The 228,293-nt window shown below is 62.1% G+C and carries 214 protein-coding genes, 2 pseudogenes and 1 riboswitch (2 of these 217 cut by a window edge); of the genes and pseudogenes, 95 read left to right on the top strand and 121 right to left on the bottom strand.

The window, feature by feature from the left end:
- From J0663_RS27685 to J0663_RS27660, 6 genes are all read right to left on the bottom strand, one after another.
- Positions 1-274: the beginning of a sensor histidine kinase gene (locus tag J0663_RS27685; RefSeq protein WP_207245590.1), read on the bottom strand. It extends 2,435 nt beyond the left edge of the window; only the first 274 of its 2,709 coding nucleotides appear in the window; the start codon lies at positions 272-274; its stop codon lies off the left edge, out of view.
- 222 nt (positions 275-496) lie between these two features.
- The gene (kdpC, locus tag J0663_RS27680) at positions 497-1,066 is read right to left on the bottom strand and encodes a potassium-transporting ATPase subunit KdpC (protein ID WP_207245589.1); all 570 of its coding nucleotides are present in this window, start codon (positions 1,064-1,066) and stop codon (positions 497-499) included.
- A gap of 22 nt (positions 1,067-1,088) precedes the next feature.
- On the bottom strand, positions 1,089-3,149 hold the full coding sequence (gene kdpB / locus J0663_RS27675; protein WP_207245587.1) for a potassium-transporting ATPase subunit KdpB: 2,061 nt from the start codon (positions 3,147-3,149) through the stop codon (positions 1,089-1,091).
- A 207-nt stretch (positions 3,150-3,356) separates the two neighbouring features.
- Complete coding sequence (kdpA, locus tag J0663_RS27670; RefSeq protein WP_207245586.1) at positions 3,357-5,060, bottom strand: potassium-transporting ATPase subunit KdpA; 1,704 nt, start codon at positions 5,058-5,060, stop codon at positions 3,357-3,359.
- Between the two features lie 67 nt (positions 5,061-5,127).
- Positions 5,128-5,217, bottom strand: a complete 90-nt coding sequence (gene kdpF / locus J0663_RS27665) for a K(+)-transporting ATPase subunit F (protein WP_207245581.1) — start codon at positions 5,215-5,217, stop codon at positions 5,128-5,130.
- 363 nt (positions 5,218-5,580) lie between these two features.
- Positions 5,581-5,943 (bottom strand): copper resistance CopC family protein, encoded by a 363-nt coding sequence (locus J0663_RS27660; protein ID WP_207245578.1) that lies wholly within the window; start codon positions 5,941-5,943, stop codon positions 5,581-5,583.
- A 495-nt stretch (positions 5,944-6,438) separates the two neighbouring features.
- On the opposite strand from J0663_RS27660, the gene J0663_RS27655 reads away from it, so the two are divergent.
- A complete protein-coding gene (locus J0663_RS27655) occupies positions 6,439-7,482 on the top strand; it encodes an NAD(P)-dependent alcohol dehydrogenase (protein ID WP_207245577.1) in 1,044 nt (347 codons plus the stop codon).
- 16 nt (positions 7,483-7,498) lie between these two features.
- On the opposite strand, the gene J0663_RS27650 is transcribed toward J0663_RS27655, so the two are convergent.
- From J0663_RS27650 to J0663_RS27635, 4 genes are all read right to left on the bottom strand, one after another.
- A complete protein-coding gene (locus tag J0663_RS27650) occupies positions 7,499-8,068 on the bottom strand; it encodes a DedA family protein (RefSeq protein WP_207245576.1) in 570 nt (189 codons plus the stop codon).
- 29 nt (positions 8,069-8,097) lie between these two features.
- On the bottom strand, positions 8,098-9,462 hold the full coding sequence (locus tag J0663_RS27645; protein WP_207245575.1) for an FAD-containing oxidoreductase: 1,365 nt from the start codon (positions 9,460-9,462) through the stop codon (positions 8,098-8,100).
- Entirely contained in the window at positions 9,459-9,920 is a 462-nt protein-coding gene (locus J0663_RS27640; RefSeq protein WP_207245574.1) for a DUF4126 domain-containing protein, read from the bottom strand. Before J0663_RS27640 ends, J0663_RS27645 begins: the two co-directional genes overlap by 4 nt.
- A 144-nt stretch (positions 9,921-10,064) precedes the next feature.
- Positions 10,065-11,252, bottom strand: coding sequence for an acyl-CoA dehydrogenase (locus J0663_RS27635; RefSeq protein ID WP_207245572.1), 1,188 nt, complete (start codon positions 11,250-11,252; stop codon positions 10,065-10,067).
- Between the two features lie 171 nt (positions 11,253-11,423).
- Here J0663_RS27635 and J0663_RS27630 point away from each other — a divergent pair, with 171 nt between their 5' ends.
- The gene (locus J0663_RS27630; protein ID WP_097616871.1) at positions 11,424-11,762 is read left to right on the top strand and encodes a cupin domain-containing protein; all 339 of its coding nucleotides are present in this window, start codon (positions 11,424-11,426) and stop codon (positions 11,760-11,762) included.
- On the opposite strand, the gene J0663_RS27625 is transcribed toward J0663_RS27630, so the two are convergent.
- Complete coding sequence (locus J0663_RS27625; RefSeq protein WP_207245571.1) at positions 11,763-12,716, bottom strand: LysR family transcriptional regulator; 954 nt, start codon at positions 12,714-12,716, stop codon at positions 11,763-11,765.
- Positions 12,717-13,557: 841 nt separating this feature from the next.
- On the opposite strand from J0663_RS27625, the gene J0663_RS27620 reads away from it, so the two are divergent.
- The 17 genes from J0663_RS27620 to mmsB all read left to right on the top strand — a co-directional run bounded on the left by J0663_RS27620 (position 13,558) and on the right by mmsB (position 33,458).
- The gene (locus J0663_RS27620) at positions 13,558-14,814 is read left to right on the top strand and encodes a polysaccharide biosynthesis/export family protein (protein WP_246590465.1); all 1,257 of its coding nucleotides are present in this window, start codon (positions 13,558-13,560) and stop codon (positions 14,812-14,814) included.
- Between the two features lie 116 nt (positions 14,815-14,930).
- Complete coding sequence (locus J0663_RS27615; RefSeq protein ID WP_207245927.1) at positions 14,931-15,704, top strand: glycosyltransferase family 2 protein; 774 nt, start codon at positions 14,931-14,933, stop codon at positions 15,702-15,704.
- Positions 15,705-15,730: 26 nt separating this feature from the next.
- Positions 15,731-16,891 (top strand): glycosyltransferase family 4 protein, encoded by a 1,161-nt coding sequence (locus tag J0663_RS27610; protein ID WP_207245570.1) that lies wholly within the window; start codon positions 15,731-15,733, stop codon positions 16,889-16,891.
- Positions 16,878-18,977, top strand: a complete 2,100-nt coding sequence (locus J0663_RS27605; protein ID WP_207245569.1) for a hypothetical protein — start codon at positions 16,878-16,880, stop codon at positions 18,975-18,977. The genes J0663_RS27610 and J0663_RS27605 overlap by 14 nt, the downstream gene beginning before the upstream one ends.
- A complete protein-coding gene (locus J0663_RS27600; protein WP_207245568.1) occupies positions 18,974-19,861 on the top strand; it encodes a DUF6492 family protein in 888 nt (295 codons plus the stop codon). The genes J0663_RS27605 and J0663_RS27600 overlap by 4 nt, the downstream gene beginning before the upstream one ends.
- On the top strand, positions 19,858-20,685 hold the full coding sequence (locus tag J0663_RS27595; protein ID WP_207245567.1) for a hypothetical protein: 828 nt from the start codon (positions 19,858-19,860) through the stop codon (positions 20,683-20,685). The genes J0663_RS27600 and J0663_RS27595 overlap by 4 nt, the downstream gene beginning before the upstream one ends.
- Positions 20,678-21,679 (top strand): glycosyltransferase family 2 protein, encoded by a 1,002-nt coding sequence (locus J0663_RS27590; protein ID WP_207245566.1) that lies wholly within the window; start codon positions 20,678-20,680, stop codon positions 21,677-21,679. The genes J0663_RS27595 and J0663_RS27590 overlap by 8 nt, the downstream gene beginning before the upstream one ends.
- A 2-nt stretch (positions 21,680-21,681) precedes the next feature.
- Positions 21,682-23,061, top strand: a complete 1,380-nt coding sequence (locus J0663_RS27585; RefSeq protein WP_207245565.1) for a polysaccharide biosynthesis protein — start codon at positions 21,682-21,684, stop codon at positions 23,059-23,061.
- Positions 23,062-23,077: 16 nt separating this feature from the next.
- Positions 23,078-24,259, top strand: coding sequence for a glycoside hydrolase 5 family protein (locus J0663_RS27580; protein ID WP_207245561.1), 1,182 nt, complete (start codon positions 23,078-23,080; stop codon positions 24,257-24,259).
- A gap of 624 nt (positions 24,260-24,883) precedes the next feature.
- Positions 24,884-25,384 (top strand): hypothetical protein, encoded by a 501-nt coding sequence (locus J0663_RS27575; protein ID WP_207245560.1) that lies wholly within the window; start codon positions 24,884-24,886, stop codon positions 25,382-25,384.
- 656 nt (positions 25,385-26,040) lie between these two features.
- Positions 26,041-27,246 (top strand): ABC transporter substrate-binding protein, encoded by a 1,206-nt coding sequence (locus J0663_RS27570; RefSeq protein ID WP_207245559.1) that lies wholly within the window; start codon positions 26,041-26,043, stop codon positions 27,244-27,246.
- Positions 27,247-27,251: 5 nt separating this feature from the next.
- On the top strand, positions 27,252-28,034 hold the full coding sequence (locus J0663_RS27565) for an ABC transporter ATP-binding protein (protein WP_207245558.1): 783 nt from the start codon (positions 27,252-27,254) through the stop codon (positions 28,032-28,034).
- Positions 28,034-28,735: an ABC transporter ATP-binding protein gene (locus tag J0663_RS27560; RefSeq protein ID WP_207245557.1), complete on the top strand. Its 702-nt coding sequence runs from the start codon at positions 28,034-28,036 to the stop codon at positions 28,733-28,735. Before J0663_RS27565 ends, J0663_RS27560 begins: the two co-directional genes overlap by 1 nt.
- A 226-nt stretch (positions 28,736-28,961) precedes the next feature.
- Positions 28,962-29,849: a branched-chain amino acid ABC transporter permease gene (locus tag J0663_RS27555; protein WP_207245556.1), complete on the top strand. Its 888-nt coding sequence runs from the start codon at positions 28,962-28,964 to the stop codon at positions 29,847-29,849.
- Between the two features lies 1 nt (position 29,850).
- Positions 29,851-30,840: a branched-chain amino acid ABC transporter permease gene (locus J0663_RS27550; RefSeq protein ID WP_207245555.1), complete on the top strand. Its 990-nt coding sequence runs from the start codon at positions 29,851-29,853 to the stop codon at positions 30,838-30,840.
- A gap of 131 nt (positions 30,841-30,971) precedes the next feature.
- A complete protein-coding gene (locus J0663_RS27545) occupies positions 30,972-32,567 on the top strand; it encodes a GMC family oxidoreductase (protein WP_207245554.1) in 1,596 nt (531 codons plus the stop codon).
- A 9-nt stretch (positions 32,568-32,576) separates the two neighbouring features.
- Complete coding sequence (gene mmsB / locus J0663_RS27540) at positions 32,577-33,458, top strand: 3-hydroxyisobutyrate dehydrogenase (RefSeq protein WP_207245553.1); 882 nt, start codon at positions 32,577-32,579, stop codon at positions 33,456-33,458.
- Between the two features lie 10 nt (positions 33,459-33,468).
- Here mmsB and fhuB read toward each other — a convergent pair whose 3' ends face one another.
- The 13 genes from fhuB to J0663_RS27475 all read right to left on the bottom strand — a co-directional run bounded on the left by fhuB (position 33,469) and on the right by J0663_RS27475 (position 48,544).
- Positions 33,469-35,457 (bottom strand): Fe(3+)-hydroxamate ABC transporter permease FhuB, encoded by a 1,989-nt coding sequence (gene fhuB / locus J0663_RS27535; RefSeq protein ID WP_207245926.1) that lies wholly within the window; start codon positions 35,455-35,457, stop codon positions 33,469-33,471.
- Positions 35,450-36,334 carry an ABC transporter substrate-binding protein gene (locus tag J0663_RS27530; RefSeq protein WP_207245552.1) on the bottom strand — a complete coding sequence of 295 codons (885 nt, stop codon included), beginning with the start codon at positions 36,332-36,334 and terminating at the stop codon, positions 35,450-35,452. The genes fhuB and J0663_RS27530 overlap by 8 nt, the downstream gene beginning before the upstream one ends.
- A gap of 3 nt (positions 36,335-36,337) precedes the next feature.
- A complete protein-coding gene (locus tag J0663_RS27525; RefSeq protein WP_207245551.1) occupies positions 36,338-37,117 on the bottom strand; it encodes an ABC transporter ATP-binding protein in 780 nt (259 codons plus the stop codon).
- Positions 37,118-37,210: 93 nt separating this feature from the next.
- Entirely contained in the window at positions 37,211-39,370 is a 2,160-nt protein-coding gene (locus tag J0663_RS27520) for a TonB-dependent siderophore receptor (RefSeq protein ID WP_207245550.1), read from the bottom strand.
- Positions 39,371-39,533: 163 nt separating this feature from the next.
- The gene (locus tag J0663_RS27515; protein ID WP_207245549.1) at positions 39,534-40,418 is read right to left on the bottom strand and encodes a helix-turn-helix domain-containing protein; all 885 of its coding nucleotides are present in this window, start codon (positions 40,416-40,418) and stop codon (positions 39,534-39,536) included.
- Positions 40,419-40,536: 118 nt separating this feature from the next.
- Complete coding sequence (locus J0663_RS27510; protein WP_207245548.1) at positions 40,537-41,295, bottom strand: fumarylacetoacetate hydrolase family protein; 759 nt, start codon at positions 41,293-41,295, stop codon at positions 40,537-40,539.
- Between the two features lie 77 nt (positions 41,296-41,372).
- Positions 41,373-42,752, bottom strand: a complete 1,380-nt coding sequence (locus tag J0663_RS27505) for an FGGY-family carbohydrate kinase (protein WP_207245547.1) — start codon at positions 42,750-42,752, stop codon at positions 41,373-41,375.
- A complete protein-coding gene (gene rhaM / locus J0663_RS27500; protein ID WP_207245546.1) occupies positions 42,749-43,069 on the bottom strand; it encodes an L-rhamnose mutarotase in 321 nt (106 codons plus the stop codon). The genes J0663_RS27505 and rhaM overlap by 4 nt, the downstream gene beginning before the upstream one ends.
- Entirely contained in the window at positions 43,066-44,073 is a 1,008-nt protein-coding gene (locus tag J0663_RS27495) for an ABC transporter permease (protein ID WP_207245545.1), read from the bottom strand. The genes rhaM and J0663_RS27495 overlap by 4 nt, the downstream gene beginning before the upstream one ends.
- Positions 44,070-45,071 (bottom strand): ABC transporter permease, encoded by a 1,002-nt coding sequence (locus tag J0663_RS27490; protein WP_207245544.1) that lies wholly within the window; start codon positions 45,069-45,071, stop codon positions 44,070-44,072. Before J0663_RS27490 ends, J0663_RS27495 begins: the two co-directional genes overlap by 4 nt.
- A 10-nt stretch (positions 45,072-45,081) precedes the next feature.
- Positions 45,082-46,617, bottom strand: a complete 1,536-nt coding sequence (locus J0663_RS27485; RefSeq protein ID WP_207245543.1) for a sugar ABC transporter ATP-binding protein — start codon at positions 46,615-46,617, stop codon at positions 45,082-45,084.
- 71 nt (positions 46,618-46,688) lie between these two features.
- Positions 46,689-47,684 (bottom strand): rhamnose ABC transporter substrate-binding protein, encoded by a 996-nt coding sequence (gene rhaS, locus J0663_RS27480; RefSeq protein ID WP_207245542.1) that lies wholly within the window; start codon positions 47,682-47,684, stop codon positions 46,689-46,691.
- A gap of 47 nt (positions 47,685-47,731) precedes the next feature.
- Positions 47,732-48,544, bottom strand: coding sequence for a DeoR/GlpR family DNA-binding transcription regulator (locus J0663_RS27475; protein ID WP_207245541.1), 813 nt, complete (start codon positions 48,542-48,544; stop codon positions 47,732-47,734).
- Between the two features lie 196 nt (positions 48,545-48,740).
- Between J0663_RS27475 and J0663_RS27470 the strand changes: the two genes are divergently transcribed.
- Positions 48,741-50,837 carry a bifunctional rhamnulose-1-phosphate aldolase/short-chain dehydrogenase gene (locus J0663_RS27470; RefSeq protein WP_207245540.1) on the top strand — a complete coding sequence of 699 codons (2,097 nt, stop codon included), beginning with the start codon at positions 48,741-48,743 and terminating at the stop codon, positions 50,835-50,837.
- A gap of 64 nt (positions 50,838-50,901) precedes the next feature.
- Here the strand turns inward: J0663_RS27470 and J0663_RS27465 are convergent, their stop codons facing one another.
- Positions 50,902-51,060: a YqaE/Pmp3 family membrane protein gene (locus tag J0663_RS27465; RefSeq protein ID WP_064697274.1), complete on the bottom strand. Its 159-nt coding sequence runs from the start codon at positions 51,058-51,060 to the stop codon at positions 50,902-50,904.
- Positions 51,061-51,139: 79 nt separating this feature from the next.
- Between J0663_RS27465 and rhaI the strand changes: the two genes are divergently transcribed.
- On the top strand, positions 51,140-52,432 hold the full coding sequence (gene rhaI / locus J0663_RS27460) for an L-rhamnose catabolism isomerase (protein ID WP_207245539.1): 1,293 nt from the start codon (positions 51,140-51,142) through the stop codon (positions 52,430-52,432).
- 64 nt (positions 52,433-52,496) lie between these two features.
- Here the strand turns inward: rhaI and J0663_RS27455 are convergent, their stop codons facing one another.
- On the bottom strand, positions 52,497-52,955 hold the full coding sequence (locus J0663_RS27455; protein WP_207245538.1) for a carboxymuconolactone decarboxylase family protein: 459 nt from the start codon (positions 52,953-52,955) through the stop codon (positions 52,497-52,499).
- Positions 52,956-53,062: 107 nt separating this feature from the next.
- Here J0663_RS27455 and J0663_RS27450 point away from each other — a divergent pair, with 107 nt between their 5' ends.
- Complete coding sequence (locus J0663_RS27450; protein ID WP_207245537.1) at positions 53,063-53,932, top strand: sigma-70 family RNA polymerase sigma factor; 870 nt, start codon at positions 53,063-53,065, stop codon at positions 53,930-53,932.
- Between the two features lie 255 nt (positions 53,933-54,187).
- A complete protein-coding gene (locus tag J0663_RS27445) occupies positions 54,188-55,396 on the top strand; it encodes an amidohydrolase/deacetylase family metallohydrolase (RefSeq protein WP_207245536.1) in 1,209 nt (402 codons plus the stop codon).
- Positions 55,397-55,420: 24 nt separating this feature from the next.
- Here J0663_RS27445 and J0663_RS27440 read toward each other — a convergent pair whose 3' ends face one another.
- From J0663_RS27440 to J0663_RS27425, 4 genes are all read right to left on the bottom strand, one after another.
- Positions 55,421-55,861, bottom strand: coding sequence for a type II toxin-antitoxin system VapC family toxin (locus J0663_RS27440; RefSeq protein WP_207245535.1), 441 nt, complete (start codon positions 55,859-55,861; stop codon positions 55,421-55,423).
- Positions 55,858-56,112, bottom strand: a complete 255-nt coding sequence (locus J0663_RS27435; RefSeq protein WP_207245534.1) for a FitA-like ribbon-helix-helix domain-containing protein — start codon at positions 56,110-56,112, stop codon at positions 55,858-55,860. The genes J0663_RS27440 and J0663_RS27435 overlap by 4 nt, the downstream gene beginning before the upstream one ends.
- A gap of 85 nt (positions 56,113-56,197) precedes the next feature.
- Positions 56,198-57,037, bottom strand: coding sequence for an IclR family transcriptional regulator (locus J0663_RS27430; protein ID WP_207245533.1), 840 nt, complete (start codon positions 57,035-57,037; stop codon positions 56,198-56,200).
- A 278-nt stretch (positions 57,038-57,315) separates the two neighbouring features.
- Positions 57,316-57,501 (bottom strand): type II toxin-antitoxin system Phd/YefM family antitoxin, encoded by a 186-nt coding sequence (locus J0663_RS27425; RefSeq protein ID WP_246590463.1) that lies wholly within the window; start codon positions 57,499-57,501, stop codon positions 57,316-57,318.
- A 160-nt stretch (positions 57,502-57,661) separates the two neighbouring features.
- On the opposite strand from J0663_RS27425, the gene J0663_RS27420 reads away from it, so the two are divergent.
- Positions 57,662-58,519, top strand: coding sequence for an SDR family oxidoreductase (locus J0663_RS27420; protein WP_207245532.1), 858 nt, complete (start codon positions 57,662-57,664; stop codon positions 58,517-58,519).
- 88 nt (positions 58,520-58,607) lie between these two features.
- Here J0663_RS27420 and J0663_RS27415 read toward each other — a convergent pair whose 3' ends face one another.
- Positions 58,608-62,219, bottom strand: coding sequence for a hydantoinase B/oxoprolinase family protein (locus tag J0663_RS27415; RefSeq protein ID WP_207245531.1), 3,612 nt, complete (start codon positions 62,217-62,219; stop codon positions 58,608-58,610).
- An 88-nt stretch (positions 62,220-62,307) separates the two neighbouring features.
- On the opposite strand from J0663_RS27415, the gene J0663_RS27410 reads away from it, so the two are divergent.
- Positions 62,308-62,835 (top strand): winged helix DNA-binding protein, encoded by a 528-nt coding sequence (locus tag J0663_RS27410; RefSeq protein WP_207245530.1) that lies wholly within the window; start codon positions 62,308-62,310, stop codon positions 62,833-62,835.
- A 52-nt stretch (positions 62,836-62,887) separates the two neighbouring features.
- Here the strand turns inward: J0663_RS27410 and J0663_RS27405 are convergent, their stop codons facing one another.
- Positions 62,888-63,103 (bottom strand): hypothetical protein, encoded by a 216-nt coding sequence (locus J0663_RS27405; RefSeq protein WP_207245529.1) that lies wholly within the window; start codon positions 63,101-63,103, stop codon positions 62,888-62,890.
- A gap of 126 nt (positions 63,104-63,229) precedes the next feature.
- Between J0663_RS27405 and J0663_RS27400 the strand changes: the two genes are divergently transcribed.
- Together J0663_RS27400 and J0663_RS27395 are read left to right on the top strand one after the other, a co-directional pair.
- Positions 63,230-63,853: a TetR/AcrR family transcriptional regulator gene (locus J0663_RS27400; RefSeq protein WP_207245528.1), complete on the top strand. Its 624-nt coding sequence runs from the start codon at positions 63,230-63,232 to the stop codon at positions 63,851-63,853.
- A 67-nt stretch (positions 63,854-63,920) separates the two neighbouring features.
- A complete protein-coding gene (locus tag J0663_RS27395; protein ID WP_207245527.1) occupies positions 63,921-64,127 on the top strand; it encodes a hypothetical protein in 207 nt (68 codons plus the stop codon).
- On the opposite strand, the gene J0663_RS27390 is transcribed toward J0663_RS27395, so the two are convergent.
- Entirely contained in the window at positions 64,124-64,561 is a 438-nt protein-coding gene (locus J0663_RS27390; protein WP_207245526.1) for a DUF1810 domain-containing protein, read from the bottom strand. The two genes, J0663_RS27395 and J0663_RS27390, sit on opposite strands and share 4 nt — an antisense overlap.
- 110 nt (positions 64,562-64,671) lie before the next feature.
- A complete protein-coding gene (locus J0663_RS27385) occupies positions 64,672-64,950 on the bottom strand; it encodes a hypothetical protein (protein WP_207245924.1) in 279 nt (92 codons plus the stop codon).
- A gap of 269 nt (positions 64,951-65,219) precedes the next feature.
- Between J0663_RS27385 and J0663_RS27380 the strand changes: the two genes are divergently transcribed.
- Entirely contained in the window at positions 65,220-66,590 is a 1,371-nt protein-coding gene (locus J0663_RS27380) for an amidase (RefSeq protein ID WP_207245525.1), read from the top strand.
- A 64-nt stretch (positions 66,591-66,654) separates the two neighbouring features.
- On the top strand, positions 66,655-67,518 hold the full coding sequence (locus tag J0663_RS27375) for a sugar phosphate isomerase/epimerase family protein (protein ID WP_207245524.1): 864 nt from the start codon (positions 66,655-66,657) through the stop codon (positions 67,516-67,518).
- A 6-nt stretch (positions 67,519-67,524) separates the two neighbouring features.
- Here the strand turns inward: J0663_RS27375 and betC are convergent, their stop codons facing one another.
- Positions 67,525-69,039 (bottom strand): choline-sulfatase, encoded by a 1,515-nt coding sequence (gene betC / locus J0663_RS27370; RefSeq protein ID WP_207245523.1) that lies wholly within the window; start codon positions 69,037-69,039, stop codon positions 67,525-67,527.
- Between the two features lie 95 nt (positions 69,040-69,134).
- Here betC and J0663_RS27365 point away from each other — a divergent pair, with 95 nt between their 5' ends.
- The 3 genes from J0663_RS27365 to J0663_RS27355 all read left to right on the top strand — a co-directional run bounded on the left by J0663_RS27365 (position 69,135) and on the right by J0663_RS27355 (position 71,188).
- A complete protein-coding gene (locus J0663_RS27365) occupies positions 69,135-70,040 on the top strand; it encodes a choline sulfate utilization transcriptional regulator (protein WP_207245522.1) in 906 nt (301 codons plus the stop codon).
- Positions 70,041-70,130: 90 nt separating this feature from the next.
- Positions 70,131-70,331, top strand: coding sequence for a hypothetical protein (locus J0663_RS27360; protein ID WP_207245521.1), 201 nt, complete (start codon positions 70,131-70,133; stop codon positions 70,329-70,331).
- Positions 70,332-70,393: 62 nt separating this feature from the next.
- A complete protein-coding gene (locus J0663_RS27355) occupies positions 70,394-71,188 on the top strand; it encodes an HpcH/HpaI aldolase family protein (RefSeq protein WP_207245520.1) in 795 nt (264 codons plus the stop codon).
- Positions 71,189-71,195: 7 nt separating this feature from the next.
- On the opposite strand, the gene J0663_RS27350 is transcribed toward J0663_RS27355, so the two are convergent.
- From J0663_RS27350 to J0663_RS27295, 12 genes are all read right to left on the bottom strand, one after another.
- Positions 71,196-71,873: a spermidine synthase gene (locus J0663_RS27350; RefSeq protein WP_207245519.1), complete on the bottom strand. Its 678-nt coding sequence runs from the start codon at positions 71,871-71,873 to the stop codon at positions 71,196-71,198.
- A gap of 70 nt (positions 71,874-71,943) precedes the next feature.
- The gene (locus tag J0663_RS27345) at positions 71,944-72,843 is read right to left on the bottom strand and encodes an ABC transporter ATP-binding protein (protein WP_207245518.1); all 900 of its coding nucleotides are present in this window, start codon (positions 72,841-72,843) and stop codon (positions 71,944-71,946) included.
- Complete coding sequence (locus J0663_RS27340; RefSeq protein ID WP_207245517.1) at positions 72,840-73,643, bottom strand: ABC transporter ATP-binding protein; 804 nt, start codon at positions 73,641-73,643, stop codon at positions 72,840-72,842. The genes J0663_RS27345 and J0663_RS27340 overlap by 4 nt, the downstream gene beginning before the upstream one ends.
- A complete protein-coding gene (locus J0663_RS27335; RefSeq protein WP_207245516.1) occupies positions 73,640-74,518 on the bottom strand; it encodes an ABC transporter permease in 879 nt (292 codons plus the stop codon). Before J0663_RS27335 ends, J0663_RS27340 begins: the two co-directional genes overlap by 4 nt.
- A gap of 1 nt (position 74,519) precedes the next feature.
- Positions 74,520-75,497, bottom strand: coding sequence for an ABC transporter permease (locus J0663_RS27330; protein ID WP_207245916.1), 978 nt, complete (start codon positions 75,495-75,497; stop codon positions 74,520-74,522).
- 110 nt (positions 75,498-75,607) lie between these two features.
- Positions 75,608-77,254, bottom strand: a complete 1,647-nt coding sequence (locus J0663_RS27325) for an ABC transporter substrate-binding protein (RefSeq protein WP_207245915.1) — start codon at positions 77,252-77,254, stop codon at positions 75,608-75,610.
- Positions 77,255-77,296: 42 nt separating this feature from the next.
- Entirely contained in the window at positions 77,297-78,319 is a 1,023-nt protein-coding gene (locus J0663_RS27320) for a glycoside hydrolase family 3 N-terminal domain-containing protein (protein WP_207245914.1), read from the bottom strand.
- Positions 78,320-78,343: 24 nt separating this feature from the next.
- Positions 78,344-78,823, bottom strand: a complete 480-nt coding sequence (locus tag J0663_RS27315) for a GNAT family N-acetyltransferase (protein ID WP_207245913.1) — start codon at positions 78,821-78,823, stop codon at positions 78,344-78,346.
- 215 nt (positions 78,824-79,038) lie between these two features.
- Complete coding sequence (gene thiD, locus J0663_RS27310; RefSeq protein WP_207245912.1) at positions 79,039-79,845, bottom strand: bifunctional hydroxymethylpyrimidine kinase/phosphomethylpyrimidine kinase; 807 nt, start codon at positions 79,843-79,845, stop codon at positions 79,039-79,041.
- Positions 79,842-80,477: a thiamine phosphate synthase gene (gene thiE, locus J0663_RS27305; protein WP_207245911.1), complete on the bottom strand. Its 636-nt coding sequence runs from the start codon at positions 80,475-80,477 to the stop codon at positions 79,842-79,844. Before thiE ends, thiD begins: the two co-directional genes overlap by 4 nt.
- On the bottom strand, positions 80,474-81,277 hold the full coding sequence (gene thiM, locus J0663_RS27300; protein ID WP_207245910.1) for a hydroxyethylthiazole kinase: 804 nt from the start codon (positions 81,275-81,277) through the stop codon (positions 80,474-80,476). Before thiM ends, thiE begins: the two co-directional genes overlap by 4 nt.
- Before the next feature lie 40 nt (positions 81,278-81,317).
- Positions 81,318-81,414, bottom strand: a riboswitch (TPP riboswitch).
- A gap of 128 nt (positions 81,415-81,542) precedes the next feature.
- Positions 81,543-82,127, bottom strand: coding sequence for a DUF1349 domain-containing protein (locus J0663_RS27295; RefSeq protein WP_207245909.1), 585 nt, complete (start codon positions 82,125-82,127; stop codon positions 81,543-81,545).
- A gap of 221 nt (positions 82,128-82,348) precedes the next feature.
- On the opposite strand from J0663_RS27295, the gene J0663_RS27290 reads away from it, so the two are divergent.
- The 12 genes from J0663_RS27290 (at position 82,349) to aspA (ending at position 96,576) form a co-directional block, all read left to right on the top strand.
- The gene (locus tag J0663_RS27290) at positions 82,349-83,875 is read left to right on the top strand and encodes an ABC transporter substrate-binding protein (RefSeq protein WP_207245908.1); all 1,527 of its coding nucleotides are present in this window, start codon (positions 82,349-82,351) and stop codon (positions 83,873-83,875) included.
- 225 nt (positions 83,876-84,100) lie between these two features.
- Positions 84,101-85,042: an ABC transporter permease gene (locus J0663_RS27285; protein WP_207245907.1), complete on the top strand. Its 942-nt coding sequence runs from the start codon at positions 84,101-84,103 to the stop codon at positions 85,040-85,042.
- Positions 85,042-85,911, top strand: a complete 870-nt coding sequence (locus J0663_RS27280) for an ABC transporter permease (protein ID WP_207245906.1) — start codon at positions 85,042-85,044, stop codon at positions 85,909-85,911. The genes J0663_RS27285 and J0663_RS27280 overlap by 1 nt, the downstream gene beginning before the upstream one ends.
- Before the next feature lie 48 nt (positions 85,912-85,959).
- Entirely contained in the window at positions 85,960-86,472 is a 513-nt protein-coding gene (locus J0663_RS27275) for a RidA family protein (protein ID WP_207245905.1), read from the top strand.
- Positions 86,473-86,604: 132 nt separating this feature from the next.
- A complete protein-coding gene (locus J0663_RS27270) occupies positions 86,605-87,801 on the top strand; it encodes an aminotransferase class V-fold PLP-dependent enzyme (RefSeq protein ID WP_207245904.1) in 1,197 nt (398 codons plus the stop codon).
- Positions 87,802-87,819: 18 nt separating this feature from the next.
- Positions 87,820-89,655: an ABC transporter ATP-binding protein gene (locus J0663_RS27265; protein WP_207245903.1), complete on the top strand. Its 1,836-nt coding sequence runs from the start codon at positions 87,820-87,822 to the stop codon at positions 89,653-89,655.
- Positions 89,656-89,746: 91 nt separating this feature from the next.
- Positions 89,747-90,568 carry a bifunctional allantoicase/(S)-ureidoglycine aminohydrolase gene (locus J0663_RS27260; protein WP_207245902.1) on the top strand — a complete coding sequence of 274 codons (822 nt, stop codon included), beginning with the start codon at positions 89,747-89,749 and terminating at the stop codon, positions 90,566-90,568.
- A 96-nt stretch (positions 90,569-90,664) separates the two neighbouring features.
- Positions 90,665-91,384, top strand: coding sequence for a FadR/GntR family transcriptional regulator (locus tag J0663_RS27255; protein ID WP_207245901.1), 720 nt, complete (start codon positions 90,665-90,667; stop codon positions 91,382-91,384).
- A 51-nt stretch (positions 91,385-91,435) separates the two neighbouring features.
- Positions 91,436-92,143, top strand: coding sequence for a FadR/GntR family transcriptional regulator (locus tag J0663_RS27250; RefSeq protein ID WP_207245900.1), 708 nt, complete (start codon positions 91,436-91,438; stop codon positions 92,141-92,143).
- Between the two features lie 266 nt (positions 92,144-92,409).
- A complete protein-coding gene (locus J0663_RS27245; RefSeq protein ID WP_207245899.1) occupies positions 92,410-93,879 on the top strand; it encodes an amino acid permease in 1,470 nt (489 codons plus the stop codon).
- 65 nt (positions 93,880-93,944) lie between these two features.
- Complete coding sequence (locus tag J0663_RS27240; RefSeq protein WP_207245898.1) at positions 93,945-95,048, top strand: asparaginase; 1,104 nt, start codon at positions 93,945-93,947, stop codon at positions 95,046-95,048.
- A 100-nt stretch (positions 95,049-95,148) separates the two neighbouring features.
- Positions 95,149-96,576 (top strand): aspartate ammonia-lyase, encoded by a 1,428-nt coding sequence (gene aspA, locus J0663_RS27235; RefSeq protein ID WP_207245897.1) that lies wholly within the window; start codon positions 95,149-95,151, stop codon positions 96,574-96,576.
- 116 nt (positions 96,577-96,692) lie between these two features.
- Here the strand turns inward: aspA and J0663_RS27230 are convergent, their stop codons facing one another.
- Complete coding sequence (locus J0663_RS27230; RefSeq protein ID WP_207245896.1) at positions 96,693-97,622, bottom strand: TauD/TfdA dioxygenase family protein; 930 nt, start codon at positions 97,620-97,622, stop codon at positions 96,693-96,695.
- A 303-nt stretch (positions 97,623-97,925) separates the two neighbouring features.
- On the opposite strand from J0663_RS27230, the gene J0663_RS27225 reads away from it, so the two are divergent.
- The gene (locus tag J0663_RS27225; protein ID WP_207245895.1) at positions 97,926-98,336 is read left to right on the top strand and encodes a carboxymuconolactone decarboxylase family protein; all 411 of its coding nucleotides are present in this window, start codon (positions 97,926-97,928) and stop codon (positions 98,334-98,336) included.
- A gap of 163 nt (positions 98,337-98,499) precedes the next feature.
- Here the strand turns inward: J0663_RS27225 and J0663_RS27220 are convergent, their stop codons facing one another.
- A complete protein-coding gene (locus J0663_RS27220; protein WP_207245894.1) occupies positions 98,500-99,642 on the bottom strand; it encodes a helix-turn-helix domain-containing protein in 1,143 nt (380 codons plus the stop codon).
- 645 nt (positions 99,643-100,287) lie between these two features.
- Here J0663_RS27220 and J0663_RS27215 point away from each other — a divergent pair.
- From J0663_RS27215 to J0663_RS27205, 3 genes are all read left to right on the top strand, one after another.
- Positions 100,288-100,488, top strand: coding sequence for a hypothetical protein (locus tag J0663_RS27215; protein WP_207245893.1), 201 nt, complete (start codon positions 100,288-100,290; stop codon positions 100,486-100,488).
- Positions 100,489-100,897: 409 nt separating this feature from the next.
- Complete coding sequence (locus J0663_RS27210) at positions 100,898-102,130, top strand: HlyD family secretion protein (RefSeq protein WP_207245892.1); 1,233 nt, start codon at positions 100,898-100,900, stop codon at positions 102,128-102,130.
- Positions 102,112-104,106: a glycosyltransferase gene (locus tag J0663_RS27205; RefSeq protein WP_207245891.1), complete on the top strand. Its 1,995-nt coding sequence runs from the start codon at positions 102,112-102,114 to the stop codon at positions 104,104-104,106. The genes J0663_RS27210 and J0663_RS27205 overlap by 19 nt, the downstream gene beginning before the upstream one ends.
- A 79-nt stretch (positions 104,107-104,185) precedes the next feature.
- On the opposite strand, the gene J0663_RS27200 is transcribed toward J0663_RS27205, so the two are convergent.
- Positions 104,186-104,404 (bottom strand): hypothetical protein, encoded by a 219-nt coding sequence (locus J0663_RS27200; RefSeq protein ID WP_207245890.1) that lies wholly within the window; start codon positions 104,402-104,404, stop codon positions 104,186-104,188.
- Between the two features lie 272 nt (positions 104,405-104,676).
- Positions 104,677-105,486, bottom strand: coding sequence for a pirin family protein (locus J0663_RS27195; RefSeq protein ID WP_207245889.1), 810 nt, complete (start codon positions 105,484-105,486; stop codon positions 104,677-104,679).
- Between the two features lie 209 nt (positions 105,487-105,695).
- Here J0663_RS27195 and J0663_RS27190 point away from each other — a divergent pair, with 209 nt between their 5' ends.
- Positions 105,696-106,181: a DMT family transporter gene (locus J0663_RS27190; RefSeq protein WP_207245888.1), complete on the top strand. Its 486-nt coding sequence runs from the start codon at positions 105,696-105,698 to the stop codon at positions 106,179-106,181.
- Positions 106,178-106,618 (top strand): DMT family transporter, encoded by a 441-nt coding sequence (locus J0663_RS27185; protein WP_207245887.1) that lies wholly within the window; start codon positions 106,178-106,180, stop codon positions 106,616-106,618. The genes J0663_RS27190 and J0663_RS27185 overlap by 4 nt, the downstream gene beginning before the upstream one ends.
- Positions 106,619-106,677: 59 nt before the next feature.
- Here the strand turns inward: J0663_RS27185 and yghX are convergent, their stop codons facing one another.
- Positions 106,678-107,565 carry a YghX family hydrolase gene (yghX, locus tag J0663_RS27180; protein WP_207245886.1) on the bottom strand — a complete coding sequence of 296 codons (888 nt, stop codon included), beginning with the start codon at positions 107,563-107,565 and terminating at the stop codon, positions 106,678-106,680.
- A 304-nt stretch (positions 107,566-107,869) separates the two neighbouring features.
- On the opposite strand from yghX, the gene J0663_RS27175 reads away from it, so the two are divergent.
- From J0663_RS27175 to J0663_RS27155, 5 genes are all read left to right on the top strand, one after another.
- A complete protein-coding gene (locus tag J0663_RS27175) occupies positions 107,870-109,027 on the top strand; it encodes a Gfo/Idh/MocA family protein (RefSeq protein WP_207245885.1) in 1,158 nt (385 codons plus the stop codon).
- A gap of 12 nt (positions 109,028-109,039) precedes the next feature.
- Positions 109,040-109,924 (top strand): carbohydrate ABC transporter permease, encoded by an 885-nt coding sequence (locus J0663_RS27170; RefSeq protein ID WP_207245884.1) that lies wholly within the window; start codon positions 109,040-109,042, stop codon positions 109,922-109,924.
- On the top strand, positions 109,921-110,778 hold the full coding sequence (locus J0663_RS27165) for a carbohydrate ABC transporter permease (RefSeq protein ID WP_207245883.1): 858 nt from the start codon (positions 109,921-109,923) through the stop codon (positions 110,776-110,778). The genes J0663_RS27170 and J0663_RS27165 overlap by 4 nt, the downstream gene beginning before the upstream one ends.
- A gap of 73 nt (positions 110,779-110,851) precedes the next feature.
- Entirely contained in the window at positions 110,852-112,057 is a 1,206-nt protein-coding gene (locus tag J0663_RS27160; RefSeq protein ID WP_207245923.1) for an ABC transporter substrate-binding protein, read from the top strand.
- Between the two features lie 90 nt (positions 112,058-112,147).
- Positions 112,148-113,281 (top strand): ABC transporter ATP-binding protein, encoded by a 1,134-nt coding sequence (locus J0663_RS27155; RefSeq protein ID WP_207245882.1) that lies wholly within the window; start codon positions 112,148-112,150, stop codon positions 113,279-113,281.
- Between the two features lie 192 nt (positions 113,282-113,473).
- Here the strand turns inward: J0663_RS27155 and J0663_RS27150 are convergent, their stop codons facing one another.
- Entirely contained in the window at positions 113,474-113,977 is a 504-nt protein-coding gene (locus J0663_RS27150; RefSeq protein ID WP_207245881.1) for an SRPBCC family protein, read from the bottom strand.
- The gene (locus J0663_RS27145) at positions 113,970-114,317 is read right to left on the bottom strand and encodes an ArsR/SmtB family transcription factor (protein ID WP_207245880.1); all 348 of its coding nucleotides are present in this window, start codon (positions 114,315-114,317) and stop codon (positions 113,970-113,972) included. Before J0663_RS27145 ends, J0663_RS27150 begins: the two co-directional genes overlap by 8 nt.
- A 192-nt stretch (positions 114,318-114,509) precedes the next feature.
- Between J0663_RS27145 and J0663_RS31770 the strand changes: the two genes are divergently transcribed.
- Positions 114,510-114,737: a hypothetical protein gene (locus J0663_RS31770; RefSeq protein ID WP_311043454.1), complete on the top strand. Its 228-nt coding sequence runs from the start codon at positions 114,510-114,512 to the stop codon at positions 114,735-114,737.
- A gap of 12 nt (positions 114,738-114,749) precedes the next feature.
- Here the strand turns inward: J0663_RS31770 and J0663_RS27140 are convergent, their stop codons facing one another.
- Positions 114,750-115,334, bottom strand: coding sequence for a helix-turn-helix domain-containing protein (locus J0663_RS27140; protein ID WP_207245879.1), 585 nt, complete (start codon positions 115,332-115,334; stop codon positions 114,750-114,752).
- A gap of 162 nt (positions 115,335-115,496) precedes the next feature.
- Between J0663_RS27140 and J0663_RS27135 the strand changes: the two genes are divergently transcribed.
- The 5 genes and pseudogenes from J0663_RS27135 to J0663_RS27115 form a co-directional block, all read left to right on the top strand.
- Positions 115,497-115,982 carry a fasciclin domain-containing protein gene (locus J0663_RS27135; protein ID WP_207245878.1) on the top strand — a complete coding sequence of 162 codons (486 nt, stop codon included), beginning with the start codon at positions 115,497-115,499 and terminating at the stop codon, positions 115,980-115,982.
- A gap of 28 nt (positions 115,983-116,010) precedes the next feature.
- Positions 116,011-116,235, top strand: coding sequence for a DUF378 domain-containing protein (locus J0663_RS27130; RefSeq protein ID WP_207245877.1), 225 nt, complete (start codon positions 116,011-116,013; stop codon positions 116,233-116,235).
- A gap of 60 nt (positions 116,236-116,295) precedes the next feature.
- A complete protein-coding gene (locus tag J0663_RS27125; protein WP_207245876.1) occupies positions 116,296-116,784 on the top strand; it encodes a TspO/MBR family protein in 489 nt (162 codons plus the stop codon).
- The gene (locus J0663_RS27120) at positions 116,781-117,290 is read left to right on the top strand and encodes a hypothetical protein (protein WP_207245875.1); all 510 of its coding nucleotides are present in this window, start codon (positions 116,781-116,783) and stop codon (positions 117,288-117,290) included. Before J0663_RS27125 ends, J0663_RS27120 begins: the two co-directional genes overlap by 4 nt.
- 13 nt (positions 117,291-117,303) lie before the next feature.
- Positions 117,304-117,531, top strand: a pseudogene (locus J0663_RS27115) (ABC transporter ATP-binding protein); the annotation flags it as partial.
- 56 nt (positions 117,532-117,587) lie between these two features.
- On the opposite strand, the gene J0663_RS27110 reads toward J0663_RS27115, so the two are convergent.
- A complete protein-coding gene (locus tag J0663_RS27110; protein WP_207245874.1) occupies positions 117,588-118,484 on the bottom strand; it encodes a LysR family transcriptional regulator in 897 nt (298 codons plus the stop codon).
- A 133-nt stretch (positions 118,485-118,617) separates the two neighbouring features.
- Between J0663_RS27110 and J0663_RS27105 the strand changes: the two genes are divergently transcribed.
- Complete coding sequence (locus J0663_RS27105) at positions 118,618-119,604, top strand: MBL fold metallo-hydrolase (protein ID WP_207245873.1); 987 nt, start codon at positions 118,618-118,620, stop codon at positions 119,602-119,604.
- A 125-nt stretch (positions 119,605-119,729) separates the two neighbouring features.
- Here J0663_RS27105 and J0663_RS27100 read toward each other — a convergent pair whose 3' ends face one another.
- The gene (locus tag J0663_RS27100; protein WP_207245872.1) at positions 119,730-120,794 is read right to left on the bottom strand and encodes a GlxA family transcriptional regulator; all 1,065 of its coding nucleotides are present in this window, start codon (positions 120,792-120,794) and stop codon (positions 119,730-119,732) included.
- Between the two features lie 185 nt (positions 120,795-120,979).
- Here J0663_RS27100 and J0663_RS27095 point away from each other — a divergent pair, with 185 nt between their 5' ends.
- Positions 120,980-122,056, top strand: a complete 1,077-nt coding sequence (locus J0663_RS27095; RefSeq protein ID WP_207245871.1) for a class I SAM-dependent methyltransferase — start codon at positions 120,980-120,982, stop codon at positions 122,054-122,056.
- Positions 122,057-122,200: 144 nt separating this feature from the next.
- Here J0663_RS27095 and J0663_RS27090 read toward each other — a convergent pair whose 3' ends face one another.
- The 3 genes from J0663_RS27090 to J0663_RS27080 are packed head-to-tail and all read right to left on the bottom strand — an operon-like array spanning position 122,201 to position 125,290.
- Positions 122,201-123,301, bottom strand: a complete 1,101-nt coding sequence (locus tag J0663_RS27090) for a D-TA family PLP-dependent enzyme (protein ID WP_207245870.1) — start codon at positions 123,299-123,301, stop codon at positions 122,201-122,203.
- Entirely contained in the window at positions 123,302-124,777 is a 1,476-nt protein-coding gene (locus J0663_RS27085; RefSeq protein ID WP_207245869.1) for a M81 family metallopeptidase, read from the bottom strand.
- A 30-nt stretch (positions 124,778-124,807) separates the two neighbouring features.
- Entirely contained in the window at positions 124,808-125,290 is a 483-nt protein-coding gene (locus J0663_RS27080; protein ID WP_207245868.1) for a hypothetical protein, read from the bottom strand.
- Between the two features lie 111 nt (positions 125,291-125,401).
- Here J0663_RS27080 and J0663_RS27075 point away from each other — a divergent pair, with 111 nt between their 5' ends.
- The 5 genes from J0663_RS27075 (at position 125,402) to J0663_RS27055 (ending at position 130,060) form a co-directional block, all read left to right on the top strand.
- On the top strand, positions 125,402-125,791 hold the full coding sequence (locus J0663_RS27075) for a RidA family protein (RefSeq protein ID WP_207245867.1): 390 nt from the start codon (positions 125,402-125,404) through the stop codon (positions 125,789-125,791).
- Positions 125,792-125,813: 22 nt separating this feature from the next.
- Positions 125,814-126,677 carry a MurR/RpiR family transcriptional regulator gene (locus J0663_RS27070; protein ID WP_207245922.1) on the top strand — a complete coding sequence of 288 codons (864 nt, stop codon included), beginning with the start codon at positions 125,814-125,816 and terminating at the stop codon, positions 126,675-126,677.
- 49 nt (positions 126,678-126,726) lie between these two features.
- Positions 126,727-127,503 (top strand): SDR family oxidoreductase, encoded by a 777-nt coding sequence (locus tag J0663_RS27065; protein ID WP_207245866.1) that lies wholly within the window; start codon positions 126,727-126,729, stop codon positions 127,501-127,503.
- Between the two features lie 64 nt (positions 127,504-127,567).
- Positions 127,568-128,776 (top strand): MFS transporter, encoded by a 1,209-nt coding sequence (locus J0663_RS27060; protein WP_207245865.1) that lies wholly within the window; start codon positions 127,568-127,570, stop codon positions 128,774-128,776.
- A gap of 81 nt (positions 128,777-128,857) precedes the next feature.
- On the top strand, positions 128,858-130,060 hold the full coding sequence (locus J0663_RS27055) for an ROK family transcriptional regulator (RefSeq protein WP_207245864.1): 1,203 nt from the start codon (positions 128,858-128,860) through the stop codon (positions 130,058-130,060).
- 30 nt (positions 130,061-130,090) lie between these two features.
- Here J0663_RS27055 and J0663_RS27050 read toward each other — a convergent pair whose 3' ends face one another.
- A complete protein-coding gene (locus J0663_RS27050) occupies positions 130,091-131,005 on the bottom strand; it encodes a DMT family transporter (RefSeq protein WP_207245863.1) in 915 nt (304 codons plus the stop codon).
- Between the two features lie 153 nt (positions 131,006-131,158).
- On the opposite strand from J0663_RS27050, the gene J0663_RS27045 reads away from it, so the two are divergent.
- Positions 131,159-132,022: a helix-turn-helix domain-containing protein gene (locus J0663_RS27045; RefSeq protein WP_484573312.1), complete on the top strand. Its 864-nt coding sequence runs from the start codon at positions 131,159-131,161 to the stop codon at positions 132,020-132,022.
- Positions 132,023-132,089: 67 nt separating this feature from the next.
- Here the strand turns inward: J0663_RS27045 and J0663_RS27040 are convergent, their stop codons facing one another.
- Entirely contained in the window at positions 132,090-134,111 is a 2,022-nt protein-coding gene (locus tag J0663_RS27040; protein WP_207245862.1) for a beta-N-acetylhexosaminidase, read from the bottom strand.
- 309 nt (positions 134,112-134,420) lie between these two features.
- Between J0663_RS27040 and J0663_RS27035 the strand changes: the two are divergent.
- The 3 genes and pseudogenes from J0663_RS27035 to J0663_RS27025 all read left to right on the top strand — a co-directional run.
- A pseudogene (locus J0663_RS27035) lies at positions 134,421-134,586 on the top strand (flagellin); the annotation flags it as partial.
- A gap of 159 nt (positions 134,587-134,745) precedes the next feature.
- Positions 134,746-135,261, top strand: a complete 516-nt coding sequence (locus tag J0663_RS27030; RefSeq protein ID WP_207245920.1) for a cupin — start codon at positions 134,746-134,748, stop codon at positions 135,259-135,261.
- Positions 135,262-135,441: 180 nt separating this feature from the next.
- Positions 135,442-138,729 carry a GH36-type glycosyl hydrolase domain-containing protein gene (locus J0663_RS27025; RefSeq protein ID WP_207245861.1) on the top strand — a complete coding sequence of 1,096 codons (3,288 nt, stop codon included), beginning with the start codon at positions 135,442-135,444 and terminating at the stop codon, positions 138,727-138,729.
- Between the two features lie 4 nt (positions 138,730-138,733).
- Here J0663_RS27025 and J0663_RS27020 read toward each other — a convergent pair whose 3' ends face one another.
- The 9 genes from J0663_RS27020 to J0663_RS26980 form a co-directional block, all read right to left on the bottom strand.
- Positions 138,734-139,480 carry a FadR/GntR family transcriptional regulator gene (locus J0663_RS27020; RefSeq protein WP_207245860.1) on the bottom strand — a complete coding sequence of 249 codons (747 nt, stop codon included), beginning with the start codon at positions 139,478-139,480 and terminating at the stop codon, positions 138,734-138,736.
- A 130-nt stretch (positions 139,481-139,610) separates the two neighbouring features.
- Positions 139,611-140,375 carry a 2-dehydro-3-deoxy-D-gluconate 5-dehydrogenase KduD gene (gene kduD / locus J0663_RS27015; RefSeq protein WP_281403877.1) on the bottom strand — a complete coding sequence of 255 codons (765 nt, stop codon included), beginning with the start codon at positions 140,373-140,375 and terminating at the stop codon, positions 139,611-139,613.
- On the bottom strand, positions 140,372-141,208 hold the full coding sequence (kduI, locus tag J0663_RS27010; protein ID WP_207245859.1) for a 5-dehydro-4-deoxy-D-glucuronate isomerase: 837 nt from the start codon (positions 141,206-141,208) through the stop codon (positions 140,372-140,374). The genes kduD and kduI overlap by 4 nt, the downstream gene beginning before the upstream one ends.
- A gap of 1 nt (position 141,209) precedes the next feature.
- The gene (locus J0663_RS27005) at positions 141,210-141,638 is read right to left on the bottom strand and encodes a hypothetical protein (protein ID WP_207245936.1); all 429 of its coding nucleotides are present in this window, start codon (positions 141,636-141,638) and stop codon (positions 141,210-141,212) included.
- A 162-nt stretch (positions 141,639-141,800) separates the two neighbouring features.
- On the bottom strand, positions 141,801-141,947 hold the full coding sequence (locus J0663_RS27000) for a DUF1127 domain-containing protein (protein ID WP_207245858.1): 147 nt from the start codon (positions 141,945-141,947) through the stop codon (positions 141,801-141,803).
- Between the two features lie 169 nt (positions 141,948-142,116).
- Positions 142,117-143,097 carry a 3'-5' exonuclease gene (locus J0663_RS26995; protein WP_207245857.1) on the bottom strand — a complete coding sequence of 327 codons (981 nt, stop codon included), beginning with the start codon at positions 143,095-143,097 and terminating at the stop codon, positions 142,117-142,119.
- A gap of 48 nt (positions 143,098-143,145) precedes the next feature.
- Positions 143,146-144,483, bottom strand: a complete 1,338-nt coding sequence (locus tag J0663_RS26990; protein ID WP_207245856.1) for a sensor histidine kinase — start codon at positions 144,481-144,483, stop codon at positions 143,146-143,148.
- Entirely contained in the window at positions 144,480-145,154 is a 675-nt protein-coding gene (locus tag J0663_RS26985) for a response regulator transcription factor (protein ID WP_207245855.1), read from the bottom strand. The genes J0663_RS26990 and J0663_RS26985 overlap by 4 nt, the downstream gene beginning before the upstream one ends.
- Positions 145,155-145,259: 105 nt before the next feature.
- Complete coding sequence (locus J0663_RS26980; RefSeq protein WP_207245854.1) at positions 145,260-145,862, bottom strand: class I SAM-dependent methyltransferase; 603 nt, start codon at positions 145,860-145,862, stop codon at positions 145,260-145,262.
- 154 nt (positions 145,863-146,016) lie between these two features.
- Here J0663_RS26980 and J0663_RS26975 point away from each other — a divergent pair, with 154 nt between their 5' ends.
- A complete protein-coding gene (locus tag J0663_RS26975; RefSeq protein WP_207245853.1) occupies positions 146,017-147,285 on the top strand; it encodes a flavin monoamine oxidase family protein in 1,269 nt (422 codons plus the stop codon).
- A 225-nt stretch (positions 147,286-147,510) separates the two neighbouring features.
- Positions 147,511-148,542 (top strand): aldo/keto reductase, encoded by a 1,032-nt coding sequence (locus tag J0663_RS26970; RefSeq protein ID WP_207245852.1) that lies wholly within the window; start codon positions 147,511-147,513, stop codon positions 148,540-148,542.
- Between the two features lie 70 nt (positions 148,543-148,612).
- Here J0663_RS26970 and J0663_RS26965 read toward each other — a convergent pair whose 3' ends face one another.
- Positions 148,613-149,467 carry a helix-turn-helix transcriptional regulator gene (locus J0663_RS26965; RefSeq protein ID WP_207245851.1) on the bottom strand — a complete coding sequence of 285 codons (855 nt, stop codon included), beginning with the start codon at positions 149,465-149,467 and terminating at the stop codon, positions 148,613-148,615.
- A 193-nt stretch (positions 149,468-149,660) separates the two neighbouring features.
- On the opposite strand from J0663_RS26965, the gene J0663_RS26960 reads away from it, so the two are divergent.
- The 5 genes from J0663_RS26960 (at position 149,661) to J0663_RS26940 (ending at position 154,498) form a co-directional block, all read left to right on the top strand.
- Positions 149,661-150,845 (top strand): ABC transporter ATP-binding protein, encoded by a 1,185-nt coding sequence (locus J0663_RS26960; protein ID WP_207245850.1) that lies wholly within the window; start codon positions 149,661-149,663, stop codon positions 150,843-150,845.
- Positions 150,805-151,965: an ABC transporter substrate-binding protein gene (locus tag J0663_RS26955; protein ID WP_207245849.1), complete on the top strand. Its 1,161-nt coding sequence runs from the start codon at positions 150,805-150,807 to the stop codon at positions 151,963-151,965. The genes J0663_RS26960 and J0663_RS26955 overlap by 41 nt, the downstream gene beginning before the upstream one ends.
- A gap of 82 nt (positions 151,966-152,047) precedes the next feature.
- A complete protein-coding gene (locus tag J0663_RS26950; protein WP_207245848.1) occupies positions 152,048-152,914 on the top strand; it encodes an ABC transporter permease in 867 nt (288 codons plus the stop codon).
- Entirely contained in the window at positions 152,914-153,723 is an 810-nt protein-coding gene (locus tag J0663_RS26945; protein ID WP_207245847.1) for an ABC transporter permease, read from the top strand. The genes J0663_RS26950 and J0663_RS26945 overlap by 1 nt, the downstream gene beginning before the upstream one ends.
- Before the next feature lie 13 nt (positions 153,724-153,736).
- Positions 153,737-154,498 carry an SDR family NAD(P)-dependent oxidoreductase gene (locus tag J0663_RS26940; protein ID WP_207245846.1) on the top strand — a complete coding sequence of 254 codons (762 nt, stop codon included), beginning with the start codon at positions 153,737-153,739 and terminating at the stop codon, positions 154,496-154,498.
- Positions 154,499-154,621: 123 nt separating this feature from the next.
- Here the strand turns inward: J0663_RS26940 and J0663_RS26935 are convergent, their stop codons facing one another.
- Positions 154,622-156,406 carry a trimethylamine N-oxide permease gene (locus tag J0663_RS26935; RefSeq protein WP_207245845.1) on the bottom strand — a complete coding sequence of 595 codons (1,785 nt, stop codon included), beginning with the start codon at positions 156,404-156,406 and terminating at the stop codon, positions 154,622-154,624.
- Positions 156,407-156,655: 249 nt separating this feature from the next.
- On the opposite strand from J0663_RS26935, the gene J0663_RS26930 reads away from it, so the two are divergent.
- Positions 156,656-159,025 carry a trimethylamine N-oxide demethylase gene (locus tag J0663_RS26930; protein ID WP_207245844.1) on the top strand — a complete coding sequence of 790 codons (2,370 nt, stop codon included), beginning with the start codon at positions 156,656-156,658 and terminating at the stop codon, positions 159,023-159,025.
- A gap of 59 nt (positions 159,026-159,084) precedes the next feature.
- Here J0663_RS26930 and minE read toward each other — a convergent pair whose 3' ends face one another.
- From minE to J0663_RS26845, 17 genes are all read right to left on the bottom strand, one after another.
- Complete coding sequence (gene minE / locus J0663_RS26925; protein ID WP_011428260.1) at positions 159,085-159,345, bottom strand: cell division topological specificity factor MinE; 261 nt, start codon at positions 159,343-159,345, stop codon at positions 159,085-159,087.
- Positions 159,342-160,157 carry a septum site-determining protein MinD gene (minD, locus tag J0663_RS26920; protein WP_064684611.1) on the bottom strand — a complete coding sequence of 272 codons (816 nt, stop codon included), beginning with the start codon at positions 160,155-160,157 and terminating at the stop codon, positions 159,342-159,344. Before minD ends, minE begins: the two co-directional genes overlap by 4 nt.
- A 31-nt stretch (positions 160,158-160,188) precedes the next feature.
- Complete coding sequence (gene minC / locus J0663_RS26915; protein WP_064713342.1) at positions 160,189-160,914, bottom strand: septum site-determining protein MinC; 726 nt, start codon at positions 160,912-160,914, stop codon at positions 160,189-160,191.
- Between the two features lie 209 nt (positions 160,915-161,123).
- Positions 161,124-161,726 (bottom strand): methyl-accepting chemotaxis protein, encoded by a 603-nt coding sequence (locus J0663_RS26910; protein ID WP_207245843.1) that lies wholly within the window; start codon positions 161,724-161,726, stop codon positions 161,124-161,126.
- A 171-nt stretch (positions 161,727-161,897) separates the two neighbouring features.
- Positions 161,898-163,235, bottom strand: a complete 1,338-nt coding sequence (locus tag J0663_RS26905; RefSeq protein ID WP_207245842.1) for an NAD(P)-binding domain-containing protein — start codon at positions 163,233-163,235, stop codon at positions 161,898-161,900.
- Between the two features lie 106 nt (positions 163,236-163,341).
- On the bottom strand, positions 163,342-164,382 hold the full coding sequence (locus J0663_RS26900) for a heme-dependent oxidative N-demethylase family protein (protein ID WP_207245841.1): 1,041 nt from the start codon (positions 164,380-164,382) through the stop codon (positions 163,342-163,344).
- A gap of 24 nt (positions 164,383-164,406) precedes the next feature.
- The gene (locus tag J0663_RS26895) at positions 164,407-165,372 is read right to left on the bottom strand and encodes a PDR/VanB family oxidoreductase (protein ID WP_207245840.1); all 966 of its coding nucleotides are present in this window, start codon (positions 165,370-165,372) and stop codon (positions 164,407-164,409) included.
- Positions 165,369-165,974: a dimethylamine monooxygenase subunit DmmA family protein gene (locus J0663_RS26890; protein ID WP_207245839.1), complete on the bottom strand. Its 606-nt coding sequence runs from the start codon at positions 165,972-165,974 to the stop codon at positions 165,369-165,371. Before J0663_RS26890 ends, J0663_RS26895 begins: the two co-directional genes overlap by 4 nt.
- 11 nt (positions 165,975-165,985) lie before the next feature.
- Entirely contained in the window at positions 165,986-167,119 is a 1,134-nt protein-coding gene (locus tag J0663_RS26885) for an aminomethyl transferase family protein (protein ID WP_207245838.1), read from the bottom strand.
- A 91-nt stretch (positions 167,120-167,210) separates the two neighbouring features.
- Positions 167,211-168,110, bottom strand: a complete 900-nt coding sequence (folD, locus tag J0663_RS26880) for a bifunctional methylenetetrahydrofolate dehydrogenase/methenyltetrahydrofolate cyclohydrolase FolD (protein ID WP_207245837.1) — start codon at positions 168,108-168,110, stop codon at positions 167,211-167,213.
- 3 nt (positions 168,111-168,113) lie between these two features.
- Positions 168,114-168,998: a formyltetrahydrofolate deformylase gene (gene purU / locus J0663_RS26875; RefSeq protein ID WP_207245836.1), complete on the bottom strand. Its 885-nt coding sequence runs from the start codon at positions 168,996-168,998 to the stop codon at positions 168,114-168,116.
- A gap of 88 nt (positions 168,999-169,086) precedes the next feature.
- Positions 169,087-170,394, bottom strand: coding sequence for a type III glutamate--ammonia ligase (gene glnT / locus J0663_RS26870; protein ID WP_207245835.1), 1,308 nt, complete (start codon positions 170,392-170,394; stop codon positions 169,087-169,089).
- 79 nt (positions 170,395-170,473) lie between these two features.
- Positions 170,474-171,802: an FMN-binding glutamate synthase family protein gene (locus J0663_RS26865; RefSeq protein WP_207245834.1), complete on the bottom strand. Its 1,329-nt coding sequence runs from the start codon at positions 171,800-171,802 to the stop codon at positions 170,474-170,476.
- A 14-nt stretch (positions 171,803-171,816) separates the two neighbouring features.
- Positions 171,817-172,503 carry a GltB/FmdC/FwdC-like GXGXG domain-containing protein gene (locus J0663_RS26860; RefSeq protein ID WP_085781209.1) on the bottom strand — a complete coding sequence of 229 codons (687 nt, stop codon included), beginning with the start codon at positions 172,501-172,503 and terminating at the stop codon, positions 171,817-171,819.
- Positions 172,504-172,559: 56 nt separating this feature from the next.
- Positions 172,560-173,465, bottom strand: coding sequence for a class II glutamine amidotransferase (locus J0663_RS26855; protein ID WP_207245833.1), 906 nt, complete (start codon positions 173,463-173,465; stop codon positions 172,560-172,562).
- 89 nt (positions 173,466-173,554) lie between these two features.
- Positions 173,555-174,238: a helix-turn-helix domain-containing protein gene (locus J0663_RS26850; RefSeq protein ID WP_207245832.1), complete on the bottom strand. Its 684-nt coding sequence runs from the start codon at positions 174,236-174,238 to the stop codon at positions 173,555-173,557.
- 81 nt (positions 174,239-174,319) lie between these two features.
- Entirely contained in the window at positions 174,320-175,291 is a 972-nt protein-coding gene (locus J0663_RS26845) for a GlxA family transcriptional regulator (protein WP_207245831.1), read from the bottom strand.
- 87 nt (positions 175,292-175,378) lie between these two features.
- On the opposite strand from J0663_RS26845, the gene J0663_RS26840 reads away from it, so the two are divergent.
- The 4 genes from J0663_RS26840 to J0663_RS26825 are packed head-to-tail and all read left to right on the top strand — an operon-like array spanning position 175,379 to position 180,412.
- On the top strand, positions 175,379-176,629 hold the full coding sequence (locus tag J0663_RS26840; protein WP_207245830.1) for a sarcosine oxidase subunit beta family protein: 1,251 nt from the start codon (positions 175,379-175,381) through the stop codon (positions 176,627-176,629).
- Positions 176,630-176,641: 12 nt separating this feature from the next.
- On the top strand, positions 176,642-176,923 hold the full coding sequence (locus tag J0663_RS26835) for a sarcosine oxidase subunit delta (RefSeq protein ID WP_207245829.1): 282 nt from the start codon (positions 176,642-176,644) through the stop codon (positions 176,921-176,923).
- Positions 176,920-179,874 (top strand): sarcosine oxidase subunit alpha family protein, encoded by a 2,955-nt coding sequence (locus tag J0663_RS26830; protein ID WP_207245828.1) that lies wholly within the window; start codon positions 176,920-176,922, stop codon positions 179,872-179,874. Before J0663_RS26835 ends, J0663_RS26830 begins: the two co-directional genes overlap by 4 nt.
- On the top strand, positions 179,867-180,412 hold the full coding sequence (locus tag J0663_RS26825) for a sarcosine oxidase subunit gamma family protein (RefSeq protein WP_207245827.1): 546 nt from the start codon (positions 179,867-179,869) through the stop codon (positions 180,410-180,412). Before J0663_RS26830 ends, J0663_RS26825 begins: the two co-directional genes overlap by 8 nt.
- 125 nt (positions 180,413-180,537) lie before the next feature.
- Here the strand turns inward: J0663_RS26825 and J0663_RS26820 are convergent, their stop codons facing one another.
- Both J0663_RS26820 and J0663_RS26815 read right to left on the bottom strand, forming a co-directional pair.
- Entirely contained in the window at positions 180,538-181,809 is a 1,272-nt protein-coding gene (locus J0663_RS26820) for an L-fuconate dehydratase (RefSeq protein ID WP_207245826.1), read from the bottom strand.
- 66 nt (positions 181,810-181,875) lie between these two features.
- On the bottom strand, positions 181,876-182,610 hold the full coding sequence (locus J0663_RS26815; RefSeq protein ID WP_207245825.1) for an SDR family oxidoreductase: 735 nt from the start codon (positions 182,608-182,610) through the stop codon (positions 181,876-181,878).
- Between the two features lie 302 nt (positions 182,611-182,912).
- Here J0663_RS26815 and J0663_RS26810 point away from each other — a divergent pair, with 302 nt between their 5' ends.
- From J0663_RS26810 to J0663_RS26800, 3 genes are all read left to right on the top strand, one after another.
- Positions 182,913-183,698 (top strand): IclR family transcriptional regulator, encoded by a 786-nt coding sequence (locus J0663_RS26810; protein ID WP_207245824.1) that lies wholly within the window; start codon positions 182,913-182,915, stop codon positions 183,696-183,698.
- Between the two features lie 75 nt (positions 183,699-183,773).
- Positions 183,774-184,610, top strand: a complete 837-nt coding sequence (locus tag J0663_RS26805; protein ID WP_207245823.1) for an amidohydrolase family protein — start codon at positions 183,774-183,776, stop codon at positions 184,608-184,610.
- Between the two features lie 272 nt (positions 184,611-184,882).
- Positions 184,883-185,287: a helix-turn-helix domain-containing protein gene (locus J0663_RS26800; RefSeq protein ID WP_207245822.1), complete on the top strand. Its 405-nt coding sequence runs from the start codon at positions 184,883-184,885 to the stop codon at positions 185,285-185,287.
- 41 nt (positions 185,288-185,328) lie between these two features.
- On the opposite strand, the gene J0663_RS26795 is transcribed toward J0663_RS26800, so the two are convergent.
- The 14 genes from J0663_RS26795 to J0663_RS26730 all read right to left on the bottom strand — a co-directional run bounded on the left by J0663_RS26795 (position 185,329) and on the right by J0663_RS26730 (position 198,606).
- On the bottom strand, positions 185,329-185,595 hold the full coding sequence (locus J0663_RS26795) for a hypothetical protein (RefSeq protein ID WP_138331511.1): 267 nt from the start codon (positions 185,593-185,595) through the stop codon (positions 185,329-185,331).
- 65 nt (positions 185,596-185,660) lie between these two features.
- Positions 185,661-186,404 (bottom strand): TfuA-like protein, encoded by a 744-nt coding sequence (locus J0663_RS26790; RefSeq protein ID WP_207245821.1) that lies wholly within the window; start codon positions 186,402-186,404, stop codon positions 185,661-185,663.
- Positions 186,401-187,663 (bottom strand): YcaO-like family protein, encoded by a 1,263-nt coding sequence (locus J0663_RS26785; protein WP_207245820.1) that lies wholly within the window; start codon positions 187,661-187,663, stop codon positions 186,401-186,403. The genes J0663_RS26790 and J0663_RS26785 overlap by 4 nt, the downstream gene beginning before the upstream one ends.
- 12 nt (positions 187,664-187,675) lie before the next feature.
- Positions 187,676-187,819 (bottom strand): hypothetical protein, encoded by a 144-nt coding sequence (locus J0663_RS26780; protein ID WP_207245819.1) that lies wholly within the window; start codon positions 187,817-187,819, stop codon positions 187,676-187,678.
- 103 nt (positions 187,820-187,922) lie between these two features.
- The gene (locus J0663_RS26775) at positions 187,923-189,878 is read right to left on the bottom strand and encodes an AfsR/SARP family transcriptional regulator (RefSeq protein ID WP_207245818.1); all 1,956 of its coding nucleotides are present in this window, start codon (positions 189,876-189,878) and stop codon (positions 187,923-187,925) included.
- 250 nt (positions 189,879-190,128) lie between these two features.
- Positions 190,129-191,028, bottom strand: coding sequence for a carboxylating nicotinate-nucleotide diphosphorylase (gene nadC / locus J0663_RS26770; RefSeq protein WP_207245817.1), 900 nt, complete (start codon positions 191,026-191,028; stop codon positions 190,129-190,131).
- A 1-nt stretch (position 191,029) separates the two neighbouring features.
- The gene (locus J0663_RS26765) at positions 191,030-192,571 is read right to left on the bottom strand and encodes an L-aspartate oxidase (RefSeq protein ID WP_207245816.1); all 1,542 of its coding nucleotides are present in this window, start codon (positions 192,569-192,571) and stop codon (positions 191,030-191,032) included.
- A complete protein-coding gene (nadA, locus tag J0663_RS26760; protein ID WP_207245815.1) occupies positions 192,568-193,539 on the bottom strand; it encodes a quinolinate synthase NadA in 972 nt (323 codons plus the stop codon). The genes J0663_RS26765 and nadA overlap by 4 nt, the downstream gene beginning before the upstream one ends.
- A 69-nt stretch (positions 193,540-193,608) precedes the next feature.
- A complete protein-coding gene (locus J0663_RS26755; protein ID WP_207245814.1) occupies positions 193,609-194,547 on the bottom strand; it encodes an NUDIX hydrolase in 939 nt (312 codons plus the stop codon).
- 88 nt (positions 194,548-194,635) lie between these two features.
- Positions 194,636-195,109: a hypothetical protein gene (locus J0663_RS26750; protein ID WP_207245813.1), complete on the bottom strand. Its 474-nt coding sequence runs from the start codon at positions 195,107-195,109 to the stop codon at positions 194,636-194,638.
- Positions 195,102-195,917 (bottom strand): 3-methyl-2-oxobutanoate hydroxymethyltransferase, encoded by an 816-nt coding sequence (locus J0663_RS26745; RefSeq protein ID WP_207245812.1) that lies wholly within the window; start codon positions 195,915-195,917, stop codon positions 195,102-195,104. Before J0663_RS26745 ends, J0663_RS26750 begins: the two co-directional genes overlap by 8 nt.
- A 26-nt stretch (positions 195,918-195,943) precedes the next feature.
- Positions 195,944-197,170: an NAD(P)/FAD-dependent oxidoreductase gene (locus J0663_RS26740; protein ID WP_207245811.1), complete on the bottom strand. Its 1,227-nt coding sequence runs from the start codon at positions 197,168-197,170 to the stop codon at positions 195,944-195,946.
- Between the two features lie 11 nt (positions 197,171-197,181).
- Positions 197,182-197,496, bottom strand: coding sequence for a MocE family 2Fe-2S type ferredoxin (locus J0663_RS26735; RefSeq protein ID WP_207245810.1), 315 nt, complete (start codon positions 197,494-197,496; stop codon positions 197,182-197,184).
- Positions 197,497-197,517: 21 nt separating this feature from the next.
- Positions 197,518-198,606 (bottom strand): fatty acid desaturase family protein, encoded by a 1,089-nt coding sequence (locus tag J0663_RS26730; protein ID WP_207245809.1) that lies wholly within the window; start codon positions 198,604-198,606, stop codon positions 197,518-197,520.
- Between the two features lie 133 nt (positions 198,607-198,739).
- On the opposite strand from J0663_RS26730, the gene J0663_RS26725 reads away from it, so the two are divergent.
- Together J0663_RS26725 and J0663_RS26720 are read left to right on the top strand one after the other, a co-directional pair.
- Positions 198,740-199,768, top strand: coding sequence for a LacI family DNA-binding transcriptional regulator (locus J0663_RS26725; protein WP_207245808.1), 1,029 nt, complete (start codon positions 198,740-198,742; stop codon positions 199,766-199,768).
- A gap of 162 nt (positions 199,769-199,930) precedes the next feature.
- Positions 199,931-200,743, top strand: a complete 813-nt coding sequence (locus J0663_RS26720) for a TIM barrel protein (RefSeq protein ID WP_207245807.1) — start codon at positions 199,931-199,933, stop codon at positions 200,741-200,743.
- Positions 200,744-200,810: 67 nt separating this feature from the next.
- Here the strand turns inward: J0663_RS26720 and cobM are convergent, their stop codons facing one another.
- Positions 200,811-201,569: a precorrin-4 C(11)-methyltransferase gene (gene cobM / locus J0663_RS26715; protein WP_207245806.1), complete on the bottom strand. Its 759-nt coding sequence runs from the start codon at positions 201,567-201,569 to the stop codon at positions 200,811-200,813.
- A 4-nt stretch (positions 201,570-201,573) separates the two neighbouring features.
- Positions 201,574-202,803 (bottom strand): precorrin-6y C5,15-methyltransferase (decarboxylating) subunit CbiE, encoded by a 1,230-nt coding sequence (gene cbiE / locus J0663_RS26710; RefSeq protein WP_207245805.1) that lies wholly within the window; start codon positions 202,801-202,803, stop codon positions 201,574-201,576.
- Between cbiE and J0663_RS26705 the strand changes: the two genes are divergently transcribed.
- Positions 202,802-203,572 carry a cobalt-precorrin-6A reductase gene (locus J0663_RS26705; protein WP_207245804.1) on the top strand — a complete coding sequence of 257 codons (771 nt, stop codon included), beginning with the start codon at positions 202,802-202,804 and terminating at the stop codon, positions 203,570-203,572. The two genes, cbiE and J0663_RS26705, sit on opposite strands and share 2 nt — an antisense overlap.
- Here the strand turns inward: J0663_RS26705 and J0663_RS26700 are convergent.
- The 5 genes from J0663_RS26700 to cobF all read right to left on the bottom strand — a co-directional run bounded on the left by J0663_RS26700 (position 203,536) and on the right by cobF (position 207,877).
- Complete coding sequence (locus tag J0663_RS26700; RefSeq protein WP_207245803.1) at positions 203,536-204,300, bottom strand: precorrin-3B C(17)-methyltransferase; 765 nt, start codon at positions 204,298-204,300, stop codon at positions 203,536-203,538. The two genes, J0663_RS26705 and J0663_RS26700, sit on opposite strands and share 37 nt — an antisense overlap.
- Positions 204,297-205,028 (bottom strand): precorrin-2 C(20)-methyltransferase, encoded by a 732-nt coding sequence (locus J0663_RS26695; RefSeq protein ID WP_207245802.1) that lies wholly within the window; start codon positions 205,026-205,028, stop codon positions 204,297-204,299. Before J0663_RS26695 ends, J0663_RS26700 begins: the two co-directional genes overlap by 4 nt.
- Complete coding sequence (locus tag J0663_RS26690) at positions 205,025-205,657, bottom strand: precorrin-8X methylmutase (protein WP_207245801.1); 633 nt, start codon at positions 205,655-205,657, stop codon at positions 205,025-205,027. The genes J0663_RS26695 and J0663_RS26690 overlap by 4 nt, the downstream gene beginning before the upstream one ends.
- A gap of 2 nt (positions 205,658-205,659) precedes the next feature.
- Positions 205,660-207,039 (bottom strand): precorrin-3B synthase, encoded by a 1,380-nt coding sequence (gene cobG, locus J0663_RS26685; protein WP_207245800.1) that lies wholly within the window; start codon positions 207,037-207,039, stop codon positions 205,660-205,662.
- 73 nt (positions 207,040-207,112) lie between these two features.
- Entirely contained in the window at positions 207,113-207,877 is a 765-nt protein-coding gene (cobF, locus tag J0663_RS26680; protein WP_207245799.1) for a precorrin-6A synthase (deacetylating), read from the bottom strand.
- A gap of 204 nt (positions 207,878-208,081) precedes the next feature.
- Here cobF and repA point away from each other — a divergent pair, with 204 nt between their 5' ends.
- The 4 genes from repA to J0663_RS26660 all read left to right on the top strand — a co-directional run bounded on the left by repA (position 208,082) and on the right by J0663_RS26660 (position 212,996).
- Complete coding sequence (repA, locus tag J0663_RS26675) at positions 208,082-209,278, top strand: plasmid partitioning protein RepA (protein ID WP_207245798.1); 1,197 nt, start codon at positions 208,082-208,084, stop codon at positions 209,276-209,278.
- A complete protein-coding gene (repB, locus tag J0663_RS26670) occupies positions 209,275-210,270 on the top strand; it encodes a plasmid partitioning protein RepB (protein WP_207245797.1) in 996 nt (331 codons plus the stop codon). Before repA ends, repB begins: the two co-directional genes overlap by 4 nt.
- A 154-nt stretch (positions 210,271-210,424) precedes the next feature.
- The gene (repC, locus tag J0663_RS26665) at positions 210,425-211,639 is read left to right on the top strand and encodes a plasmid replication protein RepC (RefSeq protein ID WP_207245796.1); all 1,215 of its coding nucleotides are present in this window, start codon (positions 210,425-210,427) and stop codon (positions 211,637-211,639) included.
- A 223-nt stretch (positions 211,640-211,862) separates the two neighbouring features.
- On the top strand, positions 211,863-212,996 hold the full coding sequence (locus J0663_RS26660; protein WP_207245795.1) for an RHE_PE00001 family protein: 1,134 nt from the start codon (positions 211,863-211,865) through the stop codon (positions 212,994-212,996).
- A 119-nt stretch (positions 212,997-213,115) separates the two neighbouring features.
- Here the strand turns inward: J0663_RS26660 and J0663_RS26655 are convergent, their stop codons facing one another.
- Genes J0663_RS26655 through J0663_RS26645 form a run of 3 tightly spaced genes read right to left on the bottom strand, consistent with a single transcriptional unit; the run spans position 213,116 to position 215,140 of the window.
- A complete protein-coding gene (locus J0663_RS26655) occupies positions 213,116-213,826 on the bottom strand; it encodes a Bax inhibitor-1/YccA family protein (RefSeq protein WP_207245794.1) in 711 nt (236 codons plus the stop codon).
- A gap of 20 nt (positions 213,827-213,846) precedes the next feature.
- On the bottom strand, positions 213,847-214,614 hold the full coding sequence (locus J0663_RS26650) for an anti-sigma factor family protein (RefSeq protein ID WP_207245793.1): 768 nt from the start codon (positions 214,612-214,614) through the stop codon (positions 213,847-213,849).
- Positions 214,601-215,140 (bottom strand): sigma-70 family RNA polymerase sigma factor, encoded by a 540-nt coding sequence (locus J0663_RS26645; protein WP_207245792.1) that lies wholly within the window; start codon positions 215,138-215,140, stop codon positions 214,601-214,603. The genes J0663_RS26650 and J0663_RS26645 overlap by 14 nt, the downstream gene beginning before the upstream one ends.
- 178 nt (positions 215,141-215,318) lie before the next feature.
- Between J0663_RS26645 and J0663_RS26640 the strand changes: the two genes are divergently transcribed.
- Entirely contained in the window at positions 215,319-215,627 is a 309-nt protein-coding gene (locus J0663_RS26640) for a hypothetical protein (RefSeq protein WP_207245791.1), read from the top strand.
- A gap of 22 nt (positions 215,628-215,649) precedes the next feature.
- Here the strand turns inward: J0663_RS26640 and cueR are convergent, their stop codons facing one another.
- The 5 genes from cueR to J0663_RS26615 form a co-directional block, all read right to left on the bottom strand.
- Positions 215,650-216,039, bottom strand: a complete 390-nt coding sequence (cueR, locus tag J0663_RS26635; protein WP_207245790.1) for a Cu(I)-responsive transcriptional regulator — start codon at positions 216,037-216,039, stop codon at positions 215,650-215,652.
- A gap of 9 nt (positions 216,040-216,048) precedes the next feature.
- Complete coding sequence (locus J0663_RS26630; RefSeq protein ID WP_207245789.1) at positions 216,049-218,580, bottom strand: heavy metal translocating P-type ATPase; 2,532 nt, start codon at positions 218,578-218,580, stop codon at positions 216,049-216,051.
- 124 nt (positions 218,581-218,704) lie between these two features.
- Entirely contained in the window at positions 218,705-221,314 is a 2,610-nt protein-coding gene (gene treY / locus J0663_RS26625; protein WP_207245788.1) for a malto-oligosyltrehalose synthase, read from the bottom strand.
- Between the two features lie 149 nt (positions 221,315-221,463).
- Positions 221,464-223,545, bottom strand: coding sequence for a penicillin-binding protein 1C (gene pbpC / locus J0663_RS26620; RefSeq protein ID WP_207245787.1), 2,082 nt, complete (start codon positions 223,543-223,545; stop codon positions 221,464-221,466).
- On the bottom strand, positions 223,545-228,293 hold the 3' portion of the coding sequence (locus tag J0663_RS26615; protein WP_207245786.1) for an alpha-2-macroglobulin family protein. Its footprint extends 720 nt past the window's final position; only the last 4,749 of its 5,469 coding nucleotides appear in the window; its start codon lies beyond the right edge, outside the window — the gene reads right to left on this strand; it ends in the stop codon at positions 223,545-223,547. The genes pbpC and J0663_RS26615 overlap by 1 nt, the downstream gene beginning before the upstream one ends.

The raw sequence follows: 228,293 nt of genomic DNA, 5'->3' as shown, positions 1-228,293 counted from the left end.
GACCGCGATAGGCAACCTTCACCCGCGGAATGATCTCGAAGCCGGCAAGCAGCGCCTCGGTCTCCTTGCGGCCGTGGGTCTCGACGACGCCGATGACGACATCGCGACCGTCGGCGAGTTTGGCCCGGCCTGAGATCAGCATCTCATAGGTCTTGCCGACGCCGGGCGCGGCGCCCAGGAAGATCTTCAGACGGCCTCGCATCTCCGCCCGGGCTTTTTCGAGAAGCGCATCGGGCGAGGGCCTGCCGGCCTGGTCGCGATTGTCGTCTGGCATGTGGTTTGGTCTTTCTGCCGATGCGTGTACTTAGGGTGAGCGCTACGCTTCCTTCTCCCTCATTCCCTTCCTCGGGCCTTGCCCGAGGGACGTCACAGGAATCTAGCCACGCGAAGTCCTTCGCGTGAAAGGAGTCTCCTGCGTCGCCGACGCGACGCTGCTGGATCCCTGTGACAAGCACAGGGATGAGGGAGGAGGAGAAGTCGCATCACAACCACAACCTCACTCAGTCATAGAAGCATCAAGGCTCTGGTTCAACGCTAGAACATTGACGGTGGGTTCGCCGAGAATTCCAAGCTCGCGGTCATGGACGGCGCCGTCGACGAGCGCCTTGACCTTGGCTTCATCCAGGCCTCGCGCCTTGGCGACGCGCGGCACCTGGAAGTAGGCGGCCTCGGGCGAGATATCGGGATCGAGCCCGCTGCCGGAGGCGGTGACGAGGTCGGCAGGCACCTCGGCGTCGGGGTTTGCCGCCTTGGCGGCGTCATAGTCGCCCTTGACCCGGTCGATCAGCTTCTGGCTGGTCGGGCCGAGGTTCGAACCGCTGGAGGCGGCGGCATTGTAGCCGTCGCCGGCGGCCGAGGGGCGGCCATGGAAATACTTGTCGCTGGTGAAGGCCTGGCCGATCAGCGTCGAACCGATCACCTTGCCATCCTTCTCGATCAGGCTGCCATTCGCCTGGGCGGGGAAGAGGGCCTGGGCGGCTCCGGTCATGGCGAGCGGATAAAGCAGGCCGGTTATGGCGGTGGTGGCAACGATCATGACGACTGCCGGGCGAAATTCTTTCAACATTGTTCCTAACTCCGTGACGTGTTCAGGCGAGGCCGAAGGCCGCGACGGCCATATCGATCGCCTTGATGCCGATGAAGGGGACGACGATGCCGCCGAGACCGTAGATCAGCAGGTTGCGTGAGAGCAGCGCGCCGGCGCCGATCGGACGGTAGCGGACACCCTTCAGCGACAGCGGGATCAGCGCAATGATGATGAGCGCGTTGAAGATGATCGCCGAGAGGATGGCGCTTTGCGGCGTCGACAGTCCCATGATGTTCAGAATGCCGAGCTGCGGGTAAAAGGTCAGGAACATCGCCGGGATGATGGCGAAGTATTTGGCGATGTCGTTGGCGATCGAAAAAGTTGTCAGCGCGCCGCGCGTCATCAACAGCTGCTTGCCGATTTCGACGATCTCAATGAGCTTCGTCGGGTCGCTGTCGAGATCAACCATGTTGCCGGCCTCGCGAGCAGCGACCGTGCCGGTGTTCATGGCGACGCCGACATCGGCCTGGGCGAGCGCCGGCGCATCGTTGGTGCCGTCGCCGCACATGGCGACGAGTTTGCCCTTGGACTGTTCCTCGCGCATCAGTGCCAGCTTCATCTCCGGTGTCGCCTGGGCGAGGAAGTCGTCGACGCCGGCTTCGGCGGCGATGGCCGCTGCCGTCAACGGGTTGTCGCCTGTTATCATCACGGTGCGGATGCCCATGCGCCGTAGTTCCGTGAAGCGCTCGCGGATGCCGCCCTTGACGATGTCCTTCAGCTGGATGACGCCGAGCAGTCTGCCGTCGCGGGCAACGGCGAGCGGCGTGCCGCCCAACTTGGCGACCTCGTCTGATATCGACTGGAGTTCGCGCATCACTTCACTGCCGTTCCTCGAGGGCGCGTCGCCATTGACATGAGCGAGGATGGCGTCGACCGCACCCTTGCGGATCGAGGCGCCTTCGAGATCGACGCCGCTCATGCGGGTCTGGGCGGCAAAGGGCACGAAAGTAGCCTTGAGGCTCGCCATGTCGCGGCCGCGGATCGCATATTTTTCCTTGGCGAGCACGACGATCGAGCGGCCTTCCGGCGTTTCGTCGGCCAGCGAAGCAAGCTGGGCGGCATCGGCGAGCTCCTGCTCGGTAACGCCGCGGACCGGGCGGAAGGCCGTCGCCTGGCGGTTGCCGAGCGTGATCGTGCCGGTCTTGTCGAGCAGCAGCGTGTCGACGTCGCCGGCTGCTTCGACGGCGCGGCCGGACATGGCAAGCACGTTGAAGCGAACGAGGCGATCCATGCCGGCAATGCCAATCGCCGAAAGGAGCGCACCGATCGTTGTCGGGATCAGCGTAACGAAGAGGGCGACGAGCACGATGATCGGGATCGAACCGCCGGCATAGGCGGCAAAACTCGGAATCGTCGCGGTGGCGAGCACGAAGATCAGCGTCATGCCGGCGAGCAGGATGTTGAGCGCAATCTCATTCGGCGTCTTCTGGCGCTGCGCGCCTTCGACAAGCGAAATCATCCGGTCGAGGAAGGTGGAGCCGGCTGCCGCGGTGATACGCACGCGGATCCAGTCGGAGAGCACCTGGGTGCCGCCGGTGACCGCCGAACGGTCGCCGCCGGATTCGCGGATGACAGGGGCGGATTCGCCGGTGATCGCCGCTTCGTTGACGGAGGCGACCCCTTCGATGACTTCGCCGTCGGAAGGGATGATGTCGCCCGCTTCGACGAGCACGATATCGCCGACCTTGAGGCTGGTGCCCGCCACCATGCGGTAGTCTCTGCCATTGTTGGAGGTCAGCAGCTTGGCCTGGGTTTCGGTGCGCGCCTTGCGCAGCGAATCCGCCTGCGCCTTGCCGCGGCCTTCGGCGACGGCCTCGGCGAAATTGGCAAAGAGCACGGTGAACCAGAGCCAGAGATTGATCTGGAAGGAGAAGCCGAGATTGCCGTTGCCGGCGATGAGGTCGCGCAGGAAGAGGACGGTTGTCAGCACCGAGACCGTGGCCACGACAAACATGACCGGGTTTCTGGCCAGCGCGCGGGGGGCGAGCTTCTTGAAGGCGGCACCGATGGCCGGAATGAGGATGCGAGAATCCAGGATGCTCGCGGATTTTGCCTGGCTCATAAGAGACTCCAGCTTTGAAACGAGGATGGCGAACCTTTGCGGTCAGCCCTGTAAAATCTTGAAAATCGCCACAGCAACCAGCAGGCCTGCCATCATCACCAGGATGACGTCGGAGGCTTGGGGGCCCGGCCCATGTCTCCGTCCCGGCGCGCCGGGGCGGCGATGGATGCTGTGGCGAAGCCGGCGACGGAGGATCATGGCATCACCTCAGAAGGTCTGGCCGGCGATCATGACCAGGTGCTCGACGATCGGGCCAAGGGCCAGCGCGGGGAAGAAGGTCAGGCCGCCGACGATCAGGATCGTGCCGACAAGCAAGCCGACGAACAGCGGACCGTCCGTCGGGAACGTGCCGGCCGAGGCTGGGGCCGCCTTCTTGGTGATCAGCGAGCCGGCGATGGCAAGCGCCGGGATGATGACCAGGAACCGGCCCATCAGCATGCCGATGCCGAGCGTGACGTTGTACCAGGGCGTATTGCCGGTCAGGCCGCCGAAGGCCGAGCCGTTGTTGGCCGCTGCCGACGTATAGGCATAGAGGATCTCGGAGAAGCCGTGGGGGCCGGCGGTGCCGATCGAGGCGACGGCGAAGGGCAGCACGGTGGCGATCGCGGTGAAGACGAGCATGGCGAGCGGCAGGCAGAGGATGGCGAGAACGGCCATCTTCATTTCCTTCGCCTCGATTTTCTTCCCCAGATATTCCGGCGTGCGGCCGACCATCAGGCCGGCGACGAAGATGGCGACGATGATGAAGAGCAGGATGCCGTAGAAGCCGGCGCCGACACCGCCGACGATGATCTCGCCGAGCTGCATGTTGATCAGCGGGATCAGGCCGCCGAGTGCGGTGAAGCTGCCATGCATCGCATTGACCGCGCCGCAGGAGGCGGCGGTGGTGATGACGGCGAAGAGTGAGGACAGGGCGACGCCGAAGCGCACCTCCTTGCCTTCCATATTGCCGCCGCCAAGACCGAAGGCATGCAGGAGCGGATTGCCGGCGGCTTCCGCCCAATAGGTGACGATGACGCCGGCGACAAAAAGCACGCCCATCGTGGCCAAGATCGCCCAACCCTGGCGCTGGTTACCGACCATGCGGCCGAAGACGTTGGTGAGAGCCGCACCGATCGCAAAGATCGACACCATCTGGATGAGGTTGGAAATCGCGTCGGGATTTTCGAAAGGATGAGCGGAATTGGCATTGAAGAAGCCGCCGCCATTGGTGCCGAGCATTTTGATGGCGAGCTGCGAGGCGACGGGGCCGACGGCAATCGTCTGCTTGGCGCCTTCGAGCGTCGTGGCATCAATATAGGGGCCGAGCGTCTGCGGCACGCCGAGATAGACGAAGACGAGCGTCAGCACGATGCAGCTCGGCAGGAGGATGTAGAGCGTGCCGCGGATCATATCGACCCAGAAATTGCCGATCGCCTTGCCGGAGGCCCGGGCGAAGGCACGGATAAAGGCGACTGCGATTGCCATGCCGGTCGCCGCGGACAGGAAATTCTGCACCGTCAGTCCGGCCATCTGCGTGAGGTAGGACATCGTGCTTTCGCCGCCGTAGTTCTGCCAGTTGGTGTTTGTCGGAAAGCTGACGGCGGTGTTGAAGGAAAGCTCCGGCGGGACGGCGGCCATGCCGGCCGGATTATAGGGCAGAACGCCTTGCAGGCGCATCAGCGCATAGAGAACGAGGACGCCGAGCAGGTTGAACATCAGCATGGAGAAGGCATAGGAAGTCCAATGCTGCTCCTCGCCTTCGCCGGTGCCGGCAATACGGCAAAGCCCCCGTTCGATCGGAACGAGGACCGGTGAAAGGAATGTGCGCTCGCCGTTATAAACACGCGTCATGTAGCCGCCGAGCGGTTTGACGAGCACGAGGACGATCCCGCAATAGAGCAGGATCTGAAGCCATCCGTTGAGGGTCATGAGGTCAACTTTCAATAGCCGGCCGCTTTCGGTCACGCATGCGCGACGTCGCAAGCGCCAGTTCTCGTCAAAAACGTTCTGGGCGAAGGAGAGCGTAGGTGAGATAAAGTGTGAGAAACACGGTTACCGCACCGCCCAGGACATTATCGAGGGTCATCGTCGTTTCTCCTGTCAGAGCCTGTCGCAGGCACGGGTGTAGGCAAAGCACAGCGCGAAGAATAGGATCGCCGTGCCGAGTAAAATGATATCCATCATGATCGTGACTCCTGTCGTTCGTCTTGGAGTCAGACAAGATAAAGGGCGCCCTCCCGGAGGCGGCCGCCTTTCATGCTTTCTGGCGTGGAGATGATCTTTCCGACCTCTCGGCCACGAATATGGAGCCGAAGGGCATAAAGGTTCGAGATTGCCGGGACGGCATCAATATAAAAATCTTATAAATGCTTTTAGGCGGCCAGAGCGGAAACGGTGGCGCCGGCAGACAAGACGCCGGAGCGCGGTGGCGTAGTGCGAGCTTGAAAATTCAAGGGTCGACCCGGAACTGATAACGGCCTTCGGCGCTGCGGCCGTCCATCGAGAGGACGCGCCAGTCGAGGGTATAGAGGCCGGGCGCCATCGAAGGGTCGAGCGGGATCTTGAATATGGACCCTTCGGGACCCGAGAGGAACGGCTTGCCCAGGGGAAGCGCCTTGCCCTGGGCGTCGAGCAGGGTTGCGGTCGAGCGGGCAAGATCAACCGGGCCGGTGAAGGTGAGCTCGACATTGGCGGGCACCAGCAGTTCTTCCTGCTGTGGCGAAGGAAGCGAGGCTTCTTCCAGGGCTGCAGTCGCCTGGCTGGCGGCGAAGAGAAGGGATGCGAACAGGCAGAATGACGCGATCGACTTCATGACGGCTTCCTATATTGCCGATCCGCATGGCGCCGGGAGCGGTCATGCTCCGTCGCGTCCTGCGGGCCACTTGCCTAATAATGCTGCGGGGGGCGATTTCGATCCCGCGTCCGCAGAATGACGCGCATCGGCCGCCCCGGATTGTCCCTTTGAAGGGCGGCATGCCAATCGTCGACCAACCTGCGCCAGAATTTCCTGAGCCGTCTTGGGATCATCGAGGAAAGCCGGTCTCTGCCGACATTGTCGTTATCATGCTTCATCGCTTGGTCGCCCTTCCCACTTGCCGTGGTTCATGATCAAGACTGTACTCTGCGGCGCGCCCTTCCGGAATCATACGGAGGTTTATTGGCGGTTATCTTTCGGGCTACGCATCTGAGCATTTCGTCACGCGCTGAGCAAAAGCTTGCTATGGCAGTTGAATCGAAGCGGCTTCCGGTTTTATAGTCACGGCAACGGCACCCCCTCAATCGCGGGGCCATAGGGAAGGAACCGACGATGACCAAAGTCCGTGCGCTGGTGCTGGAGCGCCAGCATGAGCTTGCGCTGCGCGATATCGATCTGCCGCTGGATACAGGGCCGGGGCAGGTAAAGATCAGGATTCACACCGTGGGTGTCTGCGGTTCGGACGTTCACTATTACACCCATGGCAAGATCGGCCCCTTCGTCGTCAACGCGCCAATGGTGCTCGGCCATGAGGCGGCCGGCACGGTGGTCGAGGTCGGAGCAGGCGTGACGCATCTCAAGATCGGTGACCGCGTCTGCATGGAACCCGGCATTCCCGACCCGAACTCCAAGGCAAGCCGGCTCGGTCTCTACAATATCGATCCTGATGTCAGCTTCTGGGCGACGCCGCCGATCCATGGCGTGCTGACGCCGGAAGTGGTGCATCCGGCCAATTATACTTTCAAGCTGCCCGACAATGTCAGCTTCGCCGAGGGCGCCATGGTCGAGCCCTTTGCGGTCGGCATGCAGGCAGCCGCCAAGGCGAAGATCGCGCCCGGCGATACCGCGGTCGTCCTCGGCGCCGGACCGATCGGCACGATGGTGGCGATCGCCGCGCTTGCTGGCGGCTGCGCCCGGGCGATCGTCGCCGACCTCGCCCAGCCGAAGCTCGATATCGCCGCACGATACCAGGGCGTCATTCCGGTCAACATCCGCGAGAAGAGCCTGATCGAAGAGGTCGGCCGGTTGACCGACGGCTGGGGTGCGGATGTCGTCTTCGAATGCTCCGGTTCGCCGAAGGCCTGGGAGACGATCATGGCGCTGCCGCGCCCGGGCGGCGTCATCGTCGCTGTCGGCCTTCCGGTCAACCCGATCGGCTTCGACGTCTCGACGGCATCCACGAAGGAGATCCGGATCGAAACGGTGTTCCGCTACGCCCACCAGTATGAACGGTCGATCGCGTTGCTCGGCTCGGGAAGAGTGGATCTGAAGCCGCTGATTTCGGAAACCTTCAGGTTCGAGGATTCGATCAAGGCCTTCGATCGCGCGGTCGAAGCGCGCCCGAGCGACGTGAAGCTGCAGATCGTGATGGAGTAGAGGCGCCACATCGCACTTACCGGCGCCTGCCGTTTGATTTCACCCGGCGAAAAACAAGAGCCGCGCCCGCGACGACGGCCGCGGCTGCGACCGCAATCAGCAGATGCCGATGAAGGGGAAGGTGGCCGAGTGTCTGCTGAATGCCGTGGCCGAACAGGTAGCCGAGCGCGGTGAATAGCTGCCCCCAGACCAGCGCGGCTGCGGCATTCAGGACGACGAATTTTCCCGTCGCTATCCCCGTCGTGCCGATGACGATCGGGCTGATCGTCCGCAATCCCACCAGAAAGCGAAACGCCAGGATGAAGCCGGTCTGATATTTTTCCAGCAGCCGGGTGACGCGAGCGAGCGCGGGTTTTTCCATCAGCCGGCGGACAAGAGCCCATTGCGCGGCATAGCGGCCGGCGAAGAACCAGAACTGGTCGCCGGCGAAGGATCCGGCCACCGCCGCCAGCGACGCCGACCAATAGGGGAGCAGCCCGCGGTGGGAAATCACGCCGCCGAGAAAGGCGGCGGTTTCGCCTTCGAAGGCGGCGCCCAGAAAGATCGCCAACAGGCCGTAATTCTCGATCAGCGCTTCGATAGACATGGCAGCCCGTCCCGGTTGTTCCCGAAGGGTCAGGCCACGGGCTTCAAATCTGCAAGCAGCGTCGGGATCAGCTCCGACACCGTCGGGTGGATCGGCACCGACCATTTCAGCGCGGGATAGGTCGTTCCCGCATTCATCGCATCGATCAGGCCGTGGATCACCTCGTCGCCCTCGATGCCGAGGATCGCCGCGCCGAGGATTTGCTTGGTCTCGGCATCGGCGATCACCTTCATGAACCCCTTGGTTTCGCCGCGTTCGGTGGCGCGGCCGACGCGGCTCATCGGCCGGGTCGAGACCATGATCCTGCGGCCGGAGGCGCGCGCCTGTTTCTCGGTCATGCCGACGCGGCCGAGCGGCGGGTCGATGTAGAGCGCGTAGGCGGGGATGCGGCTCGACACCTTGCGGTTCTCGCCGTCGAGGAGGTTGGCGGCGGCAATCTCGAAATCATTGTAGGAAGTGTGCGTGAAGGCGCCGCGGCCGTTGCAGTCGCCGAGCGCAAAGATGCCTTCGACATTGGTGGCGAGCGTGTCGTCGACGGTGATATATCCGCGCTTGTCCGTAACGACGCCGGCGGCATCGAGGCCGAGGTCGTCGGTGTTCGGCCTGCGGCCGGTGGCGATCAGCACATGGCTTGCATCGATCCTGGCCGGACCGGCGGTGACGCCGACCCCGCTGCCGTTTCGCGCGAAGGCGATGTCGCCGGCGTCGGTGTGAACCGCGATGCCCTCAGAGCGCAGGATGTCGGCGATCGCGTCGGATATATCCTCGTCCTCGCGCGATGCGAGCTTCGGACCGTGTTCGACGACGCTGACCTCGGCGCCGAAGCGGCGATACATCTGCGCGAATTCCAGCCCGATATAACTTCCGCCGATCACCGCCAGGTGCCGCGGCAGCGTGTCGAGATCGATGATCGAGGTGCTGGTAAGGTAATCGATCCCGCCGATGCCCGGCAGATCGGGGATGACCGGCCGCGCGCCGACATTGAGGAAGATGCGCGGCGCCGTCAGCGTCTCGCCATTGACGCGGATGGTCTTTGCATCCTCGAAACGGGCGTGACCGTAAATCACACTCATGCCGTCCATGCTGTCAAACCAGCCGATCAGGCCGTTGCGGGCATTCTTCGTCACCGTCTCGGCGCGGGCTCTGACCACCTTCATGTCGATGGCGATCTCGCCCGGGATGTTGACGCCGTAAATGGCACCGTTTCTTGCGACATGGGCGGCGCGGGCGCTGGCGACCAGGGTCTTGGTCGGCATGCAGCCGGCATTGACGCAGGTGCCGCCGAGAAACTTGCGCTCGATGAGGGCCACTTTCATGCCCTTCTCGACCATCCGAGCGGCGAGAAATGGACCGGCCTGGCCGGCGCCGATGACTATGGCGTCGAAGTTTTTCATGCGACGGCCCCCACGATCAGCGCCGCGCCGATGACGGCGACGGCATCCTCGATGAGCGCGGCCGGCAGATCTTTGCCGAAGGAGGCGGCAAGCCTGCCGCGGACGGCGGCGCCGCCATAGGTGCCGATGACGGCGCCGATCACGCCGGCGATCAGCCCGCCGAAGAGCAGGCTGCTGGCCGCGCCGATCGTCGCGCCCGAAAGCGCGCCCGTGACGATACGGGTGCCGAACTGCACCGGCACCTTGCGCGACGGCGTGGACGGCAATTGGTCAGTGATCAGCTCGATGACGGCGAGGATCGTGAAGATCCACGGCGTCCACTGGTAACCCATGAAGGCAAGCGGCGTCTGGGAGACATCGAACCAGCCGAGAGCGGCGCCCCAGGCGACGGCGGCCGGCGCCGTCATGGCGCGAAGACCCGCTATGACGCCAATCAGCAATGCAAGAAGCAGAAACATGCGCGATCCCCCTCTTTGCCGGCTTTCGAGCCGTAGCTGCGGGAAAGTTGCACATTGTCAGGCGCGTGGCAATTCGCCGATACGCACCTTTGTCTCATGCATGTCGTTGTCCCAAAACCGCTCCACACTTTTGGGCGACATGCATTAGTTCGCAAAGGCGGCGATGCCGGTGATCGCCCGGCCGATGATCAGCGCGTGGATGTCGTGCGTGCCCTCATAGGTGTTGACCACCTCGAGGTTGACGAGATGGCGGGCGATGCCGAATTCGTCGGAAATGCCGTTGCCGCCGAGCATGTCACGGGCGGCCCGCGCCATCTCCAGTGCCTTGCCGCAGCTGTTGCGCTTGAGGATCGAGGTCAGCTCCACCGGCGGGGCGCCTTCCTCCTTCATGCGGCCGAGCCGCAGGCAACCCTGAAGGCCGAGGGCGATCTCGGCGGCCATATCGGCGAGCTTCTTCTGGATCAGCTGGTTGGCGGCGAGCGGCCGGCCGAACTGCTTGCGCTCAAGCGTATATTGCCGTGCCCTGGCATAACAATCTTCCGCCGCGCCGAGAGCGCCCCAGGCAATACCGAAGCGAGCCGAGTTGAGGCAGGTGAACGGTCCCTTGAGGCCGGTGACGCCGGGCAGGAGGTTTTCCTCGGGCACGAAGACCTCGTCCATCACCACTTCGCCTGTGATCGAGGCGCGCAAGCCCACCTTGCCGTGGATGGCGGGAGCCGAAAGCCCTTTCCAGCCCTTTTCGAGAATGAAGCCGCGGATGAGGCCGTCCTCGGTCTTTGCCCAGACGACGAAGACATCGGCGATCGGGGCATTGGAGATCCAGGTCTTCGAGCCGGTGAGGCTGTAGCCGCCGTCGACCTTTTTGGCGCGCGTCGCCATCGAGCCAGGGTCGGAACCATGATCGGGTTCGGTCAGGCCGAAACAGCCGATCCATTCGCCAGCCGCCAATTTCGGCAGGTATTTCACCTTCTGCGCTTCGGAGCCGAAGGTCTCGATCGGCACCATGACCAGAGAGGACTGCACGCTCATCATCGAACGGTAACCGCTGTCGACCCGTTCGACCTCGCGAGCGATCAGGCCGTAGGCGACATAACCGAGGCCGGCACCGCCGTAAGCGGGCGAGATCGTCGGGCCGAGCAGGCCAAGTTCGCCCATTTCGCGGAAAATGGCGGGATCGGTCTTTTCATTGCGAAAGGCGTCGAGAACGCGGGGAGCGAGCTTTTGCTGTGCATAGGCATGGGCGGTATCCTGCACCATGCGCTCCTCGTTGGTCAGCTGCTCCACCAGACGGAACGGGTCGGCCCAGTCGAAAACCTCGCGCGTATGCTGCATGGCGGCGTCTCCTCACCGTTCATCAGGCTTGCCTTCAAACTGGCCATAGACCCGCCGACCGATCGCGTCAACAGCGGGCGCACGCGTCGAAAAGACGAGCCGCGCCATCTTTTCAAACGCCGCGGCATGATCCACTTTGCCCGCGTTCGATTCTGGAATGAGGAGGCGGAAATGTCGTCAAGCGATCTGTTCGTATCGGCCGAAGGCGCCGAATGGGTCAATCCGGAGCCCGGCGTCGTCAGGCGCATCATGACCTATCTGCCCGAAATGATGATGGTGGAAGTGGCGTTCGAAAGCGGCGCCGTCGGAGCTGCCCATTCGCATCCGCACATCCAGGCAAGTTATGTCGCCGAAGGCAGCTTCGAAGTGACGATCGATGGCCGCACCGAGGTGCTGAAACAGGGCGGCAGCTTCATCGTGCCGCCCAATCTCGTTCACGGCGTCAAGGCGCTGGAAAAGGGCCGGCTGATCGATAGCTTCACGCCGCATCGGGCCGAGTTTCTCAAGTAATCACGTTTCGGATTCCGATCGACGCGTGGCGTTGGCGGCGGCGACAAAGGGCGGCACGAAGCGCGCATCTTCGCCGCGCACGGCCGCGCGCAGGAAGTCGATGACGGCGCGCACGCGCGGCACCTGTTTCAGGTCGCGATGGCAGGTGATCCAGTATTGGCGCTTGAGGTCGATCTCCTCGGGCAGCACGCGCACGAGCTCGGGATAACGGCTGGCGAAGAAATAGGGCAGGATGCAGAGGCCGAGGCCGTTTCGGGTGGCGGTGAGTTGCGCGAAGATGCTGGAGCTCTGGAACTGCGGCTTGATGCGCGGATGCACGTCGCTGAGATAGTCGAGCCCCGGCGCAAAAATCATTTCCTCGATATAGCTGACGAAGGGATGCTCAAGCAGATCCTCACGGCAGGTGATATCGGGCGCCTTTGCGAGATAGTCGCGCGAGCCGTAAATCTGCAGATGATAGTCGGTCAGCTTCTCGGCGTAGTAAGGCCCGCCTTTCGGCTCATCGAGCACAACGGAAAGATCGGCCTCCTTGCGCGACAGCGACATGATCTGCTGGATCGTCACCAGCTCGAGCGAGAGATGCGGATGCTGGGCGGCAAACTGCGGCAGCACGGTGGCGAAGAAGAAATTGGCAAAGCCCTCCGGTGCGCTCAGGCGCACGAGGCCGCGCTGCGCCATCGAGCCGTCGGCGAGGTCGGCGCGCAGCCGCTCGGTCTCCTGCTCCATCCGCTCGGCCGTCTCGACGAATCGCGTCCCCATGGCGGTCAACACGTATCCGCGCGGATTTCGCTCGAACAGCTTGACCTTGAGGGTGAATTCCAGCCGGTCGATACGGCGCGAGACGGTGGCATGGCTGGAGCGCAGCTGGCGGGCCGCCGTCGAGAGCTGGCCGGTGCGGGCGACGGCGAGAAAAAACTGCAGATCGTCCCAGGTAAACTGCGGTGGTTTGGTCATCGCGATTCCCTTTATTCAAAATCCAATAATGAATTGCGTAATCCGCACCTGCCGTCATTATCGCTGGTTTCCAGCAGGGGCCGATGCGATGCTGTTCAAACTCGCCTAGTAAACGCCTGTGGCCGACCACCTTCTCGCGGACTTCTTCCGTAATACGCGCAAAATATATTCCGATAATCAGACAATCCGTTGGGCGGGAAGCAGGTAAACTTCCTATCGCCGACACAATATCCAAGTCCGAGAGCCGCCGAGGAAATGGTCTCCCTTGGGGCAAACTCTTCCCGATGATCTGCAGTTTGCGTTTGGTTGTCCAGCGTCTCCGCCGGACGCCACCGACCATCAGATCAACCTGTCGAAACTGGATAAGCCATCCTCAAGCCTGTGCTTGAGCCTTCCTGCTTATACTGAGTGCCCGGCCGACCGTAGGGCAGTTCCCGCCGTCTGGCGGCCTAATCCACAGCGCTATCACGCCGCTTGGTCGTGGCGCACTATGGCTTGGCAGATGTCTGCGGTTCTCCCAAAGGATTTGGAAAAATCAATCGATTCGGCCCGAGCCTGGATCATCATCAGTCACATTCGCATCGTCTTCAGATCGACCGCAAGATACTATGTTTATTGAATTCTTTTCGAGCCAAGCTCCAAGACTCTTTGGTGTATGTATTAATTATTCTTAACTACTATTGAATATGATTATTATTATGTTAACCTTAAAAGTATCTGGGGGCCATCGGCGCCTTTTCAAGGCGGAAATTCGATCATGAAGCTTTCGCAGATAATATCGCCAGCTAGGCCTCAATATAGGGTGAGAAGTGGTTCTCGCCTAAATCAAACAATACTGTGCATGGTATTCGCAGCAATTGTTCCATTGACGGCGGCATCAGAAGAGTTACCTGCGCCCACGAAATCGGTCTCGGTTGTGACATCTGGTGACACTTCGGCGCGACGGCCTCAATTGTTGCGTGACGTTCTTCGCTCAGGCGATAAATTGGATCTTGCATTTTACGAAAGCTTGGCCTCCGTCGAAGATCGCTGGACGGGCTCACGGGGCACGGTTCCCTGGAACTTTTACCAGCGGCCCGAGCTCACTGGCGAATACGTCGTTGAAGCGGACGGGACGATTTCGCTTCCTCTTTTGGGACGCTTCCCGGTTCGAGGGCTTCCTCCGGCGGATGTGGAGGCGATAATTCTTCCTTCGTACGAAAGTTTGGTCGGCAGAAAGGGGTTCGTGAATATCGTCAAGATTGAGCACCAGCCAATTTATATTACTGGCCCGGTTCGGAATCCTGGGTCGTTTCGATATGTTGATGGCATGACTGTTCTGCACGCCGTCGCGCAAGCCGGCGGCATGGCTGCGAAGAGTATTGAGCCATGGCAGAGTGTGGAAATATCACGCCAGATCGAGCGGTTGAAGGCTGGGCTGGCCGATCTGAAGCGGCTTGCGTCGCGAACCGAAGTGCTCAGGGCGAAACGCGATTCCGTACAAATTGCCAGCATTGGCACACCTGTTCTTGGTCCCGATCCCGATGCTCAACGGCTGCTGGATGATGAAGCATGGCAGCGCCAATTGGTAACGACGAGCAAGGATGCGCAGAGCAGTGCTTACGCAAAATCTGTTGCCAATGCTCAGGCCGATCTCGATCTGCGTCAGGCACGCGTCGGCAATTATGATGCAACCATTCGGGTTCGTCAGGATCGGCTGGCAAGTATCGAGAATTTGGCCAAAAACAAACTTGTCACCAGCATTGAGTTGACCCGGGCACAAAGCGAACTGACCGAGTCGGAAGATCGAAAGCAGCAAGCCGTCATCGATGTCGAGAGCGCAAAGCAACGGCTGGCGGCAGCAAAACAAGACGTTGAGCGCGATCGTATCGAACGCAAGATCGAGATCGAAAAGTCGGCTGCGGATGCCGAAAGAGGCCTATCCACGGCGTTGAAGACGACCGAGAGCGATCTTGAAATTTTCCGGTCCATGGTGTCGTCGAATGATACTGCCGATGTTGAATTCGAAATCGTTCGGCCTGGACCGAATGGTGTCATCGTCGAACCTGCGACCGAAGAAACGGTCTTACAGCCTGGCGATCTGATCAAAGTACATTGAGGCATAACCACATACTCTTCCCGACTGGGAGAGTTTAGTCCTCCTCTCGGCCAAAGAGCTCAGGGGCATCGTCGATTTGCGATTTGTCACGCGGTCCAAAACGCCAAGGAGAGCTTATGTCTATAATCGAAGCTTTAGAATCCTCGCATTCCTCGATGCCGGTCCAAGGTCCGATGTTCAATTTGCCAAGGACCTCACTCGTCATTCCAACCTTGAACGAAGCGGAAAACATTAAGCTGCTTTTGCCCCGCATCCCGACATGGGTGCATGAAATCATCATCGTCGATGGGCGATCGACGGACGGAACGCCGGACATAGCGCGAAGCATGCGCGATGATGTCAAGATCGTACTTCAGCCTAAGAAGGGCAAAGGCATCGCATTGCGGACGGGCTTCGAAGCCGCATCTGGTGATATGATCGTGATGCTTGATGCTGACGGGTCGATGGATCCCTACGAAATCATCCTGTTCGTCGCGGCTCTTGTTGCAGGTGCGGATTTCGTCAAGGGTTCGCGCTTTATGCAGGGTGGCGGCACCAGCGACATGACCGTCATCCGCCGTTTCGGCAATCTGGGCCTGACCCTCCTGGTCCGGATGCTCTATGGCAGCTCTTTTAGCGATCTTTGCTACGGCTACATGGGCTTTTGGAGACGGCATGTTCCCTTGCTGCGCGCCGATTGCGACGGCTTCGAAATTGAGACGCTGATCAATTTGCGGGCTCTCAAGAACAACCTCAAAATCATGGAGGTCGCGAGCTTTGAATCGGAGCGTATCTACGGCGTCAGCAATCTGCGTGCGCTTCCGGACGGCTGGCGCGTGCTGAAGACGATCTTCCGAGAACGCGTCAGTACGCCGACGGGCGTCCAAGTCCTCGAGCAGGGCATTTCCTGAGGTCTGGATTCAATTGGCGAGGCCGCATGATGCGCATTTTGATGCTCAGCGCGAGATACCTGCCTTTTGCCGGAGGAACGGAAACCCATGTCAGCGAGGTCGCAAGCCGGCTCGTGCGCAAGGGGCATGCGGTGACGGTATTGACGGGCAATCCCGACGGCCTTCTTCCGGCAGCGGAAACCCGAGACGGCGTGCAGATTGTCAGGCTGAAGACGTTTCCCCGTGGGCGGGATTGGTGCTTCGCTCCCGGCGTGTTCAGGGCGGTTGCCGAAGGGGATTGGGACCTGATGCATGTTCAGGGCTACCACACCTTCCTGGCACCGCTGGGAATGGCCGCCGCATCGCGCAAAGGCCTTCCTTTCGTGGTCACCTTTCACAGCGGTGGCCATTCGTCGCCATTTCGGACCTCGATCCGGCGCCTCCAACATAGAATGCTTGCGCCTCTGGCTGCCAGGGCAGCGCAACTCATTGGCGTGTCGCGATTCGAAGCGGATCTCTTCAGCCGGAGTATGGCAATCGCGAGAGATCGGTTCATCGTTATCCCCAATGGCGCGCGCCTGCCGGAAACATCCGGGCGGCGACCGGCTTCGCCTCACGACAGGCCGCTGATTGTCTCGCTCGGCAGGCTGGAGCGCTATAAAGGTCATCATCGGGCGCTTGCTGCATTTCATGTCCTGGCACAGAAATTCCCTGATATGCGCCTTCGGATCCTGGGAGAAGGACCCTATGAGGCGAAGCTGCGTCAGCAGGTGGCCGAGCTCGGGCTTGGCAACCGTGTCGAGATCGGGGCAATTCCGCCTGCCGACCGGTCTGCAATGGCCGATCTTTTGTCTTCGGCCGCTCTCGTCGTACTCCTCAGCGATTATGAAGCTCATCCCGTGGCGGTTATGGAGGCGCTTTCGGTCAAGGCTCCCGTACTGACCGCCGACACATCCGGCTTTCGGGAGCTGGCTGAGGAGGGCCTCGTGCGATCCGTTCCGCTCAACGCTTTGCCAGACTTCATCGCGCGTGAAATGCTGGCGGCCATGGACGCGGGGCCGATCTCAATCGAGACGAGGTTGCCGGACTGGAACGATTGCACGGACCGGCTGCTGGTGGTGTACAAACGCGTCCTTTCGCATCCGCAGCCTGAACTGCGAACCGGTCCTGCACTGCTTGGAGATTTGAAGCACCATGACCGTTGTTAAGGGGCGGGCTTCTCCAGGCCGGCAGAAGGCCTACCAGGACGGAGCTTATCGTCATGGTTATCCAGGAAGGGTTTCCATTCCACGCGTCGGTCTGTGGATCGCCGCATTTCTGGGCCTGCGCAGGCAGGACAGCGCGGTCGGGGACGTTGCCGATCCTTCATCGCTGGGGATGTCGCCGGTCTTTGCCTTCCTATGCGGCTGCGCCCTTGTTGTGGCCGCTCTTGCTGCAAATGCCAGTCGGCTGGGAGAGGGCTGGGCGGTTCCAACGTTCTATTGCGCCATCGCCGCGATCTTTCTCCCCGCGGCGGCGCGAATCATCCATCCGGGAGCCAGCCGCCTGGAGCGCTTGGCGCTCATAGTGATCGTCACCTCAGCCCTCTTCGTGGTACGTCTCATCCGCGCGCCCGTCGCCTTCATAGACCATGACGAGTTCCTGCATTGGGCGACGGTGAACGACATTCTGGAGGCGGGACGACTGTTCCTGCCCAATCCGCTTTTGCCGGTCAGCCCGCTCTATCCCGGGCTGGAGCTCATAACGTCCGCTTTGGTCAGCCTCTCCGGACTGTCCGTTTTCGCGGCAGGCCTCATTGTGTTGGCGGCGGCACGGATGATGCTGATGCTCACGCTATTCCTGCTCTTTGAGAAGATCACGGGCTCGGCACGGATCGCCTCCATCGCCTGCCTGATCTATATGGGCTCGTCCACGTTTTTGCTGTTCGACGTCCACTATTCCTATGAAAGCCTGGCGATCCCCATGCTTGCGGCGGTGCTGTTGGCTTCGGAAAGCCGACGCATGGAGCGAAGCGACGCGGCAGCCTGGCCGACGGTCGTCGCCGCCATGGTCCTGATCGTGGCGCTTGCGGCTACTCATCATCTCACCTCCTATTTTTGCACGGCCCTTCTGTGCGCCACGGCGGTGATGGAAAGCCTGAGACAGGGCGCGTCCGCTATGCGGAGGCGGCAGGCGATCCTGCTGGCCTTGATCGCCGTGATTGCTCCGGTCGCCTGGTCGAAGATCGTCGGGAATCCCACCGGCGGCTACATCCTTCCCGTACTGGCGGGCGGCCTGCACGAGGTAGCGCAACTCGTGTCGAGTTCGACCTCGACGCGTAAGCTTTTCGTGTCGGACACGGGAGCCTTAGCGCCTGCTTGGCAACGTTACCTGACGATGGCGGGCGTCGCGCTAATCTGCCTGGGACTTCTCACCGGCTTTCTCCGCTCGCTCGTTTTCAACGGGCAGCCTCGGAATGCGAGCATCCTCTGGCCGCCGACCAGATGGCGCCTATGGCGGTCAAGCCTCCTCGTTGTCCTCGTTCTGGTGACGCTGGCCTACCCCCTCAGCATCATCTTCCGCCTGACGCGCAGTGGGTGGGAGATCGGCAACCGCATCGGCTCGCTATCCTTTCTCGGCGTCGCAATTGTCGTCGCGGTGGCCGTTGCGGCGTTCTGGCACGGCACGTCGCGTGGCTGGCTGCGCGCAACGGCGCTTGCCGCCGCCGCAACGATGGTGCTGATTGCTGGCGTCATCAGCTCCGAGGGACCACGTATCCTGGTTCCGGCCGGCTATGAAGTGTCGGCCGACTCCTCGTCGATAGAACCGATGGGGATCAGCGCCGCAAGGTGGACCAGGGAATGGCTGGGCGGCGACCAGCATTTCGCAGCCGACCGGATCAATCGCCTGCTCCTGTCCACCTACGGCCGGCAAAAGGTCTCGACCACGCTCGAGAGTGGGCAGGATACAGGCATGGCCATCACTGCAGCCGATCTCGGTCCGATGGAACGCAAGCTGCTGATCGACTCGGGAATCGGTTTCGTCATGGTCGACCTGCGCATGACCACCGGCCTGCCTGGTGTCGGCGTCTATTTCGACGGCGGCGCGCAAGACCGAAACCACATGGTCCCCCTCCAGTCGTCGTCGCTGCTCAAGTTCAATTCCGAGCCCGATGTCGACCGTAGCTTCGACAACGGCTTCATGGTCATTTTCGACGTCGGGCGGCTCGGGAAAACACGGCAGCCCTCCGTCCCCGGTAAGCGGACTGGAGAGCCGGCGCAATCCTTGGGACGAACAGACGGAGATTCGCGATGATCGATAGCCGTATCGACGCTTTCATGTGCGTCCATTCGCGGGACATCGAATATTTGCTCGAAGCGTCCCTTCGCTCCTACCAGCAGCATTTCCCCGATAAGGGAAACCTGACCATGGTCACCGACAACCCGGCCGCTTTAAGGGTCTTCCTCGACGCGAAGGGTCTCATGCCCGGCGCCGCCGTCACCGGCGACAACGACTGGCTTTCGGCCAGCGAACTGGAACTTCCCGGCTGGTTTCGGCAGCAGATCATCAAGCTGCGTGCCTTCGAATTCTGCAGGACCGAGCATTTCTGTAATCTCGGCGCGGACACACTGCTGCTGCGGCCCATCGCGAGGAACGATCTGATCGACGGGCGCGAACCGGTTCTCTATTATTCCAGCCACAGGCTTCCCGATCTGCACTACCGTTTCGAGAAGAAACGGTTGCGCAATGTTGCGAAGATCCTCGGCGTCGCGCCGGCCCGGTCTTCTCGCTACGTCGATTTCATCAACGATTTCTTTTGCTTCAAGCGCGAATGGCTCATTGCGCTGAATGACTACATCGCGGCGAAATACGGCTCAAAACCCTACGTCGAGTTGCTCAAGGGGCTGAGCGCGTCAAAAGACCAGACACGGTTCGGGGAATGGACGCTCTATTCCGTCTTTCTGCTCGATGTGATGCACCAGTCGCCGACGATGCGCGATGCGCGCGGGGCCTATCTGACGCAGATCCATAGCCGTCTCGGCCTCACTCTGAGCCGGCTGGACAGCAAGATCGTTCATCTCGTCCAGAAATCCTTCGACCCGAACGTGATCCGCCAGAAACTCATGAAGGTGAACCCGGGTGCCGCTCAGATCATCGGCGCGACGGCATTGGCGGATGCAGGAGCTCCTCCCGGATGATGGCCCGCCGTGTCTTTCTGGGAACCATTCCGCTGTGGGTTCTTGCCGCTGCGTCGGCCGTAACGTGGCTGCCCGAAACCTTTTCGACCTGGGAGAAGGCGGTCCGCCTGGCGCTCTGCGCGCCGCTGATACTCTATCTCCCGGGGCGCATGCTGGCGGACACCCTGCGCATAGAAGGCGATATGGTCACGAGGGGGACGCTCTCGGTGTTCCTGAGCTTTGCGGTCTGCATTTTTTTGGGGCTTCTGCTGCATGTCGTCGGGCATCTAGATGCGCGAGGCTGGGTCTACGCGTTGGGCCTGACGACGATCGCCGTTCGGTGGCTGAATGTCGTTTTGCAGTTCGCAAGGCCGGTTCCAGCCATTCCCTGGGCTTGGCCCGGCCGCCGTTTTGGGGTCTTCGCAGCGTCCATGGTCTTGGCGACGGGTTCCGTCCTCGTGGCGCGCCCGGTCGCGCTTGAACGCAAGCCGTTTCATTTCACCGAGCTTTGGATGGTGCCCAAATGGAACTGGACGAACAATGTGGTAACGGTCGGCGTGCGCAATTCGGAAGACGCCAAGACGCTTTACAGTCTTGACCTTGTTCTGGGCGGCACATTGATTGGAACGATGCCAGCCTTCGAACTGGCACCTTCCTCCACCCAAACCTTCGAATTCTCCGTGCCGACAAAAACGAGCCCCCCCGCACGGCTGGAAGCCTGGCTCTACAAGGACGGCGACAGGGGAACGATCTACCGCAAGGTCTGGATGACCATCGACACGCTCCAGTCCCCGGCACCGACCGGAATAACCCTTCAGTCCGCTCCGGGGACGAAAAATGGATAATGTCCAGCACCCCGTGCCCGGCAAGCTTACGACGGCAATCGTCATCTGCTGTTATTCCGACAAGCGCTGGGACATTCTCAACAAAGCAATCGAGGCGGCAGCGCGCCAAGTCCCGCCCGCGGACGAGATCGTCGTCGTCGTCGATCACAACCCGGCGCTCGCTCTGCGTCTGCGCACCAAGCGCTTCGAAACGCTGGTCAGGATCGTCGAGAATATTGATCCGCCCGGCCTCTCCGGCGCCCGCAATACCGGAATTTCTGTCAGCTCCGGCGAGGTCATCCTGTTTCTCGACGACGACGCCGTGTCGGATCAAGATTTGCTGGCGACCTTGGTGCGGCAACTGGAGGATCCCTCGGTTCTGGGCGCCGTGTCCGCTATCCGCCCGTTGTGGGAAACAGACCGTCCGTCCTGGTTTCCCGACGAATTCCTGTGGACCCTCGGCTGCACCTATCGCGGCCTTCATCCGGGGCCGGTGCGCAACCTCATCGGCGCGTCCATGTGCATCCGCCGCGACGTCTTCGATCATACGGGCGGCTTCGATTCCGGCTTGGGGCGAACGGCCAAGGCCTTGCCGCTCGGATGCGAGGAAACAGAACTCTGCATCCGGGCAACCAGGGCCCTGCCGGATGGCCGTTTCGTTTTCGAGCCATCGAGCGGCAGCGATCACGCCATCCCCGCCGATCGCGCGACGTGGAAATATTTCCTTCATCGATGCTGGGCCGAAGGGCTTTCGAAGGCAAGCCTGTCGTTGATGGCAGGCTCCGGCGAGGCGTTGGCGTCGGAAAAGACCTATATGACGACGACGTTGCCCCAAGGGGCTATGCGGGGATTCGCTGATCTGTTGCTTGGCCAGCCGAGCGGCCTTCTTCGCGCCGTCGCGTTGGGTGCCGGCCTGGCGGCTACCGCGGCCGGCTTCGCTTTCGGCCGGACCCGCGCTGCCCTTACGCGACCGTTCACCTCCGTTCCTGCTCGCGCTCTCGAACCGGTGGAATAGGCATGATGACCCTCAGCGCCGCCACGACCAAGGTCCGCAGCCTCCTGTTAAATCAGGCGGTTTTGCTCCTCAATGCAGGCATGCTGGGGCTTGGAACGTTGGTGACGGCCATTCTCGGCTTCGTCTACTGGTGGTTCGCGGCGCGTTCCTTTTCGGCCGAAGCTGTTGGCTTCGCCGCCGCTGCCTTATCGTTGATGAATCTCCTCGCGAATCTCGGTGAAGTCGGTCTCGGGCCCTTCCTGATGGGCGAGATAGGCCGTCAGAAGAGAGCGGGCCCCTTTCTGACGGGCGCCCTCCTGGCCTCGTTCAGCGCCTCCATCGTCGTGGGGCTGATCTATCTTGTCATCGCAGCCTATACATCGACGCAGCTTGGCTCGATCGTAGGTTCCTCCGCGACCGATCTCTTCTTCGTCGCGGGTTGCGCTCTGACGGCCGTGACCCTCGTGCTGGACCAAGCCCTGGTTGGCCTTCTGCGCAGTGGCCTTCAACTGACCCGAAATGTCGTCTTTGCCGCCAGCAAGCTTCTTCTACTGATGGCTCTCGGCCTGACACTTGGCCGGGCGACCAGCGGACTGGAGATCTTCACCACCTGGTTTACCGGGCAGCTTGTCTCGCTGGTCGTCGTGGCCGGGCTTCTTGTTTATGCCGGCGGACGCGTTTTCCACCGGCCGGAGATCCGCGCCTTCCGCCCGGTGCTCGGACAGGTTTTCGGCCATCATACGCTCAGCATGGCTGTTCAGGCGCCGGCGCTGCTGTTGCCCTTCGTCGTCACGGTGATGCTGTCCGCTGAGATCAACGCCGCCTTCTATGCAGCCTGGACGGTGCTGAACGTCGCGCTTCTCGTCCCTGCCTCACTCGCCTCGGTGCTGTTTGCCATCGCTATGCGGGAGCCGGAGCTATTTCCTTCGCGCCTGCGCCTGTCGCTCGGCTTGTCGATGCTGGTCTGCGCGGCGACCGCCTTGGCGTTCCTCTTCCTGTCAGGCTTCATGCTCTGGATATTCAATCCGGCCTATGCCGTGATTGCGGGAAATGGCCTCCAGTTTCTTGGAGTTGCTGCTTTCGGAATGGCGTTGAAGTATCATTATCTGGCGGTTCAACGTGTCCGACGGCGCCTGGGTTTTGCCACGCTCGTCCTGACCGGCGGTGCGCTGCTGGAGATCGCAGCCGCCATCGGCGGTGCGCAATTCGGGCTCGCCGGCACAGCCAACTTCTGCGTCATTGCCGTTTCGCTGGAAGGCCTGCTTCTGTGCCCGGCATTGTATTGGGCCACCCGGCACACTGCGACCCAGTCCACCATCGCACCATCAGCGGCTGCCGATGCCGCGACCTACGGCAATTCCCTCGACGAGACAGACCAAATCGGAATTGCGTCACGGGCTTGAAAGGGAGTTTCTTCGCATGAGGCGTATTCATCATTTCCGGAATTTCGCCATCGGCGCGGCGGCGCTGGCGCTTTTTTGGTCTGCTCAGGTCGGACCTACGGACGCGCAGTCATCTGCGCAGCAGTCTTTCGTCACGACGAAAGGGGGGGGCTTCCTTCTGGACGGCAAGCCATTTCGCGTGGCCGGCGTAAACAACCACTATCTGACATTTGGCTCGCCAGGCGAGGTCACCCGTGTGTTGGACGATGCCACGGCAATGGGTGCCAATGTGGTGCGCACCTTCCTGCAGCCGGTGATAGGATCGCTGGACGGCCGGGTGCCGACGATCTGGAATTCAAAAAGCACGGCCGATTCCAGCAATTTGGGAACCAAGGGCATCTATATGATGAGTTGGGATCCGATAACCAACAAGATGGTTCCCAACGACGGACCTGACGGCCTGCAAAAGGTCGATTACCTCATCGCCGAAGCGGCGAAGCGCAAGCTTAAGCTGATCCTCGCATTCGTCGATTTCTGGGCCTATACAGGCGGTGCCCAGCAGATGAACGCCTGGTACGGCAGTTCGGACAAATACACCTTTTTTGCCGCCGATCCGCGAACCCGACGCGATTACAAGGCATGGGTCCGGCATGTTCTGTCGCGCGTCAATACGATTACCGGTGTACGCTATTCCGATGACCCCACCATATTTGCCTGGGATCTGGCCAACGAACCTGACATCCATCCCAAACCGCTCCTTCATGACTGGGTGTCGGAAATGTCAGCCTATGTCAAATCCCTGGCACCGAAACAGCTGGTAACGACGGGCCATGGGAACATGGATCAGAAGCTGGCGGATATGAACATTCCGAGCGTCGATTTCGGCACGTGGCATGGCTACCCATCCTACGTCAAAATGAGCCATTCCGATTTCGATGCCCGCATTCGCGAATACTGCGCGATCGGGCGGGATATCGGAAAACCGGTGATCCTGGAGGAGTTTGGAATTCCGCGATCCGATGCCGATCAGGCAAACGCCTATCGAACGTGGCTGAACACGATCGCCACGTCGGATTGCGGAGGCTGGGTGGTCTGGCGGCTCACCAGCACCCAGGACTCGGGCCTCTATCCTGAGGACGACTACGACAAATTCGACATCCATAATGATGGCAGCCCTGCTTGGCAGGCTCTGCGCGAAGCCGCCCTCAAGCTTCAATAATCAGGGCCACCGGCGCCATTCCGCCGCCAGCATCGAAGGTGGAGGCCGATATCAAGACGAAAACATGCGTGACACGACGATCGGAAGCGCGCCCGCGAACCGGGATGGTTGCGCGAACGGACGAGTGACAGCGATCTCAACACGCCAGAGTATTGACCTAAATGCTTCCATATTTTGCGATCTAAACTGGCTCGCTAGCGTCCTTTCCGGGTCAGCTTGAAGCATTCTGCCGGAGCAGGCGATTGGCGAAGGGCATACCTCTTGGTACGTCCGAGCCGATCGCCTTTGATCCCGATGCCCGGCCCTAGCTGGTTTGCAAGCAAACCACCGGGGGTTGGCTGAAACGGGCCAGCTGATCGACCGGCCGGCTTGGCCGTAGAGCTGGGCTACGACGCGCGCCGGCGGCCGACCATCCGACTCCGAATGAGCCAACAGAATGCTGCAATCTAACCCGGAAAGGCTCTAGCTTCGCCAAATATTCGCGGTATATCCAGGATATCGGGGACAAACTGGAGATTTTCGAAGGTCGGCAGTTATGAATAATGCGGACGGCTCGCTCCGAGAAGCGGTATCGTATATTGACTCATCATCGGGCTATCCCGATTCGAAAGAGGGAATCCGGCAGTGAACTCTTCACGCTTTCTCCAATCAATCGTCGAAGCCGAATCCCATGATACACGCCTGAATTTCACCCGTGCCGCGATTTTTCAGCTTTATAGTGCTTGCCTGCCGACCGGTTCCGCGCCGGCTCAGTTTTCCGTCGAACTCACTCTATCTGAAGAAGCGGTCACGCTCGTCGTGCGGCCGTTCGTCAATAAGGTCGAAGCACTTGGCGGGCTTGTGAAATCCCTGTTTTCGACAAACGCAGAGACCGTACTGCGAGCCCTGCCATGCAGGGTGGAGGATAGGCTTGGATCAGGCATTGGATTGATACTTTTCGTCGACGATGAGCCGATGATTACCATCGGATCTCTTGCAGATGATAGCGGACTGTTTCTTCGCCAGATCGAGCCGGCATCCAGGACGACCTCCGGGGTTGCCACGATCGGTGCGGTGGTAGGCCAACGACTTGCCAGTGTGGTTCCTATTCCGACTGGATCTCTGGATCTGCGTAAGCCGAAATAACTGACGGTTAACCGAGGTCTGCCTCGCTTTTCAAGCCCAGGTCGGCTGAGCTGCGACATGCGTGCGCTGAGCGGGCGCGGTTTCAGCCCTGCCGTACATCGCACGCTCGATCGCCTCCAGCGGTTGGCGGGGTTGTGGAGCGGACTTTCGCATGGCTTGGCAAATGTTGGCCAAGGATTAAGAAAATCAATCGCTTCAGCCGAAGCGTGGATTATCATCGCTCCCATCCGCATCCACCCGGCGGCTCGCCAAGATCTGTCATCGTCAAGACCGTTGGATGGGAGTTTAGGAGTACGGCTACACGGCGTCGTTTGCGCCTGAGTGGATCGCCCTTCAACTGCAGCGGCGTGCTGATCTCAATATACGAATACGCGATTGGTCTTTCGTCTAATGCTGCCATGCCTGCCCAGGCTGCGAAACTGCCCTATTTCTAGGGCTAAGCGCTTACCATTTCGCGCTTTAGGAGCGTTTGCTGGAATTGCCTAGTTTGTCCCTGTTCAAAAACGAACAGATACTGTTTGGAATTAGTTGTAAATCACCCGTTGCTTCAACACGGAATTTCCGTGATCGTAAGGCGAGGGTCGGCCGTTCTGAGGAGTGCGGCTGGCCAAATCTGAACAGATCCGCAATTTGGCTCATCTCTGGGAGGAGAGAATATGGGAAAGAATCTCATCGCGTCCGTTGCATTTCTGCTTGCGAGCAGCACGGCGGTGCTCGCGCAGAGCGCGACCGACGGCAAGGTCAAGGTCGGCATTCTGAATGACCAGTCGGGCGTTTATGCCGACTTCGGCGGCAAGTCTTCCGTCGAGGCCGCCAAGATGGCGGTCGAGGATTTCGGCGGCAAGGTGCTCGGCGTTCCGGTCGAGATCGTCGATGCCGACCACCAGAACAAGCCGGATATCGCCTCCAACATCGCCCGCCAGTGGTACGACACCGAGCAGGTGGATGCGATCATGGAATTGACGACCTCGTCGGTGGCGCTCGCCGTACAGGCAATAGCCAAGGAGAAGAAGAAGATCGACATCGTCACCGGTGCGGCGACGACTGATCTCACTGGCAAGGCCTGCTCGCCTTACGGCTTCCACTGGGCCTATGACACGCATGCGCTGGCCGTCGGCACCGGCGGCGCCCTCGTCAAGCAGGGCGGCGACAGCTGGTTCTTCCTGACCGCCGACTATGCCTTCGGCTATTCCCTGGAGCAGCAGACCAGCGAATACGTCAAGGCGAGCGGCGGCACGGTTGTCGGTGCCGTCCGCCATCCGCTGTCGAGCCAGGACTTCTCGTCCTTCCTGCTGCAGGCCCAATCATCCGGCGCCAAGGTGATCGGCCTCGCGAATGCCGGCCTCGACACCTCGAACGCCATCAAGCAGGCGGCCGAATTCGGCATCACCCAGGGCGGCCAGCATCTGGCGGCGCTGCTCTTCACGCTCGCCGAGGTCCATGGCCTCGGCCTCGAGGCGGCGCAAGGCCTGACGCTGACCGAAGGCTATTACTGGAACCGCGACGACGAAAGCCGCGCCTTCGCCAAGAAGTTCTTCGACCGCACCGGCAAGATGCCGAACATGGTCCATACCGGCACCTATTCGGCAGTGACGCAATATCTGAAGGCGGTGCAGAAGGCCGGCACCGACGAGACGGATGCCGTCGCCAAGCTGCTGCATGAAATGTCCGTGGACGACGTCTTCGGCCGCGGCGGCTCGGTCGGCGCCAACGGCCGGATGATCCACGACATGTACCTGTTGCAGGTCAAGAAGCCTTCCGAAAGCAAGGAGCCGTGGGATTACTTCAACGTTCTCGCCACCATCCCCGGCAAGGAAGCCTATATCGATCCCGCCAAGAGCGGCTGTGATCTGGTGAAGTAAGCATCATGGCGGTTTCCGCGATTGAAACTCAGGCCAAGCCGCGGGTGGTATTGTCAGCCCGCGGCCTGCGCCGTGATTTCGGCGGCTTCACGGCCGTCAAGAACGTCGATCTCGACGTGCACGATGCCAGCGTCCATGCGCTGATCGGCCCGAACGGCGCTGGCAAGACGACGGTCTTCAACCTGCTGACGAAGTTCCTGCAGCCGACGGCGGGCACGATCACCCTGATGGGCACCGATATCACCGGCACGCCGCCCGACAGGGTGGCGCGCATGGGATTGGTGCGCTCCTTCCAGATCTCGGCGGTCTTTCCGCATCTCTCGGTCCTCGACAATGTGCGCGTGGCGCTGCAGCGGCCGAACAACCTTTCCACGCAGTTCTGGCGGCCGCTTTCAGCACTCGACCGGCTGAACGAGCGCGCCGAGCAGCTGCTTGCCAGCGTCGGCCTTTCCAAGGAGCGCGACCATATCGCCGCCGATCTTTCCTACGGCCGCAAGCGCGTGCTGGAGATCGCCACGACACTGGCGCTGGATCCGAAGGTGCTGCTGCTCGACGAGCCCATGGCCGGCATGGGGCTGGAGGATGTCGGCGTCGTCTCGGCAATCATCCGTGAGGTCGCCCGCGATCGGGCAGTGCTGATGGTCGAGCACAATCTCTCCGTCGTCGCCAATATCTGCCAGCATGTCACCGTGCTGCAGCGCGGCGAGATCCTCGCCGAGGGCGATTATGCCACCGTCAGCCAGGACGAGCGCGTGCGCGTCGCTTACATGGGCACGGAGGAGCACTGATGGCCGCTCTGCTCGAAGTCCAGGGACTGAACGCCTGGTATGGCGAAAGCCATATCCTGCACGGCGTCGACATGCGGGTCGGCGAAGGTGAGACGATTACCATTCTCGGCCGCAACGGCGTCGGCAAGACGACGACGCTACGCACCATCACCGGAATCGTGCGCGCCCGCAAGGGCAAGATCAATTTTGCCGGCAGCGACATGATGCAGGTACCGCTGCACAAGACCGCACACCGGGGCATCGGCTTCGTGCCGGAAGAGCGCGGCATCTTTTCCACGCTCACCGTTTCGGAAAACCTGCTGCTGCCGCCTGTCGTGGCAGGGGGCGGCATGACGCTCGACGAGATCTACGAGCTCTTCCCCAATCTCTACGAGCGGCGCGGCAGCCCGGGCACCAAGCTTTCCGGCGGCGAGCAGCAGATGCTGGCGATCGCCCGGATTCTCCGCACCGGTGTGCGGCTGCTCATTCTCGACGAACCGACGGAAGGGCTTGCGCCGGTCATCGTTCAGCGCATCGGCGAGGTGCTGAAGACGCTGAAGGAACGCGGCATGACGATCCTGCTCGTCGAGCAGAACTTCCGTTTCGCTAGCCGTATTGCCGATCGCTTCTATCTCATGGATCATGGGCAGATGGTGTCGGAATTCCCGGTCGGCGAACTGCCGCAGCGCATGGATACGCTGCACAAGGTTCTGGGAGTCTAGGTATGGTGATGACCATCACATGTGCTTCCAGGGTATTGGACGTCAACATCTCCTCCCTCATCCCTGTGCTTGTCACAGGGATCCAGCAGCGCCGCGTCGGCGGCGCGGGAGAGTCATTTCGGCCCAAGGACTTGGGCCGGCTGGATTCCTGTGACAAGCACAGGAATGAGGAGGGTAGACGGCTGCGCATGGTCGAAATCGACCTTCGCCTCGGGAGTGTGACCAGATGACGATGATCTTCGGCATTCCCCTGCAGGCACTGCTCGGCCAGCTGTTGATTGGCTTGATCAACGGCTCGTTCTATGCGCTGCTGAGCCTCGGCCTCGCCATTATTTTCGGCCTGCTCAGGGTGATCAACTTCGCCCATGGCGCCCAATATATGCTCGGCGCCTTCGTCGCCTATCTGCTCTTGACCTATGCCGGCATCGGCTACTGGCCGTCGCTGATCCTCGCGCCGGTCATCGTCGGCCTTGCCGGTGCCATCATCGAGCGGCTGTTCCTGCGCCAGCTCTATGATCTCGATCCGCTATACGGCCTGCTCTTCACCTTCGGGCTGGCATTGGCGGTCGAAGGCACCTTCCGCTATCTCTACGGTTCGTCCGGCCAGCCCTATGCGACGCCCGCAGCCCTTGCCGGCGGCGCCAACCTCGGCTTCATGTTCCTGCCGATCTATCGCGGCTGGGTGGTCGTCGTCTCCCTCGTCGTCTGCCTCGGCACATGGCTGCTGATCGAGAAGACCAAGCTCGGCGCCTATCTCCGGGCTGCGACCGAAAACGCGGTGCTGGTGCAGGTTTTCGGCGTCAACGTGCCGGTGCTCCTGACGCTCACCTATGCGCTCGGCGCCGGCCTTGCCGCCTTCGCCGGGGTGCTGGCGGCGCCGATCTATCAGGTCTCGCCGCTGATGGGCTCGAACATGATCATCGTCGTCTTCGCCGTGGTCGTGGTCGGCGGCATGGGATCGATCATGGGCGCGATCGTGACCGGTTACGTGCTCGGCATCGCCGAAGGCCTGACCAAGGTCTTCTATCCCGAGGCCTCCAACACCGTGATCTTCGTCATCATGGCGATCGTGCTTCTCATCAGGCCCGCGGGCCTCTTCGGCCGGGATGCTTGACATGGCTGACATCACCGAAACCATCCGAACGGAAAAAAGCCGAACCGCCCTGTCGGTGCAGGCAGGCTTCCTCGCCATCGGGCTGTTGCTGCTCCTGCTCGCGCCGTTCTTCTTCTATCCGATCTTCCTGATGAAGCTGCTCTGCTTCGCGCTCTTTGCCTGCGCCTTCAACCTGCTGATCGGCTATACGGGCCTGCTTTCCTTCGGCCACGCCACCTTCTTCGGCGGTGCGGCCTATTTCACCGCCTATACGGTCAAGGCATGGGGCTTGCCGCCGGAACTCGGCATCCTGATCGGCGTGGCGGGGGCTGCCCTTCTCGGCCTCGTCATGGGCTTCTTCGCGATCCGCCGCCAGGGGATCTATTTTTCGATGATCACGCTGGCGCTGTCGCAGATGTTCTTCTTCTTCTGCCTGCAGGCGGAGTTCACCGAGGGTGAGGACGGTATCCAGTCCGTGCCGCGCGGCCATCTCTTCGGCTTCATCGATCTGAACAGCTCGACCAACATGTATTATTTCGTGCTGGCCGTGTTCCTCGTCGGCATACTGATCATCTGGCGCTTCATCAATTCACCCTTCGGCATGATCCTGAAATCGATCCGCGAGAACGAGCAGCGGGCGATCTCGCTCGGTTATTCGGTGGCGCGCTACAAGCTCGGCGCCTTCGTCATGTCGGCAGCGCTGGCAGGTCTGGCGGGCGCGGTGAAATCGCTCGTCTTCCAGTTCGCGACGCTCACCGATGTCGCCTGGCAGATGTCCGGCGAGGTGATCCTGATGACGCTGCTCGGCGGCATCGGCACGCTGATCGGCCCGCTCTTCGGCGCGGGGTTGGTGGTGGTGCTGCAGAACTACCTCGCCACGTCGGAATTTCCAGTGACGATCATCACAGGCGTCGTCTTCATGATCTGCGTGCTGATCTTCCGCCGCGGCATCATCGGCGAATTCTACGCCTCGCGGCTGGGACGGAAACTGGGCTTCGTCTATCGCCGCTGAGCGGGCGGACCTCTCTTTTCCGGGAAAGCAGCCTCTTCCCCGGGGAAGAGACGGGCGGCGGTTGAGATTTTCCTCTTTCCCCGCGCCGCGGGGAGGGGGATGCGGCAGGCATCTGGAAAATTCGGGCGCATATGGATCGTTACGACTACATCATCATCGGGGCAGGCAGCGCCGGTTGCGTGCTTGCCAACCGGTTGTCCGCCGACGGCAGGAGCCGGGTACTGCTGCTCGAAGCCGGCGGCAGCGACAACTACCACTGGATCCATATCCCGGTCGGCTATCTCTATTGCATCAACAATCCGCGCACCGACTGGTGCTTCACCACGGCGCCGGAAGTGGGGCTGAACGGCCGGTCGCTGAGCTATCCCCGCGGCAAGGTGCTCGGCGGCTGCTCATCGATCAATGGCATGATCTATATGCGCGGCCAGGCGCGCGATTACGATCTCTGGCGGCAGATGGGCTGCACCGGCTGGGGCTGGGACGATGTTCTGCCGTTCTTTCGCAAGTCCGAGGATTTTTACCGCGGCGCCGACGACATGCATGGGGCCGGCGGCGAATGGCGCATCGAGAAGGCGCGGGTGCGCTGGGCCGTGCTCGATGCCTTTCAGCAGGCGGCCAGGGAAGCCGGAATTCCGGAGACGGAGGATTTCAACCGCGGCAGCAACGAAGGCTCCGGCTATTTTGACGTCAACCAGCGCTCGGGCATCCGCTGGAACACGTCGAAGGCCTTCCTGAGGCCAGCGATGCGGCGCCCCAACCTGACCGTGCTGACCAAGGCACAGGTCCGGCGGCTGTTGGTGGAGGAGGGGGCGGTCGCCGGCGTCGAATTCCAGCACCAGGGCGTGGCGAAGCGCGCCTATGCAGCAAAGGAAACCGTTCTCTCGGCCGGTTCGATCGGCTCGCCGCATATTCTGGAACTGTCGGGCATCGGCAGGGGCGAGGTTCTCAGCCAAGCCGGAGTCGATGTCGTCACCGAGGTGAAGGGTGTCGGCGAGAACCTGCAGGACCATCTGCAACTGCGCCTGGCCTATAAGGTGACGGGTGTGCCGACGCTGAACGAGAAGGCGACCCGGCTGATCGGTAAGGCGGCGATCGGGCTCGAATATCTCGTGCGCCGTTCCGGCCCGATGGCGATGGCGCCGAGCCAGCTCGGCATCTTCACCCGCTCAGGCCCCGACCGGGAAACGCCTGATCTGCAATATCACGTGCAGCCGGTGTCGCTGGAAAAGTTCGGTGACCCCGTCCATCCCTTCCCGGCAATCACCGCAAGCGTCTGCAATCTGAGGCCAGAAAGCCGCGGTTCGGTGCATCTGTCGAGCCCGGATTTTGCCGCCCAGCCGACGATCAGCCCGAAATACCTCTCGACGCAGCGCGATCGTGACATAGCTGTCCGTTCCATACGGTTGACGCGCAGGATCGTCGCGCAGCCTTCTTTCGCCCGTTTCCGGCCGGAGGAATTCAAGCCGGGACCGAGCTATCAGACGGAGGCCGACCTGGAGCGGGCGGCCGGCGATATCGGCACGACGATCTTTCATCCGGTCGGCACCTGCCGCATGGGAACCGACCGGGACAGTGTCGTCGATCCCCGGCTGAAGCTCAGGGCGCTTGGCAAGCTCAGGATCGCCGATGCCTCGGTGATGCCGTCGATCACCTCGGGCAACACCAATTCGCCGACGATCATGATCGCCGAAAAGGCGGCGGCGATGATTCTCGAAGACAACCGATAGGAGAAGACCATGGCAAGGATCGCATTCATCGGGCTTGGCAATATGGGCGGGCCGATGGCGGCCAATCTGGTCAAAGCAGGCCACGAGGTCCTCGGCTTCGATCTCGCGGCCCCGGTGCTGAAGGCGGCCGAGAAAGGCGGCGTCAAGCCGGCAAGCCATGCCAGCCAGGCGGTCAAGGACGCGGAAGTCGTCATCACAATGCTGCCGCAGGGCAGGCACGTGCTGACGGCCTGGACCGACATCCTCCAGACCGCGGCGCAGGATACGCTGGTCATCGATTGCTCCACCATCGATGTCGACAGCAGCCGCAAGGCGCATGAAATGGCCAAGGCCGCGAGCTGCCCGTCGCTCGACGCGCCGGTTTCCGGCGGCACCGGCGGCGCGGCTGCCGGCACGCTGACCTTCATGGCCGGCGGTTCGGACGAGGCCTTCGCCCGGGCGAAACCGATCCTCGAGGCGATGGGCAAGAAGATCGTTCATTGCGGCGAGGCGGGTGCCGGCCAGGCGGCGAAGATCTGCAACAATATGATCCTCGGCATTTCGATGGTCGGCGTCTGCGAAGCCTTCGTGCTGGCCGAAAAACTCGGCCTCTCGCACCAGGCCCTGTTCGACGTCGCCTCGACCTCATCGGGACAGTGCTGGTCGATCAACACCTATTGCCCGGTGCCCGGGCCGGTCCCGACCTCGCCGGCCAACAACGATTACAAGCCGGGCTTTGCCGCAGCGCTGATGCTGAAGGATCTGAGGCTGTCGCAGGAGGCGGCGCTCGCAAGCGGCGCCTCGACGCCGCTCGGTGCGGAAGCGGCTCAGCTTTATGCGCTGTTCGACAAGCAGGGCAATGGCGGCAGGGATTTTTCCGCCATTATCGAGATGTTCCGCGAAAAGGCGTGAGCGCTGCGTGCTATTCTCCCGCGCTCCGACGCGACAGCAGCCAGATCAGATAGGGGCCGCCGATCAGGGCGGCGAAGAGGCCGACCGGCACCTGATAGGGATAGATGACGACGCGCGACAGCCAATCCGCCGCCGTCAGCACGCCGGCGCCGAAGATCAGGCTTGCCGCAAGCTGGTGGCCCGGCGCGCGGAAGCCGGCCAGGCGCGCCAGATGCGGCGCAATCAGGCCGGTGAGGCTGAGCGGCCCGACCAGGAACGAGGCGATCGCCGTCATCAGCGCAGCGAAGATGGCGAGCACCAGGCGGCTTGCTCCGACGGGAAGGCCGACGGCGCGGCTCAAGCCGGTTCCGAGCGGCAGGATCGTCAGCCAGCGGCTGAGGAAAGGCAGCGGCGCGGTCAGCGCGACCAGCGAGATGACGGCTGTCCAGGCTTCGAAGGCGCCGGCGCGGTTGGTCGAGCCGGAAAGCCAGGTGAGCAGGATATAGCCGCGCATATCACCCTGGGCGAGCACCATCGTTACGACCGCCATCGCGAAGGCGCTGATGCCGACGCCCGCCAGCAACATGCGTTCCGGCGAGAATTGCGCGCGCGCTGAGATGGTGATCATGGCGAGGAAGGCGGCCAGCGCGCCGATCGCCATTGCCATCAGCATGATGGCAGGCGAGGGAAAACCGAAGAGGAAGAGCGCCACCGTCAGGCCCGCGCCGGCGCCGCCGCTGACCCCGAGGACCTCCGGGCTCGCAATCGGATTGCCTGTCATGCGCTGCATGAGGAAGCCTGCCGCCGCCAGCATGGCGCCTGCCGCCGCCGCCACGGTCGTCCGCGGCAGGCGGAAGGGCAGGAGGTCGATGAGGAGTGCGCCGGTCGCGACATGCCAGCCGTCATCGGCGGGGCCGACGGTGAGGACGAGGGCAAACAGCAGGGAGAGCGCAATCAAGAGGATGGCTAGGGCTTGAAGCGGTTTTACCAGCCTCTTCGAGGCTCCGGCCGGCCGGGCGGCAACGACTGAAACGGAGTGGATGCGCGGCAGCAGGAAGAGCAGCAGTGGTCCGCCGAGCAGGGCGGTCGCCGCCCCCGTCGGCACGAGATCGGTGAAGCCGGGGCCGAGGATTTGGGTGAGGCAATCGGTCAGGAAGAGCAGTCCGGCGCCGGTCAGCGGTGCCGTCACGATCAGCCTGTCTGTGCCGCGCGCCCCGGCAAGCCTTGCGATTGCCGGGGCAGCGAGGCCAAGGAAACCGATTATGCCGACCTCTGATGTCACCGAGGCGGCTAGCCAGACGGCGAGGGCGACGATCCCGAGGCGAGTGGAGTGCAGGGCAAGGCCGAGGCTTCGGGCGCCGCCGTCGTCGAGCGCGAGGATGCGGAGCGGCCGAACCAGCAGCAGGGCCGCGATGAAGCCGAGGACAAGCCGGGGGGCGAGCGAGACGACGCCGTTCCAATCCTGCTGGCTGAGCGAGCCGGCGCCCCAGATATAGATCGACATGGCATATTCGCCGCGCGCCAGGATTAGCGTGACGCTGAGGGCCGAGGCGATAAGGCTGACGATCATGCCGGAAAGCGCCACGCTTACCGGATCGAGCCCGCGCCGCCAGCTCAAAGCCAGGACGATGGTGACAGCTGCAAGCCCCCCGCCAAAGGCCGCCACCTCGCGTGACAATCCGATGAGCAGGGGCGAGACGCTCATGGCTGCCGTCATCGCCAGTTCCGCGCCGGAGGCGATGCCAAGCGTGGAGGCATCGGCGATCGGATTGCGCAGGACACGCTGCAGCAAAGTGCCGGAAAGGCCGAGGGCAGCGCCGGTGATCAGGGCCAGCACGGCGCGGGGCATGATGCCGTCCCAGAGCAACACGCTGTTCAGCATGGCTGCGCCGGCATCGCCGTGCGGAACCTCGGGACGCGTCACGACGAGGAGCGCAAAGGCAGCAATGCAAAGTGCGGCCAGGATCAGCCCGGGAACCGGCATGCTCGCGCTTCGCGACAGCCTGGCGCGGCTAACCATTCCATGCATGGCCAAGCCCCTCCGCCAACAGATCGGCAAAGCGGCTGGCCGCCGGCAGCGCGCCATAGGGGTTGACCGCGCCGAGCGTCAGCACCCGCTTCTCGCGCACGGCCGGCAGGGCGTTCCAGAAGCTGCTGGCGGAGAGTGTGGCGATCGCGTCGGCCGGATGTGGTGGGATCATGATGATCCAGGCGTTGGGTATCGATGCCAGGGCCTCGATGCCGATGGGGGCTGCGGCGGAGTAGCTGGTCGCGCCCTGCCAGGCATTGCTGAGGCCGACGCGTTTCAGCACCTCGCCGAACATGCTGTCGGAGCCGAAGACGCGGAAATGCCTGGCATCGCCGAGATTGATCGGGATGACCGGGCGTCCGTCGCCGGCGGCAAAGAGAGACCTATACCGATCGAGCCTTGCGGAAAGCTCCTCGGTCAGCTCTTTGGCAGCGGCAAGCTGCAGGCGCTCGCCGATCGCAAGTGTGACTTGCTCGGCCAGCAGAAAGGGGCTTTCGCGGGGCTTGTAGATCGCATGGCTTTCCACCGGCGCAATCAGCCGAATACGTTCGTCCGCCCAGGCATAGAAATTCGAATTGAAGATCAGGTCCGGCCGCGCAAGCCGCAGCACCTCGAAATTCGGCGTGCCGCGCAAACCCAGATCGGATACCGTCGCCGGCACTTCAGGCGTGACGGCCGCCTCGCGGAATTGCCGCAGCTCCGTTGCCGCAACGACGTTGGCGCCGATTGCCAGCAGGGTTTCGAGCAGCGCCCAGTCGAGCGTCGCGACGCGTACGCTCCCCGCCGCCCGCGACAACGCGGGAGCGGAGAGCGAGGCCGCCGCACCGGCCAGAAACTGCCTGCGGGAGAAGTAGGCCAGAAAAGCCATGACCTACAACAGATAGCTGACCGGCTCGTTTCGAACCGGATGCGGGAAGACGCCCATGCCGACGCCGAAGATCGATTGCAGCTTGTCGGCCTGCATGATCTCGGCGGGCGTGCCCTCGGCGGTGATCCGGCCGCGATTGAGCGCGATGATCGCGTCGCAGTAGCGCGCGGCGAGATTGATATCGTGCAACACGATGACGACGGTCAGCCCGCGCTCGTGGCTGAGCTCCTGCACGAGCGATAGCACGCTCGCCTGATGGGCGAGATCGAGCGCCGAAGTCGGTTCGTCGAGCAGCAGGCAACGGGCGTCCTGAGCAAGCATCATGGCGATCCAGGCGCGTTGCCGCTCGCCGCCGGACATGGCGGCGACGAGGCGATCAGCAAAATCTTCGAGCTCGGTGCGGACGATCGCCTCCTCGACCATCCTGCGGTCGGTGGCGGTAAAGCGGCCGAGCGTGCCATGCCAGGGGAAACGGCCGAGGGCGATCAGTTCGCGAACGCTCATCCCGTCGGTCGCCGGCGTGAATTGCGGCATATAAGCGACGTGGCGGGCAAATTCCCGGGCGCCCCAGTCGCTTGCCGGCTTGCCGCCGAAGGAGACGGCGCCGGATTTTGGCGTGATCTGGCGGGCGATGATCTTCAGAAGCGTGCTCTTGCCTGAACCGTTTGGACCCACCAGTCCGTAAATGCGGCCGCGCTCGAGCGTCACGTCAATGCCGGAGAGGATGGATTTCGGCCCGATGGCATAGTCTATTCCTGACAGGGCAAGGAAAGGCGAAGGCATGGTCTGCTCCAGGTTCGGCGCTGCAATGGGACCGGGAGGGCAAGCCCTCCCTTCTCCAGCAGGTTCCTGCAAAACTAAACTCAGATTGTCAACTTACCACTTCCTGCTGAGCTTGAAGGTGACGGTGCGGGCATCGCCGTAACCGCAGACGGTCAGCGCGCTGCAACCCTTGACATATTCCTTGTCGAAGAGGTTCGTGACGTTGAGCGAGGCGCCCCAGTCTTGCCTGTCGTAGCGGATCGCGGCGTCGACGAGGGTGGCGGCCGGCACCTTCTGGGTATTGGCTTCATCGGCCCAGGACCAGCCCTGATGGCGCACACCCGCGCCGAAGCTCATGCCCTCGAAGGCACCTGTCGTCAGCGTATAGTCGATCCACAGGGAGGCGGTCACCTTCGGCACGATGTAGGGCGAATTGCCGACGAGAGCCGGATTGGCCTCGTTTTCCATTACTTCCATGTCCGTATAGGCAAGCGAGGCCAGAACCTTCCAGTTCTCGTTGATATTGACCTTGCCTTCAAGTTCGGCGCCGCGCGAAACGACCTCGCCGAGCTGGCTTTGGGCGAAGGTCACGGGATTGGTGACCGTGTTGTTGCGCTTGGTGATGTGGAAGACCGATGCGGTCAGCGAACCGTCGAAGAAGCTCGGCTCATATTTGATGCCGCCTTCGAATTGTTCGCCTTCCTCCGGCTTCAGCGCGCCCGAGACGCCTGTGCCGATCAGCGGATTGAAGAACGTACCGGCGCTGACATAGGGCGTCAGGCCATTGTCGAGTTCATAGGCAAGGCCGATACGGCCGCTGACGGCGCTGTCGTTGGTGCTGTAGGTTGTGCCGATCACGGCATCCTGGTTGATGTCGACATAGTCGTAGCGACCGTTGAGCGTCAGCAGCCAGCCATCACCGAAATGGATACGGTCCTGGGCATAGACGCCGATCTGGTTCTTGGTGATGACATTGTCGGCATAGACAAAATTGGCACCTTGCGCCGTGCCGTAGACGGGATCGGTGGCGCTGATCGGATTGGAGCCGCAGCAGGACTGCCAATTGTCGAGGCGGTAATAGGTATAATCGAGCCCAACGAGCAGGTTATGCGTGGTGCCGCCGATTTCGGCCTCGCCTTCGAGCCGGTTATCGATCGAGAAGGTATCGACGCCTGAGCGGCCTTCGAAGCCGATGCGCGCCAGCTGATAATCCGGTCCTGTCGGCACGCCGCCGACCCAGCCGTTCAGGTAGGGCCCGACTTCATGCTTGTCGAGCCGGCCGTAGCGGGCGTTCTGGGAGAACTTGATGCCATTGTCGAATTCATGCTCGAATTCGTAGCCGAACATCTTCTGTACATAGCTGCCGTCATCGATGTCAGGCTCGCCATAGAAGGCGTCGCGATCGATCTTGCCGAAAGGCGCGTCCTCGACCGTGCCGACATAGGGGAAGAAGCCGTTGCCGGTATGGACCTGGTCGAGGCCGGCGAGATAGCCCCAGACGGTGAAGCTCGTGCTGTCATCCGGCGAAATCGTCAGCTGCGGCATGATGAAGCCGCGCAGATCCTCGGAAAAATCCGAATAGTTGTCGCCGCCGGCGACCTTGCCGGTGATGCGATAGCTCATCGTTCCGCTGGAGCCGATCTTGTCGGAGACATCGAAACCGGTGAAGGCGTTGCCGTTGCTGTTGATGCCGATCTCCGTATAGAAGAGCGGCTCGTCGAGCGGGCGCTTGCGAACGAGGTTGACGATGCCGCCGGGGTTTGATCCGCCGTAAAGTACGGAGGCGGGACCCTTGAGCACCTCGACGCGCTCCAGCATGAAGGGATCGAGCTGGAAGCCTCCGAAGCCGTAGCTGAAGAGTGTCAGATTGTCGAAGAAGACGCCAGTCTGCGTCGCGTCGAAGCCGCGGATGTAGAACCAGTCCGTATCGCCGTCGTTGCCGAAGGGCTGCGATGTGACGCCAGGCGTATAAAGCAGCGCCTCGTCGATCTTGTTGGTGATGCCGCGGTCTTCCATTTCCTCAGTGCCGATGACGGAAACGGATTGCGGGATTTCATTAAGGGGAGTGTCGCTCTTGGAGCCGGTGGAGGAGTTCTTGGCGACATAACCTTTGACCGGACTGGTCGCGGTGTCGCTGCCGCCCTGGATGACGATCGGCTCAAGCTCCGTCGAGGTTGCGTCCTGCGCCGAGGCGATGCCCGCCATCAGGCCGGCGAGCGCAACGCCTGCCAACAAACTTGTCTTGAAGATGGGACCCCTGGTCTGCCCACGCATGTCTTGTACCCCACTCGTGCCGCGACGCTGACCACGCGGCGAAACCTTGAATAAGATGAGTGCCTAACTCAATTTTATTGGGTGGGCTTGTCTCGATCGACGAAAATTGAACGTTCTTGGGCAATTCTCCGCATTGCAAACAATTGCCCAATGAGCGTTGCCGTCAGGCAACTTGAGCCTTCTTCCAGCTTGCCGGCGTGGTGCCGACATGTTTGCGGAAGACGCGGGTAAAATGCGCCTGATCGGCAAAGCCGGTTTCGGCGGCGATGGCCGTCAGCGCATATTGGCTCTCGATGAGCAGCCGCTTTGCTTTGTCGAGCCGGGCATTGGTCTGCCATTGATGGGGAGCGATGCCGGTCGAGGCTTTGAAGGCATGGCTGAAATGCGATTGCGAGAGGCCGGTCAGGTCGGCGAGTTCCTCGAGGCGGATATTGCGCAGGCAGTTTTCTTCGATGAAGTCGGTGGCGCGGCGAAGCTGCCAGCCGGCGAGTTTGCTGCGTTTGCGTGGCACGGCCCTGGAAAGCTTCAGTACGTCGATGATCAACGCCAAGGCAAGGCCGTCGCCATAGAGATCGTGCAGCGGCTCCGGATTGAGGCATTCGGCAGCGACAAGCTGCGCGAGCGCCAGGACCCGTTCATCGGAAAACAGAAGCTGGGGACTTTCCAGCCGGCGCGGGTCGATATCCTCCGTCAACCGGCGGCTGATGGTGCCGGCATCGAAATGCAGGTCGAGATGGCGCACCGAGTGCACGTCGGTCAGCTCGGCCCAGACTTCCATGCCGGCCGGCACGTAGGAGATCGGCCGTTTTTCCGTGTCCTGAACGGCGCCTTGCGCTCTCGGCGAAAGCTTGATGCGCGAATTGCCCGGTCCGCGTTTGTCGAGCATGATGAAGAGCCGCGGATCCTGTGAGACATAATAGCCGCCAGCATAAGAGGCGCATTCTACATCCCAGACATCGGCGACGATGCCGTTCCACAGGCGGCGATGCACGCCGCCCATGACGGAAAAGCCCTGGATCTTGTTCTGCATCCGCGGTTGAAACGTCATTTTCATTTTCCGCCTCCGGCCACGCGCCAGAGTAAACCTTCAGTTAATAGTCAAGTTTATTTACAATAGGCGGAAGCGGATGACAATCACCAATCCGGAGACCAAAATTACAGTCAGATCATGCCTGCGACACCGAGAAGCTCAGCCTGCTGTCGCCGAGCAGGATGTCGATCTCGCCGGGTTCGCTCAGTTCGATCGCGCCGCTCAACGTGCCTGTCGTGATGAGCGCACCCGCCTTCAGCGATGTTTCAGGGCGCAGCCCATCATTGGCGTAATCGACGAGCCAGGTGAGAACATCACCCTTTGGATGCCGCGCCGGACCGTCATAGATGGTGCGACCGGCATAGGTGACCTTGAGCGGCGTGCCGCCGGCAGTGTCGACGGCACTATTGTCCAGCTTCGGGCCGAGCACGTAGCCGCTGTTGCCGAGGCGGTCGGCGAGGAACAGTAGAAACGAAACGCCGCCGCTTTCCCTGACGGCGCTGACCAGCAGTTCGGCGCCGAGATAGACAGCGGAGATCGCCTCGACAACTTCGGCGCGATTGTACGGCACACCTGAGCGGATCGGCAGATCCTTGCCGAGGCGGACGGCGATCTCGGTTTCGAATTTCAGACCCGGATACCACGGAATGTTGGCACCCGAGACGGCTTCGACGTAAGGGTGCAAGGGGGCGGTGACGGCTTGGGCCTGCGGGGAGACCGTCACCTTCCAGGCATTGCTGGAAATACCGTCCGCTGCTGCCAGAAAATTCTGCGCCTCCATCGCCTGATGCAGATCGGCCGGCAGCGAAAAGGTGCTCGTTTCCTCCTGCCTGGCGGCTCGGCGCAGGCTGTGAAGCGAGGATGCAAGGCCACGCGGATCGAATGTCTCTGTCATGATGTCTCCTCGAATGATTTTCGAGGTGCACACTAACCGCAAGGCCGGGGCGAACAAGACCGCTCTTGGGAAGAGACCTATTCCATCGCCGCGTACCAGCGGTTGCGGTAGGCGGCCAGTCCCGGGATATCGGCTGGCGGAAAATGTGTCTCTGCGCCTGATGCCGGCCGGATGCCGGTGAGAAGGGCCGCGCCCTGGCTGGTGCCGGTCGAACCGGGAAGGGCGAGCACCTCGCGGCCGACAAGCGCGGCAAGCAGTTTCAGATAGGTCTCGTTCAGGGCAAACGGTCCTTCGACGACGACAAGACCTTTGGCGCCGGTCAGTCCGAGACAGGCATCGGTCATCAGAGCGAGATAGAGGCAGGCGCTGGCATGACGCGCCTCGCGGCCCGCTTCCTCCGCGCCGATCCAGCGGCTTGCCTTCCCGGGAAAGGGCCCGGAGCCGGGGGCGACATTGGGCAGCAGCATCATGCCCCTGGCAATCACCGGACCGATCTCGGCCCAGGCGGCTTCGTCGTTCACCGGACCGATCTCGGCCGAAAGAATTTCGAATTCCCGCCCGCCCATGAAACGCGAGGAGGGGACGGCGCGGCCATAGGCATCGACATTGGCGAGCGCATCGCGGCTGGGATCGAGATGACCGAGATCGCCGCCGACGCCGAAAGTGATCACCCAGGTGCCTGTTGAAACGACGGCGAAGGGTGCCTCGCGACGGACCAGGTGCGGAAGCAGCGAGGCGTTGGAATCATGGATGCCGCAATAGACCGGCACAGGTGCCGAAAGACCGAGTTCGGCCGCGATCTCGGGCAGCACAGGACCGAGCACATCGAAGGCCGAACGGATCGGCGCCATCCGATCGCGAATGCCGAGCCTGTCGACGAGCGAGGAGTAGGTGCCGCGTCCCGGGTTCCAGAGGTCGGTATGACAGCCGAGCGAGGTCAGTTCATTGGCGGCCACACCGGTCAGCCGCGCCGCCCAATATTGCGCATAGGTGAGAATGGCCCTCACGGTGGCGAATTCTTCGGGAAAGGCGTTTTTCTGATAGTGCAGCTGCGCGCCGATATTGAGACCCATTGCGAGGCGCGGCGAGAAGGTTTCTTCAAAGGAGGGCCGCAACGCGGTGTAGGCGTCGCGGATTACCTCAGGATATTCGTGTTCGTAATCGATGACCGGCATGGCAAGCGCCCCGTCCGCGCCGATGAGTGCGGCGGCGGCGCCATGGGTGGTAATCGAAATGGCGTCGAAACCGGGTTCCCGCGCAAGGCTCTTCAGCGCATCGAGCCCGAAGGACCAGAGCGCCTCTATGTCGTAATGCGGATAGGGACCGGTTTTGATCGCAATGTTCGGCCGTTTCAGGACGGCGGCTTCGGCGCCGGTCTCGCTATCGAGCACGACCACCTTGGCATTGGTCTTGCCGATGTCGAGGACGGCGATGCGGCGATAGGAGCTGGAGTTCATGGCATGTGAAAGACGGTGACGAGGTCGCTTTGAACAGGCGAATTATCCGGATTGGTCGCCATGATATCAGCCATATGCGTCCACCATTTTTTCATGACCGGATGGTCCGGCAGGCTCGCCATCGTGTGATCGGCGCGCCGCGTTAGCACGCCGAACAGCGTGTTGCTCTCGCGGTCGAGATGGATGGAATAGTCGCTGGCGCCGGACTGGTGCAGGAGATCGACCAGTTCCGGCCAGATCTCGTCATGGCGCTTGCGGTATTCGGCCTCCATGCCGGGATTGAGCTGCATCTTGAAGGCGTGTTTTTCTAAGGTCATCGGGAGCTCATGAGCTTGATGCGGCGGGCGATGATCGGAATGGCGATGGTGATGATGAGAAGCAGGCCGATGAAGATCGACATGACGATGCCAGGCACGTTCAGGAGACCGAGCCCGAAGGTGACGAGGCCCATGACGAAGGCAGCGATGACGACGCCGCCGATCGTGCCGGAGCCGCCGAGGATGGAGATGCCGCCGAGGACGACCATGGTGACGACTTCGAGTTCCCAGCCTTGAGCGATCGACGGCCGGGTCGAGCCGAGGCGCGAGGTCAGGCAGACGGCGGCAATGCCGCTCATGACGCCGGTCAGCAGGAAAAGAATGAATTTGACGCGCTCGACCGGGATGCCGGAGAAGCGGGCGGCGAAATCATTGTTGCCGATCGCATAGACCTGACGGCCGAAATTCGTCGCATGCAGCAGGATGGCGAAAAGGATCGCCAGTACGATGAAGAGCACGAATTCGAACGAGAACACCCAGACGACATAGCCCTGGCCGAAATAGGCGAAGTCGGCGGGATATTTGCCGTAGGCCTGGTCGCCGAGCACGATGTAGGAAATGCCGCGGAACAGGCTCATCGTGCCAATGGTGACGACGATCGACGGCAGCTTCAGCACCGAGACGAGCACGCCGTTGAAGATGCCGCAGGCAAGGCCGGTGGCGATGCCGATCAGCACCAGGCCCGGCGTGCCGACGCCGGCCTGTGCTGCCGCGCCCATCGCCGTTGAGGCGAGGGCGATGATGGCGGCGACCGAAAGGTCGATCTCGCCCGAAATGACGAGCAGCGCCATGGCAAAGGCGATCATCGCCTTTTCGGTGAAGTTGAAGGTGGCGTCCGAGAGGTTCCAGGCATCGAGGAAATAAGGCGAGGCCAGGGAGTTGAAGATGAAGATCAGGACGGCGACGCCGAAAAGCAGCACCTCCCAGCTGGCGGCGACACGGCGCAACGGCGTACCGAGACGGTCGGGGATGACGCGCTTCTCGTGCGTGGATAGGTTGCTCATGCTGCGGCCTCCGTACTGATCTCGGCTGCGGCGCGGTCGCGCAGGATGATGCGGCCCCGGTTGCGCTCACGCCGGGCGTTGAAGGCGACGGCGAGAATGATGACGGTTCCGGAGATCGCCATCTGGGTGAAGGGTGAGATGCCGATAACCGGCAGGGCGTTCTTGATGACACCGAGAAAGAGCGCACCGAGCACCGTGCCGGCGACCGAGCCGACGCCGCCGGCAATGGAGATACCGCCGATGACGCAGGCCGCAACGCTGTCGAGCTCGAAGCCGTTGGCAATGTCGACATAGGCGACGGCATAGCGCGACACCCAGAGATAGCTGGAAAGGCCGGCGAGCGCGCCCGAGAGCACGAAGGCGAGGAACTTGGTGCGGCCCGTATCGATGCCGGCATAGACGGCAGCCGTGGGATTGCCGCCGGTCGCATAGGCGGAGCGGCCGAACTGGCTGTAGCGCAGCAGCATGTACATCAGCGCGACGATGATGACCGCGACCCAGCTCAGCACCGGCAGGCCGAGGATCGGCGTGCGGGGAACGGCGAGGAAGGTCGGCGTCATCTGGTGCGCATTCACCCACGCTCCGCCCGACAGCACGAAGGCCATGCCGCGATAGATGGTCAGCGTGCCCAGCGTCACGACGATCGGCGGGATTTCGAGGCGCCAGACGAGGAAGCCGTTGATGGTGCCGAGAGCCGCGCCGATCAGGACCGCGGCAAGGATCAGCACGATCAATGGTAGGCCCGGAAATGCGGCATTCATCATCGCAATCGCCATGCCGGTAAAGGCAAGGTTGGCGGCCACCGAAAGATCGATCGATTTGGTCAGAATGACCGTCATCTGGGCAAGCGCCAGAATGATGAGGATCGCGGTATCGTTGAAGATGCCGGCGAGATTGTCCGGCGTGGCGAAATCGGCGGCCCGCGTCGAGAAGACGGCAATCATCACGACGATGATGGCAAAGAGCAGGGTTTCACGCTTTCTGATCAGTCTGGCCATGCCCATCACCTCATGCGTTTCCGGTCGCCGCGCGCACCAGCGCTTCCGGCGAAAGCTGATCGCGCTCGAAGAGCCCGGCCGACAGGCCTTCCTTCATGACCAGCACACGGTCCGACATGCCGATGATCTCAGGCAGTTCGGAAGAGATCATGATGATGGAAAGGCCCTCTGCGGCAAGCTCGCTGATGAAGCCATGCACGGCGGCCTTCGAGCCGATGTCGATTCCCTTGGTCGGCTCATCGAGGATGATGACCTTGGGCATGGTGGCGAGCCACTTGCCGATGACCACCTTCTGCTGGTTGCCGCCCGACAGCGTGCCGACCGGCACGGAGAGCGCGGCAGCGCGCAGATCCAGCCGCTCGGCATATTTGCGGGCGAGCGCGAATTCTTCCGCTGCCTGCAGAAAGCCCTTGCGCGAGGTGCGCGCCAGCGACGGCAACGTCATGTTCTGATAGATCGGCATCGGCAGCGCCAGGCCGTGGCGGCCGCGCTCTTCCGGCACGTAGACGATGCCGGCCTTGATGGCATCATGCGGGGAATGGATCGAAATTTCCCGGCCCTCAAGCGTCAGCCTGCCGGAGAGCGGCCTGGTGATGCCGAAGAGCGATTGCGCGAGCTCCGAACGTCCGGCGCCGATGAGGCCGTAAATGCCGAGAATTTCGCCCTTGCGGAGTGTCAGCGAGATATCGCGGAATTCGGTGCGGTGGCTGTATTTTTCGACTTCGAACACTGGACCGCCGATGGCGACCTCGATCTTCGGAAAGACGTTATCGACGTCGCGGCCGACCATCATGCGGACGATCTCGTCTTGCGGCGTTTCCTTGAGCTTGCCCCGACCGACGGCGCGGCCGTCGCGGAAGACGACGAAATCGTCGGCGATTTCGTAAAGCTCATCGAACTTGTGGCTGATGAAGAGGATCGCCTTTCCCTGTTCCTTCAGGCCCCGGACGATGCGGAAGAGATCGTCGATCTCCTTGCGGGAAAGGGCGGCCGTCGGCTCGTCCATGATGACGATGCGGGCCTCGATCGACAAAGCGCGAGCAATCGCCACCAGATGGCGCTGCGCGATCGAGAGGTCCTTCAGCCGGATCGTCGGATCGATATTGCTTTCAAGCGCGGTCAGCAACGCCTTCGAGCGGCTGTTCATCGCCTGCCAGTCGATGGTGCGAAAGCGCGTGCGCGGCGCATGGCCGAGGAAGATGTTTTCGGCAACCGTCAGCTCGTCGAACAGCACGGTTTCCTGATGGATGGCGGTCACGCCCGCATCGATTGCGGCCTGGGCGCTGGCAAAGCTCGTCGGCAGGCCATCAACGAGTATCTCGCCCTCGTTCGGCCTGTAGATGCCGGTCAGGATCTTGACGAGCGTCGACTTGCCGGCGCCGTTTTCGCCGATCAGCGCCGTCACCGTACCGGAATGGAGCGCGATGCTGACATTGTCGAGCGCCTTCACCCCGGGAAAGATCTGGGAGATGCCGCGCATTTCCAGAATGGCGGGCGCATCGCCGGTTTTACTGTCCGTGATGGGTTGTTGAAAGGCGGCGTTCATCAGATTTCCACCAGTGTCGAATGGGAAATCCCGGCGGCCGCACAGCCGCCGGGCTCTTTTAATGCTCCGGGTCAGAAGACCTTGGAGAACTGGTCGATGTTCGAGGCATTATAGACGAAGGGATCGGCCATGGCGGCTTCGCCGTTGTCACCGACCTTGATCTTGCCCATGCGACCGGCTTCGATTTCGCTGCCGGGCTTGCCATCGGTTTCGCCCTTGACGAGGCGATAGGCGATCTGCGTTGCGGAGTAGCCGAGGTCGATCGGGTTCCAGATGGCGAATTCCTTCGTGGCGCCCGACTTGATCGCGCCGGCCATTTCGGACGGCAGGCCGAGACCGGTGACGTAGACCTTGCCGATAAGGCCCTTGTCCTCGACGACCTTGGAGGCGGCCAGAACGCCGACGGTCGTCGGAGCGACGATGACCTTGACGTTCGGGTTCGACTTCAGCAGGCCTTCGGCTTCGCGATAGGACTTGTCGGAGAGGTCGTCACCGTAGACCGTGGTGACGAGGTTGAGACCCGGGAAGTCCTTGAGCTGCTTCTTCATCTGGTCGATCCAGATGTTCTGGTTGGTCGAGGTGGTGGTCGCCGACAGGATGGCGAAATCGCCCTTGCCGCCTTCGAGATGATTCTTGGCGAGCGTCAGGCACATCTTGCCGATCAGCTCGTTGGAAGACGGGTTGAGCTGCAGGATGCGGCCTTCGGGTGCCACGCCGGAATCCCAGGAGATCACCTTGATGCCGCGCTGCGTGGCCTTCTTCAGTGCCGGTACGAGCGCGTCGGGATCGTTGGCCGAAACGGCGATGGCATCGACGCCCTGAGCAATCAGCGAGTTGATGACTTCGATCTGGCCTTCGGCCGTCGTCGAGGTTGGGCCGGTGTAGATTACCTCCACGCCGCCGAGCTCCTTGGCTGCTTCCTGGGCGCCCTTGTTGGCGGCGTCGAAGAAGCCGTTGCCAAGCGACTTGACGACCAGGCCGATCTTGATGTCCTCGGCGCTGGCGGTGCCGGCCATCATGGCGACGGCGAGCGCTACGCCGAGCGCAAGTGTCTTTGCGAGTTTCATGTTCACTTCCTCCCATTAAGATTAGACTTCCACACCCCGGCGGCGCCTTATGCGACCGACGAGGAATCCTCCTTCACAAGCTGGGTCACCGGGCTGGCGACGACGAGGCGAACGCCGGCGTTCTCGACCATGCGAGCCGCTTCTTCCGAGATCCCGTCATCGGTGATGACCATAGAAACACGATCGAGCGCGCAGAGAATGAGGCTCGACCGGCGATTGAATTTGCTTGAATCGACCATGACGACCAACTCGTCGGCCTGGTGCATCAGCTTCTGCTCGCTCTGGATGATGAGCGCGTCCGCCTCCATGATGCCGAGCGGACCGACGCCCTGCGCGCCGATGAACATGCGCCGCGCATAGAAATTGCGGATCGCGTCATTATCGAAAGGCGACAGGATAAGGCTTTGCTCGCGATAGATCGCGCCGCCAGGTACCGTCACCGTATTCTTGGAATGCTTCACCAGATGTTCGGCGATGGCAAAAGAATTGGTCATCACCTGCATGCGGTGGCCGGCCATGTAATGCACCATCTGGAAGGTCGTCGTGCCGCCATTGATGATGATGGCGTCGCCGGCCTCGCAGAGATCGACCGCTGCGCGCGCGATTGCGCGTTTTTTATCGATATTGACTGATTCTGAAACCCGGAAGGGCCGCCCAGCGAGATTGCCGAGCTGCGGCGGATGCACCGCCTCGGCGCCGCCGCGGACACGACGGATCTTGCCCTGCACATGCAGAGCCGCGATATCGCGCCGGATCGTCGCTTCAGAGGCTTCCGTGAGCTCGGAAATGTCCTGGATGGTCACCACGGACTTTTCCTGAACGGCGCTTAAGATGATGCGATGGCGTTCGCGTTCGTGCATCGGGCTCCTCCTCTTGTCATATTTATTTCTTATCCGTTAAAAACTGTCAATCATAAACGATCATAAAATTTCATATTGCGATGCAGCATAATCGAATTTGATCGTTTTCGATTGACAAGCGCACTTTTGATGCGCGATACCGTGAGCGAAAGGGCGCGCTGATCGCGGCGCCACACAAGCCTGTAGGGAGGATGACATGGCGGCGAACGTCCGGCTTCTGGAAAACCGGTGGGATGATGGTTACGCGGCTCGTCTCGATGAGCCCGGCAAGCTGCTCTATCGCTCCAATCTGCTCGGCGCCGACAAGCGCATCACCAATTACGGCGGCGGCAACACTTCGGCCAAGGTGATGGAAATCGATCCGCTGACCGGTGAGAAAGTCAAGGTCCTCTGGGTCAAGGGCTCGGGCGGCGACGTCGGCACCATCAAGCTCGACGGCTTCGCGACGCTCTATCAGGACAAGCTGGAAGCGCTAAAGGGCATCTACAAGGGTGTCGAGGATGAAGATCGCATGGTCAGTTTCCTGCCGCACTGCACCTTCAACCTGAATGCCCGCGCCGCCTCGATCGACACGCCGCTGCACGGTTTCGTGCCTTTTACCCATGTCGACCATATGCATCCCGACGCGATCATCGCAATCGCCGCGTCGAAGAATTCCAGGGAGCTGACCAAGCAGATCTTCGGTGAGGAGATCGGCTGGCTGCCTTGGCGCCGCCCCGGCTTCCAGCTCGGCCTCGATCTCGAAGCTTTCGTCAAGGCCAACCCGAGTGCCAAGGGCGTCGTGCTCGAAAGCCATGGTCTCTTCACCTGGGCCAACGACGCCAAGGCCTGCTACGAGCTGACGCTCGATATCATCAACAAGGCGATCGAATGGTTCGCCGGTCAGACCGAGGGCAAGACGATCTTCGGCGGCGCGGCCGTGCAGAGCCTGCCGGTTGCCGAACGCCGGGCGATCGCCGCCCGCCTGATGCCCGAAATTCGCGGTCGCATCGGCAAGCAGGAGCGCAAGCTCGGCCATTTCGATGATCAGGATGCGGTTCTGGAATTCGTCAATTCGAAGAACCTGCGTCCGCTCGGCGCGCTCGGCACCAGCTGCCCGGACCATTTCCTGCGCACCAAGATCCGGCCGCTGATCGTCGAATTCGATCCGGCCAAGCCGGATGTCGATGCGATCGTTGCCGGTCTCGACAAGGCGCTGGAAGATTACCGGGACGATTACGCCCGCTATTACAACGACTGCAGGCATGACAATTCGCCCGCCATGCGCGACGCCAATCCCGTCATCTTTTTGGTGCCGGGAGTCGGCATGCTGTCCTTCGCCCGCGACAAGGCGACGGCCCGCATCGCCAGTGAATTCTACGTCAACGCCATCAACGTCATGCGCGGCGCCTCTACGGTCTCGGAATATCAGGGCCTGCCGGAGCAGGAAGCCTTCGACATCGAATATTGGCTGCTCGAAGAGGCGAAGCTCCAGCGCATGCCGAAGCCGAAGAGCCTTGCCGGCCGCGTCGCCTTCGTCACCGGCGGCGCCGGCGGCATCGGCCGGGCGACGGCGGCGCGCCTCGTCGGCGAGGGCGCCTGTGTGGTGCTCGCCGATATCGATCAGGCGGCACTTGAATCGACGGAGGCCGAGTTCGTGAAGAAGTACGGCTCGGACGCCGTGCGCACCGCCAAGCTCGATGTCACCAAGGAAGATGCCGTTGTCGCGTCCTTCGCAGAATCCTGCGTCGAATTCGGCGGCATCGATATCCTCATTTCGAATGCCGGGATCGCCTCGTCGGCGCCGATTGAAACGACGGAACTTTCGACGTGGAACCGCAATATCGACATTCTGGCGACCGGTTATTTCCTCGTCTCGCGTGAGGCCTTCCGCCTGTTCCGCCGTCAGGCGCTCGGCGGAAATGTCGTCTTCATCGCATCGAAGAACGGTCTTGCCGCTTCGCCGAACGCGTCTGCCTATTGCACGGCGAAGGCCGCCGAAATCCATCTCGCCCGTTGCCTTGCGCTGGAAGGGGCAGATGCCGGCATTCGCGTCAACACCGTCAACCCCGATGCCGTCCTGCGCGGCTCGAAGATCTGGAGCGGCGAGTGGCGCGAACAGCGCGCGGCTTCCTCGAAGATCGAGGTCGACGAGCTCGAGGAACATTACCGCAAGCGGTCGATGCTGAAGCTCAACGTCTTCCCGGAAGATATCGCCGAGGCGGTCTATTTCCTGGCGTCCGATCTGTCGGCCAAGTCGACCAGCAACATCATCAACGTCGACGCCGGCAACGTTCAGAGTTTTACACGCTAGAGCAATTCCAGCAAAAGTGTGCAGCGGTTTTGCATCCGGAATTGCGTAAAGCAAATAGGCAGAGCTACTTCCGGAGGATCACCCATATTGCGTGGACGATCCCCGGCACATAGCCGCAAAGCGTCAGCAATATGTTGAGCCAGAAATGCAGGCCGATCCCGACCTGCAGAAATACGCCAAGGGGCGGCAGGATGATCGCAAGAAGAATGCGGATAACGTCCATCGTAGCTCCTGAGTTTTGAAGACATGTAAGCGTTAGAACGCAAACCACGGGTCTGTGGTTCGCGACGTGGGAGGAAACAATGGCTGAATTCAGGATCGCGCAAGATCTGATCGCGAGTGAAAATGAAAAGCGGGCGGCGGCGCTGAAAGCCGATTACGACGCGTTGGGTGCGACGCTTGATCGCCGCGGCGTCGATATTGAGGCGGTGACACGCAAGGTGGCGGAGTTCTTCGTCGCCGTTCCTTCCTGGGGTGTCGGTACCGGCGGCACGCGTTTCGCCCGCTTTCCGGGTACCGGCGAACCGCGTGGCGTCTTCGACAAGCTCGACGATTGCGCCGTCATCAATCAGCTGACGCAGGCAACGCCGAATGTCTCGCTGCACATTCCCTGGGACAAGGCGGATGCGCGGGAGTTGAAGGCCAAGGGCGATGCGCTCGGCCTCGGCTTCGACGCCATGAATTCGAACACCTTTTCCGATGCGCCGGGCCAGGCCCACTCCTACAAATATGGCTCGCTCAGCCATACCGATGCGGCGACGCGCGCCCAAGCAGTCGAGCACAATCTCGAATGCATCGAGATCGGCAAGGCGATCGGCTCCAAGGCACTCACCGTCTGGATCGGCGATGGCTCCAATTTCCCTGGCCAGAGCAATTTCACCAAGGCGTTCGAGCGTTATCTCGGCGCGATGGCTGACATTTACAAAGCCTTGCCCGATGATTGGAAGCTCTTCTCCGAGCACAAGATGTACGAGCCGGCCTTCTATTCGACGGTCGTGCAGGATTGGGGCACCAACTATCTGATCGCCCAGACGCTCGGCCCCAAGGCCTATTGCCTCGTCGATCTCGGTCATCATGCCCCGAACACCAATATCGAGATGATCGTCGCCCGCCTGATCCAGTTCGGCAAGCTCGGCGGCTTCCACTTCAACGATTCGAAATACGGCGACGACGATCTCGACGCCGGCGTGATCGATCCCTACCGGCTGTTCCTCGTCTTCAACGAGCTGGTCGATGCCGAGCAGCGCGGCGTCAATGACTTTAACCCGGCCCATATGATCGACCAGTCGCACAATGTGACCGACCCGATCGAGAGCCTGATCAACAGCGCCAACGAAATCCGCCGCGCTTATGCGCAGGCGCTGCTCGTCGACCGCAAGGCGCTCGAAGGCTACCAGGATGAGAATGATGCGCTGATGGCGTCGGAAACGCTGAAGCGCGCTTACCGCGCCGATGTCGAGCCGATCCTTGCCGAGGCCCGTCGCCGGGCCGGCGGCGCGATCGACCCGATTGCCGCCTATCGCGCCAGTGGCTACCGGAAAAAGGTTGCGGCCGAGCGTCCGGCCTCCTTTGCCGGCGGCGGCGGCATCATTTGAGCTGTCAACCCGAGTGATCGCGTGGCTGCGGCAGCGCAGCGCAACGCGCTGCCGACAGCCGACTTTACGGTTTCCAGGCGCCGGCGATCTGGCGGGTTGCGATGTTCAGCCGGTTCCAGACATTGATATTGGCGATGGCGATGACGAGAGCGGCAAGCGTCCGGCCGTCATAATGTCGGGTCGCCTCGTCCCAGATGTCGTCGGGCACGGGGTCGGCGCGGTCGCTGGTGCGGGTCACCGCCTCGGTCAAGGCAAGGGCTGCCCGCTCGGCATCGCTATAATAGGGGGCATCGCGCCAGCCCGCGACGGCAAAAAGGCGCTCATCCGTCTCACCATGTTTGCGGGCAATGCGCCAATGACCATCGATGCAGACGCTGCAGCCGTTGATCTGGCTGGCGCGCAGATTGACGAGTTCGAGCAGCTTGGGCGAAAGGCCTGTTTCGGTCGGCACCTTGCTGAGGGCATTGAGTGCCTGCATGGCTGCGGGGAGGACGAGGGCGGGATTTCCCATTCTCTCTTGCATGATATGTCTCCTTGATGCGTTTTGCGTTCGACGATCCGCCGGCACTGTCACACCGGCCGGGTTTCATTCGTCATGGTCTTGACGCAACGCAGCGGAGGAATGTGACAGTGAACGAGAAAAAATGGCTGGCCGATGAATTCGAGGCGAACCGGGCGCATCTGAGGGCCGCAGCCTACCGCATGCTTGGTTCGCGCAGCGAGGCCGAGGATGCCGTTCAGGAGACCTGGCTGCGCCTCAACCGCACCGATACGACAGCGGTCGACAATCTCGGCGGCTGGCTCACCACCGTGATCGCCCGCATCTGCCTCGACATGCTGCGGGCTCGCAAGACCCGGCGCGAGGAGCCGCTGGAAATGCCTGTCCATGCAGCGATTGCCGATCCCGCCAAGGATCCGGAGCGAGAGGCCGCCTTTGCCGATTCGATCGGCCTGGCGCTGCTCGTCGTGCTGCAGACTCTGGCACCGGCCGAACGTGTCGCCTTCGTGCTGCACGACATGTTCGATCTGCCGTTCGACGAGATCGCATCCATCATAGGTCGTTCGTCCGCCGCCACCCGGCAGCTCGCAAGCCGCGCCCGCCGCCGGGTGCAGGGCATGGACGAAGCGCCGGAGGTCGATCTCGGCGGCAAGCGGAGGATCGCCGAGGCCTTTCTGACCGCATCGCGCAACGGCGATGTGGAAGCGCTGATCGCAGTGCTCGCTCCCGATGTCGTCTTCCGGCCGGATGCGACAGCGGCTCGATACGGGGCCTTTGGCGGGAGGCGCGGAGCTGCCCAAGTGGCCGAATTGTTCAAGGGGCGGGCGCAGGCGGCGCAAGTCGCCATCGTCGAGGGCGAGCTCGGCTTCGTCGTGCGCATCGCGGGTCAGATCCGCGTCGTGGCGGCGTTCACCATCGCCGATGGCCGGATCGCGGCGATCGACGCCTTCGCCGATCCCGATAGGCTCGAACGGCTCGATTATTCGATCCTTCGGGATTGAAACGAACGGCTGATTTCCCACAGTCTTTCACGGTGGTGCGCCTCGGAAAAGGAAGGGCGGCAGTGCTGTTTCGCGTGGCACAGCAGCTGCATTTTTCTTGACAGCGCTACCTGCCACTTTATTCTATTATAAAGATTTATATATCATAATTATGGATTAATGGTAATCGCCGTTTCTGGTTCCCAGCCTTCCATAATGACCGCAGACGATGACCGAGAGCGATCCCGGCTCGAGACTTCGAAAGGAAAGCATTTTATGTACGGCGACCAGGCGAAGAAGCCGCTTCTGCTCACTAACGTTAAGCCGATGGCTTTCGGTTCCGGGGCGGGCGACGGGGTGATCGACATTCTCGTCAATTCCGAGGGCAGGATTGCCGGGATCGGGCCGTCGCTGGCGGTTTCCGATGAGGTGACGCGCATCGACGGCAAGGGCGCCTTCGTCTCGCCCGGCTGGATCGATCTGCATGTGCACATCTGGCACGGCGGCACCGATATTTCCATCCGGCCTTCCGAATGCGGTCTCGAGCGCGGCGTCACCACCCTGGTCGATGCTGGTTCGGCCGGCGAGGCGAATTTCCATGGCTTCCGCGAATATATCATCGAGCCCTCGCGCGAGCGCATCAAGGCCTTCCTGAATCTCGGCTCGATCGGTCTCGTCGCCTGCAACCGCGTCGCGGAACTCAGGGATATTAGAGATATCGATCTCGACCGCATCCTCGAAGTCTATGCCGAAAACAGCGAGCACATCGTCGGCATCAAGGTGCGCGCCAGCCACGTCATTACCGGTTCCTGGGGCGTCACCCCCGTTAAGCTCGGCAAGAAGATCGCCAAGATTCTGAAAGTGCCGATGATGGTGCATGTCGGCGAGCCGCCGGCGCTCTATGACGAAGTGCTCGAAATCCTCGGCCCCGGCGATGTCGTCACGCACTGCTTCAACGGCAAGGCCGGTTCGAGCATCATGGAGGACGAAGATCTCTTCTATCTGGCCGAGCGGTGCGCCAGGGAAGGCATCCGCCTCGATATCGGCCATGGCGGCGCCTCCTTCTCCTTCAAGGTCGCCGAAGCGGCAATCGCTCGCGGGCTGCTGCCGTTTTCGATCTCGACCGACCTGCATGGCCATTCGATGAACTTCCCCGTCTGGGATCTGGCGACGACGATGTCGAAGCTGTTGAGCGTCGGCATGCCCTTCGACAAGGTGGTGGAGGCCGTCACCCATGCGCCGGCATCGGTCATCAAGCTGTCGATGGAGGACCGGCTTGCGGTCGGCGCGCAAGCCGAATTCACCGTTTTCGACCTCGTTGAGTCCGAGCTCGAGGCGACGGATTCGAACGGCGATGTCTCGGTCCTCAAAAAGCTGTTCGAGCCGCGCTATGCGGTGATGGGTGCCGAGGCCGTCGCCGCCAGCCGCTACGTGCCGCGGGCGCGCAAGCTGGTGCGCCACAGCCACGGCTATTCCTACAGGTAGAATCCGCCGCGAGGCGGGGTTCGATCATAAATTCTCCCGAGAGGCCTCGGATGATCGATGGTTCCAGGGATTTACGACAGTCAGTCCTGCCGCCTCGAACGGGCCCATATCGCGTGTCGCGACAGTAAAGCCCTTGGAAGCGGCGATGGCGGCGATATATCCGTCCGGCGTCGGGAAGCCTTTGCCGTTCATTCTAGCTCTGACGGCAAGGTCGGCATAATGCCGGGCCGCTCCGGCGTCGAATGGCAATACCCGATCCCCAAAGAGTGCTAGTAAGCCGCCAAGCATCTCCGTCAGCGCCGCTTTGCGTCGACCGTCCGCGCCGATGCCGAACATCAATTCGGCCAAGGTCACACTCGACAAATAGAGGGTTTCCGCGGCTTGCTCATTGAGCCACGCGCGCACAGCCGAACTGGGCGTCGGTTTCATCGTCTCGGAAAGCACATTCGTATCGAGTACGATCATTCAAACCTCAAGGGCTCCGCCGGCGCCCTTTCGCGCAGCTGATCGAGCACCTCGAGATCATCATTGGTCAGCCCCAATTGCCGACCGAGTTCAGCCAAAGCGTCCCCCATGCGAATGCGCTGCTCGGGCTTTACGGCACTTTCCAGGATTTCGCGAACTTCCGCCTCGGTGCTGCGGCCATGCATCGCCGCCCGGACACGCAATGCGCGATGCACTTCATCGGGCACGTTTCGAACTGTCAGAACGGCCATGTTCAGATCATCCCAAATGCTGTCAATGACGTCAATATAGCTGCGATGCAGTCAAAAGGCAACCTTTAGAGGGTCCGAGCCAGTGTCAGCGGTTGCGCCAACCCATCAGCTTTTCGATCCGCTCCGCCGAGCTGCGCACATGGGCGGTATAATGGTTCTCGTCGGAGAAGGCCTTCTGCTCCGGCAGCACGATGGAAATGGTGGCGACGCACTGGCCGTCGCGATCGCAGATCGGGGAGGCGATGCAGGCAACCGCATAATCGGATTCGCCGGCCTGGATCGACAGACGCGATTCGAAGGCTTTGCCGGCGGCTTCCGAAAGAGTGCGTGGATCGATCTCGGCGCGGCCGGTAGGAGACGAGCGGGCGCAGCGCCTGAAAAGTTCGATGCGCTCCTCTTCGGGCAGGTGGCCGACGAGCAGGCGGCCGGACGCGGTCCAGTTGAGCGGCACGCGGGTGCCGACGCGCGACGCCACCTGGAAGTGGCTCGGACCGTCGGCCATGGCAAGCACCAGCATATAGTCGCCGTCGCGGCCGCAGACCTGCACGGTTTCGCCGGCCTGGCGGCAGAGATCGTGCATTTCGTGGGTGGCGATGCTCATGAAATCCAGCGACCGGGCATAGGCAAGGCCATAATGGTAGAGCCGGGCGCCGAGCCAGATCGATCCGTCCGCCTGGCGCGTCAGCAGGTTCTTTTCGACGAGATCGTCGACGATGACGTAAACGGTCGACAGCGGCGCCTTCACTGCCTTGGCGATCGCATAGACGCCGGCGGGCGATCCTGTCTCATAAAGATGATCGATCACCTGAAGCGCACGGTCGATGCCGCTGACGCGCGCGCGGCGCGCGCCCTTGCTACCGGCGTCGCCGGCAAGGCTCTCATCTTCGGAGTAAACTGCGGATAATGTCTTTCCGTCCAATTCCATGTACCTCATGAACACTGCGACCATATTACATTATTATGGGACAGCGGGCGCTGTGGCAAATCGCAACATCTTGTAGGTTAATCGTCGGTGAAGGAAATTAGGCGACGACGAATCCACGCATCCAGCGACATCGCCGACTTCATAACAACCTGTGATGTGCGCCGACGATGCTGCAGGGCTTTTGCCAGCCCCTTATCCAGTGTGACCAGTAGGCGGGTCGTCTGTTCGGGTTTCGACCGTCCATGCGGCGACATGGACTGATGTGTCGATATAAAGCATCAGTAACGATCGGTATCGCGCATATCGCGAATGATGGCTGCCGAATTGACTGGCTCGGCCGGCGGCTTCATCGAGGCCGTCAATGCCTTCAGCCGCTCGACATCGTTCACCGGCACGAGCTGTGCCACCGGCTTGCCATGCCGCAATATCTCGACGGTCTCGCCGGCCTCGACTCGGTTGAGCAACTCGCTGAGGTGGGCTGTTGCTTCCGCCAGACTGACCGGTGCCGTATGCAGTCCTCGTGACCAATTTTCTGGTCATTTTTGCGTGGAAAGCCACCTGGTCGCAATGCCGCTGGAACAACAAGCCGCAGCTTGAGTTTGCCCCTCAACCCAGGAGGATATGATGACCAATTACCCAACACCCCCGTTCCCATCCCAGAAACAGCCGATGCCGGGTTTTACCGCGCAGATGGATCCGGTTCCCGATCATGGCGAAAAAACCTATCGCGGATCCGAACGCCTCAAGGGCAAACGGGCGATCATCACCGGCGGCGATAGCGGCATCGGCCGGGCGGTAGCGATCGCCTATGCCAGGGAGGGTGCCGATCTGGTGATCTCCTACCTCGACGAAGACGAGGATGCCGACGAGACAAAGCGGCTCGTCGAGCAGGCCGGCCGCAAGGCTGTGCTCATCAGTGGCGACATTCAGGATCCGGCCCATTGCCGGCAGATCGTCGAAACCGCGGTCAAGGAGCTCGGCGGCATCGACATTCTTGTCAATAATGCCGCGCACCAGGCCAGCTTCAAGAGCATCGACGAGATCAGCGACGAGGAGTGGGAGCTCACCTTCAAGGTCAATATTCACGCGATGTTCTACCTGACCAAGGCTGCCGTTGCCCATATGAAGCCCGGCAGCGCCATCATCAATACGGCCTCGATCAACGCCGACAATCCAAACCCGACGCTGCTCGCCTATGCGACGACGAAGGGCGCGATCCAGAATTTCACCGCCGGTCTGGCCCAGCTTCTGGCCGAGAAGGGCATTCGCGCCAACGCCGTGGCGCCGGGACCGATCTGGACGCCGCTTATTCCGTCGACGCTGCCGGAAGACAGTGTCAGCAATTTCGGCAAGCAGGTGCCGATGAAACGGCCGGGCCAGCCGGCCGAGCTTGCCACGGCTTATGTGATGCTGGCCGATCCCTTGTCGAGTTATGTCTCCGGCACGACAATCGCGGTCACCGGCGGCAAGCCGATCCTTTGATGCATGTCGCCCGGAATTGGCGGTTTCGGGATAAAGGCATGAAGACAAGGAGCGGAAGCGCGTCGATCGAGGTCTGATGCGACGCGTTTCAGTGCGGCTTGCCGTAGCCACCGCCGGTTGGCGTCGTGATGATCACGGCGTCGCCGGCGGCGAGCATTGCCTGGTCGCAGCCCTCCAGCCTTTCGAGCCTGCCATCTGCGCGACGCACTTCGGTTTTCCCCAATTGTCCGTCTTCCCCGCCGAAGAGGCCGAACGGCCGGATCGTTCGATGCGAAGAGAGGATGCTGCAATCCATCATTTCCCGAAAACGGATGGTGCGTTTGGTGCCGCCGCCGGCGCTGTATTGCCCCTTGCCACCGGAGCCGCGGCGGATATGGAAATCTTCCAGTACGACGGGAAAGCGGAATTCCAGCACTTCGGGATCGGTCAGCCGTGAATTGGTCATATGCGTATGCACGCCGTCGGCGCCGCTGAAGCCGGTGCCGTCATTGAGCAGACCGGCGGGGCCGCCGGAGCAGATCGTCTCGTAATATTGATAGATGGCGTTGCCGAAGGTCAGGTTGTTCATCGAGCCCTGGGCCGCCGCAAGCGTCCCGAGCGCCCCGAACAGCGCATTCGTTACATGCTGGCTGGTCTCGACATTGCCGGCGACGACGGCGGCGGGATAGGCCGGACGCAGCATCGAACCATCCGGCACGATGATCCGGATCGGCCGCAGGCAACCGGCGTTCATCGGGATCGGCTGTTCGACCATGACACGGAAGACGTAGAGCACGGCGGCGCGCGTCACCGGTTCCGGTGCGTTGAAATTGGTCGGCTGCTGCGCGCTCGTGCCGGTGAAATCGACGGTCGCCTCGCGCGCCCGTCTGTCGACGGTGATCTTCACCCTGATGACGGCGCCCTGGTCGGTGGAGTAGGTGAACTCGCTATCGCTCAAGCGGGCGATCACCCGGCGAACGCTCTCCTCGGCATTGTCCTGGACATGGCCCATATAGGCTTCGACAACGTCGAGCCCGAAATGGGCGACCATCTTGCGCAGTTCCCAAACGCCCTTTTCGTTGGCCGCGATCTGCGCCTTCACGTCGGCAAGGTTCTGGGCCGGATTGCGGGCGGGATAAGCATGGTTTGTCAGCATGGCCGCGAATTCGGCTTCCCGGAAACGCCCCTTGTCGACCAGCAGGAAATTATCGATCAGCACGCCTTCTTCATCGACCTTCGTCGCCCGCGGCGTCATCGAACCCGGCGCCTTGCCGCCGATATCGGCATGATGACCGCGTGAGGCAACGTAAAAGAGGATGGTTTCTCCCGCATCGTCGAAAACGGGCGTGACGACGGTAATGTCGGGCAGATGCGTGCCGCCATTATAGGGCGCGTTGAGCGCGAAGACGTCGCCTGGACGAATGCGGCCCTCGTTGAGGCGGATGATCGTTTCGACCGAGCGGTCCATGGAGCCGAGATGCACCGGCATATGCGGCGCATTGGCGACGAGCGCGCCGGTGCGGTCGAAGACAGCGCAGGAGAAATCGAGCCGCTCCTTGATATTGACCGAATGGGCGGTGTTCTGGAGCGTCACGCCCATCTGCTCGGCGATCGCCATGAAGAGGTTGTTGAAGACTTCGAGCATGACGGGATCGGCACTGGTGCCGATTGCGGCATTGCGGGAAAGCGCGATCTCGCGGGTGAGAACGATATGGTCATGGCCGGTAAGCCGCGCCTGCCAGCCGGCCTCGACGACGATCGTCTGATGCGCTTCGATGATCAGGGCAGGGCCTTTGACGATCGCGCCCGGCTTCAGCGCATCGCGTCTGAAAATACCGGCCTCGTGCCACGTTCCGCCGGAATAGAAGCGGGTCGTGCGAAGCGCTTCCGGCGCGAAGGTTGGCGCCGGTACATCCGTCTCTTCGATATCGGCGCCGCCGCCGATGCCCTCGACTTCAATTGAGTCGACGACAACAGGCCGGTCATCGAAAATGAAACCGAACTGCTTCTTATGAGCGATGGCAAAAGCTTGCGCAATCTCCTCCTCAGGTCCGAAGGCGACGGGCAGGGCCGTGTCGGTGCCCTTATATTGCAGGTGAAGTCGGGTGACGACCTCCATGTCATCCGCTTCGACGCCCTGCAGCATCAATTCTGCGCGCACCTCTGCCTCCAGTCCGGCCCTGACGTCGCCGATGCTCGTCAAGGCGGCGGAGAGTTCCGTCAGCACCGCCCGCTGGCGGGTGGCGCGGATATCGGCGAGACCCATGCCATAGGCTGAGAGGATGCCGGAGAAGGGGTGGATCAGCACCGTCTTCATGCCGAGGCTGTCGGCGACGAGGCAGGCATGCTGGCCGCCGGCGCCGCCGAAGCAGGTGAGCGCGTAATTGGAAACGTCGTAGCCGCGCTGGACGGAGATCTTCTTGATGGCATTGGCCATGTTCTCGACGGCGATGGCGAGAAAGCCGTCGGCGACGTCTTCCGCGGTTCGCCCGCCGCCAATCGTCTGCGCCATCTCGGCAAAGGCGGCGCGCACTGCCTCGGCATCGAGCGGCTGATCCTGCTCCGGCCCGAAGATTTCAGGGAAGAATTCCGGCAACAGCTTGCCCGTCATGATATTGGCGTCGGTGACGGCGAGCGGCCCGCCGCGACGATAGGATTTCGGGCCGGGCGTGGCGCCGGCCGATTCCGGGCCGACGCGGAAGCGCGAACCGTCATAGCTCAGAATAGAGCCGCCGCCGGCGGCGACGGTATGGATCTTCATCATCGGCGCGCGCATGCGCACGCCGGCGACTTCGGTCTCGAAAGCGCGTTCCAGCTCTCCGTCATAATGCGAAACGTCGGTCGAGGTGCCGCCCATGTCGAAGCCGATCATCCTGTCGAACCCGGCGATGCGCGAGACCTCGACCGCGCCGACCACCCCGCCGGCAGGCCCGGAGAGGATCGCGTCCTTCCCCTGGAAGAGATGCGCGTCGGTCAGCCCGCCCGATGACTGCATGAACATCAGCTTAGGGCCCTTCCCGTCCACGGCGCCGAGCTCGGCAGCGACCTGATCGACATAGCGCCGGAGAACCGGGGACAGATAGGCGTCGACGACGGCAGTGTCGCCGCGGCCGACGAGCTTGATCAGCGGGGAGACGACATGCGACGGCGAGACCTGCGTGAAACCGATGTCGCGCGCGATGACGGCGGCTTGCTGCTCGTGCAGGGGATAGCGGTAGGCATGCATGAAAACGATGGCGACGGCGCGCAGGCCGCTGGCATAGGCGGCCTGCAGCGCGTGCCGCAGATCGCCTTCGGAGAGCGGCCGTTCCACCGTTCCGTCGGCCAGCACGCGCTCGTCGGCCTCGATCACGTCGGCATAGAGCAGCTCCGGTTTGACGATCTTCTTGGCGAAAATATCAGCCCGGGCCTGGTAGCCGATCTCCAGCGCGTCCCGGAAACCCTTGGTCGTTACGAGCAGGGTCGGATCACCCTTGCGTTCCAGAAGGGCGTTGGTGGCGACCGTCGTCCCCATCTTCACGGCGCCGATGAGCTCGGAAGGGATCGCCTCGTCAGGCTTCAGGCCGAGGAGTTCGCGAATGCCGTACACGGCCGGGTCGCGATAGGCTTCGGGATTTTCCGAGAGAAGCTTGTGGGCGATGAGCGAACCGTCGGGCCGCCGGGCGACGATATCAGTGAAGGTACCGCCGCGATCGATCCAGAAATCCCACTGTCTGCTCATCGCGCGGTCCCCTGTTGAACTGAAAATTTATTGACGATTTATCGATAAAATGTCAACGTTGAACCACGTTGATCGCGGAGGAATTGGAATGGCAGATGCGCGCCGACAGCCGGAGATCGGGCCGATCGTCTCCTCCGCCCATCTCGCCGATGGCGCGCTTCCGGCCCTTTCGGAGCTGGAATTCGGCCTCATCCTGGCCGGCAACGCCTTCGATCGCTGGATGGTCCGCTGCATGACGGGGGCGGGCGAGCCCGGATGCGCGGCGATCGACGTGCTGGTGCTGCATTCGGTGGCGCACCGGCAGCGGCCGAAACGGCTCGGCGATCTTTGCAGCGTACTCGGCGTCGAGGATACGCATCTGGTGATTTATGCGCTTAAGAAGCTGGAAAAGCGCGGCCTCGTGAAAAGCGCGCGGGCAGGCAAGGAGAAGCTGATTGCCGCCACCGAGAAGGGTATTCAAACCTGCCTCAGATACCGGGCGGTGCGTGAGGCGCTGCTGGTGGATTCGGTCAAAGGGCTAGGGCTCGATCCGGCGGCGACATCGGCCGTGGCGGCAACGCTCAGAGCGCTTTCTGGCCACTACGATCAAGCAGCAAGGGCCGCCGCCTCTTTATGACGACAGCCCTTGTCGGGGGCAGGGAGAGATCCCCCGGTGTTCAGGCGGCTTTTCAGCCGAAGCAAGGTATAGCGGGCAGATTGGCGCGGCTCGCGAGCGCCCCGATCATCTTGCCGACGGGCGTCGGGCGCGGTTCGTGTTTGCCGGCGGCCGTCTCCAGGAGCTGCTTGAAATCTTCAAGCTTCACGCCATCGGCGCGCAACACCATGGCGATCAGGGGGTCGCGAAGGGCTTCGGATATCGTCAGGTCGTCTCTGGTCTTTCTCATGGCTTGTCCTCCTTTCGTGGGCGGTCGCCCGTGTTCCACTTTCCCCGCCAGCCCTCGGCATTGACTTTGGCGGTCCGTGGTGTTACCGGTAAGTAACAATGCAGTTGTTACCGATCGGTCACATTGATGTCAAGGACCTCGTCCGCAAAAAAATCAGAAACTTCGAATGAAATCTCCGCAGCCGTTTCAGAAGATCGCGTCCCTCCGCGGGAGCGCATCGTCTCGACCGCCTCGGAGCTTTTCCGCGAGCACGGCATTCGCGGCATCGGCGTCGATGCCATCGCCGATGCCGCGTTGACCAACAAGATGACGCTTTACCGGCATTTCGGTTCGAAGGACGAGCTCGTCTGCGAGACGCTGCGTCGCGCTTCCGAAAAGGCGGACGCCATCTGGCGCGATCTGGATGCTGCTCATCCTGGCGATCCCCGCGCCCAGCTGGATGCCTGGGTGGAGATGCGGGCGCAATGTCTGAACGGCGAGCCCGCTGGCTGCGATCTCGCCAATGCCGCCATCGAACTCAAGGGGGAAGGCCATCCTGCCCACGGAATGATCGAGCGGCACAAGGCCGAACAGCGCGATCGCCTCGCCGCGCTCTGTTCGGCGGCCGGCGCGCGCGAAGCCGAACTTCTTGCCGATACGCTGACGCTGCTTCTCGAAGGGGCGCGCGTCAGTCGCCAGGCGATGGGGGCTGCCGGCTGTTGCGGTCATTTCGCCAAGGCTTGCAGAGCAGCGATCGCTTCATTCACCTAATCTCTCGGGAACCTTACCACCACCATGCCGTTTTTCCATCACCGGAAGGCGATGTGGAGACCGGGAGATGAACTACGTCTATCTCAAGCGCCTATATGCCAAACGCGCCGAGCTCGAAGCCAAGCTGGAGCTTCACGATGCACGCTACTGTTTCGGCGAGGAAGAGGTCGATGACGGCACCGATAGCGACCTTCGTCAGCGATTGAGTGAGGTCTCCGAGGAGATCGCCGCACTGGAGAATGGAACGTCTAGATCTAAAGCCTTTTCGGGTTAGTCCCTGGCGTTGAGAATCTCCATCGTCCGCTCGTCGAATTTTCCCTGATAGAAGCGCTCAATCGCCTGGTGGAAGGGCGAGCCGTGCTCGCTGATCGCCGCGAACAAAGTCATCGATGAGCGCAGCTTGCGGTCATCGGGCGAGCCGAGGATCTCGTGCGCCGATCGGCCGTCGACCGATAACATCGCCTCAATGCAGCGCAGCAGCCGGTTTGAGAGAATGGGATGGGCGAGATAGGCGGCGGCTTCGCCGGCCGAGCGGATGGCATATTTTTCCGCCATCGCCGAGGTACCGAGACCAGCGATCTGCGGGAAGATGAACCACATCCAATGAGATGTCTTACGTCCGGCCTCCAGCTCCGAAAGCGCCTGCTCGTAGACGCCGTTTTGAGCGTCGATGAAACGGTCCAGATTGTAATCGATATCGCCGGCCATGGTCCTTTCCCTTTGTCTGCTGTCGATGCAGCCTGAGCCAGAGGTCTCCATGCCCAGCGAAGAAGCGCCTCCCTGGGCGAGCTATCTCGCCCGGGGGAACCGGCTTGCTGTCAGCAGACCCGCTCAGCATAGGGACTGCTGTCGCGGCAATGGCCGTAAGGCTGCTGATGCGGCGCGTTGTCGCCTGCCCCGGCCGCAATGGCCGACGTCGTTATCGGATCGGTATTACCGGTAGAATATGCGGCAAAACCTGCAAAGCTCAAGACAACCAGCGCTGCGACCACCACGATGCGCTCGAAACCCGAAAGTTTCTGGGCCGTGACATGGTCCACATAGTCGCGCTCGCCTGAACCGGCAGTTTCATCCTCTTTCACATGGAGAGTCACCATGTCCTGGCGACGGCTTAAAGTTTCACAATCTGTCATTCTAATTACTCCTGCAACACATGCGGCCGGTCGAAGAGTAAACCCTCACCCTCATGTCGGGTCGGCTCGGCATGCGTGCATGTATGTGTGTCTTCAATCGTGGCAATTGAAGGGGCAATATTCAAACTCAGTGTTCAAAAATTCGTACCAATAAACGCAAAATATCGTGAAGCTCTGGCTCGCCGGAATGATCCGGGTTAGTCATTGACCGCATCTCTCATCAGGACCACCCCATGAGCAAATCCTTCGGCGCGATGTCGGTCGCCCAGCTTTCCGTCCTCATTCAAGGCGGCGCCGCCGATCCCGTCGACGTGGCCGAGGCGGTGTTTGAATCCATCGCGAATTGCGGCGACAAGACGATCTTCACCACCTTGCTCGAAGGCCGGGGGATGGAGGAGGCGCGCGCCTCCTCGAAACGTTTGCGGGAAGGGCGCTCGCTCGGTTTGCTGGACGGCATTCCGATCGCCTGGAAGGATCTTTTCGACATTGAAGGGCTGCCGACGACGGCAGGCTCCGTCGTCCTGGCCGCCGACGCGCCCGCCAGCCGCGATGCGGCGGTCGTCGGTCTTCTCAGGCAGGCGGGCATGGTCGCCATAGGCCGCACCAATATGAGCGAATTTGCCTTTTCCGGACTGGGCATCAATCCGCATTACGGCACGCCGGTCAATCCGCGCGGTATGGATCTCCCGCGTATTCCCGGCGGCTCATCCTCCGGCGCCGGTGTCGCGGTCGCGGCCGGGCTGGTGCCGGTCGCGATGGGCACGGATACCGGTGGCTCAGTGCGCATTCCCGCTGCCTTCAACGGGATCGTCGGCTACAAGGCGACACGCGGCCGTCATGCGATGGAGGGCGTCTATCCGCTGGCAAAGAGTCTCGATTCACTGGGACCGCTCTGCCGCAGCGTCAGGGACGCAGTCTGGATCGATGCGGGGATGCGGGGCTTGACGGCGCCCGGCGTCGTCGAGCGTGCGCCGCCGGGGCTGGAGTTGCTTGTGCCCGAAAATATCGTTTTCGACGCAGCGGAAGCGGGTGTCGTCGCCGCGTTCGAGGCGGCGTTGCAACGCCTTCAAAGCGCCGGCGCCCAGGTATCCCGCACCGTCATCCCAGCGTTCAACGAGATTTTCGATCTGATGACGAGATACGGCCCGCTGGTGACAGCGGAGGCATTCGCCCTTCACCACGAGCGCCTGGCGGGACCGGACGCAGACCGCATGGACCAACGCGTCGTCATGCGCACCCGCCTTGGAAGCAGGACGACGCTGCCCGATTATATCGCGATCCTGGAGGCGCGCAGCCGGTTGATCGCCGACGTCGATCGCCTGGTCGGCAACCGCCTCATCGTCTTTCCGACAGTTGCCCATGTCGCTCCGCCGATCAGCCCGCTGGAGCGCGACGATGAGCTCTTCTTCGCCACCAACAACAAGACGCTGCGCAACACAGCGCTCGGCAATTTTCTCGACTGGTGCGGCGTTTCCATTCCCTGCGGCACGGCCGAGGCCGGCATGCCAGTCGGCCTGCTGCTTTCGGCGACCGCCCATCGCGACGAGGCGCTGCTGGGGGCAGCACTCGCCGCCGAAGCAGTGATCCGCGGCGATTTCGCCTGACGGCAATTGAAACACCGGGCTTTTGTTGCCATTGGTGGGACGAGGAGATCCTGGAGGAAGGTACATGCAGCAGCTTTTGCAGAACGGACGCTTCGCGGTTTCGACATGGTCACTGCACCGGCTGCTCGGGGCCGTTCATGCCTACAGCCCTGATCCCGGCAAAAGCGCTGCGCCCAAAGAACCCTATGGCCCCGGTGCCGCGGCGCTGATCGACGTCCCGGCCGCGCTCGCGGCGCGCGGCATCCACCGGCTGGAGATCTGTTCCTTCCATCTGCCGAGTCTCGAAACTGGCTACCTCAACGAGCTGCGCGACGCAATGGCGGCGTCGAATGTGCTGTTCCAGACACTGCTCGTCGAGGACGGTGACCCGAGCCATCCCGAGACGGCCGAACGCGATGTCGAATGGATGGCGCGTTGGATCGACATAGCCGCTGCCCTCGGAGCCGAGCGGATGCGGGTCATTGCCGGCAAGCAGAAGCCGACGGAGGAAAACCTAGCTCGCGCTGCCCGCCATCTGAACTGGTTGGCCGACAAGGCGGAAGGCAGCGGTGTGCGCGTCGTTGTCGAGAACTGGTTCGACCTGCTGCCGTCGCCGGTGGAGATGAACTGGCTGCTGGACCGGTTGGACGGCAAGGTCGGGCTCAACGGCGACCTCGGCAATTGGTCGGCACCGGCGAAGTATGAAGGTCTCGCCGATATCATGCGCCGGGCGGAGATCTGCCACGCCAAAGCCGAATATGGCGCCGCCGGTCTCGATGGTGACGATTACCGCAGGTGCCTGGAGATGTGCGAGAGGGCCGGTTACGCCGGGCCTTTCACGCTGATCTATGACTCGCCCTTCTTCCCCGACGAATGGGACGGCATTCTGCTGCAAAAGCAGTTCATCGAGGGTTTCCTGCGCGAGGCGCCGGCGCGAAAGACAGGTTAATCACGCCTATTCCTGGCGGGGAAACCTCTGGCTTTCCTCCAGCACATTCAGATCCATGTGATTGCGCATGTAGCGCTCAGAGGCTTTCTGCAGCGGCTGGTAGTCCCAGGGATAATAGGCGCCGTTACGGAGAGCCGCATAAACCACCCAGCGACGCGCCTGACTTTCGCGCACGGCCGCATCGAAATCCGCGAGGTTCCATCGGCGACGTGCCTGTTCGGTGAGACGCGCCAAGATTTCCGCATGCGAGGGATCGCTTGCCAGATTGTGCATTTCGCAGGGGTCGGCCTCGAGATCGAACAGCATCGGAGGGTCTTTCTCGCAGAGCGACAGCTTGTAGCGCCCGTCCCGGAGGCAGACGAGCGGCGCTTCGGAACCCTCGGCGGCATATTCCATCGGCACGGGGCCGCGGCTGCCGGTGCCTCCGGCAAGCGCCGCGAGATCCTCACCCTCGGTCCAGGGTTTCAACGCGGCGATATCGATCCCGACGAGGCCGGCGAGTGTCGGCGTGACGTCGAGGGTGGAGACTGGCTGGTCGATACGCCTCGGCGTCCAGCCAGGTGCTGCGATCATCAGCGGAACGCGGGCTGATCCTTCGAAGAAGTTCATCTTGAACCAGAGACCGCGATCGCCGAGCATGTCGCCATGGTCGGACACGAAGAGGATGATCGTGTTGTCGGCCATGCGGCTGCGTTCCAGGACGCCGAGAATCTCACCGATCTTTTCGTCGACATAGGAGATATTGGCAAAATAGCCGCGCCTGGCCCGCCGGATCTGTTCGCGGTTGATGTCGAAAGCATCGTGGTCGCAGGCTTTCATCAGGCGCTGCGAGTGCGGGTCCTGCCGATCATAGGCGATCGGCGCAACCGCCGGCTCAAGAGCCGGGCAATCCTCATAAAGGTCCCAGAATTTGCGGCGCGCGACATAGGGGTCGTGCGGGTGGGTGAAGCTGACGGTGAGGCACCAGGGGCGCTCGTCATGGCCACGCGAGAGATCGTAGAGCTTGCGCGTGGCGTGATAGGCGACCTCGTCGTCATATTCCATCTGGTTGGTGATCTCGGCAACGCCGGCACCCGTCACCGAACCGAGATTGTGATACCACCAGTCTATGCGCTCGCCGGGCTTGGTATAGTCGGGCGTCCAGCCGAAATCGGCCGGGTAAATGTCCGTCGTCAGGCGCTCCTCGAAACCGTGCAACTGGTCGGGGCCGACGAAATGCATCTTGCCGGAAAGTGCTGTCTGGTAACCGGCGGCGCGTAAATGATGCGCATAGGTCGGGATGTCGGAGGCGAATTCGGCGGCATTGTCGTAGACGCGCGTCCGGCTCGGCAGTTGTCCGGACATGAAGGAGGCCCGCGCCGGTGCGCAGAGCGGGCTTGCCGTATAGGTGTTGGCAAAACGCACGGAGCGCTCGGCCAAGGATTTCAGATGCGGCGCGTGAAGGAAATCGGCGGGGCCGTCGGGAAAGAGGGTCCCATTCAGCTGATCTACCATCAGGATAAGGATATTGGGGCGCGCCATGTGAGTTGCCTTTTGCTATTTGAGGATTTTATTGAAGCGCCTATTATATCGCCTGTAAAGGCGGCTTTTTTCGATGGCTGCCTAAAGGAATTTTTATGTCGGAACGCCCGCCTGAGCTTGGATGGATGCGCCTTTTCGTTGAAGTCGCGCGATTGGGCAGTTTTTCCGCGGCTGCAACGCTTCTCGGGCTGACTCAGCCCGCCGTCAGCTACCAGATTCGCCGGCTGGAAGAACAGTTCGGTGTCAGCCTGCTGCGCCGCCAGCATCGTGGGGTCGAACTGACCGCTGAAGGCGAGCGGCTTCTCGCGGTAACCGCCAAAGCGGTCGGCGAGATCGATGCGCTCGCCCGCAGTTTCCGGGCCGAGGCCCAAACACCGATCGTCAGGCTCAGAACCGATTATGCTTTCTCGGCTCTTTGGCTGATCCCGCGCATGGAGAACTTTCGCCATCTGCATCCGGAAACGGACATGCAGATCGTTGCGACGCAGAGGCTTGCGGCCGGGTTTCGCGACGAGGCCGATGTGGCGGTGGTTTTCGGTACGCGGGCGGAATTCGCAGCAGTCGGCACGCTTCTGTTGCCGGAAAGAGTGGTGCCGGTCTGTACGCGTGGATTCCTCGATCGCAGCGGTCCCTTCGACGATCCAGGAGAACTGGCCAAGGCAAGGCTGCTCCATCTCGACGCGCCGCTGCCATCGCCCTGGTTCGACTGGCGCAGCTATTTTGCCGAATTCTCCGTCCTGCGCGACATCAATGCCGGCCGCGGCGATATCAGCTTCAATACCTACTCCCTGGTTATCCAGGCTGCTCTGAGCGGGCAGGGCGTGGCGATCGGCTGGATGAGTCTCGTCGATACGCTTCTTTCGACACGCATGCTTGTCGAAGCCGGCCCGCCGCTGGAGGCGCCCGACCGCGGTTATTGGCTGGTGCCGCCGCGGTCTCCAAACGTTCACAGCGAGAGGCTCAGCGCCTGGCTGGCGGATGAGGTGAAGAAAAATGATTAGCGGCGGTTGCAGTTCTCCTCAGGAGAAGCCTTGTCATCGGCGATAGCGATCGACATTGTGGGGCCGAATCGAGCGCGAGGTGGCTGAAGCATGCGAACGGTCGGATATGTCATAGGACTGCTCATGGTCTTGCTCGGCCTGATCTGGATCGGGCAGGGAAGCGGCTATTTTCCCTATCCGGCGTCCAGTTTCATGATCGCTCAAAAAATCTGGATGCTCTGGGGCGCCATTCTGGCCGCGGCGGGCATCGTGGTGATGGTCATCCTCTCGCGGCTGCGCCGCCGAGGATGAATTGCTGCTGCCGTTTGGCAACAATCCGGCCGTTGACGGCCTGTCGAAATGAGGAGAATGGCATGAGCGCAGCTGAAATCGATGGCTTTGCCGACCGGATGAGGAAGCACCAGGGCGGCATGATTTCCGCCTGGGTCGGCATCCCCGACGCCATGCTCGTCAACCATCTGGCGCAAGAAGCTTTCGATGCCGTCGTGCTCGATATGCAGCACGGTATGTGGGATATGCCGTCGGCTGCAAACGCGGTTGCTCAGGCGCGCCTTGCGGGCAAGCCGGCCATCGCGCGCATTCCCGTCGGCGATTTCGCCTCCGCCTCGCGACTGCTCGATGCCGGCGCCTCCGGCATCATCGCGCCGATGATCAATTCGGCCGAAGATGCGAGAGCGCTGGTCAGGACGACGAAATATCCGCCGCTCGGCGAGCGCAGCTGGGGGCCGTCTTTGGCGCTGAACCATACTGGTCTCTCGGCTGACGCCTATCTCAAGAGCGCCAACGAGCTCACCGTCGCCATTGCCATGGTCGAGACCCGCGCTGCCCTCGATGCGATCGACGGCATTCTTGGCGTCACCGGTATCGACGGCATTTTCGTCGGCCCCGCTGACCTTTCGATTGCGCTGTCGAACGGCGACCAGGTGGCGCCGAACGCTGCCGAGATCGACAGCGCGATGCAGCATGCGGTCGCGCGGTGCCGGGACCACGGCAAATTCGCCTGCGCCTATGCCGGCGACGGCGAGCGGGCCGGCGAGCTCTTGAAATTCGGCTTCGATCTGGTCATCGCCGGCGCCGAGACCGTGCAATTGCGCGCCGGCGCCCGCCGGGCGATCAACGCCGCCCGCAGGATCGCTTCCGGCGGTTGAGCTCGTCTCAGCGGGCCGGTTTGACGGCCAGCCAGATCACGTGGCGGGCGCCGCGCTTGCGGTTGGCGCGGGTATTGACGACGTCGACGGCAAAGCCGCTATCCTTGAGACGGCGGGTGAAATCCGGATCGGGACCGGATGACCAGACGGCGAGCACGCCGCCGGGGCGCAACGCGTCGCGGGCGGCGCGCAGGCCGGCGAAATCATAGAGCCGATCATTGGATTTGCGGGTCAGCCCGTCCGGGCCGTTGTCGACATCGAGCAGGATCGCGTCATAGGCGACCTTGCCGGCGCGGATCGCCTCGCCGACATCGCCCTGATGGATGCCGACGCGTGGGTCGTCGAGGCAGCCCTTGAAGACCTCCGCCATCGGCCCGCGCGCCCAGGCGATAACAGCCGGCACCAGTTCGGCGACGGTGACGCCGGCATCCTCGGGAAGGACGGCAAGGGCGGCGCGCAGGGTAAAGCCCATGCCAAGCCCGCCGATCAAGATCCCCGGTTTCTGATGCGTCCTGATCCGTTCCCAGGACAGGGTCGCCAGCGCTTCCTCCGAACCGCTGAGGCGGCTGTTCATCAACTCGTTGGCGCCGAGCATGATCGAGAATTCGCTGCCGCGCTGCTTCAGCCTGAGTTCGCCGCCTTCGCCGGGAATGGTCGCGGAATCGAGCTGGATCCAGGGCAGCATGACGGTTTCGCCTCACATGAAAGGGATCGTCCCCTAGCATAGGGCGAGGGGCGAAGCCAGCAAACCGGCCTTAGATCATCCGCATGAAATGATCCGGTTCCACTTCGACGATATTGTCCTGCGGTGCGGCGGAACGGCGGCGGACGTCGTCGACCTCATCGGGCCTGAGGCGTGCCTTCGGATCGTCGAAGCGGACATCGGGATCGGGCACGGCCGAAAGCAGCAGTCTTGTATAGGGGTGCAGCGGATTGTCGATCACGCTGGCGGTGCTGCCCCATTCGACGATCTGGCCGGCATACATCACCGCGATGTCCTCCGCGACATAGCGCGCGGTGGCGATGTCATGGGTGATGTAGAGCAGCCCGAGATTCATCTCCTGCTTCATTTCGTTCAACAGGTTGAGCACCCCGAGGCGCACCGAGACGTCGAGCATTGAGGTCGGTTCGTCCGCCACGATCACCTCCGGCTTGACGGCAAGGGCGCGGGCGATGTTCACGCGCTGGCGCTGGCCGCCGGAGAGCTCGTGGGGATATTTAGGAGCGACGAGATCGGGATCGAGCCTGACGCGCTGCAGCATTCCGCGGATTGTGACGTCGATATCGCTTCCCTTGATCTCCGGCCGGTGCAGCTTCAGCGGTCGCCTGAGATGATGGGCGATGGTATGCGCCGGGTTGAGCGAGGCGAAAGGGTCCTGGAAGATCATCTGCACCGAGCGGCGATAGCGAGCGATCTCCTCTGCTCTCGCCCCTTCCACCGGACGGCCTTTAAAGAGGATCTGCCCCGATGTCGGCTGATATTCGCGCATCGCCATGCGGGCGCAGGTGGTCTTGCCGCTGCCGGATTCGCCGACGAGCGCCAATGCCCGGCCGGCATGCAGCGAAAACGAGATCGAGCGGGCAGCATGAACGGCTGATGCGCCATGGCCGAAGGTCTTCGTCACCTTGTCCAGGGCGAGGATGGCATTGCTCATAGCAGCACGCCTCCGTGAAGCGAGGGAAAGGAGGCCCAGAGCTTCTTCGTGTAGGCGTGCTTCGGCGTCCGGTAGATCGCCTCGGCACCGTTCTGTTCGACGAGCTTGCCTGCGAGCATGATGCCGATGCGGTCGCAGAATTGCACCATCAGCCCGAGATCGTGGGTGATGAACAGGACGGAGAAGCCGAAACTGCGGCGCAGTTCGTTGATGCGCTGCAGAATCTCGCGCTGAACGACGACGTCGAGCGCCGTCGTCGGCTCGTCCATGACGACGAGTTTCGGATCGAGCGCCATGCAGATGGCGATGACGATGCGCTGGCGCATGCCGCCGGAAAACTGGTGCGGATAGTCGCGCATGCGGTCCGGCGCGATGTCGACCAGTCTCAGCATCTCGGCGGTGCGCTCGCGGGCTTCCGCGCGGCTCACATTCTTATGGGCGCGCAGCACGTCGTAGAACTGCCTCTCGATGCGCAGCACGGGGTTCAGCGAGTTCATCGCGCTCTGGAAAACCATGGCGACTTCGCGCCAGCGGAACGCGGCGAGCGCCTGCCGGTCGAGGCCGAGCACGTCGCGTCCGTCGAGCAGGATGCGACTGTCCCTACGGATCAGCGCCGGCGGCTTGTGTAGCCGGCTGATGGCGAAGGCGATGGTGCTCTTGCCACAGCCGGATTCGCCGGCAAGGCCGAAGACTTCGCCGGGTGCGACGTCGAAGCTGACATCGTCGACGGCGCGGAAATCCTTCTCCTCGCCGATATAGTCGATGGTAAGATTCCTCACCGAAAGCAGCGGCTGCGTCACAGGCGGCCCTCCCCGGAACGGACGAGCAGCGACCAGCGCTTCAGATGATTGCCGGTGCGCAGACGTGGATTGGCGATCTCGTCGACGGCGAAATTCAGGAGCGACATGCCGATGCCGAGGAAGGCGAGCGCGAAGCAGGGCGTGAGAATATCCCACCAGGCGCCGACCGAGAGGGCCGAAGCCTTCTGCGCATTATAGAGCATCGTGCCCCAGGAAACCGCCTTGGGATCGCCGAGGCCGAGAAACTCCAGCGTCGCCTCGGTGATGATTGCGAAAATGACGCTGCCGATGAAATTGATGCCGACGATCGAAATCAGGTTGGGAAAGATCTCGAAGGACATGATGCGCCATTGCGGCTCGCCCATCATCTCGGCGGATTTGACGAAATCCTTCTGCTTGACGGAGAGCGTCTCGGCGCGGGTGACGCGTGCGCCCCAAGCCCAGGAAGTGGCGCCGAGGATGAGGGCGATGACGAGAGGGCTTGCCTGGCCGATGAAGGCGGCAAGGACCAGCAGCAGCGGCAGGTTGGGAACAACAAGCACCATGTTGGTGAAGAAGCTGATGATCTCGTCGGTCTTGCCGCCGCGATAGCCGGAAATGATGCCGAGCGCGGTGCCGACAAGCGTGATCAGCAGCCCGGCGCCGAAGCCGACGGCAAGCGAGGTGCGGGCGCCGTAAAGCAGCCGGGCGAAGACATCCTGGCCGATGCGGGTCGTGCCGAGCAGATGGTCGAGCGATGGTGGCTGGTGCGGCCGGCCGGTGCGGGCGGCGGGATCGTACTGCGTCAGCAACGGCGCCGCGATCGCGACGATGACGATGAAAGCGATGATGACGAGGCCGCTGAGCGCCTTGCGGTTTCGAAGCAGGGCTTTCATTTCATGCTCCCTTCAGCCGCGGGTCGAGCATGACATAGCTGACGTCGACGATGAAATTGGCGATCAGCATGGTCGCTGTCATGATGAGGAGCTGGCCTTGGATGACCGGGTAATCGCGGGCGAGGATCGCCTGGTAAAGAATGTTGCCGAGGCCGGGATAGTTGTAGACGACCTCCGTCACCAGCGAGCCGCCGAGGATGGTGCCGATGGCGATGGCAAGGCTGGAGACGGTCGGCAGCAGGGCATTGCGCGCCGCATACCAGAGCATCACATGCCGGTCGGACAGACCCTTTGCGCGGGCCATGACGATATAGTCCTCGCCGAGCAGATTGATCATGTTGTTGCGCATGGTGACGGTGAAGCCGCCGATCAGCACGGTGCAGAGGGTTACCATCGGCAGGATGCCGTGATAGGCGACGCTGCCGATATAGTGCAGGCTGAAGGCCGGATCGAGTGACGGGTCGGCGGCATAACCGTTCGGGAACCAGCCGAGCGTGAAACCGAAGATGAAGAGCACGATCAGCGAGGTGACGACGGCTGGGACCGAGGTCGCGAAGATCGCGCCGACGGAAACGATGACATCGAACCTGCTGCCGCGCCGCCAGGCAGCGACGATGCCGAGAAAGGTGCCGAGCGCGAAGCTGACGATCGTTGCCGTTCCCATCAGGCCGACGGTCCAGACGAGAGCATGGCCGAGCACCGAGGTAACCGGCAGCGGGAAATATTTGATCGAGCGGCCGAGATCGCCGGTGAAGATGCTGCCGAGATAGGTGAGATATTGCTGCCAGAGCGGGCCGTCGACGAAGCCGAAGGTGAGCTTCAGCGCCTGCAGGCTTTCCGGCGGCAGTTCGGTGCCGGCGCTCGAAAACATGATCTGCACCGGGTCGCCCGGCATCAGCCGGGGCAGGAAGAAATTGATCGTCGCTGCGGCGATGAAGGCCGCCATATAGAAGACCAGGCGGCGAAGCAGGAAAGCCATGGGAACTCCGTCGTGACGGGAGTGGCGTTTCTGGATGAGCATGATGTCTTCCGAAAACCGCTAACAGTTTTCGGCATCATGCTTCGACGCCACTCCCGAGATCATGATGCTTACTTGACGGGCTCGAGAGCGAGCAGGTTCAAGAGGCGCGCCGGATTGGTGCGCGAGATCGACGGGTTGACGAACGGGTTCTCCTTGGTCGACCAGCCGGTGAAGCGTTTGGTGTTGTACTGATACCAGTTCGGATTGTTGAAGACCGGAATCATCGGCATGTTTTCGGCGACGATGCGCTGCGCCCTGTTCATCGCTTCCTTCTGCTTGGCAAGGTCGGCGGTATGGGTGAACTCGGTGACGAGCTTCTCGACATCAGGATTGAACCAGCGCTGCGCCGTGAAGCGGGTCTTGCCCTTGTCCGAAGCGCTGAAGGCGCGCTTGTAGGGATAATAGGGCGAAGCCGAAGCCGGCAGGCTGTTGATCGCCGCATCGAACTTGCCGCCGATGAGGTTGCCGGTCCAGACGGCTTCCTCGGGCGTTTCGATCTTGGCGTCGATGCCGACCGCCTGCATGCCTTCGACGGCGATGTTGACGGTATCGACCCAGTCCGTCCAGGAGTTCGGAACGATGATCGAGAAGGCGATCTTGCTCCCGTCGGGATTGTCGCGGAAGCCGTCGCCGTCCTTGTCCTTGTAGCCGGCCTCGTCGAGCAGTGCCTTGGCCGCGTCGGCGTCATAGGTCGCGAACTTGCCGAAATCGGCCTTGACGGACGGATCCGCCCAGCTCTTGTAGAGCTCGCCCATCAGGCCGGGGTCTTCGTTCAGCGTCGGATAGCCGTAGCCGGCGACGTCGATCATCGTCTTGCGATCGAGCGCCATGCCGACGGCGCGGCGGAACTTCACATCGTTGAAGGCCTTCTTGTTGTTTTCGTTCGCCGTTTCCAGGTTGAACAGGAAGGCGACCATGCTGCTCGGCGAATACCAGTAGTGGAAATGCGCCGGGTCCTTGGAGACATAGACATTGTCGATATCCGGAATGAAGGAGACACCCCAATCTAGCGTGCCGTCGGCCGTCGCCGTCAGGATCTGATTGTTGTCGGCAAGCTGTGGAAAGCGAATGCAGTCGACCTTCAGATGCGCGTTGTCCCAGTAGTTCGGGTTGCGGCACTGGTCATAGGTCTGGCCGGTGAAGCGCGGCACCTCGGTCAACGGGCCGCTGCCGACCGGGTTCTCGTTGGCGAAAGTGACGGGATCGGCGACATCCTTCCAGATGTGTTCCGGAACGATCGGCAGCTGCGAGATCTGCTCGGCGGCAAGTGAGCTCGGATTGGCGAGCGTGAAGCGCACCGTCTGGCCGTCGACCGCCTGCACATCGGTGACGAAGGTCCAGATGCTGACGAAGTCGAGCGCCGGGAATTTCTTCAGGTAGTCATAGGTGAACTTGACGTCGGCTGCGGTCAACGGCTTGCCATCCGACCATTTCAGGTTCGGGCGCAGCTTGAACTCGATGCTCTTCAGATCGTCGGAGAGCTTGAAGCTTTCGGCCAGGCGATAGACCGGCTTGTTGCTGTCGAAGCGATTGAAGATGACGAGCGGCTCGTAGATGAAGTCGAGCGTCGACTGGCGCGCCGAGGTCTGGTTGAACGGGTTGAAGTTGCGAACCCAGGTCGTCGCCGGTTCGATATTCGCCGTCAGGATCGTCTGCGCCATGGCGGATCCCGAAAGCAGCGTCAGTGCTGCGGCTGCAAGTAGATATTTTTTCATGTTCCATTCCCCTTTTTCTTATGCGTGAAAATGATCTGCCGGTCAGGCGACCGGCACGCTGGCAAACATGTCTTCGACCTCGGCATGGGCGGCGCGGACGTCGATCTTGAGATTGCCGAGCCGGGCCTTGCCGGCGGCGATACGCTTCAGCGCGGCGTCCGTCAGCGGGCGGGCGGCCTTGGCGGCGGCTTCGCTTTCGCTGACGTCGCCGTGGCTGTGGAGGGCGATGTCGAAGCCCGCGTCGAGCACTTGGGCGACCCGCTCCGGCAGCGTGCCGGCAAGCGACTCCATGAAGATGCAGTCGGAGATCAGCACGCCCTCGTAACCCATCTCCTTGCGGATCACCTCGTGCATGACAGGCGAGACGGAGGCCGGCAGCTCGGCGTCGTAGGCGGAGTAAACAACGTGGGCGACCATCGCCCAGGGCGTATCCTTCAGTGCTAGGAAAGGCTTGAAATCGGTGGCGGCGAGCGTCTCACGGCTGGCATCGACGACCGGTCGTTCCTTGTGGGAATCGAGCGTGGCGCGGCCATGGCCGGGAATATGCTTCATGACGGGCATGTTGCCGGTCTCGAGCAGGCCGTCGACCACCTCCCGGCCGAGGGCAGCGATGACATCGGGATCGGGGCCGAAGGAGCGGGCGCCGATGACCGCGCTCGTCGTCTCGAAGACGAGATCGAGAACGGGCGAGCAGCCGCTGGAAAGGCCGAGTTCCGTCATCATCGCGCCCATGGCCTGGGAGGAAAGGCGCAGTGCTTTTTTCCCGAGATCGAAATCGCGGCGGGCAAGCTCGGCGAATTGGCCGAAGCTGCGGAAGAGCGGCCAGGGGCCGGCATCGAGATGCTGAACGCGGCCGCCCTCCTGGTCGGTGAAAACAGGCGCATCCTCTCGGCCGACGGCTTCGCGGAAGCGGTCGATCAGCCGCTTCGTCTGCTCCGGCTCACGCTGGTTACGCCGGCCGACGAAGAGGCCGAGCGGGTTGGTGTCGCGAAAGAGCGCGAATTCGTCATCCGAAATGACAGGGTTTGGGAGGCCGACGAATAGGGCGAGCGGGGTCGAGGACAATTCTGTAACTCCGGTATCAGAGGGTCATTTCGGCGCGCTTCTCAGCATGCCTTGGTAAATGCCCTTGTCGGGGGCAGGGATGGCGATCGCGCCTGCGGTGCTCGCGTAGAAATCGACGGGGCCGGCATCGCCGATGAAGGCATAGGCATGGCCGAGCGCCTTCATGGTCTGGAGGCAGGCGGAAAAGAGGGCGAGGCCGAGGCCCCTGCCGCGTGCTTCCGGATCGACGCCGGTCGGACCGAAGAAGCCGCGGGCCGTTGTGTCGTAGCAGGCAAAACCGAGCAGTTCGCCGCCTTCGACAGCGATCAGGCAGGCAACGGGCTGGCGGGAGAAGGCGACAGAAACTTCACTCGCCCAGTTTTCGCTGAACCGTTCGCGAATCCAGGCGACGACGAGATGCAGTTCCGGAGGGAGAGCCGGACGGATGGAGGCGCCGACGACGTCGGCCCGCTCTTTCAGTTCCGCGAGCCTGTTTGAATATAAGCTCACAAGCAGGTCTGGCATCCCTGTCTATCTCCAAATGTTCCCTTATTGCGGAATATATCCCCTTTTAATGTCATAGACTTCGCCATCTCAGAGGGCTTGTCAACAGGGATTTTCAGATGCGGCGCGGCGCCTGCCGTTCTCGTGCAGCTTCGACTTGGGGTATTGGTCCAATGCAAAACGGCCCGGGAGAACCGGGCCGTTTTTCATTGGCATCTATTCGCCGATGCCAGCGCCTATTGGGACTCTTTCCAAAGCGCGTGGAAATGCTGAACCGGACCGTGGCCGGAGCCGACGCTGAGCTTTCCGGCGCTTGCGACCGCGCCGGCGAGATAGTCCTTGGCGATCGAGACTGCCTCATCGGTCGAGGCGCCCTTGGCAAGTTCGGCCGCCAGCGCGCTGGACAGCGTGCAGCCGGTGCCGTGGGTGTTCTTGGTCGGCACGCGTCGGGCTTCGAACCAGTAGAGGCCGTCGGCGGTGGCAAGCACGTCGGGGCTCTCGTCGCCGTCGAGATGTCCGCCCTTGACCAGCACGGCAGCCGGCCCGAGGGCGCGCAGCCGCTCGGCCTGGGCGGCCATCTCCGCGCGGTTTGTTGCGACTGGAAAACGCAGCAGGGCGGCGGCTTCCGGCAGGTTCGGGGTCAGAAGCGTCGCGAGCGGCAGCAGCCGCCGGGTCAGCACGTCGACCGCCTCGGGCGCGAGCAGGGCGGCGCCGCCCTTGGCGATCATCACCGGATCGAGAACGATGATGCCGCGCCGATCGCCAAGCGCTGCGGCAACAGCCTCGGCGATGCCGGCATTGGCGATCATGCCGATCTTGACGGCATCGACGCGCACATCGGCAAAGACGGCATTGATCTGGTCGGCGACGAATTGCGGCGGCACCAGATGCACGCCGGTCACACCTTGCGTGTTCTGCGCCGTCAGCGCCGTCAGCACCGCCATGCCATAGACGCCGCGGGCGGAAAAGGCCTTGAGGTCGGCCTGGATGCCGGCGCCGCCCGAGGGGTCGGAGCCGGCGATGGAGAGGACGTTGCGGATCATGGACGCACCTTTCGGATTTCTGCGGCGATGCGGCGCGTGGCCGCCTCGGGGTCTGGCGTGCCCGCGATGGCGGAGACGACGGCAAGCCCCCTGGCGCCTGCTGCAAATACCTCGGCCACATGGTCCGCCTTGAGACCGCCGATAGCGACCGACGGCACCGGCGAGGCCTTCACCAGCCTTGCAAGACCGTCAAAGCCGATCGGCTGCTTGTGGTCGGCCTTGGTCGGTGTCGCAAACACCGGTCCGACGCCGGTGTAATCGACGAGATCAGGGTCGACGGCGGCCGCAAGCGGCGCTGTTTCCACCGAGAGGCCGAGGATCATCTCGGGTCCGATCATCCCTCGCGCGGTGCGCGCATCCATGTCCTCCTGGCCTATATGCAGGCCATCGGCGCCGATGGCGATGGCCGCCTCGGCATCGTCGTTGACGATGAGGAGCGCGCCGGTGCCATCGAGCGCCGCTCTCAAGGCGCGGCCCGTCTCGATCATACGGGCTGTGCCGGCCTGTTTGTCACGCAATTGCACCATCGTCGCGCCGCCGGCAACGGCAAGGCGTGCGGTCTCGACCATGCCGATCCCGGCGCAGAGATCAGGGTCGAGAACGAGATAGAGCGAGAGGTCGAACGCCTTCATGCGGCCGATATCCTTGCCCTGGCGTCGAGCGTTTCGGCGTCGAGCGCCGACAGCGCATCGAGGAAACGCCAGGAAAAGGAGCCGGGGCCGGCCGCTCCGAGTGCGGCATCCTCCCCGGCGACCGCGAAGGTCGCAAGCGCGGCGACTGTCGCCCCGAACATATCCTCCGGCACTGTGGCGGCGAAGGCACCGACGAGGCAGGTGAGCGAGCAGCCAAGCGCCGTGACCCGCGGCATCAGGACCGATCCGCCATGGACGCGGACGGCCCTTTGGCCATCGGTAACGAAATCGACCGCACCGGTGACGGCGACGATCGCCTGCTGCCGCTCGGCGAGCCGCCGCGCCGACTCCTCCGCCTCATCGACCGGATCGCGGCTGTCGACGCCTTGGCCGCGGCTTTCTCCGCCAGCAAGTGCGATGATTTCGGAAGCGTTGCCGCGGATGATCGTCGGCTTGAGCGCCAGCAGATCGGCGACCGCATTGCGGCGGAAGGCCGTGGCATAGTGGGCGACCGGATCAAGGACCCAGGGCTTTCCGGCGGATGCCGCGGCCTTCGCCGCCGCCTGCATGCCGTCGAGCCATTGCGTCGACAGCGTGCCGATATTGACGGTCAGCGCGCTTGCGATGCCGGCGAATTCGCCGGCTTCTTCTGCGGCGTGCACCATGGCGGGCGAAGCGCCGGATGCCAGCAGCACGTTGGCCGCGATGTTCATGGCAACATAATTGGTGATGCACTGAACGAGCGGCGGCTTTTCGCGCATCGCCTTCAGCATGGCGCCCGGTGTAGTTCTGTTCTGCATGGTGCCCCTTTCGGGCGGGGCAGGCGCGGGGCCCCTGAGCGCGGTGCCCCGAGCGACTCCCTCCGCCGGCATTATCCGGTTCAGGTTCGAAGGGTTCTTCTCAGCCCGTCTGTCGACGAACGCCCCTGTCTCTCATCCTGTTTCTTTTCGCAGAGATGGGCGCGGCTGTCACTCCGAAAGTGAGTATTCCGGTATTTCGGAGCGGCTGCCCTTGGGCGTGGACATTGCTGGAGGCCTTCCCAGCGCAATCCTGAAGGCATTTTGCCTAACTCAAATCATGCAGCCCCGTCGTAATCGCCGGCCCAACCGAAAACTCCGAAAACCGCACCCTCAACCCACTCCGCTCCGGCGTACAGGCTGTCGGCCCCACCTCATAGCGATCGGCAGCCGGGAAGGGCGCTAACCGCAGTAGCGGCCAATGGCTGCCGTCGCGGGAGGCCTGGATGCGCATTGCGCCGTTTGCCACCGTCACGCGGATGCGGAAATCCTCCAATTCCTTGAAGGGCTGCGACACTGACCAGTCGGATCTGCCGTCGGTGACGACGGTGCTGAGGAAGGGTTCGCCGTCGGTGAATTCGACGCCTGTCTTCACCCAGCGTTTTTCGTCAATGCGCACCATCAGGCCGGCCTGGTCGTAGAGGGTGCGGAATTCGCCCTGGATGCGGATCTGCGCGGTGAAGCTCTCGCCGGTGGGAAAGGCGAGGAAGTGGCCGCTGTCGCGGGTGAAGCCGTAATAGGTTTCGCGCCAAAAATCGGTCTTCTCGCCTGTTGTCATCGTCAGGCCGGTGTCGTCGGCGTGCCAGCTGGCCGGCTCGTTCAGCCATTTTCCCTGGTTGAAGTCGATATTCATTTCATTCTCCCTTTCCTGAAGTCCTGGGCGCTGCCCCTTCATTACGTCTCCATGATGCCCAATCCCGCGCGGGTGGCCGGCCGCGGCCGGTGATCTCGCGCCCTGTCCGGTGTGGTTCGATAACATAATCCGCGGCCTCAGCTTGACACGATAATTCCATCTCCTATTCTGTTACAAAAAGATGAATTGCATAATTGTGGAACTCAGCTGGGAGCCTTATCATGAAAACATTGGTCGCATTCCTTCTCGGCACTGCCCTTGTCGCCCTGCCTTCGACGCTGCTTGCCCAGGAAAAGGGCGGTGTCATCAATGTCGCGACGATCGGCGAGCCGCCGACGCTCGATCCGATGTCGTCGACGGCCGATCTCGTCGGCATCGTCACGCAGCATATTTTCGAAACGCTCTATACTTTCGACAAGAGCTGGAATGTCACGCCGCTGCTGGCCGAGAGCCTGCCTGAGATCAGCGCCGACGGCAAAACCTATACGATCAAGCTCAGGACCGGCATCAAGTTCCACGACAATACAGAGATGACGTCGGAGGATGTCGTCGCCTCGCTTGGCCGATGGATGAAGATCGCCTCGCGCGGCAAGCAGGTGGCGGGCTTCATCGACAAGATCGCGGCGACCGATCCGTCGACGGTTACCATCACCCTGAAGCAGCCCTATGCGCCGCTGACCTCGCTGCTCGCCTTCAACAATTCGGCGGCGATCATCATCCCGTCCGAAAAGCAGGACGAGCCGATGAAGGAATTCATCGGCACCGGCCCCTATATGCTGAAGGAGCGCAAGGCCGACCAGTATATCCAGCTCGTCCGCTTCGACGGGTATGTCTCGCGCAGCGGCGACAGCGATGGTTATGGCGGCGCCCGTCATCAATATCTCGATGAAATCCGCTTCGTGCCGGTGCCGGACCCGAACACCCGCGTCGAGGCCGCCATTTCCGGCCAGTATGATTATGTCGACTCGATCCCGGTCGAATCCTACGACAAACTGAAGGCATCGACCGCCTCGCAGCCGGTCATGCTGAAGCCCTTCGGCTATCCGGTTTTCGTCTTCAACACCAAGGAAGGTGCTGCTGCAAACGTCGAGGTGCGCAAGGCGATCCGCCAGGCGCTCAGCATGGAAGACATGCTGGCGGCGGCTTTCGGCAGCAAGGATTTTTATGCGCTCGACGGCGCCATCTATCCGAAGTCCTTTGCCTGGTCGACGGATGCCGGCGTCGAGGGTGCCTATAATGTCGCCGATCCGGAAGGGGCGGCGGCTGCCGCCAAGAAGGCCGGCTACAACGGCGAGCCGATCCGCATCCTGACCAGCCGTCAGTACGAGTTCCACTACAAGATGGCGCAGGTCGCCGCCGAATATCTGAAGCTTGCCGGCTTCACCGTCGACATGCAGGTCGTGGATTGGGCGACGCTGACGCAGCGCCGCACCGATCCGAAGCTCTGGGACATCTACATCACCCACAGCCCCTTCCTGCCGGAGCCGGCGCTCATCGGCTCGCTGTCGACGAGTTCGCCCGGCTGGTGGGATACGCCGGCCCGCAAGGCCGCCGTCGACGCCTTCACGTCCGAAGTCGATCCGAAGAAGCGCGTGGCGCTCTGGGCCGATGTCCAGAAGGCCGTTTATGCAGACGCGCCCTTCATGAAGATCGGCGATTTCAACGCCGTCTCGGCGAAATCGGTCAAGCTCGAAGGCGTCGATCCGGCTCCCTGGCCGTATTTCTGGAATGCCTCGATCAAGAAGTGATGGAGTGATTCCTGTGGCCGCCTCTCTCTCCCTCATTCCTGTGCTCGTCACAGGAATCCAGCCACGGCGCGTCTGCGCCGTGAATGACCCTTATCCAGTGGAAGCTTCTTTCGCGCCCAAGGACTTGGGCGCGCTGGATTCCTGTGACGATCACAGGAATGAGGGAAGAGGGAGGGCGAGGTCCGCGACGGTGCTCCATGCATCAACAACAGGAGCAAGGTTCGGATGATACGCTACATCCTCCAGCGCCTGTTCGGCATGATCGTCGTGATGTTTCTGGTCGTCACGATCGTCTTCGTCATCGTGCGCGTGACGCCGGGCGATCCGGCCGCCGTCATGCTCGGGCCAGATGCGACGCCGCAGGATATTGCCGATCTCCGGGCCCGGCTCGGCCTCGATCAATCGCTCGGGCTGCAATATGCCTATTATATAGGCCAGTTGCTGAAGGGCGATCTCGGCCAGTCGATCTTCCTCAACATGCCGGTCACCGCAGCACTTGTCGATCGGGCCGAACCGACCTTCTTCCTGACGCTGTTTTCGCTTGCCATCGCCAGCATCATCGCCCTGCCGATCGGCATCTATGCCGCCTATCGACGTGGTTCCTTCATTGACCAGGCGGCCACGACGCTCGCCATGTTCGCCGCCAGCATTCCAAGCTTCTGGCTCGGCCTCATCCTGATGCAGTTCTTCGCCGTCCGGCTCAACCTCTTCCCAGTCTCGGGTTATGGCGGGCCGGGCTCGACCTTTGCGGACCGGATGTATCACCTGACGCTGCCGGCCTTCGCGCTCGGTATCGTCTCTTCGGCGCTGATCCTGCGCTTTACCCGCGCCTCGATGCTCGATGTGCTCGGCGACGACTATATCCGCACCGCGCGCGCCAAGGGGCTGATCGAGCGCAAGGTCATCCTCAAGCATGCACTGAAGAATGCGCTGATCCCGATCCTGACCGTGCTCGGCCTGACCGCCGCCGTGCTGATCTCGGGTGCGGTTGTCACCGAGACCGTCTTCGGCTTGCCCGGGGTCGGCAATCTCGTCGTCTCGGCGGTGCTGCGCCGCGACTATCCCGTCATCCAGGGGGCACTGCTCGTCATCGCCGCCCTCTACGTGCTGATCAATTTTGCGATCGACATGCTCTACCTGCTGGTCGATCCGAGGGTGCGCTACTGATGGCCGATATTGCAATCAAGCCCGCCGAAAGCGAGAGCGGCAAGTTCGTCCGCCGCCTGATGAAGCGCAGGACGGTCGCCTTCGGCGCACTGATCCTGACGACCTTCGTGCTGTTGGCGGTGTTCGCCCCCGTGGTCGCGCCCTATTCGCCGTCCAAGCTTTCGATCGTCAACCGGCTGAAGCCGCCGAGCGAGATCTTCTTCTTCGGCACCGACGAGTTCGGCCGCGACGTCTTTTCGCGCACGATCTTTGCCGGCCGCCTGTCGCTGCTCGTCGGTGCGGCGGTCGTCGCGCTCTCGGCGCTGATCGGCGTGACGCTCGGCCTGCTTGCCGGGTTTTTCCAGAAGCTCGATACACCGATCGCCCGGCTGATCGATGCAATGATGGCATTCCCGGATATTCTGCTGGCGATCGCGCTCGTCGCCGCCCTCGGCCCGTCCTTGACGACCGTGATCATCGCGCTGTCGATCGTCTACTCGCCGCGCCTTGCCCGTATCGTCCGCGCCTCGACGCTTGTCATTCGCGAACTGCCCTATGTCGAGGCGGCGAGGGCGCTCGGCATCTCGACCTTCCACATCATGACGCGGCACGTGCTGCGCAATCTGCTGTCGCCGATCCTGGTGCAGGCGACCTTCCTCTTCGCCAGCGCCATGCTTGCCGAAGCCGGTCTCTCCTTCCTCGGCCTCGGCGTCAGCCCCGAAATCCCGACCTGGGGAACGATGATCGCCGCCGGCCGGCAATATATCGGCCAGGCCGACTGGATGACGCTTTTCCCCGGAGTGGCGATCGTCCTCTCGGTGCTGTCGCTGCAGATGGTCGGCGACGGCCTGAGAGACATGCTCGACCCGAGACTTCGCAAGGACCTTTAATCCACCGACCAGCGGTCGGCCAATCCAAATCCGCCAATCGAAATTCGCATGACAGGAGTTCGCGTGAATCAGTTCCCCGCCGCCGCCGGCAAGGTCGAGAACTCGCCTTACCAACGGTTAGCCGCCCTCGGCATAACGCTGCCGCCGCCACCGCCGCCGATTGCCAATTTCGTGACGCATGTGGTGGAAGGCAACCTGCTCTATCTCTCAGGCCAGGGGCCGCGCGAGGCCGATGGCTTCCTGCATGCCGGCAAGGTCGGCGGCGGCGTCGGTGTCGAGGAGGCCTACCGGCATGCGCGGCTGACCGGCATCAATCTGCTTGCCGTCATGCATGAGGCGCTCGGCAATCTCTCCCGCGTCAGGCGGGTGGTCAAGCTGCTCGGCATGGTCAACGCCGTGCCCGACTTCGAGGATCATCCGAGCGTCATCAACGGCTGCTCGGATCTGTTGATCGCCGTCTTCGGCGCGGCCGGCGAACATGCCCGCTCGGCCGTCGGCTTCGCCTCGTTGCCCGGCAACATCACCGTCGAGATCGAGGCCATCGTCGCCTTGCATGGCTGAACGTGTTTGCGTGTTGGAGTGGTCTGCGGATGACTTTTTTCCTTTTTATCAGGCGTCCTTCCTCCGGCTGCTCGACACTGCCGCATGACCGCACCATGTTCTGCCCTTCGTCCCAGACTTCCGGAGATCTTCATGCCCGATGATATCAGACCTTCGCTCGGCCTTCGCCCCGTCATCAACGTGTCCGGCACGATGACTAGCCTCGGCGCCTCGATTGTCGTTCCGGAGGCGATCGAGGCGATGGCAGCGATCCTTCCGCACTTCGTCGAGATCAACGACCTGCAGCGCAAGGCAAGCAGCGTCATTGCCCGGCTGACTGGCGGCGAGGCGGGTTTCGTCACCGCCTCCTGCTCGGCCGGCATTTCGCTCGCCGTGGCCGGTGCAATTACCGGCGACAATCTGCTGGCGATCGAGAAGCTGCCGGACGCCGTGCTGGAGAAGAACGAAGTGCTGGTGCAGATGGGCCATGTGGTCAGTTACGGCGCACCGGTCGACCAGGCGATCCGGCTTGCCGGCGGCAAGGTCGTGCTTGTGGGACAGGCGACCTCTACACATCGTTTCCACATGGAAAAGGCGATCACCGACAAGACGGCCGCTGCCGTCTACGTCGTTTCCCATCATGTCGTCGATTACGGTCTTCTGAATCTCCAGGAATTCGTCGAGATCGCCCATGCCAGGGGCGTGCCCGTCATCGTCGATGCGGCTTCGGAATACGATCTGCGCATCTTCCTGGAGCAGGGGGCCGATATCGCGCTCTATTCCGGCCACAAGTTTCTCGGCGGCCCGACCTCGGGCATCGTTGCCGGCAGCAAGGAACTGGTGCGCCACGCCTTCCTGCAGAATATGGGCATTGGCCGCGGCATGAAGGTCGGCAAGGAGAGCATATTCGGCGTCATGGCGGCGCTGGAAGCCTGGGAGCGCCGCGACCATGCCGGCATCCGGGAACGCGAAACCACTTATCTCAACCTTTGGAAGAGGACGCTCGAGGGCCGTCCGGGCGTCACCGCGCTGATCGAGCCCGACCCGACCAACAATCCGCTTGATCGGCTGCGGCTCATCGTCGATCCCTCAGAGACGCATATCACCGCCTGGGATCTGGCCGATAGGCTCGCCAAGGGCAGTCCGCCGATCATCGTGCGCGATCATGAGGTGGAGCACCGATATTTCTATCTCGACCCGTGCAACCTGCATCCGGGCCAGGAGGTCATCGTCGCAAGCCGTCTCGCTGAGGAACTCGACAAGGCGCGCGCCTCCAACGAGATCATCGCCACCCCGATCGAAAACCGCAGCCGGCATCGCTTCGATGGATTGCTGCGCTGGCCGGATTAAGCCGCAAGAGGAGCCGATATGGCAAGCGTTCAAGCCCAACCGATCGAAACGACCGCCGCCGTTCTTTCCGTCGAGAAACTGACGACGTCCTTCCTGGTCGACAGCGCCTGGAAACCTGTCGTGCGCGACGTCTCGTTCACGGTGGCACCCGCCGAAACGGTGGCGATCGTCGGCGAATCCGGCTCGGGCAAGAGCGTCACCTCGCTGTCGATCATGCGGCTGCTGCAGGCGGAGACGAGCCGCATCGAGGGCCGCGTCATGCTCGGCGGCCGCGACCTGCTGGCCCTGCCGGAACATGCGATGCGGCACGTGCGCGGCAATGAGGTGGCGATGATCTTCCAGGAGCCGATGACCTCGCTCAATCCGCTCTTCACCATCGGCGATCAGATCTCCGAAGCGCTGCTCTGCCATTCCACTATGAGCAAGGCCGATGCCAGGGCCGAGACGATCAGGCTGCTGGAAAAGGTCCGTATCCCCTCGGCCGCCTCGCGCTTCGACGAATATCCGCATCGTTTTTCCGGCGGCATGCGCCAGCGGGTGATGATCGCCATGGCGCTCGCCAGCCGGCCGAAGCTCCTGATCGCCGACGAGCCCACGACGGCGCTCGACGTGACGATCCAGGGCCAAATCCTCGACCTCATCAAGCTGCTGCAGGAAGAGGAGGGGACCTCCGTTCTGTTCATCACCCACGACATGGGCGTCGTCGCCGAGATCGCCGATCGGACGGTCGTGATGTATCGCGGCGAACAGGTCGAAAGCGGGCCCACCGCCGATATTTTTCACCGTGGCAAACACCCCTATACGAGAGCGCTGCTATCGGCCGTGCCGGTGCTCGGCTCCATGCGGGGTCGGCAGCGGCCGTTGCGCTTTCCCGTGGTCAACACGGCGACGGGGCAATCGGACGTTCCCGCCGAGGCTGCCGATACGGTCGCGGCAACACCTGTTCTTCAGGTGAGGAACCTCACCAAGCGCTTCGACATCCATTCCGGCCTTTTCGGCCGGCTGACCAGCCGCGTGCATGCGGTCGAAAACGTCTCTTTCGATCTCAATGCCGGCGAGACGCTGTCGCTCGTCGGCGAATCCGGCTGCGGCAAATCGACGACGGGGCGCGCCATCATGCGTCTCATCGAGCCGCAAGCAGGATCCGTTCTCGTCGAGGGCAGGGAGGTGCTCGGGCTCGACAAGAAGGATCTGCGCGAGATGCGCAAATCCGTGCAGATGATCTTCCAGGATCCCTTCGCCAGCCTCAATCCGCGCATGACGGTGGGTGCTGCGATTGCCGAACCCTATCTCGAGCACAGGATGGGCACGGCGAAACAGGCCAGGGACGTCGTTGCCGATCTGCTGGTCAAGGTCGGCCTTTCCGCTGACATGGCCGGGCGTTATCCGCATGAATTTTCCGGCGGCCAGCGCCAGCGCATCTGCATCGCCCGGGCGCTCGCCCTGCAGCCGAAGGTCATCGTCGCCGACGAAAGCGTTTCGGCGCTCGACGTTTCGATCAAGGCGCAGGTCATCAACCTGATGCTCGACCTGCAGCAGAGCCTCAATCTCGCCTTTCTGTTCATCTCGCATGATATGGCGGTGGTCGAGCGCGTCAGCCACCGCGTTGCGGTGATGTATCTCGGCGAGATCGTTGAGATCGGCCCGCGCGCCGCCGTCTTCGAAAATCCGCAGCACCCCTATACGAAGAAACTCATCGCCGCCGTACCGGTGCCGGATCCGGACCGACGTCACGAAAAACGCATGGTGGCAAACGACGAAATCAGAAGCCCGATGCGGCCGATCGACTATCGTCCTCCGGCCACCGCTTATCGTGAAGTCGGGCCGGGCCATCTGGTCATGGCCGGTCGCTAATGACGGGTCCGGGCGAGGCTGATGGGAGTTGCCTATCGCGGCCGCGGGGCATAAAGCAAACGCAGAAACAAATGCTTGGAAGTCCGGACCGATGAACAAGACAGAATATTATTCGAAGCTCGGCGGTTTGCCGCCGCAGACCCAGCTGCTTTCCAGCAAGGCCGTTTTCACCACGGCCTACGCGGTCATTCCCCGCGGCGTCATGAGCGATATCGTCAGCAGTGTCCTTCCGCATTGGACGGGAACACGGGCATGGGTTCTCTCTCGTCCGCTCTCCGGCTTCTCCGAAACTTTTTCGCAATATGTGATGGAGGTTCAGCCGGGCGGCGGAAGCGACCGGCCGGAGCCCGACAAGCGGGCCGAAGCGGTGCTCTTCGTCGTCGAAGGCGGCATGACGGTGGAGCTCGACGGCGTCAGCCACGCGCTGCGCGCCGGTTCCTTTGTCTATATTCCGGCCGGCTCGGGCTGGCGCCTCAAGAACGACGGTTCGAGTGCTGTGATCTTCCACTGGATCAGAAAGGCGTTTCAGGAGGTCGAGGGGCTGGAGCCGCCGCCGGCGATCGTCACGCATGAGGATGATCATCCCATCCGGCCCATGCCCGACACCGATGGCCGCTGGGGTACGACCCGCTTCATCGATCCGGCTGACGTGCGCTACGACATGCACGTCAATATCGTGACCCTGGAGCCGGGCGCGGTGATCCCCTTCATGGAAACCCATGTCATGGAACACGGTCTCTATGTGTTGGAAGGCAGAGCGGTCTATCGCCTGAACGAGGACTGGGTCGAGGTCGAGGCGGGCGATTTCATGTGGCTACGCGCCTTCTGCCCGCAGGCATGTTACGCCGGCGGCCCCGGCCGGTTCCGCTATCTGCTTTACAAGGACGTCAACCGCCACATGAAACTCTGGTAGGCCGCCTTTACCAAAGATGCGGAAGGCGGCCGGCGCCGTCGCGACCAGCCTGTTCGGTTGCTTGACAGCTCTATCGATTGTACGCATCGTCCTTCGATGCGGGATATGGATTCATGGCTATCGGACAGGAAAGAAATCGGCCGAAGAAACGCCGCCGAAGCGGTCTTCGAAGATATCCGCACGGCCATTGTGGATCGGAAGCTGGCTCTCGGCACCCGCCTTCCCTCGGAGCTGCAACTGGCCGAAGGTTACGGCATCAGCCGTGCGATCGTGCGTGAAGCGCTTCGCTCGCTGCAGACGCTGGGCTTCACGCAAACCAGAACCGGCCGGGGCACCTACGTCGTCTCGGAGAGCCCGGCGCGGCAGCTCGGCGAAGGTGCCTATTCCGCCCGCGACCTGATGGAAGCGCGGCCCTGCATCGAAATCCCGGCTGCCGGTTGGGCGGCATCGCGCCGTTCGGGCGAACAGCTGGCCGTCCTGACATCCTTGTGCGATCGGATGGAGGAGGAAGAGGATGTCCAGAAATGGGTGCGGATGGACGCCGAGTTCCACGGAGAAATCGCGCAGGCCTCGGGCAACGCGATCTTCAGGAAAGTCGTTGCCGATGTTCGCGGCGCGCTTTCGACGCAATCCGAACTCGTGGAGCATGTTCGCGGGCGCCGCAAAGCGTCCAATGCGGAGCACCGCCGCATTCTGGAGGCCATTGCCGCGGGCAGGGAGGGGGAGGCGCGTGCAGCCATGGCGGAGCACCTGCTGGAGGTGAAGCGGTCCATCATCGGCATTGCCGATGAAAGACGAACTGCGCTGAAGGTGTGATTTCAGATCTGCGCCCGAATGTCCGGATGCGCGGCGATCGAAAGCAAAGCGATGAACGATCTGGAAAGCTGGCTTTCCGACCCTGCGGTTATCAGTCGAAAAAGCGCCTCGGAACTGGTCTTCGAGGAGCTGCGCAATCTCATTCTCTCCGGCCGGTTTGCTGCCGGTTCGAAGCTTCCGTCGGAAGCCAAGCTGGCAGGAAAATATGGGGTGAGCCGCCCGATCGTGCGGGAAGCGCTGCGCTCGCTGCAGATTCTGGGGCTGACGGAGACGCGGACCGGGAGCGGAACATATGTGCTCGCCGGGGCCGGCGACGGCGATATCAGCTACGGCGATTATTCGGCGCGGGATCTGATGGAAGCGCGGCCCTACGTCGAGGTGTCCGCCGCCGGCTGGGCAGCTCTGCGGCGAACCGACGACGAACTGTCCCGGCTGCTCAGACTTTGCGACCGGATGGAGCAGGAAGAGAATACCGAGGCCTGGGTGCGGCTTGATTCGGATTTTCACGGGCTGATCGCTGAGGCGTCCAAGAACGCGGTGTTCCGCGATATCGTCGACGACGTCCGCGAGGCGATGGCCCAGCAGTCCGGGCTGCTGACCGCCCTGGGGCCGCGGCGTCAGGAGTCCAACGGAGAACACCGAGCGATCGTCGACGCCATCCGAAAAGGCTCGGATGTCGAGGCTCAGGCGGCGATGGAACTTCATCTGAAAAAGGTCGAGGCGGCGGTCAGTCGCATCATCGGCGCCGAGCCGCGTTAGAGCATTTCCGCTTTTCTTCGAATCACGGAAATGCTCTATCTCTTTGTTTTCACGCAATTCTGGACGCAAAACCGTTACACGCTTTTGCTGGAATTGCTCTAGATCAGCGCCATACTTTCCCGGAATCCATCGATTGAAAAATCCTTGACTGCACGGCATTTTTCCATTTAATTGCCAACCTGTCAGACCGCATAGCAGATTAACATCTTTTACGGAAAGCTGCGCGGCGGCGGCCGGGAGCCGCCGACCGTGGATAGGGAGGAGAAATGACAGTGATGGAATCCAGCAGAACCGAGGCCGACGGCCAGATTTATGCCGAGGAGGACCTCGGCTACAAAAAGGCGCTGAAGCCGCGGCAGATCCAGATGATCGCCATCGGCGGAGCAATCGGCACCGGCCTGTTCCTTGGCGCGGGCGGGCGGCTTGCCGCGGCCGGTCCGGCGCTGGTGCTGGTTTATGCCTTGTGCGGCTTCTTTGCATTTCTCGTTCTGCGGGCGCTGGGCGAGCTCATCGTGCATCGCCCGACGTCCGGCTCGTTCGTCTCCTATGCCCGTGAATTCTACGGCGAAAAGCTCGCCTTCGCGGTCGGCTGGCTCTATTGGCTGACCTGGGCGATGACGGCGGTTGCCGACGTCACCGCTGTCGCCCTCTACATGAATTTCTTCAAGGCCTATGTCCCGTGGATCGCCATGATCGATCAGTGGGTCTTTGCGTTGGCGGCGCTGGTTCTCGTCCTCGCCATGAACCTTCTGTCGGTGAAGGTCTTCGGCGAATTGGAATTCTGGTTCAGTCTCGTCAAGGTTCTCGCCCTGATCGTCTTCCTGGTCGTCGGGATTTATTTCGTCGTCACCGGAACGCCGATCGACGGCCACGTTCCGGGCCTGAATACGATCGTCGATTTCGGCGGCATGTTCCCGAATGGAATCCTGCCGGCGCTGGTCGTGATCCAGGGCGTGGTTTTCGCCTATGCCTCGATCGAGCTGATCGGCACTGCCGCAGGCGAAACCGAAAATGCGCGCAAGGTCATGCCGCGCGCGATCCGGACAGTCGTGCTGCGCCTGGTGGTCTTTTATGTCGGCTCGGTTCTGCTGCTGTCGCTGTTGCTGCCCTATACGGCCTATAAGGGCGGCGAAAGCCCGTTCGTGACCTTCTTCGGCAAGATCGGCGTTGAGGGCGCCGACGTCGTCATGAATCTCGTTGTGCTGACCGCGGTCCTGTCGTCCCTCAATGCGGGTCTCTATTCGACCGGCCGTATCCTGCATTCCATGGCGATCTCCGGCTCGGCGCCGGCCGCCCTGGCGAAAATGAACAGATCCGGCGTGCCCTATGGCGGCATCGCGGTGACGGCTGTCGTGACCGCCTTCGGCGTCGTACTGAACGCCGTCGTGCCGGCAGAGGCTTTCGAGATCGGGCTGAATGTCGCCGCGCTTGGGATCATTGCGGCGTGGGGCGTCATCGTCCTGTGCCAGCTCAAGCTGTGGCACCTGTCGCGTCAGGGCAAGCTTGCACGGCCTGAATTCCGGATGTTCGGCGCGCCCTATACCGGCCTGCTGACGCTCGGGTTCCTGGCAGTCGTCGTGATCCTGATGGCCCTCGATTATCCCGTCGGCACCTACACGGTCGCGTCTCTGCTGCTGATCATTCCGGCGCTGGTGGTCGGCTGGCTTCTCATGCGTGAGCGCATCCACATGATAGCGGCCGAACAAGGCGACGATCGCGACTTCGATCTGGCCTGACCCGCGCGATAGAGGCTTGCCCCGGGGCCGAAAGCCGCCGGGGCAGCGCATCAATGGAGAGAGAAATGATCCCGAGTGAGGATTACGTCGTCACCTATCGTGGCGGCATCGTCGAGAACCGTCACCGCGTCCACGCGGCGGTCGTCGATGCGGAAGGCAGGCTGCTGTACGCGCTGGGAAACCCAATGCGCCAGACGCTTGCCCGGTCTGCCGCCAAGCCGGCCCAGGCGCTTGCCATCCTGGAGACGAATGGGGTCGAGCGCTACGGTTTCGATGATGCGGATCTCGCGCTGATGTGCGCGTCCCACAGCAGCGAAGAGCGCCATATCGCGCGGACTCGGACCATGCTGTCGAAAATAGAGGCCGAGGAGGCCGATCTTCGCTGCGGCGGCCATCCTTCCTTGTCGGAAACGGTGAACCGCTCCTGGATCAAGCAGGACTATACGCCGACCGCGGTTTGCAGCAACTGTTCGGGAAAGCATGTCGGAATGATCGCCGGCGCCCGGGCCATCGGAACGGGCGTGGAAGGATACCACCTGCCGGATCATCCGATGCAGGTGCTGGTGAAGCGCACGGTTGCCGAGCTCTGCGATCTGGAATCGCAGGATGTCGAATGGGGGATCGACGGATGCAATCTCCCGACGCCCGCTTTTCCTCTGGATCGGCTGGCGCGCATCTATGCCAAGCTTGCTTCGGCAGCAGATGGAGTCGACGGGGGTGAAGAGTCGTCGCCGCGTGACGTAGCGCTCGCTCGCATTTTCCAGGCGATGGCCCGCCACCCCGAAATGGTCGCGGGTGAGGGGCGCTACTGCACGGTGCTCATGCGGGCATTCGACGGCGCGCTGATCGGCAAGCTCGGCGCCGATGCCAGCTATGCAATCGGTGTGCGCGCCTCGCATGACACCAGGCGATTGGGAGCGGATGGGGCGCTCGGCATTTCGGTCAAGGTCGAGGACGGCAACATCGAAATCCTCTACGCGGTTGTGACGGAAATCCTCGAGCAGCTCGGCATCGGTTCGCCGGAACTCCGCGGAGAGCTTGCAACGTTCCATCATCCCAAGCGCGTGAACACCATGGGTGTCTCGACCGGCGGCGTGTCCTTTCCGTTCCAGCTGCGCGGATCCGAGCCGGAGGGGGAGCGTACCTGTCCTGCGGCTTTGGTACAATGACGCTTGACGACGCGGCAATCTGCCGCGTCTGAACCGATCATCTTTTCCGGCCTGCCACCGCAGTTCAGGTCCGCAGCGCCGCTTTCTCGAAAGTTCAGCCATGACTATCTCCGATATTGCGAAAATCCGCGTCGAGCATGACCTGATCGGCGATCGCGACGTGCCGGCCTCGGCCTATTACGGCGTGCATACGCTGCGTGCGGTCGAGAATTTTCCGATCACCGGTCAGACCCTGCGGGAATCGCCCGACCTGATCGCGTCGCTCGCTGCGATCAAGCAGGCGGCGGCGCAGGCCAATGCAAGCCTCGGCCTTCTGGATCGGGCAAGAGCCGACGCCATCATCGCCGCCTGTGTCGAAATCCGCGACGGCGCGCTGCACGACCACTTCGTCGTCGATCTGATTCAGGGCGGCGCCGGCACCTCGACCAACATGAACGCCAACGAAGTGATTGCCAACCGGGCGCTTGAAATCCTGGGATACGGGCGAGGCGATTATCAGCACCTGCATCCGAACGAGCATGTCAATCTCTCGCAATCCACCAACGACGTCTATCCGACGGCCCTGAAGCTCGCCGCGTGGATCGGCGTCCACCGTCTGGTCGACGCCATGGCGGTTCTGCGCCGGTCGTTCGAGGCCAAGGCGATCGAGTTTGCCGACGTCCTCAAGATGGGCCGCACCCAGTTGCAGGACGCCGTGCCGATGACGCTGGGGCAGGAATTCGGCACCTATGCGCTGATGCTCGCGGAGGACGAGGCGCGGCTCTTAGAAGCCGTCTCGCTGATCCGCGAGATCAACTTGGGCGCCACGGCGATCGGCACCGGCATCACGGCCCACCCCCAATATGCAGCGCTGGTGCGCGAGCGCCTGTCGGAAATCGTCGGCGTCGATCTGGTGACATCGCCTGATCTGGTGGAGGCGACGCAGGATTGCGGATCTTTCGTGCAGCTTTCGGGCGTCCTCAAGCGCGTCGCGGTCAAGCTGTCCAAAACCTGCAACGACCTGCGGCTTCTGTCTTCGGGGCCGCGCGCCGGACTGAACGAGATCAACCTGCCTGCCCGCCAGGCCGGCTCGTCGATCATGCCGGGCAAGGTCAACCCGGTGATCCCTGAAGTCGTCAACCAAGTGGCTTTCGAGGTGATCGGCAATGACGTGACGATCACCATGGCGGCCGAGGCGGGCCAGCTTCAGCTGAACGCCTTTGAGCCGGTGATCTTCTACAGCCTCTATCGCAGCCTGAGCCACCTGACCAATGCCTGCCTGACGCTCGAGGCGAATTGCATTCAAGGCATCACCGCCAACCGCGAGCGGCTGCGGCAGACCGTCGAGCAATCGATCGGCATCGTGACGGCGTTGAATCCCTATATCGGCTATCGCAACGCTACGGAGGTTGCGCTGGAAGCGCATCATTCGGGGCGGGGAGTCTATGAAATCCTTCTCGAACGCGGCCTGATGCAGAAGGAGCATCTCGATGCGATCCTGCGCCCGGAAACCCTGACCCGGCCGAGCGAAAAGCTTTCCTTCTCATAAGGCATGCGGCTCATTTGCCCGCACCAGGCGCTTCCGCAATCCGCTCCGCTAGGACGTCAACGGGTACATGAGGCTCTGCCAGCTTCATGTACCCGGCAACACTCATCTATTCGCAATCACGCCGCCTTTGCCTGCGGCTTGGCAGCCTTGACATGGGTTATGCTGCGGCGGCCGTCGATGCTGACCGGAACATCGCCGTCTACCGTGGCGCGGCGCACGACGCGGTGCTGGTCGCCATAATCGTTGACGGCATAGTGCTGGGTGGCGCGATTGTCCCAGATCGCGACGTCGCCGGCTCTCCAGCGCCAGCGCACGGTATTTTCCGGAGCGGTGACGTAGGACTGGAACACCTCGTAGAGTTTCGCGGAATCGCTCTTTGACAGGCCGACAAGGCGCTGGACGAAGTTGCCGAGCAGCAGCGATCTTTCGCCGGTTTCCGGATGGACACGCACGACCGGATGCTCGGTCTCGTAGATCGTCGACGTGAAAACTTCCTCGAAATGCTTCTTCTCTTCGGCGGTGGCGCGAGGGCGCACAGCGGCATAATCATAGGCATTGCTGTGAATGGCCCATAGATTGTCCGCCAGCAATTTGAGCGACGCCGGCAGACTTTCGTAAGCGGCATGAGTGTTGGACCAGATCGTGTCACCGCCGGCCGGCGGAATGACGACGCCGCGAAGGACGGAGAATTTGGGATAGGCATCGACGAAGGTGACGTCGGTGTGCCACTGGTCCGCTCTGCCGCCGCCGCGGCTGGAATCGAGATTGAGGATGGACGCCGTGCCGGCGACCGGCCCCTGGGTTGGATGAGGCACGAGATCGCCGAGCCGACGTGCGAAGGCTTCCTGCTCGGAATCGTCCAGATGTCCCTGATCGCGGAAGAAGATGACCTTGTGTTTCAGAAGAAGCTGGTTGATTGCTGCCACCGTTGCATCCGAAAGATCACCGCCAAGGCGGATGCCTTTGAGTTCGGCTCCGACACGGCCGGTCAGCGGTACGACATCGGACTCGGGAATGATCTGATTGACGAGAACCGGATTGCTCATGGAAATCTCCTGTTGATATTGGAAGAAGTCGGCAGGTCGCCAGCGCCCAAAGAAAGGTTCATCGGACGTTCGAAATCTCATCGCTGAAAGTCGACAGGGCTTATGGAACCGTATAATCTATAAAATCTGTAGACAATAATTTCTAATTTTGCCTGTTTTCCTGAAACAGCTGTCTTCGATTTCCTCGCCGGGAGGGAGGCTGGCGGCCTTTGTCATTTCTTCGTATGTTCCGCCTCGCGGATGGGATCGCCGAGAAAAATCATGCTTTGAGGCCGTTGATCGGCGCTCGGAAAGGAACTTTCGATGGCAACAGTCAAGCTTCTGTCGGACCAAGAGGCCGCAGCCATTCCAGCCGTGCAAGCCGTGTTCGATGACATCAGAGCGACACGCAAGACCGATTTCATCAACAATTTCTGGCGTGCTCTTGCAAACGATCCGGCAAATCTCAAGCGGGTATGGGAGACGCTCAAATCGGTCATGACGGTCGAAGGCGGCGCCATCGATCCGCTAACGCGGGAGATGATCTACATAGCGGTGTCGACCGCTAATGCCTGCCAGTACTGCATTCAATCCCACACCGCAGCCGCCCGAGCCCGCGGCATGACCGATGCCCAACATGGCGAACTGCTAACGATTATCGGGCTCGCTGCGCAGACAAATCATCTCGCTCTCGCCATGCAGGTTCCATCCGATCCGGAATTCGAGGTACCTTAGGAAATATGCAGGAGGCATTGCAACTTCAGCAGGCCAAAAATCAACGGCAGATTGTGGTTGTGGCGTAATCTGTGTTATGGAACCTGAAAATGTCAAGCAACGCCGCTGCCTAATTTTTTGAAAAATATCCAGTAATAGCAATAGCTTTTGATGCTTTCCGACATTAGCGTGCGAACGTCAGCCAATCGCCGATGGTTGTTCCAAAACGTCGCATCGAGCGTGGTGCGGGGATGGCCGGGCGCTCAGTGGCTGTTGTCTTTCGGACTTCGCGCGGGCTGAGCCCGAATTCATGGCTGAACGCGCGTGTGAAATTGGCTGCAACGTCGAAGCCGGCGGCCTCGGCAATCTCCGAGATCGGCCTGTTGTCGGCCGGGTTCGTAAGATCCGCATATGCCTGCAGCAATCGATGCTTGCGAATGTAATTGAAGACGCCCCCGCTCGTTTCGAACAATTGGTAGAGTCGCGTCCGTGAGATGCCCAGCGCACGGCACATGACGTCAGGCGTCAAGCTATCTGAATGAAGATTGAGGTGAATATAGCGATGCGCCCGCTCCATAAGCCCCGTATTGGTCTGTTCCTGACCGCGATCCAAACTTGTGGATGATGCAGCGCATGCAACGACCATATCGCCGATCGTCCGTATGATCCGCGGCACCTCCTCCAGTGTCAGATTGCCCAGGTTCGCTTCCAGGCCGTTGATATAGCTAACGAGCAATTCAGCCAGGCTACCGGAGAAGACGATGTTGTTGGCGTTCTGCAGAAGACTCGCATCACGGGTCAACAGTTCATAGGGCAAGAAGACGAGCACCGCGACTGAATCGGTCATCCGCCCGCGGTAGGGATAGCCGAGCGACCTGAAAAATATCTCACCCGGGCCGGTCTCAGTTACATGCCGATTGGCCTCGGTCCAGGCACGGCCGCTGCGCAGTACGCCGACGTTCCAGTGATCGATTGGGCTCGATCGCAGCATGGCCTGATCGCGAATATAGCTGCATGCCTGCGCGCGCTGCTGAACGATGAGGATATCGCCAAGCTGCCAGCCGGTCTGTTCCGCAAGAAAACCGTCGCCTTCTGATTTTCCGTCGGGCAAATGAACATCCACAAGCGGGGCCATATGTGATCGCCAGGACTGGAACTGTTCTTGCGGTGGCAGGTCGTGCGTCGAAAATCGCAAGGGCACCAGTGCCGGTGCAACGTCCACCCGGTGTTCCTTCTGTGGGGACGGTTCGCGCGGCCAGCGCCGCCGCTCCAGATGGGCCGGCCATTGCCGTCCCTCAGGGGGGTCATCTCCAGACTCCGTAACCATCCAATTCCTCCAGCGCATAAGCCGATCCAGGCTGTTGAAACTGAAGCAAACATTCGTTTCGCGGCTGAACCGAAAGCCATCCGACAAAGCGGAATTGGCTAAAGCTTTACGTGCATAAGCTACCTATCATATTCCCTGGCGAGCAGAAATGGACGGACCGATAATTTTCTGGATGCGGCGATAACGACAATTGCGTCCTATTCATATATCTAAATAAGCAATGGTTCATTCCGAAGGACGTTCGGATATTCCAAGAATATGCAACTGCCGGTGCAGTGTAGTGTCAAAGCACCGTCAACGTAAGACGACACTTATTCAAAACAAAATATGCAAATATAGGAGGATAGGTCGTGAACTATCGGAGAAGAATTCGTGCGCGCTTTGCACAGGCGCGGATCGCAACAGAGCTTATTCTGCGCGCAATCCTTGGGCGTCAGGAAAATTTCTTACCGCTCGCTGTGAGAATTCATACGAGACGCTCCTGAGGCCGGACATCGGCAAATAATGGCGCGCAAGGGGTTGCGCGCAGCCGAGGCCATCGGTGTCGATGCGTAATGACCGAGGCCTGCACGCAACCCCTAACACATCCACCCAATGTCGAACTTCTTTGACGCTGCCCTTTCATATGGCAGAACGGAGGCTAAGATGACTACCGCATGTGATGAGAACCATATCGAATTGACGCCGATTTCGAGCTGCAGACGAGAAGTCGAAATCGCAATGGTGGAAATGCTCGTCGATTTGCAGAAACGTGGATGGTCGGCTGCGGAATTGGCCTTGACGCTCGCAGATGCCTCCGAAGATCTCGTCATGCTGATCGCGACCAAAAAGCTTCGACCGCATTAGAGCAATTTGAGGAAAGTTGCCAATCGGTTTACCCCGGCAAAGCGCGAAGCGCTTTTGCCGGGAATTGCGTAAATACAAAGACTTAGAGCGGGCCTGCGCTTCCGCGGAAAACCTTAATGAGATGGCGGTATTCCTAGGCGCAGTGATTTCCATCAGCCCTATCCCGTCATCCCACCACGTCGTCGATGCGCCGGAGATGACTTGACCACATCGCCTGCACCGCATCGATCCTGTGCCACGCCTCCGTCGGCGGCATTTCATCCACAGCCGTATTGTTTCTGACGCAGGTACACGACCGTCACTTGCCTATAAATTTTCATGCGCTAAATTATGCAAGAATGAGTTGCATCCGTCCATGCCAGCCCGATGGGGACGGATGTCCGCAGAAGCGATACCTTCGGATGCCAAGATGATCTGGAACCATCGCATCACACGCATCGTTGTCGGCCTGCTTCTGCTGGCACTCGTGACCGTCATTTCATTGCCGACGATTACCGGCTTTACGAGCCTTGATGGCACGGTCAATGCGCGGTTTGCGGTCGTTAATGCCCCGATCGACGGCACGATTGCGGCAGAACCCCTCAAGGTCGGCAGCCCGGTCAAAGCGGGACAATCCCTGGCAGAAATCAGAAATACGCGCGTCAATCGCGCCATCCTCGCGTCGCTCGAGGCAGATCGAAATACGGCGCTCGACCGCGTTGCGGCACTTAAAAAGGAGCGGGAGGAACTTTCCGCGCTTCGCGAGGAATTGTCTGCCAGATTGGAAGTATACAGGCAGACCACCATTGCCAATCTCGAACGCGAAGTCGAAATCCTGCGGAAGAAAGTGGAAGTGTCGCAAGCTCAGGATCTGGTCGCGCAGGTCGATTTGAGCCGCCGGATGCAGCTCGAGTCAAAAGGCATTCTGACGCAGAAGCTGGTTGAGGCCGCGCGTGCCGCGGGCGCTGCGACCGGCGGCGAGGTGGAAATCAGCAATCTGACGGTCGATCAACTGCAACAAAGGCTCAATGCGGTCCGCCAGGGTATCTTTGTCTTCGGCGACGGACAGAATGACGTGCCTTATTCGCGACAGCGCGAAGACGAGGTCATCGTTCGCATCAACGACTTGAACTCACGCATAGCGGAAAATGAGACACGAGCGACCGAAGTTCAAAAGCAGCTGGTCAAAGAGGCCAATCGCGTCAGCAGCCTTGAATCCGCGACCGCAATAGCCCCGTTCGACGGCGTTGTTTGGACCAGGAGTATCGTCAATGGTTCAAACGTCGTGCTGAACGACGAGCTGATGCGCCTGCTCGACTGTCGGGAGCTGTTTGTGGATATCCTTGTTCCCGAGGTCAACTATGACGAGATCTATCCGGGACTTGTCGCGCAGGTGCGCTTGTTCGGCCGCAGCGATGTCTTCAAGGGCACGGTCATTTCTGCCAGAGGCAGTTCGGCTTCGGTCGAGTTCGATTCCTTTGCCGCCAGTTTGCCGCCGTCGACGACGCGCAATGCGCGCATTCGGGTTCGCCTTGATCCATCCTTCATGAACGACGACTTTGCGAACTCCTGCCAAGTGGGGCGCACAGTGCAGGTACGATTTTCCAAGCGCGGCATCGACGTGTCCAACTGGGTCAAAAACCTGTGGTTCAGTATCTTGTAGCGCTCGTTCCGACCTTTGTCGTTCTGGCCTTCTTTTTCCTGGGGCCATTCAATTGGTCGCGCCGTCGCACCTGGACACGGGCGGTGACCTGCGCCTTTGTCGCGGCAGTCGCATTGCGATACATGTTTTGGCGCTTGACGGAGACAGTGCTTCCCTATCCCAACGATGGTGCGAGTTTCTACTGGGTCTGGATGCTGTTCTTCGTCGAGATTCTGGCGTTCGTCGAGGTCATCCTTTTTCTGGTATTGATGAGCCGCTACGTCGACCGGAGCGCAGAAGCCGACAGGTTGGCTCGTGGTTTCTTTGCGCGCGACAAGCGCGAACTGCCGACGGTCGATGTTTTCATTCCAACCTACAACGAGCCGCTCGACGTGCTCGAGCGAACCATCATCGGCGCCCGGTCGCTGGATTATCCTCCCGACAAACTGAATGTGTATGTGCTTGACGATCAACGCCGGGATTGGCTGAAGGCCTATTGCGAAGAAAAGAACGTCATCCACGTCACGCGCGGCGATAACAGTCATGCCAAAGCTGGCAATATGAACAATGGGCTGAAGGTCAGCTCGGGCGAATTTATCGCGATCTTCGACGCCGATTTCGTTCCCTATCGGCATTTCCTTCGCCGAACGCTGCCCTTCTTTTCCGACGAAAGCATCGGCATCGTTCAGACGCCTCAACATTTCTTCAACGTCGATCCGGTGCAATCAAACCTGGGCCTGGAGAACATCTGGCCGGACGAGCAGCGCTTGTTCTTCGATGAGATCGCGCCCAGCCGAGACGCCTGGGACGTCAGTTTCTGCTGCGGGTCATGCTCGATTGCCCGCCGCAAGGCCGTCGACGCGATCGGCGGGTTTCCGACGGAGTCGATCACAGAAGACCTGCTGACAACTCTTTCGATGCTCAATAAAGGCTACAAGACCCGCTACCTGAACGAACGGCTATCGATGGGATTGGCCGCCGAAAACCTGACCGGTTATTTTGTGCAGCGCGAACGGTGGTGTCAGGGGGGTATTCAAACCCTTTACCTGTATAATGGCCCGCTGCGCGGCCCTGGATTGACGCTCTTTCAACGGATCATGTTCCTGCCAGCGTCCTGGCTGGTGCAGTACCTGGTCCGCTTCATGATATTGTTCGTCCCCATCGTCTATCTCTGGTTCGGCCTGCTCCCGCTCTATTTCACCGACATAGCCGATTATGTGTCTCATCAGGTGCCGCTGCTGGCGGCGTATTTTCTGCTTATGCTGTGGATCACGCCGACCCGCTATCTGCCCGTGGTATCAAGCGCAGTCGGGACCTTTGCGACATTCCGCATGTTGCCCACCGTCGTCTCCAGCCTGGTGAGACCATTTGGCAAGCCGTTCCGGGTGACGCCAAAGGGCAGTGGCAACGAGCTGAACCAGTTCGACCGCTACAGCTTTGCCTGGATCGCAAGCTTGATCGCGATCACCGTGCTTGGTCTGCTGGTCAACGTCGTACCGGAGACGTCGCATGTACAAGGCCAGTTTTCACCGGTTGCGGCCTGGTGGTCAGGTATCAATATCGTCGTCCTGCTCATCGCGTCACTCATCTGCTTTGAAAAGCCCCGGCGCCTGTTTCATGCGTTCAAGCTCGATGAACCCGCTGTAGTAGACGATGTCCCCGGCCAAGTCGTCAGTCTGGCACTGGACAAGGCCGTCGTTGCGGTCCCCACCACGGTTCGATTTCAATCCAAATCGGTCATGCTGAAACTCCCCGGCTTCGCCCCGTTCAAAGCGGAACTCGGACAGGTCACGCAACGACGAAAGAGCGTAAGTCGCAGCGGCGACAAGCAAGCCTATTACCTGCATTTGTATTTCGAACTCAGCGGCTCTGCCCGTGACCGCTTGATTGTAAAACTCTACACCGGTCAATATTCGCGGGACATTCGCGACATCGACAAGGTTGCCGTCTCTCTCAATCTGTTGTTGCGGTCTTTCGGGCGAACGCGCACGTTGTAGCCCGGCTCATAAGAACGCGTCCACCGGTCGATGGGCACCAGCCATCACCCGACCTCTCGGATGTCTCGAAAACGATGGGCTAGACAGTTCGTCCGAGGGTGGACAGCGCGTCCTGTAGTCTGAGCGCCGCCAGTGCTTCCGTTGCCTCGTCCGGAGACCATCCCGCTTCCAGCGCCGCTGACAGGACCAGCGATTCAGTTTGAAGTTCGAGCTTCTCATACAACGGCTCGATGGCCTCGCGGGCGGTGACAACGTGCTGATCCGGCGGAGTGATGGGCGTCGCAGCAACCGTAGGCATAATGCTCCTCCTTTTGAACGCTGAGGTTCGAAACCCAAGTGCAGACATTATTGTTCCGTTCACATCGCATTTTTTGCCTTATCACGGCTGACGGGAACTGTTCCGAAACTCCGGACGGTCGAAAAATCGCCATTTTCGGCGATTTTGGTCGCAGCGAAAAAACTTCGCTCGATGTGAACGAAAGCACAGGCTACCGCACAATTGCTAAAAGCGGAAGCGACTTGTGATAATCACTGTTCCGGCTGGATCGCAGCCGTCGAAAGAGGCGCGCTTTAGGAAGCACGCCGCCACAACCGAAATTTCCTCCATTTCAGAAACGCCCTGATGACGATGGCCGGCGGGATCTTCTTGTGGTCGCCGACGGTCCCCTGCCTGGCGACCGGTGCGTTCGCATCGAGAAGAAACGCGATCAACGCGCTTTGATCCTTGGCCTCGACGTCGAGCCTGTCATCCGGCAGCTGCAGTCCCTGCTCGCCTTCGATAAAGCTTTGCCCGGCGACGACAACCGAGCCGCTGAAGACACAAAAATAGAGATCCCTTTCTTGCTTCCGCGGGAATTCCACCCGCGCGCCCGCCTCCAGGCGAATGTCGAACATGTCTAGGGCGCTACGGACATAAAAAGGGGCGCCCTCGCCTTCCGGGCCGACGAGATGTCGCCAGACGTTCGCCGCGACCGCAGGGATCGGGCCGTATTGAATTATCGGCTCCAGATCGATCGCACGCGGGCGAATAAGAATCTGCAGCATGCGCAGAGGCGGATCTGTTGCGAGCGTCTCCTCGGAATGCCAGAAGCCGGTTCCGGCATTCATCACCATCAGATGGTCGCGGTCGATCAGCAGTCGGCCGGTGGCCCGGTCGTCGTGACGCATCACGCCTTCCGGCACCCAGGAGACGATCTCGTCGTTTCTGTGCTCGTGCATCGCGATCTGCCGGCCGGGGGCAAGAATGGATTCGACGACCATGGCAAGCGGGCCGTGGCCGTGGTCGCTTGGTTTCGGCTTTACCCATCCGGGCATATTGACGTGCGCGACGAAACCTCCCGCATCCCGCACCACGAATGTTCGTTCGCCTTTGAGCAGCATCGCATCCTCCATGCTTGCCAGGCCGTGACGACACGGGCCCCGTTGCAAAGGCGTGAGATTTCCTGCCGCGACAAATCAGTCACGATACCCCGCGGACGACGCCGACTGGTGGACGAGCCTGGTCATCACCTTGCTGAAAATGCCGATGAATGGCCTTAGTGGCAATGTGAAAAACATCCGCCGCAATCGATTCTCTAACGGGATCTCCAATGACCATCGAAGCCGCACGAAATCCGCATCCGATCTATTTCGCCGGCGCTTTTGCCACCGGTGGGCTCCTGACGTTTATGGTGCACCTCAATGGCGAGCTGGCACGGTACGGGAATCCGCTGTTTTCTTCCTGGAGCGCGCACGGCACGGGCATTATCGCAGCCGTCATACTTCTCCTGCTGGTCCACCGGCGACGCCGGCCAAAGACGGAAAAAGGCCTGCATGCTCCTTTATGGGCCTATTTCGGCGGAATCTCCGGCGCGGCAACGGTCATGCTGACCTCGACCGCGGTCAACTCACCGCTCGGACTCTCCGGCACCTTGGCTTTGGGATTGGCGGGCCAGGTCGTCTTCAGCGTCGCGGCCGACAGTTGGGGGCTGTTCGGCCTGCCAATGCGACGTCCCGACAGACGCGACATCGCTGCGCTCGGCTTGGTCGTTGCGGGGGCGGCACTCATCATATTGTTCGGGCGAGGTGCAGCGTGATGTTCTTCATTCTCCTCGCAAGTCTGGGCGGCGTGCTCGTCGGCCTCAGCCGCCAGCTCAATGGGCGGTTGAGCATATCCACGACGCCGCTGATCGCGTCCTTCTGGAATCACGCGGTGGGGTTTGCCGCACTCACCGGCCTCGGCCTCTTCATCGGGGGCCTGCTCCCTGCGGGCGCCGCAGAGGCGCCCTGGTATGCCTACTTGGGTGGTCCCATCGGCGTTATCTTCGTGGCCGCAGGCAGTTGGGCAATTGCGCGGATCGGTGCGGTCAACTCGGCTCTGCTGATCATCGGCGGGCAGATGGTCACGGGGGTTGCGTTTGACTATGTCAGCGCCGTCCCGGCGTCGTTCTGGGCGAATGCGGGCGGTATTGTTCTCATCGTCGGCGGAATGATGATCAGTCGGGGAAGACGCAAGATCGACCGTTCGCAATAGCCGTCACGACATTTGATAGCCGGCGGGGATGACTCCCGCCGCCTCAGGTTACTGCATTCTCAGGCGAGGTATTTGGTAAACCAGTCGACCGTTCGCTGCCAGGCGAGCTTGGCTGCCGCTTCGTCGTAACGCGGTGTGGTGTCATTATGAAAGCCGTGATTGACGTCGGGGTAGATATAGGCCTCATAGGTTTTTCCCGCCGATTTCAGCGCAGCTTCATAGGCCGGCCAGCCTTCATTGACCCCCTTGTCCAGTCCGGCATAGTGGAGAAGCAATGGCGCCTTGATCTTCGGCACGTCTTCGGCGCGCGGCTGCCTGCCGTAGAAAGTCACGGCTGCGGCAAGTTCGGGATAGGCGACCGCCGCGGCGTTGGCGACGCCGCCGCCGTAGCAGAAGCCGGTGATGCCGACTTTGCCAGTGGTCAGGTCGCTCTTCATCAAGAACTCGACCGCCGCGAAAAAGTCGTTCATCAGCTTTTCCGGATCGACTTTCTGCTGGAGTTCCCGTCCCTTTTCGTCATTGCCAGGATAGCCGCCGACCGAGGTGAGGCCATCCGGGGCAAGTGCTACGAAACCCGCCTTTGCAACGCGCCGAGCCACATCCTCGATATAGGGGTTCAGACCTCGGTTCTCATGCACAATCACCACACCGGCGACCTTGCCGGCGGCCTTTGCGGGGCGGACGAGATAGCCGCGAACATCGCCATTTCCTTTGGGCGAGGGATAGGTGATGTATTCGCCTGATATGTCGGGATCGGTGGATTCGACCTGGGTCGCCAGCGCATAATCGGGGCTCAACGAGGCCAGTATGGCGGCTGCGGTCACGCCGCCGACGGTGAATTTGGCCGCCCGGTCGAGAAACTCGCGCTTAGTGATCTTCCCATGCGCATAGTAATCGTAGAGTTCGAGAAGTTCCTGCGGGAAATCCTTGGCTGTCATGCGGGTCATGATGGCTCCTCCTTCGGGTTATCGCCCATCCTACACACCCGGGCTCGCTCCTCGTTTCAACAATTCGCGAGTTCTGCGTGAGCTTGCCGGCTTCGCAACAATGACGTCAGCATCCTGCTTTGAAGATAGCTCCTTCCCGCGAGTGCGTCCGTATTCCGGCGGTTGCACCGGTTGAGCTATGGTCGCCTACGAATCATGAAAATCAATTTCATACTTGCCTCGTGCGACCCGTTTTCTATTGACGCCCCTCGTTTTTTGTCCCAACTTAAAGAAAATAAATTACTTAATCGGGAACCTAATCGGCATGAAAGTGGGAATCATCGGGCTCGGATTCCGGCTCGGCTATCTCGGCTATGTTTTCAAGGCGATCGATAGCAGCTTCGATATTGTCGGCTACGTGGATCCCAATCCGGCCGGACTACCGGGTTTGACGGAAAAGGGTATTTCGGCCGGCAAGGCTTACGGTTCGCCGGAAGAGCTCATCGCTTCCGAAAAACTCGATCTGCTGATGATCGGCTCCCCCAATCATATGCATCTCGGCCATATCAGGCTCGGGCTCGAGGCCGGTCTCAAGGTCTTCTGTGAAAAACCGATCGTCACCACGATTGCCGAAAGCATCGAGCTTGCTCATCTGATGGCGAAATTCGGCCACGAGCGGCTGATGGTCGGCCTCGTGCTGCGCTATTCCCCACTTTATAAGGATCTGCGCGCCATCCAGGCCGAGGGCAAGCTCGGTCAGATCGTGTCTATCGAGGCCTCCGAACATATCGAGCCCTATCACGGCGCCTTCTTCATGCGTGATTGGCGCCGCTACGAGCGCTATTCCGGCAGCTTCATGCTGGAGAAATGCTGCCACGACCTCGACCTTTACAATGGCGTCGTCGGCGCGCGGCCGGAGCGGGTCGCCAGTTTCGGCGGCCGCAAGAGCTTTATTCCGGCCAATGACCCGACGCGCGAAGGCATCAATGACCTCGAGCTTTTCCACCGCAAACCGAGCGGCTGGATGGGTTCCGACAGGGTCTTCGACAGCGATGCCGACATCATCGACTACCAGGTGGCGATCGTCGAATATGCCAATGGCGTCGGCATGAACTTCCACACCAATCTGAACGTACCCGACCAGTTCCGCCGCTTCGCCATCATGGGCTCGCGCGGCATGGCCGAAGGCGATTTCGTGCGCGGCTATCTCAACGTCCACGAACAGCTGACCGGCAGCAAAGTCGTCGAGAACACATATGCCGCCACCGAGCTCTCCCAGCATTACGGCGCCGACGAACAGATGGCGAGCGATCTGCTCGAAAGCGTGCGCACCGGACTTGAACTTCCCGTGTCCACGTTGAATGCGCTCGAGGCCGGCATCCTGGCGCTCGCGATGGACGAAGCAAGGATGAAGAAGACCGTCGTCGACCTGCGTCCCGTCTGGGACCGCTTCGACGAAGCCCTCCACGCAAGAGCGGCTTGAGGCAGCGGCAAGATGAGTGTCCAAAGAAGCGCCTTCATCTTCGCCTGGATCCTCCTTCTTCCGGCCGTCCTCTATGTTCTTGCCATCGTTGCCTATCCCCTCGTCGATACCTTCATTCTCTCCTTCACCGATGCGTCGCTGAAGAAGACCACCAATTGGGTCGGCTGGGTCAATTACGAGAAGATCTTCAATGAGCGTTTTGCGGAAGTCATCATCCGCACCTTCATCTGGACCTTCTTTTCCGTCGCGCTGAAAATGGTGATCGGCACGTTCGGCGCATGCATGCTGAATGCCGCCGTACCCGGCCGCTCGTTGTTCCGGCTGCTGACCATGCCGCCATGGATCGTGCCGATGGCGATCGGCATCTTCATGTGGGGCTGGATGTATAACGGCCAGTTCGGAATGATATCCGGCTTGTTGCAGCGCTTCGGCCTCGTTGACGGCCCGGTCGCCTTCCTCGCTTATGGAAGCACCGCCTTCTGGGCGACGATCATCACCGACGTGTGGATCGGCGTGCCGCTGGTGACGATCTACTTTCTAGCAGCGATCCAATCCATTCCGAAGGATCTCTATGAAGCAGCCTGGACCGACGGCGCCGGCCGCTGGTACCGCTTTCGCCGCATCACCCTGCCGCTGATGGTGCCCGCCATCATCACCATGTCGATGCTGTCGCTGATCGCCACCTTCAACTCGTTCGACATCATCTGGATCCTGACGCAGGGCGGACCGAGCGGCGAGACCACTACGATGATCATCGATACCTATCAGACCGCGATCGGCTCGAAGAAATACGGGGAAGGTGCCGCGCGCGCCGTCCTGATCTGCATCTTCCTGTCGCTCTTCTGCTTCGCCTATTTCCGTGTCACCCGCCGTCTCAATCCGGAGAAGCGCGCATGAGCAGTCCCGCCATGATCGACCGTTACCGCTGGTGGGAAATCGTCCTGATCTATTGCGGCATCGCGCTGTTTCTGTTCTTCGTGCTTTCGCCCTTCGTCGAGGGCTTCCTGGTGTCGTTGAAGCCGCTCGCCCAGCTCTTTTCCTCGCCCTACCGCTTCTGGCCGGAGAACGGCTCGTTCGAGGCTTACCGGACGATGTGGATCAGCGTGCCGGGTTTCGGCCGCTATATCTTCAACTCCTTCTTCATCTCGACCGTCGTCACGGTGATCGTGCTCTGCCTGGTCATCCCGGCGGCCTACGCTTTCGCGAGGTTCGAATTTAAGGGCATGGGGATATTGCTCGGCGCATTCCTGACGGTGAACATGTTCTCCGGCGCCGTGCTCTTGATTCCGCTCTTCCGGCTGATGCGCAGCATGGGCGTGCTCAACACCTATCTCGCCATGATCGTGCCGGGCGTCGCCTTCCTGATTCCGTCGGCGATCTGGCTGCTGCGCACCTATATGATCCGCATTCCTCAGGAGCTCAACGAAGCTGCCTACATGGATGGCGCCAGCCATTTCTACACGCTTCGCCGCGTCATCCTGCCCATCGCGATGCCGGGAATCATCGTCGTCGCCATCACCACCTTCATCGGCGCCTACGCCCAGCAATTCATCTTCGCGCTGACCTTCAACTCGAAGACCGAATACATGCCCCTGCCGGTCGGGCTCTTTGCTTACTTCGGCAAGCAGGAGGTTATCTGGAACGAACTGATGGCGGCTTCCTTCGTCGGTATTGCGCCGGCGATGGTCGTCATCTTCTTCCTTCAGCGTTATCTCGTCGGCGGTCTGACCGCCGGTGCGGTGAAACAATAAGAGAAAAAACGAGTGAACAGCTAACAACCACAATGGGAGTCACGACGTGAGCATATCAATCAAGACAGGCCTTATGGCGCTTGCCCTGCTCGGTTCGACGGCACTGACCGCGGTCACTGCTGAAGCCGCTGACAAGGAAATCAGCTGGATCTATTGCGGCGACACGATCGACCCGGTCCACACCAAATACATCAAGCAGTGGGAAGAAAAGAACGCAGGCTGGAAGGTCACGCCCGAAGTCGTCGGCTGGGCGCAGTGCCAGGACAAGGCAACGACGCTCGCCGCGGCCGGCACGCCGGTCGCGATGGCCTATGTCGGCTCGCGCACGCTGAAGGAATTCGCGCAGAACGACCTCATCGTTCCGGTGCCGATGACCGATGACGAAAAGAAGAGCTACTATCCTCATATCGTCGACACGGTGACCTTCGAAGGCACGCAGTGGGGCGTTCCGATCGCCTTTTCCACCAAGGCGCTTTACTGGAACAAGGATCTCTTCAAGCAGGCCGGCCTCGATCCCGAGAAGCCGCCGAAGACCTGGGCCGAAGAAATCGAGATGGCGAAGACCATCAAGGAAAAGACCGGGATTCCGGGCTTCGGTCTTTCCGCCAAGACCTTCGACAACACGATGCACCAGTTCATGCATTGGGTTTACACCAACAATGGTGCGGTGACGGATGCCGAAGGCAAGGTCACGCTCGACAGCCCGCAGATCCTGGCCGCGCTGAAGGCCTACAAGGATATCGTCCCCTATTCCGAAGAAGGCCCGACGGCCTATGAGCAGAACGAAGTCCGCGCCATCTTCCTCGACGGCAAGGTCGCCATGATCCAGGCAGGATCGGGCGCCGCATCCCGGCTGAAAGAGACGAAGATCAACTGGGGCATTACGACTCTGCCGCTCGGTCCCGACGCCAAGGGGCCGGGCACGCTACTGATCACCGACAGTCTTGCGATCTTCAAGGGTTCAGGCGTCGAGGACAAGGCGACGGAATTCGCCAAGTTTATCACCTCGCCTGACGTTCAGTCGGAATACGAATTGCAGGGCGGCGCTGGCCTCACCCCGCTGCGTCCCTCGCCAAAGGTCGACGAGTTCGTCGCCAAGGACCCCTACTGGAAGCCTTTGATCGAAGGCATCAGCTATGGTGGCCCGGAGCCGCTCTTTACCGATTATAAGGGCTTCCAGAACTCGATGATTGAGATGATCCAGTCGGTGGTAACAGGCAAGGCTGAGCCGGAAGCCGCGCTCAAGAAGGCCGCCGGCGAAATCGAGGCGTTCAAGTAAGCCTTTTGGGCTTGTTGGGATCGCGGCAATAGCTGCGATCCCTCCCCTGACGATGAATGTGCGACGAAGGCCGCCGGCGGAGATAGATTTTTGGGACAGCTCCTTCTCAACAAAGTTCAGAAATTCTACGGCGACTACGAAGTTCTGAAGGGCGTGCAGCTCGAGGTGAGGAACGGCGAGTTCGTCGTCTTCGTCGGCCCGTCGGGCTGCGGCAAGTCCACCCTCTTGCGGATGATCGCCGGACTCGATGCGACGACGGCGGGCGACATCGTCATCGACGGCGTCAGGGTCAACGACCTGCCGCCCGTCAAGCGCGGCATCGCCATGGTATTCCAATCCTACGCCCTCTATCCGCACATGACGGTTTTCGAGAACATCGCCTTTCCGCTTCGCGTCGAGAAGATGGAGGAGGCAAAGCTGACGGCAAAGGTCGAAAATGCAGCCCGCATCCTCCATCTCGAACAGCGGCTGCAGCAGAAACCCGGCATGCTTTCCGGCGGTCAGCGCCAGCGTGTGGCGATCGGCCGCGCCATCGTGCGCGAACCGAAGATTTTTCTGTTCGACGAGCCGCTATCCAACCTCGATGCCGCGCTGCGCGCCGATATGCGCATCGAGCTTGCCAAGCTGCATAGGGCGTTGAAGGCAACGATGATCTATGTGACGCACGACCAGGTCGAAGCCATGACGATGGCCGACCGCATCGTCGTGCTCGACGCCGGCAACATCTCCCAGACCGGCGCACCGCTCGAGCTTTATCACAAGCCCGCCAACCAGTTCGTCGCCGGCTTCATCGGCAATCCGAAAATGAATTTCCTGCCTGTGACCTGCAAGGGCGTCAGCGCCGCCGGTGTCGAGGTGGAGTACCGCGGTCAGACGGCCGTTCTGCCGGTGACCCCGCGCGATGGCATGGCCGGCAAAACCCTGACGCTTGGCATCCGGCCGGAGCATATCCAGCTCAACGGCGGCGACATCACCTTTTCCGTGACGCCGACGGTCATCGAACGGCTGGGGGCCAATACGGTCGCTTACGCCGCGCTCAATGGCGAGGGCGAGAATTTCTGCGCCATGCTGCCCGGAAGCGTCGGCATCCGCCCGGACGCGCCTGTGACGACCGGCATCAATGCCGCCGATTGCCATCTCTTCGACGAGGCGGGCATTGCCTTCGAGCGGCGGGTCGAGCTGACGGAAATCGATATGAATCTCATCAACCCGACGGCGGCTTGAACGGACTGGCTCTGGTTCAGCGGTTCGTCCTGTCCGGAAGACTGGCCGGTCGGCGGCAAAATGGCCCTTATTAAGGCTGCCGCCGGTAGGTGTTCAGTCCATGCGGGATTAGGTAGTATGGCTGCATGGCACCGTCGCACCGGAGTTTCGTCGCAAGAGCAGACGGACCGAGGCGCGTTTTCCCGCCCCGCGCTACTCGCCTGTGCTGGAAAGCAATTCGTCGAGCTGTTCCAGCTGCTCCGGCAATGCGACCGCCGAGCCCTGCAGTTCTTCCTCAAGCGCCTCCTTGGACGGGTAGACTTCGTGGAAAGTCAGAAGTGTCCTCCCGCCTTGGTCCTCGAAGGTCACGGTCGTAACCGCACCCTCCTCCCCCTCGTCGTTGGTCCAGATGATGCGCTCATTCGGCACCACCTCGAGATACCTGCCGTAGAAGGCCATGGTGTCCGACCCGCCGGCACTGAATTCCAGCCGATATTTGCCGCCGGTACGAACATCCATATCGCACGATACGAGCGAAATGCCGGGTACTGATTTTGGCACCCACCAGCGCTGGAACAGCTCGGGCTGGCTCCACGCTCTGTAAACCGTGCTCGCCGGCGCATCGAATGTCCGCGTGACGACGAGTTCGCGATCTCCTCTTCGCTCGACCGAGGTGCGGTTCTGCGCACCTCCTGCACCGTCAACTTGCTCAGTCACCGCTTCCCTCCTGCTTCATTTCGTTGATGATCTCGTCCAATGTTTCGAAGCGGGCCTCGAAGAGCTTGCGATGCGTCTCGATCCATTCGGCCTCCGCCTTGAGACCGCGTTTCCCGAGCTTGCAGGTTCTCACCCGCCCGACCTTCTGCGTGACGACGAGCCCCGCGCGCTCGAGAACCTGGACATGCTTCTTCATGCCGGTCAGCGTCATCTGGAACTTATCCGCGAGACTGGTGATCGACGCGTCCCCTCGCCCAAGCTGATCGATGATCCCGCGGCGGGTGGCATCGGACAGCGCCGCGAACGAGAGATCAAGGGGAGGATGTAAATACTGAACCATCTGGTTCAGTTTATAACCCGCCCGCGCAGGAAGCGCAAGCGTTCCCTTTGACGGTCCGAGGCCCCACCCGAAACCGAGGTCCTCCATCAACACGGGCAATGCATGGGATGAGTTTCAGGAGTACGCAGCCGACGGCCGTCCAGAGCCTTTCCTGGTCAGATTGAATCATTCTGTTGGCTCAAACGGAGTCGGATGGTCGACCGGCCGGCGCGCGTCGTAGCCCAGCTCTACGGCCAAGCCGGCCGGTCGATCAGCCGGCCCGTTTCAGCCAACCCCGGTGGTTTGCTTGCAAACCAGCTAGGGCCGGGCATCTTTTCGCCAGGATCAAAGGCGATCGGCTCGGACGTACCTTGGGGTATGCCCGTCGCCAATCGCCTTTGCCCTGACGAAAACCTGCTCCGGCAGAATGCTTCAATCTGACCAGGAAAGGCTCTAAGGAGAAATCACAACAAGAGCCGTCGAGGTTCCCTCGCCTTCCCGGCGGTAACTGTGCGGAACGCTTGAGTCAAAATACATAGCGTCGCCCGCAGCCAGCGCTGTCTCCTTGCCGTCCACAATGACGACAAGCCGACCGCTGAGCACGTAGATGAACTCGGCGCTGCCATGTTGATGCGGCTCCGACGGCGGCGAATCGATCGGAAACTCGGCGTAATAGGCCTCCATACGGCGGTCGGAAGCGGGATAATCCAAGCTTTCGAAGAGGAAGGCTGGGTTCTTTTCGCCCGGCGGGCTTGGAAGTTTGAGACGCTCGTGCTTTCGGACCACCGCAATGCGCGGTTCTTCCTTGTCGGATTTGAAGAAGTGATCGAGGCCGACCCCGAAAACCATGGCGATCCGAAGCAGAGTGGGCAGCGTCGGAAACATCTGCCCGCGCTCGATCTTCGAAAGCATCGCAGGCGAGAGACCTGTATGCCCCGCCAACTGCACCAGCCCCAGCTTCTTTCTCAGTCGCAGTGTCTTGATACGCGGGCCGATCGCGTAGCGCTGAAGCTCATTGGACAGCGTGTCGGAGAGCACTCGTAAACTCCTTTTCGTTTCGGGAAACTACCCCAATGACTATTTTCATTACAAGATAATTCTTTTTCTGCTCACGAAAATTTGAGTGGGAATAAAATCTATGTTCTCCAAATGAAAGATGTGAGGTGCAAACGCTGCACCTGTCATCGAGAGGAGAATGACATGAAGTTGAGAAGCCTTTTAGTCGCTGCAGCAATCACGCTCGGCAGCAGTTTCAGCGGGGTCGCCGCGGAGAAGGATGTCGTCGACACTGCCGTGGAGGCGGGTAAGTTCAAGACGCTGGCGACCGCGCTCGAAGCCGCAGGCCTGGTCGCCACTCTCAAGGGAACGGGTCCGTTCACGGTCTTCGCTCCGACCGATGAAGCCTTCGCCAAGTTGCCGGCCGGTACCGTCGAAAACCTTCTGAAGCCGGAAAATAAGCAAAAGCTCACCGCGATCCTCACCTACCATGTGGTCGCGGGCAAGGTCATGGCTAAGGACGTGGCGGGTATCAATGAGGCGAAGTCGGTCAATGGCAAAACGATCGACGTCAACGTCGAGGGCTCCACCGTCAAGGTGAACGACGCCGTTGTAACTGCCGCCGACGTTGCTGCCTCCAATGGTGTCATCCATGTCATCGATAAGGTGATCGTGCCGCCGGAAGGCTGACCCTGGTCCCCTCAACTGGAGAAGAACCATGAAGTTCCTCAACATACTAACGCTCATCCTCGTGATCGTAGGCGGCCTGAACTGGGGGCTGGTCGGGCTATTCGGCTTTGACCTCGTGGCCGCCATATTTGGGGCCGGCTCGGGGCTCGCCCGGGTCGTTTACGTCCTGGTGGGGCTGTCGGCCGCCTGGCAGGTCATCCCGCTGTTTTCTGCAATGGGTTCCGGCGAGTTCGCTGCTCGCCAGAACCAATAGGGCCTTTGGAGGGACTCGCTTGTCGCGTCGGCGGCTCCCTCCACCTTTTGTCGGATGGACATGGATTCCCTTCTTGTGCTGGTCGCCTTTCAGGCCGCGAGCTTTGCTGCGGCGGCCACCGGCGTGATTTTTCGGTCAGGCGAATGGTACAAGCAGCTCGACAAGCCAGGATGGCGGCCGCCCGATTGGCTGTTCGCCCCGGTCTGGACGGTACTCTATGCCTCGATCGGACTGTCGGGCTGGCTCCTGTGGCTGGAGGCAGGCATTGCCGGCGCAGCATTCCCGCTCAGTGTCTATGCAGTCCAGCTTCTGCTCAATGCTGCGTGGTCGCCGATCTTTTTTGCGCTTCACCAACCCTGGCTTGCCGCGGTGGAGATCATGCTGCTTTGGGCTGCGATCCTGGCGACGATCATCTTGTTTTATCCCGCGAATTCGGCTGCTGCCCTGCTCCTTGTTCCTTACCTCGCGTGGGTGAGTTTCGCGGCGGCACTCAACGTGTCCATCTGGCGGCGCAACCGCCAGAAACCGCTGTCGGAGGGCGCCCGATGAAACCCCGGTGGATCGTCGTGAATGATCGGATGCAGCAAGGCTACCGATACGTTCTCGCTGCACCAAGTGGCCGCAACTTCCATCCCGACTTCCGGCCAGAGCTGACCCCCGCCGAGATGCTTGCACTCGGCGTGTTCGGCGGCAAATACATGACCGATTGTCGTGACGAATTCCCGGAAAGCTGGTTTGCAGAGGCCCGTCTGTCGCCGCTGCGAAAGGATCCGTCACTGAATTGCTTCGGTGTCGACGCCAGCCAACCCCTTAACGTCTGGCGAGCCAAAGGATGGATACATCCCGACGATCCGCGTGGCTGGTTCCAGTGGTATTGCCGCTATTATCAAGGTCGCCGCATGCCTGGTGAGGACGAGCGACAGATCGCCCGCTGGAAAGCCATTCGCCGCCATATCGCTCAGCTTCGCCGAGCCTGCGAGCCTGGAGATTGCTGGTGCCGACCGCGCCAGCGCCAGGCGCTGCTGCATTGGGCATATGACAGTCGTTCGATCTAACGGCCGCTGTTGCGCCGATATGCGCATTGAGCTTGCCAAGCTGCATAGGGCGTTGAAGGCAACGATGATCTATGTGACGCACGACCAGGTCGAAGCCATGACGATGGCCGACCGCATCGTCGTCGTGCTCGACGCCGGCAACATCTCCCAGACCGGCGCACCGCTCGAGCTTTATCACAAGCCCGCCAACCAGTTCGTCGTCGGCTTTATCGGCAATTCCAAAATCAATTTCCTGCCTGTGTGAAGCAATCGCACCGGTGCCTGATCGTCATGGGCGGATGCACACCTGCGGGTACGCTACTGGGCCATCCGCGCGCGGAGGCGAGGCCCGATCCAGTCGAGGAAGCACCTCACCTTCAGCGATAGGGGATCGGCTGGTCCGTGCAAGATGTTCACAGGTAAAGGTTCTCGTGCGAACTCAGTCAGCAGTTCCTGCAGAGCGCCGGAGCGCAGCTGATCGGAAATCTGGTAAGACAGCACGCGGATGATGCCGATGCCGGCCATTGCAGCCTGAATGGCCGCTTCCGTCGTGTTGACCGCGAGTTTGGACCGCGGCTCGATGGTGAAGGCCGGACCGTCCCGGCGGTAGCGCCATTCCGGCGCGGTCGCAAAGCCCTGGAAGCTTATGCCGTCATGTCGCGCGAGGTCTTCCGGCCGACGCGGCACGCCTCGGCGGGCCAGATATTCGGGGCTCGCGCAGATAACCCGGCGGACGCTGCCGACGCGCGTCGCAATCAGCGCACTGTCCGTCAGGTGCCCAATTCGCAGAGCCACGTCAACCTGCTCATCTGCCAGATTTATCTGCCGATCAGCCAGCGTCAGGCGCAGGTCGATGTCCGGTTGCTCCTTCAAGAATTCCAGCGCGATTGGCAGCAGATAACGCTCGCCGAAAGCAATAGGTGCGGTGACATGAAGCCCGCCACGCAGCGCGCCATGATCGCCGCTGGCCTGCCGCTCCGCCGCGTCCAGGTCCTCGAGGATGCGACGTGAGGCGGCGACAAAGGCGCGCCCCTCCTCGGTCAGCGAGAGACCGCGGCGCGTGCGCAGCACCAGACGCGCTCCGAGGTGCTTTTCAAGATCGGCGACCTTGCGGCTGACCGTGGCGAGCGGTGCGTTGAGCCGCCGCGCCCCGGCCGAAAGACTGCCGGCATCGACCACCGCCAGCAGTACCGACATCGCGTCAAGACGATCCATACAATCCTTCCGAAATCTGAGAGTAAGCTTCCCGAAATGGCAGGATACCCTACTGGTTGTGGATGTCATAGCTTCACGTCGTTCGAGGGCGCTGCCAGGCTCCCCATATTTGCCAATCATCAGGATGGACGTCATGCCCCAGCTTTCGCGTCGTGCCTTTGCAAGCGCTCTCCCTCTTGGCCTCCTCGGGGGAAGCCTCTTTGGCGGAGGTATGATTGAAGGAGCGTCCGCGCTTGCTGCGACGCAGGAGGCCGCCAAAGCGCCGGTCAGCGTTACGCCGCTCGCGCAGATCCGCATCGGCCGCTTTACGGTGACGGCGTTGACGGACGGGTATGCCGACATGCCCTATGAATATTTTCCGGGGCGTACCGCGGCGGAGGTCGAACAGGCGGCAGTCGCGCAGTTCACCGCCCGGCCGAGTGGGGTGCGATTCCTCTTCAACCAATACCTCATTGAGGATGGCGAACGCCGCATCCTGATCGATGCCGGTACAGCGGGCTCGATCGGGCAGACCGGGCAGTTGCCGCAGGCGCTCGCCGCTCTCGGCCTGCAGCCCGACCAGATCGACGCGGTGATCGTAACGCACATGCATCAGGACCACATGGGTGGTCTGATTCTCGGCGGCAAGAACAACTATCCCAAGGCCGAACTATACATAGATCGCCGCGACGTCAGCCATTGGACTGATCCGGCCAAGCGCAACGGCGCGCCCGACTATCTTCAAACCAGCTTCAAGATGGCGGAGGAGGTCGTGCGTCTCTACCCGAGACTTCAGGCGATCGACGGAGAGCGAGAAATTGTACCGGGCGTCTCGATTGTCGACCTGACCGGCCATACACCCGGACATATCGGGGTGCGTGTCGAAGATGGCGGACAGAGCCTGATCATGGTCTCGGACATGATCTTTCCCGTCGTGCATCCTGCGGCCACCGATGTGTTCTTCCTGTTCGAGCAGGATCGTGCAGCAGCCAAAGCGATGCGCGACCGGTTTTTCCCTCGCGCCGCTTCGGAACGCGCCCTCATCGCCGCCACCCACATGCCCTTCCCAGGGCTCGGCCGTGTCGTTGCCGACCGCGGGCAGATGCGCTGGCAGACTGCGGACTGGGCCTTGCAGAACTGAGGTTCGCTTCGAAGATGCGGCTGTTCTGCGCTGTCGCGGCCCCTTGTTGAGCAGGCGCAGAAGGTTGATTGCTGCCTATCCGTTGGCCATATGTCATGCTCAATACGGCAGGTGATTGCCAAATTTCATTTGCCAGTAGAAGGTCGCTTAGCATAGGCCGGCACCTGAAACCGGCGGCGATAGTTGCCGGGAGCCAAGCCGGTTATCCTCCTGAACAAGCGTCGAAAGAAGGCCGGTTCCTCATACCCTACCTGCCAACTTATCTCGTCGACGGAAGCCTCCGTTCGCTCTAGCCGCCGCTTCGCCTCCTCGATCCGCAGCCGTTGCACATAGGCGATCGGGCTCATGCCGGTCGCCCGTGTGAACCGCCGCTTGAAGGTCCGCTCCGTGAGGCCCGCCTGCTTGACCATCTCCTCCAGCGGGTTGGCGACTGGAAAATGGACCGCAAGCCAGTCCTGTGCGGTCTGGATCGCCTGGTCGCCGTGGTCGCGCCGCCCCTCGAACACCATATAGGGAGCCAGGCCGTCCTGGTGCCATTGCAGCGCAAAATAGCGGGCCACCGTCTGCGCTGCCGTCGCCCCCGCATGGCGGGCGATCAGATAAAGCACAAGATCGTGCCATGTCATCGAGGCGCCCGATGTAATCAACTCGTCCCGCTGGCCAGCGACCACCAGCACCTGTTCCGGATGGATCGGGATCTGCGGATAGGCGTCGCGGAACGTCTGGGCATAGCCGAAGTGGACAGTGGCATCGGCGCCATCGAAGACCCCGGTCTCGGCAAGCAGGAAGATTCCCGAACAGGCCGAGCAGATCAGCGCCCCTTTCTCGTGCATTCTCCGGCACCATTCCACCAGCGCCGGATATCGGCGCTTCACCCAGCCTTCCGGCCCAAGCACGACCGAGGGCACGATGACGATGTCAGTCCGCTCGATTTCGGCGACCGGTCGCTGCACCACGAGCGGCACGCGGCTGGCGAGGGTGAGCGGGCCGGCCCGTTCGCCGACGATCTCGACGTGGAAAGGTGGAGTCTTCGTAATGCCGTCGTCCGGAGGTACGATGGAAAAGGCGTTCATCACATCAAAGATGCCGCTCAACGTCGAGACTGCCGCCTCCGGCAGCGCCACCAGACTGACATGGAGCGGCTGCGGCCGTTGCGCCCGCTCCGCCTCCTGCTGCGTTCTCGTCATCATCGGTTCCCTCTTCGGGAAGCAATAATAACCGCGGAGCGCAGCGGGGGCCACTTCGGAAGCGGTGGCTTCCGGCTTTGCGTGGCGCAAATGGCCCGATCATGGCCGGCACCGCTCTGCCGCTTACCCTCCCCGTCTGAGATGCTCCCCTCACCTCGAACGGAGGTTTCCAACCAGGGAGAAACATCATGGACACCATGCAAACCAAATCCATCGACCGTGCGAAGCTCGATACGCTGGTCGGCCGCGTCGTCAGCGATCTTTCCGCCGGCTATGGCGGGGTCATGGTCAGCCTCGGCCACCGCCTCGGCCTCTACAAGGCAATGGCCGATCGCGGGCCGCTCACGTCTCGCGAGATCGCAACGCGCGCCCGCTGCGCCGAACGATATGTGCGCGAATGGCTGAATTCGCAGGTGGCCGGCGCCTATGTCACCTATCATGCCGTCAGCGGCACCTATGAGCTGACGCCGGAGCAGGCTTTCGTGCTGGCGAACGAGGACAGTCCCGTCTTCATCCCGAATGCCTGGGCCACGCCCGCTTCCATGTGGGCCGACGAGGAAAAAGCGGTCGAGGCCTTCCGCACCGGCGCCGGTATCCCTTGGGGCGATCATGACGGCCGGCTCTTCTGTGGCGTCGCTTCCTTCTACCGCAACGCCTACCGCGCCAGCCTCGTGTCGGAATGGCTCCCGGCGCTCGACGGGGTGGTGGAGAAGTTGAACGCAGGCGCACTGGCTGCCGATGTCGGTTGCGGCCACGGCCATTCGACGGTGCTGATGGCAGAGGCTTTCCCAAAATCGAAATTCCACGGCTTCGATACCCATCAGAAATCGATTGACGAAGCACGCAAGGTGGCGAGCGAGGCGGGCGTTTCTGGTCGCGCCACTTTTTCGACCGCGCGGGCGGAGAACTATCCGGGGACGGGCTATGACCTCATCTGCTTCTTCGACTGCCTGCACGATATGGGCAATCCGGTGGCAGCCGCCACGCATGCAGCCAAGGCCCTTGCCAAGGACGGCACGGTGATGCTGGTCGAGCCCTTCGCCAACGATCGGGTCGAAGACAATATCTCGCCTGTTGGCCGGCTCTACTATGCCGCCTCGACGACGATTTGCTGTGCCCATGCCATTTCTGATGGAGGTCACACCGTGCTGGGCGCTCAGGCCGGCGAGGCAAGGCTCAAGGAGATCTTCCGCAAGGCTGGCTTCACCCGCTTCCGCAAGGCGATGCAGACGCCGTTCAACCTGATTCTCGAAGCCCGCCTCTGACAAGACCCGGCGACCGAGGGTGCCGGAACTCGCGGGACCAATGCAGGCTTCTATGTTAGGACGGAGCCTGCATTGTAGCCTTTAGTCAAACGATCAGAGCATGGGCGCCCGTCGAGCCAATTCGCCCTCAACCGGAACCCAGCCCTACCAGACGAGGCCGCGGGCCGCGACGTGCTCGACGCGGGTGACGATGCCGCCGCGATGGAAAACCATCGTATCGAACAGGTTTGATACCACGCAGGTGTGGTTCGGGATGATGAAGAGCCTCTCACCGATCTGCGGCCGCGGGCCAGTGCAGTTCGACAGATCGATCACGCCATGTTCTTCCGACAGGCTGGTGATGCGCGCCTGGGGATAACCGACGATCAGGCCGTAATCGCTGAAACCCTGAAGATCCGAGGTCAGCGCCTTCGAACCGGCATCGATGACGGCCCGGTCGGCAGTCGGCCGTGAGACGACAGTCGTTAACACGTGCATGGCGCAATCGTCTTCGGTGCAATGGCCCATGCGCACCATCTGGCGGTCGTTGTATATATAGGTGCCGGCGCGGTGTTCCGTGGCCGATGGGACAAGATGCGCCTCGAATAGGCTGGGCGTTCCGCCGTTGCTGACGATCGGACAGGTTATGCCGTCCGATTGCAGGCGCTGCAGCGTCTCGGCGATGAAGGCTTCGACGGCGCCGGCCGATTGCGGCTTCGGATAGGTTACGATGCCGCCGAAGACCAAGCCATCGGCAGCGGCGATGCGTTTGGCAAGCGAGGCCGCCTCCTCGGACGTCTGCACACCGCAGCGGCCGCCGCCCGTGTCGCATTCCACAAGCACCGTCAGCGGCTTGTGGCCGGAAAAATGTGCCGCGAGCCCGTCGACCGTCACTTCGCTGTCGGCAACGACTTTGAGGGCCGGAATTTTCTCGTTCAGCCTGGCCAGGCGCTCGAGCTTCTGCTGTCCGAGAATATTGAAGGTGATCAGGATGTCGCCGAAACCGGCTTCGGCGAAGACCTCGGCTTCGGTGACCTTCTGGCAATTGATGCCCTTGGCGCCGGCGGCGACCTGTGCCACGGCGAGCGCCGGGATCTTGTGCGTCTTGATATGCGGGCGGAAGTTGAGCCCGTGCTCGTCCATATAGGATTGAACGCGGTTTATGTTCGCAGCCAGCCGGTCCTCGTCGATGACAGGCCGCGGCGTCGAGAGGTCGGCGATCCTGTCACCTGCCCTGGCAACGACGGCAAACCGATTGTCATGCATTCAGGCGGCTCCGCGTTCTGTCCCATGTGGATCGGCCACGATCGGCCAGATCGTCTTCGGCGCCCGCCGATACGGCGTCGTCGCCGGATTATTGGGATAAGGCGTTCCGGCGGAGCAGTAAAGGATTTCCGCGGCGATCTTTGAAAAGGACGCGAAGAAGTGGTTGGTGGATTTGATCACCAGGATCTTCTGCCGCGCGGGATCGATGCCCATCACCGAAAACAGGCTGGGATCGAAGCTTTGGGCGCGCGTCGAATTGAGGATGATGTCGATGCCCTCGAGCACGATATGGGCGGCATCGCCGAACGGCGCCAGGCTCTCGCCGAACTGCATCTCGGCATTCTTCACCAGCTTGACGACCTTGACGGTGCCGTCGATGGGATTGCCGGTGCCGGGCGCCGACTTGGCGCCGAAGCGCAGCGGAATTTCGGCGCCCTCGCCGGCTGCAAAACAAATCTGGACGGCCACCGGATCCCAGATGGTGCCGATCGCCGCACTCGTGACGCCGCGGGCAATCAGCTCTGCGAGAATAACCGTCGCATCCCCTGCCGTGCCGCCGCCCGGATTGTCCCAGACGTCGGCGATGACGACAGGCCATGCGGTCGCGGCCATCGCCCGCGACACAGCTTGCTTCTCGTCGATCTGCGGGACCATGAAAGTGCCACGCTTGGAAAAGAGCTCGAGGCCGAGCTCGCGCGCCAGCGCCGCGCCTCTTTCCGGCTTGCTGTCGGTCACGACAAGCAGCTTCGTTCCCATCTCGGGAACGTCGCCGACCATGAAGCCGTGAATCACAGAAATCGACAGGATATCGGGATCATCCTTCTCGATCTGCATGATCTTGTCGACGAATGAGCGCATGGGCTCGCGGGATGTCGGGAAGACGTCGATCATGCGGCAGTCGAAGACCGAGATGACAGGTTTGACCCGGCCTTCGAGCGTTTCCACCGCGATGCGCCAGAGGTCCTCGGCGCGATCGACGAAATCCGTATGCGGAAACTCCTTGAAATAGACCGCGAAATCGAGCGCCGCGACGCGTTTTGCCGTGAGATGGCTGTGCGGGTCGAGTTCGGCGCAGATCAGCACATCAGGCCCGACGATCTCGCGCATGCGCTGGAGAAGATCGCCTTCCGTATCCTCGTATCCGGCTGCCACCATGGCGCCATGCAGACCCATGACGACGGCATTGACAGGCAGCGCCGCCTGAAGTTGGCCGAGGATTTCGTCACGCAGTTCTTCGTAGGTCGCCCGGTTGACGAGGCCCGCGGGGTCGGCCCAGGTGGCCGTTCCCTCGATCAGGTCCCAGCCCTTTTCTTTTGCGACGCGCCTGCCGACGGTGATCGGCGCGGTGCAGAGCGTCGGGGTTTCCGGATGCTGGCCGGGCGGGGCATAAAGCGAGGCTTCGAATGCGCGGCGATCCACGCAGATCGGGGAGAAGGTGTTGGTCTCGGTCGCCAGTGCTGCCGTGAATATGCGCAAGAAAGTGGCCTTCGTGTTGTCGGCCCCGCTTCACCCCATCGGGTTCGGCAGGTAGCCGGTGAAACCTGAGATCTTCCAGCGTCCTTCGTGAAGCCGGCAATAATAGAGCGTCTGCCATTGCAGGACATCGCGGCTGCCGTCGGACTTGGTAATGCCGCCGTCGAATTTCTTGCGCACCAGCGCCATGTCGGCTTCGATCTCGATATCTTCGAGCGTCGTCGTGGTGAAGATCGCCGTGCGCGGATCTTCCGCGAAACTCTGTTCGGCGAAATCCTTCGCCTGCCTCAGCCACTCCTGGCGGTAGGCCGACAACGTCGGGAAGGCCAGGCGCCACTTATCGGGGCTGATTTCCTTCCGGCCGTCGATGCCGATGAAGCCTTCTTCGACGAAGTCATGCTCCACCCTCGACCAGTCGGCGGCCAGAAAGGCATCGATATCGCGGGGAACGAGCATCTCCCAGATCGCGTGGCGGGCGCTGCCGGAGGGGAAAGGATTCTTGAAAGGATCGCGCATGTCGGCCCCGGATTGAAATTCTTTTCATAAAACACGTTTTTCACTGGTCAAATTCTGCTTTCTATGGTCATTTGTCAACGTAACAAGAAAATAATTTGCAAGGACTTCAGCATGCCCATCAAGCGCTATGGCACTGTTCAAACGGGCGCCGGCGGCAAGACACTGCCTTTTGCGCGCGCCGTCGAAGCTGACGGATGGCTCTATGTTTCCGGGCAGGTTGCGATGGAAGACGGCGAAATCATCGACGGCAACATCATTGCCCAGACCCATAAGACGATTGCCAATGTTCTGGCGATCCTCGAAGAGGCCGGATACGGCGTCGAGGACGTCGTGCGCGTCGGCGTCTGGCTCGACGATCCGCGCGACTTCTGGACGTTCAACAAGATCTATCAGGAGTATTTCGGCGAGCATCCGCCCGCACGCGCCTGTGTGCAATCGTCGATGATGGTCGATTGCAAGGTTGAGATCGACTGCGTCGCCTATAAAAAGAAGGAAGCATAGGAAACAATCGGTGGGAGTCGGGTTGGATATCTTTTCGACATTGCAGGAAGATAAGAGCCGGCTTTCTCCTTCCGAGAACCGCATCGCGGAGATCATCGTCAACGACTTCGAGTTTGCCGTGAACGCCTCGATTATCGAGCTCGCTGAACGGGCCGAAGTCTCGCCACCGACCGTCACCCGCTTCTGCCGGCGCCTGGGTTGCGAGAGCTTTTCCGATTTCAAGGTGCAGCTTGCCCGGACCGCCCATATCGGCGTGCGCTATCTGAAGCCGGAATCGAAAAGCACCGATCCCGCCGATGTCGCCCAGGATATCATCACCAAGGCTCAGAACGCGCTCTTTCTTTTGCACCGGTCGCTCGACCTCGCGGCGATCGAAGCCGCCGTTTCTCATATCGCCAAGGCGGACATGATCTATGCCTTCGGCTCGGGCGGCAATTCGTCGATGATCGCCGACGAGCTTCAGAACCGCCTCTTCCGTCTCGGCCTTCGCATCACGGCCAGTTCCGACCACAGCATGCAGCTGATGATGGCGGCCGCCGCCAGGCCGAACGACGTTCTGATCGGCTCATCCTTCTCGGGGCGCAACATGGAGTTGGTGCGGGCCTTCGAGCTTGCCCGCGACACCAGAGTGAAGACGATCGCTCTGACCCAGGCAGAAAGCCCGGTTGCCAAGGCCGCCGAAATCGTCGTGCCGATCGACCTTCCCGAAGGCAACAATATCTACCGTCCAACCTCGACGCGCATTGCCTACATCGCGATGGTCGATATTCTTGCGAGCCTGGTCGCCTATGCCGTTCGGCCGAAGGCGACGACCACGCTTCGGCGCATCAAGCAGCAGCTGGTCATTCACCGCGACGGCGACGACCGGCAATTGCTTGGAGATTGAGGTCCATGGAGTTTAAGGCGAATCCGGTCATGAACGGGAGCGACAGGAAATGACCCAATCGGCAGCCATCGTTACCGGCGCTGCGGGCGATATCGGCGCGGCGATCGCCGCCCGTCTTGCTGATGATCATGACATCGTGCTGCTCGCCGATATCGATGCCGCGGCTGCGTCGGCCGTGGCATCGAAGCTCGGGCCTCGGACGCGTTTCGTCGCCATTGAATGCGATGTGACCAGCGAGACGAGCATTGCCGAGCTGGCAAGGCGCGCCGCCGAGATCGGCGTGGTTCGAACCCTGGTCAACAATGCCGGTGCCGCGCGTGCGACCAGCCTGCACGAGACGACGCCCGAGATCTGGCGGGCGGACAATGCGCTCAATCTCGAGGCGGCGTTCTTATGCTTCCGCGCTTTCGAGTCGATGCTGAAGGCTTCGAAAGGTTCGGTCGTCAACATTGCCTCGGTCAACGGAATGCAGGTCTTCGGGCACCCGGCCTACAGCGCCGCCAAGGCCGGCCTTCTGCATTTCACCCGGTTGGTCGCCGTGGAATACGGAAAGTTCGGCATCCGCTCCAACGCCGTCGCTCCCGGCACGGTGAAGACCCAGGCCTGGGAGGCGCGCGCGAGCGCCAATCCCAACGTGTTCGAGGAGGCGCGCCGTTGGTATCCGCTGCAGCGCGTCGTCGATCCGCTGGATGTCGCCAATGCCGTCGCCTTCCTTGCCGGTCCGCTGGCCGCAGCGATATCAGGCGTCTGTCTGCCGGTCGATTGCGGCCTGACGGCCGGCCAGGCCGAGCTGGCGAGAACCTTCTCGCAATCAGAACATTACTGAAAATCGCTGCAGGACTTGCCCGTCCGGCCGCTCTTGCAACTTTCCCTGACGATTGATCGACCGCATGAGCCGCCTCTTTCCCGATGTCTTCCGCCATCCGGCGATCCGCGCCAGCATGATGGCCATTTTCACTTTCGGAATGGCGGGGGCGATGACGGCACCCTATCGTTCGGTCGTCGGCATCCGCGAATTGGGACTGAGCGACAGTCTCTATTCCGTCCTGACTTTTGCATCAGCGGCGGTGAATGTTGTCGTCAGCGTCCTGCTCGGCAATCTCGCCGACCGGCTTGGCGAGTATCGTTCGGCGATGATCGGCGCCTGCATCTTCGGCATCCTGGGCTATGGCATGGTCTACGCCTTTCCCACAGCGGCCGTCTTCGTCATCAGCGCGCTGCTTCCCCTGCCGATCTACGGGGCGCTGAATTCGCTGCTGTTTGCCAATGCGCGCGCGGCGATGCAGGGCATGAACCGAAGCGCTGTGGTGACGGCCAACTCGGGCGTGCGCGCCATGATCTCGCTCTCCTGGGTCCTGATCCCCGGTGTTACCGGCCTTGTGCTCTCAGGGGCGTCGAGCATGCTGCCCGCCTACCTCTTTGCCAGCATCTCATGTCTGCTGTGCCAGGGCCTCATCGTCTTCGCCTTGCCGAGACACGCGGCAACGGAGATGGCCGCGACCCATCACCTCACCTATCTCGGCGCGCTTCGCCAGGTGATTTCGCCGCGGATTTCGGCGCATGTCTGCGGAGTGGCGCTCGTCACCAGCACGCTGCATCTCAATGACGCCCTTCTGCCGTTGATCGCCACCGGGGCGGCGCATGGGCGGCTCAGCGACGTCGGCATTCTCGTCGGGATCGTCGCTTTGCTCGAGGTCGTTTTCATCATCGTCTGGTCGCGCATTGCGCGGAAGACCGGCCAGATGACAGCGCTTGCCGCCGGCACCGTCGTCTACGCGGCGTTTCTCGGCCTTCTCGGCTTTGCCTCCGAGCCCTGGCACCTTTACGCGCTCACCCTGCCCGCCGGCATCGGCGCGGCGGCGATCATCAGCTTTCCGATCACCTATCTGCAGGATCTGATCGCGGATCGACCGGGGCTTGGCAGCGCACTGATCTCCGTCAATATCTTTGCCAGCGCCGGGATCGGCGCACTGGTTTTTGCCGCCGGCACGGCGACGACAGGTTATTCCGGCACCGCCGTCCTCAGCGCCGTCACCGGCTTACTGGGAATAGCGATCCTCGGCCTCTTGCAAAGACCCACTGCCGATCGGGCTGGCTGACGCCCGGGTTCACGCAATATGCGGCTTTCATCGGCGCTCGTCTTGTGACAAGGGTGATGCGGCATTTCCTTTGAAGGCGACATGAAGGCGATCTCCGGCACGAATCTCGAGCAGGCCAAGTCTCACAACCGGCGTGTGGTGATCGAGGCTGTCCGCACCCAAGGTCCCCTGTCGCGGGCGGCGATCGCCCGGATGACGGCGCTGACCGCCCAGACCGTGTCGAATATCGTAGAGGAACTGGAGAGATCGCATCTTCTGGTGCCAGCCGAGGCGCAGAAACTGGCGCGCGGCCAGCCGATCATCCCCTATTCGATCAATCCCGCCGGCGCCTATTCGATCGGCCTCGAACTTGGCCGCCAGCGCGCCAGCGGCGTGCTGACGGATCTCTCCGGTACCGTCTGCGCCCGCGTCGAGCGCCAGGTCGAAGAACCCGATCCGCAGCGAGCGATGCCGGCTCTCCAGGCCATCGTCGAGGATCTTCAGCAGGCCTTCATCTTCGACACAAACAGGCTGCTCGGCGTCGGCATCGCCCTGCCCGGCCGCTATGCCGATGGCGGCACCACCTCTCTCAGCCCGCACAGCCTGCCCGGCTGGCAGGATTTTCCTGTCGGGCATTCACTGGAACAACGAGTAAGAGTACCGGTGCTCGTCGAGAACGACGCGACGGCAGCGGCGATCGGCGAGCGTCTTCACGGTGTCGCCCGCGGTTTAAGCAGCTTCGTCTATCTGTTTCTGGCCGGCGGCGGCGGCATTGGCGCCGGCATGTTTTTGGATGGCCACCTCTACAAGGGCAGCCGCAACAATGCAGGCGAGATCGGACATGTCATCGTTGAACCGCATGGTCGGCCCTGCAGCTGCGGCAAACGCGGCTGCCTGGATCGCTACATATCGCCCTCGGTCGCCTACGAATTCATGGGCATTGCCAATGCCGGGGCGCTTTCGCCCGATGATCTCGACACGCTGATCGCCGAGGGGCGCGAAGGCCTGGATGCGTGGCTCGATCAGGCCGTGGAGCCGCTGCGGCAGACCGTCGATTTCCTGGAACTCGCCTTCGATCCGCAGACCATCGTGCTTGGCGGCAGCATCCCGACGTCGCTGATGCGCCGACTGGCGGAACGGCTGGAGCCGCTGCACGATCCGCTCGACCCCGGGCGCAAACGGACGGTGCCGCGCGTCATGATCGGAATGACCGGCAAGGACACGGCGATCCTCGGGGCTGCCGCCCTGCCGATCTTTTCCGAAACAAATCCGCGCTTCGACGTCCTGCAGAAGCCGCTCGGCTGACACACCTCGGCTGGCCAGATTGCCGGCGTATCATCCGGCTGCCGGCAGCCTCGAGTCTGCTTGGCGCGCGCGGCGGGCCGGAGGCCGCGCAAAGATTACCACGTTGCCGAGTAGTGTCAGCGCCAGGCCGATCAGGCCGAGACCGCTCCACTGGTAGTCCTCGAATATCGTAGACAACGAAAGGGCAACGATCGGGAACAGGACGGTCGCATAGGCTGCGCGCGAGGAACCGATGCGAGATACGAGCATGAGGTAGGTGGTGAAGCCGATCACAGATCCGATGGCCGCGAGATAAAGCAGAGCGGCAAGATAGGTGATGTCAGGCGGCGCCACGATCGGCGTTTGGGTCACGGCGATCAGCAAGAGGAGGACGATCGCGCCATAGGTCATGCCCCAGCCATTGGCGGAAAGCGGTGAGATTCCGGCAGCGCTGTTTCGACGCGATGCCATATTGCCGAGCGAGAAGAACAGCGTGCCGAGCGCTGCGAGCCCAATCCCTTTCACCGTGCCCATGTTGAAATCGACGACAACCTCCTGTCCGAAAAGCAGGAGGAGGCCTGTTGCTCCGAGCGCAGCTGCCAGAAGCGTGCGGCCTGTAATGCGGTCGCCGAAGAAAAGTCGCGCATTGACGGCATTGTAGATCGTTGCCAGCGAAAAGATGACGGAGATCAGCCCTGAGGGAATGAAGCCAGCTGCATTGTAGAAACAGATGAAATTGAGGCTGAACAGGCAGAGCGCCTGCGCCAGAATGAAGGGCTGGTCACGCAAGGCAGGGACATTGAACCGTCGCATGAAAGCCAGGATGGCGACGAGCATCACCGCTGCGACCGCAAATCTGTAAAAGACCGAGACCAGGACCGGCACGGGACCGACCTGCATCGCAATGGCGATCCAGGTCGTCCCCCATATGAGTACGGTCGCGATAAAGAGAGCGGCATTGGCCATGGAGTTATCCTCGTTTTCTCCACGAATAAGCCAAGCGTGAGCCGGTCTCTTGCATTTTCTTGCTACGAAATTCTTTGCCCCGGACTTCCTGCTCGCCATAGTGCCCGTCCACCGCTATTCTCCACAAGACGTCACACGTGCGGGGAAGAATTGGTGAAGGATAGCCGCCTCTCGGTTTTTAGGTTTTTGTCCGCATCGCCCTCTGCGCGGATGTTGCAGTCCATCGATCTGGGTTTCGGGCGATCAGCGGCCCTCTGGAGCAACGCGCTGGACAGGATGAGCTATGAGCGGCCGGACGGACATACGTTCAGCCTCTATCTCAACGGAGGCGCCGGAACACGCCGTCTCGACGGCAGCCCCGCCGCGCGAGGCCATCCCGGAGCGTTGTGCGTCATGCCGCAGGGGCACTCGTCCGAATGGGAGATCACCGATCCCTTCGAGTTCGTCCATCTGTATGTTCCTGACGATCAGATGCGCCGGATGTTTGCCGAGACGTTCGACCGCGATTCCAGGCTTATGGCTCTTCCCGAGGTGACCTTCGCCGAGGCTCCCCTCTTGGCACGGACCCTTCGTGAGCTGACGAATGCCATGTTGGCTGATGATCATCTGCTGGCTGAAGAGGCGATGACGCAGACGATCAGCGATTTCTTCGTCGATCGTCGTTATGGGGGGATGCGTCCCTGCGCGATCAGTGGTGGGCTCGCTCCCCATGTGCGGCGCCGGGCTCTGGAGTATGTCGAGGCCCATCTCGGCGAGACGATCCGCTTGCAGGATCTGGCGGCGATCGGGCAGCTCAGCCCGTTTCATTTTCAACGGATGTTCCGGGCAAGCTACGGCGTGTCCCCGCATGGCTGGGTGGCCCACCGGCGTGTCGAGCGCGCCAAATCGATGTTGCGTGGCACGGATCCGATCGCGCAGATCGCCTCGGCCTGCGGCTTCAGCAGCCAGAGCCACATGACACGGGCATTCAAGTTAGGCACAGGTGTCACACCCTCTGCCTACCGGCAGCAGCAGTGAAGCGCTGGCCATCGATCGAGCGGCCTCCAATCGAGCCCGCTCTACCTTATAGCTTCGTCGCCGAGCGCTAAGATTCCTGCAGCCCGTAGAGCAGCGGCATCAGTCCTGCGAGCGCCTTGAAACGTTCCCACGACTTGGATGATGATTTCGTCCAGCCGGTTTCGGCAAGGGCGGAAAGGCGTGGGAAGACGAGACGGTCGAAGACGGCGCGGTCCGTCATCGGTTCCGACCAGATGCAGGCCTGGATGCCGAGCAGCTGCTGTTTCTGGCGTGCTGTCCAGCCGCCGACCGGATCGAAATTGTAGAGCTTTTCCGCGTCCGAATTTCCTGCCCAGCTGGCGCCGGGCTCATCCCAGTCCGGCCTCAGCGCCATGTCGAGATAATAGACCTGACCGGGGCAGACGACCATTTGATAGCCGCGTTCTGCGAGCTCGGCCGAAACCTCGACATTGCGCCAGCTGCAGAGATAACTTTTCGACTTGTCGATGACGTCGCCATGAGCCGCTTCTTCCCAGCCGCCGGTGATGCAGCCCCTGCTCGCCAGGAAGCGCTGGACGCGCTCAAGGAATTCCGCCTGCAGGATGGCGGCGCCCGAGCCGTGAATGTCGTCGGCGCCATGCGTGTTGGTGACGACGTTCAGCCGCTTTGCATGGGCATCGGCAACCTCGTCGCCGGCGACGGCGCGCAGGCGCGCCAGCGCTTCCGGCGAGCCGGACCATGCGCCGAGGGGGACCTCGTCGGCGCCGAGGTGGATCGTCTTGAACGGGAAAAGCTCGATGAGTTCCGAAAGAATGGTCTCGACGATCTCGTAGGTCTGCTCGCGCGCCGGATTGATGCAGTTATCGGGAAAACCCTGAACCGAATAGTAGCTGCCTTGTTCGGCCGGATCGCGCAGCTCCGGGATGGCCTGCTGCATGGCATAACAATGTCCCGGCATATCGATCTCCGGCACGATTTCGATGCCGAAACTCTTCGCGAGAGCGACGATCTCGCGGATGACGGCCTTGGTATAATAGCCGCCCGTGCGGGTCGGGCTTGAACCCAGGAGCGGCGGCACGGCAAGCCCGTGACCGCGCCAGGCGCCGATCTCGGTCAGCGCGGGATAGGCGTCGATCTCGACGCGCCAGGCCTCGTCGTCGGAAAGGTGCCAGTGGAAGCGGTTGAGCTTGTTCCAGGCAAGCACCGCCAACAGCTTCTTGACTTCGGCCGCGCCGTAGAACTGGCGGGCGACATCGAGATGCAGGCCGCGCCAGCCCATCGACGGCTCATCGACGATCTCGCCGGATGCCGGAAACTGGAAGGTGCCGGGATGCAGCCTGACGCCGCGCCAGATCTGGCCGAGCGTGACGAGACCGTAGAGGAAGCCGGTCCGGCTGCTTGCCTCGATCGTGATCGCCTCTTCCTCGAAGCTTAACCGGTAGGCCTCCGGCCCGAAGCTGGCGGCGTCCTTCAGGTCGACACGAACCGCGCCTTCGGCCTCCGTCCGCACGATGCCTTCGACGGCGAAGAGGTGGTTCACCAGCGCCGCGAAGCCTTTTGCCGCCGCCTCCCCTTCAGGGCTCTGTGCCTGTGGAGCAAAACCCGCCGGCAGCGGCCGGCGCGATGCGACCGCAACGCGGTTCGGCCAGGGGATAATCGATACATGGACCGGAGCGTTGACCGGAACCGGATAGACCTCGGCGCCACGTTTCAGCGGCGCGTTGCTGACCGAAGACCGCGTAGGCTCGATGCTGAGCACGATCGTGCTGCCATCGGCAAGCGCGACATAACCGCTTGTCGCGCCGTCCGTCCAATGGCGGAACTGCCAGCTTAGCGCATAGACCGATATCGTCCACGTCTCTCCGGCGCCGAGAACGAAGCCGGCCGGCGGCTGGAATTCGGTGAAATTCGAAAGCCGTTGCGACACCGTGGCGCCTTCGACGCGGCCGGCGGGATCGACGCGGCCCGGTCCGCTGACGCAGAGCGAAAACGTCGACAGCGGCTCGACGCCCAGGTTCTTAAGGCGCAGGACGTAGGAGAACTCCTTGCCGTTGGCCGGTGGATTCCAAAGGGTTTCAAGCCGCAGGGCGTTCGGTCGCAGTGTGGACATGGTGCTTCTTCCTTGGGAATGCCAGGTTGTTGGGAATTTCTGCCGGCATCCGGCAGAAGATCGCAGAGTAGAGTCAATCAAATTGATTTAATATTGATAGTCAGTTTCTTCTCGGCCCGTCAATCGGCGGTCCCACTTTTTCGCCGAGACGTGCGGACCGCCCTCAGCACGCGCGATTTCGGCGAGCAGGCGATGGCCAGCGATGGCGAATTGACCTGCCCAAATAGGGGTCAAAGCATAGGCTGCTCGCCACGGCCCGGAATGTCCCGGCATGCACCACATCCAACTTCCGAAACAGGCGTATTTCCAATGACGAGCATCAATACAAACAATTCGGCGATGGCAGCCCTTCAGGCGTTGCGCACCATCAATTCCGGTCTCGACTCGACACACGTTTTCTATCGGCTATCGACTCGACACCGCATCCGGCAACGTTGTCTATTGGTCGATCGCGACCACGATGCGGTCCGACAACGCTATACACATCAAGGAACCGCTGGCTGGTCTCCAAAGTTGTCTGTATGAAGCCGCCAGCGGAAATAAACTCAAGGCAAGACCGTCGAAAGAACTGGGTGAACAGCATCGATGGCTTGGCGGCCGTTACGTCATGTCAATCGACCGATGGGAGGTCAGCATGGATGTTGAGACGCTAATTTTCCCGCCGAGCGGCTGGGTCCCTAACCACCCGCGTCTTCCTATACTGATTTACAGGGGGCTCTTTGCTGATGGTGGTCCTGTCGATTTCGAGCGTCGCTTCGCAGAAAACGGTTGGACCGGTATCTGGACGAACGGTGTCTTCGATTATCAGCACTACCATTCGGGCGCCCATGAGGTGCTCGGAATTGCACATGGCAGCGCCGCGCTGCTGATCGGCGGTCCCGGCGGTCAAGCTTTGCAGGTCACGGCCGGAGACTGTCTGGTGCTTCCGGCCGGAACCGGCCACCAGAACCTCGGCTGCACGGCGGACTTCGAGGTGATCGGGGCTTATCCCAAGGGGCAGCATGCCGACATTCAGACGTCGGCTGCGTCAAACGAAATGCTGGCGAAAATCTCGTCAGTACCCCTCCCCGATACGGATCCCGTTGAGGGACCGTCGGGATTTCTCGTCGAAAAGTGGCGGTCGTCATTTGCGCAGCGCGACCGGGATTGAATTTCGGTTCCCTTTGGATCGCACATCGTGCAACCGCAGTTCCAGGCTGATGTCATTAGCGCTCTGATGTGAGCTCACCAGTCGCGGCAGCTTGTCGATCTTCCCATCACCGGTAAGATTTCTCTCAATCTTTTTGCGCCATCCTCTGATTCCCCTCTGATATCAATCGGCGAGTTCTTCATGGCCCTGGACCTCATGCGCAATTTGCAAATGCCGCGACGCGAAGATCTGGGTCTCCTTGCGATCAGCAATGGTTCCGGTCTGTCGATATCGGTCTTGCCGAACGGCACGCTGTTTGCCATCGAATATGCCGACGACAAGGGGGCGGTGCAGATCAATCAGATCCAGGGCTCGCCGCTCTACGGCGGCATCAGCCGCCTTTACCTGCGCATCGGCGGCGCCAAGCCTGATGTCGTCGAGATCGTCGGCCCACTCGCCGATGGCCGCTTCGGGCAGGATGCGACGAGCTTTTCCTGGAGCGGCAAGGCCGGCGATATCCGCTACAATGTCCGCCTCGAGCTTCATGATTCCAAAACGGCCTGGTTCTGGCGCGTCTCGCTCAGGCATCCGAAGAAGGGAACGCTGCCGGTCGATCTCGTGCTCGTCCAGGATGTCGGTCTCGGCGATCGCGGTTTCCTGATGAACAGCGAAGCCTATGCTTCGCAATATGTCGATCACCACATCGCCGATCATGGGACATACGGCCCCGTTGTCATGAACCGGCAAAATCTCAAGCAGTCGGGCGCCCGCAATCCCTGGCTCGTGCAAGGTTGCTTCGATGGTGCGGTCGCCTATGCCACGGATGCGATCCAGTTGGCGCACGCGCAGCACCGCCAGGACGACCTTCTGGTCGGCTCCTTCGGGACGAATCTTCCGAACGAACGGCGACAGCAGGAAACAGCCTGCCCTGCCATTCAATCGAGGTCGTTCTCTGTCCCGGCAGATGGCGCGACGGCGACCTTCTTTGCCCTGTTTTCCGCCGATCATCCCGAGGCCTCAACCGACGCCGACCTTTCGCGGCTCGACGGGATCGAGCTTCCGGACAAGGTCGCCGCCGATCCGGAGACCGCGCCGCCGGTTCGCAGCCTTCTCCAGGACGCTCCGCTGCTGGAAGCCGAGGCGCTGGATAAAAGGGCGATCCAGCAGCTCTATCCCGAGCGCAGCCTGGACGAGCGCGCCCATGGAAAGCTTCTTTCGTTTTTCGTGCCGGACGGCGTCCTCAACCGCCACGTCGTCCTGCGCGACAAGGAGCTGATCGTCGCGCGGCGCCATGGCGCGATCGTGCGAAGCGGTCAAAACATGCTGCTCGATGAGTCCACGCTTGCCGCCACCTGCTGGATGCAAGGGATTTTCGCGGCGCAGCTGACGATCGGCAATACCTCCTTTCACAAGCTCTTTTCCGTCTCCCGCGATCCCTACAATCTGACGCGCGCCAGTGGACTGCGCATCATGGCCGATCTCGGCTCTGGCTGGCAGCTTCTGGCGGTGCCGTCGGCTTTCGAGATGGGACTGAGTGACTGCCGTTGGATCTATCGGTGCCCCGGGCGCTCGATCTTCGTCAGCGCGGTCGCTTCCGGCGAGGGTGCGGCGATGCAGTGGAGTGTTTCCGTCGAGGGAAAGCCGTGCCGCTTCCTCGTGTTTGGCCATGTCGTGCTCGGCGAGCGCGAATATGAAGCCGGCGGGCAGATCGAATTCGATTCTGCGCGCAAACGCATCTCCTTCCGGCCGGATCCGGCTTGGCTCTGGGGCGAGCGTTATCCCGATGCCGTCTATTGGCTGGTCAGTTCCACGCCCGATGCCATCGAGGAAATCGGCGGCGACGAACTGCTCTATACCGATGGCGTTGCGCGCAACGGCGCTTTCGTCGCGCTCAGGTCCCGGCCGACGCGGGCGCTCTCCTTTGCCGTCGTCGGCTCGATGACAGATGCCGATGCCGCCGAGCGGCTGGCGCAACGGTATGAAGCCGGCCTCTCCGATCAGGCCATGCTCGCGCCGGCTTTGACATTCTGGCGCCATGCCGTGCGCGGCATGAGGATCGACAGCGCTTCGCCCGATCTGGCCGCCCAGGCGACGCTCCTGCCCTGGCTTGCGCATGACGCCATCGTCCATCTGAGCGTACCGCACGGCCTGGAACAATATACGGGTGCCGCCTGGGGCACGCGCGACGCCTGCCAGGGACCGATCGAATTCCTGCTCGCCTACGAGCACGACCGCGAAGCCCGGGAGGTGGTGAAGACCGTCTTCAGCGAACAATATCTGGAGAAAGGCGACTGGGCGCAATGGTTCATGCTGGAACCCTATGCCAACATCCGGGCGGGCGACAGTCACGGCGACGTCATCATCTGGCCGCTGAAGGCGCTGTGCGACTATATCGAAGCGACGGGGGATCTCGCCATCCTCGACGAGAAGGTTTCCTGGCGTGACGAAAAGACCATGCAGAAGGCGCCCCATGCCGACGCCATTGCCATTCATGTCGAAAAGCTGCTCGAGACCATCGGCGAACAGTTCATTCCGGGAACACATCTGATCCGATACGGCGAGGGAGACTGGAACGATTCCCTGCAGCCGGCCGATCCGCATCTGCGCGACTGGATGGTCAGCAGCTGGACCGTCGCGCTGCTCTATGAACAGATCGTCCGTTATTCCGCCATCCTGCGCCGTCGCGGCCATAGCGACAGGGCCAAGGCTCTGAGGAAGATCGCAACGGCGATGCGCCGGGATTTCAACCGCCATCTCGTGCGTGACGGCGTCGTCGCCGGCTATGGTATCTTCGATCCCGCCCATGACGGCGTCGAATTGCTGCTGCATCCGAGTGACAAACGCACTGGCCTCTCCTTCTCGCTGATCTCGATGACGCAGGCCATGCTCGGTCGCCTGTTCACGCCGGCGCAGAGACGGGACCACATGCGGCTGATCGAAGAGCATCTGCTCTTCCCCGATGGCGTGCGGCTGATGGAAAAGCCCGCGACCTATGCCGGCGGGCTCGAAACCCTGTTTCGCCGGGCCGAATCCGCCTCCTTCTTCGGCCGGGAGATCGGGCTGATGTATGTGCATGCGCATCTGCGCTATTGCGAAACGCTCGCCCTGGAGGGCCAGGCCGAGGAACTCTGGAAGGCAATCTCCGTCGTCAATCCGATCGCCGTCACGACAGCCTTGCCGCATGCTTCACTGCGCCAGCGCAATAGCTATTTCAGCAGCAGCGACGCGGCTTTCCATGATCGCTATCAGGCGGCGGCGCAATGGGCGCGTACCAAGACCGGAAAGGTCGCCGTCGACGGCGGATGGCGCATCTATTCGAGCGGACCTGGCCTCTACACCAGGAGCTTCGTCGAAAATATCCTGGGCTTCAAACGGCGCTTCGGCCGGCGAAGGCCCAAACCGCTTCTGCCTGCGGCGCACGCCGCCGTCGAATTGCAGACGGATCACGCCGCTTGGCAGCGGTTGATGAAGCCGAAACCGAAGATGTGAACGTTCAACGCGCGTTGGTCACATCACGCAGTTCTTCGAAGCGCGCGCTGCTTTTCGACAGGTGGGTCCGGATGGCGCGGCGCGCGGCCGCCTCCTCTCCGTCGCGGATCGCCGCGAATATGGCGTGGTGTTCCCTGCGCATGCGCGCCGCATGGCGCTTGCGCTCGGCTGCCGTCATCTGGTCGAGGCGCGCCCATTGCCTCGGTACCATGATGTCGCCGAACGTGTCGAAGAGGCGGCTGTAATAGGAATTCTGCGTGGCGACCAGGATGGATCTGTGGAAGGCATAATCCTCCTGCGCCCCGTATCCGCCGCCCTCGAGCGCCCTGTCCAGGGCATCGAGGCGATCCTGCATGCGCTCGATATCTTCAGGCGTGCGCCGCAGCGCGGCAAGACCGGCGGCTTCATATTCGATCCCCATGCGCAGTTCCAGCACGCGCAGAACCTCGTCGATCGACTGCAGGTCGTTGGGAATGATGGAGAAGGATCTCGGGTTGGGATCATTCGTGACGAAAGCGCCAAGACCTTGCCGCGTGGTAATCAGCCCTTTGGCGCGCAGGGTGGCGAGCGCCTCGCGCACGATCGTCCGGCTGACACCGGTTGCCGCCATGATCGCCTGTTCGGTCGGCAGCCGCTGACCGGGCTTGAGATCGCCGGATTCGATCTGTGCCATCAACGTATCGGCAAGGCCGCTGCGCAGGTTCTGCGGCTTCCGGCCGGTATTGAAGACCGCCTTGTCCTTGTCCGTCATCCCGTGTCGAAGTCCTGCGTGTCGAGGCGGCTGCGCCGGCTGTTCTCCTGTTGCTAGCGCATGCCGGCCGGAAAGGCAAAAACGACGATGAGCGACGACGGCCACGTGCCCGGTCAGGCGGCGCGGCGGATCACCGCGCCAGCCAACCGCCATCGACGGGCAGCACCGTTCCGTGCACGTAATCGGATGCAGGCGACGCCAGAAACACGGCCGCACCTCCAAGTTCGGCCGGCGTTCCCCAGCGCCCCGCCGGAATACGGGCGAGGATGGCGGCGTTGCGGTCCGGATCCTCGCGCAGCGCCGTCGTGTTGTTGGTGACGAAATAACCCGGCGCGATGGCATTGACGTTGACGCCCTTGCCGGCCCATTCGCAGGCGAGCAGCTTGGTGAGTCCGGCAAGCCCGCTTTTCGAGGCGGTATAGGACGGGATGCGGATGCCGCCCTGGAAGGAGAGCAGCGAGGCGATGTTGATGATCTTGCCCCTGCCCTTGTCGACCATGTGGCGGCCGGCCGCCTGCGACAGGAAGAAGGCCGTCTTCAGGTTGACGTCGATCACGGCGTCCCAATCTTCTTCCGTGAAGTCGAGCGCATCGGCACGGCGGATGATGCCGGCATTGTTGACGAGAATGTCGAGGCCGCCGAAGGTCTCTATGGTATCGGCGACGATCCCCTTGACTGGCTCGATGGTGCCGAGATCAGCCTTGATGACGTGGAAGCGGCTTCCCGCCTGCTTCACGAGCGCCTCGGTTTCGTCCATCGAGGAGCGGCCGACGGCAACGATCGACGCACCGGCCTTGGCCAGGGCGGCCGCGATGGCCTGGCCGATCCCGGTATTGGCACCGGTGACGACGGCGGTCCTGCCGGAAAGGTCGAAGGGATTTGCCACGGTGCTCACCTCAGATCCGCGATGGCGATATGATCCATGTCGGTAAAGCTCTTATTGTCGCCGGCCATCGCCCAGATGAAGCTGTAGTTCTTGGTGCCGGCGCCGGAATGGATCGACCAGGGCGGCGAGATGACCGCCTGTTCGTTGGCGACGAGCATATGGCGGGTCTGCTGCGGCTCGCCCATGAAGTGGAAGACGCGCTGCTCGGCTTCGAGATCGAAATAGAGATAGGCTTCCATGCGGCGGTCATGCGTGTGGGCCGGCATGGTGTTCCACACGCTGCCCGGCTCGATCATGGTGAAGCCCAGCGTGAGCTGGCAGGACTGGCAGACATCAGGGTGGATGAACTGATAGATCGACCGCTTGTTGGCGGTCGCGGCTTCGCCCGGCGTCAGGTGGCGAGCCTTTTCGCGGGTGAGCAATACGGTCGGATGCGCCTGATGCGCCGGCGTCGAGACCAGATAGAATTTTGCCGGATTGGCGGCATCGGCGCTCTCGAACCGAATGTCCCTGGCACCCTTGCCGGCATAGAGGCAATCATACTTGGCGAGGTCGTAGCTTGTGCCGTCGACAAAGATGCGGCCGGCGCCGCCGATGTTGAGCGCACCGAGTTCACGCTCGGCGAGGAAGGTTTCCTGGCCGATTGCCGTCGGCGCCGTCAGCGTCAGCGCGCTGGTAAGCGGTGTGGCGCCGCCAATGACCATGCGGTCGTAGTGGGAATAGGTGAGCCGGATCTCGCCGCCTTCAAAGATGGTTTCCACCAGAAAGTGACGCCGCAGCGTCTCCGTGTCGAAATTGCGCACGGCCTCGGGATGGGAGGCGTGCCTCACGTCGATCTGCATGTCAATTTTCCTTCAGCTTCGTTGTCGTCAACGTTGTCGCTCGCGGTTCGTCGGGCGTTTTCCGATGCGGCGGTATCCGTCCGGTTAGATAGTTGTACGACAAGTTTGGTGTCAACAGCTTTGTCCGGTCTCGCTTGAGGCGACGCAATGCCGCGAGAGCACCAAAACAAATTGGCGTCGGGCGGAGAAACCTGCCGGAAGACGATGGCGCCATTTCCAAGCGGCCGTTCCAGGCGCGCTCGGGTATTTCCGTCGCCAAAACGAAAAAAGCCTGCCGCGGGAGGAGGTGCGGCAGGCTTTCGGAAAAACCGAACGACAGCTGGGAGGAGGAGTGCTGTCGTTCCCACAGGCGACTCTGGGAGGAGGATGAGGCGCCTGCACCACCGAAGGGATGCGGGAGGAGGTGCATCGCTTCGATTGATATAATCATACTTATTTTCTGCTCAGTTGATAGGCATTTCTTTGCAGGGCAGCTATGCGTTATGCGAAAAGCGGGCGACTCTCTTCCGGCCGGCATGCGCAAAAGCAAAGCGCCCGCTCGGGAGGAAGCAGGCGCTGGGCAAGTCTCGAAAAATAGTGTCTGCGTGGGCCGTTAGCGGGCGATGGCGGCGCGCGCTACGTTGCCAATGTCGCCGCGGCCGATGCCGAGGTCATCAAGTTCGCGATTGGACATACGGCCCAGTTCAGCGACCGTCTGACGGTACTTGCGCCAATTGTTGAAAGAGCGTGCTACGTTCATGATGATCCCCTTTCCGTGGGCTTTCGAAGCCTAGCTGCCAGTCCTTGGCGCTTCGTTCGCTTCGATGAGCTGTATATAATACGGGACCTTCGGATGTTGCAGCGCCAATGCATCAGTGCACCTATGCGAAATCTGCATGGGTTGCTAGGGTGTCCGAACCGCTTCGCGGTCAGAGTTTGAAGCGATCGAAGGCGGTCAGCCGGACGATCGGCGGATCCGCCTCCTTCCACCGGTAGATTTCCGACCTCAGATAGGAAAGCTCGTCGCCGAGATCCTCTTCGCCGACTTCGATCCACCAGGACTTCAGCCGGCCGTCGCTTCCGTCCGACCAGCGGTAGCCTCTCGCCTTCAGATGATCCTTCATCTCGAATGGGCTATGTTCGGCAAAGATGCGGATACGGCTGCGCTGGCTGGCGCGGTAGAGCTCGGCGAAGGCGCTGTCTCCGTGGCCGTGTTGGCGATCGAGGATCTCCAGCAACGCATGGCAATCGTCTACCGCACGATGCCCCTCATGGAAGTAACCGGCCTGGCCGACGAGATAGCCGAGCTTCGTGCCCTCAAAGCCGCGGGCGCTCCAGTCGATCTCCGAGACCGAGCACGCCCAGGCCTTACCGGCGAAGAGGGGCGAGAATGCTTCGCAGAACGGCCGGTCGAAACCGGCATTATGGGCAATAATCAGGTCTGCCGGTTCGATCAGGGCGCTCAGCGATCTGATGTCGATGACCTGACCTTCGACCATGCCGTCGGTAATCCCGGTCAGCTTGGTGATGTCGGCTGGGATCGGCCGGGACGGCTGCTGCAGGCCGCCATAGATGCCGACGACATCGCCGATCGCACCGGTATCGTCGAAAGTGAAGGCGACGGCGCCGATTTCGATGATTTCGTCGCTGCGGTGGTTGAGACCCGTCGTCTCGGTATCGAGGACGACGCCGAGCCGCGGAAAGCCCGGCTGTCGCGCTGCGGCGACCGGCCGCGCTGCGAGTTTCCTCAGGATGCGATAGTTGCCGCTCTCTTCAAGCGCGCGCGCCATGTCTTCATCGGAGCGGGCTGCAGGCGGTGACGGCCGCCGGCGCGACAGACTACGTGCTTCGGCAATTGCGGGCGCTGCCTTGGCAAACATGTCGAGTTGCGAATCTCTGTGCACGCTCATTCAACTCATATGTCACGGAGACGCAGCTTAATCCATCGGGCATGCAGCTTATCCCGAGGGGAAACTCAGGCGGCAGACCGCGCCGGGATTGCGGTTGCCGATCGTTACCTCGCCACGGTGCATGTACATGATATCGCGAACCAGGTTGAGGCCTAGGCCGGCGCCGAGTCCGTCGTGATGGCGCTTGAAGAATGGCTCGAATATGCGCTCCTGCAAATCGGCGGGAATGCCTGGCCCCTCGTCGCTGACCTCGATCCAGTTGCGGCCGGCGGTCAGCGAGATGATGCCTTTCCTGCCGCCGTGATTGATCGCGTTTTGCAGGATATTCATCAGAGCGCGCTGCAGCGCCAGCGGGTCGCCCTCGATCTCCCCGGCGCGGTCGACATCGAACTGCACCGTATAACCGGCGGCAAAGGCGAGCGGCGCCATTTCGATGATCACCTTCCGTGCCAGTTGCCCAAGATCGACTTTGGTAAATTGGATCTTGCCCTGTTTCAGTCGCTGAAGATCGAGCATCTGTTCGGTGAGTATGGCAAGCCTGGCGGCATCTTCGAGCAGGTCGGTCTTGACCGGACCGTGCGGCAGGGATCCAAGTCTGGTGTTCAGAATTGCGATCGGCGTGCGCAATTCATGGGCGGCGTCGGTCAGAAACCGCTCCTGCCGCTCATAACCCTCGTCGAGGCGGCCAAGCGCGCGGTTTACGGCGCGCACCAGAGGTGCGATCTCGTCTGGAATTTCGTCTGCCGAAAGCCGGCCGCCGCGCTGGCCGACATCGATCATATCGGCTTCGAGCGCGGCACGGTTGATGCCGATCAGAGATCTTCTCACCACGATCGGCGTCGCGATCAACGCGCCCAACGCCATCACGGCAACGATCGGAATGACCAGTTTTGCAACGACGAGTGAGGCGCCGAACAGGATGGATGTAAGGGGAATAGGACCGTCGGTGCCGGTCAGGAACTGCACCTCTGCCCAATCCATGGCGATCCATTTCATCCGCGCGGCTGGAGGGGCGTGATCGCTGAGATTCCAGCCGAACTCGGCCTCACCGATATGATCGAGCCTATTGCCGACGTCGGCATATCCTTCCGGAACCTGGCCCTCGTTCAAGCTATGTCCCTGCCTGTCCCGAATGGTGAACCAGAGATCGGGCGCGTCCTTTCGAAGCTGCCGCAGGTCCTCCGTCTCCCTTAGGCTCAGTTCTCCCGAAGGCTGACGGAAGACGGCTCGGCGCAGAATTTCGATCGTGCCCTCGGTGGATCTGAAATAGAATATCTTTCCCACCGAGATCAGTAGGATGACGACCAGGATCAGGACGACCGACTGCACCGCCAGAAGTCGCCAGAACAGACGCTTACGCAGTGAATAGGAGCAGGCTTTGTTCATGGCGCTTCACGCAGCAGGTAACCGACACCCCTGATGACGTTTATGACCACGCCCGCCTCCGACGCAGCCAGTTTGCGCCGCAGTCGCGATATGTGGGAATCGAGTGCGTTGGACTGGATCTCGTCGTCGAAGCCGAAAACTGCTTCCATCAGGGTTGGCCGCGGCACCATGCGCCCGGCCCGGCGTACGAGGCATTCCAGCACCAGCGCCTCCCGGCGCGGGATATCCAGCCGCTTGCCGGAAACGCTGACGTCGCAATAGGTCGGGTCGAAGGAGAGCCGGCCGATCGAAATCAGTGCCGGACGCAGGGTCTCCGACCGGCGCATGACGGCGCGCAGCCGCGCCAGGAGCTCGTCGAAGACGAAAGGCTTGGCGAGATAGTCGTCCGCGCCGGTTTCAAGCCCAGTGATCCTGTCCGGGACTTCCCCCTTTGCAGTAATGACGATGATCGGCAGGGTCAGCCCCCTCCTGCGGATTTTCGGGACGAGATCCAGGCCATCGCCATCGGGCAGCTGTCGATCCAGGAGAAGGGCGTCATAAGCACCGTCGCCGATTACCAGCTCGGCGTCGCATAGCGTCGAGACGTGGTCGATCACCATGTCGTGTTTCGTCAGGGCGACCCTCAGCGCCGCGGCCATCCGAGGTTCGTCTTCAATCAGCAATACGCGCATTTCATATCCTGTCGGCGTCCATCGATTGGTGGAACCATAACACTTCAGGCACGTCTGAGACGCATCGAATGCCGGTTCCCTGCCTCGAAGCAAAGATCGCGCCTGTCATGATGCGTGGCGCTGCTCGATCTGGAGCAGCGGCTGATATCTGCGGCTGATGCGATAGACCGCGGCGGGCGGGATGTTGCGCAACGTCCGACCGATTTTCGCGGCGACGAGACCGAGGGAGTCGAGGATTTCGGCGGGGACCGGGCACTTAGGCCCATAGGTGAACTGATAAAAGGCGCCGTACGGCCTAAGGTTAGAAAAACAGCCTTCTAGCAGCGCATAGACGTCGTCCGGCTTCATGGAGAGAAGCGGAAGTCCGCTGACAACGCTACCGAAAAAGCGCCCCGATAGCGGCCCGCTCCACATCTCCCGGACATCAAGCTGCAGGACTTTGGCGCTGGGGAAGCGGCCTTGGAGCAACGCGGCGAAATCCGCCTCGTATTCGACAAGCGTCAGATCGCTTTCGGCGATTCCTCGCTTGAGAAGCGCTCCGGTGAAGACGCCGGTGCCCGGGCCGAGTTCGAGAACCGGCCCGGCGGCGGGAGAAATTTCCTTGGTCATCAGGCTCGCAAGACGGGTACCTGACGGCGTGATCGAGGCGATGCGCAGAGGTGCGCGAAGCCAGGCGAGAAGAAAGCGTCGTTTATCGAGACGTGACATGGAACCTTCACATTGGCTGTTGATCTCACCTATGAAGCGGTCCAACATTGCGACAGTCTGTCACGCTGCTGCACGAGGGCGAGACCTCCAGCTTTCCTCCCAAGCTCTTTGTCGATTAAAGCGGTATGCACGATGAGCGGCCGAAGGAGAATGCATGCACGGTGACACCAGCAAGAAAGCCGACCAGGACGTCATCATCATCGGCGCCGGCGCCGCGGGCATTGCCGCCGGCCGCCGTCTGCAGGCAATCCGCCCTGATCTTTCCATCCTCCTGCTCGAAGCCGGAGATCGACTCGGCGGCAGAGCCTGGACAGTCGGGTTGCCGGGCGACGCTGATGTCGGGCTCGACCTCGGCTGCGGCTGGCTGCATGGCGCGCGGACCAATGCCTGGACGGAAATAGCCAGCGAAGTCGGTTTGGCGGTCGACCGCAGCCCAGCCCCCTGGAATGGCGGACGGCAGCTTCTGGGGAATGCCCAGGATGTTCATGACGCGCAGGGGGCGATCGGCACCTACTTCGAACGCCTCGAAAGCCATGAAGGCAAAGACACCGATTTGGCCGCAAAGCTCGAGCCCGGCAATCATTGGAACGGCCAGATCCGGGCGATCGGCACTTACATCACCGGCGCAGAACTGGAGCAGTCTTCGATCGTCGACTACAATAGATACGACCCCGGCCCCGGCCCGGACTGGCGGGTGCGCGAAGGCTATGGAACCCTACTATCCCTCTATGGCCGGCCGATTCCGGCAAGGCTTGGCGTCGAAGTCAGACGTATCGAGCACCGTGGTGCCGACCATATCGGCATCGCGACTGATCAAGGCGTGCTCCGGGCGCGCGCCGTGCTTGTGACCGTTTCGACCAACGTGCTTGCTGCCGAAAGGATCGTATTCGACCCTCCTCTGCGGGAGAAGAACGAGGCGGCCGCACGTCTGCCGCTGGGGCTTGCCGATAAGCTCTTCCTCAGCCTCGCCGATGCGCAGGCGCTGCCGGCGGATACACATATGCTCGGCTCGACCCGTCGCGCCGCGACCGGCACCTACCAGCTTCGGCCATTCGGCGCTGCCGTCGTCGAGGCCTATTTTGCCGGCGATCTCGCGCATGATCTGGAGCGGGCGGGGGAGGAAGCTGCCTTTTCTTTCGCGGCGGATGAATTGGCGGCACAATTCGGCGCTGATATCCGCAAGCAGTTGTCGGTCGCGGCGATTTCGGCCTGGGCCGCGACGCCTCATATCGGCGGTTCCTATTCCTATGCCGAACCGGGCGCCTCCGATCTGCGCGCGGTCCTCGCCGCACCGCATGACGAGCGGATTTTCTTCGCCGGCGAAGCCTGTTCCCGCGCGCGTTATTCGACGGCGCACGGCGCCTATGAGACCGGTGTCGCCGCTGCCGATCGAATCTCTGGCTCGTTTTCGAGAAATCGATAACCGCTGCCGGCTGCGACGGCAGGCGGGAATATTTTTTCCCACTTGTAGCACGGGCGGGATTGGTTATTCTGCCCTCGCCCCGCGCTACCCAAGCCTGGGACGCTATACCTCATTTGGCGGCAGAGGCCGCTTCAAGCACGATATTGTCATTGGATTGCGGGAGCCCCGGCTTCTACCCACGAGCGTTTGCGCGTCGGCTGCGGGCGTCCGCATGAGGAGGAAGAAATGGATTATCGCAAGCTCGGTCCGAGCGGGACCGTCGTCACCGCCTATTGCCTGGGCACCATGACCTTCGGCGCGGAGGCCGACGAGGCCGCTTCGCACAAGCTGCTCGACGATTATTTCGCCTGGGGCGGCAACTTCATCGATACCGCCGACGTCTATAGCGCCGGCAAGTCGGAGGAGATCATCGGACGCTGGCTGAAGGCGCGCCCGACCGAGGCCCGCCAGGCGATCGTCGCCACCAAGGGGCGTTTTCCGATGGGCAACGGTCCGAACGATATCGGGCTGTCGCGCCGCCATCTCGGGCAGGCGCTCGACGATTCGCTGCGCCGCCTCGGCCTTGAGCAGATCGACCTCTACCAGATGCATGCCTGGGACGCGCTGACGCCGATCGAGGAGACGCTGCGTTTCCTCGACGATGCGGTGTCGTCAGGCAAGATCGGCTATTACGGCTTCTCCAACTATGTCGGCTGGCACATCGCCAAGGCTTCGGAGATCGCCAAGGCGCGGGGCTATACGCGTCCGGTGACGCTGCAGCCGCAATACAGCCTGCTGGCGCGCGACATCGAACTCGAAATCGTCGCGGCCTGCCAGGATGCCGGCATGGGCCTCTTGCCCTGGTCGCCGCTCGGCGGCGGCTGGCTGACCGGCAAATACAAGCGCGACGAGATGCCGACCGGCGCAACCCGCCTCGGCGAGAACCCCAACCGCGGCAGCGAATCCTATGCGCCGCGCAACGCGCAGGAACGCACGTGGGCGATCATTGGCGCGGTCGAGGAGATCGCCAAAGCCCGCGGCATCAGCATGGCGCAGGTGGCGCTCGCCTGGACTGCGGCACAACCGGCCGTCACCTCGGTCATTCTCGGCGCCCGCACCTCCGAACAGCTCGCCGACAATCTCGGAGCCATGAAGGTCGAGCTATCACAGGAGGAGATGGCGAAGCTCAATGAGGTGAGCGCCCCTCAACCGATGGACTATCCCTACGGCAAGGGCGGCACCAACCAGCGACACCGCAAGATCGAAGGCGGCCGCTGAAGCTTCCGGCCGCAACTGAACGAAGCCTGTCTGCTTCATGCCGAAGCGGACAGGCCGTCCGGGCCGAGCCTTATCGACTCGTGCTTTGGGCTGCTGGTCGGTTGCCCGTGCTGCCGATTGTCTTCAGGTAGATCGATAAAAGCTGCGTCTGCGAGGAAATGCCGAGCTTGCGGTAGACGTTGCGGCGATGGACCTTCACCGTGCCCGTCGAGATGTTGAGCCTGAGGCCGATCGATTCCGAGGAATGTCCCTGCAATACCAGATCGACGATCGCGGTTTCGCGGCTCGTCAACTTGAGGTCACGCCAGACAGTGTCGGCCGGCTGCAGCGCCTGCGCCGCCGCACCGCTTTTCCTCCCCTTTCTCAAGCCGGCATCGCGTTGCGCGTCGAAGCGGACGCCGAGCCCCGGCCAGAAATGCCGGACAAGGCTCGCCACCAAAGGTTCGGCCTTTTTCAGAAGCGCGAATTCAGCCGGTGGAAACGGGCCGGTCTTTTCCCGGCGCATCAGCGACAGCACGACGGTGATGTCGTCGTCGAGTGTCACGAAGAAGCCGATCTCCTCGGCAAGTCCCGTCTGGACATAGTAGCTCCGGTAATATTCGCTGGAGAAGAAGCGGTCGGGCGCGAGTTCGCGCATGCGGAAGACCCCCGGACGGCGTGCGCGGGCGGTATGGTAAAATGGATCGAGCAGGTAGGGACCGACCTGATAGAGGGTGACGAAAACGACGTTTTCGTCTGGATCGAAGGTGCTATAGAGATCGATCGGTCGCTCCTTGCCGCGATAGGCAAAAACCACGACATAATCGAAGCGCACCAGCGCCGCCATCATCCGGCGGAACGTCTCTCCAAACTCCGCATCCGCCATGGCGGCCTTTCCGACGGTGACGTCGAAAGCCTGAAACAGCGCCTCGAGATCGATGCTCATCGATAGCCTCCCCAAAACCGCTCTGCAGGAATACTCTGAGTTTCATATACACCTTCCACGAAGAGATGTGAGGCAGAATACCTCTTTCGGGGTATATACCGCGCCGAGGGCCCGGGCTTACTCTTTGTCCAACGACGGTGGCAAAAAGGCAGCGCTAGACTGCCCATCCCAACCAACCGCAGGGAACAGACGCGTGGCATCCGCTTCGACGAACGATATCGAATTCCGTTCGGTCACCAAGAATTATGGCGCGGTGACCGCCGTGACCGACATAAACCTGAATGTACCGAAGGGCGCTTTCCTCGCTCTGCTCGGCCCGTCCGGCTGTGGCAAGACCACGTGTCTGCGCATGATCGGCGGCTTCGAGCAGCCGAGCGAGGGCTCCGTGCTGATCAACGGGCGGCAGATGAACGGCGTTCCGGCCTATCGCCGCCCCGTCAACATGGTCTTCCAGCATTATGCTCTGTTTCCGCATTTCAACGTCGAACAGAACGTCGCCTATGGCTTGCGGCAGATGCGACCAAGGCTTGCGGAGGCCGAGATCAATCGCCGCGCGGCAGAGGCGCTCGAGATGGTGCGTCTCGGCGGGTTCGCCAAGCGGCGCATCCACGAGATGTCCGGCGGCCAACAGCAGCGGGTGGCGCTGGCGCGCGCGATCGTCAACCGGCCTTCGGTACTGCTGCTTGACGAGCCGCTGGCCGCGCTCGACAAGAAACTGCGCTCGGCCATGCAGATCGAATTGCAGACGCTGCAGCGCGAGCTCGGCATCACCTTCGTGCTCGTCACCCACGATCAGGAAGAAGCGCTGTCGATGGCGGACGTCGTCTGCGTCATGAGCGCCGGCCGCATTCGTCAGCTCGGCACGCCGCAAGAGGTCTATGACCGCCCGGCCGATCTTTTCGTCGCCGATTTCGTCGGCAAGACCAACCGGATCGATGCGACGCTGGAAGCCGGTGGCACGCTGCGCCTTGGCGACGGTTCGGCGCTTGCAGCCATCGCCCGCCCTGGCCTTACGATGGGCGACGTCATCGTTGCGATCCGTCCCGAGGCAATCCGGCTTACGCGGGCTGCGGTCGGCAGCACGTCCTTTGCCGGGACGGTCACGCACCGCATCTTCCTCGGCTCCTCGGCCGAATATGCCGTGACTGTTCCAGGTCTCGGCGATTTCCTCGTCACCGCCGACCGGCGCGGCATGAATGAGAGCGATCTGGTCGAGCCAGGTGAAGCGGTCTTCCTCAGCTTCGATCCCGATATGGCCCACATTTTTCCAGGCGAGGCTTCTTCGCCCCAAGTTTCTTCAGCATCGAATGCAAAAACCAGAACAAGGGAACAGCATCATGAGCAAGGACTACAAGGATCATCTGCCTATTACCCCTGAAGGCTTCATGGACGAGTTCATGCGCCTGAAACGCGGCTCCGTCAGCCGCCGCCACTTCCTCGGCGTCACCGGCCTCGGACTTGCGACCGCCGTGCTGTCGCGTTTCCCCGGTGCGCTGTCGACGCCCGCTTACGCCGAGGACCTCGGTACCCAGATGTCGATCGCCACCTGGCCCAATTATCACGACCCTGCGACCTTCGAGAATTTCAAGGCGGCGACCGGCGTTGCCGTCGAGGTCAACGTCTTCGGCTCTAACGAGGAAATGCTGGCCAAGCTCCAGGCGGGCGCCTCCGGCTGGTCGCTCTTCGTGCCGACCAACTACACGATCTCCACCCACCACAAGCTCGGCCTGATCGACGAACTCGATCTCTCCAAGATCCCGAATTTCAGCCCGGCGACGGAAAATCCGCGCTTCACCAGGGAAGGCATGATCGACGGCAAGACCTACGCGGTGCCGAAGAACTGGGGTACCACCGGGTTCTCGGTCAACACAGCGAAGATCAAGACCAAGCTTTCGAGCTGGAAGGATTTCTTTGATATCGCCCAGACTGAAGCCGACGGCCGCGCCATGGTGCACGACTATCAGTTAACGACGATCGGCAGCGCGCTGGTGTCGCTCGGCTACGATTTTAATTCGATCAAGGCAGACGAACTCGCAAAAGCCGAGGAACTGCTGATTAAAGTCAAACCGCATCTTTTCGCCATCAACAGCGACTACCAACCGGCCATGCGCGCCACCGACGCCTGGCTCACCATGTGCTGGACCAATGACGGGGCGCAGCTCAACCGTGACGTTCCCGAGATCGCCTATGTGCTCGGCACCGACGGCGGTGAGATCTGGACCGACTATTACGCCATCCCGAAGGACGCGCCGAATAAGGCGGCGGGTTACGCGCTGCTCAACTACCTCATGGATCCGGCCAATGCCGTCAAGGAGCACGTCGCCAACGGCGCACCGACGACCGACAGCCGGGTCATCGCACTGCTGCCGAAGGAGATCACCGCGAACAAGATCGTCTATCCGGACGAGGCCTCATTGACGCCGCTGGAATTCGGCGCGGCGGTGACGTTGACCGATCCCGGCCGGGCGGAGCTGATGGCGCGTTTCAAGTCGGCTTGATCGCCGTGCCCAACTCCGGCCCCGCCGCCTTGGCGCGAGGGGCCGGTCTCGTGCTTAGAATCGGCGGATAAAGAACCTTTCGATGCCTTTTACTCCTGCCACAAATCGGCGCCTTGTCACCGCGGCTCTTGTCGGTCCGGCCAGCATCTGGCTGTTCGTGTTCTTGGTGCTGCCCTTCATCGCCATCATCGTCTTTGCCTTCGGAGAGCGGGCGCCAGAAGGTGGTTATCAGGCGGCTTTTACCTTTGCGCAGTTTGCCAATCTAGGCTCGCGCGCCGCAGCCTTCAAGAACACGCTGATTCTTGCGCCGATCGGCGCCTTCGCCTGCCTGCTCGTCGCCTATCCGGTTGCTTATTACCTGGCCGTCAAGGCGAGCGCCAAATACCGGCTGCTGCTGGTCTCCCTCGTCGTCGTGCCCTTCTGGACGAGCCTTCTCGTGCGCACCTACGCCTGGATGTACATCTTGGGCGCGCGCGGCATTCCGCATCTCTTGGAGATGGTCGGCATCGAAGACGTCAGGCTGCTGAACACACCGGGCGCCGTGCTGCTCGGCATCGTCTACGGCTACCTGCCGCTTATGATCATGCCGATCTATGTCAGCCTCGAAAAGCTCGACCGCCGCCTTCTGGAGGCCTCCGCCGATCTCGGCGCGCGGCCGCTTTCGACCTTTTTCGGCATTACGCTGCCTCTGTCGCTTCCGGGTGTGATGACCGGCATCGCCCTCGTCACCATCCTGCTGCTCGGCGAATATTTGATCCCGCAGTTGCTTGGCGGCGGCAAAGTCTTCTTCATCGGCAATGCGCTGGTCGATCTCTTCCTGCAGTCGCGCAACTGGCCGTTCGGCTCTGCAATCGCTGTCACTCTCGTCGTTGTCGTCGTCATCGTGCTGTTGATCGCCATGCGCATCGCCTGGCGTGTTGCCGGTACCCGCCAAGTGGATCTCGTCTGATGCGCGCGCTGGTCACCGCAGTCTACCTGTTCCTCTACACGCCGATCGCGCTTGTCGTGCTGTTCTCCTTTAATGCCGGCCGTAATGCCAGCGATTTCACCGGCTTCTCGACGCAATGGTATGGCAGGGCGATTGCGAACACTTTCCTGATGGAAGCGCTGCAGAACAGCCTGACCATCGCCTTTACCAGTGCCGGGCTGGCGGCCATTTTCGGCACGATGGCGGCGATCGGCATGGAGCGGCTCGGCGCCCGGGCGCGAGCGGTCTTCGACGGGCTGTTCGCTGCGGCGATCGTCGTTCCCGGCGTCGTCATCGGCATTGCGACGCTGGTGGCGCTGGTCGAGGTCTTCGGCTTCGTCAATCCGCTGATCGCCGCCGTCTGGCCAGGCGAACAGGCGCCGAAGCTATCACTCGGCTATGGCTCGATCATCGCCGCCCACGGCCTCTTCACCATGGCGCTGGTGACAATGATCGTCAAAGCACGCATCGCCAGCCTCGGCCGTGACATCGTCGAAGCGTCGAGCGACCTTTACGCCACGCCTTTCACCACTTTTCGCCAGATTGTGCTGCCGCAGATCCTGCCGTCAATCCTGGCCGGGTTCCTGCTCGCCTTCACCTTCTCCTTCGACGATTTCATCATCGCCTTTTTCGTCGCAGGTTCGAACACGACACTGCCGATCTATGTCTTCGCCTCGATCCGTCGTGGCGTGACGCCGGAGATCAACGCCATCGCCACGATGGTGCTTGTCGCATCGCTGGGACTGATCCTCATCGCGCGCTTTCTGATGCGCGAGAAAACAACAAACTGAACGGGAAACACCAATGATTCTTGAAAATCGCGTCGCGATCATCACCGGAGCGGGCTCGGGCATCGGCCAGGCCGGCGCGCTGATCATGGCAGGAGAAGGTGCTTTCGTCGTCGTGGCCGACCTGAATGCCGCCAGTGCCGCCGAAACCGTCGACCGGATTGAGGCCGCCGGCGGCAGGGCTGAGTGCCTAGTTCTCGACGTCACCGACGACAGGGCGCTCGAAGCGGGCATCGCTGCGGTCGCCGAACGTCATGGCCGAATCGACATCCTCCACAATCATGCCGGCGCACAGGTGGCGGGCGATCTGGAACAGGTGGCTGTCGAGGGTTTCGACAGGTCCTGGAGCCTGAATGTCCGAGCGCATTTCATGGCGGCCCGCTTCGTCATGCCGCTGATGAAGAAGGCGGGCCGCGGCGTCATCCTCAACACCTCTTCCTCGTCGGGCGTACTCTACGATCGCGAGATGATCGCCTATACGACGACGAAACATGCGGTCATCGCGATGACCCGGCAGATGGCCGGCGACTACGCCAGGTTCGGCATCCGCGTCAACGCGCTCTGCCCGGGCTGGGTGGATACGCCGTTCAACGAACCCTTCATCGCCCAGATGGGCGGCCGTGGCGCGATCGAGGCCTATGTCGCTGAGAAGGTGCCGCTCGGACGCTGGGCCGATGTTTCCGAAATCGCCGAGCCCATTCTCTTCCTGGTCTCGGACCGTTCGTCCTACATGACCGGTCAGATTCTCGTCGTCGACGGCGGCGAGACCATTGTTTGACGGTGGTGGAATGGTTTGCCCCCTACTAGGTCAACCCTCATCCAGATCAAATCCCAGAATCAGGGCATGAAAAAGCCGCCATGTTTCCATGGCGGCTTGCGGCTTTTCTGCTTGGGAGGCTATTCAAGCCGGGAGCTGGAAGAACCAGTTGGCGATCAGTACGATCGCGAGGCCGCCGACAAGTGCAAGATAAGGGAGCATGCCGGCTTTCCTGACGCCGAGATCCTGGCCGATGAGGCCGAGATCCTCCATCGCGCCGGCCGGGAACTTGCCGCCGTCGCGCACATAGTGGCGATAGGCGAAGACGGGCAGGATCAGTGCGGCGAAGATGAATCCGACCCAGAGTGCGTTGGAATAACCCCAGACCTTGGCGCCGGCGCCGAGGAAGAGCGCGTTGACGAAGGCGAGCACGGTGTTGAGGCCGATCAGCCAGCTCGGCGCCTTCCAGGGCCGTTCGATATGGCCGGAATCCACCCGGTGGATCCAGCCGGAATTGAGGTTCAGGAAGTTGAAGATGATGTAGCCGACATTCGAGACGGCGAGTACGAAGAAGTAGCCGCCGACGTCCGATGCGATCGCCAGAAGGAAGAGATTGAAGGCGAAATCGGTCCACATCGCCCGTGTCGGGGCGCCATGCTCGTTGGCGTGGTCGAGATATTTCGGCAGCCAGCCGTCTTTCGAACCCTGATAGAGCGTACGTGAGGAACCGGCCATTGCCGTCATGATGGCGAGGAAGAGCGCCAGGATCATCAATATCACGAGCAGTTGGGTGATCACCCGGCCGGCGCCGATCAGGCCGCCAAGCGCTTCGGCAACGCCCGTGCCATCGACGATGCCGGGGGCCAGCATGCCGGCGTGGCCGAGTACGCCCTGGAAGGCGAAGGGCACCAGGAAGAAGAACAGGCAGCAGGCCAGGCCGGAATAGAAGATCGCCTTGAAGGTGTCTGTCTTCGGATTCTTCAGTTCGCGGGTGTAGCAGACCGCCGTCTCGAAGCCGTAGGTCGACCAGGCGGCGATATACAGGCCGCCGAGAAACAGCGTCCAGCCGCCATTGCTCCAGCTGCCGTCGCTGGCGGCATAGGCCGCCGTCGGCGGGACGAGGCCGGTGACATTTGCGGAAACGATCTGGCCGCTGACGATCGGATAAAGGCCGATGATCAGCAGCGGCACCAGCACGATGATCGCCAGCCATTTCTGCACGCTAGCCGTTTCCGAGATGCCGCGATGCTGGATCGCGAAGATGATCAGCATCAGGATGCCGCCGATGAAGAAGGTGGCGTTGATGTTGGCGGTGGCGAGGTAGGGAATGCTGAAGCTTGCCAGCGACCAGTTGCGGATCGCCGGCGTCAGAGCGGCAGCACCGTCGGCGCCGAGCAGCGCCTTGACGGCATCGTCAGGCGTCGTGCCGGCGTGGGCTGCGATATATTCGGCGACGCGGGGGCTGTCGGCCGTGACGGAAGCGGCATGCGCGGCGATCCAGTCGAGGACCATTTGCGAATCGGCTGCCGGAATCGGGAAAAATGCATTGAGAATGTAGCCGGCGGCGATGGCACAGCCGAGTGAAAGCACCGGCGACCAGGCAAACCAGTTGCACCAGACCGACAGCGGCGCGATGAATTTCGAATAGCGCAGCCAGGCGGTGGCGCCGTAGACGGAGGCCCCGCCGGATTTGTTGCCGAACATGCCGGCGATCTCGGCATAGGTGAAGGATTGCAGGAAACCCATCACCATCGAGATGATCCAGACGACGAAGGCGAGCTTGCCCGTCGTGCCTGCGATGCCGCCGATGGAGAAGAGAACGAGCGGCGGCACGCCCGCGGCCACCCAGAATGCGCCCTTCCAGTCGAGCGCGCGTATAAGCTTACCTTCGGTGCCGGATGCAATTCCGGCCTCCACAATATCTGTCATCGGCGAAATTCCCCATTCGATTGTTCCGGACGTATCTCTGTACGTCTCCCTGAACGTGTCTCCCTGACGGTCTCGAGCGCGCTCGGATGATTTTGGCGATCCGCGCTCCCGACGGATTCTCCGAGCCTGAACTCTTGATGCATAGTGAAGATATTTTCTTTTTAGTCAATATGACTTTACTTTCCATAGGCATTTTGTAACCTGTATGGGCGTATGCTGAAGGGCATGCCGATCCCCCATGAGGGTAGAATGCGAGAACTTCATCCTGTCATGCCGGGCCCCCGAACGATCGTTCCGAGCCTCGTCCATTACCCCGGTATTCCCGCCCTGCCGGCGGGCAGTGAACGCTACCGGGCAAAGGGTGGCGGATCGGTCGTCGTGCGCGTGGAGCCGGGCGACCGCGTGAGCGTCATCGACAGCGAAGGCGGGCAGATTTGTGAGCTCTCCTTCCTTGACGAAAAAGGGCGCTTCCAGGCAGCCGGTCTCGGAACGGCATTCAGCAATTCAGCCGAGGGCTTGAAGGCCATTCTTCAGGCGGAGGATGAGAGTGCTGCCCGCACGCGCGCGGCACTTCAGCGGCGCGGCGCCGATCTCGCAGCGGCCGGCGCGCTCCGCGTCTTCGGGGCAGGATCGACGCCGGGCAGCCGGGCGGAGTTCACGATTGCCGTGAAGGGTCTGCTGATCGTTGCGGCACCCGCCGGCGCCATGTCGCCGGAGGCGCAGGACACGGCGACGCCGATCGAGATCCGGATCAAGCGCAGCCTGCTGGTCCGCGACTATGCCTCCGCCCTGCCGGAGCCGGCGGCCGATCCGATCGAGGATATCCGCATCCGGGCGGCGAGCGCAGCCGCCTATTTCGTGCGCGCCGGCGAATTCATTCAGATCATCGACGTCTATGGGCGCCAGTGCACCGATTTCCAGGCCTTTGCCGCCCGCAAGGTCGACAAGGGCCTCGATCTCGCGCTCGATTCGACCGTCACCCGCACGCTGCTCGGCCGCAGCTATCCCACGCCCGGCCTGCCGTCCAAGGCTTTCGACCGCGACTTCGAGCCGCTGGTCGAGATCGTCCAGGATACGGTCGGCCGCCACGACGCTTTCGCGACTGCCTGCAATTCACGCTATTACGACGACATGGGTTATCCCGGCCACGTCAACTGCACGGACAATTTCAACGCGGCGCTGGCGCCTTATGGCATTGCCGGGCGCAAGGGCTGGGAAGCGCTGAACTATTTCTACAATACCAATATCGACCACAACAACCAGCTCTATCTCGACGAGCCCTGGTCGCGTCCCGGCGATTACGTGCTGATGCGTGCGCTGACGGATCTCGTCTGCGTCTCATCGTCCTGCCCTGACGATATCGATGCGGCGAACGGCTGGGATCCGACGGATATCCACGTCCGCACCTTTTCCGGAAAAGAGAAATTCTCACGAGCGGTAGCCTATCGCATGACCCCAGATGCCGAAGCCGAACTGACGCGCGAAACCGCCTTCCATCCCCGCCTTTCGGCGTTGACGCGAGACTATACGGAATATCGCGGCTACTGGTTGCCGAACCGCTTCTCGTCCGAAGGACCGGTCGAGGAATACTGGGCCTGCCGCGAGCGCGCCGCCGTCATCGATCTCTCGCCCTTGCGGAAGTTCGAAGTGACGGGTCCGGACGCCGAGGAACTGCTGCAATACTGCCTGACGCGCGACGTGCGAAAACTCTCGACCGGCCAGGTCGTCTATTCCGCGATGTGCTACGAAAACGGCGGCATGATCGACGACGGCACCCTCTTCAGACTCGGCGACAAGAACTTCCGCTGGATCGGCGGCGATGATTTCAGCGGCATATGGCTGCGTCAGCAGGCCGAGAAGAAGGGTTTCAAGGCCTGGGTTCGCTCATCGACCGATCAGTTGCACAATATCGCGCTGCAAGGGCCGCGGAGCCGCGACATCCTGAAGGAGATTATCTGGACGGCGCCGCGCCAGCCCGCGATCGGCGAGCTCGAATGGTTCCGCTTCACCGTCGGCCGCATCGGCGGCTTCGAGGGGGCGCCGGTCGTGATCTCGCGCACGGGCTATACCGGCGAGCTCGGCTACGAGATCTTCTGTCATCCGAAGGATGCGCTGGGGGTGTTCGATGCCGTCTGGGAGGCAGGCCAACCGCACGGGCTGAAGCCGATGGGGCTGGAGGCACTCGACATGGTCCGCATCGAGGCGGGCCTGATCTTTGCCCACCACGAATTCACCGACCAGACGGATCCGTTCGAGGCCGGCATCGGCTTTACCGTGCCGCTGAAATCCAAACAGGACGATTTCATCGGCCGCGAGGCGCTGATCCGGCGCAAGGAACATCCGCGCCATCTGCTCGTCGGCCTTGATATCCAGGCGAACGAGGCGGTCGGCCATGGCGATTGCGTCCATATCGGCCGGGCCCAGATCGGCGTCGTCACCAGCGCCACGCGCTCGCCTGTTCTCGGCAAGACGATCGCGCTCGCCCGCATAGACGTGATGCATGCGAGCCCGGGCACCGAGGTCGAGATCGGCAAGCTCGACGGCCACCAGAAGCGTTTGCCGGCGACGATCGTGCCGCTTTCGCATTACGATCCGCAGAAGACGCGCCCGCGATCGTAACCCACTTCGTGTTCGGGAGACGACGATCGGTTCCGTCCGTCGTCCCCCGGATATTGCCCTCAAGCGGCCTGTACGGCTGCGTTCAGCGGGATTTCGACGTCGATCTCAAGAGTGGAGACAAACTCGTTGCGGTCGATCGTCACCTGCACCTTGTCGTGGTCGAGCTCGACATGTTTTGCTATGACCGCAAGGATTTCCTCGCGCAGCAGCGAAACAAGGTCCGATCCTGCCGATGAGCGTTCGTGCGCAAGGAGCACCTGCAAGCGTTCGCGGGCGGCGGGTGCCGTTCTCTGCTTGTTGAAAAGACGGAAGATATTCATGCTGCCCTCCGTCCGAAGATCTTGCCGAATAGATTGCGCTTTTCCTCGGGGATCGTGATCGGCAAGGTTTCGCCGGCGAGCCGGCGCGCGGCATCGAAATAAGCCATCGCAGCCGCGCTGCGGCTTTCCGCCAGCGTGACCGGCGCACCGATGTTGGAGGCGCGCAGCACATCCATGCTCTCCGGCACGATGCCGAGGAGCGGGATGGAGAGGATCTCGAGGACGTCGTCGACCTTCAACATGTCGCCGCGTTCGGCGCGGTTGGCGTCATAGCGGGTGAGCAGCAGATGCTTTTCCATCCGCTCGCCGCGTTCGGCCTTGGCGGTCTTGGCGTCGAGCAGGCCGATGATCCGGTCTGAATCGCGTACAGACGAGACTTCCGGATTGGTGACGACCACGGCGACATCGGCATGGCGCATGGCAAGTGTCGCGCCGCGCTCGATCCCGGCGGGGCTGTCGCAGATGATCCAGTCGAAGTAGCGCTTCAGATCGTTGATGACGCGCTCGACACCCTCGGCCGTCAGATTGTCCTTGTCGCGGGTTTGAGAGGCCGGCAGCAGGAACAGCGTCTCCAGCCGCTTGTCGCGGATCAGCGCCTGGGTGAGCTTGGCGTCGCCCTGGATGACGTTGATCAGGTCGTAGACGACCCTCCGCTCTGCGCCCATCACGAGGTCGAGATTGCGCAAGCCGACGTCGAAATCGACGACGACGACCTTTTCATTGCGTTGCGCCAGCGCCGCTCCCAATGCGGCGGTCGAGGTCGTCTTTCCGACCCCGCCCTTGCCTGACGTGACGACGATCACTTTCCCCATTTCTCTCTCCTTTGTCGTGGCCGCAGCCGAGTCAGATCAGTTTTTCCGCCATGATCGCGTCCTCTTCGAGCCAGAGCTGGACAGCCTGTCCGCGAAGATTGGGGGCCATGTCTTCCGCCATTTTGTAGATGCCGTCGATCGCCACCAGCTCGGCCTCGAGCTTGCGGCAAAAGATCCGCGCCGATGCGTTTCCGATGGAGCCTGCCATGGCCCGGCCGCGCAACGCGCCGTAGATATGGACGGAGCCGCCGGCGATCACTTCCGCGCCCGAGGCGACCGAGCCGACGATGGTGACGTCGCCTTCCGGGAAGATCACCGACTGCCCCGAGCGCACCGGTTCCCTGATGACGATGGATTGCGTTGTCGTTACCGGGCGGGTCTCGGTCGCTGTTGGCTTGGCCACCGGATCGGCAGGCTCGTTCGCCTGAACCTCGATGTCGGAAGCGGAGCGGCCGCCTTTCAGTGCCGGAGGCATGCCCGCGCCGAGGATCGAAGGGCGCGCGCCCTCGATACCCATGATGCTAACATTGCGCTTGGCAAGTTCGGCGATGAGGTCCTTCAGCTGCGGCCGGTCGATTTGCAGGTCCGTCAAATCGAGAACGACAGGCCGCCCCAGGAAGAAGCCGGCCGAACGGGCAGCCAGATCGTCCAATCTGGTCAACCAATCATCGATCGGCAGGTCCGGGGACAGCATGACCGCCAGGAAAGAGCGGCCCTTGATTCGGATAGAGCGAGCGTCTGTTAGCACTTTGGTCATCTGTGTGAAGAAATCGTTGACCATGTCTACCGCTAGTATGGTTAACAAAAAGTTAACGCGGCCCTAACATTACCGATAATGCGATGAGGTTCTTCACCCGCAGGATTTCTGCAAATCATTGGAAAACCACGATATTGCAGTTCGCGCGGGACGGTTAACAATGCGGGCTATCGACGTGAGCCGCGAATCTGCCGCTGCTCGCGTAGCGCTCAGCCTTCTGGCTTGCGTTGCGCGTTGGAAATGGCGCGTGCGGCCTCCTCCGAGGAGTTGGCGAGGGTGCGCATCTCGGCTGCAAGCACGGCAAAGCCTGACCCTGCCGTGCCGGCACGGGCCGCCTCGATACCGGCATTGACGGCGAGCAGCTTGAGGTAGCGCAGCGACTGCAGGATCTCGTTGGTCTTCGAGGCGGTGACGCGCATGTCGGCGGTCTGTTCGTCGATTCGCTGATAAAGCGATTCGATATTGATGATGCTGCCCTCGAGATAGAGAAGCTCGCCCTTCTCGTCCCAGATGCCGCCACCGGTTTCGGTCACCCAGGTGAGATGGCCCTTGGCGTGGCGGATGCGGTATTCCATCGTCCAGTCCGTCCGCTGCTCAAGCGCCTGCCCGACCACCTCGTCCATCAAAGGCACGTCTTCCTCGTACATGATCGAGGTGAAGGTCCGCGCGCGATTGCCGATGATCTCGTCGGCGGGGTAACCGAAAATGCGCTCGATGCCGTTGGTCATCTCGAGCATCGTGTAGTTTTCGTCGGCGCGGCAGCGGTAGAGAAAACCGTTCATGCGCCCGAGAATGCTCGTTTGAAAATCCATGAAGGCCACATCCGAAGAGAAGATTGCAAAGCGATTGATGCCGTCTCGTTGTGTCAACGCATCCGGTGATCGCAAAACCGCTGCATATTTTGCGCGAGATGCGTAAAGGACCGGGTCATAATGCGGGCGGAGAGTGCATGGATACCCTCCTCCCACAATGGAGGCCCACCGTCAGTTGCGCAGATATTCCTCCATGGAATCGTCGAGCGCCTCGACCCAAGGCGTGTGATGCGTCGGCGACATGTTGCCGGTCATCAGCGAGCGGTAGGCATGGTCGCGGAAGCCCATGATGTTCTCGGCCTTGTGATGTTCCCACTCCATGAAGGTCCGGTTGGTGCCTTCGATGTCGAAGGAGGGATAATCGGTCTCGGCGAGCAGTTCCTTCACATAGTCGCCCTGATACCAGATCATCTGCTCGGCATCCTCGAGCGTCTCCTCGCGGGCCCGCCACATGTCGAAATTCGCCTTCAGCTCTTCTTCCGGCGGCAGGGTGATGCGGCCCATCATCACGTCGCGCGCCCACCAGGCCTGCACGTCGAACATGTTGAAGGTATAGAACTGGTCCTGCATGCCGATATAGAACAGCTGCGGATTCTTGTCGAAGATCACGCCCTTGTAGAGGCTGTCGGCCCACAGTCGGTTGGCCGTCTTCAGCCGGAGATCGTCGGGCAGGAAGGGAAAATGGTGCTGGTATCCGGTGCAGAGGATCAGGGCATCGACCTCCTTGGTCGAGCCGTCGAGGAAATGCGCCGTGCGGTTTTCGAGCTTGGTCAGCAGCGGCCGCTCTTCGAAATTCTCCGGCCATTTGAAGCCCATCGGCTTCGAGCGATAGCTCGTCGTCACTGATTTCGCGCCGTATTTCCAGCATTGGGAACCGATATCTTCGGCCGAATAGCTGCGGCCGACGATCAGAATGTCCTTGCCCTTGAATTCAAGCGCGTCGCGGAAATCATGGGCGTGCAGGACGCGGCCGTTAAAGGTCTTCACGCCCTCGAAATAGGGCACATTCGGCGTCGAGAAGTGACCGGTCGCAACGACGACATAATCGAATTCCTCGTCATACATCCGGTCCTCGATCCGGTTATGCGCCGTCACCGTGAATTTCTTCGTGGCCTCATCGAAGCGGACCATGCGCACCGGCGTGCTGAAGCGCACCCAGTGGCGGACATTCGCTTTCTCGACGCGGCCCTTGATATAGTCCCAGAGCACAGCGCGCGGCGGGTAGGAGGCGATCGGCTTGCCGAAATGTTCCTCGAAGGAATAATCGGCGAATTCGAGGCATTCCTTCGGACCGTTCGACCAGAGGTAGCGATACATGCTGCCATGGACCGGTTCGCCATATTCGTCGAGGCCGGTGCGCCATGTATAGTTCCAGAGCCCGCCCCAGTCCGACTGCTTTTCGAAGCAGACGATCTCCGGGATTTCGGCGCCCTTCTGGGCAGCCGATTGAAAGGCGCGCAGTTGCGCAAGCCCGGAAGGACCGGCACCGATGACGGCTACTCTTGTCATGAAGCATTCCCCTCTTGATGATATGGCATCGTCTCCTGGATAACCCCTCGAACTGAATCGAAGAAAATAAAATTATCCAGAAATTCAAAGTCTTACGGCATTTCTGTCAGTCCGGATAAATACCGGGGCTGGTCGGAGCCCCGTCGTCATATTTGGAAAGCCAGTCGATCGTCGTCTCGCGGTAACGGGTGAGCCCCTTGTAGTCGATCAGTTCCGGCGGCAGCGTCTTCAGCACCCGCGGGAACCGCCGCGCCCATTTCGGCACGGTGACGAGCTCTTCCATGTTCATCAGGTAGCAGCGGATGACGAAGAGGATGGCGTTGGAGCGCGGCAGACGCCAGAGGCTTTGCAGCTCGACCCGCAGATGCACTTTCTCGCCGACATTGTCCGGCGTCACCGTCGTGCGGTCGGGGCCCCATTTGTGATAATTTTCGGGGCTGGTGTCGAGCCGCGGATTAATTGTCATCGTCCAGTTGAAACGTCGTGTCGGCTTGCCCTGCTGCAGGTTCAGGAGGAATTTCAGTGCTCGGTCGAAGACGCCGATCTGATGGGCGAGCGGCACCGGCCCATGCCACTCCATGAAATTCATGCCGATATCGAAATCGAGCGACCAGTCGGCCTGCGTCGTCACCATGCCGGCATCCATCCACAGATTGCCGTCGCGCTGATCGACGATGCAGAAATCGCCCTGGGCCTGGCGGGTGATATATTCGAAGGGCTCATAGGGCAGCGTCGAAGCATCGCCGAAGGTGAAGCTGTCGTCTATCCCGAGCGGCCGGTTGATCCAGCGCCACTGGTCGCCGTTGCGGATCAATGTGAAGTGATCGGGGTAACCCGCCGCCTGCTCTTCCATCAAAAGTTCGAGCGTGTCCCATTGCGCGCTCATCATATGCGGCAGCGCCTGATAGCGCAGCGGATCTTCCTTCAGCACCAGCGCCCGATCGTGCATCTCGGCGACGTAATGCTCGTCAACATCAATCAGGTTTTCGTAGACGGTGCCCGCCCGGCCGCGCACATGCGGCTCCATGTTGACCGAATACATGTATTCGTCGCGGTCGAACGGAAACGGGAAACGGCGGATGTTTCCGGGGCTGTTCCGATAACTGAAATCGTCCCGGAATGTTTCTTGCTTGAAGGCGATTGCCATGTCCGGTCTCCTTTTCCGATGCCGTCAGAGATCAAGATGCAGCGTGTTGCCCTCGAAGCGGGAAACACAGATCATCACCTTGCTGCCGGATGCCTTTTCTTCGTTCGTCAGATAGACGTCGTTGTGCAGCAGTTTGCCGTCGCAGGTGACGACACCGGTCTCGCATTGACCGCAGGCGCCGCCGCGACAGAGGAAGGGCGCGTCGACGCCCGCCGCCTCGATTGCCTCCAGCATGCTTTCATGATGGCCGACCTTCACGGTCTTGCCGGAACGGATCAGCTCCATCGTGAAAGGCTTGCCAGGCAGCGACGACAGGAACCGTTCCGAATGCAGGTTCTGCTCCGGCCAGCCGGCGTCGAGCCCCGCTTTCATCACGCCATCGATCATGCCGGAGGGGCCGCAGACATAGAGATGTGTGCCGAGCGGCTGACAGTCGAGCAGGCGCGTCAATGGGATGGAGCCCCCCTCGGCGTCGCAATAGATCTTGATGCGATGGGGACCGTAGCGCTCCAGGAGTTCCCGCCAGTAGGCGCCGCGGTCGCGCGTGCGGATGGCGTAATGCAGTTCGAAATTGGCACCTTCGCGGGTAAACTGCTCCATCATCGCGATGAAGGGGGTAATGCCGATGCCGCCGGCGATCAGAAGATGCTTGCGCCCGCGCCAGTCGGGCTGGAAGAGGTTGACGGGATAGCTGACCTTCAGCTCGTCGCCTTCGCTGACCTTCTCATGCATGAAGGTGGAGCCGCCGCGTGAATCCTCGACATGCAGCACGCTGATCTCATAGGCCGCGCAATCATGCGGCGGCGACATCAGCGAATAGGCATTGCGGCGCGTATGGCCGCCGTCGTTCATCGAGACGATGATATGGGCGCCGCCGGAAAAATAGGGCATCGGCTTGCCATCGAGGCGTTCGAAGCGGAAACGCTTGACGCGCTCGGCGATCGGCGTGATCCGCGCCACGCGGACGGGAATTTCAGTGCCACCGCTCAAAGAAACAACTCCTCCGGATCGGGCCCGCTGCCGGGCTCTTCCGCGTCGATATTGACGCCCTGGAAGGCGGCGAGCCGCCGGGAATAATGATCGCGCACCAGAAGCGAGAGTCCGCAATGACTGCAGGCGAAGGGGCTGGTGGTAACGTCGTCTGTGATGCCCTTGCAATGGACACATTGCACCCGCCTGGCCAGCGAGCCGCGATGCTCGGTGATGATGGAGGCGTGGTCCATGCCGTAGTCGAGCGCCACGAGCATCGCCTGGCCGATGAAGCCTTCCGTGCCCGAGAGATAAAGCCGGGTGCCCATATGGGCGGTGGCGAGCGAGCCTTTCAACCGGAAGAGCAGTGTCGCGATGGTCGGCGCCGTGAAAAACATGTCGGCACCGAGGCGGCGCAACGCCTCGCCGAGGCCGGTTCCATGGGAGCCGCGGGCGACATAGAGAATCTCGCTGCGGGAAAGAACGGTCTCGTCAAGCGCGGGCTGCTGATCGAGGAGAGCCTTGGCGCCCTCCCCTTCGAGCGCGAAAATGTGCCGCCGGGCGCGCGGCTGGATGGTCAGGCCTGAATAGACTGGTCGGCTCTTGATGCCTGCAACGAGCATTGGCGTGCTCCTTAACCTACGGCAGTCCTCTTCTTCTTCTCCGGATCGTCGAAGGGGAGCGTGTGGGCGGTGGCGCCTGCCCTGACGGTCTTGCCGCGGACTTCGAGGTTCGTCCCGTGCACCGCTTTGTCAACGTCGAGGCGGGCGATCGCCATGGATTTCTTCGTCAGCGACGAATAGCTCGGGCAGGTGATGACGCCGACCTTTTTGCCGTCGGCAAAGACCTCGTCGCCGAGGTCAGCCGGTCCGTCGGCATCGATCAGCATGCCGAAGATCTTGAAGCGCTCCTTGCCCTTGAGACGAGCGTGTTCCTCGGCGCCGCGGAAGCCCGTCTTGCCGGGGCTGACGGTGAAGTCAAGGCCGAGTTCCCAGAGACTGTCGCCGGGCGGCTGGTCGGCGAAGGGATACATTTGTGAATTGTCGTAGGGGTAGAACAGCAGGTAGCTTTCAACGCGCAGCATGTCGAGGACCGAGAAGCAGCAGGGGATGATGCCCATCTCCTTGCCTTCCCAGACGATCCTGTCCCAGACCATGACGGCGTCCTGGCCGCGTACGAAGATCTCGTAGCCGCGTTCGCCGGTATAGCCGGTGCGCGAAATCATCACGGGTGCGCCGAACAGCGTCGTCTGCATGTGGTGGAAATATTTGAGGTCGCGGATGCCGGGCACATATTTGGCGAGGTAGTCGACCGCAAGCGGACCCTGAAGCGACAGGTCATGCAGGTCGTCGTCGAAGAGCACCGCGCAATTGCGGCCCGCCGCCTGCTTGACGACTTCCTCGTGGCCGGAGCCGGAGCCATGCACCAGCATCCAGGAATTCGGGCCGGTGCGATAGACGATGCAATCGTCGGTGAAGTGGCCGCGGTCGTTCAGCATGGTCGCGTAAACCGAGCGGCCGGGATAGATCTTCGTCAGGTCGCGGGTGGTGATGTAGTCGAGGACGGCGATGGCGTGCGGGCCGACCAGATGCACCTTCTTCAGTCCCGAGACATCCATGATGCCGGCCTTGGTGCGGACCGCGACATGTTCTTCCGACATGTCCTTCTCGTAGGTCCAGGCGGTTCCCATACCGCTCCAGTCTTCGAGCTTCGATCCCAGAGCGCGATGCCGATCCGCCAAGGCGGAGAAACGCCATGATAGAGCCATTTCCGTTCCCTCTTATTTCCTCTACGGAATATTTGTTTCCTGACTATATAAATCTTTCGCGCCATGGCAAGCCCGCCAGGCGGCATTCCACTCAAAACTTCGGCGGCACCTGTCCGGCAGCCCGATGAGCGGCGATGACGGTGTTGGCCATCAGCATGGCGATGGTCATCGGGCCGACGCCGCCGGGAACCGGGGTGATGGTGCTGGCGACTTCTGAGACTTCAGCGAAGGCAACGTCGCCGACGAGCCGGGTCTTGCCCTCGCCCTTCTCAGGAGCCGGCACGCGATTGATGCCGACGTCGATCACGGTCGCGCCCGGCTTGACCCAATCGGCCTTGACCATTTCCGGCCGCCCGACGGCGGCGACCAGAATATCGGCATTGCGGCAGACCTCGGCGAGGTTCTTCGTCCTCGAATGGGCGATCGTCACCGTCGCATTGGCGTTGAGCAGCAATTGCGCCATCGGCTTGCCGAACAGGTTGGAGCGGCCGATGACGACGGCGTTGAGGCCGGACAGATCCTCGCCATGGGTGCGGCGGACGAAGACCATGGCGCCGGCCGGCGTGCAGGAGACGAGCCCGGTCTTCAGATCGCCGGTGGCAAGCTTGCCGGCATTGACGACGCTCAGGCCGTCGACATCCTTTTCCGGCAGGATCGACTGGATGATCGGTTCGCTGTCGAGCGGCTTCGGCAAGGGCAATTGCACCAGGATGCCGTGGATCGACGGGTCGGCATTCAGCGTGGCAACGAGGGCCGCCAGCTCCTCCTGCTTCGTCTCGGCCGGCAGCGTGTGCTGAACGGACTTGAAGCCGCATTCCTTGGCCATGCGGCTCTTCGAACCGACATAGGCGTGGCTTGCCGGATCGTCGCCGACGATGATGACCGCAAGGCCTATGGTGACGCCGCTCATCTTTTCCAGCGCCGCCGCCGTGCTCTTCACCGTCTGAATGACCGATGCAGCAACAAGGTTGCCGTCGATGACCTCGACCATCTCTCAGCCCATGCGTTCGGAGGCGTAGCTTCCGGGGCTGGCCGGGAAGACGACGGTGCGGTTGCCGTTGATGAAGGTGCGGTGATGGATATGGGCGTGGATGGCGCGCGCCAGCACCTGGCTTTCGACGTCGCGGCCGATCGAGACATAGTCGTCGGGTGACTGCGCATGGGTGATGCGCGCGGTGTCCTGCTCGATGATCGGGCCTTCGTCGAGGTCGGCGGTCACGTAATGGGCGGTCGCGCCGATCAGCTTGACGCCTCGGCTGTAGGCCTGCTTGTAGGGGTTGGCACCCTTGAAGCTCGGCAGGAAGGAGTGGTGAATATTGATGATCCTGCCCGACATCTGCTTGCAGAGCTGGTCGGAGAGGACCTGCATGTAGCGGGCGAGCACGATCAGCTCGGTGCCGGTCTGCTCGACGAGATCGACGAGCTGGGCTTCGGCCTGCGGCTTGTTCTCCTTGGTCACCTTGATGTGATGGAAGGGGATGTCATGATTGACGACCACCTTCTGGTAATCGAAATGGTTGGAGACGACGCCGACAATGTCGATCGGCAGGGCGCCGATCTTCCAGCGGTAGAGCAGGTCGTTGAGACAATGGCCGAAGCGCGACACCATCAGCAGCACCTTCATGCGGCTCTCACTATCGTGGAATTCGTAATCCATCTCGAAGGGCGCGGCGACGGCAGCGAAATCAGCGCTGATCGCCGAGCCGGACAGACCCTCCTCGGAAATGAAGCTGACGCGCATGAAGAACCTGCCGGTATCGAGATCGTCGAACTGGCTGGAGTCGATGATGTTGCAGCCCTTCTCCGCCAGATAGCTCGAAATCGCCGCAACGATGCCGCGCGTCGACTTGCAGGATACGGTTAGTATGAAGCTCTTCATGCTGTCTCTTCCTTCGCCCTTTCAGGTACAAGAGTCCGGTCATGCCGAGCTGTCCAACCCGGCATGGCGAAGACGTCGGTCCGGCTGCTCAGATGTCGAGCGTGCTGTCGCGTTCCCACTGGGTGAAATGCGAGCAGTAGGCATTCCATTCCAGGTGCTTGAGCTTGAGATAGGCAGAGGAAAACTCAGCCCCGATTGCCGCCTTCAAGCCTTCGTCGGCATCAAAGGCGCGCAGCGCATCGAGCAGGTTGAGCGGTAGGCGCGGCGCGTCCTTCACCAGGTGGCCCTCGGCATACATATCGATATCGTAGTGCTGGCCGGGGTCGGCCTGGCTGCGGATGCCGTCGAGGCCGGCCGCGATGATGATCGCCTGTAGGAGGTATGGATTGACCGCGCCGTCCGGCAGGCGCAGCTCGAAGCGCCCCGGTCCCGGCACGCGCACCATGTGAGTGCGGTTGTTGCCCGTCCATGTCACTGTGTTCGGCGACCATGTCGCGCCCGAGGTCGTGCGCGGCGCGTTGATGCGCTTGTAGGAATTGACCGTCGGATTGGTGATCGCGGCCAGCGCGGAGGCATGCTTCATGATGCCGCCGAGGAAGGTTTTCCCCTGGGCCGAGAGCCCAAAGGCCATTTCCTTGTCCGCAAAGGCGTTTACCCTGCCATCGACGTCCCAGACCGAGATGTGCGCATGGCACCCGTTGCCGGTCAGGCCCTTGAAGGGCTTCGGCATGAAGGTGGCGCGAAGGCCGTGCTTTTCGGCGACCGACTTGACCATGAACTTGAAGAAGGAATGCTTGTCGGCGGTCTGCAGGACATCGTCATATTCCCAGTTCATCTCGAACTGGCCGTTCGCATCCTCGTGGTCGTTCTGATAGGGCTTCCAGCCGAGTTCCAGCATATAGTCGCAGATCTCGGCGATGACATCGTACCGACGCATCACGGCCTGCTGGTCGTAGCAAGGCTTCTCGGCGGTATCGAACTGGTCTGAAATCACCGAACCATCAGCAGAGATGAGAAAGAACTCGGGCTCCACGCCGGTCTTCACCCGCAGCCCTTCCTTCGCAGCTTCAGCCACCAGTCTTCTCAGCACGACACGCGGCGCCTGTTCGACAGGCCGTTCGTCCATGACGCAGTCGGCGGCGACCCATGCGACGTCTTTCTTCCAGGGCAATTGGATGACGGAGGAAGCATCGGGAACCGCAAACAGGTCCGGATGGGCCGGCGTCAGATCGAGCCAGGTTGCAAAGCCCGCAAAACCGGCGCCATCCTTCTGCATGTCGGCGATGGATTCCGCGGGGACCAGCTTGGCGCGTTGGCCGCCGAACAGGTCGGTATAGCTGATCATGAAATATTTGATGCCTTTGTCTCTCGCAAAAGCAGCAAGGTCCAGTGTCATTCTCGTTCCCCTTTGGATTTCTTCGAGACACTTTGGTTATGGATATGAGACGGCCGGGATATTGCCCGGCCGGTAGAAATCAGAAGCCTCCCTTGCCGGGGATCCAGTTGGTGCCGGCGAGCGGCACCTGCGCCATGGCCGATGCCTCGATTGTCAGTGCGACAAGGTCTTCCGGTTCGAGATTGTGCAGGTGGTTCTTACCGCAGGCGCGTGCAATCGTCTGAGCTTCGAGCGTCATGACCTTGAGGTAGTTGGCGAGGCGGCGGCCGGCCGCAACCGGGTCGAGGCGTTTTGCCAGCTCCGGGTCCTGTGTGGTGATGCCCGCCGGATCCTTGCCTTCATGCCAATCGTCATAGGCGCCGGCCGTCGTGCCTAGCTTCTGATATTCCTCTTCCCAGCGCGGATCGTTGTCGCCGATGGCGACGAGCGCCGCCGTTCCGATCGCGACCGCGTCGGCGCCGAGCGCCAGCGCCTTCGCCACGTCGGCGCCCGAGCGGATACCGCCCGAGATGATCAGCTGCACCTTTCGGTGCATGCCGAGATCCTGCAGCGCCTGGACGGCCGGACGAATGCAGGCGAGCGTCGGCATGCCGACATTCTCGATGAAGACGTCCTGGGTCGCCGCCGTGCCGCCCTGCATGCCGTCGAGCACCACTACGTCGGCGCCAGCCTTCACGGCAAGAGCGGTGTCGTAGTATGGACGCGCTCCGCCGACTTTGACGAAGATCGGCTTTTCCCAGTCAGTGATCTCGCGCAGCTCCATGATCTTGATTTCCAGATCATCGGGGCCTGTCCAGTCGGGATGGCGGCAGGCCGAGCGCTGGTCGATGCCCTTCGGCAGGTTGCGCATATTGGCGACGCGGTCGGAAATCTTCTGGCCGAGCAGCATGCCGCCGCCGCCGGGCTTGGCGCCCTGACCGACGACGACTTCGATCGCGTCGGCGCGGCGCAGGTCCTTCGGGTTCATGCCATAGCGCGACGGCAGATATTGATAGACCAGAGTCTGCGAATGCCCGCGTTCCTCATCCGTCATGCCGCCATCGCCTGTCGTGGTCGACGTGCCCGCGATCGTCGCACCCCGGCCGAGCGCTTCCTTGGCGTTGCCGGAAAGCGCACCGAAACTCATGCCGGCGATGGTAATCGGCGTCTTGAGCGTGATCGGCTTCTTGGCGAAGCGGGAGCCGAGCACCACCGTCGTATCGCACTTCTCGCGGTAGCCTTCGAGCGGATAGCGTGAGATCGAGGCGCCGAGGAACAGCAGATCGTCGAAATGCGGAACCTTGCGCTTGGTGCCGGCGCCGCGGATGTCATAGATGCCGGTGGCGGCCGCGCGGCGGATTTCGGCGAGCGTATAGTCGTCGAAAGTCGCGGACTTGCGTGGCGGGGTATAGGGGTTGTGATAGCTCATGAGTGTCCCTCGCCTCAGTACGCATCTGCGTTGTCGATGTTGAAATTGTAGAGCTTGCGGGCGGAGCCGTAGCGCTTGAACTCTTCGGGTCTGACGTCCGTCACGCCTGCCTTGCCGAGCAGTTCGGCCAGCTTCTCCAGATGCTCCGGCCGCATCTCTTTCTCGATGCAGTCGGAGCCGAGGCTCTTCACCTCGCCGCGGACGAACAGCTTGGCTTCGTAGAGCGAATCCCCAAGCGCATCGCCGGCGTCGCCAAGGACGACGAGATGCCCGGACTGGCCCATGAAGGCCGACATGTGGCCGATGCTGCCGTGGACGACGATGTCGATGCCCTTCATCGAAATGCCGCAGCGCGAAGCGGCATTGCCCTTGATGACGAGCAGGCCGCCGCGGCCGGTGGCCCCGGCATATTGGCTGGCGTCGCCCTCGATGACGACGGTGCCCGACATCATGTTTTCGGCAACACCCGGACCGGCCGAGCCATGAACCGTCACCTTGCCGCCGTCATTCATGCCGGCGCAGTAATAGCCGACAGATCCCCTGACAGCGACCGTCACCGGGCTGTCGATCCCGACGGCGACGGCATGGCTGCCGCGCGGGTTGATGACCTCGAATTCAGTGTCGTTGGCGCCTTTGGAAAGAGCGTGCAGCGCGCTGTTCAATTCGCGAAGAGGCGTGTTGGAAAGATCGAATGTCGGCATTGAATCCTCGTTGGTCCGGGAGACGGTCCGCGCCGCCTCTTGGCTTTTAGCGCGCCTCAGGCCGCCTTGTCGTGATCCCAGAAGTAGACCGTTGCCGGCTCCGGCTCCCAGACGCGGGCGTTCTCAATGCCGGGAAGATTGACCAGCGCGCGGTATTCCGAACCGAAGGCGACATATTGCTCCGTCTCGGCCATGACGGCGGGCTTGCAGGCGATCGGGTCGCGCACCACGCCGAAGCCGGATTTGGTGCCGACGACAAAGGTGAAGAAGCCGTCGAGGTCGTCGAGCGCGCCGGTCAGCGCCTGGCCGAGATCCTTGCCCTTGGCCATTTCGGCCGTCAGATAGGCGGCGGCGACTTCGGAATCGTTCTGCGTTTCGAAAGTCATGCCCTCGCGAACCAACTCGCGCCGCAGGTTGTTATGGTTGGACAGCGAGCCATTGTGCACGAGGCACTGGTCGGCGCCGGTCGAGAATGGATGGGCGCCGAGGGTGGTGACGGCGGATTCCGTCGCCATGCGGGTATGGCCGATGCCGTGGGTCCCGCTCATCGCGCGGACGCCAAACCGCGCCACAACATCTTTTGGGAGACCGATTTCCTTGTAGATTTCGACGCTCTCACCCGAGCCCATAAGGCGGACTGCCGGGCGAATCCGTTCGAGCGCCTCGCGCACTGCTCCAAGCTTGGAGGCATCAAGCTCAATGACCGCGTGCGTGCTCTTGATCCACACATGCGCCTTGATGCCGGCTTCCTCGAGGTCAGCGGCCAGGCTGTCGAAGTCCGCGCCTGGATTGCTGGACTGGATAGTGATTTTCGCCTTGCCCTCTGCGGAGCCGCCATAAATCGCTATACCGGCCGAGTCCGGCCCGCGATCCGTCATGGTGATCAGCATATCCGAGAGCAGGTTTCCCAGCTGAGGCTCAAGGCTCTTGTCCTTGAGGAACAATCCAACAATGCCGCACATAGGCTGTGCCTCCTTTCATGTTGAGAAAGGACTAGCAGGTCTATGTAAGGACTTCAACTGGTAGGAATAAACTTTTCTTCTAAGGCAAGTCAGCTTCGCGAATTCTGCTGGGGATAGCTGATGATGGAGAGGTACCTGCTCGGCAGTTTTACCAGTTCCTCCGGCCCATGCGGCGCATCGGCGTCGAAGAACAGGCTGTCGCCCGGCTGCATCTGGAAAAGCTGGTCGCCGTGGCGGTAGATGACCTCGCCTTCGAGCATGTAGAGAAACTCCATGCCCTCATGCTGAAAGGTAGGGAAAACATCGGAATCGGCCGTCAGCGTGATCAGGTAGGGCTCGACGATGACGCCGCTGGTGTTGTTGTCGATATGGCCGAGCAGATTATACTGATGGCCAGCGCGGGTGCCGCGCCGCTCCAGCTCGATGCCCTGCCCCGCTTTTACGAAGACGGCATTGCGCGGCTCCTCGTAGCGGCGAAAAAAAGCTGTCAGCGGAACGCCGAGCGCCCGCGACAGCGATTGCAGCGTCGTCAGCGACGGCGAGATGTTGCCGTTCTCGATCTTCGACAGCATGCCGAGCGAAATGCCGGTGGCGGCCGCGAGATCGGTCACCGTAATGCCGAGTTTCTTGCGGTAGGCGCGCACCTCATGGCCGATCGCCATTTCGAGGTTGTTTTCCTTCGGCTCCCGGACAGCGTGCGGATCCTGCGAAAAAGCAGCGCGTCCGCCATGCGCCGGTTCCGGTTGCTTTTCCGCTTCATGTTTGGATTTCATGGATTTTCCGCTGTCGCCTTGTTTTTTTGTCGGAGGGCAATCCTATCGTGGTAGTGAAATTTCCTCAACCTTGAAGAAAACTCAATCGCGCCGCGCCTCACTCGGAGCCGTGCCGTAGACGGATCGGAACATGCGGGAAAAATGGCTCGGACTGGAAAAACCGGTGGCGACCGCGATTTCCGAGATGGAAAGCGGGCTCTGCCTCAGCAGGCGTTGGGCATGCTGAAGCCTGATCCGGTGATACTGATTGAGAAAGGTCGTGCCGAGATGGGTTGAAAAGAGCCGGTCGAGGTGACGGGGGGTGACACCAGCGATGCGCGCCATGGCGGCGCGACCGAGCGGCATCTCGATCGTCTCCTCCATCCGCTCGAGAACGCTAAGAAGGCCGGGATGATGGACGCCGTAGCGCTCGGCGAGCGACGCGCGCTGCGGCGCGGCGGGCTCGTTGACTTCGGTGTGGAGATACCAGTCGCTGACGCGGCGGGCGAAATCCGGCCCCATGCGCTCGGCGATCAGCACATGCATCATATCGAGCGGCGCAATGCCGCCGCCGCAGGTGATGCGGTTGCCGTCGATCACGAACCGCGCCTGGCGCGGCGTCAGATCCGGGAAGGATTCGAGAAGGGCGGCGGCATGTTCCCAATGGATGGTGAAGTCGCGGCCGCCAAGCAGCCCGGCGGCGGCCATCAGATAGGGACCGCCCGATATGCCGCCGATCCTGACACCTTCGCGCGATAGCTGCCTGATGCAGGCAAGCACGCCCGGATATCGCCAGTCACGCGGCGAGCCGCCGGCGCAGACGAAGGCCGTGCCGAGGCCTGAACCCCTGACGGGAAGAGGTTCGGCCGGCACGCTGACGCCGGAGGACGAAAGCGCCGGCGCACCATCGGGCGAGAAGATCGACAGGCGATAAATCTCGCGGCCGGCCAGAAGATTGGCTGCCCTGAGCGGCTCCGTCGCCGAAGCGTAAGACATCAGCGCGAATCCCGGGATCAGGATGAAGCCGATCTCCTGGACAATTCTGCTGTCGGGTTTAGGTTCAACTGCGGACATGTCTCTTTTCTAATGGTTGACGTCCCAATTGCGCAAGTCGATCGCGACCGTTCTGGCATCATGCGCTCGTTCTTCTCGGATTGATCCATGCGCTATTCGGCTCTTTCGATTTTCCTCAGCGGCCTTCGCGGCAACAAGGGCTGGAAGCCTGCCTGGCGCGACCCCGCGCCGAAGCCGCGTTACGACGTCGTCATCGTCGGCGGCGGCGGTCATGGTCTTGCCACCGCCTATTATCTTGCCAAGGAATTCGGCGTCACCAATGTCGCCGTCCTCGAAAAGGGCTATCTCGGCTCCGGCAATATCGGGAGGAACACGACGATCATTCGCTCCAATTACCTGCTGCCCGGCAACAACCCCTTCTACGAGCTGTCGATGAAGCTCTGGGAGGGATTGGAGCAGGACTTCAACTTCAACGCAATGGTCTCGCAGCGCGGCGTGCTCAACCTCTTTCATTCCGACGCGCAGCGCGACGCCTACACGCGCCGCGGCAACGCCATGCGACTTCATGGCGTCGACGCCGAGCTCCTTGACCGGCAGGCGGTGCGCCGAAAACTGCCCTTCCTCGATTTCGACAATGCCCGTTTCCCGGTCATGGGCGGTCTCTTCCAGCCGCGCGGTGGCACAGTGCGCCACGACGCGGTGGCCTGGGGCTATGCCCGCGGCGCCGACAGCCGCGGCGTCGACATCATCACCCAGTGCGAGGTGACCGGAATCCGCACGGAGAATGGTGAGGTCACCGGCGTGGAGACCAGCAGGGGCTTCATCGGCTGCGGCAAACTGGCGCTTGCGGCGGCCGGCAATTCCACCGTCGTCGCCGATATGGCGGGCCTTCGCCTGCCGATCGAAAGCCATGTGCTGCAGGCCTTTGTCTCCGAAGGGTTGAAACCTTTCATCGACAATGTCGTCACCTTCGGCGCCGGCCATTTCTACGTGTCCCAGTCCGACAAGGGCGGCCTGGTCTTCGGCGGCGATATCGACGGCTACAATTCCTATGCCCAGCGCGGCAATCTGGCGACCGTCGAGCATGTCGCCGAGGCCGGCCTTGCAATGATCCCGTCGCTGTCGCGCGTGCGTTATCTGCGCTCCTGGGGCGGTATCATGGATATGAGCATGGACGGCTCGCCGATCATCGACCGCACCCATATCGACAATCTCTATCTCAACGCCGGCTGGTGTTACGGCGGCTTCAAGGCCACGCCTGCCTCCGGCTTGTGCTACGCCCATCTGATCGCCCGCAACACGCCGCATCAGACGGCCCGCGCCTTCCGGCTCGACCGTTTCGCGCGCGGCTACCAGATCGATGAAAAGGGCGTCGGCGCCCAGCCCAATCTGCACTGAGGACATTTGACCATGGCAAGCCTGATTTCCTGTCCCCATTGCGGCGCGAGGCCGAAGGAGGAATTCTCGATTCGCGGCGATGCTCGGCTTGTCAGACCGGCGCCGGATGCCGGGCAGGACGCCTGGTTCGACTATGTCTATCTGCGCGACAATCCGAGAGGCCGGCATAGCGAATACTGGCACCATTCCTCGGGATGCCGCCGCTGGCTGATCGTCGAACGCGATACCGTCACCCATGCGGTTCACGGGGTTCGGGATGCCGCGTTATACAAGCTCGGTGGGGACCCGGCATGACGAGTTTCCGTCTTTCCTCCGGCGGCCGCATCGACCGTTCCACTTCACTCGGCTTCACCTTCGACGGCCGGGCGTTTGAAGGCTATCCGGGCGACACGCTCGCCTCGGCGCTGCTTGCCAACGGTATCAAGCTCGTCGGGCGCAGCTTTAAGTATCACCGCCCGCGCGGCATTCTAACGGCGGGTGCTGCCGAGCCGAACGCGCTGGTGACGACGGGCAGCGGCGGGCGCACCGAACCGAATACGCGCGCGACGATGATCGAGCTCTATCAGGGACTGGCGGCAAGGAGCCAGAACCGCTGGCCTTCGCTCGGCTTCGACGTTGGCGCGGTCAACGGGCTGCTGTCGCCCTTCCTCAGCGCCGGCTTCTACTACAAGACCTTCATGTGGCCGGCAGCCCTCTGGGAAAAACTCTACGAGCCGGTGATCCGCAAGGCCGCGGGCCTCGGCAAAGCCTCCTATGACGCTGATCCCGATTCCTACGAGAAATGCTGGGCGCATTGCGATCTGCTGGTGATCGGCGCCGGCGCCGCCGGCCTTGCCGCGGCACTCACCGCCGGCCGCGCCGGCGCGCGTGTCATCCTCGCCGACGAGGGTGCCGAACTCGGCGGCAGCCTGCTTTCCGAAAGCGGTGCAGTTGACGGCAAGCCGGCGGACGCTCTTCTCAACGAGCTGCTTACCCAGCTGGAGGAACTGGAGAACGTTCGTCGCCTGCCACGCACGACGGTTTTCGGCTGGTACGACGACAATGTTTTCGGCGCGGTCGAACGCGTGCAGAAGCATGTGGCGACGCCCGATCCGGAACGTCCGGTCGAACGGTTGTGGCGCATCATTGCCCGGCAGGCGATCCTCGCGACGGGGGCCGAAGAACGGCCGCTCGTCTTCGGCGGCAACGATATTCCCGGTGTGATGATGGCGGGCGCCATGCGCAGCTACCTCAACCGGCAGGCGGTCGCGCCAGGCCAAAGCACGGTGATCTTCACCACCAATGATGCCGGTTATCGCACTGCCGCCGACCTCGAAGCTGCCGGCCTTGCCGTCGCCGCGATCGTCGACAGCCGCCCGGATGCAGCCGAAGGCTGGCAAGGCCGGGCCGAGGTGCTGAAGGGCGCCCGCATCATCGATGCCCATGGCGGCAAGCGCCTGCGCGGCGTCAGCGTCAAAACCGAAGAGGGTCTTCGCCGGATCGAAGCCGATGCGCTTGCCATGTCGGGCGGCTGGAGCCCGATCATCCATCTCGCCTGCCATCGCGGCGGCAAGCCGCAATGGTCGGACGAGGCCTCGGCGTTTCTGGCGCCGGCCGCGCAGGACGGTCTTGCCGTTGCCGGGGCGGCCGCCGGCCTTGCGCAAATCGCGGCCTGCCTCGGCGATGGTGCCGCAAAGGCATCAGCCGCACTGCAGGCGATCGGCTTCGCCGCGGAGCCGGCCTTTGCTTCGGCCACCGAGGCGGCTTGGCGTGACAAGCCCCTCTGGTCGGTCAACGGTTCGAAGGGAAAGGCTTTCGTCGATTATCAGAACGACGTGCATCTGAAGGACCTCGGTCTCGCCGTCCGCGAAGGCTACGGCCATGTCGAACTCGCCAAGCGTTACACCACATCGGGCATGGCAACCGACCAGGGCAAGCTTTCCAACATCAACGCCATCGGCATCCTTGCCAAGGCGCGCGGTGTTTCGCCCGCCGAAGTGGGCACGACGACCTTTCGGCCCTTCTATACGCCAGTCTCGTTCGGCGCGTTGACCGGGGCGTCGCGCGGCAAGCATTTCCAACCGGCACGCAAATCGCCGCTGCATGGCTGGGCCGCGAAGAACGGTGCGGTCTTCGTCGAAACCGGCCTCTGGTATCGTTCTTCCTGGTTCCCGCGCGCCGGCGAGACGACATGGCGCGAAAGCGTCGACCGCGAGGTGCTGAATATCAGGAAGAATGCCGGCCTTTGCGACGTCTCGACGCTCGGCAAGATCGAAATCTTCGGCCGCGACGCCGCGACCTTTCTCGACCGCGTCTACTGCAACGGCTTCGCCAAGCTCGCCGTCGGCAAGGCGCGTTACGGCATCATGCTGCGCGAGGACGGCTTCATCTATGACGACGGCACCACCAGCCGTTTCAGCGACGACCATTTCTTCATGACGACGACCACCGCACTTGCCGCCGGCGTACTGAGCCATCTCGAATTCTGTGCCCAGGCGCTCTGGCCGGAGCTCGACGTCTGCTTCGCCTCCTCGACCGACCAATGGGCGCAGATGGCCGTTGCCGGGCCGAAGTCCCGCGCCATCCTGTCGGAGATCGTCGATGAGGATCTGTCGGATGCGGCCTTCCCCTTCATGACCGCCCGCAAGGTTTCGCTGTTCGGCGGCCGGCTCCAAGGCCGGCTTTTCCGCATCTCCTTCTCCGGCGAACTCGCCTACGAGCTGGCAGTGCCGGCCGGTTACGGCGAAGGCGTTGCCGACGCGATCATGGCATCAGGCGAAAAACATGGCATCTGCGCCTACGGCGCCGAAGCGCTCGGCGTCATGCGCATCGAGAAAGGCCACGTCACCCATGCCGAGATCAATGGCACGGTCACACCAGGCGATCTCGGCTTCGGCCGCATGGTTTCATCGACCAAGCCGGATTTCATCGGCAAGGCGATGCTCGCCCGCGACGGCCTGCAGGATCCCGAGCGCCCGCGCCTCGTCGGCGTCATGCCGCTCAATCCGGCGAGCAGCTTCCGCACCGGCTCGCATATCCTGGCCGAGGGCGCTGCGGCGGCGCTCGAAAACGATCAGGGCTACGTCACATCGAGCGCCTTCTCGCCGACGCTCGGCCATACGATTGGCCTGGCGCTCGTGAAGCGCGGGCCGGAGCGCATCGGCGAAAAGGTGACGGTCTGGAACGGCCTTCGCAACGAATTCACCGATGCGGTGCTCTGCCATCCCGTCTTCATCGATCCCGAAAACGAGAAGCTCCATGCCTGATCTTCCGCAACACAAGCCGGTTCTGGCCGAGGCTGCATATACCGGTATTTCAGAGGCAGGCATCCGGCTGGAAGCCCTGCCGGAAGGCCACCTGCTGCATGTGCTTGGCGCGACCGAGCCGTCCGCGCTCGCCGCGGAATTGGCGAAAGTAGGCCTCGCCACAAGTTCGATCCGTCAGGCGGGCTTCCGGCAATGGTTCGTCGCCGGCGGCGAGCCGATTGTCCCCGCAAGTCTCGACGCTCTTGCTGCCGCGCTTGCCGGAAAAGCCTTCGTCACGGACCAGAGCCACGGGCGCGTCCGCATCGGTATCTCAGGCCGATCTTCGCGGGCTTTGCTTTCGAAGGGCACGGCCGTCGATCTCGATCCCGCCGTCTTTGCGGAAGGCAGATCGGTGATGACGATGGTCAGTCACATCTCCGTGCAGATCGTCCGCACCGGGGAGGACAGTTTCGAGCTAACGGTTCTGCGCAGCTTTGCCGAAACCCTCTGGGACGATCTCAGGCATATGGCGGCGAGCGCCGTAAAGGATGAGGCATAAGATGAGCTGCAGCACTGCATGTTTTTTCAGGCGGATGCTGTAGCGCTTCCAACCCGCGTCGGCCGACACGCTAAGTGCGTCGCATCAAATTCGATTCATACAGTTCCGGGCGACATGCTTTATCCTCAAAACGTATAGTTGCTGATCGACGCCGGTTTCATTTCGATCGAAAAGCCCGGCATGGTCGGCGGCATATAGGCGGCATTCTCGATCCGGCAGGGGTCGAGAAAGTGTTCGTGCAGGTGATCGACATATTCGATGACGCGCCCCTGCTTGGTGCCCGACACGGCGATGTAATCGATCATCGACAGGTGCTGCACATATTCGCAGAGACCGACGCCGCCGGCATGCGGCCAGACCGGCAGCCCGAATTTGGCGGCGATCAGCAACACGGAGAGGACCTCGTTCAGCCCGCCCATGCGGCAGGAATCGATCTGGACGATGTCGATCGCGCCTTCGGCGATGAACTGCTTGAACATGATGCGGTTCTGGCACATCTCGCCGGTTGCGACCTTCACCGGGCCTATCGCCTGCCGGATCTTGCGGTGGCCGGCAATGTCGTCGGGACTTGTGGGCTCCTCGATGAAGAAGGGCTTGGCGAAAGAAAGCGCCTTGACCCAGTCGATCGCCTGACCGACGTCCCAGACCTGGTTGGCGTCAATCATCAGGTAGCGATCGGGACCGATCACCTCGCGGGCGATTCGGAGGCGCCGGATATCGTCTTGCAGATCGCGGCCGACCTTCATCTTGATATGGTTGAAGCCGGCGTCGATCGCCTCCTGGCAGAGCCGGCGCAGTTTTTCGTCTTCATAGCCCAGCCAGCCGGCCGAGGTCGTGTAGCAGGCATAGCCTTCCTTCTCGAGGAGGGCGATGCGCTCCACCTTGCCTGCGGCGGCGCGCTCGAGGATCTCGACCGCCTCGTCGCGCGTCAGCACGTCGGTGAGATAACGGTAGTCGACGATATCGGCGATTTCTTCGGGCGACATCTCGGCGACGAGCCGCCAGACGGGTTTGCCGGCCTGTTTGGCGAGCAGATCCCAGATGGCGTTGACGACGGCGCCGGTCGCCAGGTGAATGGCCCCTTTTTCCGGGCCGATCCAGCGCAGCTGGCTGTCGCTCGTCAGATGCCGCCAGAATTTGCCGGGATGGGCGAGAACCTCCGCCAGATCGGCGCCGACGACGAGATGGCGCATCGCTTCGATCGCCATGCAGCAAATGTCATTGCCGCGGCCGATGGTGAAGGTCAGGCCGTGGCCGGCAAGGTCGGGCGCGTCTGTATCGAGAATGACATAGGCGGCCGAATAGTCCGGATCGGGATTCATCGCATCGGACCCATCCAGGCTTTGCGAGGTAGGAAAACGGAGATCGAAGACACGAAGGTCGGTGATGCGGGTCATGTTGTTCCTCCCAATTGCGATAGCCGGGTCGGCCAGGCAGTCTGCCGGCCGCGTCATCGGCTGGCGTCAGATCGTCCAGCCGCCGTCGATGGCGATCGCCTGACCCGACGTGTAGGTGGCGCCGGCGAGATAGACGGCGAGATCGGCTATCTCTTGCGGCGAGCCGAGCCGGCCCATCGGCTGGCGGGCGATGAAGGCGGCGCGCGCCGCATCATAATCGCCCTGGGCGCGCATGCGGTCCTGCAGCGACGGACTTTCGACCGTGCCGGGGCAGATGGCGTTGCAGCGGATGCCGTCGGAGACGTAGTCGGCGGCGACGGATTTGGTGAGCCCGATGACCGCCGCCTTGGTGACACCGTAGGCGAAGCGGTTCGGCACGCCTTTGATGCTGGAGGCGACGGAGGCCATGTTGATGATCGCTCCATCCTTCCGCTCGAGCATGCCGGGCAGCACCGCCCGGATGGTGCGGATCATCGCCTTGACGTTGAGGTCGAAAGCGAATTCGAGATCGGAATCCTGCATCTCGAGGATCGAGCCCGCATGCACGAAGCCGGCGCAGTTGAACAGCACATCGACGGCGCCGATCTCGGCGACGAGCGCCTTGACCGCATTGTCTTCGAGTACATTCAGCTTGTGGGTCGCAACGCCGGTTTCGGCCGCCAGCGTCGCCAGCGCGTCGGTGTTGATATCGGTCGCGTGCACCTTGGCGCCGGCCGCGGCAAAGGCTGCCGCCGTCGCCCGGCCGATGCCCTGGCCGGCGGCGGTAATGAGAACGGTCTTGCCGGAAAGTCTGTTTGTCATGTCACGGGCCTCTTCTGGAGTTGTCTACGCGAGACGATGCGTGCGGTTCATATCTTGCCGAAGGCCGCGCGGTGATGGAATAGGATGGTCCATCAGAGCCTGCCATTTTCCCTCTTTGCGCGTTTCGGCCGGCGGCAAGACATGAGGCCCGGCCTCTCGTTGTTTCCGCCGATCGGCTGTCTTCAATGATAATTCGTCTGTTTATAGACAAACAGACGATTGGCCAAGGGGTCAAGCGTGAAGTTTTCCTTTTCCGGGTGCAGTTCTGCGTATATGCAGAAGAATATTCACAGGAGGAAGGAATGGAGACCGACGAGTCAGACCGCTACCGCGCTCCTGCCCTCGACAAGGGCCTCGATATCCTGGAACTGCTCGCAGGCGTCGACAGCGGCCTCACCCAGGCGGAGATCGCCAAGCGGCTCGACCGCAGCCCCAATGAATTCTATCGCATGCTCGATCGGCTGGTGCGTCGCGGCTACGTCACCCGGCTGGACGGCGACCGCTACTCGCTGACGCTGAAACTTTTCGGGCTTGCGCAACTGCATGCGCCGGTGCGCCGGCTCGCCTCCTACGCCACGCCGCTGATGCGCGACCTCGCCCAGCGCACGCGCCAAGCCAATCATCTCGCTGTCTTCGATCGCGGCGAAGCCGTTGTTATCGCCCAGCAGGAGGCGCCGGACTATTGGGGTTTCTCGATCCGCATCGGCGCCCATATCAGTCTGTTCGACACCGGTTCGGGGCATGTGCTGCTCGCCTTCCGCAGCGGCGAGGAGCGTGAGATGATGATATCGGAACATGTGCGCAACCGCGCAGAGACCGAACTCGGCGCCGAATTCTACGATCGTCTCGATCAGATCCGCGAGCGCGGCTACGAGATGATGGCGAGCGCCCAGACATCGGGCGTCTACAATCTGTCGGCGCCAGTTCTCGGGCCGGATCAGCGTTGCATCGCCGCCCTCACGTGCCCCTTCATCGCCCTTGTCAACGCGCCGTCTGCTCCAGACATCACACAGACGATCATGCTGGTGCAGAAGACCGCCGCCCAGCTTTCGCTGCTGGCCGGCGCCGATGTGGCCAACCCCGCCTGAGTGAGAATTTCTATTTGAACAATTCATTCACCAGGGATAGGTTGTCGGGAACTAATCTGGGGAGGAAGAAAGCGCGTGTTGATCGACACCCACCTGCACATCATCGACCGGTCGGCGCTTTCCTATCCCTGGCTCTCCGGCGTGCCGGCTCTCGATCATGATTTCCTCTATGAGACCTATGCGGCCGAGGCCCGGCGCTGCGGCATCACGACGGTGCTGCATATGGAGGTCGATGTCGATCCTGCCGTCATGCAGGCCGAGACCGATCACGTCGCCAGCATCGCCAGAACGGAAGGCAGCCTGATTGCCGGGGCCATTGTTTCCTGCCGGCCGGAAGAGGAGGGTTTTGCCGCCTATCTTGAGCGGCAGAGGGCCGATCCTTTCGTCAAGGGCTTCCGCCGCGTGCTGCACGTCGTGCCCGATGACGTCTCCGAAGGCGCCCTGTTTCGCGAAAACATCCGACGCCTCGGCGGCAGCGGCCTGACCTTCGATCTCTGCACATTGCCGCATCAGGCCAGGCGCGTCGCCGCTCTCGTCGATCTCGCCCCCGATGTGCAGTTCGTCCTCGACCATTGCGGCGTGCCCGATATCCGTTCCGATGCCTTCCAACCGTGGAAAGCCGGCATTTCGGAGATCGCCCGGCGGCCGAACGTGATCTGCAAGATTTCCGGCGTCGTCGCCTATGCCGAGGCCGAGACATGGACGGCACAGACGCTGACGCCTTATATCGAACACGTCATCGCGAGCTTCGGCTGGGATCGTGTCGTCTGGGGAAGCGACTGGCCGGTCTGCACGCTTGGCGGCGGCCTTTCCACCTGGGTCGCGGCAACCCATGCGGTGCTCTCCGGCAGCAGCGAGGCGGAACGGGCGAAGCTGCTCTTCGCCAATGCCCAGCGCCTCTGGTCATTATAACGTTCGGTTTACGCCGTTCCCGACCGTTTGCCCGGAAATCCGCCTCGGAGGTCTGTGCACCATGCACGGCGACCCATGAAATTGGATGATGTACTCCCCAAAAGTGCTACTTTGGCATGTTTTTTGCTGCTGCTAATATGGAGCGACGCAATGTTTCGGTTTGGGACGACTTACAGCCGGACAATTGCTAGCTTTGTGTATCTCAGTTAAAAGTTGTCAGACACGGATATGGCGAATAACCTCATCTCCGTGTCCTCAGGAGGGAAAACAAAATGAAAGAAGAACCGCACGCAGTGGATGTTCATGTCGGAAAGACGATCCGCATCCAGCGTCTGCTGCGTAAAGTTTCGCAGACGGAATTGGGCGATCGTGTCGGCGTAACGTTCCAGCAGATCCAGAAATACGAAAAAGGCTCCAACCGCGTTTCCGCCAGCATGCTGGTTGAAATCGCTGGAGCGCTGAATGTCGACGTCAGGACGTTCTTCGACGATTTGTCGACCCCTGAGACAGCGAACGACAATCCCGCTCCCAGCGAGGAGTTCGTCATATCGCGCGAGGGCGTCCTTCTGAACGCAGCGTTCTTCTCGATCAAGAACGAATCGCTTCGCAAGAAGATCCTGAAGCTTGTTCAGGCAATCGCCCACACCGAACAAATGGACGGTGAAGCGGCCGAGTAGGCCGGATCTCCTTCACGCGATCCCTGCGCACTGCATGAAGCTCAATGGCGATCGATCAGGATCAGATTCTCGCTGGCGTCCTTCATTGCGATCTTGGCCTTGCTGCCGAGCAGTTTTTCGAGGTTGACGTCAAGCTCCCTGTCGGGATCTATGCCGTCCCAATCGATCACGACCTGCAGCAGCGCCATGTTCGTCAGGTGCGTCAGATTACGCAGCTGAAGCTTTTCAGCCTCGTCCTTGGCTGCCGACAGCAGCCGGAAGATCCTTGCGTATTCGCTGCCTGTACCTTCGTTATGTTGTTCAAACATTGTTCCCGCCCCTTTGGCCGTGGAGGCCTCAGATCCATCACCACTGCATCTTTTAGCCGCGACCGTTATTCAAGCGTTACAGGAGTCACACTGCGGGTGATTTCGGCGTGCAAAAGCTCCCAATGTGAGGTTGCGGCAAAGTGCCAGTCACGGTTGGCGGGCACGAATTCCTCACGCAGCAGCCATTCCAGCACCAGTCGTGCGTCGTCGCGCTTGCGTTCGACCCGGTTCTTGCGGAGCGCGGCGAGAAGGTGGTCACGGCGCGGCTTGCGGAAATGGCACTCGTCGACCACCCTCGCATAGGTGCGCTCGGAAAAATGGAGGAAGCGGCCGGAGAGCAGCAGTTTCTTGCGCTCGGCCGACGAAATCTCGCCGCCGGCGTGAAGCGCTTCGATGGTCGGCTCGAAATCGACCCAGGGTACCGAAAGCGGCAGCCAGCCAAGCGCCTCCGGCGCATGCACCAGTGCGACCGCCTCATCGTCGAGCAGCCGTCCGGACTCGTAATCCTCGAAGATCGAGCCGAGCCCGACCATGCCGAAAGGAGCGCATTCGGCGGCCCGCAAGGCGCCCATGCTGGCGCCGCCGGCGACGGCGACATCGTGTTCGAGCGCGTAGAGAATTTCCTTGTGCCAGACAGAAGGCAGATCGCCGAAATAGCCGTCGACGAGGCCGATCGCCGTGGCGCCGTCCTCCACCGCCTTCAGGATGTCGCCGCAGGCGGCGGGCGGCCGGAAATCGATGCAGGGAGACATGTTTCTCGCTGCGGCAAGGCCGCCGCCAAGGCTCGGACCGACGAACAGAACCTTCATGATTGGGCTCCTCTCATGGTGTTGACGGCGCGCATGCCGAGCTGGATGTACTGACCTGATATGTCGACCTCCAGGCCCGGCACGATCACCCTGACGACGGAGACCGGCAAAGCCCGATGGTCAATCGGCACGACGACGATCTGCTCGATACCGGTCGCCGCCAACCGGTCGGCTATCTGCCCGATGGTCTCCTGGATCGTCGCCGAACGGCGATGGCGGCTCTGGAAGGCGCGCATCCGGCCGTCGCCCTCGCAGAGTTCGACCACCTGCTGCATCGCCGCACTCCGATCGAGCCGCTGATAGATGCGCGGTGAGAAATCGTCGCGGCTGCCGGCGATCGCCGTCAGCCGGCTCTGCGCCGCCTCGGTGATGGCGCGCAGCGCGGCGCGCACAGGATCGGGGTGGCAGCCGCAGCCGCCGCATACATGCGACCAGCGCGCGTCGACGCGGCCGGAAAGATTGCCCGGCATGATGATGGCCAGAAAAGCCGGGATGCCGATATCCGTGGTCATATCGAGCAGCAGCAGCCGCATGCCAGCGCGCGTGATCCGGTCGGTCATGACGTCGATGACCGCGTCGCCGAAGGAGGCGGGGTCGATGCGGCTCTCCTTGAGACGCTGCGGCGATTTCAGCTGGGTCAGAGCCCAGGCATCGCGCTCCACCAGCTCGCAAAGTCCGTGCAGGACCGCTTCGGACGGCGTGTTGCCGGAGGCGAGCCCGTCGCTCGACTGCTCGAAGCCCGGTGGCCGCTCGCCGCGATGGTCGAGGCCGACGAGCCACCAGGGGACGAAGACGCTGTTGCCGGACAGGATATCAAGCCCGGAGCACCAGGGGATGGGACCGCCGCCGATTTCGTCGGGCGCGCAGCGTGCGACATTGTCGAGATCGATCATGGCGGCGCCTTCCGCGCACATGCTCCCGACCGTCGCCTGCGTCAGGTCGGCAGGCGCAATTTCCGCGATCCGCGTCTCGATCGCCTCCATGGCGGCCGAAGCCATGGCGGCATCGTTGTCGATGCCTTTGCCTTGAAAGACCGAAAGCGTGTGGCTGTTCGGCCTTGTCGCGAAGGCGACGGGGATGTTCAGCACGTCAAGCGCGGTCAGCAGACCGACGCGGGTGATGCCGAATTCGCGCAGATGGGGTCTGATGGCTGCAAGTGTCTGCGCCGGCGTGACGGCGCGGTCATGATAGTCGCTGATGCCGGCCGATGATCGCTCGAGATCACCGGCTAGCGTTTCGAGGTCGGCGAAGGCGGACATACGATTTCGTCCTTAGCGGAACTTCAGCGCATGTGTCAGGTTTTCGAGAGCGTTTGCAGCCACGTTGAGCTCGTCCTGCTTCATCGCAGCCTTGGCTGCAGCCGAGAAGCGCGGCTGGGAAGGCATTGCGGCATTGACTTCAACACTGGTTTTCATCGTCCATCTCCAATGGCTAGGCAGCCGGACTGCCGTTAACCATTGGATGGGAACACTGCCTGCGTCATTTAAGCGTTACAGGCTTCGTTAAAAGGCGATGCATTCAGGGAAGTCCTGCCAGATGCAGGCCATGAATCAGCTTTTCCGTGTAGCGAGGATCACGGTCGGGAACGAAATGGCGGATGTCCTCGCTGCGGAAATCCGGGAAATTTTCCAGAACGAGGTCAGCATAGCCGCCGGCCTTTTTCATATCGCCCGCCATGGCGTGGGCGGCTGCGAGGAGTCGGGCGGTCGCCTGCTTGGACTTCACCGGCTCAAGTGCCTCGATCGTCTCTCGGTATTCGCCGCGATCGAAGTGAATGCCGCCACGATTCCAGTAGTAGTAATCCGGCGGCAGCGGATTGAGCCTGAAAGCCGCCTTGTTCAGATCCAGCGCCTTGTCAAAATCGCCGTTATGGCAGAGCGCGTCTGCATAATCGGCAAGGATGTCGGCGTCGTTGGGATTGAGATCCTGGGCCTGCTGGAAATATTCCAGGCTTTCGTCGAAGCGGCGGCGATAGAGCGCCACAAAGCCGAGTTCGCGGTAAGCCCGGCCGCTGTTCGGGTCGGACTGCTGCGCCAGCCGGGCGGCGCCATTCGCCTCGTCGAGCAATTCAGTATCCTGCATGCCGCGGATCAGCCATTCCATGCCGAGCGCGCGCGACACTCCGGCATGGGCGGCCGAGAAATTCTCGTAACGATTGAGCGAAGATTTGAACCATTTGCGCGCCTGGCGCAGATGCTGCAGGTCGGTTTGGGCGATGAGCCTCTTGCCTTCCAGATAGAGACGGTAAGCCGACGGCGGCGCGTCGCCGATCGGCATCGCCAGTTCGTGGCGTTCGACCGTATCGGCGAGCGAGGAGACGATCCGCCGCGTCAGATGCGCGAAGGATTCGCTGATCTTCTGCATGACCAACGGCAGTTCGAGGGCCCAGATCACCTCCGATGTCGTCGTCCGCGTCAGCCGGCAGGTCGCGTAGACGTCTTCGTCACGACCCTGGATGGTCACGTAGACCGCATAGTCGAAGCTGAGATCAAGGGGGCCGGGTACGGCGCGCGCCGGATCGACCGAGCGGCTGAGGATTTCGAGGCTGGTATGGGCCGCGATCACCTTGAAGCCGCGCTGCTGGCTGAGGCCGATGGTGACGTCTTCGAGAAGGGCCCTGCCGACGCGCTCCATCAGCGGATCGGTGAAAATGCTTTCTGGCGGCAGGATGATGATCCGCGGCTGGCCGAGCGGGTCGAGGAAGCCGCCGGGCGCTGCTGGCGGGCGGTCGGCCGCCGCCGCGTGAGCTGCCGGGATCAGGCCGAGCTCGCGGGCAAGAGCGGTGGTGCTTTCCTCCGGCTCGGTGTCGAACTCGTCCTTAAGCTGGAACTTGCACTTCAGATAGGACTGGCGGGCCGCTGCGGGATCGTTCATCCTGACATAAGCGCGCATCAGGGCGCGATAGGCGGTCTCGCTGGCCGGGTCGAGCTCCAGCAGGCGACGGGCAAAGGCCACCTGCTCTTCGTCCGACCCGTTTTCCGCGGATTCGACCAGCCGGGTGAGATGGGCGGCGCGCAATTCGTCGACACGCTGGCGCTCGAAGGTAAGCCAGTCCTCGGCGCCCTGCGTCGGTGATTTGGCGCCTTCGAGCAGTTCGCCATTCAGGATGTCGCCATCCTCGGCTGCGAGCGGCCCTTTCTGCTTCAGGAGATGGACGTCAACCTCCCAGCCATCGGCAAGTCCGATATGGGTTCGGGTCGTTGCCAGCAGCGGCGGAAGGTCGGCGGGAATGCTTTGTTCGATACGCGCCAGCAGCTGGCGCAGGCTGCCGGCGCGTTTCTCCGGCAATTCAGATTGCCAGAGCTGCCGCCTGACGGTTTCGCGGTCGAGTTCGAGATCGGCTTCGGCGGCGAGCATGGCGAGGAGAAAATACGACTTCTCCGGCAAGGGGAGTTCCCTCCCCGCTGCCAGCAATCGCGGTCTTCCGAGCAGGCAGAGCCTGTTCGTCGACATCTGTCCGGATGTCCGTTGCATCCCGCTTCTCACCCCTGAAAGCCAGGCGCGCACGCACACCTGCCACTCAGCGACATGTTAGAGCGATAAACAGTCCGCGCATAGGCTTTTTGCTATCAAAAAGTAGAATTTTCCTCGAATATTTGCATTTTCTCGCGCGCACCGACAGGAATTTCTTACCGACACCTTTCAGGGCGACGCGGTTTGCGTTCCGTTATTTCAGTCGGCGGGCCCTCCGTAGCCGGCAAATATCAGCACGCCGCCTGAAGGATCAACGCATCTGCGCGACCTGTTTCCGGCCTTTTTCCGCAGTGGCCGCGGCCTCGACGAAATCGAGGCCGATATCCAGGACCGGCGCGCTGTGCGTCAGCCAGCCGACGGAAATGAGGTCGACACCAGAAGCTGCGATGGCAGCGGCCGTCTGCGGCGTGACCCGGCCGGACGCTTCGGTGATCGCCCGACCGGCGACGATGCCGACCGCCTCGCGCAGCTGATCCGGCGTCATATTGTCAAGCAGAACCGCATCGACGCCGACCGCCATCGCTTCCTGCAGCTGATCGAGCCTATCGACCTCGACCTCGATCTTTATCATATGGCCGACGCCGGCCCGCGCCCGACGGATCGCCTCGGCAACGCCGCCGGCGATGGCCACGTGATTGTCCTTGATCAGCACCGCGTCATAGAGCGCGAAGCGATGGTTCATGCCGCCGCCGGCCCGCACTGCATATTTCTCCAGCGCCCGCAGTCCCGGCGTCGTCTTGCGCGTGCAGGCGACGGAAGCCTTGGTGCCGCTGATGGCGGCGGCGATCGCAGCCGTGACGGTCGCGATGCCCGAGAGATGGCCGAGGAAATTCAGTGCAGTGCGCTCGGCGGTCAGCAGGCCGCGCGACGGCCCCTCGATGGTGGCGATGACGTCGCCCGGCTTGACGGCCTGACCGTCATCGAGATGGCGGTGCATGACGATAGCGGGATCAACCAGAGTAAAAGCAAGGTCGGCCGCATCGAGACCGGCGATGACACCCGGCTGCCGGGCGGCCATCACCACCGTCGAGCGGTGCTCGGCGGGGATGACCGCTGCCGAAGTAATGTCGCCGGCAAGGCCCAGATCTTCGAGAAGGGTTGCCCGCACCATGGGTTCGACGATCAGACGCGGAAGGGGGACGAGGCTCATTTCAGGCACTCCTGGCCAGCAAATAGGGTGGTGTGGCGCTGGCGATCGCCAGCGCTTCCGAAAGGTGCATCCGGCACCGGCTTGCATGGGCGGGCTTCAGCGGAAAATCGGTGCGGGCATGGGCGCCGCGCGATTCCATCCGAAGGCCGGCAAAGACGGCGATCAAAAGCGCGACGATGGCCGGATCGGCGGCAGGGCCGTTGCTCTCAGCGAGCGGCAGCAAGGCAGCGATGGCGCCATGCACGGCCCCCCCGTTGCGCAGCACGCCGAGATGGCGCGAGACGATCGGTCGGACGAGCGAGGCATCGGGGGGCGGTGGCAGTTTTTCTGTGAATGTGGCGCCGGTGTTGCCCGCCGGCACGCCAGAAATGTCGCGCGCTGCCCGCATGCCCGTCACCGCTGCCTCCAGCAGCGAATTGCTGGCAAGCCGGTTTGCGCCGTGCAGGCCGGTCGAGGCAGCTTCGCCGACGACCCAGAGGCCGGCAACCGAGCTGCGGCCGTTGGCATCCGTGGCAACGCCGCCCATGTGATAGTGAACGGCCGGCCGCACCGGAATGAGGTCTTTCGCCGGATCGATGCCAGCCTCGCCGCAAAGGGCGGCGATCACCGGAAAACGTGTGGCGAAGCGGCTGCCGAGCGCCGTGCGGCCATCGAGGAAGACACGGCCGCCGCGGGCGATTTCGGCGCTGATCGCTCGCGCCACCACGTCACGCGGCGCAAGCTCGGCCCCCGGGATGCGGGCCATGAACCGTTCGCGCCGTTCGTTGACGAGCAAGGCCCCCTCGCCGCGCACCGCCTCGCTGACCAGCGCCAGGGGCCTGCGGCTGGAATCGAGCGCCGTTGGATGGAACTGCACGAATTCCATATCGGCGAGCGCAGCACCCGCCCTTGCGGCGAGCGCGATCCCTTGACCGAAATTGCACATCGGATTGGTGGTCGCCTCATAAAGCCCGCCAATGCCGCCGGTGGCGAGCACCAGCCTGGAGGTCGGCAGGATGGCGGCGCCGTTTGTGGTGGCGCAGAGCAGGCCGGAGACGCACTCGCCGTCCATCAGAATCCGCCGCGCCTCGAAGCCTTCGAGCACTGATATGGCAGGCGTTTGCATCGCCGCCCGTACCAGCGCGGCAATGATCGCTGCGCCCGAGCCGTCGCCTTCGGCATGGACGATCCGGCGGCGGCTATGGGCGGCCTCCAGCCCAAGCGAAAGTTCACCCGCGCCATTGCTGTCGAAACGCACGCCGGCGCGCTGAAGTGCCGCGATTGCCGCCGGGGCCTCGGCGACGATGCCGGCCGCCAGGATCGGATCGCAAAGTCCGTCGCCGGCTGCCAGCGTATCGGCAAGATGGAAGGCGGCGCTGTCGTCGGCGCCGATGCTGGCGGCAATGCCGCCCTGCGCCCAGGCGCTCGATGTCTCGGCGCCGAGGGCGGCGCGGGTCACGATGACGGAAGGTTCCGGCGCCAGCGTCAGCGCCGTCATCAGCCCGGCAAGGCCGCTGCCGACGATGACGGTGCGTCCGGCCAACTGGTCGAGGATATCGGTCATATCGCGAGCATCCTCTCGACGGCGCGGCGTGCTGCCACTGCAATCGCCGGATCGACCGTCACTTCATGGCGGTTTTCCTCGAGCGCGGCGCGGATATTGCCAAGGGTGATCCGCTTCATATGCGGGCAGAGATTGCAGGGCCGAATGAACTCGACATCAGGATGGTGTACCGCGACATTGTCGCTCATCGAGCATTCGGTGAGCAGCACGACCCGGGCCGGCTTCAGCCGGCCGACATAGTCCGACATGACGGCGGTGGAGCCGGCAAAATCGGCCTCGGCCACGACATCAGGCGGGCATTCCGGATGGGCAAGCACCGTCACGCCCGGATGGTTCTCGCGCAGCTGGCGCACATCGTCGGCGCTGAAGAGTTCATGCACTTCGCAATGGCCGTGCCAGGCGATGATCTCGACGTCGGTTTCGCGGGCGACATTGCGGGCAAGATATTCGTCCGGGATCATCAGCACCTTCGGCGCGCCGAGCGACTCCACCACCTGTTTGGCGTTGCCCGAGGTGCAGCAGATATCGGAGGCAGCCTTCACCGCGGCCGAGGTATTGACATAGGTGACGACGGGCACACCGGGATGAGCCTGGCGCAGCAGCGCAATATCCGCGGGCGTGATGGAATCGGCCAGCGAACAGCCGGCGCCGAGATCCGGGATCAGCACGGTTTTCTCAGGGTTCAGCAGCTTGGCGGTCTCCGCCATGAAATGCACGCCGGCCAGCACGATCACCTCGGCATCAACCTCGATCGCCTTGCGGGCAAGCGCCAGGCTGTCGCCGACAATATCGGCCACGCCGTGAAAGATCTCGGGTGTCTGATAATTGTGGGCGAGAATGACGGCGTTGCGGCGGCGCTTGAGCTCAAGGATGGCGTCCACGTCGTTTTCGAACGACATCCACTCGGCTTTGGGAATGACGCGGCTGACGCGATCGTAGAGCGAGGATGCGGAAACAGGGTGATTCATGACCGGCTCCTAATTATGCTCGATTTGAGCATATTACGGGCAAAGAGATATTCTCATAATGAGCATATGTCAATTGCGGGAGAGCGGTAATTTCGTTCCTGCGAGCGCCCGTTCTTCGAGCACGGTGTGGCGGAAGCGGAAGAGCTTCGCCGGCCGACCACCGGTTTCGCTTTCGGTTCCCCCGGTTTCCTCGACCAGTTCCTGCTGCTCGATGAGACGGCGAAAATTCTGCTTGTGCAGCGTCAGTCCCGCCAAGGCCTCAATGGTGCGCTGAAGCCGCAGCAAGGTAAAACTGTCGGGCATCAACTCGAAGACGACGGGGCGGTATTTGATCTTGGCGCGCAGTCTTGCGATGCCGGTTGCGAGAATGCGGCGGTGGTCGGCAAACATCGCCCGGCCGAGATTGGCTTCACCCGCGCAGCCCGCTTCGGCGACAAGCCCGGCTTCGTAAAGCAGTTCGTAGCGCTGCAGCGCCAGGTCCTCGTTCCAGCCGCCGCCGTCGAGGCCGAAGGTGAAATCGGCGCGGCGATGGCGGTAGTCGCGCCGGGCCGGATCGTTGTCCGCCCAGTCCTTCAGACGCCGGACGATCTCGTCGAGCACCGCTGGCCGGCCCTGCCGGTGGTCCTCCCAGGGAAAATACTCATACCAGCCATGCCACCCGGGCCGACCGGCGCCCGACTGCTCGTTGACGAGCCCGAGATAACTGATCGAGATCGTCCGCCCGCCGAGGATTTCGTTATTTCGGTCACGATCGGCGAAGGTATACAGCTGCTCGAGATAACCGACCGGGTGCTCCGTCTGCTCCTGCACCCATTCGCGCAGGCCGGATTGCAGGGTGCGATGGCCCATTTCGAAAGGCCCCGACGGCAGCGCGTTGCCGGAGCGGATGGTCATGACGCGCGGCTCGTCCCCCGTCACCGCGACGAGCACCGCAATCAATTCCGCATGCGCAAAGCCGATCGTCACAGGGGGCCGAATACTCCGTTCCAAATGAGTCGAACGGATCATTCCTGACACAGGCCGGGGTGGAAGCCAATCTATGCACGCCCGATATTGGCTCGTCAGATGCGCGATAGGACCGCTTTGTTCGGCGGCGTCAGAGGTATTGCAGGGCCAGCCACGAACACGGATGGGCTGCCTTCACGGCGGAGGCAATAGTCTGCGGACAAACCGCGTCTATTTGCTGGAATTCAGCAAGCAGCACGCCGCCGAGCGTCAGGAGCCTGACGCACTCGTCAACATCTTCCTGGGTCAGGCGCTCACGCCTCTGCACCTCACGCAACCTGTTGCCGAGTTCATCCACGTTTTCTCGTATTCGCTCAACGAGATTCTTGATTTGATTTCGATTTTCCCAAGTAATCGTCACCTGAAACATTTTCCTCTCTACGGAGGATATCCGGCGAATCGCCCGACCCCGGAAAACCGTACCGCCGATTGCGTTAAGCAGCGCAAAGAGACCGTAAAGATGGGTAAAGATTTGCCAGAACGCAGGCGGTTCCCTTCTCGCCGGGGAGAAGGGGGAAAGCCGGCGGGGAGAAGAAAAAGCGCTAACCAGCCGACCTTCAGCCATGGGCCGTTTCGCTTTTCAGTCGATCCAGAAAAGTCTTCAACTCGGCCTCGTCGATACCGACGCAGTGGCGCCTTTCCGGATAGGCGCCGGTCCTGACGTCCGCGGCGAATTCGGTGAAGGCGGCGATGCGTTCGCGCTGCAGCCGGTCATGTTCGGCGGCGAAGTTGCGATAGACCTTGGCGTGACGCGGATAGTGGTCGCGATTGGCGCCGAGCACGTCGTCGGCGAAGAGATATTGAGCATCGCAGCCGCCGCCCGCCCCCATGGAGATCATCAGCATCGAGGTGTTGCGGCTGATGGCGGCTGCGACGTCCCCCGGCACGACTTCGATTTCCGCGGCGAAGGCGCCGGCCTCTTCCAGCGCCTTGGTCTGCCGCCAGATCTCGGCCGCGCTCGCCGCCGTCTTGCCGACGGCGCGGAAGCCGCCCGTCCAGGTCGCCTTCGACGGGATCAGCCCGAGATGGCCGCAGACCGGGATGCCCTCATCTCGGAGGCGCCGGATTATCTGCAGGCTGGCGGCGCAATAGACCGCATCGCCGCCGGCCTTCAGCGCCGCGAAGGCGGCGCGCAGATAGTCCTCCGCCGAGACGTGGTCGCCATATTCGAGCCCGGGAATGGCAAAGGGCGTGGGCGCGATCTCACGAAACAGCGGGCCGAGCAGCGATGGCGGCACCGAAACGATGTCGATCCCTGCCTTTTCGGCGGCTTCCGCCTCCTCGAGCGAGGTGACGCGCAGCATGGTGAACTGGCGCTTGCCCTTTTCCGCAAGCAGATCGGCGACGGTCGCACGCTTATGTTTCTTCATCATCAATTCCTTTAAAATGTCGGTGCGGCTCAGGCGGCCAACAGCGATTTCAGCTTGATGTCGCTGGCTGCCAGCGCCGCCGGATCCGGACGGGCGCCGGCGGCGATCAGCATTTCGGCGAGACGGATGTCGCGCGCCACCGCATTGCCCGGCCCGATGCCGCTCGCGGCGATCAACCGTCCGCCGGCGTCCAGGTGGAAAAGAATAAAGGCGCCGGCGCCGAGTTCCCGGCGCTGATGGGTGACGGCGCCCTCGGCAAGGCCTGATATCTGCAGCGTCAGGTCATATTGATCCGACCAGAACCACGGCACGGATGAAACGGCTTCATCGAGAACGAGCATGTTGGCCGCGGCCAATGTGCCTTGCTCCTGGGCATTGCGCCAGGATTCGAGCCGCACCCGCCGGCCGCCATAGATCGAGAGCGGAAAGGAGCAGCAGTCGCCGGCGGCAAAAACATCAGGTGCCGACGTCTGCAGATGGCTGTCGACGGCGATGCCGTTGTCGATCGCAAGCCCAGCCCTTTCGGCAATGTCGACATTCGGCCGCGCGCCGATGCCGACGAGAGCGAGATCGGCCGCAATCGCTTCGCCTGTCGACAGTTTGATGACGGCCTTGCCGCCTTCTTCGGTCAGGGTCTCGATGGAGACGCCGCAGCGGATATCGACGCCCTCGGCGCGGTGGCGCTCAGTCAGGAGATAGGCGATCTCCTCCGGCACGCCGCGCTTCAGCACCCGTTCGAGTCCCTCGATGACGATGACGTCGGCGCCGTGCAGGCGCGCCGTTGCGGCAAGTTCGAGTCCGATGAACCCGCCGCCGATGATGGCGATGTGCCGCCCCGGCTTCATCACATCGCGCAGCGCTGCCGCGTCGTGATGCGTCCTCAGCGAGCGGATATGCGGGCTGTTCGCCGGCGCGCCGGGAAAAGATCGGGCGCTCGCACCCGTCGCCAGCAGAAGCTTGTCATAGGAGAGCGCCGTGCCGTCGGAAAGTGTGACGGTCCTCGATGCCGTGTCGAAATTCTTCGCCTCCAGGCCGGTCATCAGCCGGATGCCGCTTTCGGCGTATTTTTCCGCCGCAGCGATGAATTTCGGGTCGCTCGCATCGGCGGCGGCGGCCTTCGAAAGCGGCGGCCGCTCGTAGGGATGAAGCGTCTCGGCGCCGACAAGCGTTATTTCGCCGTCAAAGCCCTTTTCCCGCAAGGCGAAAGCGGCGCGTGCACCGCATTCACCGGCACCCAGGATGACGAAGTGAGCCACATCAGCCTCCCTCAGACCGCGATAAAGACGGTGTCGCCTTCGATCCTCACCGGATAGGTCTTGAGATTGACGCAGACCGGAGCGCCCTTGGCTTCGCCCGTCTTGTAGTTGAAGCGGCCGTTATGTTTCGGACATTCGATGATTTCATCCATGACAAGCCCGTCGGCGAGATGGATATGTTCATGCGTGCAGAGCCCGTCGGTCGCAAAATATTCGTCGTCCGGGCTGCGGTAGACCGCAAACGTGCGCCCGCCATGATCGAAGCGGATGACATCCTCTTCGTCGATCTCGTCCTTGCCGCAGACTTCGATCCAGTTTCCGCTCATCTTATCCTCCCTCGATTGTGATTATTGCGCCGCCGGGGCCAGTTCGTTGTGAAATTCCTCGCGATAGGGCCGCGCGGTCGCCGGCAGTTCCCGATTCAGGAAATAATCCTCGTTGCGCAACTGGCGCAGGAAAGCCGGGAGCATCTCGCGGTATCCCGACCAGATCGACGGATTCGGCGCCGGCAGGTCGTGCTTGATCATCGCGTGCAGTCTGGGCAGGGCGTGATAAGGCACCATCGGGAACATGTGATGTTCGACATGGTAATTCATGTTCCAGTAGATGAAGCGGCTGATCGGGTTCATGTAGACCGTGCGGCTGTTCAGCCGGTGGTCGATCACATTGTCGGCAAGGCCGCCATGCTGCAGGAGCCCGGTCAGCACATGGTGCCAGGCGCCGTAGAGGCGCGGCAGGCCGATCAGTATCAGTGGCAGGATTGAACCCATGGCGATGGCAGCTACGATCGTGACGACGTAAATCGCCAGCCAGATTCGGGCGATGCGGATCGCCTTCGGCTGCTCCATTTCCGGAATGAAGGTCTTTTCCGCCGCGCTGATGACGCCGAAGGCGTTGCGCAACATGTCCACCATCGCAAACCAGACATCGAGAATGCCGAAGAAATTGAGCACCAGCCGGAAGAGATCCGGCGGCCGCATGACGGCGATCTCGGGATCGCGGCCGACGATCACCGTATCGGTGTGGTGGCGCGCATGGCTCCAACGCCAGGTGACCGGATTTCGCATGATCATGAAGCAGGCGATCTGGTAGACGACGTCGTTCATCCAGCGTGTCTTGAAGGCGGTGCCGTGGCCGCATTCGTGCCAGCGGCTGTCGGAAGCCGAGCCGTAGAGCACGCCATAGGCGAGGAAGAAGGGCAGCGCGATCCAGGAACCCCAGAAATAGATGCCGAGCCCGGCAAAGACCAGCATGCTGCCGAGCCAGATCACCGTGTCACGGATCGCCGGCGCATCGGAGCGCTGCATCAGCGCCTTCATCTCCTTGCGGGGGATGTCGGTGTGATACCATTCGGCTGCCGCCAGCCCATTTTCGACAGCGGCGCGGCCGCTTTCGCCGAGCAGGTCGTAGTCACGTTTCTTTGTCTGGGTCGCCATTATCCGCCTCCCGCTATGCCTTGGCCGGGAGAATAGGTTGACTTCCGATAGCGCTCAATGCAGGCTTGATATAATCTATCAGAAACCCTCATGAATGGCTTGCATTCATGATCGAAGTCCGTCAGGAGCATCGATGCGCCGACCTACCATATCCGATCTCGCCCGCGCCTCAGGCGTCAGCATTGCCACCGTCGACCGTGTTCTCAACGGCCGCCACCGCGTGCGGGAGGAAACGGCGCGGCGGGTCTATGATGCGGCCCAGTCGATCGGCTATCACGCCGTCGGCTTGATCAGGCAGCGGGTCTTCGAGGATCTGCCGCAATACAGGCTCGCCTTTCTGCTGCAGAAGCCGATGCAGCCCTTCTACCAGGCCTTTGCGCGCGAGATCGAAACCGCAGCGCGCGCGGTGACGAGCGCACGGATCCAGGCGCAGATCGACTTCCCGTCAGCCTCGACACCGGCCGCGATCGTGGAGAAGCTCAGGGCGCTTGGTGCTCGCAATCAGGCCATTGCTCTCGTCGCTCCAGATTACCCTGCAGTGACGACCGCCATTGAGGAACTGAAGGAGAAGGGCATTCCGGTCTTCTCGCTGCTCTCCGATTTTGCGTCGGGCGTGCGCAATGCCTATATCGGCGTCAACAACCGTAAGGTCGGCCGCACTGCCGCCTGGGCGATCGCCAAGACAGCGCGCGTGCCCGGCAAAGTCGCCTGTTTCGTCGGCAGCCACCGCTTCCACGGGCATGAGTTGCGCGAGATCGGTTTTCGCTCCTACTTTCGCGAAAACGCACCGGAGTTCGACGTCGTCGACACGCTGATCAACCTGGATACGCCCGAGATCACGCACGAGGCCACACTGACGCTGCTGCAGAAACATCCCGATCTCGTCGGCATTTATGTCTGCGGCGGGGGCATGGAAGGTGCGATTTCCGCGATCCGTGAAGAGAACCTCGGCGGAAGGATTGTTCTCGTGGTTAATGAGCTGACGCCCGACAGCAAAGCTGGTCTCGCCGACGATATCGTCGCCATGGCGATCGGCACACCCCTGCCCACACTCTGCAAGGAACTGATGGTTCTGATGACGGGCGCTATCAAGAACTGCGAAACGGTTGCTCCCGGACAGTTCTTCCTGCCTTTCGACATTCACATTTCAGAGAATATTTGAGAAATGATGGAATTCTATCATGCCGTTGGAAATTCTTTCAGAAATGAAGGTCGGAGCCGACGTTGACAGATGGATTGCCGGGGGAATTCGGATACAGATTCGCTCGCCCATCGACGAGGAACTGCTCCGCCGCGACGCGGAGATGAGGAGGATATATCAATCATGACTTCGATTCGCTTTGCGCTCAACCACATGGCGGCGCCATCGCTTGCCGTCGATGATTTCTTTGCGCTGGCAAAGTCACTCGGCATCGATTCGGTTGAGATTCGCAACGACCTTTCCGGCAACGCTATTCTTGACGGCGCCAAACCCGAGGCGATCAGGCAAGCGGCCGCCCGTCACGCCCTGACGATCATTTCGATCAACGCCCTGCAGCGCTTCAACGAATGGAATGAGACGCGCGCTGGGGAAGCGCAGGAGCTGATCGATTATGCCGCCGCCTGCGGCGCCAAGGCGCTCGTCCTCGTTCCGAAGAACGACGGCACCGGCTGCGCCGACGGCGAACGGCAGGCCAATCTGCGCCAGTCCCTGACAGCCCTCAAGCCGATGCTTGATAAAGCCGGCATCATCGGCCTCGTCGAACCGCTCGGTTTCGAGATCTGCTCGTTACGCTCGAAGACCGAGGCCGCTGAGGCGATCACGGAGCTCGGCGCGCAATCGACCTTCAAGCTCGTCCACGACACCTTCCACCATCACCTTGCCGGCGAGACGGCGACCTTCCCTGATCTCGCTGGTCTCGTGCACATCTCGGGCGTCAGCGATCCTTCCGTTTCCGTTGCCGACATGCGCGATTCCCATCGCGTGCTCGTGGACGGCGACGACCGCCTCGACAATGTCGGGCAGATCAAGGCGCTGCTGCAGGCGGGCTATAAGGGACCGTTCTCCTTCGAACCCTTCGCGGCGGAAGTCCATGCGGTCAAGGATCCGGCCGCTGCGCTTCGCGCCAGCATGGATTATCTCAACGTGCGGGTCTGAGAGCCGAGCCAACACGCCCTGCTGTTCTTTCCGAGAGGCCGCGCCGCCAGCGCGGCCATTTTTTAGCCTATTCCCTGCCCCTGAACCGGCGCTGATAGGCCGGATCATAGAGCGAACTCTCGCGGAAATCTTCCGCCGCGAGCGATGGACCGACGAAGATGATCGCCGTGCGTTCGATCGGTTCGGCCGCAACCTTCGCCTCGATATCCGAGAGCGTGCCGCGCAGGATGCGTTCGTCCGCCCAGGAGGCCTTGACGACGATAACGACCGGGCAGTCCGCGCCGTAGAGCGGCGTCAATTCGTCGACCACCTGCTTCAGGGCGTGGATCGCCAGATGGATCGCCAACGTGGCGCCCGTCGCGCCGAACTTGGCGAGCGTCTCTTCGTTCGGCATCGGTGAAGCCCGCCCGGAAACGCGAGTGAGGACCAGGCTTTGCGCTACGGCAGGGATCGTCAGTTCACGCCCAAGTGCTGAGGCCGCTGCGGCAAAGGCCGGGACGCCCGGTGTCATCGTGAAGGCGATGCCGTGCTTTTGCAGCCGGCGCACCTGCTCGGCCACCGCACTCCAGACCGAAAGGTCACCGGAATGCAGGCGGGCGACATCCTGTCCGGCGGCTGCGGCGCGCAGATATTCCGCCTCGATGTCGTCGAGCGACATCGGCGCCGTGTCGACGATGCGCGCGCCAGGCGGGCAATATTGCAGCAGTTCGGGCGAGACGATCGAACCGGCATAGAGGCAGACCGGGCATCGGGCGATCAGATCGCGGCCGCGCACCGTGATCAGATCCGCAGCACCCGGCCCCGCACCGATGAAATGCACCGTCATTCCGTTATCCTTTCGTCCAGCGCCACTGCGTCACAGGCATGGCCGGCCGCCAGCCGCTCATGTCTCCGAGGGCTCCAGCGCGCGATATTTCGATCCGCGTGAGGAAGCCGCCGCGCTTCGCATGTTCGCAGATCAGCATAGCCTCCATCTCCAGGGTCACGGCATTGGCGACAAGCCGGCCCCCTGGCTTCAGCGCCGCAAGCGCGGCCTCGATCACGCCAGGTTCGCTGCCGCCGCCGCCGAGAAAGATCGCATCGGGCGCCGGCAGACCCCGCAACGCGCCCGGCGCCACGCCTTCGACGACGGCCAGATGCGGCACGCCGAAAGCCGAGGCGTTGCGGGCGATCCGCGCCGCCCGTTCGACCGATTGCTCGATGGCGATCGTCTTCAGGCTGGGATCGGCGAGCATCCATTCGATGCCGATCGATCCCGACCCCGCGCCGATATCCCAGAGCAGTTCTCCATGACGGGGCGACAGCGCCGACAGGCTCATCGCCCTGATTTCGCGCTTGGTGATCTGCCCGTCATGCTCGAAGAGCGCGTCTTCGATGCCCGCGGCGAAAGGCAGGATGCGTGCCCCCTCCCCTGCCGCGATGTCGAGCGCGCAGATATTCAGGGGATCGATGTCGCGGAAGGCGAAATCCGCCGCCGCAGTGCTTCGCTGTCGTTCCCGGCGGCCGCCAAGCGCTTCCAGCACGGTAAGCCGCGACTGACCGAAGCCGCTTGCGGTCACCAGGGCAGCCACCTCACCTGGCCCCTTCTCATCGGAGGTCAGCGCCAGCACGCGCCGTCCGGGGTGCAGATGCGGCCGGATCAGGTCGATCGGCTTTCCAAGCAGCGAGAGCGTCGCAACCTCCTGCAGTGGCCAGCCGAGGCGGGAGGCGGCAAGGCTGAAGGCCGATGGCGCGGGGATGGTGCGCATCTCGTGTGCCGCGACGCGACGGGAAAGCGTTGCGCCGACGCCGTAGAGAAACGGATCGCCGGAGGCGAGCACGACGACCGGCGTGCCGCGTCTTTCGAGGATAGCATCGATCGAGCGTTCGAACGGGCTCTGCCAGGAAAGCTTTTCGCCTGAAATCAGCGATGCGGCAAGCGCATGATGCCGTTCTCCGCCGAAGACGGCGGGTGCGGTCGCAATCAGCCTCCGCGCCTCTTCGCCCAGCCCGTCTGGACCATCTTCGCCGATCCCGATAATAGTCAGCCAGCGCTTATCGGCGGGAGAGACATCAGCCATGGGACGACCCCGCATCCTGATCCTTGGCGGCACCAGCGAGGCGCGCCTGCTCGCCGAAGCGCTGGCGCTGCGGGATGATTGCGATGTGCTGCTGTCGCTCGCCGGGCGCACGGAAAAACCGGCCGCGCAGCCGGTTCCGGTTCGCATCGGCGGTTTCGGCGGCGCGGCGGCGCTGGCCGACTTCCTCAAGGCCGGCGATTATCGCCTCTTGATCGACGCCACCCATCCCTTTGCCGAGCGCATTTCCGCCAATGCCGCCCTGGCCGCCGAAACTGCCGGCATTGCCGCGATCGCGCTGCGCCGTCCCGAATGGCAGCGACTGCCGGGCGATCGTTGGCGCGAGGTGCAGAGCATTCCAGCTGCCATCGAGGCGCTCGGTCCCTCCCCCCGCCATGTCTTCCTGGCGACCGGCCGGCAGGGCGCGCATCATGCCGAAGACGCGCCCCAACACCGCTATCTCATCCGCAGCGTCGACCCCGTCGAACCGCCGCTTGCGCTTGCCAATGCCGATTATGTCCTGGATCGCGGTCCGTTCACGCTGGAGAGTGAATGCGCCTTGCTGACGCGGCACAATATCGATGCCGTCATTGCCAAGAACAGCGGCGGCGCCGCCACCTATGCCAAGATCGAGGCGGCACGCCTGCTCGGCATTGAAGTGATGATGGTCGAGCGCGCGCCGGCCACCGATATGAAGGCGGTCCAAACTGTCGCGGCGGCGCTGGTGGCAATCGATCACCTGTTCCCCCCGGCCATGAAACGTGGCGTATAGACGAGGTCAAGCCTGCCAGGCCGCTTGACGATTCGTGTCTCGGCCGAGCCGATGATGACGCAGGTCGCCATATCGGCGATCGAAGCATCGGCTTCCGACAGCGGCTGTACGGCGATGCGCTCGTCCGGACGCCCGGCCGCCCGCCCGAAAATAACCGGCGTCGCTGCGGGCAGATGACCGCGCAACAGTTTGAAGGCGTCGCCGAGCTGCCAGGGTCGCGCCCGGCTGATCGGATTGTAGAGGGCGATGACAAAGCCTGCCTTTGCCGCCGCTTCAAGGCGATTTTCAATGATATCCCAAGGTTTTAGGTTGTCGGATAGCGATATGGCGCAGAAATCGTGGCCAAGCGGGGCGCCTGCTCTTGCCGCCACGGCCAGCATCGCGGTGATGCCGGGCAGGATGGTAAGATCGACCGCGCGCCAGGCCGCCGGCCCATTCTCGATCGCCTCGCAGACGGCGGCCGCCATGGCGAAGACACCGGGGTCGCCGCCAGACACGACGCAAACCCTGGCGCCATCCGCCGCCATGGCGAGTGCGGCCCCTGCCCTGTCGAGCTCCTCGCGATTGTCCGAGGCATGCCGTAGCTGATCGTGGCGGAGCTGCAGCCTGTCGAGATAAGGTCCGTAACCGAAGAAATCCGTCGCCGCATCGATGGCGGCCAGCGCTTCCGGCGTCATTTGCTCGGGATTGCCGGGGCCGGTGCCGATCACGAAAAGCCTGCCACTCATCGGCTGCCCTCCCAGCCCGGCACCAGCACCAGGGAAAAATAGGGCGCATCGCTGTCGCTCCGGTCGGCGAGTTTTTCCATCGCCGCATTCGCCATGGTGCCGCGTTCGACATAAACGGCTTCCGCAAGCCGGCCGGCCGCCGAAAGCGCCCGGCGGATCTTCGGCAGATTGCGGCCGACCTTCATGATGACGGCAGCCTGCGTGTCGGCAAGGCGGCGTGTCAGCTCGGCCTCGGCCATCGTACCGGGCAGTACGGAAAGCACGTCGTCGCCCTGGACGATCGGCAGGCCGGCCAGAGACCAGCAACCCGACATGGCGCTGATGCCGGGGATCACTTCCGTCGGGTAGCGCTGGGAAAGCCTGACATGCAGGTGCATATAGGAGCCGTAGAAGAGCGGATCGCCTTCGCTGAGGACGGCGACCGTCAGCCCGGCATCGAGATGGTCGGCGACGGCGCTGGCGGATCGGTCGTAGAACTGAGTAATCAGGCTCTGGTAGCGTTCGTCGTTCTTGTCGATCTCGGTGGTGACGGGATAATAGAGCGGCAGCAGCGTCACGCCGGACTTCAGCAGCGGTTCGACGATCGCCTTACCGTTGCCGCCCCTGCCCTCTTTGGCGAAATAGGCGATGACATCAGCGGCCTCGACGGCACGCACGGCTTTGAGGGTCAGGAGCTCCGGATCGCCAGGGCCAGTGCCGACGCCGATGAGACGGCCTGATGTCGTCATAGGCCAGGCCTCGCCAGTGCATTGAGGGCGGCCGCCGTCATGGCGCTGCCGCCGAGCCGGCCGCGGACGATGGCAAAGGGAACGCCATAGGAATTCTCCGCCAGCGCGTCCTTCGATTCTGCAGCGCCGACAAAACCTACCGGCATGCCGATGATCGCCGCCGGTTTCGGCGCCCCGTCGCGCAGGAGTTCAAGCAGATGGAAGAGCGCGGTCGGCGCATTGCCGATGGCGACGATGCTGCCGCCGAGCTGCTCGAGCCAAAGGTGCATGGCGGCGGCCGAGCGGGTGTTGCCGATCTTGCGGGCAAGTTCCGGTGTGGCGGGATCGCGCAGCGTGCAGATCACCTCGTTCAGCGCCGGCAGCCGTGCCCGGGTCACGCCTTGGGACACCATTTCCGCATCGCAGAAGATCGGCGCGCCGCCCTTCAGCGCCTCGCGCGCCGCACCGACGAAATCGGCGGAAAAGACGAAATGCTCCGCCGCCGCGACCAGCCCGCAGGCATGGATCATGCGCACGGCGATTTCGGCCTGATCTTCGGTGAAGCGCGAAAGATCGGCCTCGGCGCGGATGATGGCAAAGGAACGCTCGTAGATCGCGTCGCCGCTGCGGATATAATCGTAGTCTGGCATTCCTATTCCTGTCGCAGCGCCTTCGAAACGCCGGTTGTCCCGAGCCGTGTAAGGCAGGCGGCGGCCGATTCGCCAGCGCCTTTGTTGTCTTCAACGGTGCGGGCGAGCCTCTCTATAGCGAAATCGATCCGACCGCCAGCGATCCGTTCATCCGGCGCGTCTGCCGCAAGCCCGTTGAGGATGAGGTCGTAACCCCCTGCCCTGCCCGTCAGGGTCAGTGCCGGGCCGGCGTGAGCGCAACCCTTGGCGCAGCCGGACAGATGCAGGGTCAGCGAACCGTCGAGCAGGATGGGCGCTGCGGCCATGATGCGGCGCGCCAGCGGTTTTGTCTCATAGAAGGCGGAGCCGCAGGCCCCGGCGCCGGCGCAGGCGGCGATATGCTCGCTGTTTTCGCCCGCTGCCGCGCTGAAGCCAAGTCCGGCGGCTACAGCCTGTATCGCCGGCCATGTCTCTGCGCCAAGACCGAGGAAGAAGAAACCACGAGGGGCAAGCCGGACGGCTGTGGCGCCGCGGACCTTTGCGCAATCGAGGAGGGTGGTCAGGTCGGACGCCGTCATCTGCCCGAATTGCGGTCTGACGCCGAGCACTGACGTGCCGTCGGCAAGCCTGTGCAGGCCGCAAAGCGGCATCTTCCCGGCAAGCGCCGGAGCCGGCCGAATGCCGCCCATGCCGGGAAAACGCGCCAGCAGAAGCGCCGGATCGATATCGCGTGCCCGCCTGCCCTGCCCGAGGGCGACGAGCAGGCTTAGAATTTCGCCAACGGCCGATATCGCCAAGCCTGCAGGACCGATCGTGATCGGCGTCGCGGTCCGGCCATCGCCATTGATCGCGACACACCAATGCGCATGATCCTGTGCCACGATACGGATATCGGCAGACAACGCCGACAGGCCGAATGCGCCGCCGCCGTCAACGACGATCGACAGTTTCGGCGCGAGCCGCGACGAGGCGAGCAGGCCGGAATGCGTGCTGCGCAAGGCCCGCTCCAGTGCGGCCGGATCGGCTGTCTCTTCCGGATCGATCCCGTGCAGCGGCGATATCTCGATCGCCGGCCCGTCCAGTACGATGATGCCCGCGGCATCGATATCGCCGCCAAGTGGCCCAGCGGTCTCGACCCGCAACCCGCGGATCTGCAGATTGCCGCGCGCGGTAATTTCCAGAATGCCATTGCCATGCATGGCCGCCGCGCGAGCAAGTGCTTCGAATTGCGCGAGGCTGAGCGCGCCGCCGGCCGGCCGCAGCCGCACCAGCAGGCCGTCGCCGGTCTGCATGGGCGCGGCAAGGGCAGGGCAGGCGCCGCGTCTCGGCATTCTTGCCGCCGGGCTGCCATGACGGTCCGTCTCGCCTGTGCTGTCGATCGCCGTTGCGGCCTCAATGCTCATTCTCGATCCTCTGGCCATTTCTTACATGATCGCAGCCGGCGCGGCAAAGCGTCATCGAAATGGTTCCTGCCGGCTATTCCTCGAAATCGCGTCCCTTGCGCAGGAGATAGATGTCCATGATCCAGCCATGCCGCTTTCGCGCCTCGCTCCTCAGGGTCAGAATTTCATCCGCAATATCGCCGAGCCGTCCTGACCGGACGATTTCATCTTCGGTGCCGAGATAGGCGCCCCAGAAGATCTCAGCATCGGGATCGTCGATCTTGGCAAAAGCCTGTTCGCCATCGAGCATGACGACCGTACTGTCGGTGAGAAGCCCGTTCCGCGCCAGCCTGCGCCCGGTGGTAATCTCGACCGGCTTGCCGACGAGGTTCACCGGAATCTTGTGGCTGGCCGCCAGGGCCTGAATACTGGTGATGCCGGGAATGACGCTGTGGTCGAAATCCAGGCTGCCTTGCTGCCGCACGCGTTCGATGATGCGGATCGTGCTGTCGTAGAGGCTGGGGTCCCCCCAGACGAGAAATGCGCCGCTGCCGCCCTCCGGGAGATCGCGGATCAACTCACTGTAGATGCGGGCGATCTCACCATGCCAGACGTCGACGCTTTGCGCATAGGTTCTGTCTGCCGTCTGCCTTTGCGGCACATCGAATTCGCAAATCCTGATGTCTGGGCGCGTGATGTATCGTTCGCAGATATGGCGCCGGAGCTCGGCCAGGTCTTCCTTGCCTGCGCCCTTGAGCGGCAGGAAAATCACGTCTGCGGCGTTCATCGCATTGATCGCCTGGATGGTGAGATGTTCCGGATTGCCTGTGCCGATGCCGATGATATTGATGTGCTTCAAAACAGATATTCCTCACGAGTCCCGGCGGTCTTGCCGAAAATACCGGCTCTTCGCAAGGGCGGTGGCGGGGAGTTGGCCGCGGCCAACCAAGCCTGTGGATGGCGCTAAGGCCCTATTGTTGCTGCAAATCCCGAATCGTGTCACTTTCGATACGCTTTTTGACGCTATGTTGACAGAAAAGCGCATCGAAAAGGATTGGGTGTTTTGGACAACATTAGCGTATCGACGACAGATGTACGGATCGAGCGGCATGCGAACCAGCTTTCGCGGCAGCTGAAACTGCTTCGCGACAAACTGTTTCCGCCGCTCGCGCAGAAGACGCTGCGCACATTCTCCTCCGGCGAAGCCGCCCAGATGATCGGCGTGTCCGACGGGTATCTTCGTCAGCTGTCGCTGGATGGCAAGGGTCCTCAGCCGGAGCTTTCCCAGAATGGCCGGCGCTCCTATACGCTCGGTCAGATCAATGAGCTGCGTCATTACATGGCAAAGCTCAAGCCGAAGGATTCGCTTTCCTATCTTCCCTGGCGACGGCCCGGCGAGAAGCTGCAGACGGTCGCCGTTACCAATTTCAAGGGCGGCTCGGCCAAAACGACGACGACGCTTTATCTGGCCCAGTATCTGGCGCTGGAAGGGTACAGGGTGCTTGCCATTGATCTCGACCCGCAGGCCTCGCTTTCCTCCATGCTGGGTGTGCAGCCGGAATTCGATCTTGCCGACGGCGATACGCTTTACGGCGCCATTCGCTACGATGCCGCCCGCAAGCCGCTCAAGGAAATCGTCCGCAAGACCTATTTCGACGGGCTCGATCTGGTGCCGGGCAATCTCGAACTGATGGAATTCGAACATGAGACGCCGCGCGCGCTCAATGATCGCCAGAGAGCGGGCGAGCTGTTCTTCCGCCGCGTCGGCGTCGCCATTGCCGAGGTCGAGGCGGATTACGACGTCGTGGTGATCGACTGCCCGCCGCAACTCGGTTATCTCACGCTCGGCGCTGTCTGCGCCGCGACATCACTGCTCATCACCATTCACCCGCAGATGGTCGACGTTGCCTCGATGTCGCAGTTCCTGCTGATGACTTCCGATCTGCTTTCGGTCGTGCGCAGGGCGGGCGGTGATCTGCAGCACGATTTCATCAAATATATCGTCACCCGTCACGAACCCTTCGACGCGCCGCAGTCGCAGATCGTCGCGCTGTTGCGTAGCCTGTTCGGCGACGACGTGCTGACGGCGACCATTCTCAAATCGACGGCGATCGCCGATGCCGGCCTGACCAAACAGACGCTCTATGAAATCGAGAAGGGGCAGGTGCGCCGCTCGACCTATGACCGGGCGCTGGAATCGGTCACTGCCGCCAACAGCGAGGTGCTGGCCGGCATTCACAAGGCCTGGGGGCGGACATGAGCAGACGCGATCGTCTCAAAGGCCTTTTCGACGACACGGCGCAGGAGTTGGCCGCGGCCAACTACGATGAACCGTCATCGCGCGGTTCGGCCGGGCCGGTCCGGACCATGGCGCTGACGCTTGGCCGGATGGAGGAAGAGAGCAGGGCGATGCAGGAGGCCTTGCTTTCCGGGGAGCGGATCGTCGAGCTCGATCCCGATCTGATCGATTCCTCCTTCGTGCGTGACCGCCTTGCCGACCAGCCGCTCGATATGGAAGACGAGCTGGTGCAGTCGATTGCCGAGAACGGCCAAGAGGTGCCAGTTCTCGTTCGTCGCCATCCCAGCGATGAAAGCCGCTACCAGATCGCCTACGGCCACCGCCGCCTTCAAGCCGTCAAGCTGCTCGGGCGGAAGGTGCAGGCGATTGTTCGTCAACTCGATGATACCGACGTCGTCATCGCCCAAGGCATCGAGAATTCGGCCCGTCGCAACCTTTCCTACATTGAGCGCGCTGTCTTTGCCCTCAATCTCGAGCTCAAGGGGTTCGAGCGTCCCGTCATCATGAAGGCGCTGTCGACCGACAAGACGGAACTGTCGAAGCTGATCTCGGTCGCCAAAGCCATTCCGGCCGACATCATCAGGTCGGTGGGAGCCGCGCCCGGAATCGGGCGTCGCAAGTGGATGGCGCTCGCCCAGGATTGGAACGGGATGACGGCCGCGCGGCTTGCAAAGCTCATCGGTTCAGAAGGTTTTATGGCGGAAGAGAGCGACCGTCGTTTCGAGCTTCTGATTGCCGAGCTTGCCAGGAAAGAGGCCAAGCCCGAACCGACCGAATATGACTGGAAGCCGAAGAGCGGCGGCAAGATCGCCGGCCGAATCAAGAGCGCCGGCAATTCCTTCACGATCGCGTTGAAAACTGGCGATGCGCCGGATTTCGGCGCTTACATTTCACGCCGTCTCGATGAGCTTTACGAAGCCTATCGGGCCGGCAAGTTGCAAGCAGGAGAGTAGGCCGCAAAAGAAAAAAGCCTCCGAACGTTGCCGCCGCGGAAGCCTTTCTCATATCTGGACAATCTGAGAATCGCACTTCCTCGAATCACTGTCAAGCGTCTTTGGCATCCTTTCGGATGGTGAGATTTCTTTTGCCTTGAAAAAGGTGAGGGACATGGAGCCTCAATATGTATCGACGCCTTTTGGGCGGCGATCGATGACGCTTGGCATGCTGGCAAACCAGGAAAGCGCCAGCAAGGTCGATCCGGACGCATCGGTCGACAAGTGGAAGATCTTTCGCGCGCTCTGCGAAGCAAAGGATAGGATCGGCGTGTCTGATCGTGCTTTGGCTGTTCTCAACGCGCTGCTGACCTTTTATCCGAAGAATGAGATTGCCGAGGTCAACGGCTTCGTTGTCTTTCCCTCAAACGCACAGCTGTCGCTGCGCACCCACGGCATGGCCGGCACGACGCTCAGGCGGAACCTGGCGATGCTGGTGGAAGCCGGTCTGATCATCCGGCGGGACAGCCCGAATGGAAAGCGGTTCGCCCGTCGCAACGGCGAGGGCGGGCTTGGAGAGGCCTATGGTTTCAGCCTGGCGCCGCTGCTGACGCGCGCCGGTGAGATCGAAGCACAGGCGGCACAGGTGGTTGCCGACAGGCTTGAATGGAAGCGTTTGAGGGAGCGGCTGACGCTTTGCCGGCGCGACATTGCCAAGCTGATCGAGATCGCGCTGGTAGAGGAAATCGCCGGCGAATGGACCGAGATGCAGAAGCACTTCAATCTCGTCATCGCAAGCCTGCCGCGCCGCCCCTCGGCCGCCGAGATGGAAAACCTGCTGGAGGATCTCGAAGGCTTCCGCGCATTGGTCGTCAAGACGCTGGAAACGAAGACGAAAACAGGAAAAACAGACGCCAATGATAGCCAAAACGGTCGGCACATACATAATTCAAACCCACACCTCATCTCTGAACTTGAACCAAGCTTCGAAACGAAGCAGGGCGCAAAGCCGGCGGAGGAACCGCAGCCACGGCGGGAGCCGCCGAAATCTTTCCCCCTCGCCATGGTGCTGCAGGCCTGCCCCGAAATCGTCGCTTATGGACCGGGCGGCGGAATTAGCAGCTGGCGGGACCTGATGTCGGCCGCCGTGATCGTTCGATCCACTCTTGGCGTCAGCCCGAGCGCTTATCAGGAGGCCTGCGATGTCATGGGACCTGAAAATGCCGCCTCGGTGATCGCCTGCATCCTGGAAAGAGGCGGGCATATCAATTCGGCCGGCGGCTACCTTCGAGATCTGACGCGACGGGCGGAGCGCGGCGAGTTCTCGCTCGGACCGATGCTGATGGCGCTGCTGAGGGCAAATGGTCCGATGGCCCGCAATACCGGGTGAAGGCCGTCGAAAAGCTCCGCGCCAGCTGTGGGTGTTAGAAGGACATGCTGAGCTTCAAGGCGTTCCAGCTTTCATACCGGCCGAGACCGTGCGGGTACTGCAGGCGAGCGCTTCTGGGCGCTCCTCCTCCCGTTTTCGTTGAAAGAAGTCATTAACCATGTCATAGATGACGGAAGAGAACTTCTATTTCACTTCCATTTGTGAAAAACCGCAAAGCTTAACAATGCGCTACGATATTGACGGTCCGTTACTTCAAACCCTGCTTCCTCCGATTGCGGCAGCGGAGGATGCGTTGGCGCGGCTGGATGAGCGAGTGTTGCGGTCGGCCATCGGTGAGGGGTTTGCCGAGCGCAGCCATTTCTTCGATGCCGCAGGCGCGCTCTGGGTGGCCGGCGAACTCGTGCATGTCGAGGACCTTGTTCTGCACGATGCACATATGGACAGTCGCGCTCCGAGCCACGAACTGACGATTGCCCATTCCGTGCTGCGGGCGCGCCGGCGTATCTGGACCGGCGAACCCTCCTGGGCGCTCGGCGCTTCGGGGCTGGCCGCACTGACCGCCACACTGGGGGAAGGGGAGGGGAAAGCGCAGGAGGTGAACGGTCACGCGGTTGCGATCGAGAGCGATGAAGAGGCCGAAGATGATAACGGGCCGCTCGCTGCCGAGATGGCGGAGATCGATGCGCTGCTTGCCCGCTCGCAGAGGCTCATCGACATTCATACCGGCAAGGTGCCGGCAAGCGAGGCGGCGGCCGTTTCTCCGGCGCGACGCAGCGACGATCCCCTCGGCCTGCTGGGTGACGAGGAATGGGACGAGGAACAGCGGCTTGCGGAGTGGCGAGGCGTGCTGCCATTGGCCGACGGCCTGCCGCCGGTGCTTGGCGCCGTTATCCTTTTCGAAGCGTGGGACAGGATCGAGCCGTTGCGGCGGCAGCATTGGCTTGGCGGTCTCCTGGTCGCAAGTTATCTGCGTGCCCGCGGCAAGATCGCCTCGCATCTCTTTTCCTTTTACGGCGGGCTGAAGCTGGTGCGCCACGAGCGTCGCCGGGCGCGCGATCGTGCGACACGCCTGCAGGCCTTTCTGGAGGCGATGCATCTGGGTGCTACCGCCGGTCTCAAGGAAATCGATCGCTTGTCCCTGGCACGCACACAGATGGAACTGCGGTTCCGGGGCCGCCGGTCGAACAGCAGCCTGCCGGAGCTCGCCGATTTCATCCTGTCACGGCCGATGGTCTCGGCAGCGATGATCGCCCGCCATCTCAGCATCACGCCGCGCGGTGCGCTGAATCTCGTCAACGAGATGGGCATCCGTGAAATCACCGGCCGGGGCCGCTATCGTGCCTGGGGCATCATCTGAAAGGAAACGGCCGGGCGTTTGCCCGGCCGTCTTCTTTCAGTGAGCACCCGATCCGCCATCCTGTCACAGACTGCAGACCAGGCGCTCTTGCGCTTCCTTTGCCCCCAGAAGCGCAGTCTTTATTCCCGCTCGCCCGTGAAGTTGAGCAGCAGCTGGAAGATGTTGACGAAGTTCAGGTAGAGCGAGAGTGCGCCGAAGACGGCGAGCTTCTGGTTCGATTCCTGATCGTAGTTTTCCGAATACTGTTCCTTGATGTTCTGCGTGTCGTAGGCGGTGAGGCCGACGAAGACGACGATGCCGATCACCGAGATTGCAAACTGCAGCGCGGACGAACCCAGGAAGATGTTGACGATGCTGGCGATGATGATGCCGAACAGGCCCATCATCAGGAAAGAGCCCATGCGCGACAGGTCGCGCTTCGTCACATAACCGTAAAGGCTGGTGGCGCCGAACATCGTGGCGGTGATGAAGAAGGTCCGCGCGATGCTCATCCCGGTGAAGACCAGGAACACGGAGGCGAGCGACAGGCCCATTACGGCGCAGAAGGCCCAGAAGGTGATCTGCGCGGTGCTGGCCGACATCGTCTGGATGCGGAAGGAGAAGAAGAAGACGAAGGCGAGCGGGGCCAGCATTACCACCCACTTCAGCGGCGAGCTGAAGATGGGGACGTAAAGGGCCGGGGTCGAGCCGACGATGAAGGCGACGAGGCCTGTTATGACGAGGCCGAGAGCCATATAGTTGTAGACGCGCAGCATATGCTGGCGCAGACCCTCGTCGAAGACGGCCTGGGAGCCGGCCACGGCGCCGTAGCGGGAATTGATCGGGTTCATGCTGATCTCCTCGGTTTGAACTAATAGAGCGAGCGGGCGAGCCGTTCGGCTGCCTGGTCGAGATTGAGGGCGCTATCTTCGGCAATCAGCGCATAGGCGACCTCGCCGATCTGCCAATAGGCGGCTTCCGCCTTTTCGAGGGCGAGATGGCTGACTGGCTGGACCTCGAAGGCGCCCGGGCGGACAGCGAAAAGCGAGAGCCGCTTTCCGTCGGATGCGGTGATCGCCATCTCGACGCTGGGTCCGAATTCGGACGGGAAGATCTGCACGTCGGCGACCTTCCAACCCTTCGGCAGTTCGGGCATGACGATTGCGGTGGCGGCACGGATCTCGTCGGCGCTGTAGGTAGTCGGTGTCTGCGAAGGCATCGATTCCCGCAATTCGGCGGTCTGATAGGCGCGAACGGCGTCCTCGACATAGGCGGGCGCCGGCACGGAGGCTGCAACCTCGGTTGCCGAAAAGGCGCCAAAGGAATTGTGCGCCACCCAGCCGGCGGCGACCAGGATGCCGACGGCGGCGATGCGCTGCATGGACTGGAAGATGCGACCATGGGAAAGGCCGCGTTCCAGCCGGCGGGCGGCGTCGCGGGTTTCGGGATGGCCGGAGGCGCTTTCGCCGGCAAGCGCCAGCCGCAGCTCGCCCTTCATGCTGAGATCGGCCATTACCTTGGCGGCAATCACCGGATTCTCCGACAGGTAGGATTCCACCTGGATGCGGCGGGCGACATCGAGCTCGCCGTCGACATAGGCGTCGAGATCGGTATCGACGATCGGATCAACTGCCTTCATTGCCGTTCCCTCCGATTAATCTCAGATGTGAAACGCGCGGCGTCTTCTCCTCGAATTCGCGCAGCTGAGCGCGGGCGCGGGAAATGCGCGACATCAGCGTGCCGACGGGAATGCCGAGCGCATTGGCGGCTTCCTGGTAGGACAGATCTTCGATCGCCACGAGATGAAGCGCTTCGCGCTGCTCCTCCGGCAGACCGAAGAAGGCCTCGCGCACCTGCTGCAGGCGCACGGCATGTTCCTGGCCGGCCGGCAGGGACTGTTCGGCTTCGACGGCCGCTTCATCATGTCGGCGCGTCAGCGATCGGTTCTGGCGAAGCCGGTCGATATGGGCGTTGTGCAGGATGGAGAGCAGCCAGGTACGCAGGTTGCCGCCGCTGCGGAAGCTCTTCCGCTTTTCGAAGGCGCGCACCAGTGCATCGTGGACCAGATCCTCCGCCTCCTCCGAATTGCGCACCAGCGAGCGAGCGTAGCGCCTCAGCGCTGCAAGCTGTCCGATGACGTCGAAGGGCCGTTCTTTGCGTTCCATGATTGAGTATACGGAAGTCCGGCCGAATTTATTCCAGGCGAGCGAAAAAAATCCTCAAGGGCCACGGATCGCCGCCTGGGAAGCGACCGGTTTCCTTCGCCGGTGCCTTAAATCCGCGATTGTCTTTGACAATCATATGACGGATCATGACGTCACTGAATTGAGGGGACGATAAGGAATGAAGGAAAAGAAGCGAGTCTACCAGGCTCTCGTAGACGGCGCCATGGAAGGGCTGACGGATCAGGCGCTCTATGATTTCGTCAAGACGCGTTGCCCGAAAGCCACCAGCAAGAAAATCGTCCGGGCTTCGCTGCTCGCGTTGACCGACCCTCATCTGAGAGACCGCAACATTCTCGACGTGATCTATGCGCTGGTGATCAAGCATCGGCTAGATGAAGGCGTGCTGGACGACGGCGAAGATGAGGAGACCTACGAGCGGGCTCAACCCCCGCAGGTGGCCGACCGGAACATGCCCGAGCTAACCTGAACGGATCGCCCGCGTCTCGGAGTCAGCCGCCGTCCGAGAGTTCTTCGAGGATCGGGCAATCCGGCCTGTCGTTGCCGTGACAGGCATGCACGAGGTGTTCCAGGGTGCGGCGCAGTTCCGAGAGATCGCGGATCTTGCGGTCGATCTCGACAAGTTTGGTCTCGGCAATATCCTTGACGTCGGCGCTCGCCCTGTCCTTGTCGACGTAGAGCGCCAGCAATTGCCGGCATTCCTCGACGGAAAAGCCAAGGCTGCGCGAGCGCTGCAGGAAGCGCAGCTTGTGAAGGTCGCTTGCAGTATAGTCGCGATAGCCGTTTCCGCCCCTCTCGGGGCGGATGAGGCCGATATCCTCGTAATATCGGATCGTCTTCGAAGGCAGGCCCGATCGTTCCGAGGCTTCGCCGATATTCATCGCCATCTCCTATAATTTTGCAAAACGCAGTCTCAGCGCATTTGATATGACCGAGACCGACGAGAGGCTCATCGCCGCCGCCGCGATCATCGGCGAAAGCAGCAGGCCGAAGATCGGATAGAACACACCAGCTGCGACCGGAACGCCGAGCGCATTATAGCCGAAGGCGAAGCCGAGATTCTGGCGAATGTTGCGCATTGTCGCCTCCGCCAGCCGCCGCGCCCTGACGATCCCGGTAAGATCGCCTTTCACCAGGGTAATGCCGGCGCTTTCCACCGCGACATCGGCGCCGGTGCCCATAGCGATGCCGACATCGGCGGCGGCCAGCGCCGGCGCGTCATTGACGCCATCGCCGGCCATGGCGATGACGGCGCCTTTGGCGCGCAAATCTTCGATCAGCGCCTTCTTGCCTTCCGGCAGGACATCGGCGCGAACTTCATCGATGCCGAGGCTTTTCGCCACCGCTTCGGCCGTACGCCCGTTGTCGCCGGTTGCCATGATGATCGTCAGGCCGCTTTCGTGGAGCGCCTTGATGGCGGCTGCCGTCGTCGGCTTGATCCGGTCGGCGACGGCGACGAGGCCGGCAAGCGCGCCGTCTAACGTTACGAACATCACCGTCTTGCCGTCGCCGCGCAGGGCTTCGGTTTTTTCGGCAAGCGGCGCCGGATCGATGCCGAGATCGGCAAGCATAGCCGCATTGCCGAGCGCCACCGCCACTCCGCCGGCAAGACCTTGAACGCCCTTGCCGGTCTTCGCCTCGAAGCCGGTGACCTCCACGAAGGCGACGCCGCGCTCCTCGGCACCGGAAACGATCGCTTCGGCCAGCGGATGCTCGGAGCCGCGCTCCAGGCTGGCGGCCAGCGACAGAAGTCGCTGCTCCTCGCGCGGGCCGAGGGCGACGACATCGGTCAGTTTCGGCTTACCCTCAGTCAGCGTACCGGTCTTGTCGACGATCAGCGTGTCGACCTTGGAGAAGCGCTCCAGTGCCTCGGCGTCCTTGATCAGCACACCTTCCCCAGCACCCCGGCCGGTGGCGATCATGATCGACATCGGCGTCGCAAGACCGAGCGCACAGGGGCAGGCGATAATCAGAACGGCGACGGCGGCCAGCAGAGCATTGGCCATGCGCGGCTCGGGCCCGAGCATGGCCCAGACGAGGAAGGCAAGGATCGCGACGGCGACGACAGCCGGCACGAAGACCGCCGACACCCGGTCGACGGCGCCCTGGATCGGCGCCCGCGAGCGCTGCGCCTTGGCGACCATGTCGACGATGCGCGACAGAACCGTATCGGCACCTACCTTCTCGGCCACCATGACGAGGCTGCCGTTCTTGTTGATCGTGCCGCCGGTCAGCGCATCGCCCTTCGATTTCTCCACGGGCAAAGGTTCTCCCGATATCATCGATTCATCGACGGTCGATTGGCCTTCGACGACGGAGCCGTCCACCGGCACCCGCTCGCCGGGGCGCACGCGCAGCCGCTCGCCGGTCTGGATCTCGTCGACCGGCACATCGGCCTCGTTGCCGTCGGCCTCGATGCGTCGCGCCGTCTTCGGTGCGAGGTCGAGCAGGGCGCGGATGGCCGAGCCGGTGCGCTCGCGCGCCTTCAATTCCAGCACCTGGCCGACGAAGACGAGCGCGACGATGACGGCGGCCGCCTCGAAATAGACGGGCACGGCCGCGCCGTGGCCACGGAAGCTCATCGGGAAGAGATCGGGCGCCAGCGTGGCGACGACACTGTAGACATAGGCGGTGCCGACGCCGAGGCCGATCAGCGTCCACATGTTCGGACTGCGGTTGACGACAGAAGCCCATGCGCGGCGGAAGAAGGGCAGGGCGGCCCAGAGCACCACCGGGCTCGCCAGCAGCAGTTCGCCGAAGGTCGCCTGCGGCTCGCCGATCATGTCCCGCAGCGGCACGCCGAGCATCGGCCCCATACCGAGCGCCAGCAGCGGCACGGCAAGCACGGCGCTCACCCAGAGCCGCCTGATGAAATCGACGAGCTCCGGGTTCGGGCCTTCGTCGGCGGGCGGAATGCCCATCGGCTCCAGCGCCATGCCGCATTTCGGGCAGTCGCCGGGCCGGTCGCTGAGAACTTCGGGATGCATCGGGCAGGTGTAGAGTGTGCCCTTCGGCGCCGGCTTTGCCGGCGGGCGGCTGCCGTCGCGGTAGGCGGAGGGATCGGCTTCGAATTTTGCCTTGCAGCCAGCCGAACAGAAATAGAATTTCTCACCCTCGGCTTTCAGGAAATGCTTGGCCGTCGAGCGGTCGACGCTCATGCCGCAGACCGGATCCTTCGCGCTCAGATAGTCCTGCGGCGCAGCCGCAAATTTCGTCCGGCAGCCCTCCGAACAGAAATGATAGATGCGGCCCGATTGATCGAATGAAGCCTTGCCGGCCTGCGGGTCGACGGTCATGCCGCAGACGGGGTCACGAATCACCGCGTCCGTCACCTCCTCCTGATGATCATGCCCGCAATTGCAGTGGTCGTGGCCCACGGCGTGGTTATGGTGGTGGTGATCGTGTTCGTGCTTGGCGTCCATCACTATCTCCTTTGCCCGATGGGGGCAGTTGGAGAGGCTTATCAACCTTCCAGCAACTGGAAGGTCAAGCACTAATTTGAGGAGGTAAAATCGACGCGGGAGACGGCGAAAGGGAGGCGGCTCCTCAGATAGGACTGATCAATCCGACCGGCTGGCTGCCGAGCAGAGCGGCGACGGAAATGCTGCCGCCCGGTTCGATCGTCTTGCCGGTCACCAGATCCGCCTTCAGCCCGTGAAGGGGGGAGGGGACTGTTATCGCCGTATCCTCCCAGAATTCCGGGCCGGCAAAGAGCACACCCGGATCGAGCCAGCCGAACATCAGCCGGGGTGCGACGACAATGGCGAAATCGCCGTCTTGTACGCGGGCAAAGGCGAGGACATGATCGCGCCGGCCGCCCGTCGCCCTCAGCGGCAGATAATCGCCCTTGGCAAAGAGCGCCGGGTGCCGCTGGCGCAGGTGCAGGCCGATCGCGATGATGCGCTGCTTCAACGCCGCCGCCTGAAGCTTGGCGATCGGTCCGGCCTCATCAAGCCAGGCTGCCAGCCGGGCATGATCGACCGGCCGGCGATTGTCCGGATCGACGAGGCTGAAATCGAACCCTTCGGTGCCCTGATAGATATCGGGAATGCCGGGGGCGGTCAGCTTGAGGAGCGTCTGCGACAGGCTATTGACGTAACCCGCCGCGATGAAGGGCTGCAGCACCATCTCGAAATCCTCGAGAAAGGCGTCATTGTCAGGCGAGACCAATGCGGCTGCGTATGCCGTGACCGCTTCCTCGTAAGCGGCATCCTGTTCCATCCAATTGCTGCGCAGTTTCGCCTCGCGGACAGCCTTCAGCGCATAGGAGGTGAAGCGCTCGGCAAGCTCATTCGTTTGCCCTTTGTCGAAATCTTCCGGCCAGACGCCGGCAAGCGCTTGATACAGCATCCATTCGACATTCGGCTCCGGTGCTGCGCCATCCGGCAGATCCTTGAGCCACGACCGGTTCATCTCACGCCAGCGCGCCACCGCCTGCACGAAAACGTCGGCGCCCTCGCTCAAGGCATAAAGCCTGGCGCGCGCATCCTCGCCGCGCTTGGTGTCGTGGGTGGCGGTTGCTGAAAGCCCCCGCGGCTGCAGCCGCGCCCGCTCCGCCATCAGGCGATGGAACCCTTCCGGACCACCGGGCGCTTTGGCCGGTTCGCCGCCGACTTCGTTTGCCGCGAGCAACCTGTTGTAGCGGTAAAACAGCGTGTCTTCGGTCGCCTTCGCCATCACTGGGCCGCTCAGCTGCTGGAAGCGGATGCGAAACTGATGGGCGGCATCTCCCTCGACCTTGCCTTCGAGCAGGCTGAGCAGGGGGGTGAGCGCGTGCCTTTCCTCGAGCTGGGAGGCAGCCTGCGAGATCGTGGCAGCGAGCACCGCCGAATCCTGCCAGCTGAGGGCGCCGCCGTCGCCATAGGTGCGATAGACTGGGAAGGCGATCAGCAATTCGCGCAGGGCAGCGGCGATCTCGTCTCGATTGACCTCGGGAAAGATCCCTGCCGCGATCGATAGCAGCCTGCCGGTTTCGCCGGCAAAATTGCGATCCACCATCAGTCGTTTCGCATTCCGCCTCGCCTCCTCGATATCAGCGACCTCGCCGGCAATGCTGCGATAGGCATCGTCCAATATGCGCAGGCCATTGCCGTCGATGAAGATTTCGCTGAGTGCGGCGGTGAATTCATAACCGGTCGTGCCGGCGACCGGCCAGCTCTCCGGCAGGTGCTCGCCGGGGGCGAGGATCTTTTCCACGACGATATAGGTGTCCGGCCCGGCGGCTGCCCTCAGCCGGTCGAGATAGGCCTTGGGCTCGGCCAGCCCGTCGACATGGTCGATGCGTAGGCCCTGCACCTTGCCGTGGCGCACCAGGTCGAGCGTCAGGCGGTGCATTTCCTCGAAAACATCGGGGTCTTCGACGCGCGTGCCGATCAGCCCTGTCACCTCGAAAAAACGGCGATAGCTCAGATGTCGTGCCGCTTGCTTCCAATGGGTGAGGCGCCAGTGCTGCTCCGCATGCAGGTCTCTCAGGAAATCGCGGTCGGCCGAGAGGTCCTCGAGCTTCTGCAGGAGGATGGCCCGGTCGCCGCCCTCGAAGAGGATGTCGCGCATCGCCCGGGTGAAATCCTCGCCCGCGGCGACAGCCGCAGCTTCCGCCATTCTGGTCGCCACCGGATCGTCGAGCCGGTTTGCCACCGCGCCGTAGCTGCTGGGATTGAGCGGCAGCAGCGCGTCGAAATAACCGAATGCGAAATTGCCGTGGCTTTCGTCGAGCACGAGACGCACCTCGCCGGCAGCAAGCGCGCCCTCGAAATCCCGGCCGAGCTGCGGCAGGGTCAGCGGCTCGCTCCAGTCGACGTCGAAATGGCGCGCATAAGCGCTTTGCCGGCCGAATATCAACACGTCGCGCCACCAGCCGTTTTCCGGCGAGGCGGCCATGTGGTTCGGCACGATGTCGAGGATCAGCGCCATGCCCGCTGCGGCGAGGCTGTCCGTCAGCCGGTCGAACCCTGCCCGACCGCCGATTGCGGGGTCGATTTCATTGGCGTCGGTGACGTCATAGCCATGGGTCGAGCCGCTAACGGCGGAAAAGATCGGTGAGGCGTAAAGGTGGCTGATGCCGAGCGTCTTGAGATAGGGGACGAGGCCGCAGGCACGATCGAAGGTCATGCCGTTGCGGAATTGGATCCGGTAGGTCGCTGTCGGAAGTGTCATGAGGCCGTCGGACGTTGAAGGGAGACCCATTTCAACGGTTGTGGCCGGGCTTTGGTTCCATGGCGCAGCGTCTCTAAGGGACGCCGTAACCCTTCGAACCGGTCCATCGTGCTTTCCGAAATGGCTGCCGATTTTCGAGCCGCCGCGCCTCAGTCGATGAAAACGCCTACGCTTGCGGCGCGGCCGGCCGAGTCGATGACGGTCAGTTTCGAGTAGCCGCCTCCGTCTGGCAGCCATTGCTGGGTGCGCCGGCGTGAAAGATCGGGAAGCGGCTTGCCGTTGGCAAGCCAGCGGAAGGGGGCGCGGCCGCCTTGCAGCTTCAGCAGCAGCGGCGACAGCTCGCCGGCTTTGGCGCCGAGATCGATATGGGCGCCCTCCGGCGGATAGACGATCTGCGGCGCCGGCTCGCGCCCGGAGGCGACGAGCAGGCCGCTGGCATTGAGCGCGAAACGCCGTTGGCTGATCGGCAGCTCGGACTGGGCGATGCGCACGGCGCCGGCCGGCGGACGGGGCAGCGGCGTCGTCGCGATGCCGGATTTGGCGAAAGCCTCGAAGAGGATGGGTGCTGCGGTGCCATAGCCGGTCAAACCCGGCACGGCGCTGTTGTCGGGCCGTCCGACCCAGACGCCGAGCACATAGCGCCCGTCATAACCGACCGACCAGGCGTCGCGGTAGCCGTAGCTCGTGCCGGTCTTGTAGGCGATGCCGCGCTGCGGCGCGCCGGCCGGAGGGATGACGCCGGAGAGAATATCGGCAACGTTCCAGACCGCGACCGGCTCCAGCAGCGGCTCGCCGTCGAGTTTGGCTGGTGCGCCGGTGACGCCATCGCCGAGCCTTACCGGCTGGCCGCGATTGGCGAGCGCCGTATAGAGCTGCACCAGATCCTTCAGCGTGATGCCGACGCCGCCGAGACCGATCGCCAGCCCCGGCGTCTCGTTCGGCGGCAGCACCGGGCGCACCTCGGCACGGCGGAAGCGCACCATCAGCCGCGACGGTCCGACGGCGTCGAGCAGCTTGACGGCCGGCACGTTCAAGGAGAGCTGCAGGGCCTCGCGCACGGTCACGTCGCCCTGATAGCTCATGTCGAAATTGCGCGGCCGGTAGCCGAAGAAATCGGCTGGCCGGTCCTCGATGATTGTCTCCTGCGACACCAGCCCCTGCTCGAAGGCCAGCCCGTAAATGAACGGCTTCAGCGTCGAGCCGGGCGAGCGCTTGACGCGCGTCATGTCGATCCAGCCGGAGCGGCTGGCGTCGAAATAATCGGCCGAGCCGACCTCGCCGACGATCGCGCCGGTTTGTGCATCGGCCATCACCATGGCAAGCGAGAGCTTAGGCCCGAGCTTCATCGCCGCTGCCCGCGCGACGGATTCCAGCCCCTGCTGCACCTGTTTCTTCAAGGTCGTCTGGTGCTTGAGGACATCAGGCTCCTTGCGCAGTGCGGCTTCGGCGACATGAGCGGCCAGTGCCGGCAATTGCATGCGCCGCGGCGGGACGGCGACACCCTCGGCCCGCTCCGCTTCGCCGTCGCCGACAGCCTCAGCCACCGCCACGCGGTCGAGCACACGCTGGCGCGCCGCCTCGGCAGCCTTGAGATTGCGGTCCGGCCGGCGCCGTTCCGGCAATTGCGGCAAGGCGACGAGCAGGGCCGCCTCGGCCACCGTCAGGCGGCGCGGCTCCTTCCCGAAATAGGCAAGGCTTGCTGCACGCACGCCTTCGAGATTGCCGCCATAGGGCGCATGGGTGAGGTAGAGATCGAGAATCTGTTCTTTTGACAGCCGCCGCTCGATCTGCACGGCGCGCACCAATTGCAGGAGCTTTGCCGAGAGCGAGCGTCCTTCGCGCGGCTCGATCAGCCGCGCCACCTGCATCGACAGCGTCGAGGCGCCGGAGACGATGCGGCCATTGCTGACCAATTGCATGGCGGCGCGCCCGAGCGCCCAGACGTCGACGCCGCCGTGATCGTAAAAACGCTGGTCCTCATAGGCGATCAGCATGCGCAGGAATTGCGGATCGACGTCGGTGACCACAGTCTTCAGCCGCCAGCGGCCTTGCGGGGTCGCAAAGGCGCGCAGCAATTGCCTATCGGCATCCAGCACCTCGGCGGAGACGGCATTCGCCTTGTCGAGTGGCGGCGGATAGGCCTTGTCGGCGGCGTCGAGCGCGAATAGGGCCGCGCCGGCAAGAACGATGCCGGCGGCGGATCCGATCGCAAACTTGTGCCACCGCTTCATTATTGCGCTGCCACGACCTCCATCTTGCCGGTCGCCGTGCGGGCCGAAAGCTCGGGACGGTACATATCCTCGACGCTGGCGGCCGGATGGTCGTAGGTGCCGGGGGTGACGGCGCGCACGACATAGGCGACGTTGAATTCGCGATTGTCGCCTGCCGCGCGGTTGAAGGCGGCAACGAAGCGGTCATAGCGGAATTCGGTGTGGGCAGCCGAGATTTCGCCGATCCAGTCGAAATTCGTCATCTGGGCGCTGTCGACGAGATTCGGATTGTCGATCTCGAAGCCCGCCGGCAGAAGGTCGGTGATGACGATGCGCGACGGCCAATCATTGGTCTCGCGCACGTGGATGACGACGACGTAGCGCTCGTTCTGCTTCGCCTCGCTTACATTGGCCTGCTCGCCGTCGAGCGTGTAATAGCTGCGCTCGATGAGGAAGCCATCGCCGCCGGCCGGCAGCGGCACGGTGGGAGCGGCAACGGTGGTGACGACGGCCGACACCGTGTCGTTTGTCTGATTGGTCAGCGTCAGCGGATGGTCGGCGAGCGCATCACCGGTCATGCGGGCCATATAGGCGCCGGTATGCGCAGCACCGTTGACGTCGACCTTCAGGCTGTCATCTCCGCCCTGGATGGCGCGCGCGGCAAGCAGCATCCAGGCTTCTTCCTGGGTGCTCTTGTATTTGCTGCGCCCCCATTCCTTGGCGACGGCCTTGGCGAGGTCGGGGACGACAGGCGGCACCGGCCGGCTTTCGGCGGCAAGTGCGAGGATCGCCGCGCCGTCGCGCAGGATCGTGCCGTAGTCGGTGCGCGACAGGTTCACCCGCGAGACCATCGACTGCTGCGACATCTGCAGCGCGTCGACGAAGATGTTCTTCGAGCGCTGCGCATCGCCGTAGAGCGCCAGTGCGGCGGCGATATGCGCCTTGGCAAGCGGCGTCGGGAAGTCGTTGATCATCGTATCGGCATAATAGCGCAGATCGCTGATCGCCGCCTTCTTGTTGCGGGCAAGGACGTAGACGGCATAGGCGATCTGGTCGCCCTGACCCTTGATGTCGGTGGTGTAGGACAGCGTGTTCTGCAGGTTTTCGAGCGCCTGCACGAAGGCCTTTTCCGGCACGTCATATTTCATTTCGCGGGCGCGCGTCAGGAAATCGGTGACGTAGGAATCCAGCCAGACGTCGCCCGAATCCGGGCCCCAGAGACCGAAGCTGCCGGCCGAGGCCTGGTAGGAGAGCACGCGGTAGATCGCATCCTGCACGCGGCTGCGCACGTCATCGTCGTTTTCGATGCCCGCCTGCTTTGCCACCTCGGCCAGGTAGAGCAGCGGCAGCGCCCGGCTGGTGGTCTGCTCGGCGCAGCCGAACGGGTAGCGGTCGAGCGTCATCAGCAGGGCCGGAATGTCGAAGGCGGCCGAACGCGTGACGTTGACGCTGATCGAGGCGCCGGGCAGCACGCTGTCGGCAAGCAGGTTCTTGTCGACGGTGAGCTTCGCGCCCGGCTTCAGCGCCAGCACCCTGCGTTGGGTGATCGGCAGGGATGCCGGGCGCACCGGCACGTCGATCGTCTGGTCGAGCGACAGGCCGGAGGCGTCGGAGAGGTTGATCGACACGCTGCCGGCGCCCGGCTGTTTGCCGACGAGCGAAAGCGTCAGCTCGGATTTTGCGCCGGCCTCCAGGCGAATGGTCTGCGCGGCGGAAGCCTGCTCGATGCCGATGGCGTCGTTGCCGGTCAGCTGCAGCTTGTAATCGCCGGCCGGGGCATCGGTATTGGCGATGTCGAGGCGCAGATCGGCCTTGTCGCCGGGGGTGAGGAATTTCGGCAGGCTGGCGGTCACGACCACGGGATCGCGGATAATGACATCCTTGACGCCATGGCCGACACCCGTCTTCGTCCAGGCGACCGCCATGACGCGCGCCGTGCCATTGAACTGCGGAATATCGAAGGAGATATGGGCCTTGCCTTCGGCATCGAGTTTTACCGGGCCCGAGAAGAAGGCGACGAGCTTCTGCGTCGGCGGGCTGGCCTGCAGCGCCACCGCACCGCCGTCGCCGCCGGTCCTAAGCTTGCCGGTCGCACCCAGCGAGCCGTCGATCAGGCGGCCGTAGAGGTCGCGGATTTCAAGGCCGAGCTGACGCTGGCCGAAATACCAGTCCTCCGGATTCGGCGGTTCGTAGCGCGTCAGGTTGAGGATGCCGACGTCGACGGCGGCAACGGTGACATAGGCATCCTCGTTGGCGCCGGCGCCGGCCACCTGCAGGCCGATATCGAGCGGTCCGCGCGGCAGCATCTTTTCCGGCGTGTCGAGCTTGACCTGCAGCGCCCGCTGTTCGGGATCGACCTTCAGCCATTTGATGCCGATCGAGCGCATCGGCATGTGGCTGTCCTGGGCATCGCCGGGACGGAAGAGCGTTGCGGTGACATAAGCGCCGGCGCCCCAGTCCGCGGTGACGGGAATGTCGACCTCGCCGCCGGTCTCGCCGATCGCCGCATTCTGCACGGCAATCAGCTTTTCGCTTCCGGCCGTGACCATCAGCTCGCCGCCGTAACGCGAGGTGACTTTCAGCTTGGCCGTCTCGCCGACCTTGTAGCTGTCCTTGTCGAGGGCGATCTCCAGCCCGTCGGGCGTTTCGGTCGAGGTCGAGGTCACGAACCAGCCGGCGTCGAATTCGACGCTGGAGGTCGGGCCGTCGGCATCCGGGCTTTCAACTTCGAGGCGATAGCGGCCCCAGGTCACCGGCACGGAGACCTTGCCGCCGCCCATCGTCGCGTCGACACTGCCGTTGGAAATCTGCTCGGCGGTGTAGACAGGCTCGTATTTCCAGGCCGTTCCCTCGCGATACCACTGGTATTCGCGGTTGAGGCTGTAGAACTTCCAGCGCAGGCCCTTCATCTCCTGCTTCTTTCCGTCTGCATCGACGCCGATCACCGTGAAGTTGGCGATCGAGTTCTCGGGCAGATCGCCGGAGAATTCCGGCTTGATGCCGACCGACGCCCGCTCGCTCTTCACCGGGATGACAAGCGAGCGCTCAATGGCGCGCCCGCCCGCTTCCTGCATTCTGATATAGACGGTGGCGTTGAGCAGCTGGGTGGTGGCCGGCAGGTCGACGACGGTGAGGTCGGTCGAGGCTTCGCCATTCTCGTCGAGTTCCGGCAGGTCGTCGATCGGCAGGCGCGAATCCTCGCTCGCCTCTTCGTCGGCCAGCCCGAACAGGAAGCCCTTATAGGCTTCATTCTCGCGCGTCGGCTTGACGACGACGTCGCCTTCGAGCGTCAGGCCCGCGGCCGGGGCACCGTAGAGATACTTGCCGGAGATGGTGATGTTTGCCGGCGTGTCCGGACCGATTTCCTTCGCCTCGGTCTTGATTTCCATGTCGGTGCGATCGGGCACGAAATCGTCGATGAGGAAGCTCTTGCTGGCAATCGCGCTGCCCTTGGGATCGGTATAGATGTTCATCGTCCAGGTGCCGCGCATCGCGTTTGCCTGCGTGGCGAAATCGACGGAATAACCGCCGAGATTGCTGGTCTGGCTGACGATCCGGCGGTCTTCGACCCCATCCGGGCGGCTGAAGATAAAGGTGAGCGGCAGGTTCTCGATGGCGTTGCCGTCGGTGTCGCGGGCGAGCGCCTGGGTATGCACGGTTTCGCCGGCGCGGTAGATGCCGCGCTCGGTGAAGGTCAGCACGTCGATCGCGCCGGGTGCGACGCGGCCGGTGACACCCCGGTCGGAAAGGTCGAAGCCGGCGCGCGTCATGTCGAGGAAGACATAGTCCGACGTACCGTTCCTGGCGGCGATGACGGCGGGCGTCAGCGCCGCCGTGCCGCGGATCAGGCCGGCGGTGAAGGTGGCGCGGCCGTTTTCGTCGGTCGTCGCGGTGCCGAGCACCTCATTGTTCTTTGCGAGCAGCTGCAATTCGACGCCCGCGATCGGTTTTGCCGAGGCGAGCGAGCGGGCAAAGACGTTGAGCCCGTCGGTGCCGGCATAGGTGGTGATGCCGATATCGGATACCAGGAACCATTGCGTCGCCTGCGAATCCCACTCCTGCGCCGGCGCGTTCGGCGCCGTTGCGGTCAGCACATAGATGCCGGGCTTGCGTTCGGGCAGCGCCTCGTCGACGGGGAAGCTGGTGACGATGTCCTTGTTGAGCTCGTTGGCGATGTCGATCGAGCCCTGCCAGACGAGCTCGCCGCTCTGGTCCTGAATATTCTGGGCGCTGTAGCCGTCGAGCTGGCTCAGGAACTGGGAGTTCGTCAAAAGCGGCGCGATGGCGCGATCGCCGATGCGGTAGAGTTTGAGGTTGGCCGTGGCCAGGTTGACCGAGACGATCGGGATGCCGCGGCGCGCCGTCGAGGGCAGCACGAAGCTGTCGCCGGTGAAACGCACGATCTGGCTGCGATCCTTGATATAGACGTCGATGCTGACGGGGGCGTCGAGCGACTCGTCGACGGAGGACGGCAGGCCTGGCCGGAAGGTGATCTTATAGGTCTCGCCATGCGTGAGGCCCTCGACGCAGATCTGCTTGTCCTTGGTTTCCACCGCCTTCGGCGCGGCGCCGTTCAGCGTCACGAAGGGCGTATAGTCTGTGGTCTTGACGAGCGCCTCGGAGAAGGTTGCGCAGGCCCGCGGCGTGACGCTGTCGGCGTCGACCGTGTGCTCGGTGATGCGGAAGCCCTGTGTCGATTTGAGCTGCAGATAGGCGGTCTGCACTTCGTCGGAGGCAATCAGCGCCAGGCTTGCCTTGTAGGCGCCGAG

This window comes from Rhizobium lentis, assembly GCF_017352135.1.
In the GTDB taxonomy this organism is placed as follows: Bacteria; Pseudomonadota; Alphaproteobacteria; order Rhizobiales; family Rhizobiaceae; genus Rhizobium; species Rhizobium lentis.
Note: the sequence above shows the minus strand (reverse complement) of the source record. Positions and strands in the feature narration are given on the sequence as shown.

Excerpts from the sequence above, each read along its gene's own strand:
- kdpC (WP_207245589.1), bottom strand. The coding sequence starts at position 1,066 with ATGTTGAAAGAATTTCGCCCGGCAGTCGTCATGATCGTTGCCACCACC.
- kdpB (WP_207245587.1), bottom strand. The coding sequence starts at position 3,149 with ATGAGCCAGGCAAAATCCGCGAGCATCCTGGATTCTCGCATCCTCATT.
- kdpA (WP_207245586.1), bottom strand. The coding sequence starts at position 5,060 with ATGACCCTCAACGGATGGCTTCAGATCCTGCTCTATTGCGGGATCGTC.
- kdpF (WP_207245581.1), bottom strand. The coding sequence starts at position 5,217 with ATGACCCTCGATAATGTCCTGGGCGGTGCGGTAACCGTGTTTCTCACA.
- J0663_RS27660 (WP_207245578.1), bottom strand. The coding sequence starts at position 5,943 with ATGAAGTCGATCGCGTCATTCTGCCTGTTCGCATCCCTTCTCTTCGCC.
- J0663_RS27655 (WP_207245577.1), top strand. The coding sequence starts at position 6,439 with ATGACCAAAGTCCGTGCGCTGGTGCTGGAGCGCCAGCATGAGCTTGCG.
- J0663_RS27650 (WP_207245576.1), bottom strand. The coding sequence starts at position 8,068 with ATGTCTATCGAAGCGCTGATCGAGAATTACGGCCTGTTGGCGATCTTT.
- J0663_RS27645 (WP_207245575.1), bottom strand. The coding sequence starts at position 9,462 with ATGAAAAACTTCGACGCCATAGTCATCGGCGCCGGCCAGGCCGGTCCA.
- J0663_RS27640 (WP_207245574.1), bottom strand. The coding sequence starts at position 9,920 with ATGTTTCTGCTTCTTGCATTGCTGATTGGCGTCATAGCGGGTCTTCGC.
- J0663_RS27635 (WP_207245572.1), bottom strand. The coding sequence starts at position 11,252 with ATGCAGCATACGCGCGAGGTTTTCGACTGGGCCGACCCGTTCCGTCTG.
- J0663_RS27630 (WP_097616871.1), top strand. The coding sequence starts at position 11,424 with ATGTCGTCAAGCGATCTGTTCGTATCGGCCGAAGGCGCCGAATGGGTC.
- J0663_RS27625 (WP_207245571.1), bottom strand. The coding sequence starts at position 12,716 with ATGACCAAACCACCGCAGTTTACCTGGGACGATCTGCAGTTTTTTCTC.
- J0663_RS27620 (WP_246590465.1), top strand. The coding sequence starts at position 13,558 with ATGGTATTCGCAGCAATTGTTCCATTGACGGCGGCATCAGAAGAGTTA.
- J0663_RS27615 (WP_207245927.1), top strand. The coding sequence starts at position 14,931 with ATGTCTATAATCGAAGCTTTAGAATCCTCGCATTCCTCGATGCCGGTC.
- J0663_RS27610 (WP_207245570.1), top strand. The coding sequence starts at position 15,731 with ATGATGCGCATTTTGATGCTCAGCGCGAGATACCTGCCTTTTGCCGGA.
- J0663_RS27605 (WP_207245569.1), top strand. The coding sequence starts at position 16,878 with ATGACCGTTGTTAAGGGGCGGGCTTCTCCAGGCCGGCAGAAGGCCTAC.
- J0663_RS27600 (WP_207245568.1), top strand. The coding sequence starts at position 18,974 with ATGATCGATAGCCGTATCGACGCTTTCATGTGCGTCCATTCGCGGGAC.
- J0663_RS27595 (WP_207245567.1), top strand. The coding sequence starts at position 19,858 with ATGATGGCCCGCCGTGTCTTTCTGGGAACCATTCCGCTGTGGGTTCTT.
- J0663_RS27590 (WP_207245566.1), top strand. The coding sequence starts at position 20,678 with ATGGATAATGTCCAGCACCCCGTGCCCGGCAAGCTTACGACGGCAATC.
- J0663_RS27585 (WP_207245565.1), top strand. The coding sequence starts at position 21,682 with ATGATGACCCTCAGCGCCGCCACGACCAAGGTCCGCAGCCTCCTGTTA.
- J0663_RS27580 (WP_207245561.1), top strand. The coding sequence starts at position 23,078 with ATGAGGCGTATTCATCATTTCCGGAATTTCGCCATCGGCGCGGCGGCG.
- J0663_RS27570 (WP_207245559.1), top strand. The coding sequence starts at position 26,041 with ATGGGAAAGAATCTCATCGCGTCCGTTGCATTTCTGCTTGCGAGCAGC.
- J0663_RS27565 (WP_207245558.1), top strand. The coding sequence starts at position 27,252 with ATGGCGGTTTCCGCGATTGAAACTCAGGCCAAGCCGCGGGTGGTATTG.
- J0663_RS27560 (WP_207245557.1), top strand. The coding sequence starts at position 28,034 with ATGGCCGCTCTGCTCGAAGTCCAGGGACTGAACGCCTGGTATGGCGAA.
- J0663_RS27555 (WP_207245556.1), top strand. The coding sequence starts at position 28,962 with ATGACGATGATCTTCGGCATTCCCCTGCAGGCACTGCTCGGCCAGCTG.
- J0663_RS27550 (WP_207245555.1), top strand. The coding sequence starts at position 29,851 with ATGGCTGACATCACCGAAACCATCCGAACGGAAAAAAGCCGAACCGCC.
- J0663_RS27545 (WP_207245554.1), top strand. The coding sequence starts at position 30,972 with ATGGATCGTTACGACTACATCATCATCGGGGCAGGCAGCGCCGGTTGC.
- mmsB (WP_207245553.1), top strand. The coding sequence starts at position 32,577 with ATGGCAAGGATCGCATTCATCGGGCTTGGCAATATGGGCGGGCCGATG.
- fhuB (WP_207245926.1), bottom strand. The coding sequence starts at position 35,457 with ATGGTTAGCCGCGCCAGGCTGTCGCGAAGCGCGAGCATGCCGGTTCCC.
- J0663_RS27530 (WP_207245552.1), bottom strand. The coding sequence starts at position 36,334 with ATGGCTTTTCTGGCCTACTTCTCCCGCAGGCAGTTTCTGGCCGGTGCG.
- J0663_RS27525 (WP_207245551.1), bottom strand. The coding sequence starts at position 37,117 with ATGCCTTCGCCTTTCCTTGCCCTGTCAGGAATAGACTATGCCATCGGG.
- J0663_RS27520 (WP_207245550.1), bottom strand. The coding sequence starts at position 39,370 with ATGCGTGGGCAGACCAGGGGTCCCATCTTCAAGACAAGTTTGTTGGCA.
- J0663_RS27515 (WP_207245549.1), bottom strand. The coding sequence starts at position 40,418 with ATGACGTTTCAACCGCGGATGCAGAACAAGATCCAGGGCTTTTCCGTC.
- J0663_RS27510 (WP_207245548.1), bottom strand. The coding sequence starts at position 41,295 with ATGACAGAGACATTCGATCCGCGTGGCCTTGCATCCTCGCTTCACAGC.
- J0663_RS27505 (WP_207245547.1), bottom strand. The coding sequence starts at position 42,752 with ATGAACTCCAGCTCCTATCGCCGCATCGCCGTCCTCGACATCGGCAAG.
- rhaM (WP_207245546.1), bottom strand. The coding sequence starts at position 43,069 with ATGACCTTAGAAAAACACGCCTTCAAGATGCAGCTCAATCCCGGCATG.
- J0663_RS27495 (WP_207245545.1), bottom strand. The coding sequence starts at position 44,073 with ATGAGCAACCTATCCACGCACGAGAAGCGCGTCATCCCCGACCGTCTC.
- J0663_RS27490 (WP_207245544.1), bottom strand. The coding sequence starts at position 45,071 with ATGGCCAGACTGATCAGAAAGCGTGAAACCCTGCTCTTTGCCATCATC.
- J0663_RS27485 (WP_207245543.1), bottom strand. The coding sequence starts at position 46,617 with ATGAACGCCGCCTTTCAACAACCCATCACGGACAGTAAAACCGGCGAT.
- rhaS (WP_207245542.1), bottom strand. The coding sequence starts at position 47,684 with ATGAAACTCGCAAAGACACTTGCGCTCGGCGTAGCGCTCGCCGTCGCC.
- J0663_RS27475 (WP_207245541.1), bottom strand. The coding sequence starts at position 48,544 with ATGCACGAACGCGAACGCCATCGCATCATCTTAAGCGCCGTTCAGGAA.
- J0663_RS27470 (WP_207245540.1), top strand. The coding sequence starts at position 48,741 with ATGGCGGCGAACGTCCGGCTTCTGGAAAACCGGTGGGATGATGGTTAC.
- J0663_RS27465 (WP_064697274.1), bottom strand. The coding sequence starts at position 51,060 with ATGGACGTTATCCGCATTCTTCTTGCGATCATCCTGCCGCCCCTTGGC.
- rhaI (WP_207245539.1), top strand. The coding sequence starts at position 51,140 with ATGGCTGAATTCAGGATCGCGCAAGATCTGATCGCGAGTGAAAATGAA.
- J0663_RS27455 (WP_207245538.1), bottom strand. The coding sequence starts at position 52,955 with ATGCAAGAGAGAATGGGAAATCCCGCCCTCGTCCTCCCCGCAGCCATG.
- J0663_RS27445 (WP_207245536.1), top strand. The coding sequence starts at position 54,188 with ATGTACGGCGACCAGGCGAAGAAGCCGCTTCTGCTCACTAACGTTAAG.
- J0663_RS27440 (WP_207245535.1), bottom strand. The coding sequence starts at position 55,861 with ATGATCGTACTCGATACGAATGTGCTTTCCGAGACGATGAAACCGACG.
- J0663_RS27435 (WP_207245534.1), bottom strand. The coding sequence starts at position 56,112 with ATGGCCGTTCTGACAGTTCGAAACGTGCCCGATGAAGTGCATCGCGCA.
- J0663_RS27430 (WP_207245533.1), bottom strand. The coding sequence starts at position 57,037 with ATGGAATTGGACGGAAAGACATTATCCGCAGTTTACTCCGAAGATGAG.
- J0663_RS27420 (WP_207245532.1), top strand. The coding sequence starts at position 57,662 with ATGACCAATTACCCAACACCCCCGTTCCCATCCCAGAAACAGCCGATG.
- J0663_RS27415 (WP_207245531.1), bottom strand. The coding sequence starts at position 62,219 with ATGAGCAGACAGTGGGATTTCTGGATCGATCGCGGCGGTACCTTCACT.
- J0663_RS27410 (WP_207245530.1), top strand. The coding sequence starts at position 62,308 with ATGGCAGATGCGCGCCGACAGCCGGAGATCGGGCCGATCGTCTCCTCC.
- J0663_RS27405 (WP_207245529.1), bottom strand. The coding sequence starts at position 63,103 with ATGAGAAAGACCAGAGACGACCTGACGATATCCGAAGCCCTTCGCGAC.
- J0663_RS27400 (WP_207245528.1), top strand. The coding sequence starts at position 63,230 with ATGTCAAGGACCTCGTCCGCAAAAAAATCAGAAACTTCGAATGAAATC.
- J0663_RS27395 (WP_207245527.1), top strand. The coding sequence starts at position 63,921 with ATGAACTACGTCTATCTCAAGCGCCTATATGCCAAACGCGCCGAGCTC.
- J0663_RS27390 (WP_207245526.1), bottom strand. The coding sequence starts at position 64,561 with ATGGCCGGCGATATCGATTACAATCTGGACCGTTTCATCGACGCTCAA.
- J0663_RS27385 (WP_207245924.1), bottom strand. The coding sequence starts at position 64,950 with ATGGTGACTCTCCATGTGAAAGAGGATGAAACTGCCGGTTCAGGCGAG.
- J0663_RS27380 (WP_207245525.1), top strand. The coding sequence starts at position 65,220 with ATGAGCAAATCCTTCGGCGCGATGTCGGTCGCCCAGCTTTCCGTCCTC.
- J0663_RS27375 (WP_207245524.1), top strand. The coding sequence starts at position 66,655 with ATGCAGCAGCTTTTGCAGAACGGACGCTTCGCGGTTTCGACATGGTCA.
- betC (WP_207245523.1), bottom strand. The coding sequence starts at position 69,039 with ATGGCGCGCCCCAATATCCTTATCCTGATGGTAGATCAGCTGAATGGG.
- J0663_RS27365 (WP_207245522.1), top strand. The coding sequence starts at position 69,135 with ATGTCGGAACGCCCGCCTGAGCTTGGATGGATGCGCCTTTTCGTTGAA.
- J0663_RS27360 (WP_207245521.1), top strand. The coding sequence starts at position 70,131 with ATGCGAACGGTCGGATATGTCATAGGACTGCTCATGGTCTTGCTCGGC.
- J0663_RS27355 (WP_207245520.1), top strand. The coding sequence starts at position 70,394 with ATGAGCGCAGCTGAAATCGATGGCTTTGCCGACCGGATGAGGAAGCAC.
- J0663_RS27350 (WP_207245519.1), bottom strand. The coding sequence starts at position 71,873 with ATGCTGCCCTGGATCCAGCTCGATTCCGCGACCATTCCCGGCGAAGGC.
- J0663_RS27345 (WP_207245518.1), bottom strand. The coding sequence starts at position 72,843 with ATGAGCAATGCCATCCTCGCCCTGGACAAGGTGACGAAGACCTTCGGC.
- J0663_RS27335 (WP_207245516.1), bottom strand. The coding sequence starts at position 74,518 with ATGAAAGCCCTGCTTCGAAACCGCAAGGCGCTCAGCGGCCTCGTCATC.
- J0663_RS27330 (WP_207245916.1), bottom strand. The coding sequence starts at position 75,497 with ATGGCTTTCCTGCTTCGCCGCCTGGTCTTCTATATGGCGGCCTTCATC.
- J0663_RS27325 (WP_207245915.1), bottom strand. The coding sequence starts at position 77,254 with ATGAAAAAATATCTACTTGCAGCCGCAGCACTGACGCTGCTTTCGGGA.
- J0663_RS27315 (WP_207245913.1), bottom strand. The coding sequence starts at position 78,823 with ATGCCAGACCTGCTTGTGAGCTTATATTCAAACAGGCTCGCGGAACTG.
- thiD (WP_207245912.1), bottom strand. The coding sequence starts at position 79,845 with ATGATCCGCAACGTCCTCTCCATCGCCGGCTCCGACCCCTCGGGCGGC.
- thiE (WP_207245911.1), bottom strand. The coding sequence starts at position 80,477 with ATGAAGGCGTTCGACCTCTCGCTCTATCTCGTTCTCGACCCTGATCTC.
- thiM (WP_207245910.1), bottom strand. The coding sequence starts at position 81,277 with ATGCAGAACAGAACTACACCGGGCGCCATGCTGAAGGCGATGCGCGAA.
- J0663_RS27295 (WP_207245909.1), bottom strand. The coding sequence starts at position 82,127 with ATGAATATCGACTTCAACCAGGGAAAATGGCTGAACGAGCCGGCCAGC.
- J0663_RS27290 (WP_207245908.1), top strand. The coding sequence starts at position 82,349 with ATGAAAACATTGGTCGCATTCCTTCTCGGCACTGCCCTTGTCGCCCTG.
- J0663_RS27285 (WP_207245907.1), top strand. The coding sequence starts at position 84,101 with ATGATACGCTACATCCTCCAGCGCCTGTTCGGCATGATCGTCGTGATG.
- J0663_RS27280 (WP_207245906.1), top strand. The coding sequence starts at position 85,042 with ATGGCCGATATTGCAATCAAGCCCGCCGAAAGCGAGAGCGGCAAGTTC.
- J0663_RS27275 (WP_207245905.1), top strand. The coding sequence starts at position 85,960 with ATGACAGGAGTTCGCGTGAATCAGTTCCCCGCCGCCGCCGGCAAGGTC.
- J0663_RS27270 (WP_207245904.1), top strand. The coding sequence starts at position 86,605 with ATGCCCGATGATATCAGACCTTCGCTCGGCCTTCGCCCCGTCATCAAC.
- J0663_RS27265 (WP_207245903.1), top strand. The coding sequence starts at position 87,820 with ATGGCAAGCGTTCAAGCCCAACCGATCGAAACGACCGCCGCCGTTCTT.
- J0663_RS27260 (WP_207245902.1), top strand. The coding sequence starts at position 89,747 with ATGAACAAGACAGAATATTATTCGAAGCTCGGCGGTTTGCCGCCGCAG.
- J0663_RS27255 (WP_207245901.1), top strand. The coding sequence starts at position 90,665 with ATGCGGGATATGGATTCATGGCTATCGGACAGGAAAGAAATCGGCCGA.
- J0663_RS27250 (WP_207245900.1), top strand. The coding sequence starts at position 91,436 with ATGAACGATCTGGAAAGCTGGCTTTCCGACCCTGCGGTTATCAGTCGA.
- J0663_RS27245 (WP_207245899.1), top strand. The coding sequence starts at position 92,410 with ATGACAGTGATGGAATCCAGCAGAACCGAGGCCGACGGCCAGATTTAT.
- J0663_RS27240 (WP_207245898.1), top strand. The coding sequence starts at position 93,945 with ATGATCCCGAGTGAGGATTACGTCGTCACCTATCGTGGCGGCATCGTC.
- aspA (WP_207245897.1), top strand. The coding sequence starts at position 95,149 with ATGACTATCTCCGATATTGCGAAAATCCGCGTCGAGCATGACCTGATC.
- J0663_RS27230 (WP_207245896.1), bottom strand. The coding sequence starts at position 97,622 with ATGAGCAATCCGGTTCTCGTCAATCAGATCATTCCCGAGTCCGATGTC.
- J0663_RS27225 (WP_207245895.1), top strand. The coding sequence starts at position 97,926 with ATGGCAACAGTCAAGCTTCTGTCGGACCAAGAGGCCGCAGCCATTCCA.
- J0663_RS27220 (WP_207245894.1), bottom strand. The coding sequence starts at position 99,642 with ATGGTTACGGAGTCTGGAGATGACCCCCCTGAGGGACGGCAATGGCCG.
- J0663_RS27215 (WP_207245893.1), top strand. The coding sequence starts at position 100,288 with ATGACTACCGCATGTGATGAGAACCATATCGAATTGACGCCGATTTCG.
- J0663_RS27210 (WP_207245892.1), top strand. The coding sequence starts at position 100,898 with ATGATCTGGAACCATCGCATCACACGCATCGTTGTCGGCCTGCTTCTG.
- J0663_RS27200 (WP_207245890.1), bottom strand. The coding sequence starts at position 104,404 with ATGCCTACGGTTGCTGCGACGCCCATCACTCCGCCGGATCAGCACGTT.
- J0663_RS27195 (WP_207245889.1), bottom strand. The coding sequence starts at position 105,486 with ATGCTGCTCAAAGGCGAACGAACATTCGTGGTGCGGGATGCGGGAGGT.
- J0663_RS27190 (WP_207245888.1), top strand. The coding sequence starts at position 105,696 with ATGACCATCGAAGCCGCACGAAATCCGCATCCGATCTATTTCGCCGGC.
- yghX (WP_207245886.1), bottom strand. The coding sequence starts at position 107,565 with ATGACCCGCATGACAGCCAAGGATTTCCCGCAGGAACTTCTCGAACTC.
- J0663_RS27175 (WP_207245885.1), top strand. The coding sequence starts at position 107,870 with ATGAAAGTGGGAATCATCGGGCTCGGATTCCGGCTCGGCTATCTCGGC.
- J0663_RS27170 (WP_207245884.1), top strand. The coding sequence starts at position 109,040 with ATGAGTGTCCAAAGAAGCGCCTTCATCTTCGCCTGGATCCTCCTTCTT.
- J0663_RS27165 (WP_207245883.1), top strand. The coding sequence starts at position 109,921 with ATGAGCAGTCCCGCCATGATCGACCGTTACCGCTGGTGGGAAATCGTC.
- J0663_RS27160 (WP_207245923.1), top strand. The coding sequence starts at position 110,852 with ATGGCGCTTGCCCTGCTCGGTTCGACGGCACTGACCGCGGTCACTGCT.
- J0663_RS27145 (WP_207245880.1), bottom strand. The coding sequence starts at position 114,317 with ATGGTTCAGTATTTACATCCTCCCCTTGATCTCTCGTTCGCGGCGCTG.
- J0663_RS31770 (WP_311043454.1), top strand. The coding sequence starts at position 114,510 with ATGGTCGACCGGCCGGCGCGCGTCGTAGCCCAGCTCTACGGCCAAGCC.
- J0663_RS27135 (WP_207245878.1), top strand. The coding sequence starts at position 115,497 with ATGAAGTTGAGAAGCCTTTTAGTCGCTGCAGCAATCACGCTCGGCAGC.
- J0663_RS27130 (WP_207245877.1), top strand. The coding sequence starts at position 116,011 with ATGAAGTTCCTCAACATACTAACGCTCATCCTCGTGATCGTAGGCGGC.
- J0663_RS27125 (WP_207245876.1), top strand. The coding sequence starts at position 116,296 with ATGGATTCCCTTCTTGTGCTGGTCGCCTTTCAGGCCGCGAGCTTTGCT.
- J0663_RS27120 (WP_207245875.1), top strand. The coding sequence starts at position 116,781 with ATGAAACCCCGGTGGATCGTCGTGAATGATCGGATGCAGCAAGGCTAC.
- J0663_RS27110 (WP_207245874.1), bottom strand. The coding sequence starts at position 118,484 with ATGGATCGTCTTGACGCGATGTCGGTACTGCTGGCGGTGGTCGATGCC.
- J0663_RS27105 (WP_207245873.1), top strand. The coding sequence starts at position 118,618 with ATGCCCCAGCTTTCGCGTCGTGCCTTTGCAAGCGCTCTCCCTCTTGGC.
- J0663_RS27100 (WP_207245872.1), bottom strand. The coding sequence starts at position 120,794 with ATGATGACGAGAACGCAGCAGGAGGCGGAGCGGGCGCAACGGCCGCAG.
- J0663_RS27095 (WP_207245871.1), top strand. The coding sequence starts at position 120,980 with ATGGACACCATGCAAACCAAATCCATCGACCGTGCGAAGCTCGATACG.
- J0663_RS27090 (WP_207245870.1), bottom strand. The coding sequence starts at position 123,301 with ATGCATGACAATCGGTTTGCCGTCGTTGCCAGGGCAGGTGACAGGATC.
- J0663_RS27080 (WP_207245868.1), bottom strand. The coding sequence starts at position 125,290 with ATGCGCGATCCTTTCAAGAATCCTTTCCCCTCCGGCAGCGCCCGCCAC.
- J0663_RS27075 (WP_207245867.1), top strand. The coding sequence starts at position 125,402 with ATGCCCATCAAGCGCTATGGCACTGTTCAAACGGGCGCCGGCGGCAAG.
- J0663_RS27065 (WP_207245866.1), top strand. The coding sequence starts at position 126,727 with ATGACCCAATCGGCAGCCATCGTTACCGGCGCTGCGGGCGATATCGGC.
- J0663_RS27060 (WP_207245865.1), top strand. The coding sequence starts at position 127,568 with ATGAGCCGCCTCTTTCCCGATGTCTTCCGCCATCCGGCGATCCGCGCC.
- J0663_RS27055 (WP_207245864.1), top strand. The coding sequence starts at position 128,858 with ATGAAGGCGATCTCCGGCACGAATCTCGAGCAGGCCAAGTCTCACAAC.
- J0663_RS27050 (WP_207245863.1), bottom strand. The coding sequence starts at position 131,005 with ATGGCCAATGCCGCTCTCTTTATCGCGACCGTACTCATATGGGGGACG.
- J0663_RS27040 (WP_207245862.1), bottom strand. The coding sequence starts at position 134,111 with ATGTCCACACTGCGACCGAACGCCCTGCGGCTTGAAACCCTTTGGAAT.
- J0663_RS27030 (WP_207245920.1), top strand. The coding sequence starts at position 134,746 with ATGGATGTTGAGACGCTAATTTTCCCGCCGAGCGGCTGGGTCCCTAAC.
- J0663_RS27025 (WP_207245861.1), top strand. The coding sequence starts at position 135,442 with ATGGCCCTGGACCTCATGCGCAATTTGCAAATGCCGCGACGCGAAGAT.
- J0663_RS27020 (WP_207245860.1), bottom strand. The coding sequence starts at position 139,480 with ATGACGGACAAGGACAAGGCGGTCTTCAATACCGGCCGGAAGCCGCAG.
- kduI (WP_207245859.1), bottom strand. The coding sequence starts at position 141,208 with ATGCAGATCGACGTGAGGCACGCCTCCCATCCCGAGGCCGTGCGCAAT.
- J0663_RS27005 (WP_207245936.1), bottom strand. The coding sequence starts at position 141,638 with ATGATTATATCAATCGAAGCGATGCACCTCCTCCCGCATCCCTTCGGT.
- J0663_RS27000 (WP_207245858.1), bottom strand. The coding sequence starts at position 141,947 with ATGAACGTAGCACGCTCTTTCAACAATTGGCGCAAGTACCGTCAGACG.
- J0663_RS26995 (WP_207245857.1), bottom strand. The coding sequence starts at position 143,097 with ATGAGCGTGCACAGAGATTCGCAACTCGACATGTTTGCCAAGGCAGCG.
- J0663_RS26990 (WP_207245856.1), bottom strand. The coding sequence starts at position 144,483 with ATGAACAAAGCCTGCTCCTATTCACTGCGTAAGCGTCTGTTCTGGCGA.
- J0663_RS26985 (WP_207245855.1), bottom strand. The coding sequence starts at position 145,154 with ATGCGCGTATTGCTGATTGAAGACGAACCTCGGATGGCCGCGGCGCTG.
- J0663_RS26980 (WP_207245854.1), bottom strand. The coding sequence starts at position 145,862 with ATGTCACGTCTCGATAAACGACGCTTTCTTCTCGCCTGGCTTCGCGCA.
- J0663_RS26975 (WP_207245853.1), top strand. The coding sequence starts at position 146,017 with ATGCACGGTGACACCAGCAAGAAAGCCGACCAGGACGTCATCATCATC.
- J0663_RS26970 (WP_207245852.1), top strand. The coding sequence starts at position 147,511 with ATGGATTATCGCAAGCTCGGTCCGAGCGGGACCGTCGTCACCGCCTAT.
- J0663_RS26965 (WP_207245851.1), bottom strand. The coding sequence starts at position 149,467 with ATGAGCATCGATCTCGAGGCGCTGTTTCAGGCTTTCGACGTCACCGTC.
- J0663_RS26955 (WP_207245849.1), top strand. The coding sequence starts at position 150,805 with ATGAGCAAGGACTACAAGGATCATCTGCCTATTACCCCTGAAGGCTTC.
- J0663_RS26950 (WP_207245848.1), top strand. The coding sequence starts at position 152,048 with ATGCCTTTTACTCCTGCCACAAATCGGCGCCTTGTCACCGCGGCTCTT.
- J0663_RS26945 (WP_207245847.1), top strand. The coding sequence starts at position 152,914 with ATGCGCGCGCTGGTCACCGCAGTCTACCTGTTCCTCTACACGCCGATC.
- J0663_RS26940 (WP_207245846.1), top strand. The coding sequence starts at position 153,737 with ATGATTCTTGAAAATCGCGTCGCGATCATCACCGGAGCGGGCTCGGGC.
- J0663_RS26935 (WP_207245845.1), bottom strand. The coding sequence starts at position 156,406 with ATGACAGATATTGTGGAGGCCGGAATTGCATCCGGCACCGAAGGTAAG.
- J0663_RS26930 (WP_207245844.1), top strand. The coding sequence starts at position 156,656 with ATGCGAGAACTTCATCCTGTCATGCCGGGCCCCCGAACGATCGTTCCG.
- minE (WP_011428260.1), bottom strand. The coding sequence starts at position 159,345 with ATGAATATCTTCCGTCTTTTCAACAAGCAGAGAACGGCACCCGCCGCC.
- minD (WP_064684611.1), bottom strand. The coding sequence starts at position 160,157 with ATGGGGAAAGTGATCGTCGTCACGTCAGGCAAGGGCGGGGTCGGAAAG.
- minC (WP_064713342.1), bottom strand. The coding sequence starts at position 160,914 with ATGACCAAAGTGCTAACAGACGCTCGCTCTATCCGAATCAAGGGCCGC.
- J0663_RS26910 (WP_207245843.1), bottom strand. The coding sequence starts at position 161,726 with ATGGATTTTCAAACGAGCATTCTCGGGCGCATGAACGGTTTTCTCTAC.
- J0663_RS26905 (WP_207245842.1), bottom strand. The coding sequence starts at position 163,235 with ATGACAAGAGTAGCCGTCATCGGTGCCGGTCCTTCCGGGCTTGCGCAA.
- J0663_RS26900 (WP_207245841.1), bottom strand. The coding sequence starts at position 164,382 with ATGGCAATCGCCTTCAAGCAAGAAACATTCCGGGACGATTTCAGTTAT.
- J0663_RS26890 (WP_207245839.1), bottom strand. The coding sequence starts at position 165,974 with ATGCTCGTTGCAGGCATCAAGAGCCGACCAGTCTATTCAGGCCTGACC.
- J0663_RS26885 (WP_207245838.1), bottom strand. The coding sequence starts at position 167,119 with ATGGCTCTATCATGGCGTTTCTCCGCCTTGGCGGATCGGCATCGCGCT.
- folD (WP_207245837.1), bottom strand. The coding sequence starts at position 168,110 with ATGGTCGAGGTCATCGACGGCAACCTTGTTGCTGCATCGGTCATTCAG.
- purU (WP_207245836.1), bottom strand. The coding sequence starts at position 168,998 with ATGAAGAGCTTCATACTAACCGTATCCTGCAAGTCGACGCGCGGCATC.
- glnT (WP_207245835.1), bottom strand. The coding sequence starts at position 170,394 with ATGACACTGGACCTTGCTGCTTTTGCGAGAGACAAAGGCATCAAATAT.
- J0663_RS26865 (WP_207245834.1), bottom strand. The coding sequence starts at position 171,802 with ATGAGCTATCACAACCCCTATACCCCGCCACGCAAGTCCGCGACTTTC.
- J0663_RS26860 (WP_085781209.1), bottom strand. The coding sequence starts at position 172,503 with ATGCCGACATTCGATCTTTCCAACACGCCTCTTCGCGAATTGAACAGC.
- J0663_RS26855 (WP_207245833.1), bottom strand. The coding sequence starts at position 173,465 with ATGTGCGGCATTGTTGGATTGTTCCTCAAGGACAAGAGCCTTGAGCCT.
- J0663_RS26850 (WP_207245832.1), bottom strand. The coding sequence starts at position 174,238 with ATGAAATCCAAACATGAAGCGGAAAAGCAACCGGAACCGGCGCATGGC.
- J0663_RS26845 (WP_207245831.1), bottom strand. The coding sequence starts at position 175,291 with ATGTCCGCAGTTGAACCTAAACCCGACAGCAGAATTGTCCAGGAGATC.
- J0663_RS26840 (WP_207245830.1), top strand. The coding sequence starts at position 175,379 with ATGCGCTATTCGGCTCTTTCGATTTTCCTCAGCGGCCTTCGCGGCAAC.
- J0663_RS26835 (WP_207245829.1), top strand. The coding sequence starts at position 176,642 with ATGGCAAGCCTGATTTCCTGTCCCCATTGCGGCGCGAGGCCGAAGGAG.
- J0663_RS26830 (WP_207245828.1), top strand. The coding sequence starts at position 176,920 with ATGACGAGTTTCCGTCTTTCCTCCGGCGGCCGCATCGACCGTTCCACT.
- J0663_RS26825 (WP_207245827.1), top strand. The coding sequence starts at position 179,867 with ATGCCTGATCTTCCGCAACACAAGCCGGTTCTGGCCGAGGCTGCATAT.
- J0663_RS26820 (WP_207245826.1), bottom strand. The coding sequence starts at position 181,809 with ATGACCCGCATCACCGACCTTCGTGTCTTCGATCTCCGTTTTCCTACC.
- J0663_RS26815 (WP_207245825.1), bottom strand. The coding sequence starts at position 182,610 with ATGACAAACAGACTTTCCGGCAAGACCGTTCTCATTACCGCCGCCGGC.
- J0663_RS26810 (WP_207245824.1), top strand. The coding sequence starts at position 182,913 with ATGGAGACCGACGAGTCAGACCGCTACCGCGCTCCTGCCCTCGACAAG.
- J0663_RS26800 (WP_207245822.1), top strand. The coding sequence starts at position 184,883 with ATGAAAGAAGAACCGCACGCAGTGGATGTTCATGTCGGAAAGACGATC.
- J0663_RS26795 (WP_138331511.1), bottom strand. The coding sequence starts at position 185,595 with ATGTTTGAACAACATAACGAAGGTACAGGCAGCGAATACGCAAGGATC.
- J0663_RS26790 (WP_207245821.1), bottom strand. The coding sequence starts at position 186,404 with ATGAAGGTTCTGTTCGTCGGTCCGAGCCTTGGCGGCGGCCTTGCCGCA.
- J0663_RS26785 (WP_207245820.1), bottom strand. The coding sequence starts at position 187,663 with ATGTCCGCCTTCGCCGACCTCGAAACGCTAGCCGGTGATCTCGAGCGA.
- J0663_RS26780 (WP_207245819.1), bottom strand. The coding sequence starts at position 187,819 with ATGAAAACCAGTGTTGAAGTCAATGCCGCAATGCCTTCCCAGCCGCGC.
- J0663_RS26775 (WP_207245818.1), bottom strand. The coding sequence starts at position 189,878 with ATGCAACGGACATCCGGACAGATGTCGACGAACAGGCTCTGCCTGCTC.
- nadC (WP_207245817.1), bottom strand. The coding sequence starts at position 191,028 with ATGAGCCTCGTCCCCCTTCCGCGTCTGATCGTCGAACCCATGGTGCGG.
- J0663_RS26765 (WP_207245816.1), bottom strand. The coding sequence starts at position 192,571 with ATGACCGATATCCTCGACCAGTTGGCCGGACGCACCGTCATCGTCGGC.
- nadA (WP_207245815.1), bottom strand. The coding sequence starts at position 193,539 with ATGAATCACCCTGTTTCCGCATCCTCGCTCTACGATCGCGTCAGCCGC.
- J0663_RS26755 (WP_207245814.1), bottom strand. The coding sequence starts at position 194,547 with ATGATCCGTTCGACTCATTTGGAACGGAGTATTCGGCCCCCTGTGACG.
- J0663_RS26750 (WP_207245813.1), bottom strand. The coding sequence starts at position 195,109 with ATGGCTGAAGGTCGGCTGGTTAGCGCTTTTTCTTCTCCCCGCCGGCTT.
- J0663_RS26745 (WP_207245812.1), bottom strand. The coding sequence starts at position 195,917 with ATGATGAAGAAACATAAGCGTGCGACCGTCGCCGATCTGCTTGCGGAA.
- J0663_RS26735 (WP_207245810.1), bottom strand. The coding sequence starts at position 197,496 with ATGAGCGGAAACTGGATCGAAGTCTGCGGCAAGGACGAGATCGACGAA.
- J0663_RS26730 (WP_207245809.1), bottom strand. The coding sequence starts at position 198,606 with ATGGCGACCCAGACAAAGAAACGTGACTACGACCTGCTCGGCGAAAGC.
- J0663_RS26725 (WP_207245808.1), top strand. The coding sequence starts at position 198,740 with ATGCGCCGACCTACCATATCCGATCTCGCCCGCGCCTCAGGCGTCAGC.
- J0663_RS26720 (WP_207245807.1), top strand. The coding sequence starts at position 199,931 with ATGACTTCGATTCGCTTTGCGCTCAACCACATGGCGGCGCCATCGCTT.
- cobM (WP_207245806.1), bottom strand. The coding sequence starts at position 201,569 with ATGACGGTGCATTTCATCGGTGCGGGGCCGGGTGCTGCGGATCTGATC.
- J0663_RS26705 (WP_207245804.1), top strand. The coding sequence starts at position 202,802 with ATGGGACGACCCCGCATCCTGATCCTTGGCGGCACCAGCGAGGCGCGC.
- cbiE (WP_207245805.1), bottom strand. The coding sequence starts at position 202,803 with ATGGCTGATGTCTCTCCCGCCGATAAGCGCTGGCTGACTATTATCGGG.
- J0663_RS26700 (WP_207245803.1), bottom strand. The coding sequence starts at position 204,300 with ATGAGTGGCAGGCTTTTCGTGATCGGCACCGGCCCCGGCAATCCCGAG.
- J0663_RS26695 (WP_207245802.1), bottom strand. The coding sequence starts at position 205,028 with ATGACGACATCAGGCCGTCTCATCGGCGTCGGCACTGGCCCTGGCGAT.
- J0663_RS26690 (WP_207245801.1), bottom strand. The coding sequence starts at position 205,657 with ATGCCAGACTACGATTATATCCGCAGCGGCGACGCGATCTACGAGCGT.
- cobG (WP_207245800.1), bottom strand. The coding sequence starts at position 207,039 with ATGAGCATTGAGGCCGCAACGGCGATCGACAGCACAGGCGAGACGGAC.
- repB (WP_207245797.1), top strand. The coding sequence starts at position 209,275 with ATGAGCAGACGCGATCGTCTCAAAGGCCTTTTCGACGACACGGCGCAG.
- repC (WP_207245796.1), top strand. The coding sequence starts at position 210,425 with ATGGAGCCTCAATATGTATCGACGCCTTTTGGGCGGCGATCGATGACG.
- J0663_RS26660 (WP_207245795.1), top strand. The coding sequence starts at position 211,863 with ATGCGCTACGATATTGACGGTCCGTTACTTCAAACCCTGCTTCCTCCG.
- J0663_RS26655 (WP_207245794.1), bottom strand. The coding sequence starts at position 213,826 with ATGAACCCGATCAATTCCCGCTACGGCGCCGTGGCCGGCTCCCAGGCC.
- J0663_RS26650 (WP_207245793.1), bottom strand. The coding sequence starts at position 214,614 with ATGAAGGCAGTTGATCCGATCGTCGATACCGATCTCGACGCCTATGTC.
- J0663_RS26645 (WP_207245792.1), bottom strand. The coding sequence starts at position 215,140 with ATGGAACGCAAAGAACGGCCCTTCGACGTCATCGGACAGCTTGCAGCG.
- J0663_RS26640 (WP_207245791.1), top strand. The coding sequence starts at position 215,319 with ATGAAGGAAAAGAAGCGAGTCTACCAGGCTCTCGTAGACGGCGCCATG.
- cueR (WP_207245790.1), bottom strand. The coding sequence starts at position 216,039 with ATGAATATCGGCGAAGCCTCGGAACGATCGGGCCTGCCTTCGAAGACG.
- J0663_RS26630 (WP_207245789.1), bottom strand. The coding sequence starts at position 218,580 with ATGGACGCCAAGCACGAACACGATCACCACCACCATAACCACGCCGTG.
- treY (WP_207245788.1), bottom strand. The coding sequence starts at position 221,314 with ATGACACTTCCGACAGCGACCTACCGGATCCAATTCCGCAACGGCATG.
- pbpC (WP_207245787.1), bottom strand. The coding sequence starts at position 223,545 with ATGAAGCGGTGGCACAAGTTTGCGATCGGATCCGCCGCCGGCATCGTT.